The 171,436-nt window shown below is 67.1% G+C and carries 157 protein-coding genes and 3 pseudogenes; 98 read left to right on the plus strand and 62 right to left on the minus strand.

The genetic code is table 11. The annotated features are described in order from the left end of the window. On the minus strand, nt 1-1,026 hold a 1,026-nt coding region (locus ACFFJD_RS01535; protein WP_382359888.1), incomplete at its 3' end, for an ISL3 family transposase. A gap of 139 nt (nt 1,027-1,165) precedes the next feature. On the opposite strand from ACFFJD_RS01535, the pseudogene ACFFJD_RS01540 reads away from it, so the two are divergent. After that, nucleotides 1,166-1,507: pseudogene (locus ACFFJD_RS01540) on the plus strand (transposase); the annotation flags it as partial. A gap of 565 nt (nt 1,508-2,072) precedes the next feature. Here ACFFJD_RS01540 and ACFFJD_RS01545 read toward each other — a convergent pair. Beyond that, complete coding sequence (locus ACFFJD_RS01545) at nt 2,073-2,417, minus strand: hypothetical protein (protein ID WP_382359891.1); 345 nt, start codon at nt 2,415-2,417, stop codon at nt 2,073-2,075. Nucleotides 2,418-2,522: 105 nt separating this feature from the next. On the opposite strand from ACFFJD_RS01545, the gene ACFFJD_RS01550 reads away from it, so the two are divergent. The 3 genes from ACFFJD_RS01550 to ACFFJD_RS01560 all read left to right on the plus strand — a co-directional run bounded on the left by ACFFJD_RS01550 (nt 2,523) and on the right by ACFFJD_RS01560 (nt 5,082). Next, a complete protein-coding gene (locus ACFFJD_RS01550; protein WP_382359894.1) occupies nt 2,523-3,905 on the plus strand; it encodes a hypothetical protein in 1,383 nt (460 codons plus the stop codon). A gap of 152 nt (nt 3,906-4,057) precedes the next feature. Further along, nucleotides 4,058-4,474, plus strand: a complete 417-nt coding sequence (locus ACFFJD_RS01555) for a hypothetical protein (RefSeq protein WP_382359897.1) — start codon at nt 4,058-4,060, stop codon at nt 4,472-4,474. 236 nt (nt 4,475-4,710) lie between these two features. Continuing rightward, nucleotides 4,711-5,082, plus strand: coding sequence for a hypothetical protein (locus tag ACFFJD_RS01560; protein ID WP_382359900.1), 372 nt, complete (start codon nt 4,711-4,713; stop codon nt 5,080-5,082). A gap of 142 nt (nt 5,083-5,224) precedes the next feature. Here ACFFJD_RS01560 and ACFFJD_RS01565 read toward each other — a convergent pair whose 3' ends face one another. Next, nucleotides 5,225-5,839: a hypothetical protein gene (locus ACFFJD_RS01565; RefSeq protein WP_382359903.1), complete on the minus strand. Its 615-nt coding sequence runs from the start codon at nt 5,837-5,839 to the stop codon at nt 5,225-5,227. A 208-nt stretch (nt 5,840-6,047) separates the two neighbouring features. Here ACFFJD_RS01565 and ACFFJD_RS01570 point away from each other — a divergent pair, with 208 nt between their 5' ends. The 7 genes from ACFFJD_RS01570 to ACFFJD_RS01600 all read left to right on the plus strand — a co-directional run bounded on the left by ACFFJD_RS01570 (nt 6,048) and on the right by ACFFJD_RS01600 (nt 11,999). Beyond that, nucleotides 6,048-6,587, plus strand: coding sequence for a MerR family transcriptional regulator (locus tag ACFFJD_RS01570; RefSeq protein ID WP_382359906.1), 540 nt, complete (start codon nt 6,048-6,050; stop codon nt 6,585-6,587). A gap of 56 nt (nt 6,588-6,643) precedes the next feature. Continuing rightward, the gene (locus tag ACFFJD_RS01575; protein ID WP_382359909.1) at nt 6,644-7,027 is read left to right on the plus strand and encodes a hypothetical protein; all 384 of its coding nucleotides are present in this window, start codon (nt 6,644-6,646) and stop codon (nt 7,025-7,027) included. Nucleotides 7,028-7,048: 21 nt separating this feature from the next. Beyond that, complete coding sequence (locus ACFFJD_RS01580; protein WP_382359912.1) at nt 7,049-7,498, plus strand: hypothetical protein; 450 nt, start codon at nt 7,049-7,051, stop codon at nt 7,496-7,498. 46 nt (nt 7,499-7,544) lie between these two features. Beyond that, nucleotides 7,545-10,043 carry an ATP-dependent DNA helicase RecG gene (locus ACFFJD_RS01585; RefSeq protein ID WP_382359915.1) on the plus strand — a complete coding sequence of 833 codons (2,499 nt, stop codon included), beginning with the start codon at nt 7,545-7,547 and terminating at the stop codon, nt 10,041-10,043. 167 nt (nt 10,044-10,210) lie between these two features. Then, entirely contained in the window at nt 10,211-10,432 is a 222-nt protein-coding gene (locus ACFFJD_RS01590; RefSeq protein ID WP_382359918.1) for a hypothetical protein, read from the plus strand. A gap of 208 nt (nt 10,433-10,640) precedes the next feature. Further along, nucleotides 10,641-11,327 (plus strand): hypothetical protein, encoded by a 687-nt coding sequence (locus ACFFJD_RS01595; protein ID WP_382359921.1) that lies wholly within the window; start codon nt 10,641-10,643, stop codon nt 11,325-11,327. A gap of 222 nt (nt 11,328-11,549) precedes the next feature. After that, nucleotides 11,550-11,999, plus strand: coding sequence for a hypothetical protein (locus ACFFJD_RS01600; RefSeq protein WP_382359924.1), 450 nt, complete (start codon nt 11,550-11,552; stop codon nt 11,997-11,999). A 74-nt stretch (nt 12,000-12,073) separates the two neighbouring features. Here the strand turns inward: ACFFJD_RS01600 and ACFFJD_RS01605 are convergent, their stop codons facing one another. After that, nucleotides 12,074-13,624: an SGNH/GDSL hydrolase family protein gene (locus ACFFJD_RS01605; protein ID WP_382359927.1), complete on the minus strand. Its 1,551-nt coding sequence runs from the start codon at nt 13,622-13,624 to the stop codon at nt 12,074-12,076. Between the two features lie 165 nt (nt 13,625-13,789). Here ACFFJD_RS01605 and ACFFJD_RS01610 point away from each other — a divergent pair, with 165 nt between their 5' ends. After that, entirely contained in the window at nt 13,790-14,161 is a 372-nt protein-coding gene (locus ACFFJD_RS01610; protein WP_382359930.1) for a hypothetical protein, read from the plus strand. A gap of 73 nt (nt 14,162-14,234) precedes the next feature. On the opposite strand, the gene ACFFJD_RS01615 is transcribed toward ACFFJD_RS01610, so the two are convergent. Together ACFFJD_RS01615 and ACFFJD_RS01620 are read right to left on the minus strand one after the other, a co-directional pair. Beyond that, nucleotides 14,235-14,744 carry a TIGR04338 family metallohydrolase gene (locus tag ACFFJD_RS01615; protein WP_382359933.1) on the minus strand — a complete coding sequence of 170 codons (510 nt, stop codon included), beginning with the start codon at nt 14,742-14,744 and terminating at the stop codon, nt 14,235-14,237. Then, nucleotides 14,741-15,565 carry a DUF2786 domain-containing protein gene (locus ACFFJD_RS01620; RefSeq protein WP_382359936.1) on the minus strand — a complete coding sequence of 275 codons (825 nt, stop codon included), beginning with the start codon at nt 15,563-15,565 and terminating at the stop codon, nt 14,741-14,743. Before ACFFJD_RS01620 ends, ACFFJD_RS01615 begins: the two co-directional genes overlap by 4 nt. A 177-nt stretch (nt 15,566-15,742) precedes the next feature. On the opposite strand from ACFFJD_RS01620, the gene ACFFJD_RS01625 reads away from it, so the two are divergent. From ACFFJD_RS01625 to ACFFJD_RS01645, 5 genes are all read left to right on the plus strand, one after another. Next, on the plus strand, nt 15,743-16,312 hold the full coding sequence (locus ACFFJD_RS01625; protein WP_382359939.1) for a hypothetical protein: 570 nt from the start codon (nt 15,743-15,745) through the stop codon (nt 16,310-16,312). A gap of 57 nt (nt 16,313-16,369) precedes the next feature. Continuing rightward, on the plus strand, nt 16,370-17,056 hold the full coding sequence (locus ACFFJD_RS01630; RefSeq protein ID WP_382359942.1) for a hypothetical protein: 687 nt from the start codon (nt 16,370-16,372) through the stop codon (nt 17,054-17,056). Between the two features lie 10 nt (nt 17,057-17,066). After that, a complete protein-coding gene (locus ACFFJD_RS01635) occupies nt 17,067-18,110 on the plus strand; it encodes a nucleotidyl transferase AbiEii/AbiGii toxin family protein (protein ID WP_382359945.1) in 1,044 nt (347 codons plus the stop codon). A gap of 89 nt (nt 18,111-18,199) precedes the next feature. Continuing rightward, nucleotides 18,200-18,451, plus strand: coding sequence for a hypothetical protein (locus ACFFJD_RS01640; protein ID WP_382359948.1), 252 nt, complete (start codon nt 18,200-18,202; stop codon nt 18,449-18,451). Nucleotides 18,452-18,512: 61 nt separating this feature from the next. Continuing rightward, complete coding sequence (locus ACFFJD_RS01645) at nt 18,513-18,962, plus strand: hypothetical protein (protein ID WP_382359951.1); 450 nt, start codon at nt 18,513-18,515, stop codon at nt 18,960-18,962. Nucleotides 18,963-19,102: 140 nt separating this feature from the next. On the opposite strand, the gene ACFFJD_RS01650 is transcribed toward ACFFJD_RS01645, so the two are convergent. Then, on the minus strand, nt 19,103-20,437 hold the full coding sequence (locus ACFFJD_RS01650) for an AAA family ATPase (protein WP_382359954.1): 1,335 nt from the start codon (nt 20,435-20,437) through the stop codon (nt 19,103-19,105). Between the two features lie 434 nt (nt 20,438-20,871). On the opposite strand from ACFFJD_RS01650, the gene ACFFJD_RS01655 reads away from it, so the two are divergent. From ACFFJD_RS01655 to ACFFJD_RS01680, 6 genes are all read left to right on the plus strand, one after another. Continuing rightward, complete coding sequence (locus ACFFJD_RS01655; RefSeq protein WP_382359957.1) at nt 20,872-21,474, plus strand: hypothetical protein; 603 nt, start codon at nt 20,872-20,874, stop codon at nt 21,472-21,474. Between the two features lie 243 nt (nt 21,475-21,717). Next, a complete protein-coding gene (locus tag ACFFJD_RS01660) occupies nt 21,718-22,557 on the plus strand; it encodes a DUF8359 domain-containing protein (protein ID WP_382359960.1) in 840 nt (279 codons plus the stop codon). A 215-nt stretch (nt 22,558-22,772) separates the two neighbouring features. Next, a complete protein-coding gene (locus tag ACFFJD_RS01665; protein WP_382359963.1) occupies nt 22,773-24,671 on the plus strand; it encodes a hypothetical protein in 1,899 nt (632 codons plus the stop codon). A 132-nt stretch (nt 24,672-24,803) separates the two neighbouring features. After that, complete coding sequence (locus ACFFJD_RS01670; RefSeq protein WP_382359966.1) at nt 24,804-25,322, plus strand: WhiB family transcriptional regulator; 519 nt, start codon at nt 24,804-24,806, stop codon at nt 25,320-25,322. Between the two features lie 9 nt (nt 25,323-25,331). Beyond that, complete coding sequence (locus ACFFJD_RS01675) at nt 25,332-26,255, plus strand: hypothetical protein (protein WP_382359969.1); 924 nt, start codon at nt 25,332-25,334, stop codon at nt 26,253-26,255. A 44-nt stretch (nt 26,256-26,299) separates the two neighbouring features. Further along, nucleotides 26,300-26,647 carry a hypothetical protein gene (locus ACFFJD_RS01680; RefSeq protein WP_382359972.1) on the plus strand — a complete coding sequence of 116 codons (348 nt, stop codon included), beginning with the start codon at nt 26,300-26,302 and terminating at the stop codon, nt 26,645-26,647. Here the strand turns inward: ACFFJD_RS01680 and ACFFJD_RS01685 are convergent. Further along, nucleotides 26,594-27,001 carry an amidohydrolase family protein gene (locus ACFFJD_RS01685; protein ID WP_382359975.1) on the minus strand — a complete coding sequence of 136 codons (408 nt, stop codon included), beginning with the start codon at nt 26,999-27,001 and terminating at the stop codon, nt 26,594-26,596. The two genes, ACFFJD_RS01680 and ACFFJD_RS01685, sit on opposite strands and share 54 nt — an antisense overlap. Before the next feature lie 28 nt (nt 27,002-27,029). Here ACFFJD_RS01685 and ACFFJD_RS01690 point away from each other — a divergent pair, with 28 nt between their 5' ends. After that, the gene (locus ACFFJD_RS01690; RefSeq protein ID WP_382359978.1) at nt 27,030-27,308 is read left to right on the plus strand and encodes a hypothetical protein; all 279 of its coding nucleotides are present in this window, start codon (nt 27,030-27,032) and stop codon (nt 27,306-27,308) included. Here ACFFJD_RS01690 and ACFFJD_RS01695 read toward each other — a convergent pair. Then, nucleotides 27,305-28,618: an ATP-binding protein gene (locus tag ACFFJD_RS01695; RefSeq protein ID WP_382359981.1), complete on the minus strand. Its 1,314-nt coding sequence runs from the start codon at nt 28,616-28,618 to the stop codon at nt 27,305-27,307. The genes ACFFJD_RS01690 and ACFFJD_RS01695 overlap by 4 nt on opposite strands. A 125-nt stretch (nt 28,619-28,743) precedes the next feature. On the opposite strand from ACFFJD_RS01695, the gene ACFFJD_RS01700 reads away from it, so the two are divergent. Further along, nucleotides 28,744-30,357 carry a hypothetical protein gene (locus ACFFJD_RS01700; RefSeq protein ID WP_382359984.1) on the plus strand — a complete coding sequence of 538 codons (1,614 nt, stop codon included), beginning with the start codon at nt 28,744-28,746 and terminating at the stop codon, nt 30,355-30,357. Here the strand turns inward: ACFFJD_RS01700 and ACFFJD_RS01705 are convergent. Continuing rightward, entirely contained in the window at nt 30,354-30,836 is a 483-nt protein-coding gene (locus tag ACFFJD_RS01705) for a hypothetical protein (RefSeq protein WP_382359986.1), read from the minus strand. The genes ACFFJD_RS01700 and ACFFJD_RS01705 overlap by 4 nt on opposite strands. Nucleotides 30,837-30,903: 67 nt before the next feature. On the opposite strand from ACFFJD_RS01705, the gene ACFFJD_RS01710 reads away from it, so the two are divergent. The 4 genes from ACFFJD_RS01710 to ACFFJD_RS01725 all read left to right on the plus strand — a co-directional run bounded on the left by ACFFJD_RS01710 (nt 30,904) and on the right by ACFFJD_RS01725 (nt 33,616). After that, complete coding sequence (locus ACFFJD_RS01710; protein ID WP_382359989.1) at nt 30,904-31,296, plus strand: hypothetical protein; 393 nt, start codon at nt 30,904-30,906, stop codon at nt 31,294-31,296. Nucleotides 31,297-31,315: 19 nt separating this feature from the next. Next, nucleotides 31,316-31,882, plus strand: coding sequence for a hypothetical protein (locus tag ACFFJD_RS01715; RefSeq protein ID WP_382359992.1), 567 nt, complete (start codon nt 31,316-31,318; stop codon nt 31,880-31,882). Next, nucleotides 31,879-32,829 carry a hypothetical protein gene (locus ACFFJD_RS01720; protein ID WP_382359995.1) on the plus strand — a complete coding sequence of 317 codons (951 nt, stop codon included), beginning with the start codon at nt 31,879-31,881 and terminating at the stop codon, nt 32,827-32,829. Before ACFFJD_RS01715 ends, ACFFJD_RS01720 begins: the two co-directional genes overlap by 4 nt. Nucleotides 32,830-32,911: 82 nt before the next feature. Beyond that, entirely contained in the window at nt 32,912-33,616 is a 705-nt protein-coding gene (locus ACFFJD_RS01725) for an HNH endonuclease family protein (RefSeq protein ID WP_382359998.1), read from the plus strand. 39 nt (nt 33,617-33,655) lie between these two features. Here the strand turns inward: ACFFJD_RS01725 and ACFFJD_RS01730 are convergent, their stop codons facing one another. Both ACFFJD_RS01730 and ACFFJD_RS01735 read right to left on the minus strand, forming a co-directional pair. Further along, on the minus strand, nt 33,656-33,910 hold the full coding sequence (locus ACFFJD_RS01730) for an Rmf/CrpP family protein (protein ID WP_382360001.1): 255 nt from the start codon (nt 33,908-33,910) through the stop codon (nt 33,656-33,658). Next, nucleotides 33,894-34,760, minus strand: coding sequence for a hypothetical protein (locus tag ACFFJD_RS01735; protein WP_382360004.1), 867 nt, complete (start codon nt 34,758-34,760; stop codon nt 33,894-33,896). The genes ACFFJD_RS01730 and ACFFJD_RS01735 overlap by 17 nt, the downstream gene beginning before the upstream one ends. Before the next feature lie 330 nt (nt 34,761-35,090). Here ACFFJD_RS01735 and ACFFJD_RS01740 point away from each other — a divergent pair, with 330 nt between their 5' ends. From ACFFJD_RS01740 to dnaG, 3 genes are all read left to right on the plus strand, one after another. Beyond that, nucleotides 35,091-36,194: a hypothetical protein gene (locus ACFFJD_RS01740; protein ID WP_382360007.1), complete on the plus strand. Its 1,104-nt coding sequence runs from the start codon at nt 35,091-35,093 to the stop codon at nt 36,192-36,194. 630 nt (nt 36,195-36,824) lie between these two features. After that, nucleotides 36,825-37,589, plus strand: coding sequence for an HAD family hydrolase (locus tag ACFFJD_RS01745; protein WP_382360010.1), 765 nt, complete (start codon nt 36,825-36,827; stop codon nt 37,587-37,589). Between the two features lie 55 nt (nt 37,590-37,644). Further along, nucleotides 37,645-39,387: a DNA primase gene (gene dnaG, locus ACFFJD_RS01750; RefSeq protein WP_382360013.1), complete on the plus strand. Its 1,743-nt coding sequence runs from the start codon at nt 37,645-37,647 to the stop codon at nt 39,385-39,387. Between the two features lie 255 nt (nt 39,388-39,642). On the opposite strand, the gene ACFFJD_RS01755 is transcribed toward dnaG, so the two are convergent. Both ACFFJD_RS01755 and ACFFJD_RS17620 read right to left on the minus strand, forming a co-directional pair. Continuing rightward, the gene (locus tag ACFFJD_RS01755; protein ID WP_382360016.1) at nt 39,643-39,822 is read right to left on the minus strand and encodes a hypothetical protein; all 180 of its coding nucleotides are present in this window, start codon (nt 39,820-39,822) and stop codon (nt 39,643-39,645) included. Nucleotides 39,823-39,919: 97 nt separating this feature from the next. After that, nucleotides 39,920-40,516 (minus strand): annotated as a pseudogene (locus ACFFJD_RS17620) (DUF6615 family protein); the annotation flags it as partial. A gap of 231 nt (nt 40,517-40,747) precedes the next feature. Here ACFFJD_RS17620 and ACFFJD_RS01760 point away from each other — a divergent pair. Then, nucleotides 40,748-41,359, plus strand: coding sequence for a hypothetical protein (locus ACFFJD_RS01760; RefSeq protein ID WP_382360019.1), 612 nt, complete (start codon nt 40,748-40,750; stop codon nt 41,357-41,359). Nucleotides 41,360-41,561: 202 nt separating this feature from the next. Further along, the gene (locus ACFFJD_RS01765; RefSeq protein WP_382360022.1) at nt 41,562-42,170 is read left to right on the plus strand and encodes a hypothetical protein; all 609 of its coding nucleotides are present in this window, start codon (nt 41,562-41,564) and stop codon (nt 42,168-42,170) included. A 202-nt stretch (nt 42,171-42,372) separates the two neighbouring features. On the opposite strand, the gene ACFFJD_RS01770 is transcribed toward ACFFJD_RS01765, so the two are convergent. Beyond that, nucleotides 42,373-46,602: a cutinase family protein gene (locus tag ACFFJD_RS01770; RefSeq protein ID WP_382360024.1), complete on the minus strand. Its 4,230-nt coding sequence runs from the start codon at nt 46,600-46,602 to the stop codon at nt 42,373-42,375. 321 nt (nt 46,603-46,923) lie between these two features. Here ACFFJD_RS01770 and ACFFJD_RS01775 point away from each other — a divergent pair, with 321 nt between their 5' ends. Next, nucleotides 46,924-47,985, plus strand: coding sequence for a hypothetical protein (locus tag ACFFJD_RS01775; protein ID WP_382360027.1), 1,062 nt, complete (start codon nt 46,924-46,926; stop codon nt 47,983-47,985). Between the two features lie 57 nt (nt 47,986-48,042). Here the strand turns inward: ACFFJD_RS01775 and ACFFJD_RS01780 are convergent, their stop codons facing one another. The 3 genes from ACFFJD_RS01780 to ACFFJD_RS01790 all read right to left on the minus strand — a co-directional run bounded on the left by ACFFJD_RS01780 (nt 48,043) and on the right by ACFFJD_RS01790 (nt 51,203). Then, nucleotides 48,043-48,507, minus strand: coding sequence for a hypothetical protein (locus ACFFJD_RS01780; protein WP_382360030.1), 465 nt, complete (start codon nt 48,505-48,507; stop codon nt 48,043-48,045). 100 nt (nt 48,508-48,607) lie between these two features. Beyond that, nucleotides 48,608-49,891, minus strand: coding sequence for a hypothetical protein (locus tag ACFFJD_RS01785; protein WP_382360033.1), 1,284 nt, complete (start codon nt 49,889-49,891; stop codon nt 48,608-48,610). A gap of 58 nt (nt 49,892-49,949) precedes the next feature. Then, nucleotides 49,950-51,203, minus strand: coding sequence for a DUF8176 domain-containing protein (locus tag ACFFJD_RS01790; protein ID WP_382360036.1), 1,254 nt, complete (start codon nt 51,201-51,203; stop codon nt 49,950-49,952). A 301-nt stretch (nt 51,204-51,504) separates the two neighbouring features. Between ACFFJD_RS01790 and ACFFJD_RS01795 the strand changes: the two genes are divergently transcribed. The 3 genes from ACFFJD_RS01795 (at nt 51,505) to ACFFJD_RS01805 (ending at nt 56,315) form a co-directional block, all read left to right on the plus strand. Further along, nucleotides 51,505-53,619 (plus strand): helicase HerA domain-containing protein, encoded by a 2,115-nt coding sequence (locus tag ACFFJD_RS01795; protein WP_382360039.1) that lies wholly within the window; start codon nt 51,505-51,507, stop codon nt 53,617-53,619. A 108-nt stretch (nt 53,620-53,727) separates the two neighbouring features. After that, entirely contained in the window at nt 53,728-55,758 is a 2,031-nt protein-coding gene (locus tag ACFFJD_RS01800) for a pentapeptide repeat-containing protein (protein WP_382360042.1), read from the plus strand. A gap of 233 nt (nt 55,759-55,991) precedes the next feature. Then, on the plus strand, nt 55,992-56,315 hold the full coding sequence (locus ACFFJD_RS01805; protein WP_382360045.1) for a hypothetical protein: 324 nt from the start codon (nt 55,992-55,994) through the stop codon (nt 56,313-56,315). A gap of 597 nt (nt 56,316-56,912) precedes the next feature. Here the strand turns inward: ACFFJD_RS01805 and ACFFJD_RS01810 are convergent. Then, nucleotides 56,913-57,965, minus strand: a complete 1,053-nt coding sequence (locus ACFFJD_RS01810; RefSeq protein ID WP_382360048.1) for a hypothetical protein — start codon at nt 57,963-57,965, stop codon at nt 56,913-56,915. Nucleotides 57,966-58,166: 201 nt separating this feature from the next. Here ACFFJD_RS01810 and ACFFJD_RS01815 point away from each other — a divergent pair, with 201 nt between their 5' ends. Genes ACFFJD_RS01815 through ACFFJD_RS01825 form a run of 3 tightly spaced genes read left to right on the plus strand, consistent with a single transcriptional unit; the run spans nt 58,167 to nt 62,464 of the window. After that, nucleotides 58,167-59,504, plus strand: coding sequence for a metallophosphoesterase family protein (locus ACFFJD_RS01815; protein ID WP_382360051.1), 1,338 nt, complete (start codon nt 58,167-58,169; stop codon nt 59,502-59,504). Next, nucleotides 59,501-60,106, plus strand: a complete 606-nt coding sequence (locus tag ACFFJD_RS01820) for a hypothetical protein (RefSeq protein ID WP_382360054.1) — start codon at nt 59,501-59,503, stop codon at nt 60,104-60,106. The genes ACFFJD_RS01815 and ACFFJD_RS01820 overlap by 4 nt, the downstream gene beginning before the upstream one ends. A gap of 33 nt (nt 60,107-60,139) precedes the next feature. Further along, on the plus strand, nt 60,140-62,464 hold the full coding sequence (locus tag ACFFJD_RS01825) for an AAA family ATPase (protein WP_382360339.1): 2,325 nt from the start codon (nt 60,140-60,142) through the stop codon (nt 62,462-62,464). A 234-nt stretch (nt 62,465-62,698) separates the two neighbouring features. Here ACFFJD_RS01825 and ACFFJD_RS01830 read toward each other — a convergent pair whose 3' ends face one another. After that, the gene (locus ACFFJD_RS01830) at nt 62,699-63,889 is read right to left on the minus strand and encodes an AAA family ATPase (protein WP_382360057.1); all 1,191 of its coding nucleotides are present in this window, start codon (nt 63,887-63,889) and stop codon (nt 62,699-62,701) included. Nucleotides 63,890-63,954: 65 nt separating this feature from the next. Here ACFFJD_RS01830 and ACFFJD_RS01835 point away from each other — a divergent pair, with 65 nt between their 5' ends. The 5 genes from ACFFJD_RS01835 (at nt 63,955) to ACFFJD_RS01855 (ending at nt 71,019) form a co-directional block, all read left to right on the plus strand. Next, a complete protein-coding gene (locus ACFFJD_RS01835; protein WP_382360060.1) occupies nt 63,955-65,592 on the plus strand; it encodes a vWA domain-containing protein in 1,638 nt (545 codons plus the stop codon). Between the two features lie 184 nt (nt 65,593-65,776). Then, nucleotides 65,777-66,661, plus strand: a complete 885-nt coding sequence (locus ACFFJD_RS01840) for a hypothetical protein (protein ID WP_382360063.1) — start codon at nt 65,777-65,779, stop codon at nt 66,659-66,661. Nucleotides 66,662-66,731: 70 nt separating this feature from the next. Next, nucleotides 66,732-69,320: a hypothetical protein gene (locus tag ACFFJD_RS01845; RefSeq protein ID WP_382360066.1), complete on the plus strand. Its 2,589-nt coding sequence runs from the start codon at nt 66,732-66,734 to the stop codon at nt 69,318-69,320. Between the two features lie 17 nt (nt 69,321-69,337). Continuing rightward, nucleotides 69,338-70,459 (plus strand): hypothetical protein, encoded by a 1,122-nt coding sequence (locus ACFFJD_RS01850; protein ID WP_382360068.1) that lies wholly within the window; start codon nt 69,338-69,340, stop codon nt 70,457-70,459. Nucleotides 70,460-70,494: 35 nt separating this feature from the next. Then, complete coding sequence (locus ACFFJD_RS01855) at nt 70,495-71,019, plus strand: transglycosylase SLT domain-containing protein (RefSeq protein ID WP_382360071.1); 525 nt, start codon at nt 70,495-70,497, stop codon at nt 71,017-71,019. Nucleotides 71,020-71,063: 44 nt separating this feature from the next. On the opposite strand, the gene ACFFJD_RS01860 is transcribed toward ACFFJD_RS01855, so the two are convergent. Beyond that, nucleotides 71,064-71,213, minus strand: a complete 150-nt coding sequence (locus tag ACFFJD_RS01860) for a hypothetical protein (RefSeq protein WP_382360074.1) — start codon at nt 71,211-71,213, stop codon at nt 71,064-71,066. Nucleotides 71,214-71,357: 144 nt separating this feature from the next. Between ACFFJD_RS01860 and ACFFJD_RS01865 the strand changes: the two genes are divergently transcribed. Further along, nucleotides 71,358-72,464, plus strand: coding sequence for a hypothetical protein (locus ACFFJD_RS01865; protein WP_382360077.1), 1,107 nt, complete (start codon nt 71,358-71,360; stop codon nt 72,462-72,464). A gap of 28 nt (nt 72,465-72,492) precedes the next feature. On the opposite strand, the gene ACFFJD_RS01870 is transcribed toward ACFFJD_RS01865, so the two are convergent. The 5 genes from ACFFJD_RS01870 to ACFFJD_RS01890 form a co-directional block, all read right to left on the minus strand. Then, a complete protein-coding gene (locus ACFFJD_RS01870; RefSeq protein WP_382360080.1) occupies nt 72,493-73,305 on the minus strand; it encodes a metal-dependent hydrolase in 813 nt (270 codons plus the stop codon). 13 nt (nt 73,306-73,318) lie between these two features. Next, on the minus strand, nt 73,319-73,567 hold the full coding sequence (locus tag ACFFJD_RS01875; RefSeq protein WP_382360083.1) for a hypothetical protein: 249 nt from the start codon (nt 73,565-73,567) through the stop codon (nt 73,319-73,321). A gap of 12 nt (nt 73,568-73,579) precedes the next feature. Further along, nucleotides 73,580-76,321, minus strand: a complete 2,742-nt coding sequence (locus ACFFJD_RS01880) for an FtsK/SpoIIIE domain-containing protein (protein WP_382360086.1) — start codon at nt 76,319-76,321, stop codon at nt 73,580-73,582. 204 nt (nt 76,322-76,525) lie between these two features. Further along, nucleotides 76,526-77,071, minus strand: coding sequence for a single-stranded DNA-binding protein (locus tag ACFFJD_RS01885; RefSeq protein ID WP_382360088.1), 546 nt, complete (start codon nt 77,069-77,071; stop codon nt 76,526-76,528). Nucleotides 77,072-77,442: 371 nt separating this feature from the next. After that, on the minus strand, nt 77,443-79,113 hold the full coding sequence (locus ACFFJD_RS01890) for a hypothetical protein (RefSeq protein WP_382360090.1): 1,671 nt from the start codon (nt 79,111-79,113) through the stop codon (nt 77,443-77,445). A 148-nt stretch (nt 79,114-79,261) separates the two neighbouring features. On the opposite strand from ACFFJD_RS01890, the gene ACFFJD_RS01895 reads away from it, so the two are divergent. After that, complete coding sequence (locus tag ACFFJD_RS01895) at nt 79,262-80,068, plus strand: RusA family crossover junction endodeoxyribonuclease (protein ID WP_382360093.1); 807 nt, start codon at nt 79,262-79,264, stop codon at nt 80,066-80,068. Nucleotides 80,069-80,108: 40 nt separating this feature from the next. After that, nucleotides 80,109-81,563, plus strand: a complete 1,455-nt coding sequence (locus ACFFJD_RS01900; RefSeq protein ID WP_382360096.1) for a DnaB-like helicase C-terminal domain-containing protein — start codon at nt 80,109-80,111, stop codon at nt 81,561-81,563. A gap of 51 nt (nt 81,564-81,614) precedes the next feature. On the opposite strand, the gene ACFFJD_RS01905 is transcribed toward ACFFJD_RS01900, so the two are convergent. Further along, nucleotides 81,615-82,418 carry a hypothetical protein gene (locus ACFFJD_RS01905; protein ID WP_382360099.1) on the minus strand — a complete coding sequence of 268 codons (804 nt, stop codon included), beginning with the start codon at nt 82,416-82,418 and terminating at the stop codon, nt 81,615-81,617. A gap of 282 nt (nt 82,419-82,700) precedes the next feature. On the opposite strand from ACFFJD_RS01905, the gene ACFFJD_RS01910 reads away from it, so the two are divergent. From ACFFJD_RS01910 to ACFFJD_RS01965, 12 genes are all read left to right on the plus strand, one after another. Further along, entirely contained in the window at nt 82,701-83,087 is a 387-nt protein-coding gene (locus ACFFJD_RS01910) for an antitoxin Xre/MbcA/ParS toxin-binding domain-containing protein (protein ID WP_382360102.1), read from the plus strand. Between the two features lie 223 nt (nt 83,088-83,310). Beyond that, nucleotides 83,311-83,970 carry an RES domain-containing protein gene (locus ACFFJD_RS01915; RefSeq protein ID WP_382360105.1) on the plus strand — a complete coding sequence of 220 codons (660 nt, stop codon included), beginning with the start codon at nt 83,311-83,313 and terminating at the stop codon, nt 83,968-83,970. A 142-nt stretch (nt 83,971-84,112) separates the two neighbouring features. Beyond that, nucleotides 84,113-85,282, plus strand: a complete 1,170-nt coding sequence (locus tag ACFFJD_RS01920; RefSeq protein WP_382360108.1) for a hypothetical protein — start codon at nt 84,113-84,115, stop codon at nt 85,280-85,282. Further along, the gene (locus ACFFJD_RS01925) at nt 85,279-85,686 is read left to right on the plus strand and encodes a hypothetical protein (protein ID WP_382360111.1); all 408 of its coding nucleotides are present in this window, start codon (nt 85,279-85,281) and stop codon (nt 85,684-85,686) included. Before ACFFJD_RS01920 ends, ACFFJD_RS01925 begins: the two co-directional genes overlap by 4 nt. A gap of 100 nt (nt 85,687-85,786) precedes the next feature. Next, entirely contained in the window at nt 85,787-86,293 is a 507-nt protein-coding gene (locus ACFFJD_RS01930; protein WP_382360114.1) for a hypothetical protein, read from the plus strand. A gap of 90 nt (nt 86,294-86,383) precedes the next feature. After that, a complete protein-coding gene (locus ACFFJD_RS01935) occupies nt 86,384-86,647 on the plus strand; it encodes a hypothetical protein (RefSeq protein ID WP_382360117.1) in 264 nt (87 codons plus the stop codon). A gap of 118 nt (nt 86,648-86,765) precedes the next feature. Then, on the plus strand, nt 86,766-87,236 hold the full coding sequence (locus tag ACFFJD_RS01940) for a hypothetical protein (RefSeq protein ID WP_382360120.1): 471 nt from the start codon (nt 86,766-86,768) through the stop codon (nt 87,234-87,236). Between the two features lie 153 nt (nt 87,237-87,389). Beyond that, nucleotides 87,390-92,033: a helicase-like domain-containing protein gene (locus tag ACFFJD_RS01945; RefSeq protein ID WP_382360122.1), complete on the plus strand. Its 4,644-nt coding sequence runs from the start codon at nt 87,390-87,392 to the stop codon at nt 92,031-92,033. A 119-nt stretch (nt 92,034-92,152) separates the two neighbouring features. Next, on the plus strand, nt 92,153-92,824 hold the full coding sequence (locus ACFFJD_RS01950) for a hypothetical protein (protein ID WP_382360125.1): 672 nt from the start codon (nt 92,153-92,155) through the stop codon (nt 92,822-92,824). 10 nt (nt 92,825-92,834) lie between these two features. Further along, entirely contained in the window at nt 92,835-93,728 is an 894-nt protein-coding gene (locus ACFFJD_RS01955) for a hypothetical protein (RefSeq protein ID WP_382360128.1), read from the plus strand. Nucleotides 93,729-93,967: 239 nt separating this feature from the next. After that, nucleotides 93,968-94,942 (plus strand): TIGR03299 family phage/plasmid-derived protein, encoded by a 975-nt coding sequence (locus tag ACFFJD_RS01960; RefSeq protein ID WP_382360131.1) that lies wholly within the window; start codon nt 93,968-93,970, stop codon nt 94,940-94,942. Nucleotides 94,943-95,082: 140 nt separating this feature from the next. After that, on the plus strand, nt 95,083-97,410 hold the full coding sequence (locus ACFFJD_RS01965) for a YqaJ viral recombinase family protein (protein WP_382360134.1): 2,328 nt from the start codon (nt 95,083-95,085) through the stop codon (nt 97,408-97,410). A 168-nt stretch (nt 97,411-97,578) separates the two neighbouring features. Here the strand turns inward: ACFFJD_RS01965 and ACFFJD_RS01970 are convergent, their stop codons facing one another. Genes ACFFJD_RS01970 through ACFFJD_RS01980 form a run of 3 tightly spaced genes read right to left on the minus strand, consistent with a single transcriptional unit; the run spans nt 97,579 to nt 101,849 of the window. Continuing rightward, the gene (locus ACFFJD_RS01970; RefSeq protein ID WP_246997549.1) at nt 97,579-98,913 is read right to left on the minus strand and encodes an ISL3 family transposase; all 1,335 of its coding nucleotides are present in this window, start codon (nt 98,911-98,913) and stop codon (nt 97,579-97,581) included. A gap of 15 nt (nt 98,914-98,928) precedes the next feature. Further along, complete coding sequence (locus tag ACFFJD_RS01975) at nt 98,929-100,197, minus strand: MFS transporter (RefSeq protein ID WP_132064188.1); 1,269 nt, start codon at nt 100,195-100,197, stop codon at nt 98,929-98,931. Continuing rightward, nucleotides 100,194-101,849, minus strand: a complete 1,656-nt coding sequence (locus tag ACFFJD_RS01980; RefSeq protein WP_246997545.1) for an ABC-F family ATP-binding cassette domain-containing protein — start codon at nt 101,847-101,849, stop codon at nt 100,194-100,196. The genes ACFFJD_RS01975 and ACFFJD_RS01980 overlap by 4 nt, the downstream gene beginning before the upstream one ends. A 405-nt stretch (nt 101,850-102,254) precedes the next feature. On the opposite strand from ACFFJD_RS01980, the pseudogene ACFFJD_RS01985 reads away from it, so the two are divergent. The 4 genes and pseudogenes from ACFFJD_RS01985 to ACFFJD_RS02000 form a co-directional block, all read left to right on the plus strand. Continuing rightward, nucleotides 102,255-102,389: pseudogene (locus ACFFJD_RS01985) on the plus strand (ISL3 family transposase); the annotation flags it as partial. A 356-nt stretch (nt 102,390-102,745) separates the two neighbouring features. Then, the gene (locus ACFFJD_RS01990; protein ID WP_382360140.1) at nt 102,746-103,342 is read left to right on the plus strand and encodes a hypothetical protein; all 597 of its coding nucleotides are present in this window, start codon (nt 102,746-102,748) and stop codon (nt 103,340-103,342) included. A 71-nt stretch (nt 103,343-103,413) separates the two neighbouring features. Then, nucleotides 103,414-103,845 carry a hypothetical protein gene (locus tag ACFFJD_RS01995; RefSeq protein WP_382360143.1) on the plus strand — a complete coding sequence of 144 codons (432 nt, stop codon included), beginning with the start codon at nt 103,414-103,416 and terminating at the stop codon, nt 103,843-103,845. Between the two features lie 118 nt (nt 103,846-103,963). Further along, nucleotides 103,964-104,566: a hypothetical protein gene (locus ACFFJD_RS02000; RefSeq protein ID WP_382360146.1), complete on the plus strand. Its 603-nt coding sequence runs from the start codon at nt 103,964-103,966 to the stop codon at nt 104,564-104,566. Between the two features lie 14 nt (nt 104,567-104,580). Here ACFFJD_RS02000 and ACFFJD_RS02005 read toward each other — a convergent pair whose 3' ends face one another. Beyond that, the gene (locus ACFFJD_RS02005) at nt 104,581-105,579 is read right to left on the minus strand and encodes a tyrosine-type recombinase/integrase (RefSeq protein WP_382360149.1); all 999 of its coding nucleotides are present in this window, start codon (nt 105,577-105,579) and stop codon (nt 104,581-104,583) included. Nucleotides 105,580-105,803: 224 nt separating this feature from the next. Between ACFFJD_RS02005 and ACFFJD_RS02010 the strand changes: the two genes are divergently transcribed. Continuing rightward, complete coding sequence (locus ACFFJD_RS02010; RefSeq protein WP_382360152.1) at nt 105,804-106,145, plus strand: hypothetical protein; 342 nt, start codon at nt 105,804-105,806, stop codon at nt 106,143-106,145. On the opposite strand, the gene ACFFJD_RS02015 is transcribed toward ACFFJD_RS02010, so the two are convergent. Then, nucleotides 106,114-106,446, minus strand: coding sequence for a transposase (locus ACFFJD_RS02015; RefSeq protein ID WP_382360155.1), 333 nt, complete (start codon nt 106,444-106,446; stop codon nt 106,114-106,116). The genes ACFFJD_RS02010 and ACFFJD_RS02015 overlap by 32 nt on opposite strands. Nucleotides 106,447-106,522: 76 nt before the next feature. Here ACFFJD_RS02015 and ACFFJD_RS02020 point away from each other — a divergent pair, with 76 nt between their 5' ends. The 7 genes from ACFFJD_RS02020 to ACFFJD_RS02050 all read left to right on the plus strand — a co-directional run bounded on the left by ACFFJD_RS02020 (nt 106,523) and on the right by ACFFJD_RS02050 (nt 114,995). Further along, nucleotides 106,523-107,080, plus strand: coding sequence for a hypothetical protein (locus ACFFJD_RS02020; RefSeq protein ID WP_382360158.1), 558 nt, complete (start codon nt 106,523-106,525; stop codon nt 107,078-107,080). 392 nt (nt 107,081-107,472) lie between these two features. Further along, on the plus strand, nt 107,473-109,776 hold the full coding sequence (locus tag ACFFJD_RS02025; RefSeq protein ID WP_382360161.1) for an exonuclease domain-containing protein: 2,304 nt from the start codon (nt 107,473-107,475) through the stop codon (nt 109,774-109,776). A 78-nt stretch (nt 109,777-109,854) separates the two neighbouring features. Next, on the plus strand, nt 109,855-110,226 hold the full coding sequence (locus ACFFJD_RS02030) for a hypothetical protein (protein ID WP_382360164.1): 372 nt from the start codon (nt 109,855-109,857) through the stop codon (nt 110,224-110,226). Between the two features lies 1 nt (nt 110,227). Beyond that, nucleotides 110,228-111,955 carry a DEAD/DEAH box helicase family protein gene (locus tag ACFFJD_RS02035; protein WP_382360167.1) on the plus strand — a complete coding sequence of 576 codons (1,728 nt, stop codon included), beginning with the start codon at nt 110,228-110,230 and terminating at the stop codon, nt 111,953-111,955. A 771-nt stretch (nt 111,956-112,726) separates the two neighbouring features. Continuing rightward, complete coding sequence (locus ACFFJD_RS02040; protein ID WP_382360170.1) at nt 112,727-113,782, plus strand: hypothetical protein; 1,056 nt, start codon at nt 112,727-112,729, stop codon at nt 113,780-113,782. Nucleotides 113,783-113,784: 2 nt separating this feature from the next. Continuing rightward, the gene (locus ACFFJD_RS02045) at nt 113,785-114,582 is read left to right on the plus strand and encodes a hypothetical protein (protein ID WP_382360173.1); all 798 of its coding nucleotides are present in this window, start codon (nt 113,785-113,787) and stop codon (nt 114,580-114,582) included. A 116-nt stretch (nt 114,583-114,698) separates the two neighbouring features. Next, nucleotides 114,699-114,995, plus strand: coding sequence for a hypothetical protein (locus ACFFJD_RS02050; protein WP_382360176.1), 297 nt, complete (start codon nt 114,699-114,701; stop codon nt 114,993-114,995). A 53-nt stretch (nt 114,996-115,048) separates the two neighbouring features. On the opposite strand, the gene ACFFJD_RS02055 is transcribed toward ACFFJD_RS02050, so the two are convergent. The 13 genes from ACFFJD_RS02055 to ACFFJD_RS02115 form a co-directional block, all read right to left on the minus strand. Further along, nucleotides 115,049-116,236, minus strand: coding sequence for a hypothetical protein (locus ACFFJD_RS02055; protein ID WP_382360179.1), 1,188 nt, complete (start codon nt 116,234-116,236; stop codon nt 115,049-115,051). Nucleotides 116,237-116,297: 61 nt separating this feature from the next. Further along, on the minus strand, nt 116,298-116,858 hold the full coding sequence (locus ACFFJD_RS02060) for a hypothetical protein (RefSeq protein WP_382360182.1): 561 nt from the start codon (nt 116,856-116,858) through the stop codon (nt 116,298-116,300). 87 nt (nt 116,859-116,945) lie between these two features. Beyond that, nucleotides 116,946-120,104: a transglycosylase family protein gene (locus ACFFJD_RS02065; protein ID WP_382360185.1), complete on the minus strand. Its 3,159-nt coding sequence runs from the start codon at nt 120,102-120,104 to the stop codon at nt 116,946-116,948. 56 nt (nt 120,105-120,160) lie between these two features. Then, the gene (locus ACFFJD_RS02070; protein ID WP_382360188.1) at nt 120,161-120,790 is read right to left on the minus strand and encodes a hypothetical protein; all 630 of its coding nucleotides are present in this window, start codon (nt 120,788-120,790) and stop codon (nt 120,161-120,163) included. After that, a complete protein-coding gene (locus ACFFJD_RS02075; RefSeq protein WP_382360191.1) occupies nt 120,787-120,948 on the minus strand; it encodes a hypothetical protein in 162 nt (53 codons plus the stop codon). The genes ACFFJD_RS02070 and ACFFJD_RS02075 overlap by 4 nt, the downstream gene beginning before the upstream one ends. A 197-nt stretch (nt 120,949-121,145) precedes the next feature. Next, entirely contained in the window at nt 121,146-121,799 is a 654-nt protein-coding gene (locus ACFFJD_RS02080; RefSeq protein ID WP_382360194.1) for a hypothetical protein, read from the minus strand. Between the two features lie 59 nt (nt 121,800-121,858). After that, on the minus strand, nt 121,859-124,750 hold the full coding sequence (locus ACFFJD_RS02085; RefSeq protein WP_382360197.1) for a hypothetical protein: 2,892 nt from the start codon (nt 124,748-124,750) through the stop codon (nt 121,859-121,861). A gap of 215 nt (nt 124,751-124,965) precedes the next feature. Beyond that, a complete protein-coding gene (locus ACFFJD_RS02090) occupies nt 124,966-128,040 on the minus strand; it encodes an ATP-binding protein (protein ID WP_382360200.1) in 3,075 nt (1,024 codons plus the stop codon). A gap of 22 nt (nt 128,041-128,062) precedes the next feature. Next, nucleotides 128,063-128,710 (minus strand): hypothetical protein, encoded by a 648-nt coding sequence (locus tag ACFFJD_RS02095; protein WP_382360203.1) that lies wholly within the window; start codon nt 128,708-128,710, stop codon nt 128,063-128,065. A 16-nt stretch (nt 128,711-128,726) separates the two neighbouring features. Further along, nucleotides 128,727-129,047, minus strand: a complete 321-nt coding sequence (locus ACFFJD_RS02100) for a hypothetical protein (protein WP_382360205.1) — start codon at nt 129,045-129,047, stop codon at nt 128,727-128,729. A gap of 21 nt (nt 129,048-129,068) precedes the next feature. Further along, nucleotides 129,069-131,006: a conjugal transfer protein gene (locus tag ACFFJD_RS02105; protein ID WP_382360207.1), complete on the minus strand. Its 1,938-nt coding sequence runs from the start codon at nt 131,004-131,006 to the stop codon at nt 129,069-129,071. Between the two features lie 176 nt (nt 131,007-131,182). Beyond that, the gene (locus tag ACFFJD_RS02110; RefSeq protein WP_382360210.1) at nt 131,183-133,099 is read right to left on the minus strand and encodes a type IV secretory system conjugative DNA transfer family protein; all 1,917 of its coding nucleotides are present in this window, start codon (nt 133,097-133,099) and stop codon (nt 131,183-131,185) included. Continuing rightward, nucleotides 133,089-133,901 (minus strand): hypothetical protein, encoded by an 813-nt coding sequence (locus ACFFJD_RS02115; RefSeq protein ID WP_382360212.1) that lies wholly within the window; start codon nt 133,899-133,901, stop codon nt 133,089-133,091. Before ACFFJD_RS02115 ends, ACFFJD_RS02110 begins: the two co-directional genes overlap by 11 nt. A gap of 239 nt (nt 133,902-134,140) precedes the next feature. On the opposite strand from ACFFJD_RS02115, the gene ACFFJD_RS02120 reads away from it, so the two are divergent. Both ACFFJD_RS02120 and ACFFJD_RS02125 read left to right on the plus strand, forming a co-directional pair. Further along, a complete protein-coding gene (locus tag ACFFJD_RS02120; RefSeq protein ID WP_382360215.1) occupies nt 134,141-134,815 on the plus strand; it encodes a hypothetical protein in 675 nt (224 codons plus the stop codon). 531 nt (nt 134,816-135,346) lie between these two features. After that, entirely contained in the window at nt 135,347-137,602 is a 2,256-nt protein-coding gene (locus ACFFJD_RS02125; protein WP_382360218.1) for a hypothetical protein, read from the plus strand. A 17-nt stretch (nt 137,603-137,619) separates the two neighbouring features. On the opposite strand, the gene ACFFJD_RS02130 is transcribed toward ACFFJD_RS02125, so the two are convergent. Beyond that, entirely contained in the window at nt 137,620-139,032 is a 1,413-nt protein-coding gene (locus ACFFJD_RS02130) for a hypothetical protein (RefSeq protein WP_382360221.1), read from the minus strand. A 2,424-nt stretch (nt 139,033-141,456) separates the two neighbouring features. On the opposite strand from ACFFJD_RS02130, the gene ACFFJD_RS02135 reads away from it, so the two are divergent. The 4 genes from ACFFJD_RS02135 (at nt 141,457) to ACFFJD_RS02150 (ending at nt 143,936) form a co-directional block, all read left to right on the plus strand. Continuing rightward, nucleotides 141,457-142,389: a DNA-processing protein DprA gene (locus ACFFJD_RS02135; RefSeq protein ID WP_382360224.1), complete on the plus strand. Its 933-nt coding sequence runs from the start codon at nt 141,457-141,459 to the stop codon at nt 142,387-142,389. Between the two features lie 218 nt (nt 142,390-142,607). After that, on the plus strand, nt 142,608-142,961 hold the full coding sequence (locus ACFFJD_RS02140) for a type II toxin-antitoxin system RelE/ParE family toxin (protein ID WP_382360227.1): 354 nt from the start codon (nt 142,608-142,610) through the stop codon (nt 142,959-142,961). Further along, nucleotides 142,958-143,230, plus strand: a complete 273-nt coding sequence (locus ACFFJD_RS02145) for a helix-turn-helix domain-containing protein (RefSeq protein WP_382360230.1) — start codon at nt 142,958-142,960, stop codon at nt 143,228-143,230. The genes ACFFJD_RS02140 and ACFFJD_RS02145 overlap by 4 nt, the downstream gene beginning before the upstream one ends. Before the next feature lie 211 nt (nt 143,231-143,441). Next, nucleotides 143,442-143,936, plus strand: coding sequence for a hypothetical protein (locus tag ACFFJD_RS02150; RefSeq protein ID WP_382360233.1), 495 nt, complete (start codon nt 143,442-143,444; stop codon nt 143,934-143,936). A gap of 36 nt (nt 143,937-143,972) precedes the next feature. On the opposite strand, the gene ACFFJD_RS02155 is transcribed toward ACFFJD_RS02150, so the two are convergent. Then, nucleotides 143,973-144,311, minus strand: a complete 339-nt coding sequence (locus ACFFJD_RS02155; protein WP_382360236.1) for a hypothetical protein — start codon at nt 144,309-144,311, stop codon at nt 143,973-143,975. Between the two features lie 274 nt (nt 144,312-144,585). On the opposite strand from ACFFJD_RS02155, the gene ACFFJD_RS02160 reads away from it, so the two are divergent. After that, on the plus strand, nt 144,586-144,885 hold the full coding sequence (locus ACFFJD_RS02160) for a hypothetical protein (RefSeq protein ID WP_382360239.1): 300 nt from the start codon (nt 144,586-144,588) through the stop codon (nt 144,883-144,885). A 53-nt stretch (nt 144,886-144,938) separates the two neighbouring features. Here ACFFJD_RS02160 and ACFFJD_RS02165 read toward each other — a convergent pair whose 3' ends face one another. Next, nucleotides 144,939-145,643: a hypothetical protein gene (locus ACFFJD_RS02165; RefSeq protein ID WP_382360242.1), complete on the minus strand. Its 705-nt coding sequence runs from the start codon at nt 145,641-145,643 to the stop codon at nt 144,939-144,941. Nucleotides 145,644-145,945: 302 nt separating this feature from the next. Here ACFFJD_RS02165 and ACFFJD_RS02170 point away from each other — a divergent pair, with 302 nt between their 5' ends. Continuing rightward, on the plus strand, nt 145,946-146,410 hold the full coding sequence (locus ACFFJD_RS02170; RefSeq protein ID WP_382360245.1) for a hypothetical protein: 465 nt from the start codon (nt 145,946-145,948) through the stop codon (nt 146,408-146,410). A 21-nt stretch (nt 146,411-146,431) separates the two neighbouring features. Further along, nucleotides 146,432-146,878, plus strand: coding sequence for a DUF6283 family protein (locus tag ACFFJD_RS02175; protein WP_382360248.1), 447 nt, complete (start codon nt 146,432-146,434; stop codon nt 146,876-146,878). Here ACFFJD_RS02175 and ACFFJD_RS02180 read toward each other — a convergent pair. Both ACFFJD_RS02180 and ACFFJD_RS02185 read right to left on the minus strand, forming a co-directional pair. Beyond that, a complete protein-coding gene (locus ACFFJD_RS02180; RefSeq protein WP_382360250.1) occupies nt 146,875-147,429 on the minus strand; it encodes a hypothetical protein in 555 nt (184 codons plus the stop codon). The genes ACFFJD_RS02175 and ACFFJD_RS02180 overlap by 4 nt on opposite strands. A 34-nt stretch (nt 147,430-147,463) precedes the next feature. Next, entirely contained in the window at nt 147,464-147,709 is a 246-nt protein-coding gene (locus ACFFJD_RS02185) for a hypothetical protein (RefSeq protein ID WP_382360253.1), read from the minus strand. 218 nt (nt 147,710-147,927) lie between these two features. On the opposite strand from ACFFJD_RS02185, the gene ACFFJD_RS02190 reads away from it, so the two are divergent. The 9 genes from ACFFJD_RS02190 to ACFFJD_RS02230 all read left to right on the plus strand — a co-directional run bounded on the left by ACFFJD_RS02190 (nt 147,928) and on the right by ACFFJD_RS02230 (nt 152,945). Then, complete coding sequence (locus tag ACFFJD_RS02190; RefSeq protein WP_382360256.1) at nt 147,928-148,320, plus strand: hypothetical protein; 393 nt, start codon at nt 147,928-147,930, stop codon at nt 148,318-148,320. A 239-nt stretch (nt 148,321-148,559) separates the two neighbouring features. Continuing rightward, a complete protein-coding gene (locus ACFFJD_RS02195; RefSeq protein ID WP_382360259.1) occupies nt 148,560-148,859 on the plus strand; it encodes a hypothetical protein in 300 nt (99 codons plus the stop codon). Nucleotides 148,860-149,084: 225 nt separating this feature from the next. Further along, a complete protein-coding gene (locus ACFFJD_RS02200; protein ID WP_382360262.1) occupies nt 149,085-149,537 on the plus strand; it encodes a hypothetical protein in 453 nt (150 codons plus the stop codon). Between the two features lie 299 nt (nt 149,538-149,836). Next, nucleotides 149,837-150,133, plus strand: a complete 297-nt coding sequence (locus ACFFJD_RS02205) for a DUF7280 family protein (RefSeq protein ID WP_382360265.1) — start codon at nt 149,837-149,839, stop codon at nt 150,131-150,133. 174 nt (nt 150,134-150,307) lie between these two features. Next, nucleotides 150,308-150,589 (plus strand): hypothetical protein, encoded by a 282-nt coding sequence (locus ACFFJD_RS02210; RefSeq protein ID WP_382360268.1) that lies wholly within the window; start codon nt 150,308-150,310, stop codon nt 150,587-150,589. A gap of 311 nt (nt 150,590-150,900) precedes the next feature. Then, the gene (locus tag ACFFJD_RS02215) at nt 150,901-151,818 is read left to right on the plus strand and encodes a helicase associated domain-containing protein (protein WP_382360271.1); all 918 of its coding nucleotides are present in this window, start codon (nt 150,901-150,903) and stop codon (nt 151,816-151,818) included. Between the two features lie 16 nt (nt 151,819-151,834). Next, nucleotides 151,835-152,071, plus strand: coding sequence for a hypothetical protein (locus tag ACFFJD_RS02220; RefSeq protein WP_382360274.1), 237 nt, complete (start codon nt 151,835-151,837; stop codon nt 152,069-152,071). 177 nt (nt 152,072-152,248) lie between these two features. Beyond that, nucleotides 152,249-152,572 (plus strand): hypothetical protein, encoded by a 324-nt coding sequence (locus tag ACFFJD_RS02225; protein WP_382360276.1) that lies wholly within the window; start codon nt 152,249-152,251, stop codon nt 152,570-152,572. A 130-nt stretch (nt 152,573-152,702) separates the two neighbouring features. Continuing rightward, on the plus strand, nt 152,703-152,945 hold the full coding sequence (locus ACFFJD_RS02230) for a hypothetical protein (protein WP_382360279.1): 243 nt from the start codon (nt 152,703-152,705) through the stop codon (nt 152,943-152,945). A gap of 108 nt (nt 152,946-153,053) precedes the next feature. Here the strand turns inward: ACFFJD_RS02230 and ACFFJD_RS02235 are convergent, their stop codons facing one another. Together ACFFJD_RS02235 and ACFFJD_RS02240 are read right to left on the minus strand one after the other, a co-directional pair. Continuing rightward, nucleotides 153,054-154,076, minus strand: a complete 1,023-nt coding sequence (locus ACFFJD_RS02235) for a hypothetical protein (RefSeq protein WP_382360282.1) — start codon at nt 154,074-154,076, stop codon at nt 153,054-153,056. Nucleotides 154,077-154,091: 15 nt separating this feature from the next. Continuing rightward, a complete protein-coding gene (locus ACFFJD_RS02240; RefSeq protein ID WP_382360285.1) occupies nt 154,092-155,471 on the minus strand; it encodes a cytochrome P450 in 1,380 nt (459 codons plus the stop codon). Between the two features lie 104 nt (nt 155,472-155,575). Between ACFFJD_RS02240 and ACFFJD_RS02245 the strand changes: the two genes are divergently transcribed. Then, nucleotides 155,576-156,613: a GAF domain-containing protein gene (locus ACFFJD_RS02245; protein WP_382360288.1), complete on the plus strand. Its 1,038-nt coding sequence runs from the start codon at nt 155,576-155,578 to the stop codon at nt 156,611-156,613. 102 nt (nt 156,614-156,715) lie between these two features. On the opposite strand, the gene ACFFJD_RS02250 is transcribed toward ACFFJD_RS02245, so the two are convergent. The 10 genes from ACFFJD_RS02250 to ACFFJD_RS02295 all read right to left on the minus strand — a co-directional run bounded on the left by ACFFJD_RS02250 (nt 156,716) and on the right by ACFFJD_RS02295 (nt 164,464). Next, nucleotides 156,716-156,892 carry a hypothetical protein gene (locus ACFFJD_RS02250; RefSeq protein WP_382360291.1) on the minus strand — a complete coding sequence of 59 codons (177 nt, stop codon included), beginning with the start codon at nt 156,890-156,892 and terminating at the stop codon, nt 156,716-156,718. Beyond that, a complete protein-coding gene (locus ACFFJD_RS02255; protein ID WP_382360294.1) occupies nt 156,892-158,304 on the minus strand; it encodes a MinD/ParA family ATP-binding protein in 1,413 nt (470 codons plus the stop codon). Before ACFFJD_RS02255 ends, ACFFJD_RS02250 begins: the two co-directional genes overlap by 1 nt. A gap of 67 nt (nt 158,305-158,371) precedes the next feature. Next, a complete protein-coding gene (locus ACFFJD_RS02260; RefSeq protein WP_382360297.1) occupies nt 158,372-159,160 on the minus strand; it encodes an AAA family ATPase in 789 nt (262 codons plus the stop codon). A gap of 3 nt (nt 159,161-159,163) precedes the next feature. After that, complete coding sequence (locus ACFFJD_RS02265) at nt 159,164-160,315, minus strand: hypothetical protein (RefSeq protein ID WP_382360300.1); 1,152 nt, start codon at nt 160,313-160,315, stop codon at nt 159,164-159,166. 688 nt (nt 160,316-161,003) lie between these two features. Then, complete coding sequence (locus ACFFJD_RS02270) at nt 161,004-161,726, minus strand: hypothetical protein (RefSeq protein ID WP_382360303.1); 723 nt, start codon at nt 161,724-161,726, stop codon at nt 161,004-161,006. After that, nucleotides 161,723-161,968: a hypothetical protein gene (locus ACFFJD_RS02275; RefSeq protein ID WP_382360306.1), complete on the minus strand. Its 246-nt coding sequence runs from the start codon at nt 161,966-161,968 to the stop codon at nt 161,723-161,725. Before ACFFJD_RS02275 ends, ACFFJD_RS02270 begins: the two co-directional genes overlap by 4 nt. A gap of 6 nt (nt 161,969-161,974) precedes the next feature. Then, nucleotides 161,975-162,340: a ribbon-helix-helix domain-containing protein gene (locus ACFFJD_RS02280; RefSeq protein ID WP_382360309.1), complete on the minus strand. Its 366-nt coding sequence runs from the start codon at nt 162,338-162,340 to the stop codon at nt 161,975-161,977. Between the two features lie 82 nt (nt 162,341-162,422). After that, nucleotides 162,423-162,677, minus strand: coding sequence for a hypothetical protein (locus ACFFJD_RS02285; protein ID WP_382360312.1), 255 nt, complete (start codon nt 162,675-162,677; stop codon nt 162,423-162,425). Nucleotides 162,678-162,965: 288 nt separating this feature from the next. Next, entirely contained in the window at nt 162,966-163,550 is a 585-nt protein-coding gene (locus ACFFJD_RS02290; protein ID WP_382360315.1) for a ribbon-helix-helix domain-containing protein, read from the minus strand. Next, on the minus strand, nt 163,547-164,464 hold the full coding sequence (locus ACFFJD_RS02295) for a ParA family protein (RefSeq protein WP_382360318.1): 918 nt from the start codon (nt 164,462-164,464) through the stop codon (nt 163,547-163,549). Before ACFFJD_RS02295 ends, ACFFJD_RS02290 begins: the two co-directional genes overlap by 4 nt. 1,874 nt (nt 164,465-166,338) lie before the next feature. Here ACFFJD_RS02295 and ACFFJD_RS02300 point away from each other — a divergent pair. The 6 genes from ACFFJD_RS02300 (at nt 166,339) to ACFFJD_RS02325 (ending at nt 171,297) form a co-directional block, all read left to right on the plus strand. Continuing rightward, entirely contained in the window at nt 166,339-166,677 is a 339-nt protein-coding gene (locus ACFFJD_RS02300; RefSeq protein ID WP_382360321.1) for a hypothetical protein, read from the plus strand. 108 nt (nt 166,678-166,785) lie between these two features. Beyond that, entirely contained in the window at nt 166,786-167,484 is a 699-nt protein-coding gene (locus ACFFJD_RS02305) for a hypothetical protein (RefSeq protein WP_382360324.1), read from the plus strand. Nucleotides 167,485-167,486: 2 nt separating this feature from the next. Continuing rightward, on the plus strand, nt 167,487-168,650 hold the full coding sequence (locus ACFFJD_RS02310; protein ID WP_382360327.1) for a tyrosine-type recombinase/integrase: 1,164 nt from the start codon (nt 167,487-167,489) through the stop codon (nt 168,648-168,650). A 341-nt stretch (nt 168,651-168,991) separates the two neighbouring features. Next, nucleotides 168,992-169,303, plus strand: a complete 312-nt coding sequence (locus ACFFJD_RS02315) for a hypothetical protein (RefSeq protein WP_382360330.1) — start codon at nt 168,992-168,994, stop codon at nt 169,301-169,303. A gap of 212 nt (nt 169,304-169,515) precedes the next feature. Then, nucleotides 169,516-170,139 (plus strand): hypothetical protein, encoded by a 624-nt coding sequence (locus ACFFJD_RS02320; protein ID WP_382360333.1) that lies wholly within the window; start codon nt 169,516-169,518, stop codon nt 170,137-170,139. A gap of 486 nt (nt 170,140-170,625) precedes the next feature. Then, entirely contained in the window at nt 170,626-171,297 is a 672-nt protein-coding gene (locus tag ACFFJD_RS02325) for a hypothetical protein (protein WP_382360336.1), read from the plus strand. Nucleotides 171,298-171,436 lie beyond the last annotated feature (139 nt).

Genomic DNA, 171,436 nt, shown 5'->3' on the forward strand with positions numbered 1-171,436 from the left:
TCGGTGTTCGTAGGCGGCGATGAGTTGCTGATACACCTGATGGGTGATCTCCACGGCGGCGTGTGCGTCGTGGCTGGTCAGCGACTCGAATAGGCGGATCTTCTGCTTGTCGGTGAGGAGTTCGGTGCGGGTGTGCAGGATCCGGCGGATCTTGTAGAGCGGGTCGTCTTTGCGGCCGCGGTGTCCGCATACCTGCTGCTGGATCCGTTGCCGGCACTGGTCGAGTTTGCTCGCGGCCAGGTGTACGACGTGGAACGGATCCATCACCACCCGAGCGGTGGGGAGTTCTTCGGTGGTGGCGCTCTTGTAGCCGGTGAATCCGTCCATCGCCACGACCTTGATCCGATCCCGGAACCGTTGGTCTCGCGCCTGCATCCACTGCTTGAGGACCTGTTTGGATCGTCCGCCGATCATGTCGAGCAGCCGTGCCGGGCCGGTCCCGTCGATGACCGGAGTCAGGTCGATCAGGACCGTGACGAAACTCGGTTCCCCTTGTCCGCGAACATGTTTCCACTTGTGCTCGTCCACACCGAGGCAGCGGACCCCGTCGAGGTGGTCGCCGTCGTAGACCAGTGCTCGTGCGGCGTCTGTGGCGATCTGGTTGACCGTGTTCCACGAGATCGCGAGGTTCGCGGCCACGGCGGCCACGCTCATCTTGTCGACCACGATGCGCTGCAAAATCCAGCGTTCGGTCCTGGTCGTGACCACTGCTCGCGGTCGGGCGATGTGGTCGATCCTCGCGCGGAAGACCGACCTGGAGCAGTCGCTGGTGTGGCAGACGAACCGCGGAACCGCCACGTGCAGGAGGACTGGATGGCCGGCGGCGGGCGTGTCGGTCAGGACCCGTACGACCCGATCGCGTGGTTGACCTGCCATATTGCAGTCCGGGCAGCGTCGATCGGGGTCGAGGACCTCGCTGAAAATGTGGGTCCGGTCATCGGCGCCGACGGCCGCACCGGTGATCGTCACGCCCAACTCGACGGTTCGGCAGATCGTGTCGGCAACATCGGAAGTAAGCTCAGCCATGGGTCCTGTGGTGTGCGTCGGGGTTGTTGAGGAACTTCCATGATCACACCCAGGGCCCGCCTACATCTTGTGGTCGCCCGCGCTCGTCCCGAACCTCACCTACGCACTCTTAGATCTGAAGAGCCACCAAACCCGACACTTGACACACCGCCAACGGGCCCGTTGCGAAGACCGCATCCGGGCCGCGAAAGCCACCGGAATGACGAACCTACCGTTCCACGACTTCGCCAAGAACCAGATCTGGCTCACCCTGGTCGAACTCGCCACCGACCTCACCGCCTGGACACAACTCCTGGCCCTGACCGGCACCGACGCACGCACCTGGGAAATCAAACGCCTACGCCTACGACTCTGGGCCGCCGCCGCACGCCTGGCACACCACGCCCGCACCCGGCGCCTGCGCTACGACCAGCACCACCAATGGACACCGGTCCTCATCGCCGGTCTACACCGCCTCGACAGCTACCGCACCAGCGGCTGAACCACCCGCTCCGCCCTGACCCGACCAGCCCCGAAAGACACCCCGCCGGTGGCGTGAAACCCGGCCGCCACCAGCGACAACGGCCACCCTGTCATACCCACAAGCCACAATCGGACCTACCGCAACCAATCCGAACCGTTCAAGCTGGGATCGGCACCCGATGAAAGATCGAGGCTAGATAGCGATAGTTGCGAAGAACGGTTCGCCCGCCGCCGAACCAAGCCATTAGGCCAACGACGAGGATGAGGATGAGCCAAGTCATCGTCGGGCCTCCACGTCAGGGTGGCGGAGTTCGTACTGCAGCATTGCCTCGAACGCCGCGATTGCCTGGCCGAGTACAACATCGGTAGGCAGGTTTTCAAGGCGGTTTCGATGTTTCCAGTGATGGATCGCTTGGCCTAACTCCCTCATTAGATCCGTTGTCAGATCATCGGGTCCCGTCTGGACATTCGCGACGGAGACGCCGCTGCCTGCCGGCGACGTGTCTGCCGCCGGGGAGGTGTCTGCTGGCGAGAGGGTAGGTTCCGTGATCGCAGGTTGCGCCCTGTGCTGGCGCGCAAAGAACCTAACCATTGTTGAAATCCCGGAAGTTGCGGAGCAGCGTATCGTTGAGCACGCGCAGATTGCCCATTGCGCATTCCAGCGCATAGCCAGTGAGGCCGGCGGAGTCGATCATCCGTTGAAGACCCTGGATCTCCTCCACCGTGACGCGCATCAGGTTCCCGCTGGCCCGCATTCTGTGCTCCACTTTCGCCGCCGCCAGCCTGTCCCGAAGTACATCGAGTTCAGCCTGTCGGTACGCCCGCGTGTTGCGGTACGTAGTGATTATCGCAGTGATCGCTGATCCGATTGCGCGGACGCTTGTGTCCAATGCCACCAGTTCTTGACTCATTGTTCCGCTGCCCTTCATCTCGGTGATCTTCGTTCCCGCGTTTCGGGAATGTATTCAGGATCCGGCGCGATACCGTCATGGTCAAGAACAATTTAGCGAGCCAATATTGGCACAAGGAGCGACGTGGCGAACCGAGCGGATCCGGCCTGGGAGAAGTTCTTCCAATACTTCGAGAAGTACGACGGCACACCGGCCGAGATCGCCGCACGATTCAACGAGGGAGAGGCGGCGCCGGTCGTCACAGCGGCCGAAGTTCGGAACTGGCGGAGAAAACACAGCCGTCCTCCGCTCGGCACGCTAACTGAGCTTGGCTATTACTGGGCGGGGGACCCGTTCTACTTCGCCCGCCTACTCGGCGCAGTGCCGACCGAGGGGCTTGGCGCCGAACTGTATGCCCAGAAACGAATAATCGAGCTCAGGCACGAGGTTCACGCACTTGAGGCGCAGGTCCGCGCGGCGGACACAACCGCAGCTACCGGTCGGATCGTTGCTGCAGCTACCGCATCGGGGCGGTGGGCTGTTGCTGCTCACCCGGCGATCGAGGGTCCCACCGGGGTGCCGATACACGTGGCGGACCGACTGGAGTTCCGATATGTCGGCACCCGCTTGAAGTCTGGCGAGACGTTGCACGAAACCCTTGAGGAGGATCTCGCAGAGGCCTTTCGCCAGAATCACGTGGTACCCGCCCCGAACTCTCAGACCGTGTGGCGCGACGACCGTGCAACAGACTCCCTGAGCTACTCCGTGGCTCACACGCTCTCGCCGTTCGGTCCCTCCAGAATGTGGAATCACGTAGGTGTCGAGTCCATTGCAGTCATCTCGACAACGCTCGGCACATGGGTGTTCGATGTCGCAGCCGTCGTCGCCCGAATGATCGGCTACGGATTCATCAACACGCGCGGGCTCAGTCAGGGGCGTCGTCCCTTGCCACAGCCAACTACGCCGGCCGACCTGGCGAGCTACAGGACCGAGGCCCACCAGGAGCTCCTGTCCAGCCCGTGGCCGCGGTACGTGTGGGGGCACGTCGGCGAATGGGACCTGCCCGCGGCAAGCCAGTTGCTCGCACCGAACGGCGTCGCCCCGCAGGTCAAGATCGTCTGGCTGCGTGAATCCGACAGCCTAATCGACGGACTCGCTAGCGGCGCAGAGCACACCGGCCTGACCACTGCAGACGAGTATCGCGCGACCCTTCTTGCTCGACACAGGGAGATTCTGGAGGCAATGACCGATGGTCCGCCTGTCCACATTGTCGATTGCGAGTCCGCGCCCGCCGGCGCAGATGGACGACGGACTCTGCGCTGGGAGCGAAGCTTCACGCTGGCTGCTCGGATCGTCACGCATCTTGTAGATACCAACGACATCCTCATGCCAGCGCTCACCCGGTCGCTCCAGAAACTTTCCGACCCGCTCCACGCCGATCCCATCAACGCTGCCGTGCTCGAGTGGCTACAGACCACCGAATGGCTCACGACCTGGGGGGTAGACCCGCTGTATATGCGCGGCTAGTGCGTTTGCCAAGTCCAGACCTTTGGTAGCTGCGGCAGGCTGGTTGCTTGTTCGCAGGACTATCGGAGTTGGCTGGGTGCCGCACCCTGCGCCGGTGGCTGGCGATCGTAGACCGTGGCCCGCACCTGCGGCCCCGTTCTGAGGAGGACCCCGTGACCGCCACCGCCGACATCGAATCCCCGGCCACCGTTGCCACGGCCCCGGCCAGCCTTTCGCACACCGAGATCGGTGTCGGGTACGCCGGAGAGTACGTGCGTGCGCTCGGCTGGCAGGTACTCGACGCCGACCTCACCCATCGCCGCCGCCACTTCGGTGTTCTCGCCGTCGACGGCGACGAGCTGGTCGCCGTCTTGGTCGTGACACGCTCGCTCGCCACGTTCGCCACGGTCTCCGCCGCCGCGGACCCGGCCACCGTCGCCCAGATTCGTGACCTCGCCGCGCGGCGCCCCGCGCCTGACGGCGCTGGTGAGGTGACCGCGGTGCGGGTGGACTGCCTGATCCTGCAGGTGGACTGGAACGATCCGCACGACCGCAGCGCGGTGCAGGTCCGCCACTACCGCGACCTGTAGACCGCGACGGACCCAACCCTGGCCGCACCGGCGCGGCTCGGCCAGGGGCCGGCCGGTTCGGACTGTCCGGCCGGCCACGTCGGCCCCTGCCCCGGGCGACCGAGGTTTCTGCTGGTCGGAGCGTTTGCGAAGTGGTGCGGGTAGTCACTCGGTGGCCGTGGTGAGCCGCAGCGGTCAGAACCGCTGAGCAGGATGAGAGTCGACCGCAGTTCCCCACCACCTCTAAGGGAGACCCCATGACCACTCACGCGCCCGCCGCCACCGACTGCGTCGAGCAGGACGCCCGCGCGGCCCTGAACGCGGCGATGGCCGCCCGTATGGCCGCCGACAACGCGGTGTGCATTGCCGCCGCTGCCGCGCTCCGGGGCGTCATGGAGAGCAACGGCTGGGCCGAGATCGGCGTCGACTGCGCCGAGGCGACGTTCCTGCAGGCCGCCTACGACAGCGACGGCCACAAGATCGACCTCGACGAGGACACCCTGACCGCCTACTCCGACGAACTGTTCGACGTCATCGGCAACATCGGGCGGGGGCTGCTGCAGTACTCGACGGTGACCGGCGACAAGCAGGTGACGTTGGCCAACCTGGTGGCCGCGCTCCCGAACTGAGCACGCGACGACTTCGCCCCCGACCAGCAGTGGTCGGGGGCGAAGTCGTGTGGTGGTCCGCGGTCGGGGAGCTGTCCGCCGACCCGGCCGGCGCCGTCATCAGGCCGGCGCCGAGGTTGCGCGGTGCCGGCCTGAACGGGGATCAGCCGAGGAGGATCCCCGATTCACGGCCCGGTGGCACGTCAATCCAGATGCCGGTGCCGATCGCCGTGCGGGCAGCCTTCGGCGCCTTCTTGGTGGTCAGGTAGCGGCGGGGGCTGTCGATGACGTCGTGGTAGCCGACGATGCGGCGGATGTGGGACGGGTCGACGTACCCCTTGCAGGTGGCCATCAGCAGGAACTCCTCGTCGATGAGCTGGTTGAGGGTGTGCTGCCCGATGACCCATTCACCTTCGAAGCCGCCGCGGGCGTACGTGCTGGCCTGGTTGAGCGAATAGTCCACGCCGGGCTGGTCGCGCAGTGCCGCCCCGGTTTGGCGGCTGTAGATCGTGTGCGGGTCGTGAAGCGCCATCGCGATGCAGGAGACCCGGAAGATCTGGTCGGCGATCTCGGCGGGGTCGGCGACGTAGCGGGTGCGGGCGGCGAGGGCTTCGATCTCGGCCGATTCGATCCGTGCGTGCTCGTAGCCAGCGACGGTCGGGATCAGATTCGCGGCGATCAGGGCCCGGATTTTCGGTGCGGTGATCGTGGGCGCGCCGTCGGGCGTGGCCAGCAGTTCGGTCAGTCTTTCGGCGGACTGGCGGGTGCTCAGGAGCATGGTGATTCCTTCTGTCTGTCGCTGTGAGGGCGTCCAGCGGGTGCCGAATCGGGTAGAGCAGTGAACCTCATTCAACGACCAGGTAACCGTAACACGCCAGATCTAAACTTGCACCAGGTACATAGGCTGCACCACATCCAAGCCGATTGGGGTGGTGGCGAGAAACGAGATACCTCGACAGGAAAGATGCTGGAACTACGATGAGGACATGCAGGAATCGCTGGACGAAATGGCCCCCGACCTTTTCAAGGTCCGCGCCGTGGGCGACGACGGCGCAGGCTACCGCGCACCCGTGGTCACCGAGATCGTCGGCATCACCTACCGGCAACTCGACTACTGGGCGCGCACCGACCTGGTCAAACCGTCCGCGCGGGCGGCGACCGGCAGCGGCTCCCAGCGCCTCTACGACTTCAAGGACATCCTGGTCCTCAAGGTCGTCAAACGGCTCCTCGACGCTGGTATCAGCCTGCAGAACGTGCGAGTGGCCGTCGACCACCTGCGTGCGCACGGCACCGCCGAACTCGCTGCCACAACGCTGTTCTCCGACGGGCACACCATCTACGAGTGCACCCGCGACGACGAAGTGCTCGACCTCCTTCGCGGCGGCCAAGGCGTCTTCGGTATCGCGGTCGGCCCGACGATGACCGACCTCGCCGGCCAGATCTCCCAGTTCCCGCCCGAGGCGGCTGTCACCGCAGACCAGGGCGCCGACGAACTCGCTGCCCGCCGAGCACGCCGCGCCAGCTAACTCCCGCCCGCCGCTCGCCGCCGCAGCTGGAAAGACGCCGCTCCTACGGTGTTGCCATGACTGCGAATGCGAACGTGAACGTGTACGGATTGTTCCTGCCGCGTGCAGGCGAGCGCATCGTCGCACGGTGCGCGAACCTCAACATCGACGCCGCCGCCGACGGCCCCGCACTGCTGGTCATGGCCTGCCCCGACGGGTCTGATCAACTGACGGCCGCCGCCGCAGACTGGTCCGACCCCAGCGCCGCCAGCCTCGCCCGCCGCGGTGCTGGCCTAGTCGCCCTGCGTGCGACCGTCCTGACCGTGCCGGCCACCGACCATCCTGGCCGGCTTCTCGCGTACGTCGCCGACCTCTCGGTCCACACCCGGCCCCTCGTGTGGGCCGACCTCGACGATCCCGGCCGCGCAGACACCGGCCGCCACCACCGCCGCGCCAGCTGACGGCGGGGACCGGAGCAGCAGATGACCGCGATCGCCCCCACTGCGCTCGCCGACCTCGGACCCGCCCTGATCCGGTCGGTGATCGCCGCCGCCAGCGGCCACCCCGGCGACGACCAGACTGGCCGACACCTCACGCGGCTGATCGACGTACACGGCCCCGAACTGGTCCTGGACCTGATCGCCGCCACCCCCAGCCCGGGCCGCTACGAGCCGCCACCGACCACCGAGACGCTGTCCGCCATCTCGGTGGCCCTGTTCCTGGGCGCCATGTGGGATGCGGGGCCACCGGAGCTGCGGGACGCCCGCGAGCAGGCCGCCGACGCACTACTCGAGCTGCACGGCTGGACGCTCAGCGACGCCGCCCGAGCAGCGTTGACCGGCTGTGCGGGACTGTCGGCGACCACCGCTGCCGGGCATGCGCACCTGCACAGCGCCCTGTCCACATGCCGCATGTACCTGCCTGACCTATGACCAGACTGTGCCGCACCGCACGGCCCGCCCCCACCAGGATCGCTGTATGAGCGTTGGAACCCTCAGTCGCGTGCAGGCCGCCTACCTGCAGCACGCCGCCCGCCAACTCAAGGCTGCCGGTGTGGGCACTCGTGCAGTGCTGGCCGCCGTCGACCGGCCGCCCGCCTCGTGGCCGCCGGCCCTGATCGACGAGCTCGTCGACGACATTCGCCGCAACGCCGACACCGCGGTGCGCGCCGGCCTCGACCTGCGTCGCATTCCCCCGGCCCCAACCCCGGTCCGGCCGCCGGCCGCCCCCACCCCCGCACCCGCGGTGTCGGGGACGCGGATCGCTGCGGACGCGCCGCCGCTGCGGGTGCCCGACGGCACCCAGCTGCGCACCGCCGACCAGATCCTCGCCGCCGACCAGGTCAGCCCGTTCACGTTCGACGGCAGCATGGACTCCCTGCGGTCGATCCCGGTCTCCGACCTCGCCGACGACCTCACCCCGACGGTGCTGGCCCGCCTGGAAGCGGCGGGACTGACCTCGATCTGGGATCTGCTTATGCGCATTCCCCGCAGCTACGTCGACCGCTCCACCCTGACCCCGATCGCCGCCCTGACCCCGGGCACCGAAGCGACGTTCACTGGCGTCATCTCCGGGATCAACAGCAACCACGGCAAACGGTATGTCCGTATCCGCATCACGGACGGCCCGGCCACCATCACCTGCACCTTCTTCAACGCGATGTGGATGGCCCAACGGTTCCCCGACCGCAGCCTGGTCGTCGTGCAAGGGACGGTCAGCGAGTTTCAGGGGAACCTGCAGATGAGCAGCCCCGTCATCGAGCTGCTGGAGGACGCCTCGGCGATCCTCATTCCGATCTACCCGCAGACCACCATCAAGAACGAAGCGACCGGCAAGCGGGACAAGGAACTGAGCACGACCATGCTGCGCACGGCGACCGTCGCCGCCCTGCAACGGCTGCCCGCACTGACCGACCCGATCCCGGCGGATCTGCTCGCGCGCCGACAAGTGATGGGACGCCTGCAGGCGTTGCGGGCAGTGCACGTACCCGACTCGGCCGAGCACGCCGCAGCCGGCCGCGACCGCATGGCCTACGACGAACTGTTGCGCCTGCAGTTGGCGCTCGGGGTCATCCGCAACGCGCAGGCCGCCCAGCCCGGCATCACCCACCGCCCGACTGGTCGACTGCTCCAGCAGTGGACCGCGTCGCTGCCGTACGCGCTGACAGGCGCCCAGCAACGCGCCCTGGATGCCATCGGCGCGGACCTGGCCGCCGACGCCCCCATGAACAGGCTGCTCATGGGTGACGTCGGCTCCGGTAAGACGGCGGTCGCTGCCGGTAGCTGCCTTATGGCGATCGAAGGGGGTTTTCAGGCGGCGCTGCTGGCGCCCACCGAGATCCTGGCCCGCCAACACTACGAAGAACTCTCCGAAGCTCTCACCCCGCTCGGGTTGCGCGTGGATCTGTTGGTCTCCAAACAGCTGCCCCGGCCCCGCAAAGAAGTCCTCGCCGGACTGGCCGACGGCAGCACCCACCTGGTGGTCGGCACGCACTCGATCCTGTCGGACACCGTCGTGTTCGACCGGCTCGGTTTGGTCGTCATCGACGAGCAGCACCGGTTCGGTGTCGACCAACGGGCACTGCTGCTCGCCAAGGGCCCCGACGGCGCCGTCCCCGACATCCTGCAAGCCACCGCCACCCCCATCCCGCGCACCTCGGCGATCACCACCTACGGCGACATGGAAGTGGTCATCCTCGACGAGAAACCGGCCGGGCGCAGCCCGGTGGAGACCGAATGGATTCCGGCGGCGCCCTTCGACTCCCCGCACCCTGAACCGTGGAAGGCGATCGTCGAGCAGGTCCGGCAGGGCCGGCAGGCGTTCGTGGTGTGCTCGCGGGTGGACTCGGCCGGGCACCAGTCGGAGACGAAAGCGGCGGCCGCCGCCACCGACGCCGCCGACGAGCTGGTCGGCGGCGCACTGCACGGCTTGCGGGTGGCTGTCGCCCACGGCAAGCAGAAGCCGGATGAACGCAAAGCGGTCATGGACGCGTTCAAGGCCGGCGACATCGACGTCCTGGTCGCCACCACCGTCATCGAAGTCGGTGTCTCGGTGCCCAACGCCACCGTCATGGTCATCATGGACGCCACCGCGTTCGGGCTCGCGCAGCTGCACCAGATCCGGGGCCGGGTGGGCCGTGGCGTACACCCAGGCCAATGCTGGCTGGTCGCCGACACCAGCAACGACGACGCGGTGGCCCGCATGACCGCGATGGTCTCCACCAACGACGGTTTCAAGTTGGCGGACATGGACCTGCAGATCCGTGGCGTCGGCGCCCTGACCGGCACCGCCCAGTCCGGGCGCGACGCCGGCCTGCGGGTGGCGGACCTGCTGCGTGACAGCCACATCCATCTGGCGGCCCGCGAGGACGCCCGCCGGATTCTGGCGACCGACCCGACGTTGGGCCGGCACCTGACGCTGCAGCGGGAAGTGGATCTGGCTCTCGGGGAGGACGCCCAGTACCTCACCCGCGGATAGCGGGGCCGAGGCTGTCGGTTTCACCTGGCCCGGCGGCTGGGACTGTCCGGCCGGGGCGGGCCGGCGACTAGGGCGGCGGGCGTCGGCGGCGGACCCGGTGTGCCGCTAGCTCGCCGGGGGTGCGCCGAGCATGAGTGCCAGCACCACCGACCAGAGGAGAACTGACCATGAGCACTCACACCGACGACTACAACGGTTTCGCCAGCGCCGCCGAGCTGGCCGCGTGGCAGCAGGAGAAGGAGCGCCCCTACTTCGCCGTCAACGGGCACAAGATGGTGCAGTCGCCGAGCTACACGCGCACGGGCCGGATCTTCTACAGCAGCGCGCTGGCGGTGTGTGTCGACAACTGTGGGGCCTGCGCGGCCGGCGACCCGCTGCCGGACTACTAGGCCGGAGCTGCCACGGTCGCCGCGCACCCGACGGGTGCGCGGCGGGCGCCGTCTTCGGCGGCGCGGACTGTCCGCCGGTCGCGGTCCGGTATCTGCTGGTCGCGGTGGTGGTGGCGGTGTGCAGGCAAGCGGGGGAGTGCCGCACCCGCCAGGGGCCCTCCCTCATTGTTATTTGCAGACGCAAACGTACGAGCCGGGAGGAACCGCCATGAACACCACCAACACCACCACCACCGCCCAGACCACCACCGCAGCCCGCGTGCTGCTGGTGGCCTACGTTGCCAGCCACCTGCTCGCCCCGGTCGCCGTCGCCGCCGGATTCATGCTCGGCCTGGCCCTGGTCGGCGCGATCCCGCTCATCCCGGCCCTGCTGCTGGCCGTCGGCACCACCCTCGCGCACGCCCCGCACCTGCTCATCGGCGTCTACGGCACCGGCAAGGACCGGGCCGGGTCGCGCGTCTACGTCGGCGCATACTGGGCGGTCATCTGCGGGGCCGCCGGTGCGCTCATCGTCGCCGACGGCACCGGCGCGGGCACCGACCGGGGCGTCGCCGCTCTCCTGGTCAACCTGGCCCTGGTCGGCGTCCTGACCACCCTGGTGACCCACGCCAAGAACGCCGCCGAACTGGTCGCGGTCAACGACGACAGCACCGACGTGCTGCTGCGCGCCGCCGCCCACGCCCGCACCGAACGTTCCACCGGATACTGGTACACCCTGGCCCGCGACGTCCTCGGCCTGGCCCTGATCCCGCTGGGCGTGCTCGCCGCCTTCACCCTCACCTTCGGACCCGACGACGCCGCCGGGCTGGCTCTGGCAATCACCGTGCCGGTCGCGGTCGTCCGGTTGGCGCTGATCCTGGCCGGATGGGTGCGCGGCCACATCACCCGGCCCTGAACGGGAAGTTCCGCGCCCAACCCGGGCGGCTCCGGTAGCCGCCCGGGTTTTCCGGTACCGGCCCGACACTGTCCGGCCCGGCCACCCCAGCAGAGCAGAAACCGCAGGTGAACAGCAGTCACCCGCAACGACGGTTGCCGCTGCACACACCGGGCCCGACGCAAACTGGCCGCGAACTCGCCAGCAGGTGAGGAGCACACTCCCAGCACGAAAGGCCACACAATGATCACACCAGACTTCGTTCCCGGCACCATGGTGACGATCGACCCGGAATCGACGGGCGGCAAGTACCTCGGCACCGTCTACCGCGTCGAACGCAAACTCAAGGTCAACTACTCGATCGTGCCGGTCAACGGCCACGGCGCAAGCCTTCGGGCCCCAGGATTCATGCTGCGACTGGCCACCGAGCAGGAGATCGAGGCAGCCGAGTCCGCGGCGGTGGCACCGGAATCTCGGCTGACACCGGGAACGCTGGTGATGGTCACCAATCCGACCGGCAAACTGCAGGCCGCGGCGAACACGATCTACGCCGTCGTGCGCGTCTCACCGACCACGGTGACCATCGAACCGTGCCACGGTGGCGGCGGCGGGTGGCGGATCGCTCCGCAGCTGCTCACACCCATCACGCTCGACGACCCGACACTCACCCAGCTGGTGAAGCTGGCCAGCTGACCGCAGCCCACGCCGCCGGATACACCTCGCGCCGCCGACACACCCCACAGTGTCGGCGGCGCGAAAAACCGACGTCAGGTGGTGGGTTCGGTGCCCGGGCAGAACCCCGCTGGCAATGCAGCGACGTTTGCGGTCACCCAGTCGGCAGCCTTGGTCACCAAACTGACCGACTTGTCGTGGTCAGCACCGTCAGCAGTGGCCGCGATCGACACACTCAACAGCCCGCGCGCAGTCTGAATCAGGCCGAGCTGCCGGGCCGTCGACGACGACTCCACCGGCCCCCACCCGCCGTGGGCGGCCACAAACTGCACCCCGTTCTGCCCGACCGCGGTCTGCAACCCCCACAAGCCCTGCCCCGAGGTGGGCGGGGTCATCGGCTTGGTCACCGCACCGCGGTCAGCCGCGCACAGCAGGCCCGCCCCGAACATCGACTGGCTACCGGCGGGCCACACCGTCTTGGCGAGCACCGCGTAGTCGTCGCCGCTGCCGGCCCGGACACGCGTCGTCCGATCGCCGAGCTCGCCGAGTGCCTTCTCCACGGCCTGTCCGGGGGAGGACCCCAGCTGCTGCCACAAGCGGTTCACCGCAGCACTGTCGCTGCCGGCGAGCGCCGCGGTGACATCGGCGGAGTCGGCGCCGGCCCGGGCGGCCGCCAACGCCACCGGCACCCGGATCGTGCCCCACGCCGGCAACGCGGATCGCTCCCCAGCCAACACCGGCGCTTCCGGCGCCGGAGCCGGCCCCGGTGCGGGCGTGAGGGCTTCGGCCGGGAACAGGTCGGCGACTGCGTCGGCGAACATCTTGTTGCGGGTGGCCGCGGCCTGCGAGGTGTAGTGGATGCCGTCGGAGAACATGGCTGGGGTGGCGTGGGCCGCCCAGTCGAACACCTTCAAGTTCGGGTACTTCGACGCCGCCGCCTGCAGCACCTTGTTGAACTTGGTCATGTTCGCTGAGGCGTACGCCGAGTTGGACGGGTTCGACGTCGCTGACGTCGCCCACATGACGTCCTGTCCGCCCAGTCGGCTCATGATGGCGTCGATCCGGGCCTGCTCACCGACCTGGGAGCCGACAGCGATGTTCGCGGCGTCGTTGACGCCCATCACGATTACCCAGCACCCTTTGAAGCCCTGCTGGATCAAGGTGTCCACGCCGGTGGCCGCGTTCGGGTTACCGCTGACGGTTTCCATGATCGAGCGGCCGCCGGTGGCGTCGAGAACGAACTTGTCCACTCCCACCCGCTTGTACTGGGCGCCTGCCCGATCAGCAGGGTTGGGCAGGTAGTCGGCCTGGTCGATCATCGTCGATGTCGAATCCCCGATATGGGCCAGTGACGTGCAGCGAGTCTTGCCCGCCGGGGCCGACGGTTTCGCGGTCGGGGGCGGCGCGGATGGTGGCGCCGCGGCAGGGGAGGGCTTGTCGGGGGTGGTGAAGACAACGGTGTCTGCGCTGCCAGCTGCGGTGACAGCGACTTCGATCGTGCCCGGTAGCTGGTCGGCGAAGTCGGCGAACGATCCGGCCAGATCCGTGGTCGGCTCGGCGTGCACGGTGGCGGCCGAGCCCGCCAGGAGGGCGGCCGAGGCGAGCATGGCTGCGCCGACAGTGACGCCCCGAGGGGAAGGAGGCATGGGTGATTCCTCTGTGTGTCATTGGCTTCGAAGTGGCTCTGACACTACCGGTAGCTGGGCTGATCCCAGCAGATCAGGGGACTCGTCGCCGGCGTCGTCTCGCCGCCGCCAGCACCACGAATCCCACCATTTCCCCGTATCGAACGCATGTGCTAATTTAGGGGGGTGAAGGCGGGCGACGTCGGTGGGGGAAGACCACCAGACGGCGACCGCCTTCACACTCAGCACCTCATCGACACCGGTATCTGGCAGCCGGTCCCGGGCCGCCCGGTGATCCTGCAAGCCAACAACGCCCTGTCCTGGGCGGCGCGGGTCGCCGGCCGCGAACCACCGTCGCTTCGCGTGCGATCGTGCGGACTGACCTTCCCACCCGAACTACCCGCCACCCTCACCGCCTGGGCGCGTTTCACTACCGGAGTGTGGGCGGCCGTCGTCGACGTCACCCTCCCCACCCACGACGGGGCAGGCGCGGTCACCGCCACCCTGTGGGTGCCAGGGGAAACCATCCGCCCTGTCGGCCCCATCCTCCGGCCATGACACACGACTGTCCGCCCGCAGCAACGCGGCGGGCGGGCCACCACGCCTGTGGCAGCCCGCCCTGACCTTCGCTTCACACCTGCGCGGGAGAACCGACCTGCACGCCGCCGTCGCCGTAGAGAACCCGCAGCACGAACGCCGCTTCGGGCCCCATCACGTCACCAAGGAGCCACAACAGTGTCGCGGTGAACTCCGGGCCGTGCGCACTGCCGGTGACAGCGAAGTGGTGGGCCAGCTCGTGCAGCAACACCGACTCGGCGGACACCTCCGAGTGCGCCGGATCTGGCACCGCGATCACCTGGGTGTGGGGCTCGTAATGCGCCGTCTGCGGCCCGCCGTTGCGGACCCGAACCCGCACTGGGCGCACCGGCCCGAACTGGGCGATCACCGACGGGCGAGACAGCACCCGGTCGACGTAGTCCTGCATGGAGGGGATGGACGCGAACCTGGCCGCCTTCGGCAGCGTCAACGACGTTCCAGCGATCACCGTCGTCGCCCCGCGATCGGTGGCCTCAGACAACATGGACCCGAACACGGTTTCCGCGCTGTACACCGCCGACCGTTGAAAATCGCGACCGCTCATGCCCCCACCGCCCGCCGCGCACCGCTGAGCGAAGTGCTGCTGGTCTCGTCCAATGACGCGGCAGCGGCGGCTGCACTACCGGCCCCCCGCGCATGACTGCTGTGGGCGTTCGAACACGCACCGCGCCACGATCCGCGGGCACCACTGTGGGCCTGATAGAACTCGGTGACCCGCACTTCCTTGCCCTTGAGTACCAGCGCCACCGAACTGCTCTGCGCCTCCACCTCGGCGGCCTCCACCGACTCCGCCCGCGCCTGCTGCAACCGGTCACCGATCCGTTCGGCGAACGCCTCTTGGAACTGCAGACGCGCGGTCACCCGCGACAGCGCAGTTTCCTGGACGTCGGTGTAGAAGCCGGACCAGCGGTCACCGCGGCGCACCTCCCGCAGCACCGTCTGCCCCCGCCATTCCCCAGCCGCCAGATACGCCTCGCACGCGCGCACCATCTGCAGGAGAAGCGCCGCGTACAGCGTCTGCACCCACTCGATGTCGGTGTCGTCGCCGTAGGCGACCACGTACGTCGAGTTGCTCGCGATGTCACAGCGGACGTCGTTGGCTCGCGCAATCGCCAAGAACAGGGCCACGTACGTGCGCAAACCCTTCGTGCCCTTGGTGCCCATGTGGACCTGTTTGATCACCGGCTGCGGTCGGCGGTCACGCTGACCGGCGGCGGTACGTGCCAGTTCCAGGTCAACCGCGTGCGCGGTCGCCAACCGCTGCGCAGCCTCGGTGAAAGCCTCGGCTTCAGCCAGATTGTCGGTGCCCTCAGCCTGCCGGAGAAGGTTGCCGATCTTGGTGATCATCTTGTCGGTGTTGGTCATGGCATCAGTAGACGGGTGGCCGCCGACCCAATGCGGCAACGGCGACCCAAGGCCACCCAACGCGGGAATGCGTGTGCTGGCCAGAGCGGAAACTGCAGTTGTTGGATCGGTGTTGGGATCGAGGAGGCCAGAGACTGCAGTCCGATCGACGCGCCGGCCCGACGGTACGGTTCGACCATGCCCGAGGAACCGATCCGCGGCCCGTCACCGGAAGTCATGCGACTGCGCCGCGAACTGTCCGCAGCGCGCGAGCACGCCGCCCAACAGGAGGTTCGACTGGCAGAAGCCGAGATCGCCTACCGGGCCACCAACGATGGGGCCGCCGAAGGAATGCGCGAAATCGAACTCGCCGACCGCACTCAACGACGCCGCCTGCTGCGTTGGCAGGTCGCCGCAGAGCAGGTCTCGAGCGACGAATACCGGCAGCAAGAACATGCCGGCGGCGCAAGGCAGGGCCCTGTCCGTGGCCTACCTGCCGGCGACAACGAGGCACTCACCCCGCTGCTGATCGGCCACCACATTTGCGGATGGGAACGCACCCACCCGGTCACCGGGAAACAGCAGGTGGGGCTGCTCCAGCTGACGGCCGACGGGAAGCGGGAACGCCGGCACACCACCAACACCCTGGCCCACCGATGCGAGAGCGTCGCCGACGTCGTCGCACTGTTCGCCACCGCTCACCCTGACCGGCTCGTCGAGTTCGCCGGCGCCAAGCTGGCCGCCGAACTGGCCGCTGTGTGCCGCTGAGCCGGCCGCAGGAAAGATGCCGCCGCTACGGTCTGGTCCGAAAGGATGCGTGAACCGATGACAGCTGTACTGGACCGATACGATCAGGTCATGGTCGACGATCAGGCCTGGTCTGCGTTGCGGGCAGCCTCCCGAGAATCCTTCGGAGTGGTGAGCACCGAGCAGGCCGCAGACTTCGGTGTCACCGTCGACGCACTCGTTGACGCGGCCCTGGCCGACCAGGTGTGGAAGACCCCGGACGGACTGTGGGTCATCGAGGACGTCGGGATCTTCCACATCGAGGACTGGGCGGCAGCATGGCTGGCCATCGACCTGCACACGCCCATCAGTCAGCGACGCACCAACCCCGAGTCGATCATCAGCCACCAGTCGGCGGCCATGATCCGCAACCTCGGCACCATCACGACCGACTTCCTCATCGTCACCAGCCCGCACACGCTCACCGCGGCGCCGGCGATCATCCGACACACAGTGGGGGAGGTGGGCCTGCACGGTCAGGACTGGGATCTGGTTGACGGTCTTCCAGTGGCCAGCCCCGCACGAATTGTTGCCGACCTGGCCGCCGCCGACGGCGTCGACGGATCGCACTTGGGGACGGTCCTGGCCACCATCGTTGACGAACAACTCCTCACCGTCGACGAAGTCGGTGAACTTCTACGACCGCACCTGCACCGTTGGAGTCAGCACCCAGAGCTAGGCCCCGGATACGTCATCGACCTGCTCGTCAACAGCGCGTACGGGTAGCCGCATGTGCTTGGGCCCCAACGACAAGGGCGGACCGAAACGATGTGCCGGCCACGCCCGCACCGAACGGGACAAACAGCGGGCCGCCGCCGAAGAGGCCCGGGCTGCCGTCGCCGACCTGGAAAACCAGCTCGCAGACGCCGAACGCCACTACCCCGACGATGCCGCCTTCCGCGAAGCCCTCAAAGTCCGAATCCGCAGGATCGCTGCCGCCACCGGTGAACCACACGACAAGGTCGCGCGCCGCTTCGCCATCCAGCAGCTCGTCATGCGGCTGGCCGCAGACGACCCAGAATCGTGGGTTCTGACCGGCGGAACCGCGTTGCAGTACCGGACCGGTGAGGCGCGAACCACCCAGGACGCGGACCTGGCCACCCGCATCCAAGGTGACCAGATTGAGGAACGGATGACCGCGGCGCTGGCCCGCAAACCAGGTGAGCGCGGAGACTTCACCGTCAAGGTCAAACGTCGCAGCAGCGAAATCGGCGGCTACACCTGCTCGGTGGTCTACACGCTGGGAGGCACCCGATTCTCCACTGCGTTCGTCGACATCGTTCCCGACCGGGGTCTCCCCGAATCTCCCGAACTGATCACGCCGGCCGCGGTCGTGGACATCGACGACGCCAGCCCCTCCGTGCCGGTCCGGTTCTATCCGGCCGCCCACCACACCGCCGACAAGACGGCCGCCATGTTCCAGACCTACGGGTCGACCGGAACCGAACCATCCACGCGCCCCCACGACCTTGCCGACCTCGTAATCCTGGCGCGCACCGTGGAAGTCGACGCCGAAGAACTTCACGAACGACTCGCAGTGGAAGCCGCGCGTCGCGGCGTCACCTATCCGAAGCAGCTGACCATCCCCAACCCGGCATGGCGAGACGCCTGGGAAGGCAAAGTCATCGGCCCAGGACTGCCTGATCAGGTCCGAGACATCGACAGTGCGCTGCAGGCGGCGGGTGCCTTCCTCAACCCGATCTTGTCGGGCGCCGTCCGCAGTGGGCGCTGGGATCGCACCAGTCAGACCTGGCGCCCCCACCCCGGCGGCCCACCGTAGAGCGCACGCCGGTCCGCGGCCGCCCAGCACTGCACCCCACCGAAAGACGCCCCTGATGTACTTCCGGTCAACCGAGGAAGGGAATCAGCATGAGCGAAGCAACGATCGAAAAGCAGTGGTGGCACCTGTACGGGGCGCTCTCCGACGACGGGATCTGGAGCCAAGCGGTGATCGGGGAGAGCCGGCAGGCACCGGAGAGTTCGGTCGTGCAGGATCTGCGGGCACCCGGCATCGGCGAGGGCGACCCGAAGATGGTGTACCTGGCCTCCTTCGAGCGCGAGCCCGAAGACGCAGACATCGACGTCTACCGGCCCATCGGGCACCGCTCCTGGGAGCAATAACGACGGGAAGAGGCGGATGGGACAGTGAGGGCACGTCGAAGCCGATCACTGGAGGGCCGCAATGGGTCACCCGCACCGCACCTCGCACCCCGCCACGCAGGCAGCCCCACCCCGACTGCCGTTCGGTGGGGAACTGGCGAACCCGACGATGGCCGTCTACGCGTCGTTGATCCGCGCACGCACGAACCTGCAGGTCGTGGGTGTGCACCTGACTGCCTCGGAGTTCGTGCGGGCCGCCGCACCCACCGAACTGTCCCGATACCGGGATCTGCTGCTGCAACACCTGCAGCGCAGCGACGTGCACCGCCTGCTGGGTTTCGTCGACAGCCTGCGTCCCCGCTACCAGCTGACAGCGCTGGAGTTGGAGGACCCGCGCTCGCCCATCACAGTCACCATTCACCGTGACGGCCGGCTGCTGGTGTCCCCGGTCGCCGAATACGACGCCGTGCACGAAGTGCTCACCGAGTGCCTGGCGTCGTCCACGTCCTGCCTGCTCGCCAAAGCGCAGTAGTCGACTGTCCGCCGCCGTGCCAGCACCAGTGTGCTGCGGGCCGGCAGGTTCCGGCTGAGGCGATTGCCGCGCAAGGAGCCCGCGGTGCCCTCACTCTGCTGCGGTCGGCGGCGGGCTGATCCCGCCGCCGACCGCACGCGTTAGGCGGCGGGCCCGAGAGTGAGTTCGGTGGGGTAGACACCCATGGCGGTGGTGATCGCGTCGATGACTTCGTCGCCGCGATCGTGTTCCGGGCAGGCGGTCAGCAGCATGTCGGCGGCCAGCTGGTCACCCAGTCCGGCATCGAGCACCTTCTGCACGTCTAGGAGGGTGGCCACCGGAGGCTCCCACACCGGAATGTCGCCGTCAGCGATCTGCTGGGCGCGGATGGTGGCCAGGTTCTGGCCGACCCGCACCAGACGGGGATCGACGCCACGTCGTGCTGCCGCATCGAGGTCGTTCGTGACGACAATCCTGATCGGGAAGCGGCGCAGCAGGGCGTCATCGAGTTCGGTGACACCGCGCCCGTCAGGGTTCCAAGTCCCGACGACAGTGAACGATTCGGCGGCGGTGACAACTTCTCCACCGAGCGCGTCAACGGTGACCGACCGCTGAAAATCCATGGCCGAGAACAGGACGGCGAGAGTTTCGGCAGGGGTGCGGGTGACCTCATCGAACAGCAGCACTTTCCCTTCCTTCATGGCCGTCAGCAACGGCCCGTCAACCCAGGTGAACCCAGATGCGGAGGTTTGGCCGGGAGGGGTGGGGATGAACTGGCCGACCACGTCGGACACCTTCAAGTCGCCGTGCCCGCGGACAACGATCAGGTCGTCACCGAACGCGGCCAACGGCAGGGTGGTCTTACCGACACCGCTCGCACCGGACAACCCGACAGGGGACCGGAGGGTGGTTCGAGCGGTGCGCAGCAGATCGACGTCAGTGATGCCGCCGATCATGCGCGGGTAGTAGTCGGTGCCGTCAGGCAGGGCGATCGGCGCGGTGGCCGACGATCCCAGGGTGGGAGGCGTTGCGCGGATCGGTGTGCGGGAGGCCGTCGGCGGATCGGTGAGCGCAGTGTTAGCGCCCTGCAAGGCCTCGGCCACCACAGCCGCCGCTTCCCCTGGAGCGCCTTCCCCGTAGGCGGCGTTCAGTGCATGCTCACGCACGAACGTCACCGGGTCGATGTAGGTGGCGTCGACGGTGATCACCCGAGGCGCGGCCAGCACAACGTTGTAGCCGCGACGTTCCTTGAGGGCCAGACGGCCGGTGAACGCGGCAGCGATCTGGGAAGCGTTGCGGGGGACCGGTTCGCGGCTCGCGGCGGATTCGTCGTTGACGTTCAACGTCATACCGGTCAGGGACGCAGCCGGACCGTACCCGGAGAAAAACATTGCGTCACCGGAGACCGGATCGGACCAGGCGGCGGCGGCGTACACCTTCTGGCGCGCACTGCCGGGGTCCTGCAGCACCCAGATCGCGACCTTCACTTGAGCCATGCTGTTCTCCTTCGTTCGGCGGTTCGTAGATTGACCTGAACTCTTCCGCCCACCACCAACACACAGCGGCATCCAACAAACATGCAGGTAGGAGCATTGGGGGTGGGTGGTGCAGTGGGTTCCTGCGTAGGGGCCGGCTGCGGTGCTCTCGTCGTGGCCAGCCCAGAATCATCACGCAGCGTCCGCGTTCGCCCAGCTCACCGTCGAACCCGCCACGTCCACCCGCCTACGTGGTGCAGTCATCGACGCAGCAGTCGAAGACCGTGGCGGGAAGCTGTCCGCGGCGGCCGCTGGCGACCAGCAACACGCCGGTGTGCGCCGTCCGGTCAGCCGCAGCGATCGGAGCCTGCCCAGGACGGTAGGGGGGGTCCTCAGTAGTCGACCAGCGACAGGAACCCCGATGCCGACCACCACCGCACCCGCCGAGCACGCACATGCTTAGCCTGCACGCGGCCCGCGAACTCCACCATGTCAACGCCGCACAGCTGGCCGCCGCCCTCCCGCAATGGAGGCCGTTCGGGCGGGATGAACGCGACGACGTGATCCGCGCCGTGCAGCGATGGCTGGGCGGCAACCGAGCCCAGTACGACACCTGGCAGCAGGCGTGGAATGCGTGGGCGGGTGCCACCCCCGAACGCGCCGGCCTGGTCACCGTGCCCCGGACGCGCTGCCCGGACTGTGGTGGCCGCCGCTACCGTCTCCGTCACGGCCGCCCAGGCGTGTGTGTGACATGCCTGAACGGTGTGCGCCCGGTCCGCACCACCGCCCTGTGGCAGCCCGAACCCGCGTGCGGGCGTGCTACTGCCGCGCCGCCCCCGGAACAGTCGACCCCACAGCTGCCGGCAGTGGGGGACCGTGTGAAGGTCACCGGCGTCCTCCCCGACGATCCGTCGCCGCTGGAGGTAGGCGACGAAGGCACCGTCACCTGGCTGGGGCCAGGAATGGGCATCACACAGATCGGCGTCTGCTGGGACAGCGGGCGCACCCTCATGCTGCTGGCCACCGATCCATTCACGATCGTCAGCGACCACCAGTAGCCTCCCGAACCCCTGGTTCAGGCACCCACGACCAGTGCCTTCACCAGGGAAGACCGCGGAGCTGTCCGCCCGGGGCCTGCCGTCCCGCCGTCCCCAGGCCGGCGGGCGCTGACCTGCACGGTCCACGCCGGCGGTGGACCTCCTAGCTGTCTGCCGCTGCTGCCGCAGCGTGACCGAACACCCGGCAATCGTGAAGTCAGTGCCCACACCAACGGAGGCACCCGACCGCAGAAAGGCTCCCTCATGAGCGCACCCACCACGAACGTCTTCACCGTCACCGTCACCGGAGAATGGAAGGACGGCTACCTGCCGACGACCCGTCACCGCAAACTCCGCTACCGCGACGTCGAGGAATCGGTGAACGTCGACGTCCGATCGGTCACGTCAGCAGAAGCGCCCGTAGCCTTCACCGTCGACGGGAAACCCATCCGCCTCTACGACGGCCGCCTGTACACCCAGCGCAGCGTCCGCAAAGACGAACTGTTCGTCGCCGTGATCCCCGGCAGCAGCGACTTTCCGGCGGACCAGCGGGCACCGGGATACCGGGCGTACGCCGACCGCGCCGCGTTCCTGGCCGCCGCCGACCAGGTAGCTCTCTCGGTGATCATCAACGGCACCGTGTGGGATCGCACCGGAGAACCCTGCTACACCGTCAACACCTTCGGTCTGGGCGGCAACCACGGCGGAACCGGTCTGTCGCCCGACTGCAGTTCCCGGCTGGGCCTGCAGGTCCAGAACGTGTTCCGCGCCGACGACTACGACGCAGCTGTCGACTACGCCACCAAGGTGGCATTGGGCCGCGGGGATACCGACAGTGTCAACCACTTCATGCCGCGCATCGTGGTGCACCTGCCCGAGGCCGTCACCCTGCGCATTCCGCGCGAACACGCCGACGCCGCAAAGCTCCGAGACGACCATCAGTCGGCGGTGCGCCAGTATCGGGACCTCCTGAATCACGGGCCCGCAGCCGAGGAATCGGCGGCCTGGCAGAAGGTGCTCGACACCAGGAAGCAGCTGCTGGCAGTGGCCGCGTCGGCGTGTGTACCCGAGGCGGTAGCCGAAAGCGCCTACACCGCCGCCTGACCCGACCACCGGCGGCCCCACGACCGGGGCCGCCAGTGGCGGCCGTGGTGCGCGCGGCCAGCCCAAGCCGCACTCGAGCTGTCCGCCGCCATCCGCCGCCGGCGCTGCGCGTAGCTATGCGATCAGGCAATACCGGGTGGCCACGACCGCGGTGGTGCCGCACCCCGAATCCGGTTGCCGAGAAAGTGAGGGCACCGCCGAACAAGGGAGCTTCCATGACCGCACCGACCATCGCCACCGGCACCGCCGCCGCGTGGATGATCCGATCCAGTGAGCTGACCGGGCTCGTGGACCGACTGGCGATCCGCCGTGACCTACTGGTCAAGATCACCGACCGCAAGGTCGCCGCCCCCGGCATGTTTGAACCGGCCAAGGCGACAATCACCCTGGACGCAGCTGTCGCGGTGCCAGGCATCGACCCAGGTGCGGTGACCTTCCGCACCAGCACCGACCTCGCCCGGTATCCGGTGCTCGCAGGCATTCTGGCGCACGAGACCTCCCACGCCGATCACAGCTTCTGGGATACAGCGGCCGGTCGGGACTGGTCGTGGATCAAGGCGCTGGAAGAACCGCGCATCGAGACGGTCATGGCTCGACTGAACCCGCAGACCCGACTGTGGATGCAGGCGTCGGTGGCGCACATTCTGGGATCGCAGGCCCCGCAGAATGCTACGGAAGCGGCGCGGCTGCTGATCCTGGTGGGCGGGCGGCTGCTCGGCGGCGTCCTCGACCCAGACCCGGCACTGGACTTGGATGCGGTGTGCGCACCATTCCTGACCGCCGAACAGATCGCAGTGATCGCCACGGCCACGGCGACCGCGGTGGAACTGGCTGACGGGGACACTGCAGGCCTGCAGGCGTGCGCGGCGGCGATCGTCGCCACCCTGACCCCCGACACTGCAGAGCGCGGCGACGAGACCGGCGACGGTGCACCCTCCGACGGGGACGGTACAGGCGGGGACTCCGACAGCCCAGCCAGCGGCACCGCAGGCCAGGGCGGCACCGCCACCAACCCGCAGGCCACACCCGGCGACGGCGCCAGCGACACCGCCTCCGGCGACGCGGGGGACCCCGCGCCCGGTGGCAGCGGTCAGCCCACCGAACTCGGGCACGGCGACTGTGCCAACACCTCGCCAGCCGCCACCGCAGGATCAGGCGGCCAAGGGACCGGACGGCAGGCTGACAGTGCCGACGACGCCGCCACCGCCCTGCTCGACGCACTGCAGAACGCCGCCGACCGAGCCGCCGCCACCATGAAAGCTGCGGCCGGCCTCACCGCGCCCACCGCGACCGCGCAAGCCAAGCACCGTGCCGCCCGCGCCCGCGCCCGCACCATCTCCGCCGCCGCCGCCGACGCCCGCCGCCGCCGCCACAACGTCTCCTTCCGGGCACCCACCGCCGCCGAACGCGCCGCCCGCGAACGCCTACGCGCAGCCCTGCGCAAAGCAGCCGACCGCGGCGTCGACGTCAGCACCGTCGCGCACACCACCCCACCGGGCCAACTCAACATGCGTGGCCTCGTGCACCGGCAAGCCCAACGTGCCACCGGCCAAACTGTCACCGCCACCCCCTGGACCAGCACCCGCCGTCGACGCCGCCCCCAACCGTCGCTGACCGTCGCGATCGCCGCCGACATTTCCCCCTCCCAGGACCACGTCACCGATCCAGTCGGAGTCGCCGCCTGGCTGCTCAACGTCCTCACCCGCGACCGGGGCGGACAAGTCGAAACCGTCACCTGGCACCGCACCGCCGCCCAACTCCCCATCGGGCGGGGCAACGAAATCCCCGTCGCCACCACCGACGGAAACTCACGCGGCCTCCCCGACGCACTGCACGCCCTCGACGGCATGCTGCACCTGACCGCCACCGACGGAGCCCGCCTCGCCGTGGTCATCACCGACGCCGACCTGCCCAACGGCGACGTGATCTGCGGGGAACTGCAACGCTTGCTCGATGCAGGAGTGAAAGTGCTGTGGCTGCTCAGCCAACCCCCTAACAACTACTGCAGATACGTCACCCCACCCGCAGGGGTGACCGTGGCGACCATCACCGACCCGAACACCCTGGCCGACACCATCGCCGCCGCCGCCGTCACCGCACTCACCGACCGGTAGCCGTGCGCCCCGCCCGCAGCCCCGACAGGCTGACGGCGGGGCACCGGCACCGCAGCCGCGCGACCCGGCGAGACGGAAAGAGGCGGCAGGCATACTTCGGGCAACCCGAACAGCCCGCCCAGGAGTCACCCCATGACGATCGCGATGGAACGCCCCACCACCACCAGCATTCGTGGTGGCCGCTACCCGGACCTGCCGTCAGAGCCCCGCGACTGGCGCACCCACGGCCACTGCACAACCTCGACCCTGGAGTTCATTCCCACCATCGAACACGGAGTCAGGATCACCGCCTCCACCGCACGTCTGCGCCAACACTGCACCGGCTGCCCTGTCCAAAAGTGGTGCGCCCTGGAAGCCCTGAAACAGATCAACACCTTCGGCTCCCTCGACGGCGTGTGGGCCGGACAAGCCAGCAGCCTCACCATGAAACTGGCCGCGTTCAACCAGCTCCTACAAACCCTGGGCGCCGTCGCCGAACTCCCCGACACCCACTACCTGGTCCTCCCGGACCGCCTCGCGCGTCGCCGCGCCCACATCAGCACACTGGTCGCGGCCGGCTACACCGCCACCGAGATAGCCCGCCACCTGGGACTGTCCGCAGTGACCGTCGAACGCGACCTGGAAGCGGTCACCACGCCAGCCACCCGCTGACGGACCCTCATGCCAACCATCGCCCGCACCTACCTCGCGCGCAGCGGCCCCAGCCGCCGCGAATACCAGCGCGCCCACTACCGGGCCCGACAACTCGCCGCCCACCCCGTCCTGCCCGCCCCACCGCCACCAGAACCAGCCGACGAAAACACTGAGGTAGGGGAGCTGCACCACCAGTACCTGCACGGCCCGAACCCCGACACCGCAGCCAACTATCTGGCGGCGCTACTGGCCGCCGGCAACCGATTGGCCGCCGCCGCCGACCACGCCGCCGCCCAACGGATCACCGAACTCGACTGCGAACCCGTCGACTATCCGGCAGGCAAAGTCACCGCCGCCCGCACCCTGTTCACCGAACAACAGTCGCGGTGGCTGCAAATCGACCGGCAGGTGCGCCGCGAACTCGGACTGCCCGCCGACCACGAACTGACCGACGAGCAACTGTTCCCCGACCACCTCCCGCTCTCTCACCAGCGGTGGCGCCGCGCCGCCCGCACCGACTACGAATACGCGCGCACCGACTTCCTCGAACTGGCCGCCGCCACCGCCGACCACGACCGGCGCCGCCAGCAACGACACCGGGTGCGCCGCGACAGCTACCTGGACCAGACCGGACCCGTCGACTGGATCGACACCACCCCGTGCCTGCCGGTACCAGCCCGCTGGTCCTGCCCACCCAGCCACTGCGCCGCAGACACCCTCCGCCACGTCCGCGCCACACGACCCGCCATCGGAGCCGCCGTCGACCTGTTCGTCGCTGCCCGCGCCCGCAACCCAGTGGCAGGCCCTGTCCGCAACGACACCGCCACCCTGCTCACCGACGGCGCGCTCGCCGTGTTCACCGGAACCCGCGGCGGCCTCATCGGAGACTGCTACCGCACCTCAGACCTGACACTGCGGGCCCTGATCGTGGGAGTGTGGGCGCTGCTGTGACCCAGACTCGGCGACCGACACGCACCTGAACCTACGATGACCGCATGGCAGCAACCACGGTGACCATTGGAGTAGCCGGCCACGACGGCGCAACTGTGGCCTGGTCGAGAGAAGACCGCGATGACCTCCTCGGGCAAGGCCGATTCGCCGGAACTCCCGCCGTCGTCGACACCGTCGTGGCCGTCCTGACCGCACGCACCCCGATCGTGTTGCCCTCCGGGGTGCGCTGGACATTCCTGCCCGCCCCCGCGTTACGGCCTGACGATGTCGCCGCCGCCATGTACAGCGCCCTGCAGGTCGACGCCGACGTCAGCGACCTCCTCGCCGCCTACCCGACGCTAGGCGGGCAGCCGGTAGAAGGCGCGGGCATTGCCCGCGAACACACCCGGTAACGCCTGCTCCCCGGCCGCTGCGACGACAGCGTCCGCCACCACCGCCACCAAATCGTGGTAGGTCGCCACCGCGGCGTCGATCGGAGAATTGGAACCGAACATGACCCGGTCAGCACCGAACATCGTGATGATCTCCAACAGCGCCGGACCCCACACCTGCCACAACTGCTCCCGCGTCGCTGGCTCGTTGTAACCCAGAATCGGCATCGCGAACCCCGACAGCTTGACCGACACGTTCGGCCGGTCAGCCAACGCCGCCAACTGGTGCAGCCAGCGCCGCCGCAGATCGGCCCGCTCGGTGACTGTCCGCGCCGTCGACTGCCCGCGCGCACCCGCCACACCGACCGGGCACATCCATCAGTGGGATCCGCGGGAAACACCGATGGAGTCCTCGGCGCTGTCTCGGATCTACCAGTTGGCGCCCCGCGTGTTCGGGGCAGGGTTCGCGGTGGCCGTCCCCAAGCCGGATCGCGAGTTCATTCTCACGCCCCGGTTCCTCGCGCAACGGTTTGGTCCTGAACAGTTCGCGGCGCTCTCCGCTGGCGGGGACACCCCGGCGGTGACCTTCGAGGTGACCGACGTGGTGCACGTGCAGGCCACTGTCGACGATCGCCCCGACAGTCACCGGCCGGCAGGCCCGGTCTTCACGCCCAACCACTAGACGCCCAACTCGGCGACCGGCCGAACCTGCTCACCGAAGACCGACGCGAACACCTGCGCCGCCTCCCGCAAACGCCCTCGATCATCGGTCGAGGCGGTCAGCGCCGTGAACGACGCCTGCGCACCGAACTCGAGCATGGTGGCAGCACCCTCCAGGTCCGCCATCTGCGGATACCACGACGGATCGCAGTTGTGCTGGCGGCCGAAGTCGACACCGGAAGTCCGCAGATTCTGGGCGACCCGCAGCAGGCGGCCGTCAATGCCGCGTTCAGCGGCAATGCCGTAGTCGGTGTCGACACGCACATGAATGTTCAGGCGGCGCCGCAGGGCCGCCGACAACGGCCGGATCCCGGTGTCGAGGTCGTTGAGGGTGGCTACCACCATGAATCCTGGTGCCGCAGTGATCGGCGGCAGATCCGGGCGATCGGACAACACCAGCTGCCGGCGCTGATCAACGGTGGGCAGCAGGACGTCGTCAACGTCCTTCGGGGCCCGGTTGATTTCGTCGAACAACAGCACCTTGCCTTCACGCATGGCACGGGTCAGGGGGCCATCAACCCACTGCCATTGGGTGCCGTGTTCGGACGGCACCGGCAGGTACTGCCCGCACAGGGCGGCCACAGTCAGATCAGGATGGCCCTGCACGGACAGGACGTCGTCGCCGAACGCCGCCAGCACCGCGCTGGTCTTGCCGGCACCCGGGGGACCGGACAGGCGAGCGTGCCCCGACATGCGGCGCAGTCGCTGCAGGAACTGCACATCGGGCATGCCGAACAGGGTGCGGGGACGGTAGGTGCGGCCACCACCCATCGGCACCTCGTCGAAGCCGGTAGCTACCTGCACATGGGCGGTGTCGGCGGCGACACCAGCAACCGGGGTTGGGATGTTGGCGTCGAAGTCGGTGGGGGCGGCGTCGAGTTCGCGGACGGCGCGCTCGGCCCGCATCGGCTGCCCCGATGTGGCCGACACCAACTGCAGCAGCTCCTTGACATCGAGCAGGTGCCCGTCGTCGGCGATCTCCACGGGCAGCTGGTAGACGTCCACGGTGCGCGCCCTCAACAGGTCATCGCCGGCTTCCACATCCAGCGAATCCCGCGGATCGAAGTAGGGGGTGTCGAACAGCAGCGCCCGCATGAGGTCGAGACCGACGTCGTAGTCGGTGCGCATCAGTTGGCCACCATCGCCGTAGTGCACCGACACCGGGTCCACAGTCACCATCGTCCACGTGTCGGCCGGCTGATTGCGGTACGCCAGGCGAGGCTGCCCCGAATGCACGGTGGCCGCCACGGACATGAGTTGTCGGATGGTCATGGTTGAGTCTCCTGGGGGAGCGATCGCGATAGTCATGGACACCACCGTCGCAACAGCGGGGATTCGCTGCGGCACACATTTCGTGCTGCCGCGGCTGACGGTGCGCATCGGAGACGATAGCGGGCATGACTACCGACGTGTTCGGGCTCGCTGCGCAGTTGACGGAGCTGGCCGCACACCACAGTGACCGCGGCGACCTCATCGTGCGTGTGGACAACGACTTGGACGGGTACGCCCAGTTCGATCGTCGGACCGCCCAGATCAGTGTCAACGTCAATCAGCTCGTCGGTGACGGGCCGGCCGCCAACCTGTACGAGGGGTCAGTCGCGCCCGCCCAATATCCGGCGCTGCTGGGTGCGCTCGCACACGAAGCCGGTCACGCCGACTACACCCGGCCCCGCCGCATGCCCGCCGCCGTTGAACCGTGGGCGGCGTTGCTGGAGGAACCGCGCATGGAACGCCGCGTCCTCGAACGCAACCCGGAACTGCGGACCGTGCTGGCCGCGTCGGCGGCCACCGTGCTGGGGGAGTCTCTGACCGCGAACCCGATCGCCGCCATGGAACTGCTGATCCTGCTCGGCGGCCGCGCCCTCACCGGAGTGTTCCCGACCTCCCTCGTGCGCGCACCGCTCCAACGGGCACTGACCGCGCTCAGAGACGCCGACCGATCGCGGGTGCAGCAGATCGTGGGACGCGCCGTCGCGCTGGCCGACGACGACCTTGACGCCCTGCAGGACTGTGCGCAGGAACTGGCCCAGATTGCCGCCACCTACGATCAGGACGCCGCGCCCCGCACCGCACCCGGGCATGCGGCACCTACCTCCGAGGACAACGACGACCGCAGCAACCAGGATGAGGCCGCCGCCGCGGACCCCGAACCTGTCACCGGTGACCACCCAGACGAGGTCGTGCAGAAGTTCCCGCCGGCCTACATCGGTGCCGACCCGAAGTTTCTGAGCGCTGCGCTCCCGAACATCGCCGCCACCGACTGGTACACCGTGACCGCCCTCGACCAGAACCAGTCGACCGTGCGTGAGGCCACCGCCGCCGACTACCAGGCGGTCCGCAAGATCGGGTCTTGGGTGGCCGGACATCACCATGACGCCACGGTCACCACGACGGTCGCTGCAGCCAGCCCGCCCGGCGCTCTCCGCATGGCAGAACTGGTCCGCGCCAGCGCTCAACAGGAACTGGGGTTGGCTGTCACCGCACTGCCGTGGCGGCGCCGCCGCACCCTGATCACTCCGACCGTGCCGGTGGACGTGGGGATGATCGTGGACCGATCCCACTCCATGACCTCGTTCATGCCAGCCATCGCCGACGCCACCTGGGTTCTGCACCACGCACTGACCGCGGGCACGGGCAGGTCGCAGTCGTGGGTGTTCGCCGAACGGGCGCACATCTTGCCTGCAACGTCGCCGAGCCACATCCTCACCCCGACCGCCGAGGGCACCACCATCGCCATGCTGCCGGCGTTGCTGGACTACCGGCGGTGGGCGAGACCGCACGGCTCGGCACGACTGCTCGTGGTGATCTCCGACGGCGGACTGTACGGCGACCCGGTTCGTGAGGAACTGGCCCGACTGCACGACGAAGGGGTGATGGTCGTCGGATTGGCGCCGGGCCCACAGTTCACTGCCGCCTTGGCCAACCATCTACCCGACCGCGCCCCGATAGGTGTGGTCGGTGCCGACCTGCTCGGGCAGCTGGCAGAGCTGATCGTGACCGCCCGCAGCTAAGAGGCGTCCTCGTCGACGACGTTGCTGTCGATGTAGTCGGCCATCCGCACGATGCTCTGCGCGAAGTAGTCGAGGTGGTTGAGCCACCGGTCACGGGTCTGGAACCCGGCCGGGAACGGCAACCCGCGCACCTCCACCTGGTAGATCGTGTTCTCGAACACTTCGGCGGCCTCACGCAGCCACTGCGAGTGCGCCACCACGTACCAGGGTTCGACGCCCTCGAGTGCGACCTCGGCGCGTTGCTCCTGAGTCATCAGCACCATGTGCACGAACGGATACTGCTGCAGGAACATCAACTCCCACAGGCTCGCCTCGGTGGCATCCGCTGACCGTGGGGGCAGCGACTGCATGCGCGCCGCCATCAACGAAGCGATCACGTTGGACAACGTGGATCCGACAGCGCCGATGGTTTCGATGTCGATGACCGCGGTCGCACGGCCAGCAGCCCATTCCGGGGTGGGATAGTCGAAAGTCGTCATACGGGCAGTATGGTCACCGACCCTTTCCGTCTCGGGCTCGGAAGATGCCGTTCCTACAGTGAAGGCCGTGCACCTTCGTCGCCCCGCTGCTGTCGCTGTCGCTGCCGTCGTGGTGGCCGCCGTGTGCGCATGCACCCCCGCCGGCGGCGCCACCCCTACGGCCGCACCGTCGGCGAAGGCCACCGACCCGCCGCCGCCGCGCCTGATCACCGTTCGCCTCGACGTCAGCGGTGTCGGGCGCGGCAACATCCGGTTCAGCAGCGACCGCGGAACCCTCATTGCCCGTGACATCGTGCTGACCGGCTGGCGGTACGAGTACCTCAGCCGACCCAGTACCCCGATCGTGCTGGAAGTGCAGCAGTCGGCCACCTCCACCGCTGACTGCGCCGTTCACATCAACGGTCGCCTGCACGTCTCGGTCGGCGGCAGTAGTCCGTCCTGCTCCGTGCAGACCACCTAGCAGCGAAAGGCCTGTACCTGTGCGTGACCTGCAACTGTGCTCCTCCGATCCGGCCGACCTGGACGCCGCGCGCGCAGCCCTGGGCACAGTCGACAACCTTCGCGGCATGCACCACCGCGTCACCGTGAGCTCCTACAGTCGCTCACGGCGCCCCCAGATCCGCACCCTGCCGGTGGTCACCGACCATGCCGGCCACATCGACGTGCGAGCCACCGCCGGCACCTACCGGTACCTGATCGTCGGGGACGGCACCGTCGAACTGCACGTCACCTCCGCCGCCGGCACCCTCATCGACATCGTCGAACCGTGCCAGGTCACCGTCAACGCCGCCGACCACACCGCAGTCGACATCAACGTCTACGCCGGCACCCTCACCCTCACCGCCGCCGACACCGCCACCGGGCTGGTCGCTGTCGCCCGCACCGCGGACTGCATTGCACGCAGCACCGGCGGCATGACCATCCGCCGACAAAGCAGATTCGGGGCCCTCGTGATCGTGCCGCCCGAGCTGACCAGTGAACTCTGCGCCCGCGCACGAGCCCTGCACCAGGGCGTGCACCACCGATCAGGACAGGACCCGTCATGACCACGACCACCCCCCACGCCTCCACCTCCGGCGCCATCGCCGAAGCGGCAACCCTCGTCGCGGACACCGCCACCTGGCTGCGGTCCGATCAAGCCGCCGTCATGCGGCAACTCCCCGAACAGCAGTCGGCCTACTCGTGGTGGATGTCCACCGGCCGGGAACAGGTCGACTCGGTGGTGGCAGTGCCGGAATGGATCGCCCACTTCTACGGTGAAACCGTCACCACCGACCCGGTCCGGCACGGGCTGTCGCCCGCCGCGACCGCGGTCGCGCAGCTGCTCGCCGTACGCGCCGACGAGCTGGCGGCCGCCCCGATCTACCTCATCGAGGACCCCACCGTCGTGGCGGTGCTGGTCACGTTGACCGCGTCCAGCTACTACACCGAACCGGACGGCCTGTGGCCGGCGGCCACCCCCAACGGGACAGTGCTGTTCTCGGCGATCCCGCTACGGCAGCACACCGCGCCCGGCAGCGAGGTGGTGTGCCGCGACAACGGCCCCGAACTTCGCGGCCTGACCTGGTTCAGTCGGGACCGGCAGGTACGGGTCAACGACTGGATTCAGGTGGGCCTGGACCGTAGCGGTGTCTCCGACGTCGACCGGATCGTCGCCGAGCACGCCGACAGCTGGCCCGGCATGGTCAACAACGGGGAATGGTCGCAGCCGATCACCGACCACGGCCCGGCGACTGTCAGCCGTGGCCGCCTCCACGCGGCCACCGTCGAACTCGCCGAGAAGGGGACACCACTGTGGGATCTCGGTGAACTGCAGGACCCGGACACCTTGCTGGTTCCACGGTTGGCGGCAGTGGCCGCCGACGCCTTCGCTGCCGGCCTATTCGATCTGGTCGAGCACCAGGTCCCGGCAGGGACCGGACACAGGTTCGGGCGGCGTGCGCGTTCCCGACGCTCACGGACGGTGACGACAGTGCACCGCGCCACCAGCTGACCGGCGTGCCGCAGACACCGCGAACCTGCACTTACCGTCAGGGACCGCCCACCGCATTCTTTATCGGAAGGAACCCACACTGATGCGTTCGCCTCGACGTACTGCTCTGGCCCTCGTGCTCGCTACGGCCACCGTGCTCACCGGCACCAGCTGCGCGGCCCTGGACATCGACTTGTCACCGGTCACCCCGAAACCTGCGGCCCAGCACGATCCGCTCACCCCGGTCGACGCCCGCGACGCGTTGGCCGACCTGGAGACGTTGGCGGTGAAAGGCCGAGCCCCTAAGACCGGCTACTCGAGGTCGCAGTTCGGGCGGGCCTGGACCGACGACGTGGACGTCGAAGGCGGCGGCAACTCGTGCTCGACGCGCGACGACCTCTTGGCCATCCAACTGTCGAATGTGCAGCTGCGGCCGGGAACGTGCGTCGTGGTTGCGGGCACACTCGATGACCCGTACTCCGGCGACACCATCGAGTACCGGCGTGGCCGCGGTTCCCTGGTCGACCTGGACCACGTCGTCGCCCTTGGTGACGCATGGCAGAAGGGCGCGCAACAGTTGACCCTCCGTGAACGCACCAATCTCGCCAATGATCCGATCAACTTGCTCGCGGTGTCGGCCTCAGAAAACCGACGTAAGAAGGACTCCGATACGGCGTCATGGATTCCCCCGAACAAGACCTTCAGGTGCCAGTACGTTTCGATGCAGATCGCAGTGAAGAAGCGGTACCGACTGTGGGTGACCAAAGCCGAGAAAGCGGCCATGACGAACATCCTCAACCGCTGCTGACCGCCCGCCACAGGCGCCGGGAAGGGCAGCGGGGCACACCTACAGCGGGGTGTGGCCGTGCAGTGTTCGGAGCCGCTCCTGCTCGGCCGAGTAACCGCGCATCCACATCAACGCCAAGAACTTTCCCCGCTCAGAACGGTCACCGACGTAAGGGCAGCGCCCCAACGTCACCCCCGCATGGACCGCGGCCGCGCCCTCGGACTGGGCGCGAATGATGTCCGCGAGTGGAGCCGGATGTCCACCGCGGCTCACTGCCACCTTCGCGGCGGCGACACGATCAGACAAGAACGGCATGGGTGGCATTGTTGAAGCTCTCGATCTTGGAATCGTCGTAGTCGACGCCGCGCAGACGCAGCGCCTTGAACCGTGCAAAGGGCATGTGGCCGCCGTGGGCGCCCAGGAACCCGAGGAACTCTTCACTGCCGTAGGCCTGCGCCCGCTTCGCGTTCCCTGACAGCAACGTGAACGGGTCCACCCCCAACGCTTGCCCCCGCGCATTGAGCATGTGCCCGCGAGTGTGGTCCTCAATCGCCAAATACCGTTCGAAAGTGAACTCGTGGTAGTCCTGCTTGAGTTCCCGCTCAGTGGGCCGACCAGGGATTCGCTTCGGCATTCCAGCACGCAGCTGCGGATCAGTCACCACGGTGGCGTGATACCGCCGGTACTGGGTGGGCGACATGTTCTCGTACGACCAGTCGATCCGCTCCTCGATGCGTGCCTGCAGCTGCGGGTCGTCGATCGGGGACTCGGTGCGTTCAAGCATGCGCCGATCCATTTCGGTCTCAACGAGCGCTCGCAGTTGCGGGTCCACGTGCGCATCAAGCCAGGTGTCCTTCAGTAGCTCGTCGGACAGTTCCTCGGGCTCGTGGAGGCGATCGACCAAAGTCTTGTAGGAGGTGAACGGGAAGTCGTCGGAGTCCACGTCGGTGCGGGCATGCATGTCCCGCCGCGACCATTCCCGTTCGATCAATTCCTGCCCGAACGGGTCATTGGTGCGCGCCTGCCACAACGCTTCCAGCTCGTCGTCGCCCATGGACGTCAGCGCGAACGAATCCAACGGTTCAGGACGGACCGGATCAGCCGGCGGCGGCGCGGTCGCTGACCGTGTGTTGATGTCCTCAATCGCCGCCACCAGGTTGTCCATGGCCCGCTCAGTGCCAGCAGCATCCCCGTCCGCCTCAGCGGTCGCCAGTCGGCGCTCCCACCGGGCCATACGTTGCACGGCGGAGGCCAACAGCCGGCGCACCGGGTCTCGGTGGGAAGGGCAACGCAAATCGTGCTTGTCGCCGCACTTTCTCGATCGACACATGGGGTTGAGATACCTCGTGGAGTAGAGCTGGCTTCGAATGATCGAATGTTAACCACTGGTCGTCGCCTGCCAGCCGATCTCGGATCTGGCCCGTCGCTGCCGCAGTCCAATCCCCGGGACTGCCAGGCTGATACCGACCGTCGAACACGAGAGAAGGAAACCTCGATGTCCACAGCAGGTGCACGCCTCCAGGAGTTGCCGAGCCGGTTCTGGGCGTCCGTCTCCGACGCCATCGACACCTGGTCGGAATCGGCCACGGTGGTCATCACCGCCCGCGCCGACACCATCACGGTGACCGCCACCGGACCGGACGCGAAACTGACCGTCACCCGCCCCGCCAAGTGGGACAGCCCAGCCCCGGACGCGGCAGCCGCCCTCAGCACCCGACACCTACGCGGGAAGCTGCGGCTGCACCCCGCCGACGGCTGGTCCACCGGCGGCGAACTCATGCTGACACCGGCCCGGCAGGCGGCGGCAGCGAAAACACCGACCCGCACCACGCCGGTACCGGCCGACGGTTTCGCGCACCAACTGGCCGCGTTCTCCTCAGCGCCGGACGCGTCCGCAGTGCAACTGGGCGTCACCACCACCGACTGTGTGGTTGCCGCGTACTCGCCGGTGTTCACTGCACTGGCCTCCACCGCCGACGACCCCGCAGTGGCCGCCGCCAAGGTCGCCGAGACGGTGACCTTGCCACCTCAGATCGCCGCCGCGCTGGCCAAGATCGTGACCGCCGAAGAACGTGCCAACATCGACCTCGCGGTGTGGCGTCACCGCAATCAGCTGCACCTGAGCGTGGTCAGCCCCAGCCAGGTCGCCACCTGGACCATCCCGGACACACCCCAGCGGCCGTGGCCACAGAAACCGGTCCTACCTACCCGGCCGCATGACCTGATCGTCAACTCGCTGGCACAGTGGCGTGAACAGCCCGCCAACCGTGCCGCCATGACCGGCCCAACCTACCCAGCGGTGCATCTACGTCTCGACGGCGAACCGGCCAGCCAGGTGCTGCGGGTGTACTCCAAACTGCTCGGCGTCACCGTCGAGTTGGCGCTGCCGGCGGCCACTTCAGACCGCTTCGAGTTGGACCTGAGCTGGCCGGGGTGGACCACACTGCTGGCACCAGCCGGTGACACCGTCACCCTCCGCTACTTCGACCCCAACCCGACCCTGACCTACCTGACGGCCACCTACAGTCACGCCGGGTTCCGAGGATTCAGCACAGTCGCCGCCACCCGCCCCGATCGGCGTCTGCAGAAGCTGGACTAGCGCGTCACCGGCCCGCTGCTGCGCGGTCGACGGCGCATACGAACGAACTCACCGAACCGTCGTCCCGTACGCGAGTGATTCTGATTCCCTGGTGGACTGTCTGCGCCATCGGGTAGATCAAACACTATGAGTCTGCGATCACCTGGAACGATCGCTGGTGTAGAAGCACTGCTCGCCCATCGAGCCGACTACCCAACGACGGCAGCCTGCCTGCACCCGGACTGCATCAATGAATGCTCGTACCCCAGAAAAACACGAGGACGCAGACCGCTGTTCTGCTCCAAGCGGTGCTCCACCGACTACTCACAACGACGCACCGGGCTGATCACAGAACTGGCTGCAATCGACGCGGCTCTCAGCGACACCGGCCCACGCTCATATCTTGCGACACAACTGCGTCAGCAACGCGCGCACGCCTGCTGGCACCTTGCCCGCTACGGCGGCGACCCCCAGGCCGGCTCACGCATGGGCGGGTGACTGACCACACCACGCGCGCTGAGCTCAGGGGACCGGACCTTTCGGCGAGCCGATGCCTACCCGCCCAACCCGACCGCCTATCGTGGTGACCGCATTAGGCTTATCCCCTGCGGGGGTCGGCCATCTGAGAATGCGGCGACGAGGGAGACATTGGTGAGCGCACGGCGCCAGCCGCGGCTAATGCCGTGGCGAGATCCTCTCCCCAACCCCGGCCCCGTCATGGTCTTCGACATCGACGGTGTTGTGGCGACGATGAAGAAATGGGAGCACCTCCTCGGAGACAAGTTCAGCCTCGCGGGATGGGCCGAGTTTCAGAAGCACTACGGTCATGCCGCACCGATAGCGCGCGGCGCCCGGCTCGTCGACGACGCCATCGACGCAGGCCTGCAGATCGTGTGGTCGACAACCCGCCCGGACACGGCCGCTGCCGCCACCTGGCAGTGGCTGCAGCAGAATCGACTGCCACTCGGCCCGATCATGACCCGCCACCGAATCAAGGACGGAACCCGGCCGGCGGTGGAAGTGAAGCTGCGCCAGTGGTACTGGTGGCTCGACAAGTACGGCGACGTCAACCCCATCGCAGCCTGGGTCGACGACGAGAACTCAGCCCTCAGTGCCCTGCGCTGGAATGGTTGCCCCGCCTGGCACCCCATGCACCTGCAACGCACCCTGATGCGCAACAAGGACGAACCGATGATGGTCACGCTAATGAACCGCGTGACACCGTCGGCCGACAAGCTGGCCGAAAACCTGTCCGCCCACCGCCCGACATGGGATCTACGGGACAACGCGTTCCAGCAGAAGCGAGCCAAGTGGTGGGTCGAGGAGCAGGCGCGCATGAAGGTGGCACGGGAGGCGCAGCGTCGCCGTCAGGCCGCCGGCCGCGCCGAAGCCGACCGCCGTCGCCGCGGCCGCTGAACGGCGGCTGACTTCTCGGCCGCAGCCTGAAAGGCCCCGCTCGTAGGGTGCTGGTGTGAAGATCCCCGATCAGTTCGTCGCCGAACTCCGCGACCGGCTGCCCATCGTGGACGTCATCGGCGACTACGTGGACCTCAAACCGGAGGGCGCCGACCGGCACGTCGGCCTTTGCCCGTTCCACTCCGAACGCACCGGGTCGTTCAAGGTGCGCGGCGACTATCAGCGATACCGCTGCTACGGGTGCGGGGAATCCGGCGACGTCATCGACTTCCTCCGCCAAGTCGAGGGCCTGGAGTTTCGGGAAGCGATCGAACAGCTCGCCGCCAAAGCAGGCCTGCCCATCCCAGCTCAAACCGCCGCCGACGAACCCGACCGGGACCGCATGCGGGCCGTGCGTGAGGTCCTCACCGAAGCGCACTCCCTGTTCCAGCAGTGGCTCATCCATCCGTCCGCCGAACCGGCCCGCACCTACCTCACCGACCGGTGCTTCGACCTGGAGCACCGCGACGCCTGGGAACTGGGCTACAACCCGCCCGGCAACCAGCTGCTGGCAGCCCTCACCGAACGCGGCTACGACCGGGCCCTGCTCAGCGACGCCGGACTGGTCAAGCAGTCACAGCGGGGCACCCCGTACGACGTGTTCGGCGGACGACTGATCTGGCCGCTCCACGACAAGGGCGGCCGCCTGGTCGGGTTCGCCGGCCGCGCCTTGGACGAGAACGCGCGAGGCAAGTTCATCAACTCCGAAGACTCGCCGATCTACCACAAACGCAACACCCTGTTCGGGCTGTGGCGGGCCCGCAAAGACGTCCTCGCCCGCCGCGCCGTCATCGTGGTCGAGGGCTACACCGACGTGATGGCGTTGGCGGCAGCCGGACATCCCAACACCGTCGCCACCTGCGGAACCGCCGTCACCGCCGAACATGCGGCACTGCTGGCCGGGAGAGTCGGCGACCAAGGCCAGATCGTGGCCGGCTTCGACAACGACGCCGCCGGCCGGGCCGGGGCGTGGGCACTGTTCCTGGCCTGCCAAGAGTTCACCACCCAGATCACCGCCCTGGACTATCGGGCGTACGGGCAGAAAGCTGACGCCTGCGATGTGCGCCGCTACGGCGGCGACACAGCCTTGACCAAGATCGCCGCCAGCCCGGTGTCGGTGCTGCAGATCCTCGTCGACGCCGACACCGACCTGGGCCCGACACCCACCCCCGAACAGGTCGCGTTGGCCGCCCACCATGTACGTGACCGTCTCCGGCAGGTGCAGTCCCCGATCCTGCGGGGCCGCTACCTCGAATACGCCGCCCACCGGCTGAACGTGACCGTCGCCGAACTGGGCGGGCAGGACCGCGCCGCGACCACACCGCCGGTGGTGACCGTCGCCGCCGCCGCACTCGACGATGACCCGAACATCGTGGCCGCCACCCTCATCGAGGACCCCACCACCTACGAGCCCGCACTGGCCGCTGTCGGCGGCACCACGTTGACCGACCTACTCGACGCCGACGCCGCCAGCATGGTGGAGATCTCATGGTCGGGCTACCCGGACGGTCGGCCCCGCACCGGGGAGGACGCGGGCATCTGGGCCGACTTCATGGCTGACGTCGTCCCCGCCGACCAGCACCCCCGGCTGTGGGCGATCGCGTTCGCCACCCCCAACCCGGCCGCCGTCGCCGAGCTGGTGGTGCGGGCGCGACGCCTGCAGTTGGCGGCCATCATCGACGACGCCCGCACCGACCCGGCCCGCAACGCCGAGTACATGACCGCCTACCGGCAACTGCGGGCACTGCGGGAGAACTAACGGCCTACTGCGATGCACTTGGGGCACGCCGCCCCTGTCGCGGACCCACAGCAGTCGGTTACGTTTCGAGCAACGTATAGACGGTGATATTGGGCCGCTCGTCACGTGGGCCGTCGGATTCACGGCGGAGCCAGGGTACGGTCGGTGTCGCGTACGCGCGCACTTGCTCGATCTCTCGCAGATACGGGGCCTGCTCTGGACGCATCAAGTCAGTAGCCATCTCAGCGAGATCTCCCACCTCGGTCATCGGGCCCACTAGGGCGTTCGGTGCGTCACCGTCGCCGGGTGCGTCACCGTCGCCGGGTGCGCCACCACCGCCGGGTGCGCCACCACCGCCGCCGCCGGGTGCGCCACCACCGCCGCCGCCGGGTGCACCACCACCACCGCCGCCGGGTGCACCACCACCGGGTGCACCACCAACGCCGGGTCCGACACCGCCGCCGGGGAACAGGTCGGAGAGTCGGCGGCCTATGCCGAAGCGAAGATCCGCGGCGCTGTAACCGGGACTGGCCGACAAGGACAGGTACTGGGTGGCCTCGTTTTTGGGCCGGGCGCTGTTGAAGATCTGCTGGACGCGCCTCGCGGGAACGACAGTGGCCCCGAATTGCGTGCGCGATGTCGGGGAGCCCCACGATGCCGGCCATGGAGGCAACGCGATAGGAACTGTTGTGGGCCAGGGGTCACCGATATAGAAACAGTAGAACGGATGGGCGCCAACATTCGTGGCCTCCCTGATCAATCGAGGCATCTGCCTCCCGTGATCTTGATTTAGGTGACTGAACCGCAGTGCCGGCGTATTGGATGGTTTAGCGATTCGATCGAGGATCTTAGCTTGAATGCGGTAGAAAAGGTATCTGGGTTGGCCGGGAATGTTAGGAAGTTGCACAACCCACTCCCAATCTGCACCGGTGACGGTCTCTTTGGTCGCGTCGTAGGTGACACCGGAAAAAACTCCGCCGTGCCCGCCCCGCGTCGAAGCGAGCGCCCCCTGGATGGTTCTCAAGTGAAGGCGATCGGTTACCCCGACCTCACCGAACGGGACCAGCCTCGTTGCGCGGGCAGACGTGACATCGCGCCAGATCTCCTCTGAGTACGTGTCCAGGAATTTGCGCATCTGTGAATACGGCATGCACCGAGTATGCAGTACCGACGGTCGATACTGGCGTCACTGTCCGCAGAGTCGCATGTCCGCCGACAAGCCGAGAATGGAAGCTGCCCGGCGGTATCCGCCTATCCCGTCCAATCAAAATCGACCCGAGGAAAGGTGGGTAGGCGGTCGACGACTGATCGTGCCGCACAGTAATCGTGTGGCTCTTTAGCGTCGGCGGTACGTCGCAGCAACTACCGCCAGGAGGAAACCATGACGTACCCGGCAACGAACCGATTCGGTGGCCGCGCATCCGTTGTTCCCGTCGCTCCCGCCCAACCGGCCCCGGACGACACGGACCCCGATCAGATCGAACTGGCCGTCGCCGACGACCAGGCACCCGACCCGCAGCAGGATCGGCCGGCCCCGCCCACCGACAGCGTGCCCGCCGACAAGCCGGTCGCGCAGCAGCTGCCGGACGTGTCGGCAGACGAGCCGACGGCCGAGTCAACGCGGCGCGCCCCGGAGGCCGAGCCCGTCACGCCGGAGCCCGAGCAGCAGGCCGCGGGGCCGGAAGCGGCCGCCGAAGCCAACGCGGCGCCGCCGGCCAAGCCGAAACGAGCCACGACCGGCACCACCCGCCGCACCCGCAAGCCTGCCGCCACCAAGGACGACTGCACCCTCGTCGTCATCCGCGACGGGCAGGTCATGGTCAGCGACCAGGACGCCGTCATCGTCGACCTCGACGCCGCCAGCGCCGACAGCACCGACGCCGCCGCCATCGTCACCCTGATCGCCTCGCTCAAGCCCACCGCCGACACCGCGGTCCGCGACACCGCGCTCGCCGCCCTCAAGGACCTCGTCGCCGACAAGGCCCTGGCCTGACCCGCCCGCCGACCGCAGGCACCTCTTGCACGAGAACCGCCCCCTGCCTCCCACAACGACGGGAGACAGGGGGCGGTTCGGCATCCCGCACGGGTTCTCGGAGTCCCTGTACACCTGCAGCGCCGACGTGTCGGCGGGAACGGAAGAACCGGCTGGCACAATAGCCCGCACACTGCCGCCAGGGAGATAAGGACACCACCTCATGCTCGACAAGATCCGTGACCTCACCGACCGGATCCCGCGACCCGGCGAACTCGACGCGCGCGGCCGGATATTCGCCGGCGTCGCCGGCATAGCTGTCCTGGCGGTCGTTGTCGTGCTGGCCCTGTGGGGGGCGGGCGTGTTCGGCGGCAGCTCCAGCACCGAAGCGGAGGAAGGCGACGGCCTGCCGTACGGGATGGGTGTCGTCGAGTGCGGATACCTCAACGAGGATCCGACCGACGTGGAGTACGAACTCGGCGCTGCGTTGAGCGGCGGAGAGAAGGGGTTGCCCTACAAGGGGTCTCCCGGCGGTGTCGTCGACTTCGTGGACGATGAAACAAGGATCGTGACGATCTGGCTGTGCATGGAGCCCGATGCGACGCAGGAACAGATCACCGATGTCTCCACGGTCATGGCCCGCAACATCAAGGCGAACTTCGCCGACCAGGCCGACATCGATGCCCTCGTGGTGCGCTACCTCGGGACCGGTGGTCTCCCGCTCAAGGATCTGACCACCTACTGGCAGGAGCAGACGTTCAGCTCCGATGTGCCGGTCGCTGACCAGCGGTCGGCGTGGGAATGGGACGACGACCCCAGCAATCCCTCCTAGACGAAACTGCGAAGGCGCGCCATCCACAGGGTGGCGCGCCTTCTGCGTTGCCGGGCCTGATGCGGTACGAGCCGAGGGTCAGGTGGTGCCGACCCGGGTAGGGGAGTAGTTGGGAGCCTGTCCGATGACGGTGCCTGCAGCGTGATGCGAAAGTGGCGGCCACCCGGTCGGGTGGCCGCCACTATCCGTGTGAGAAGAGCTGCTAGCGCAGGCCTGCCGCGCGGGCGAGGACGCTGAACCATTCAGCGACCCAGTTCAACGAGCCGGTGTTCCCCGAGATCTTGAGTGACGGGTACAGGACGTGCGCGTTGGCCTTCCAATACTGCGGGTTCGTCACCATCTCGATCAGACCGGTGTTGTCCTCGATCAGACCCTGCATCATGGCGTTCGCCGCGTCCGGGTACTTCTGGACATCGAGCGGGCTGGTCATCCCGGCACCCTCGAAAGCGGCGGTCACCCGGCCGAGGAGCTTCCCCAGTCCGGTGTTGTCCATCGTCGTCTGCGGTGCCGTCGACAGCGACCGCAGCAGCTCAGGAACATCAGCGATCTGGGAGAAGATCTCCGGCATAGCGTCGGGGAGCTTCGCGACACCGTCTGCGACCAGAGCAGCGCCACCAGGCTGCTGCGCGGCGAGCATGCCCGCACCGGCAGCGAGGTTGATCAAGGCCTGCAGCGTGTCGGCGCTGAGCTTGGACTTCGGCATCCCGGTGATGTCGGAGATGCTGTTCAACCCCTGCAGAGCCAGGAGACCGCCCATGCGGGTGGCGCCTTCCTCCGATGCCATGTCCGGGAAGTTCAGCGACAGGTTCTTGGCGAACTTCACCAAGTCCTGGGCCAGCTCCGAGTTCTCCGGCAGGGAGCAGACAATGTCGCCGGGAACGCACAGCGACACCACGCGACCCTTGAGCGCACCGAAATCGGCGTCCCGCTTACCTTCCAGCCCGCCGCCAGCGACAGCCTTCTGAGTGATCGGCGAGACATTCGCCTTCTCACCGGAACTGCCCGTGTCGCCCACGGTCTGCGTTGTGCCCCCGTTGCTGGTGAGCAGGTTCGTCAGATCGTTCGCGAGGCCGCCGTCCGCGTCGGAATCGGTGGTGGGCGAATCGTCCTCGTCGCCGCCCGCCAAGGCCGGGGCAGACGTGGTTGCACCCGCCGCGCCAGGCGAGGTGCCCGAGTCGTCGGTGCCGGCCGAATCATCGTCGGACCCACTGTCAGCCGGTGCGCCATCGTCGGCGGGCGTCCCCGAGTCATCGTCAGCGGGCGTGTCGTCGTCGGCCGGGGTACCCGAGTCATCGTCGGCCGGGGCCGAGGAATCGTCGTCTGATCCGCTGTCCGCGGGTGCGTCATCGTCGGCAGGTGCGTCGGAGTCGTCGTCTGCGGGAGCGTCGTCGTCCTCGCCGGCTGCGGCGGGCGCGTCGTCGTCGGCAGGCTCATCGTCTGCCTTCGGCTTCTGGCCTCCGGCGCACTCCACAGCGGTCTTGTCCCCGCACTTGGCGTCGACATCCTTCTGCGCGTTCGGCAGATCCTCGATCTTGTAGTCGAGCGTGATCCGACCCTGCTCGACGTTGTCCTTGACCGGGGACAGCAGTGCCGTCAGCGCCTCATTGGACAGTGCGTACTTCGGCCTCCCGGCCCGCGTGTACTGGTCCCGGCATTCGACGTATGTGCCCTTGCAGGACTCCTCGCCGTAGTTGTACAGGCCGGTGACAATCTCCATGCGCTTGCGGTTCTCATCGCCAGTGCGGCCCCACACCCAGCCTTGGCCCAGCATGGCCGTCGCGGTCTTCTCGTCCTTCGGCTTGGTCTCTGCGCCCGTGGTGGTGTTGATCATGGTGGCGACACCATCGGGCTTGGTCGGACTGACCTTCCGTCCGATCGACGCGATGCGGACATCGTCGAGCTTCTTCACCGCGGCGACGACCTCTGCGGTAGCCCACAGATGGCCGTCCTTGCGGAGATCAGCGGCCTTGCCCTTCGGATCGACAGGCTCGGCAGGACTCGGGGCGCCCCAGTCGAGAGCCGTCGGCGGCTGGCCAGGCAGTGTCGCACTGGCCGTCGGATAGATCGGTTTGATCATCTTGGTGACCCCGGCCGGCGGTTGATCGCTGTCCGGGCCGCTGATCCTGGTCATGATGATCGAACACGTCCGCGCCGACAGGTCCTTGCAACCGTAGGTGCGCAGTGCCGGATCCAGGGCGAGCTTCTGCTTGCTGTCTGCGGCAGTGACCAGAATGTTCGCGTCCCAGTCCGGTTTCGCTGCGGCGTAAGCGCCCTTGGAGTCCTTCACGAGCTGCTGCAGCTGCATGTGAGTGAGCTGTTCACTCTTCCTTCCTGCACCAGATCCATCGGGAGTATGGAAGGCCAGGCACCCTTCCGGTGACCACTCGCCGTTCGGGGCGACAGTCTCGGTAGCGCCGTTAACGGGGGTGCCGCAGCCGCCGTACCAGTAGAGTTCGCCGACCAACTTCTGCCGCTTGGCTTTATCGTCGTTGTTCAGCGGATCGTTGGGTGCGGTATAGCCTTCGCGGTACTCGAGGCGACCGGTGTCGTAGTAGCTCTGGAATGCCTTGTAGGTTGCTACAGCCCAGGCGGCACATTTTTGGGCGTCGGCGTCGGGGTAGAAACCCTTGATCTGCTTAGCCAGCCCGGCGTCGTCCTGCTTGAGGTCTACGTGATTGTTTCCCTTGCCGGCGCCAGTGCCGCGGTCCCAGGCCTTGGCGAGCGTTTCCCCGCCTGGTTCGAGTTTCCCGTCAGGAGCCGATTCCTTCATCTTCTCGATCAGGCCGTCGTCTGGGGCGCAGAAGCTGGGGTCTGAACCGTCGATGATTCGATCCTTCATCTGATCGAACAGCGTCGTAATCGGTTGACTCGTACCGGAGTCGTCCTTGTACCCGGTGACCGCCGCGAGGATAGGCGCGATCTTGGATTCGGCCTTGTTGGTGTTGTTGTCGATCCGGCGGCCGGGCAGCGTGTCCACATCCCGCCCCTCGTACTCCTGAGTCCGGTTCGCCATAGTCTTGACCTTCGAGGCGCACGCTGACTGCTGATTCTCCAAGCAGCTGTCGATCAAATTGTCGGCCGGTCGCACGTACGACTTGTTCTTGACCAAGGCGTCACGGGTGCTCGTCAGCTCAGCGGACGCGGTGAACAGACCGGTCGCCTTCTCGTTGTTCGGGAGGCCGTACACGTAGTTGCCGCGGCACCATGCCAACGTCTTGTCCTTGCACTTATCCCATCCGTTGAGGAACAGGTCGTCGACGACCTTGCGGCGGTCCTCCTTCTGCGCGGGGGTGCGACCGTACACCCAGCCGCCCTTGGTCTTGTCGGTGAAGTCGCCGATCGTTTTCAGTTCCGACAGCTGCACCCATTCCTGGGTGTCCTTGTTGCCGATACTGGTCGCACCCTCGGGGGGTGCAGGCTTGTCGTTGTCGGTGGGCTTCACGTTCTGCAGATCATCGAACGCCGACACCAGTCCGGACTGTGGGCCGTCAACCGGCACGATCACGGCGCCGCGGGAACCGTCGTAGCTGCCGGCCAGTCCGGGGCTCGTCGGGCCTGGGGCGATCGAGGTTGTCGGCGCATCCGGTTCGACGCTGGGATCATCGGTGGTGAACGGGGCCGGTTCCGACGTCGTCGTCGCTGGTGCCTGCGTGGGCTGCGGTTGGCCGGCCAGCCCGGTCGTGCGGTCACCGCCGGCGAGCTTCTTCGTCAGCTCGTTGAGACCGGGGACGCCGCCACTGAGCAGGTTCCCGACGCCGTTGGTGACATCCATCTGCAGCTGCGCGAACGACGGATCGTTGGCGAGCTGGCCGACGACGTTAGCCAGAAACGCTGGCATGTCGGGGCGGTTCTGGGTGGTGTCGGCGATGACGTTGGAGTTCGGGGTGCGCTGCGGGTCTGAAACCAAGACGACACCGCCGATGCGGGCAGGGTTGACGGGGGTGCGTTTCTGGCCGATCGCTGTCGCTGCGCTACCGGCGATGGCGGCGCCCTGCGAGTAGCCGCCGATGATGATGCTGGCCTTCTGGCAGCGTGTGGCGACGTCGGTGACGGTCGCCAACGTCTTCTTGAGGCCGCGGTCGACGGAGGTCTTGTAGCTGGTGCCGTTGACGCCGGCGTCGGCGTCGTAGTTGACCATGGTGGCCACGAACTTGTTGCCCAACTGCTTGGACAGGGGATCGGTGATCTTGGAGAGCATGCCGATCGGTTTGTTCGTCGGATCGTCGCGGTTGATCTCGAAGGTGCCGGGCACCCCGATGAACACGAACGGGGCGCACGCGGGACGGGTGGACTGCTCCACGGCCGGGGCGTTCGCGAACTGTTTGCGCACACCGCCGGTCGGGACGGCAGGCAGGTTGAGGTTGGTGCGGCCGTCAGCGCCGAGCTTGAAGTCTTTGCCGCCGGTGAGCTGTCCAGCGCCGGGCAGTTCCATCAGGGAGGGCAGCCCGGGCAGTGTCGCGGCAGGTTCTGCGTGGGCGGGCGCGGCGAGAAGGCTCAGTCCCAGGGCCGCGGACGCTGCGACAGCTGTTCCGCGGCGGAGCCTGGATACAACGGGGTCGGGGCGAGAACGCATGGCGTGTCCCTACTTTGTGTAGAAATGGCTTCGAATGGTGCATCGAGCCTAACAGCGGTATCCGACCTGGAACTGAACCTCGCACGGCGTGAACGTCAGCCAGCGGGGCAGTGTGCCGCGGGGCGGGAGAGCCCGGTTCTACGCTGGCGCCGACCTGCCAGGCAATGAACGGAGATCTCGATGCAGTTTCAGGCGACCCTGGCCGCGGCCGAACGTCTGCTGGGTGGCAGCGCCCGCCGCGGCACCGTTCTGGCCGCTGTCAACGATCTGCTGGGCGCCCAGTCCTCGATCCGGGAAGTGCGGGCAACAGCAGGGTCCGTCGACCCGCTGCTATGCGTCGACGGTGCGGTGATCAGCGCGCAAAGCGATGTGGTGACCTGGATTTCGGTGGCCGCCACCAACTCCGACCGCAGCTTCACTCGCCTGTACACGGCGGTGACACCGGTGGGCTCACATGTTGACGCAGTTAAGGCTGCGCTGATGGCTGCAGCCGAACTGCAGGCGGCTGTGCGCACCGCAGGGGAGGTCGGGGAGGTGTGGATGGATGGTTCGTTGGCGACACCGCTGATCGCGTTGGCGACGAGCCTGCCGGCGGTGCCCGTGGAGGCGGCCGCCGAGTTCGCCGTCTCCTTGGATGACCTCGAGGTCGTCGACTCGGTCGCCGCCTACGTTCGCCTCGCCGAGCAGGGCCGACTGCGGGCGCTACCGAAACAGGACACGGCCCGCGCCTTCGTCGACCAGTGGGCCGAGCAACTGGACGAGTCGGCGGGGCGATGGCTGACCATGCAACGCGATCGTGCCGTGCTCGGTGCTGTGCTGCAGGCCGGAACCTGCGTCATGGCGCGGACAGCGCCGGAGGTCGCGGCGGTGGAAGTGTCGCCGGCGAAGTCGGCGCGACTGCAGTCGGTGCAGGAGCAGTTGGCGGCCGCGATGGGGCCGTGGCGGCACACCAGCCCGCACGTGGCGTACGTGATGCCGAAGCACTTGGATCGTCCGATCAAGTACGAGTGGACGATGCCCGCCGACTCTGAGGAGGGTGCCGTCGCCGAGGTGGGCGTCGAATTAGCTGGTCGACTTGATCCGCTGTGTCGTGGCCCGCGCATGCTCGAACCGTTGCCGCAGTACGTCGTGGATCGGCATGCGAAAGAGTCGGTGCGGTACGTCCACCAACTGCTGATGGATGCGGTCGGTCAGCAGCTGGGTGCCCGGCATCCGGAGTTGGCCCGCAGTTATCGCAGCTAGATGCGTTCAGCGCACCACCCGCAGCTGGGATGGTGCGCTGAATGGCGGTGACCGGAGTTACGGGATCGCGATGTAGTACGAGACGCCCTTGCTGGCCGGGTTGAGGGTGCTGACGCTGACCAGGTCGACGCCGGAGCCGATAAAGAATCGCTTCTGGGCGATCACGGCACCCCGACGCTTGGTGCCCTCGATGCGGAAGAACCGTTCGTGATTGAACGGTGCGAACGTGTTGTGGTAGACGAACTTGACCGTTGCCTTGCACTTGTTGCTGGTGAACCCGTGACTGCGCAGGGTCAGCTGCACCCAGCCGGGCTTGCGGGGATCGTTCTGCAGGCCCACATGCATCGATCCGCGGCACCGACCGTTGTCGCCGACGGTCCACACTTCCTCACCCATGACACCGATCCGCGGCGTTTCCTGCCAGCGGGCTTCGGCGCGACCGGTGCCCGCCACGGTGGCCACACTGGTGGCGAGTAGGCCGACTACCGACAGCAGCAGCAGTATCGTCTTGAACTTCTTCATGGTCGTGCTCCTTGCTTGGCGGTACTCGTGGGTTGTGCATGACGGTAGCGGCCCGGGCCGGGCGCACTGTCAGTCGCCTCCATGCCCGGGCCGGTCCGGGTTAGCGGGCGGTGGCCTTCTTGCCCTTCGGCTCCAGCTGCGGCCACGCAACCTGCAGACCGTCGATGGCCTTGCTCGCCTGATCGGTGACCGCGCGAGTGGTGTCGTTGATGACCTTCTCCACGGCCGGGGCCGCGGCGCCGAGCGCCTTGATCGGGGCCTGCGCCTGCTGTCCGGTCCAGCCGATGGTGGTGTGGCCCACGGTCAGGTTGACGTCACCGGCCTTGTTGACGACGTAGTCGACGGCCGGCAGGCCGACCTGCTGAGCGGCCTCCTTGGGCAGGTGCAGTTCGAACTGGTTGCCCTCGGGGTTGGGCAGTTCGGGCATGCGGTGCTTGCCGGGGCCGGGAAGTCCGTCCTTGGGCCGCTTGATCGTGTCGCCCGGGTCGCCGGCACCGAGCGCGTAGGCGAGCATTCCGCCGCCGAGCGCACTGAGGATGGTGACCGGCACGGCCACAAGCGTTCCGGCACCGACGGCGACGGCACCGCCGCCGAGCGCCCCCAGGCCTGCGCCGGCAGCAATACCCATCGGGTTGCCGCCGGTCACTGCTGCGGCGGTCCCGGCGCCGATTCCTGCGCCGATCGGGACGGTGAAGAGGCCGACGCCGATGGTGGTGGCGGTGAAGGACACGGTGCCGCCGACCGCGCCGCTGGCGACGGCGGCGGTGACGGTGGCGGCCGCCCGACGGACGGCCCGGTCTTCGGGAACTCCCAGCGCCACCAGATGGTTGGCGATCTCCTGCTGGGCGTAGGCCGCCCACCCGTTCGCCCAGTCAATGGTGGAGGCCTTGTTCGGGAAGTTCGGGACGTCCTTGGCCGGCATTTCGAAGCTGCCGATGAGGAGCTTGTCGGGGCCTGCGGTGACGCGCTTGACCTTCGGGGGAGCCCCGTTCGGCTTGATCTGCGGCGTGTAGTTGGGGGCCGAGTAGTAGTCAGGGCTGACATGGTCGGACTGCGGGGCGGACGGGGCTGCGGGCAGACCGAGCGGCCCCGGATCGTAGGACGGGGCCTGCGGCGCAGCCTGCGGGGCAGGGGCCGGCGGGGGTGTCGGAGCTGGCGAGATTCCGCCCTGCTGCGGGGGCGCAGGCTGGTCCGATGGGCCACCCACACCGCCCTGCTGCGGCGGTTCGGACTGCTGGATACCGCCCTGCTGGGGCGGATCGGCGTGGGCCTGTCCGGCGCTGACCGCGCCGGACAGTGCCAGCGCCAAGGTCAGGGTCGCGGCCCCGTACTGGGTGGATCGGCGGCTGATGGGGGTGCGGTAGGAGCAGATGTCCTTCGGCATGGTGTGTAGTCCTCGTTGTCGTCTGATGTGGGTGTGGCCGCGGCGCGGTCGGTGCAGATCAGTAGGTGGCGGTGATCGACGTGATCACGGACGTGTTGTTGTCGCGAACGGTCTGAATCAGCTGGCGATAGACCTCCGGTGCACCTCCCCCCGGCGGGATCTGTGTCAGCTCGGTCGCGTACAGGTCGTTGCCGCGATCGGTGATCGTCAGGCAATGCGTGGTGCCGGCGGGAACCTTGTCGATGGCGCGCTGCAGGTCCGCTTGGGATCCGATGACGGTCTTGGCGGACGAAGGAAGTACGCGTGCGCTCGCGGCGGCCGCGTCGCGGTCGGTGTAGTAGGCGTAGTTGAAGGCCTTGATGGCGCCGACACCGGACGTTGGATCCCCAGCATCGCGTCCGGTGAACACCTTCCCCGCGGTTTGGGTCGGGCAGTCGGCGTCAGCGGTGGCCGGGGCGGCGGTGTCAGCGGCCGGGGAGGAAGTGGCCCCGGCGATCACCGCCTGGGGTTCAGTGCCCGCTGGTTGCGGATCGTCACCTCCGGTGAAGGCGAGGACGGTGGCGCCTGCAGCGGCGACTACGGCGAGAGCGGCGCCTGCCAGGAGGAGTTTGCGGCGCGGATCGTGAGCGGTGTCCGACGACTCGGCGGCGAGCTTCTTGACTGCCCGGTCAGCGGACTTCGCTTTGCGTTGTTCGGCGCGCTCAGCGGCACGTTCTTCCCGCTTCTGTTTGGCTTCTTCGGCGCGGTGGGCCCGCTTAGCGCGGCTGGCGGCGATCCGTTCCTCGCGTGCTGCCTTGCGGTCATCGGTGGCCGCTGGCGGGTCGCTGTCCAGGATCGACGGGACGATGTCCCCAGCGACTTCGGGTTCGCGGTCGAGGGTGGCAGTGCGGCCGCGTCCTCGGCGAGGCTGCGTGTCGGCGCGCTGCGAGGTGCGCAGGATGTCGGCGGCACCGGGGATGTCGAAGACGGCGCCGTACGTCTGGGAGCCGACGAAGTCGAAGTCGGGGTCATTGCCGAACTGGACTCCGTCGTCGACGGACGTGGAAGTGGCGATCGGAGTCGCGGTCGCCGAGGTGGCCTTGCGTCCTGCCGGCGTGGGCCCGGCGGGTGCGGGTGCCCGCGGAGACGGTGGTGCGCTCGGGGTGGGTACGTCGTCGAAGTCGTCGTAGTCACCGAAGAACGGCTGCCCGGTCGCGGCTGGCGAGGCGGGTGCGGCAGCGACAGCCTGCGCCGGCTCGTCATCGAAGTCGTCTTCGGTGTCCCACACGGTGGCCTGCCCACCGGTGTGCATCCCTTGCTGATGCGGTGTCACGCTGACTCCTCTCCCTCTGCTCTCGCGGGTCGCTAAGACCGACGATGCGTTCGGTGGAACGCGGTGCAGAAGAGCGTGCAGTTTGGCTTCGAATGTGCTTGGTACGAATGATAGACACGGGCCTTTCCCTCCTCGTGGACGCACAACGGTGCTGGTCTGAGGCATTCGGGTGAGGTTGTGTTGCCGCAATGGCGAAAGGGCGGGTCTCTAGGTTGTGGGGGTGGCGTCCCGGCCGGGCCGTCACCGAACCTCCAACCTCGAACGGGGCATACCTGTGAATGCTGGGCTGACTGTGGCCACCGTGGCTTCGCCGTCGACGTGTGAACGGCTGGAGCTGATCCTCGATCACGCCAGCGCCCGGCAACCGTTACTGGGCGCACTGCTGGCGGTGTCGATCCCATTCGACGAGGGGGTCTGCGAGATGGCGTTGGGCACCATCACCGCGATTGAGACGGTGAACTCGTTGGTGGAGGCGCGCGGCCCGATGGCGTCACATATTGCTGCCGACACCGACCAGATCAGTCATGCCGCGCAAGACAATCGGCGGGTCATCGTGAAAGTGGAGGCTGTGTTCCGGGGTCAGCCTGGGGCGTGGCGGCGATGGTCGTCGACGTTGTCGAACTCGCCCGCCACCGGAACCCGCGTGCAGGTTCTCGACCAGAGTATTTCCGACGACTTGATGTCGGACTGCGTCGACGCGGGGTACATTGGAACCCTACGCGGCACCGGAGGGGTGCATGTTCCCCTGACGCTGCCAGATTTTTCTGGTCAGCGAGGCGCGCGACACTTTAGCGTGCTCGGGGCTACCGGCAGCGGAAAAACTGCGGTGTCAGATTATCTTCTTGCCACCATGATGCGGCACCCGAAACTGGCGATCCTCGTCCTCGACCCACAGTCCCAGTTCCAGAACGAATACGGCCTCCCGATCTCCCTGCAGGGCGTGGCGAGCGCCTTGGGTCGCACAGTGCACGTCGCCCGCATCTCCCAGTCACTGCGCTTGCAGAAAGACGCGCCGATGTTCATGCGTCTGCTGCACGATGCTGGGTTCTTCCGACTACTCGCCTTCGGCGGTAGCGCCGAAGACAACATCGCCGCCGCCCGCACCACCTTCGTGGACGCGGTGACCCGAACCCGCGACCTCGAAACGGCCTGCGGGACGGGGGACTGGACAGAGGCGCCGTCAGATCAGCTCCTGCGCTACCTGCTGCAAACGCTGTGGGACATCCTTCCCACCGGCACCATCTACGCTGGCCGCGACCAACAGGAACGTGTCGCCGCCACCATCTACCGGCCCACCGAAGACTCCCGCGGCGAACCGATCGCCCAAACCCTCCTCGACCGACTGCCCGCCGGCGCCCTCGACCCGGCCGGCACCACCAAGTTCGATCAGCTCCTGGAAGTGTTCTCGGCGCTGCACCAGCTGTGGCTTCCGTTCAATGCTGCCGGTCTCGCTGAGATCGCCGCCGGCACCGACCCTGAACAACTCGGCCCCCAATACCGTCGGCGAGCAGTGTGGGGCCTGCTCAGCGAAGCCTTGCGACCAGCCGAGGACCGGCCCGCCCCACTGGTCATCATGGACCTGTCGGCGGACCTCTCAGCTGACAGCAAGGCCGCCGAAATCCTGGACTCGCAGGACGTGAAGGCCCGCATCATGCGTCAGCTGGTGGCAGCGACCAAGCGGGTCGGACAAGCCGAGTTCGCTGCCGGCCGAAGCCTCAATGCGCTCTGGGTAGTCGATGAAGCGTGGGCTTGGGCCGGCCCAGTGGATGCGCGCACCCAGTCCGAATCCATCGTGCAACTGTCGAACGAGTTCGCTGCTGCCGCCCGCGACGTCCGCAAATTCGGTATCGGCATGCTGTTCATTACCCAGTCCGCGACCAGCCTCCGCGACGACATTTGGCGGCAGCTGACCGTGGTCCTGGTCGGCTACGGCCTCCACGACCAAGCCGACCTCAAGAAACTGTCGAATCGGGTCTCCGAATCGCATGTCGCCCTCTACCGGACAGCACCACCACCGGAAGCGACCGGACGGTACACGTGGATGTGCATCGGAGGGGGCGTGACGGGCCTGAGTTTCGGGTCGAACCCGATCTTCCTGGAGGTATACACCGACGCCGCCGACTGGTTGGCCCGCAACCAGTCCTGGATCACCGGTCTGCGCCGCACCTACCTGCACTGCCTGCCCGACGGGGACACCGGTGGCCCGCTGACCGAGATCCCGCCGCGGCCTGTGCCCGCCGACGAAGTCGTCGCCGCCCACAGCCGGCGCATGGACGTCATCAACGGGCCCGTCGCCGGGAACGTGATGAGCGCGTTCACCGCCGCCACCACCAGTACGGCCGCCACCCCTGCGCCGGTGGCGACGCCGCGAGGACGGTGGGCCACCACCGACACCGACGACATGCCGCCGTACTGACCACCCCCGCAACCGCCGACCCCAACACCCACCCCACTCGCAGCCGCTGAACTTCCCAGCCTGGCGCTAACGTGAACGTCCACACGACCTGCCAGGGATGAGGATGCGATGAAGCCAGCGACACTTGCCGAACAGCGACTCCTCGCCGCCGCCAAGCAACACCGACTACTCGACTTTCGGGCCGACAACGAACAGCACGACACCTGGCGACCCACCGCGGAGCAGGCGCAGCAGTGGGGAGATGACCGAGTTGTGCGTGCCGTGTTCCTTAAGCACCTACTCGTTGACCGCGGACTGCCAGTCCAGATGAAAGGGGCGCGCATTGACGGTGACCTCGACCTGTCGAAGTCCGCATCCGTTACTTTGAGCGCGTCCTACAGCGTGTTCGCCGGGAACGCCTGGTTCGAAGACGCCACCTTCGACGGGGACGCCTGGTTCGACGAGGCCACCTTCGGCGGGGACGCCGGGTTCGGCAAGGCCACCTTCGACGGGTCCGCCTGGTTCGGCGGGGCCACCTTCGGCGGGGACGCCGGGTTCGACGGGGCCACCTTCGGCGGGTACGCCGGGTTCAGCGGCGCCACCTTCGGCGGGTACGCCGGGTTCGGCAAGGCCACCTTCGGCGGGTCCGCCTGGTTCGACGGCGCCACCTTCGGCGGGTCCGCCTGGTTCGGCAAGGCCACCTTCGGCGGGGCCGCCTGGTTCGGCAAGGCCACCTTCGGCGGGGCCGCCTGGTTCGGCAAGGCCACCTTCGGCGAGTCCGCCTGGTTCGTCGGGGCCACCTTCGGCGGGGACGCCGGGTTCGACGGGGCCACCTTCGGCGGGGCCGCCTGGTTCGGCAAGGCCACCTTCGGCGAGTCCGCCTGGTTCGTCGGGGCCACCTTCGGCGGGGCCGCCGGGTTCGGCAAGGCCACCTTCGGCGGGCCAGTACGGTTCACGGAGGTTCGCGGCGTCTATTCGCATCTGGACTTCAACTCCAGTCGTTGGAAGACGGCCCTCGTCGAAGCGTCTGACATGGAGGCGGGGAGTGTGTCGTTCGTTGACGCGGTCATCGAGGAGTCCGTCCGGTTTGATCTGACCTGCCGCTCAGTGGATCTCACCGGGTTGCAGTCGCGCAAGAGGCTTCATCTGGTGGTCGGTGGGGAGGCCGACGTGACCTGTGCGAGTGCTGATTTCGGGGCCGGATCCCGGATTGAAGGGGTCCCGTCTCTGGCCGGCAAGGCTCCCAGGGTTGTGTCGTTGAGCCGGGCGCAGCTCGCCGGCGTCACCCTGAGTGGGCTGGACTTGACCGGCTGCCGGTTCGGTGGCGCTGACGGCCTGGACAGTCTCGTCATTGACTCCACCAACACCCTGCCGCTCTGGCGGAGAAGTGATCCGTCGCGGGGGTGGAAGTGGTGGCGGACGAACCGCAGGATGATCGCCGATGAGCTCACCGCACCGGAGTCTGCCAGCCCGAATACGACTGTCGCCGCAGAGGTGCGCGGTGACGCTGTCGGCAAGACCACTACCAATACGTCCCCTCCGGGCGACTCCGCCGGCTCAGACACGACGACCACCGAACAACCTGCACACCACGAACGAGCCGCGGCCATTGCTGCCCCGAGCCAGGTGCAGGGCGCGGCGGCTGGCAGTGTCGCTGAAACCTATCGGGTGCTGCGAAAAGCCTTGGAAGACAACAAGGACCACGCTGGGGCTGCCGACTTCTACTACGGGGAAATGGAAATGCGGCGCCGGGCAGCACCGCTGGACAGTGTGGAGTGGTGGCTGCTGACCGCCTACCGGACGGTGTCGGGATACGGACTGCGGGCATGGCGGGCTGTGACAGCTCTCGCCGCGGTGATCGGGGTGGCCGGGCTGCTATTCAGTTTCGAATGCCTGGCCCGACTGACCACCACATCAGCGATCGACAAGATCAACGTGAAGAGCGGGGAGGCCACGTACCTCACCCCTGACGAAGGCGGGTTGCCGTGGTGGCGGGCAACATTGTTCGCGGCGCAGGAAACAGTGGCCCTGTTCCGCACCAACCAAACCGGGGTCACCCTCGTCGGCTTCGGGTACATCGTCGACCTCGCTGTGCGGATTCTCGGACCCGTCCTTCTCGCGTTGGCGATCATGGCCATCAGAAACCGCACGAAACGATGACCGACTAGCTGATTGGCCGCCGCAGGACGCGACACGCTCCCAACAGGTCGAGGCCCGTACCGGCATGCCGGGCAGGTGACCGCACCTCCCGCTGTCCGGCCCCAACAACGCAGGTCAATCGTGTGTTCTTCGGGTCGGTCCGCTGCCGTCGTCGCTCCGATTTCGTGGCGGCAGGCCGGGAAGATCGGGTTCGTAGACTGTGCGCAGTTCACGTCTTTGGAAGGACACACACGATGGCTGACCTGATCTCCGTTATCTCGTTCGACGACACTGAGCGGGAAGTGCTTGCCGGCGGTTCCAAGGACCGTGGGGACGCGGCCCGCAAGTTCACTACGGCGTTGAACACTCAGATCAAGGACGTGTTCACCAAGGCCCGCAAGCTCGCCGACGGCTATCCCAACCGGGAGAGCCTGCGCGAAGTCAAGGACGAGCTGCACCGCCTGCAACAGCTGCTGGAGGTGCTGCCGGACGGGGAGGGGCGCGAAGAGTTGGCGGCCGCGGTCAGCCAGGTCGACGCCGTCGTCGATTCCGGTCTGCGTACGCTCACCGGTAACTAGCCCGACCCCTCCACTTCCTTTCGTCACTGTGGCAGTTCTCCCGCCCCCTTGGGTGTGGGGCGGGAGAACTGCTGCTAACTCCAGACAGGTTCGCGCTGCAGTGAATGACCCCCACCGGCATGACGCCATGCTTCGGATTCTCACCGATCTGGAAGCTCTGCCCGCCGAACGTCAGGCCGACCTGCTGCAGTTGGCCACCGAGACCAGACGCGAACGTGCCGCCGCCGATCACCGGTTGACGCGGTGGCTTACTGAGGCCGGGTGGAGCATGCAGAGGCTGCTCGCGCACTCACCGAAGGCCGGGCAGCTGTTGGAGGAGATGTTGGCCTCGCATCGCCCTCTCCGGTTCCCGTACGAATCACGGACGGCGGCCGCTGACGCAATGCGGTGCGTCCTGACCTTCGGGGTCGGGTTGCCGCCGGCGCCGGCTGGAGTCCAAGAAATCTTGCAGGGGCCAGTCGCTGATGTGCTGTACGGCGGGCGGCTGCCGACGGCGTGGCTTGCCGCTAACTCGGCGCACTGCCGGTAGCACCACCGCACCCGCTCTGGCCGTCGAAGACGGGGCGGGCCGGTGAGGTCGCGGAGGCGACGGGCAGGTTAGGCGACGCGGGAGAGTGCTGTGAACTCGTGGACCGCGGACGAGTGCTCCAACACTGCAGCGGTCCGAACGAGCCTCGACGACAGCGGCGCAGGCCTGCTCACCAGATACAGGTTGCGGCGGTCGGCGATGTCGAGAACGCGTTCGAAGTCGTGGTCGCGGCGCACCGCGATCCGGTCGCGTGCGGTCTGCTCGCGGACTGCGGCCTCACGGACCGCGGAGGTTCGGGCGCTGTCCAGATCCGACATTGACCTGCGCATCGCCGCCCAGTCCGAGGGCACGAACTGGCCGCCGGGAGTGCGGCCGAGGATGTGGGCGACTTCGGCGACGCGCTGCCACTTGACGCCGATGATCTGGGCGAGCCGGTTCGTGGCCTGCCCGGTCGCCAAGCCGCGGCGCAGCACCTCTAGTTCGTCGCTGTAGCTGAGGACCACGCGTCCGCTGGTGTCGGTGTCAGGTTTGCGGTCCAGGTGGGTTTGGGTGATGGTCGCGTTGACGCGGACTTCGTCGAGCGCCATGTCCACAGCCAGTGCGTCGTACGTGGCGATGGGTTCGAGTCCGGCCGGCAACCAGTCGATGTCTTCGTCGGCTACGTCCCCCGACAGGCCCAACTCCATGTCCAGGGTCAGTTGTTCGATGTCCTGGCGGGCTGGTCGGTCGTGTACTGCGGGTGCTGGCAGTCCTTCGCTGTCGAAGGCGACTGCGGCCCGCACTTCACTCTGCGGGCGCTGACCGGACAGGATGCGTTCGGTGGCCTCGCGTTGGCAGGTCTGCAGGAACGGGCAGCGTCCGCACGCGGCGACCGCAGCTTTCGCCCGCCGCGCGAACTTGGTGGTGACCGCGTTCTCTTCGGCTACCGATTCCAAGGTCGCCATCGGCATGGAACCGGCGAGCGGGTTGGCGTGCGATTCGATTTCGGCCGCGTCAGGCAGGTCGAACAGGCCCGGGTCACGGTCGCATTCACGCACGAGCACTGGACGTGCGGGCGCGGTGACGGGTTGGGGCGAACGGTGGCTGCGACCGACAGGTCGTGCCGACATGACTGTGCTCATGTTGCGATTCCTCACCAACAGCCCATGAAGGCGCTGCAAGCAGTATTTAGAATTGGCTTCGAATTGCCGTGAGTGTATCGCAGGTTCGTAGGCTAGGACAGCTTTACCGGCGGGGGACTGTACAACGTGTCTCCGACAGCACGGTTTCTGCAGTTCCGCGCCGTGCCGCAATGGAAAAGCGGGCACAGCACACTGACTGCCATGACACCTGCACACACGGTCTACAAGCTCGGCTTCTACGGCTGCGCGCACCTTGGCTACCGCATGAACGGCATGGCCCGGCAGCACTCGTCGGGCCTGAACATTCGCGAAGTCGACGGCTACGTCTCCTACGAGCAGGTCATGGACGACATGATCGGTCGGGGAGTGCAGGCGATCGTCGACGGCGGCGACACCTTCCACACCCATCGGCCCTCACCGCGCGCCATCGACGAGGCACTGCGCGTGGACGACAAGCGCGTCGCCGCCCAGATCCCGCGCGACACGAACTCCGGCAACCACGATGCCGCCTCCAGCTCGGAAGTGTCAGCGGTGGCTTCGGTGCACCGGCCGTCGCTGGGCTCGTTCGCGGTGTACCCGCGCACCGACCGCACCGCCGAGGACACCTTCGGCCCGCATCCCGGCCTGTACGAGGTGCACCAGCCGGACCCGAATGTGCCGTTGTACCTGCACATCGTCAGCCATTACGGTCTCAACCCGAGGCTGGCGGACAAGGGCATCGTCATCGACCCGCGCCCGATCCCCGACGGCGTCAACATTCTGGTCTCCCACGGCCTGTTCGCCGCCGACGATCGGCTCTTCGGCGCTACCGACGGGCATGGGGCCACCCGGATGATCCCGGCGGAATGGGTCGACCGCGGCTTCGACGCCTCCATCCTGTCGGACTATCACACGCCGGGCCCGATCCCCGGGTATGGGCCGCAGGACCGCAAGACCGGCCAGGTGTGGATGACCGGATCGTTGCTGGGCCGCGGCTTCTCCGATGAGATCTGCAGCCGCGGATGGCTGCTGGTCGAACTCGGCTCGGACGGCTACCTGACGGTCACCCTGCAGCCGATTTGGTGGCGCCCGCAAGTGGACTTCGACCCGATCGACTGCGACGGCAAAACGGTGGAGGACATCAACGCGATCGTGCGTAAGCGGCTGGCCTCGCAACGCTGGTGGGATGAGGAGTCCGCGGCATTGACCGGCGACGGCGGCTACCTGCTGCGTCAACGCATTGTGGGTGCCTCACCTGCGCAGCGGCAGGGTGTGCGTGCCCGTGCCGGGGAGTGGGCCAACGCGGCCGGGGAAGCCGCGTTCTGGGGGGTTTCGTTCACCGGGTCCAGTACTCAACGGCTTGGTGAGGCACACAAGTCGCGAGGGCTGAGTCGGTCGACTCGGCAGGTGAACTTCGCTGAGGACTTCACCGAACGCGCCACCAAGGGGCGAGTTGGCGCGGTTCTGGCGGGGGCGGCCCCGGAAATTCGGGAAGCGGCGACGGCGGCGACGGTGAAGACCCTGACCGTGCTGCAGGCCGACCCGTGGGCCGCGTCGTGACCTCCAGCGAGGCAGCCAACGCGCTGGTCGACCGGATAAACAATCCGCGCAAGGTCCTCGAGGTACCGCAGCGCGGGTCGACGGTGTGGATCAACACCAGCCGCCGCACGATCGCCGAACTGGTGGTGCTGCGGCGCGAGCAGCAGCTGTACCGGAATGCGTTGCGGGAACTGTGCGCGAGCGTGCACCTGCGCCCGCAGTCGGCGGTCTACTCCGGCCGCCGACTCCTCGGGTTCACCGTTCCTGATGCGATGGCCGGCTCCCGGACCCCGCCGGGCTGGACGATCCGGGGACGTCAACCACTGCTGGTGCCGGCGGAGTCGATCAGCCCGGCCGGCCGCGCATTCACCTCCGTCGAGATCAGCCCGTCCCCGGAGACCTCCATCTCCGGGTTCAGGTCCCGCCCCGATCCGGCCACACCCAACCCGCCACTGCACTCCGTCGACGCAGGTGCCGCACTGATTGTGTGGGCTGACGAGACTGTGGGCATGCACCTGGATGGACTCCCTGACCCGTTCCGCGGATTCGAAGTCGTCGACCCCGACCTGTGGGTGCTCGTTCACGACTACGCCGCCGAGGACGTCCGCGACCTCAACCTCTAACCTGCGCCCGACCGAAAGGACCCCGTCATGCGAATGCTGACCGCCACCTTGCAGAACTTTCGTTCCACCGAGCACCTGACCTTGGACTTTGGGTCTGAGGGCCTCCATGCCTTGATCGGCCGCCCCGGTTCCGGGAAGAGTTCAGTGTTTGCTGGGCTCGTGTTTTCCCTGTACGGCGATCCCGGGCCGGACCAGGAACTGCTGGATCTGCGTTACGACAAAGCCGGCGAAGGCGCCGAAGTCGTCGCCGACTTCACCTGGACCCATGACGGCGTCACCTACCGAACCATGCGCACCCTGCGGCGCGGGAAGCGGAAGGGGCAGCCGGTGGAGAAGGCGTCGGCCCGCATGTGGCGCGAGAACGTCGAGATCGACAACATGACGCCGACGTTGATGACGACGGAGGTCACCAAGATCCTGGGCATGGGGGTGCGGGGGCTGACCGGGTCGTCCCTGATCCGGCAGGGCGAGGTCGACTTGCTGACCACCGCCCCACCGACGGAGGTGCAGCGCCTGGTCGAAGAACACACCGGAATCTCGGAGCTGACCAAGGCCCGCGACAACGCCCGCAAGGCCGCCAACGAAACACGAAAGGTCGCTGACGCCCTCCCCGGATCACTGCCGGAGGTCGTCGAAGCCGCCGAGACCGCCGACGCCGCAGAAACCGATGCCGCCGACCTCAACACCACGGCGGTGGCGGCGCGCGCCAACGCCGACCGCGCGCACACCAACTGGCAGCAGGCCCACGACCGAGCAACCAGCCTCCAGCAGGCCACGCTGGCCGCCCAGGCCTCCCGGGAGAAGGTGGTCGCTGCCCGCGCCGTGCTGGAATCGGCGCAGCTGGCCGAACAGGGTGCGCAGGCGGTTGCACTCGAGGCCGGGGCTGGACAGTCCGGCAGTGTCGACGACGTGGAAGCGCGGTGGCGGGAACTCTCCGACAACCGCACTGCCGTCGCCGACCTGGGCAACAGTCTCCTCGCGGCCCGGCGCACACACTCCGCCGCCGAACAGGCCGAACACGATGCTGCCGCTGCCGCCGAACAAGCCGCACAGGACGGTGCCGCCGCGACCGCCCGGCACGCCGAACTGGTCGAGGAGATCGCCGCCATCACCGCGCGCGGGCACCAAGCCCGCGCCGACCTGGCGGCCGCCGGCGGAGAATCGGCCCGCCTAGCCAAGGCTATTGACGCCCTCCAAGCGGTGACCGGCACCGACCCGACCTGCCCGACCTGCCAGCACACGTTGGCTGACGCGTCCGCGCTGGTCGCCGACCTGACAACGCAACGAGAGCAGGTGGCCGCCGCAGCGGTCGACCACGAACGCCTCATCGAGGAACTGGCAGGCACCGTCAACACGCTCACCGGGGAACTGAAGCAGACGCAGCAGCGGATCGGCCGCGTCGATGCGGCAGCCGCCGACGCCGACCGGGCTCGCAGCCGCACCGCCCAGTCGGTGGCCGACCTGACTCAGGTGATCACCGCCTGCCAGCCGCACCTGGCGACGTCGGCGACTGAACCGGCCGACGTGGTCGACGGACTGCGCGCGGTGAAGGCGCAGATCGACGAGCAGCTCAACAGGGTGGGTGAGCAGCGGGGCGCGGTCCGGCAACTCCTGTCGGCCCGCCAACACCTGCAGTCCTGCCAGCAGGCGTTGGAAGCAGCCCAGGACGGGCAGGTGGTGGCCCCTGACCCCAACACCGTCGCCCAAGCGCTCAGTGAGGCAGGGCAGCTGCAGTCGGTGGCGGCGGAACTGGCCGCCGAAGCCAACGCCGCGTCGGCGGCCGCGAGCACCGCGATGATGGGGGCCGGGCAGCTGCGGGCGGCCGCCGACGTCGCCGACAACCAGTGGAAGCGTAAGCAGGCCGCGGTCACCGCCGCCGAGATCGCCGACACCCACGCCCAGGTGCTCGCGGCCTACCGGCAGGACCTGATCGGCGACTTCTGCGACGGCATCAGTGCAGCAGCCACCGAACTGATGGCCCGATTCGGTGGCGAACACGTCGCGTTCCGGCTGGACTCGGACTTCGTTCCGCGCGTGGAACTGGCCGATGGGCGACTGCGCAAGACGTCGGCGTTGTCCGGTGGCGAGAAAGCGCGGGCCGGGCTGGCGTTCCGGCTTGGTATCTCCATGCAGATCACCGAAGGGCATCTGCCGTACCAGCTGATCGGGGACGAGATCACCAGCTACCTCGACGAAGATGGGCGCCGGCAGGTGCTGGAAGTGATCACCGACTTGTTCGCCGCCCCAATCCTGGTCTCGCACACCAGTGAAATCCTCGACCATGCGACCGAGGTGCACCAGCTGTGGCGTTCCCCGTTGGGTACGACGGAAACGGTGGACCAGGACCTCGCCTCCTAGCCCCACCCTGGTCAGGCCCCGTCACCGCCCGGCGGGGCCCGGCCAGGTGAAGGGCCTCCCGTGGGGTTGCGGCCACCTAGACTGGTGTCAGCAGCTCCATGGCCCCCGGACCCGTCGGACAGATCCCCCTTTGGTTGGCGGTGCGGTTCGGGCTCGACGTGAGCTGCGCCTGGCTGTGTGGGCCAGCAAGTGTTCGTCGGAGGGTCGGAGCAGACTGATCCGGCCCTCCGACGGTCACGGCGCCACCGCGGTCAATGCGGTCGGGGCGCGCATGAATCGGGACGCCTGCTCAGAGAACTGTTCTCGCTGTTCCGGCGGGCATTTCGCGGTCAACGCTGACGCCGCGAACTCGATCCCGAACACCGATTCGGTGGCCGCCGCACTCAACAGTTCCCGCAGCGACGGCACCCACAGGGTGTGGTCACCGGTGTTCTCCACCCAGTGGTGACGTTCCTTCGCCAAGTTCACCAGGACCGGCGGAACCCCCAGGTCGGTCGCCAGATCCAAGTCCGCCGGCACCGACACGATCAGCCCGATCCGGTCAAGCACCGGATCAGACAACCCGAACCCCTGGCCAGGATTGTGGCTGGTGAGCACCGAGAACCCGGTCGCCGCGCGCACCACGGTCTCTCCGGGACGGTCCACGACGGTCACGGTTCGGGCCTCATCCATCGCCGAATGCAGCAGCGCCTGCACCCCCGGCGGCATCCAGGCCGCTTCGTCGATGAGCAGGGGCCGCCCCTGCAGCATGGCCTGCACCAACGGTCCGTCGATCCACTCGAAGTCGCCGACCTGTCCGGGCACCGGCAGCAGCGCCCCCACCACGTCCTCGCGCACCATCCCCTCGTAGCAGTCCAGCACCACCAGTTCCTCGCCGAATGCGGCCAGTGGCGCCGTGGACTTCCCACTGCCGGGCGGCCCGACCAGGGCGACAGCGATGTGGGCGCGGTTGGCGGCCTTCAACACTTCGACGTCGGCCATGCCGTTGATCAGTCGCGGAAGGTACTGGCGGCCATCCGGTAAGGCGACGGACAGTTCAGTGACGTCTGCGATCGCCGGCACACTCCGCGGGGTGGGCACGCAGCGCCGACTGAACTCCTCCGGCGTGCCCCTCATGCCGGCCTCGCTGGTCGCCTTCTCGATGAACACGTCCGCGCACCGGTCCCAGTCGGCGGCCAACTCGGGGGAAATGTCGATCATTCGGGTTGATCCGGTGGTGTTCGCCCGCGCCTGATGGCAGGTGTCGATGAATGCCGCCAAGTCGCGTTGCCCGTCCCGACTGAGCTTCCATCGGGGGCTGCGTTCGACGCGGGTGTCGCGGCCTTCTTCCCGGGTCAGAGTGTGCCCGGTCTCGGTGACAGCCATCATGGACAGTTCGTCGAAGGCGCCATCACTGACCTCGTACACGAACCCGTACAGCAGCATCTTTGGTGACCCTTCAAGGAGAGCGGTGGCCTACAGTGCGCACAGTCTAAGGAGGCCGATTCCCTGTGCATGTCTACGAGCGGGCCGACGCTGCACTGACTGAACTGTGCGAGCAGCTCGATGTGGCCGGCCCGGCCCCACGTCTGGGTGCCGCCCAGCCTGGGTTGGCTGTCCGTGTCGATCCGGGCCGGTACCGTCTGACCGACCGTGATTTGCGGGTCGACATTGCGGCGTTCACCGGACGATTGCGGGCACCCCGATTTGCGGCGGTGGCCTGCGCGGCGGCCGCCGTCGTCGACGCCTCCGCCGACGCTGCCACGGTCGGGGACCTCAGCGACGTGGAGCGTGCTGCCGTCACTCATCTGCTGCACCTGCACCACGCGGCCCGCATTCGTGGACTGGGGGTGGAGAACGTCGGTGCTGTCACCGCGGCCGCCGACGTCCTGTGGCAGCCCGACCAGTACGACCGCGACACCTTGCTGGCTGTCGGGGTGTGGGATGTGCTGCCTCGCGTCGACAGCGCGGTCCTGCCTGCTGCGGCGGTCACGGCCCTCTACGACGCGGTGCGCCAGCAGTTGGGGGACCGCCAGTTCGGGGCGTGGCAGCTGCTGTGGCGGCGGGCCCTGGCCGGGCGTCCAACTCCGCGACGATCCCCGCAACTCGAGGATTGGGTGGTGCTTGCCCGCCAGTGGCTGGAACTGCACGCCGAAACGTTCGGTGGGGTGCAGGTGACGGCGGCCGCGGCCCCGGTATTGACCGGCGCTGAACTGTTCACCCCGAACCCTGTGGCCGATCCACTGGGCCGCCAGTTGACGGCCGACCTCGCCGACGCCGCGCAGCAGGCGCTCGCCGATAGTGCAGCCACCGCCGCACTGGTCGGGGATCGGCCTCGCCGGCCGGGTGTGGGAGGGGCTGTCGCCGACCGGGACGCCGGTGGTGCGGGCGGGGCGATGATGTCAGGGCAGCGGGTGCTGACTTGGCGAGAACCGGCTGCCGGGGATCGGCGGAACCTGCGGATCTTCCGGGACGGGCTCACCGTCGCCGGGCATAGGAGCCCGTCGATGGCGCCCACCCCGGTCCCGTACCCGTCGGGTCGATTGAATCCGCGGCAGCTAGTGGCCCGGGCCGGGCAGATCGCCACCGGCCGGCAGGTCACGGCGACCCCGTGGACTGCGATCCGACCGGTTCCGCGTACCGCTGAGGTACTGCGGTTGGGTGTGATTGTCGACGCCTCAGCCACCATGCGTCCCTGGGTGGAAATGGCGACGTCGTTGGCGTGGGCGGCCGCCCACGCCGTCGACCAGCGCGGCGGGCAGCACACCATGTGGGCGTTCGGTGGGGAAGCATTCGTGGTCGTCGGAGATGGTGTGGCGCCGCCGAAGGTGCCGGTGATCAGCGATCCCGGGTCAGGATCAGCAGGATGCGGTGCGGCGGTGACGGCCGCCCGGTCGGCGTTGACTGGTCGCGGTGCGGGCCTGCTGGTGGTCATCACCGACGGTCTGCTGCCGGATTCGCAGGACGTGCAGGACGCGATCGACGACGCCCACGCGGACGGGTTTCAACTCGTGTGGGCGTTGGCTGGCATCGGTGGTGACCGGTTCATTCCTGCCGGGGTTTCCGTCGTCGATCAGCCCGCGCCCGCCGCGATGGCTGAAGCAATCACTTCCGCCGCCCTATCCGTTCTGACCAGCAGTTATCGGTGACCTCTGGGGCTGTCCGCTGACCTGAGTTGGTGGTAAGAGGGTGTGTCTATTCTCGGTTCAAGATTCGAAGCCGAGAGGGTTACGCATGCCGCCTGTCACGCTGATTACTGCAGAGGAAGCCATGCAGGTGCCGCCACACCTGTGTGCGCCACCCATGTGCACCTCAGATGGGAAGGTGCCCGGAGTGGGTGCCAAACACGGGCGGGTGCTGCCGTTAGTGGGCAACACCCGCCCCTACATGTACGACGTGGCCATCGTGGGGACCGACAGTCGGATCTACGCAGACCGCCTCACCGACATTCTGTGCGTGCTGATCGGGGAGGAGTATCAGCAGAACGTGGAAGCGTTGAACGCACTCGGCGTCTTCGAGACCACCGACATCGGCAGCGAACCCGGCCTGGGGGACATCCTTCCCATGGAGTTGGCTACCTCCGCCGACGAACCGGCCGACACCGGCCCCTCCCTGGCGCAGTCGCAGGCTTACCAGCAGGCGCAGTCCCTGCTGTACGACCTTGGGTTGCTGCGCACGGCGTTCGCCGAGAATCTGCGCGTGGATTTGCAGGCGGCTATCAACGCCGACGCTGTCGCCGACGGGTCATGGCTCGAGCTCACCGACGCCGAACGAGAAGAGCTGGTGTTGTCGGCGACCCGCGGCGGCGGATTCCCCATCGGCATTCCCGGCGAGATCGCGGTATGGGATGAGACCGCCGACCCGCCGGCGATGGTTCCGGTGGTGCGCCCGGAGTGGCGGTCGGCGATCCGTCTGGTCATCAACACCGGCAACTATCTGCCGTGGACGCCGGCGCCGTTCATCGAATCGTTGCGCACTGCGGTCGACACCGAAGGGATCACCTTCGAGTATCCGACCTCCGAGAATGTGGTGTTGCTGGACGTCAACACCGAGGAAGAGTTCATCGAATCGCTCATCGCGATCAACTACTTGACGATGGCCACGCGTCCGTCGTCGCAACCGGACCCAGCCTTCCAGAAGTTCGTCGACGACCCGATCGTGTACCCGTACCTGCGGCGCAACCAGCGCGCCGAGGACGCCGCTGACGCGAATCCCTGAGTTCGCCTGTCCCGCTCTGGAACGATCAACACCACATTCGAAGCCATTCTGCACACAGAGGAGACCAGCCATGGTTTGCCGCGAAAACCCGTTGAGGTCGGCCGCGATGGGCGCCTTCAAGAAGATGAGCCGGTTCAACGGCGACGGCGTTCTGCATGACGCCCAAACGCAATCTCTGCTCCACGAAGCGAACCACGAACTCGAAGCGTCCACCCCGATCACCACCGAGCAGCAGATCGCGTTGATGGACTCGTACATCGCCGAGATCGAAGCCGACCCGAACCTCACCGACGGCGAAAAGTATCGGCCCTACACCGGTAAGGCCGGCCAGACCGGCATCGTCACCCGCATCCAGGAAGCGAAGCAGTGGCTACTGACGGGCAAGGACCGGCACGGTAACCCTGTCTCCGGCGCCCAGCTGAACTCGGCCGCCCAACTGTCTGCGGTGCTGCGGATGGGTGGCCGCCAAGGCTCGCACCAGGCCGCCCAACTCAACTTCCTGGAAATGAACGCCCGCCACCGCGGGCTGTCGATGAAGGAGGTGTCCGCAGAGTGGCGTGCACTGATGAATCAGTCGGGCGACTTCTCCAACATTTCGCTCAAGGATTCCTTCCGCGACAAGCTCGGGTCCGGCGAAGGCACCGAGAAGTCCGACACCCGTCCAGCGTCGCTAGCTGAGACCCTGTCGCTGGCCGGGATGACCGCCCGCGACCAGGACGAGCTGGGGCAGTCCGGGCGTGAACGCAACGCGATGGCAGTGATGGAACGTCGACGCCTTGAGGCGATCGCCGCGCAACCGTCGCGGCCGTCCATGCACGACGACTTCTGCGCCAAGCGCACCTTCGCCGACCCCAACAACAAGGGCAACCTGGTGCGCTGCGGGCACTGCGGCCAGTTCGGTCACGAGGACGCCGCATGCCCCAACGACGCACTGGTCAGCCAGCGCGACCAGATCGCCGCCGACCGCCAGACACTCGACAACGCCGTCGAAGCAACGAAGTGGCGCAAGGTCCTCAACGCCGACGACGAGCAGTTGGCGGAAGTGTGCTCGCGCCTGTACCCCGATCAGACTCCGGACAGTCTGCGTGCCACCGGCACCGCCCGCATCCAGGAGCTGGTGGGCGACAACGAACTGTCCGACCGTCAGATCGCGCGCCGCAAGAAGGAACTCGACGAAGCCGAGGCCGACCTGCGGGCCGCGTTCGACAAGGAGGGCGGCAGTGTCTCGTGGGTGCAGGAGGCCCGATACAACCCCGGCAACGGGGTTCTGCAGATCACTCCGCACCCGTACGTCCGCAAGGACGGCACGGTGACCCCGCCGACCCCGTTCCGTCGACGAATCTCCCCGGAAGCGTGGGCGCAGCTCACCGACGGCACCGACACGTTCGGTAAGCGTCTGCACGCGCTGGGCTTGTCCGCCCGCGACAGCGGGGAGGCCTACGGGTTCGAGAACGCCGCCGACGCTGCAGCCGCCGCCACCGTCACCAAATGCAACAGTTGCGGCCAGTTCGCCTCCATGAACTCCCAGCACCGCTGCCCGGTCAGTGGGGGCCCGTCCGAGGAAGTACCGGCCCGCAACGCCGCCAACAATCAGGCATTTCGGGAGGCTGTGCGTGACGGTGGCCGGAAGCTGCCGCCGCGCCCCCGCAATCTTGTGACCGGTCTGTCGCGGGCGCCGGGACGCCCAGTGACCATCAGCGATGTCGGCGGCGAGAAGGTCGAAGGCCGCATGCACGTGTCGACGAAGGCGGCAGTGGACGAGGCGACGGCCACCAACAGCACCATCGCCGAGGTCGGAATCCAGGCAGACTTGCCGGGCGCGAACGTGCACGGCCAGGTGCGAGTGTGGAGCGAGGACGGTCAGCGTTACCTTTCCCCGTTCGATGACCGGGGCCGCTCCACGTTGCGCTGCAACTGCCCCGCGTTCGCCTCCAACGGGCGTTGCCGCCACGTCGACGGGATCGCCGTGGCCGCCGGCAACCACTACCGGGCAGCCAACGGCAGTCGCCGACGTCCCGACAGCAACCCCGAAGCCATCGGTGGCCTGTCACTGGATGCGCCCATGTCGGCCAGTAGCCGCGTCGACTATGCGACGTTGACCGCCCGCCGCGGCGAACGCAACGACGAGTTCCTGTCGGCTCTGGCCAAGCGCAGTCACGCTGGCACCCTGGCAAACGCGCCCGTGACGATGCCGCCGACCACCATGGACGGTGCGCCGATCGCGGAACCGACGACGTGGTCACGCGACGAAGAAGCCGCGGTGGGCAGTCGCGCCGTCGCCGACATCGACCTCAATGACACCGTCGCTGTGCAGAAGCGTCTGCGTAAGGTGCTGTCCGGTCGGGGTCCGCGCCGGACGTTCCCGGTCAGTCGCGACAGCGACGGCGGTATCAACATCGGCATTCAGCGGTCGGCGCGGGGCAGCAAGACCATTGCTGCCCAGCGCCGGGAACTGCGCGAACTGCTGGGCCTGCCAGCGAACGCGTCGTTGAAGAACGGCTACTACATTCCGCCGACCGGGTCGGCGCGCGCCGAAGCTCTCGACCGCGTCTACGGCGACCCCCAACGGGTGCAGCGGTCTCGGTGGGTTCTCAATCCGACGTCAGCCACTCTCGACCAGGAGCACCGCGGTCGGGTCGCCGCCGAGCACAAGTTCTGACCGAAAGGGACAGGAAAATGACTTCCATTTCCGAGGCCGACGCGGCGATCGACGCTGAACTCGACGGCCTGGAGCTGGTCTCAGCGGGTGCGGCACCGGTGGGCGACATCGTCGACGCCGCCGACACCCCGTGCACCGCTGACGAGGCTCGCGCCCTGATTCGCCGCGCCGTCAATGCCGCCAACGACTTCTACAGCGCCATCGCCGAGCTACTGTCCAGGCAAGGTCATGCGGCGCTGGGATATGACTCGCCGCGGCAGATGATCTCGCAGGAGTTGTCGGGCATGCTGGTCAATCCGCGCACCGGGAAACCGGTGTCGGACACCCATCTGCGGCGTATGACGCGGGTGGCGTGGCTGGCGTGGTCGATCGCCCAGAACACGGGCGTGGACATGTCGGAACTGAAGATCAGTGAACGGGCGGTCCGGTCCATCTCGGCGGCGGCCGCCGGCCTCGACGACGTCGATCTGATCGACGACATCACTGCCCGGATGGCCGAGATCGGCCCGGACGGCCCCGACGAGGTCAACGACATCATCAACGGGGCGCTGACGTCCTACAACGAACGCCGCGAGCAGGACGTCGACAACGATCCTGATCTCGACGACGGGAGCGGCGAAGGTGGGGAGCAGGCTGCGGCGGGTCGGCGGCCTGCCGGTGGCGGTGGCGGTGACGGTGCAGGGTTTCATGCCGACGCTGGCGGTGCTGGCGGGGTCGAGACCGAACCCGACAGCGACGGCCACGGTGACGGTGAGGCCGCGGCGCCGGCGGATGCTCAGCCGGCGGCGCCGCGTCCTGCGGCGTCGTTGACGGAGATCTTCGATACCGGTCTTCCCGACGGGGTGGAAGCGTCGGTCTCCGATTCGGAGGTGTACTCGGTGCTCTCGCACATGCGGACCGCCGCCGACGTGCGACGGGTGCTGGCCGACATCACCCGCATCCATGCGCTGCTGCCGGAGATCACGAAGATCAGAAAGCAGGTGCCCCACATCATCGACGCCATCGACGACGACGAGCTGGCCGCGATCGAAACGGAGTTGCGGAGCACAGACTCGGCGGTCGAGTGGGCCGCCGAGGCGCGGCAGGTGATCTCGGATGGACTCGAGGAGGTGCAGATCCGTCTTGACGAAGCCATCTAGGACGATCATGTCGGTCAGTCGCGGGCTCGTTCCCCGTGCTCGCCGCGCTCGTGCTCGCCGCCGCGACCGCCTGCACCGCCGACACCCCCGCCCGGCCGGAGATTGAGCGGCCGTCGAGCGCGTGGACGGCAGCCCCGCCGATCTACCAGGCAGCCATCACCTCGGCGTTGGGGGCGCAGGGCTGCCCGAGTGTGGATCGCAACCTGGTGGCCGCGCAGCTGCAGTTCGAATCGAACTTCACCCACGACGCTGTCGCCGTCAGCGGGGCGAGCGGCGCGGCGCAGATCTCACCCTCCGCGTGGCAGGAGTGGGCGCCGAAGGTAGGTGCCACCGATCGGCTGAACGTGCTGGACTCGGTCACCGTGCAGGTCGCGGTGAACTGCGACAACGCCGCCCTGCTGCAGAAGGCAGGAGCCGAACCGTCCTTGAACAATCTGGTGAGCGCCTACTCGGTCGGGGTGAACTCCACCGTGAACCCGGGCTCCCACCATCTGTCAGTCCCGTTCAAGGACCTGGGGATCGAGCAGATCGTCGCGGCCGCCACCCCGCAAGAGCGGTGACTGCTGGGGTGCGGGCGGTTCAGCGGTCGCGCGCCGGACGGCATCTATCCGGGGCCGAAGACGTCGTGGGGGAGGTCTGCCACCACGAGCGGGATCAGCAGGTAGACCCACGGCCTGAAGGCGAGGAGCAGCAGCAGGGTGCGCAGCGTCGTCGCCCAGCCGTGCTCGGCGGCGGTCTGGATCAGAGCGGTCATATCGCGGTTCATGCACTGATAGTCGCGCGTCGATCCGGCCCACACATCTGGCATTAGGTACACGATGGGCGGTACGAGCACAGTAACAGGTAGCTTTAACTATAAGCCGCCCATCGTGTACCCGCCATTCGGTACCCTATTTCTATGGACACTTTCGGGCCGCTCCCCGTCCTCACCCCAGAAGAACAGGCCAAACGCGACGGGCACGTCCGATGGCGTCAGCAGGCAGACCAGCGCAACCGCGAGAAGATGCTGCGGCGGCAGCGTGAACTGCGGAGGAGGGCAGCGCAGATCGCGTACGCCATCGACGCCTACAAGGACATCGACAGCACCTCCGGCGACCCGATCCTGATTCGCACCGATTTTGTCCGCCTACCGACCGCTCGCCCGCACGTGCCGTTCACCGCCATCACCGACGAGCTCGAAACTCGCCCGCCGATGACCCGGCTCATCGCGGCCGCCGGAGGAAACGCTCTCCCGACGTACCTGACCATGCTGTACGTCGCCCAACAGGAAGGCACCCCTGGCAGCAGCTACACCTACGACCGGAACAACACCACGGGGGAAATAGGCCAGCCGGCGTGGGCGCGCTTAGCCGGATTGCAGCAGCCACGTAGCCGCCCGAACTCCGGCCGCAACCCCGCCCCTGCCGCTGCCACAATCGACCCGGCACTCCGGTTCAGACAGTCCCGCCGCGCCTTCAACACCGCCCTGAAGCAGCTGCACACGCACGGCCTGATCACCCCCCGCGAAGGAGCCACCGGTACTGCCGGGACGTACACCGGCTTCCGTGTGCTCGCCGACGACGGCACTGGCCTCGAATACATTGTTCCCGGTCAAGGCGCATCTAACGTGAAAGCGTTGCGCATTCCCGAGGCCTTCTTCCGCCAGGGTTGGCATCTGGTTCTCACCCCCTCGGAGATCGCCGTCCTGCTGGCGATCATCGACCGCACCGGACATCTACGTCTCGCCCGCCGCGACGGCACTGTCGCAGACACCGGCGTCGACCTCAAAGAGAGCGTCCGCCGCGACTTCTACGGGCTCAGCGGCGAGGCGTACGAGGCGGTGCACGTCCTCGACGCCCTGGGGCTCATCACGTGCCTCGATCCCATGCCCGACAGGTCGAAAGTCTCGCCGGATCAGCGCCTGCCGTTCAGGCTGTTCTATCCCGCCAGCACCCAACAAGCGCTCGGCGCACCGTTTGAACGCGACGCGTTCGCGGCGGTATCGGCTCTGCTCGGCGCCCGCTAAGGCCGCGCACTTCCTCGCCTCCGACCGCTCACGCAGCCTGTCCGCCGCTGCCGGCCGGAGGCCAACTGGCGCCGAGCGCTGCCGGCTCGAAAACGGTCAGGTAGGCCAACCACAGGGCGGCGACAGTGAATGCCACGAGGAGGACCTTGTCGGCGACACCGTTCGCTTTGATGCGCATGAAGCCAGGTGGGCACACATCCCACCACTTCTTGCCGCCGATTCCGACGAGCCCACCGAGCATCGGCACACCGGATTTGGTGAGGGCGTCGCCGAGCAGATGCGCGAGGATCCCGACGGTGACGGCCAGGCCGAGCGCCCACGCCGACGCCATCTGTGGCTGCCATGCGCCGACGGCGACGGCGGCCGCCGCCGACACCCCGGTGATGGCCAGCCAATCCGACGATGAGCTCCATTCCGGGAACAGGCCGCGGATCGCCAGGCCGAGCATGAGGAACAGCACGATCAGGGCCGGCAGCTTCCCGAAAAGGCCGATGAGCACCCCGACAAGCAGGCCCGCCGCAGCGGCGAACCACACCGTGTGTGTGGCGGTGCGGTGTCCGTTGTTGCGGTCGGAATCACGGTCGGTCTTGGACAGGTGGTAGATGGCGAGTGCTGCGTTTTCGGTGACATGGGCGACCCCCACGGAAATGAAACCGAACGTCTTGGACACGGTCGCCTGCGGGGAGTCGATGTCGGGCAGCAGTGCCGCGCCGGCGGTGACCGCCGCGAACGTCAACGCGCCGACCGCGGTGGTGGGGCCCCCGATCGACGCCGGAATGAGTGCGGCGATCGCCAGACCGGCCGCGGCCCCGGACATTGCGTGCGTTGGCCCCATCACCATTGTCGGCCGCCGATCAGGCCGCGCACACCGGCACGGTGCACGGGATGGAGAATGCGGGCGCACCCAGGTCCGCGCGGGGCGCGGTGGTCTCGACCTGCTGTTTCAGGTCGTCCCACTTCTCTTTCGCCGGTTCGACGTTGCGTTCGTAGTTGCGGTCCCACAGGTTGCGGATCGGTTCAGGGACCGGCAGGTAGCCGTTGGCGCCGACGAACAGGATCGCGAGGATGAGCACTCCGGTGCCGATCAGGGTTCCAATACGCATGATGTGTCTCCTCTAGGTTGCTGCTGGGGTGATGTCGGCCGGGTCAGACGTGTCCCACGGAGGGTCCACATCGAAGGAACTGAACGGGTCCACTGCGGGGCCGTCGCCGAGCGGCGCCCGGTCGTCGAGGTCTGCGACGTCCTCGCTAGGAGTGAAGTCGTCGACAGGCAGGTAGGCGTCGGCGGCGTTGTCGGGCAGCCCGATCGGTAGGCGGTCAGCGTCACGGTCCGGTTGTGCCGCGTCGATCGCAGGCTGCGGGTCGTCGTCTTCCACCCGCACCCACCGTGGGTCCTGTCCGCCGTCAGAATTGGCTACTTGGATCTGCATCCAGCCCTCCGCTTCGAGTCCAGCGCGTAGACGTTCGCGGGAGCCTTCGATAGTCAGGGACGGATCCCACGGCGCAGGTTCGGTTGCCGACGGCAGGAACGGAACCTGGATGAGGTGGAAGCCGCTCGCCGACGTCCACGCCCAGGCGCGGCCCTTGGGGACGGCCGGGGGGAACCGGGTGCCGTGGTTGGATTCGAGGATCTGCTTGGAGGTGTACTCGTCGACGGGGCCAACGCACACCCGGAACTGCATTTGCAGTTTCAGCTGGGTCGAAACAACCTGCGCTTCGGGTTTCTGGGCGGCCGCGACAATGTTGATTTCGAAGGCACGCGCCAACCGGCCGATCGACTCGAGGTCTGAGCGCGCTACGTCGAGGAGTTCTTCCAGATCCTTGTCCTTGGACTTGGCCAGGAACTCGCCGATCTCGTCGAAGAACAGGAACCGTCGCCGCGGGCATGGCCCGTCCTCGGCTTCGAGTTCGGGTTGGCGGGCGTAGAGGGCACGCAGCTGTCCTAGATTTCGGACGCCCCGCTTGTTGCACAAGCTCTTGCGGCGTTCCATCTCATCCTTCGTCGCTGCCACCGCCAGGCACGCCTCCTGCGGGGTGCCGGCGAACACAATGGTGTTGGGGAACTCTGGGGTCCATGCGAAGTCGGTCATCTTCAAGTCGCACACCACGACCTCGATGAGGTCCCTGTTGGTCAGGATTCCCTGCAGGATCGTGTCGAGTAGGACTGATTTGCCGGCGCCGGTGGAGCCTCCGATGAGGCCGTGCGCGATCTTGTTGAGATCCCACACGAACCAGCCGCCACCCTTCTGTAGGCCGATGAAGACCTTGCCGGCGCGGAACAGGGCCTGAATTTCCTTGCGGTCGGGGGCGTCCTCGTCAGGGAAGGCGACGGCGTCGGGGAGTTTCGAAACTGCCCGCATTTCGACGTACCCGGCCGCGGTGTCCCACGCGTAATGCCAGTCCATGTTGTTGTCGATCGAGTCCCAGTGGTCTTGGAAGGCGTCCTTGGTGTCGGACTTGGTGACGTCGACGGTCCCGAAGTTCACTCGCGCGACTTGCGGCAGCGCGACTCCGCTCGCGGAGATCTCTGGCTGCCATTCGAGGACTTCGGTGGTCACTGGGTTGCGGGCAGACCCAAACTTCGCGTTGGTGACGTTGCGGAATCGGGTGAGCGCGGACCGCTGCTGAGCCTTCGGGTCGTTGTGGGAGACCAGGGTGATGTCGAGTTCGGTGGTGGCGCCGTGCTGCCAGTCGAATAGGGCGCGGGCGGTCGACCACCGGTTGACGATGGCTGCGTCGAAGCGATCTTCGATCTGGTCGCGGAGCCGGGAGTCGTCTACGGCGAGAGTGCCGAAGGAGACGTGCAGGGTGCGCGGTAAATCCATTTCGGGGTTGACCCAGTCGATGACGTCGAGGACGACGGGGTCTTTGCCTCGCGCGGGCACCAGTGCGCTGATGTCGTCGCGCAGGCGGCGTTGAGTGCGTTTGCGTTTGGCGTCCAGGCTTTCGGCGTCCGCGTGATCGACGGACAGGCTGGAGGTGGCCGGGTCCCAGGTGAACAGCCATTCTCCGGGGATGGGGATGGCGCGCTCGATCTGGCGTTCCACTTGATCGCGCAGCACCGGATCGGACAGGTCACGGTCTGCGCAGCGCACAGCAAGACCGGTCGGGTACTCGGAGGCTCCTCCGTCTGCGGTGGGTGCGCTGTCCCAGTCCTTGATGGTCACGTTCCAGCCGCTGGCCGCGGCCGGGGTGGCCGGTACCCGGAAGATTTGCACGATCAGGGCGGTGATTTTGCGGGTGTACGCCTTGCGGGTCAGTCGCGGATCGTTGGCGGGGACAGCCTGGGCGGTGACGGTGGCGCGATCCCAGGTGCACAGCCATTCGCCTCCGCTTTTGCTGAGAGCGTGGGGCAGGTTCTCGATCGCTGATTCGACGCCCACCCGCAGCAAGGGGGCCGTGGCGGCGGGGGCGGCCGAGTTGAGGGTGGCGGTGAATGTTTCCGGGAGGGCGCGCGCCCCCCACTTGATCTTGCGGATGTGTCGACTGGGATCGGTGGGGTGGCTGGCGGTGCCGGCAGGCAGCTTCGCCACCGGTGCCAGGGTGGAGAAGATCGTGGCGAGCTGATCGCGGCGGCGGCGTTGGACGTATGCGGCGCGAATGAGAGTGACGATCAGCCATGCCAGAAGTAGGTACAGGGCCGTCATGCTGAATCCGGCCAGGTAGATCCATGCCGACATCGCGACCAGGAACAGCCAGTTGAGGACGGTCGGGGTGACCGGGCCGGCCAAGGACTGCCGGTCTTGGCCGAAGGTGAGGGTCAGCCAGTCCAGCAGGGTGCGGCGGCTGTGGTCCTTGGTCGACGCTTTCAGCCGTTGCGCCGTCGGCGACGGGCGACGTTGGCGGGTGCTCGGCATGAGCGGCTCCTCGTGGTGCATTGGCTTCGAATTACTGCGAGTGTACGAACCGCGTTTTCTGTCCATTGGGCCGAAAAAGTCGCTGGCTGCCTCGTCAGAGCGATCGAACCCGGCCAACTGGTGTTGGCCGGGTTCGTCAGTTGTGCGGGTTGGTGTCGGGGCCCGCAGGTGGGGGTGGGCACCACGTGCGGGCCCCGCGTCCGATCAGAACGGCGGTTCGTCGTTCTGGTTGCCGACCGGGGCGCTGCCCCACGGGTCGTCAGCGGGCTGGCTGGGCGGGGCTTGATTGCCGGCGGGCTCGTTGGCCCAGTTGCCGCCGCCCTGCTGGTTCGACTGGTTCTGGCCGCCGCCCTGGTAGCCGCCGCCCTGGCCGCCGCCGCCCTTGCGGGGGGTGCGGGTGATCTTGGCGGTGGCGTAGCGCAGCGACGGCCCGATCTCCTCGACGTCGAGTTCGACGACGGTGCGCTTCTCGCCTTCCCGGGTTTGGTAGGACCGCTGCTTGAGGTTGCCCTGCACGATGACGCGGCTGCCCTTGGTGAGGCTTTCGGTGACGTTCTCGGCGGTATCGCGCCAGATGGAGCAGCGAAGGAACAGTGCCTCGCCGTCCTTCCATTCGTTGGTCTGACGGTCGAACGTGCGCGGGGTCGAAGCCACCGTGAAGTTGGCGACGGGGGCACCGGAGGCGGTGAACCGCAGCTCGGGGTCGGCGGTGAGGTTGCCGATGATGGTGATGGGGGTTTCTCCGGCCATTTCTTCGTTCCTTCTGTTGGTGAGTCGCCGCCTCGTTGTGCGGCTTCGGTTTCGTGCATGAACAGCCTCGCAATCGGATCTTTCTGGCTGCGGCACTTTTTGCCGGCGCAGGGAGCGCGACGACGAATGACGACGGTTCGGGGGTCGGGGATGCGCGGTCACCCTGTCGACGGCAGCCGACGTCAGTGCTTGTCGTGGAGTTGCCGGTGGGCCGCGCATCGCACCAGAGCAGTCCTCGGCTCCCCTGTGCGGGTCTCCCGGTGCCGGCCCGTTCGGCGTGGTGCGGCGCCGCTGTCCGGTAGGGCATGGCCGGTCCCGCGCCGCCGACTGTTCCTGAACCGTGATGGTGCAGGGACAGCCGGCGACGGCGGTCAGGACGCCCGCTGCTGAGCCTTCGTGTAGACGTGCTGGGCCATGTCGCGGAATCGGGCTGGCTCCTGGCCCCACGTCTGAACCCGACCGGCGAGCAGTTCGGGGTCGACCTGGTCCAGGTCGGCGGTCCCGAACTGCTCGGCCAGCAGCGGGGCAGCGTGCTCGGGCTGCATACCGGCCGCTTCCAGCAGTGGCTGCAATGCCTGGTGGTTGCGGTCGCGGATGGATGAGACCGCGTTGTCGCCCACCGAAAAGTTCGGCGTCGGCGGGCGCTGCACATTGCTGTTCGCTGGCGAGGCAGCACCGCGCGGATCGACAGGGTCGTTCTGGCGGTCCACTTGACGGTGAGCCCGACCGGAGGCGTCGTTGATCGGTGTCGGTTCGGAGACCTCGTCCAGGTAGCTTTCGGTGGCTGCCAGCACTGCTGCGGCCAGCACCCGGCCGACCTCGCCCACCTCGGTCAGCCAGTGCGCCCGCAGCTGCGGGTCGTTGACGACGGCGACGGTCAGCGGAACGTCCTGCAGGACCACCTGGCGGATGATCTTGGCGGCGGTGGCGGAAGAACCGTTGATCCGGTTGGCGGGCTTACCCGTCATCGCGGTCTGCACTTGGTCGACGATTTCGCTGAGCGGTCCCATCATGGCCGTGGCCGTGGTGCTGATCTGGTCGCGGGTCAGCAGGTTCGGGGTGCGCCCGGCCGAGTCGGCGTCAGCTTGCTCGGTGAAGCATGCTTCGCCGAGCGCGGTCAGTGCGGTATCGCGGATCGCCAGCAGACCGGACACGGCGTAGCTGCCAGGGTTGACGCGGCCGTCAGAGTTGTACAGATCCCACCGCTTGCCTTCGGCCGAGCGGGAGGTGCGCTGCGGGGGACGGCTGATGGTCGGGTTGTCGTTGGCTGCACCCATGCGCACCGCGACGGCGTCGGCGATGCGGGACACGGCGGCGTCGTCGAGCTGCGCCGTGCCGCCGGTCGCCGCGCCACTGAGTTCGCGCCACATCTCGCGGGGGATGGCCGCGCCGCCGGGGGTTCCGTCGGGACGGGTGATGCGCACCCAGCCCTGGGCGGGGGTCTTTCCGACCCGATTGCTGCGGTGCAGAGGCCAGTCCAGCGGGTTCGAGCGGGCTTCGCTGCTGATGAGGTTGATGTCGGCGCGGTCGGCGGGACCGACCAGTGCCAGCACCTTGCTGATGTTGGCTTTCGAGACACCCTGGGCGGCGTCGGTGGACTCTCCGTCCTCGGTGAAGCCGCGCAGAGCCATGATCGGTTCGTCGTAGCTGATCACCTTCCCGTCGGCGCTTTTGTACTTGCGGCGGCGTTCCACTGCCAGATAGACGGGGCGGCCGGTCTCCTGGGCCCTTCGCAGCGCGGCCTCGATTTCGCCGCCGGCGACGGTGGAAGCGGCGATCGCCCGGGTCAGCGGCTGCTTGCCTTCACCGACCGGCACGGAGGCGGGATCGAACTGCACGTACAGGCCGTTGCCGCGTTCGCTGGCCGCCACCGACAGCACCTTGATCGACGGGTACTCCTGAATGAAAACCTCCGGGTGCACGAACACCTGCTCGGTGCCGTCGCCGACCTTGATCTCGACGGTGGCGCGCGACGGGCGGGCCTCGTAGGCGACGAAGCTGCCGCCGGTCGTCTTGCGTTCGAATGCTGCGGGTGCGGTCACTGTTCTGGTCCTTCTCATCGCTTGGGCAGTGACCATCACGTTTCAGCAGCCCACTTCTGCACTGCGGCACATCACCGCGTCCACGCAGGTAGCAGCCTCTTTTCGCGGGTTGTGGGGGAGGGAAGGGGCGGTTCGTAGGGTGAACGGCATGAACGGACAGGAACTCGTCGATGCGGGCACTCACCGACTGTGCGGGTGCGGGCGCATGCTGATCCGTGTCGATCGGTCCAGCTGCCGTGACTGCGCTCTTCGCCAGCCGCCGCCGGCGCCGCCGGTACCGGCGCGGCGGCGCCGCACCTCCGCCACTGGCCCGCGGGTCGGGGACGCGAAAGTTGATCCGTCCAAGTTGGGCGTCTTCGCGGACGCGCCCGGCTCGGTGGTGCGGTTCGCGGTCGCCGGCAAACCGGTCCCGCAGGGTTCGCTGCGGGCCGTCGCCGCCGGTGTCATCAAACGCGAGTCCGGCCCGGAGCTGGTGGCCTGGCGCACCGCCATCCACCGCGCCATGTTGTCGGCGGTCGGGTTGGGCGGGATCGGGGCGGACTGTCCGCTGCGTGTGCACGCGGTGTTCACCGTGCCCATGACGGTGCCGAAGAACGGTGGTGTGGTGGGCAGTCACACCGTCAGCACGGCCCCGGACTCGTCGAGCTCGCCGCGGGTAGCGCCGTCGACGGCACCGGACTTGGACAAGCTGATTCGGGCGGCCGGCGATGCGATCACCCCCCGGAAACGGTGGCGCTTGTTCGCCGACGATTCGCGGATCGTGGAGTGGTCGTCCGCGAAGACATACCCTCGCCCCGAGCATGTGCATCCGTGGGCGTTGTCGGCGCCCGGCGTCGTGCTGCAGGTGTCACCGTTGGATGTGGCGGCGGTGTTCCCGTCGACGACATTGTCCGATCCGGGGCCGTGTCCGGCCGAGATCGCCGACATCCTCCCGGCCGCGCTGCGAGCGGCATGAGTGCCGCGGGCGGCGTTGTTCGGCCCTTACGGTGCCTGCCATGACTTCAGTGACTGCGATCGCCGAGCAGGTGGTGTTGGGTGCCCTCCTCGATGGCGCCGACGACGACTACCTGCAGTTGGCCGCGTCGGCGTTGGCGCCGGCCGCGTTCGACGCGCCCGCCCACCAGCGGGTGTTCCAAACCGTGTGCGACCTGTTCTTGGAGGGAACACCCGTCGGCTTGGGGTCGGTTCACGAGCACCTCGAGAAGTCGGGGCGGCTCGGTGACGTCGGCGGATACCCGGCGTTGACGGGGCTGCTGAATGCGGTGCTGACCGAACCGGCGAGCGCCCCACACACATACCTGGCCCAGTTGGGGGACCAGTTTCTGGCGCGAACGCGCGCCAACGATCTGCGTTTGGTGGCCGACCAGCTGGGTTCATCGTTGACCGTCGACCAGGCCCGTGAGCGGGTCGAGGAACTGTTCGCCGCCCCCTCGTTGACGTCGGCGGCGTTGCCGGACATCAACGAGCAGATGGTGGCCGTTCACGAAGCCTTCCATGAGCGTCGAAACGGGGAGCGCCGCCTGATCGGGGTGCCCACCGGATGGGATGACCTGGACGGGGCAGAACACATGAATCGCCAGCTTGTGGGCGGTTTACGGCCAGGCTATTTCGTGCTGCTCGCAGCCAGGCCGGGTGCCGGTAAGACCGTGGCCCTGTGTGATTGGGCGCGGGCTGCGGCCCGCGCCGGCAAGGGCGTGTACTTCGCTTCCACGGAGATGACGGCCACCGAACTCCTCGGCCGATTCGTGGTGTCCCTGTGCTCGACGGTGACCGTCGACACGTACTTGAACAAGCCGTGGGAGCTGTCGACCACCCAAATTGAGCAGGTGGAGAACGCGATGGCCGAGATCGCCGGATGGGACATGGTCATCGACGACCAAGCCAACGATGTTCCCCACATCGCCCGTCACGCCGCGGCCGCGCGCGCCAAGTTCCGGTCCACCGGCAGCGACCTGCACGTGATCTATCAGGACTATCAGCAGATCCTGCAGGACCCGCCGGGAGAGCAGTCACAGTCGAACTATGTGCGGGCCTCCCGCAACTCGACCCGGTCGAAACTGCTGGCCAAGAAGATGGAGGTGCCGTTCGTGTCGGCGGTCCAGCTCGGCCGTGACGCGATCGACCGGGCACCGCGGCTCGACGACCTCAAAGAGTCCGGCCAGTATGAGCAGGACGCCGACCTGGTGGTGGCGTTGGAGCGCCCGTACGCGACCGACCCGCACTCCGCCCAGGAGCGCGGCATCCTCTCCTCCGACCTCACCATTCACGGCCTCAAGTTTCGGCACGGAATGGCCGGCTGGGAGTTCCGCCGCGACTTCATCGGCGAGTTCATGCGCACCATCCCCCCGTCGGCGGGTTCGCGCAGCCAGATCCTCGCCGAGACGGCCTCGCCCCCACCGCAACCCGAACCTCCCATGCAGCAGCCGTTGGGCTCGGACTGGGGCGCCTAACCCGCAGCCCACAGAGGGGACCGGAGCGGTTCAGCACTGTTGACGCCTTGTTCAGAGCTCCCCGGTCTGCTGGTAGGCGATGAGCTTGGCGGCCTGCGCCCGCCACAGGGTGTCCAGCGTGACGATCGCGTCATCATTCACCGGGCCAGGGAAGGTGAGGGTGACGTACGAGACGTACCCGCCGGAACGGCCGACTGCGGTCAACGTCGACGACTCCGCCTCCGCATTGGGGGTCGTCGGCGTTACCGTCTGCGCCACCACCCGCGCCGCCTTCAGCCGGTACGCGGACGCGTTGACCGGCAACTGCTTGACCTGCACATCCACAGTGCTCTCGCCCAGGTTCACGCGGGCCTGACCGCACGCAGCCGACCAGGTGTCCACTGCCCGGTTGATGTCACCATCGTTGGCCGCGATCATCGTCTCCGCGCGCGCCCCCAAGGCGACGTTGACGAACGCGGTACCGGCCCATAGCGGTCCGTCAACCCCTAAATGCTGCACCTGCTGCTGCAACTGTCCACCGGGCACGCAAGCCTCCGGGACGGCGCTCGCACCCGCAGGGGTCACCGCCACTGCCGGCGGTCCCGCGATCGGCGTCTCGGTCCATCCCGTCCACAGGTTCGCCGGAAGATCCCCGTTGGTCACCACCGCCATGCGCGCCGGATTCGGTGCCGGTTCACTGCGGTCAGGCCCGGCCAGGACTGCGACCGCGACCACTGCGCCGACCAGAACCGCCACGGCGCCAGCGCCCGCGGCCTTCCTGCGCCCCGGCAGGTCCCGTAGGCGCTGCCACCAGTTGCTGACACAGTCGATGAGTGACCACCAAAGTGACTGCAGGCGGGTGCGGATGGTGCCCATGCGGCGCTCCTCGGAAGAATCGGCTTCGAATGCGGCGATTCTCGCATCCACTTCTTCCCCGCCACGATGCGTTCGGCTGACAGTCTCGGCGCTTCGGCAGCCAGCCGCACTTGCTGCTGGGGATGGACTGTGTGCACTTCTCGGGTCTGCAGGCCTGCTGAACTTCCCTCGACTGGGGCGTTATTGGAACTTTGACGCGATACTTATCGAATATTTTTGGGTCGTTCTGGCAATTTTTGTGACACAGTAGTACGTTCGAAGGCGGTAAGGAGGTGCTAAGTAATGGATGTTTTGACCAGGTCTTCGCACGACACGGCTCGCATGGAGACGCACGAAGTAGTCGCGTACCTGCTTGAACGACTGGGCCGAACACTGACGGCGTACATCGCCAACACTCGGAGCCGAGCGATGCCAGCCAGGTGGGCGGCTCCTCCTGGCGAGCCGTCGCACGCGACTCCCGCCGACGACAAGGCCACTCGCCTCAAGGCCGCCCACACTGTCTTTCAGGCGATCGAAGACGCCGACAACGATCAGATCGCTCGGAGCTGGTTGATCTCTGCCAACCCCCGGCTGGGTGGTCACACTCCGGCGGACTGCATCCGCGACGGCAAGTACAAGGACGTTTTCAACGCAGCAGAAGCGTTCATTTCCGATCACCACTACGGATAGATCGCGAAGAGGCGCAGGCTAGGGCAAGTTCTGGCCGACCTCCCGTTAAACTGATGAATTGGTCTAACGGGAGGTCCCACAGTCTTTGCTGCCACATGAGAACGCCGAAATTTGCAGCGCAACCGGCTTGAACATCGTCCGCAGCGCGAGCGCAACGATCTACCGTGTCGCCAGACCGACGTATGGGCCGCTCAACCCCCCTGTCCGCCCCCACCTCGCCAGCATGACTCCTCATAAGTGGTCGCGCTGGGACACTCCAGGCCGCACCATCTACGGCGGCACCAGCGCCGAAGGCGCGTTCATCGAAGTCATCGAGTACATTCGGCCCGACCCTCCGGACACCCCGCTGTCCGAGCTGTTCGATGATGTCGCCGTCGGGGACGCACCGACGTTCGCTGACCAGGTTGCACGCGAACTCCAGGGCTGCGGGGGGATGAAGTACCGGTCAATTCCGCGGGGCTGGCGCGACGCGCAAAAGCTCTACGAGCTGCAGCTACCGGCGGACGGATGGTTCGTTGATGTGACCGGCGCCAACTCGATTGCCGCTCTCGACCTGGCCTGCCCACAGATCCTCCGCAGGTTTGACATCAAGCAGTTGGCGCTGGCGCATCTGACCGACCCAGAGCCCGAATCCAGGCGCCTGACCACTGCGCTTGCCGCGTTTCTGAGGGAGCACGTCGTGCTCGATGACGGGTCAGTACCGCACGGCGTCATCTATCCGTCGAAATGGGGAAGCACTGTGCAGAACGTCGCTATGTGGATGCGGCGCACCGACGACGGAACCGGCGAAGATCCGATCGGCGTTGCCCAAGAGCACACGATCGGCATAGACCATCCGGCGTTGGTCGCGGCAGCTCGGCTGCGGGGGATGACCATCTACTGATCGCTCCGGGACACCAATCCCTCCCCGTACCGGCCTCCCGGCTCCATCTCCAGGAAGAGCCAGGGGTCGTAGCGCACAGAGGCGGGAAGACGCACTTCCGATACTGGACGGCATAGCCGCTCACAGAGGAAGGGAGAGCCCCGTGTCCAGGACTGTCTTAGCTATCGACATCGGCTCGGCAACCATCACCGCAGCTGTCGCCGGCGGCGACAACGACCAACCCCAGGTGCTGCGCCCGGCACAAGGGGAATGCTGGCCTGCTGCGGTGCACGTCGACGCCGACGGCACCCTCATTCTCGATGAGGCCCGCCACCGGCAGGCCGCGTCGACCATTCCGCGGGTCACCCGCCTCCTCGGACGCGAAGCCACCATCATCGGCGGCACTGTCCGCCATGCAGACGCGTTGCTCGCCGCGGCGCTGACCCCGGTGCTTACGGCCGCCACCACCACCATGCGCGAGAACATCGACCTGGTGGTCGCCACCTATCCGTCGACGTGGCCCGAACCTGTCGTCGGCGCCTTCCGGCATGCAATCACCGAGTTCGCGCCCGCCGAAGGCCTCCTGATTCCGTGGTCGGATGCCGTCGCTGCCGCCACATTCGCGCCCGTCCCGTTCGTCGACTGCCCGATCACCTCGATCGACTTCGGGGCCCGGTCGGCGAGCGTGACAATGGCCCGCGTCGACCAGCAGGGGCGCGCGAAGACCGAGTACACGATCACCAACCCCGAAGGCGGTCTCCGGCAGATCGCAGCACCGATCATCGCCGAGGTGGCCCAGTCGTTGGGGCGGACGCTGCCGGGTGAACTGGAGGACGCACCGTGGTGGGATGAGGCCTGCGCTGCGTTCGGTGCGGCCCGCCGCGATCCGGGCGCAGCCTGGTCTACCGGTGGGGCCCTGCCTGCGGGGTCGATGGTGGTGGCCTTCCCGGAACCGTTGGGCACCTTGAACTTGGCGTTCCAGGAGGCGACGGACATGCTCGTCGAGCAGCTATTGCTCCCGCAGGGGCAGGTTCGTGAACGGGTGGGGTTCGCGCCGCCGCCACCGCAGCGCGCGCACCTGAGTTTGCTCGATCAGCTGCTGCGCCGTACACCGGTGCAGGGGCGTTGGACGGTGCCCGGCAACCCGCACGCTGCCCGACCGCTCGTGGAGCTGACCGGCGGGTTCGGTCAGGATCCGGCCGTGGTTCAGGCGGTACGCGAGTACACCCAGTCCGAGGCAGTCGTCGCCGAACTTCCAGCGCAGGTGGCCGCCTACGGGGCCGCGGTGCTGGGGGAGCGCCGGCAGTCCCGGCTGATCGGTGCCCGCCGGTGACCGCACCGACGAACGGGCATCTGATTCGTGCGGCGCGTCGTCTACGGATTCAGGTGCCGACGATGAGTACCGCTCGGCTCGTGCGCCGCGCGTGCGAGCACTACAACCTGCTGCACCCGAACAAGCCGCCGGCCGACCCGCTCACGAACACCTCACCTGCTTTCGTGGAGCGGTTGTGCGTGAACTTCCTTCGCCATGAACTGTCCAGCTACGACACCAACCGAGACGCGATCCGCCGACTGACCTCTGATCCGGCGACCGCACACGAGGCGGGGGCGATCATCAAGGCCCGCACTCTGCAGGCCATCGCCGAAACGTATCCACAGCTGTACCCGGAGTGTCGGCGGCAGGCTGTCCGCACCGACCGGCTCGACCGTGAGCCGGCGGCTCGTCGCCGCCGGTGACAGTGCCGCTACCCGACCACCATGCCGGACAGGGTGATCGGCGGTCCGGCGATGTCGGACCCGCCTGCTTACCTATCCACGCCCCCATAACGGAGACCCCATGAGCACCCCTGTTCCTGTGACCACCGACCCCGACTTCTGGCGCACACGCTACGAGTTGAAAGCGGTGGAGGCCGCCGAAGCCGACGCTGCCATTGAAGCGTTGACCGGCCGCTGCTTTCAGCTCACCGAGCTGCTGGAGTCGTTGGGGCATCCTCGCCGAGACCTCGAGCTGCTGCTGACCGAAGGCGCCCAGCAGGCCGCCATCGCCGAAGCGGACGCGGGCACCGGCCGATCCTTGATCGCGGCGATCGTCGGTGCTGTAGGTCATGCTCGCGACCAGCAGAAGGCCGGGCAGCAGCCCGACCGGGTGCTGACGTCGCTGCTGACACGGTTGACGTCGCTGACCGGTGCCGTCGATCAGAACTACGCCCGCAACCGGGCCCGCAGTCACCAGTTGGTGAGCCGGCGGCGTGCCGCGTTGGCCACCACCCTCGCCACCATGGCCGCCTCCACCGATGACCCGCTACCAACGTCGCCGCCGGTAGATGAGCCCTCACACCCCTAGAGCCTTTAGCCCGCGGATTTGCCGCAACCAGAAAGTCCAGACCGCCAGCGTGTAATGCACCCCCACAACCACCGACGACGGGACTTGGACATGTTCGACTGGACGATCGCGATTCTGGCTTTTCTCTGCCTCCCGTGGTGCCTGGACTACCTGATCCGCCACGACCCCGACCCCGCCACCTGGGACGACCAGTACGTCGAGATCGGGGAGCAGCCCACCCCGACGGCAGCCCCTGCAGATCCCGTCGTGCAGCCGTGGCCGCCTATGCAGGTCATCGCCGACAGCGAACCCGCATCGGACGTTCCGGCCCAGTCCTACCGCCCGCACAGCGGGGAGCTCGACTCCGCCGCGTAACCGGCCCGTACGACGTTCGCGCCCCGCCAGCAGCCCGCAGGCGGGGCGCCGTCGTCTCCGCCGGCCGGTAAGACACCACGCCTATCGTTTCGGCCATCACCAGGACTGAGGAGCTGCCGTGCCTGCATCCCATGCTCAGCCGCCGGGCACCCGCGTCTACGACGTCGCCCCGCACATCGAGGCGACAGTGACGCCGGCCGACCCCGGTAGCTGTCCGGTCGAGGTTGAGGCCGTCGGGAACGCGGCGGTGACGTACGCCCAGATGCAGGCCGTCGGGTCGGACCGGGCGCGGCGCCGGTGGCAGCTGATCACTGTCCTGGCCGTGGTCGCGGGCGGACTGTCAGTGTTGGCGTTGGCGCTCATGGTGACGCAAGACCCGCAGGTCGCCCCAGCACCGCCGGCACAGACCGTCACCGAGTTCGTGCCCACCACCACCACGGACACGGTCACCGAGACCGCAACAGCCACCACCACCAGTGTGCGGACGTCGGAGAGGACGTCGCGGGTCACCGAGACGCGCACCGAGGTCACGCGGGAACTGCGCACGTCGACGGTCACGGTCACGGTCACTGCGCCCGGATACAACTAGCCGCCCCGGGCCCCAACGCGCCGTTTCGGGTTCTACCTGCACAGATCGGCTGCCTTGCCGCAAGGTTGAGGGCCGGTGCTGGATTGTCGATCACACATTCGAAGCCAGCTACCGGAGGTCCCCTTGTCTCATCCCACCAAAGCCGTTGACGCCTTGACCGCACTCACCGAGATTCGCGGCGGCACCACCCCCACCGCCGCCCATCTGGCGGCGATGCGCGCATTCCCCGGCTGGGGTCCGCTGGCACCGTTGTTCGACAACTCGACCGACACCAAGGGCATGCAGCAGATGGCTGCGTTGAGTGCCGCCGCCGACGGCCTGGACTTGCACGCTGTGTCAACGACCCTGGACACCAGTTTCTACACTCCCGCGCATCTGATCGAGTCGATGTGGGCGCTGCTGGGCGCCGCCGGTTTCACCGGCGGCCGCGTCCTGGATTTGGGGTGCGGCACCGCCCGCTTCCTCGACCACAAGCCGGCCGGCCTGCCGGTGCTGTACACCGGCGTGGAGATCGAACCGGTCACCGCTGAGATCGCCCGCACCTTGCACCCAGAAGCCGACATCCTGACCCAGGACGTCAGCGAACCGGTGCCCTCGGCCGGATTCGACGCAACGATCGGCAACGTGCCCTTTGCCGCCACCACCGTTCGCGACGGCGCCCTGCAGGTGCCGTTGCACGCCTACTGTGCACTCAAGGCGGCCCGACTGACCCGGCCCGGCGGGTACGTGGTCATCGTGTGCAGTCGCTACCTCCTCGACAGCAACGACGGGCAGGCCCGCGCCGCGCTCGCCAAGTACACCAACCTGGTCGGCGCAGTCCGGCTCCCGTCCCGCTACTTCGCCTCCGAAGGCACTGATGTTGTCGCTGACCTGCTGATCATGCAGGTTCGACCGTCCCTGGACGGGGCCGAACAGGGCAGTGGATGGCCGGTCGGGGTGGACCGACTTGGCGCCAGCCAGGTGCCGGTGAGCACCTACTGGTCGTCCCACCCTCAGCATGTGGCCGGGACGATGACCGAGACCGGGTTCTCCCGTTCCCCGCTGGCTGTGCACGCCGACGATCCGCGGGCAGCAGCAGAGGCCGCGATCACCGCGGCCGCCGCCCACCTGACCCCGATGACCGCGGCCAGCGCCGCCGAGCAGTTCGCCGACGTTCCGTTGACGGACGGGCAGGGACGGGCCGAAGGTTCCTTCCATGCTGTCGACGACATGGTCGTACGGATCAGCAACGGGCGAGCCGCCCCGGTCTCGCGCCCCGGCAACGAGCTGCGGGCACTGATCGGACTGCGGGACGCCGTCGACGAACTGCTGGCCGCCGACGCCGACTACAGCCGGGATGACACCGACGTGGCACCACTGCGGGAGCGGACGCGCGCGCTCTACACCGACTATCTGGCCGCGTTCGGGCCACTCAATCGCGGCAAGCTCGTCGATGGGCCTATCGACCCCGACACGGGCGCCCCGGCGGTGCGCTGGCAGACCCCGACGATGGGCGGGTTCCGGCACGATCCGGGGTACACCCGGGTACTGGCCGTGGAAGTGTTCGACCGCAACAACGACACCGCGCGGCCCGCCGACATTCTGCAGCGCCGGGTCAACCGGCGCCCGGAGCCGGTCACCCGCGCCGACAGTCCCGCCGAAGCTCTCGCTGTGAGCCTGGGGGAGGGCTCGCTGGACTTGGCGCGCATCGCCGGGCTGCTGGACCTGCCGGACGAGTCGGAGGCCGCCGCCGCACTGGGGGACCGGATCTACCACGACCCGTCCCTGAACAGCTGGGTGCGGGCCTGCGACTACCTTTCCGGGCAGGTGCGCCGCAAACTGGCCACCGCCCGCTTGGCGGCGATCACCGACGCCCGATACCTGACGAACGTGGCCGCCTTGGAGAAGGTGCAGCCGCCATGGCTCACGGCCACCGACATTCGCATCGAGTTGGGGTCACCGCTGATCACCGCCGCCGACGTCGAACAGTTCGCGGTCGAGGTGCTCGGAGCTCACCACGCCTGCGTGGTGTACACGGCCCTGGCGGGGCATTGGGAGGTGGATCTGTCGGGGGTGCGCACTCAGGGTCTCATCGAGTTCGGCACCAGCCGCGCCCACCCGGAGAAGCTGCTGCAGTACGGGCTGAACGCTCGAGTCCCGGTGATCAAAGACACCGTCGACGACCCGGCCACCGGGAAGAAGCGGCAGGTCCGCAATATCAACGAAACTGAGGCTGCGGTCGCCAAGCTAGGGGAGGTCGCCGACCGATTCGCCGAGTGGGTCTGGCAGTGCCCGGATCGGGCCCGCCGGATCGAGCACGACTACAACCACCGCTTCAATGCGCTGGTGCCACGCACCCCTGATGGCTCGCATCTGCAGTTCCCTCGGCTGGCCGACGGAGTGAACCTATGGAAGCACCAGAAAGACTGGGTGGACTACGCACTGACCGCGAAAAGCGCTGTGTGCGGCTTCGAAGTGGGTTTAGGCAAGACGCTGGCCTCGGTGACATTGGCGGTCACGCTGCGTGATCTGGGTTTGGCGAACCGCCCGATGATTGCCATTCCTGATCATCTCATCGAGCAGATCAGCGCCGAAGCGCACCGCTCGCATCCGACGTGCAAGTTTCTGGTCGTCACCCGCGACGATCTCACCCGCGAACGCCGCCGCTTGTTCGCTGCCCGCTGCGCCACCGGCGACTGGGATGCGGTGATCATCACCCACACCGGGTTTTCGTCGATCCCGATGCCGGCCGACTACGAACGCGCCCAGCTGCGCGCCGAGATCGACATGATCGGTGAGCACATGCGCGAATCCGGGGTGCGGTCCAAGCGGCTGGCCGGAATGCTGCGCACCGCCGAACAGCGACTGCGGCGACTGCGAACCAACAGCGACCCACTGACCGTCACGTTCGACCAGCTCGGCGTCGACCACGTCAGCGTCGACGAGGCCGACCGGTTCCGTCGGCTGCCTATCACCACTACCTCCGACGGATTCAGCATGGGCTCGTCCATGCGGGCGTACGACCTGTACCTGAAAATCCAGTGGCTGCGAGAGCGGGCAGAAGGCCGACCCTACGCCGCCGCACTGACAGGCACACCCTTCGTGAACAGCCTCGCCGAGTCGTACGTGTTGCAGAAAATGTATGCGCCGCAACACCTTTCGGCGGCCGGCGTGGAATCCTTCGACACGTGGGCAGCCCAGTTCGTTCGGTTCCAAACGGTGATCGAAGTCGCCCCGGACGGGTCGGGGTTTCGGTCCCAGCGGCGACCGGCGGTCATCCAGAATCTCCCCGAACTGCGGTCCATGCTGCGCGAGTTCATGATGTTGGTGCGCGCCGACGACGTCGGCATCGTTCGACCCGAAGCGCGCTTCCACACCGTCACCGCTGAACCGTCACCGGCGGCCGCCGAGTACAAGCGGGAGCTGGTCGCACGATCGGAGGCGTTGCGTAGTCGGCGCATCACCGATCTGCGCGTGGACAACATGCTGAAAATCTGTGGCGACGGCCGTTCGGTGGCCCTGGACACCCACCTGGTGGGGGTGCCCGAAGTGCCCGGGCATGTCACGAAACTGGTGTTGGCCGCCGACAAGATCGCCGAGCACTACAAGGCGGGTCTGACCCGCACATTCCCCGGATCGGAGGTGCCCGGGGTGTTCCAGTTCGTCATGTGCGATTTCGGTACCCCGCACCGCGACGACACCCGCACCTACGGCCGTTTGCGGCGACTGCTCATCGACCGCGGTGTTCCCGCCCACATGATCCGGTTCATCCACGAAGCGAAGGGCCCGAAAGCGCGCGAAGCCTTGTTCGCCGCATGCCGCGCTGGGCAGGTTGCAGCCCTGGTCGGGAGCTCTACCCTTAGCGGCTTAGGGGTCAATGCCCAGCTCAGGGCGGTGGCGTTGCATCATCTGGACCTGAGTTGGACGGCGGCCGCATTCGAACAGCGCAATGGCCGCATCATTCGTCACGGCAACGCCCACGACAGCGTCGACATCTACTCCTACTGCACCGCTGGCACGTTCGATGCGTTCATGGCCGGCGTCGTCGAGCGCAAGGCTCGGGGGTTCGCGCACCTGTACCGCATGGACTCCCTGGCCCGCGAAATCGACGACATCTCCGACACCGTGATGACGGTGGCCGAACTCAAAGCGGCGGCCACCGGCAATGACCTGCTACTGCGGCAACACGAGCTGCGTATGCAGGTGCGGGCGCTGCGGAACCTTCGGTCCACGAGCATGCAGGGTGTCGTCGCCGCCCGGCAACGGGCACAGCAGGACCGGCGTAGGGCCGAAGAGTTGATCGCCACCGCTACCACGCTCCGCGGGGTGCAGGGCCTCACCAGCAAAGTCGATGTGGACGCGGCAACCAGAATCCTCACCCAGCAGCAGGACTGGTCGGCCGTCACCATCGCCAATCTGCAGGTCAGCACCTACACCTACACCAGGATGCAGGTGCAGATCGTCAACCGGCTGGGAGCGTTGCGCCTGGACCTGACCTACCGTCAGCAGTCTGTCAGCTCCCGGGAGGTTCCCTACGCTGTGCGCCGGCACGGTGCTCGTCGGATCGCCGAATGGGCGCAACGCTCGGTGGCCGCCTGGAGTCGGGGACTGGAAGAGCAAGTGGCGCAGCTACTCGCCGACGCCCAGCAGTTGCGGGCCGCCGCCGACGACGCCGAATCCGCCGCCGCCACGGTGACCTTCGACCGCCAGCACGAGTTGGACCAGCTCATGGCCGACCTCGACCAGATCAACACCGAGATCGCCGCGGTGGCCGACGCCGACGAAGTCGCCAACGACAACGTCGACACCGCCGCCTGAGCAGCCGTTACGGGCCGGGACCAGGGGCAACCCGTAGGTCCCGGCCCGCCGCGTCGCTCCGGGAGGAAAGAACCCGTCCTTACGCTGAGCAACAGCGCAGGACAGGAGTGTGACCACCCGTGAAACCAGACCGCGACCAAACCCTGGCGATCCTCGCCCGGCACCGCGAACAGCTGATCAGCCACCGCGAACAGCTCGGCAGCAAACTCTCCCAGGAGCGAGACAAACTCGCCGAGCTGCAGGCTGAAGCGCACCGCCGCGCCCAGGAGTATCGCGCCACCCCCCAAGGGATCGCCGAATCGCTGCGTGAACTGGAAACCGCAGAACTCGCCGGCGCCGACCGCGCCACTCTGCGAACCTTGCAACGCAACCACATCGCCGCCGAGCAACTGTCCGCCGACGAGTACGGGCGCCGCCGCGACCGGTGGGGGCACAAGCTCGGCGACGGCCCGGTCCGCGGCTGTCCGGCCGGCCCCCTGGGAGGTATGCGCACACAGGTGATGCGTGACCGCGTGTTCGGCAGCTACCGGCACGACCCGACTGTGACCGCCGTGCGTGTCAGCCTGTTCCGTCTCACCGCCGACCGCCGGCTGCGCACCGCGGTCACCTATCCGCTCCACGGTGAATCGTTGGAGTCGGGGGCGTCGCTGGACTTGAGCACAGTCCTCGCGTGGTCGTTCAGCAGTGGCGCGGTCAGTGACCGCATCCTCGAACGCCTGCAGCTGGATCCGTCGGTGTGGTTGCCGTTGGCGACCAGCCAGATCGCCGCGGCCCACGCAAGGGCGGACTAGCCTTCGGCTCATGTACGACCAGAACCTGCACATCATTCAGAATGGCAGCTCCTGGCGGGTCTCCAACCCGTACCGGGGCGGCCACGACCCGGACGTGCGCCCACCGAACCGCGCGCATGAACTGGCCATCGTGCTGCCGGCGGCGGTCGTAGTCGCGGTCGGGTGTGCGGTATTGATCGACAGCGCCGTCCTGCGGCTGCTGACCGCGGTGCTGGCGATGGTGGTGGCCATCGCGGTCATCGAGTTCGCGTTCACTGCCCGCACCAGCCGACACCGCGCCCAACAGGTGGCGGACGCTGACGCGCTCACCGCCACCCTGGGGCCGGCGTACCTGTCGCGGGCCGCGTTCGTCGACACTGAACTGCGGGAGCTAGCCGACCGTGCTGTCGGCGCGGCCACCACCATCGCCGCCACCGACGCTTTCGACCGCGGTCTGCTCGGCCCGCAGCAGGCGGTGGCCGGGGACCTGCAGATCGCGGTCTGGGATTGTCTGCACGCTCTAGCTGACCTCGATCAGCGGGCCGGGCAATGGCGGCAGGCCCGCACCCAGATCGACAGCCACCATCTGCAGGACTATCGAGCCCTGTCAGATCGGGTGCATCAGGAATTGCTCGGCGAAGCGGACGCCGCGGCCGCCCAGGTTGTGGCCTTGGAGGACATTCGGGACGGCGCAGCGACGGTGGACGCCCGACTGGCCGAAGCGGTGGTCGTCGACCACCTCGAACGCACCCTTGCCGGACAGGCCATGGCGCTCAGTGACAGTCCCGCGGTGCGGTTGGCTGCACAGGTCGCCGCCGCCCACAACGTCATCGACGCCGACGGCACCGCCAACCCGCGCCCCCTCTACCAGTCCGACCCGCCCCCATCAGCGTTGGATTCTGGGGCTGACCCGCACAAACAGTGAAGGCCCTGCCGGGATACATCGGCAGGGACTTCACGGTCAATACTACGGGACCTGTCCGGTGCTGGCCGCGGCTGGGAGCGATCGGCAACCCCCGCATGGGACCCGCCACCTGCTGGAGTAGACGACATCTGCGCCCAGGCCCGCTACGAGGGGCTCGGGCTGCTGCTCCCGATGTGCCGCACTGAATCCGAGCCCCCCGGTTTCCTCGAAGGGTATTCACCACCCAGGAAGGAACCGCCATGAACGTCCTCGCTCCCACCCGAATCGACCCCGACACCCGCCGCCGGCCCGAGTTCATCCTCGGCACCGACACCCGCGGTCAGACCGACCTCGACGGCGTCCTGGCCGCGGCCGGCCTGAACTGGGGTCTGCGCACCGTCAGCGGCAGCGACGGACTCTCGGTCATCGTCGACGACCGCGAGATCTCCACGTTCGCCCCCGAACGGCAGCTCGTGCTGCGCGACGACAACAACGTCGTGCTCGGCATGGTCGGTGACGGCTACCAGGCCGTCCCCAACGACGAAGCGTTCGCCTCGACCGCCATCGCCGCGAAGATGGGCGCCCAGTACCAGTCGGCGGGCAGCAGCGACTACGGCCGCAAGGCGTTCGTCACCATGACGCTGCCGGAAGCGGAAGTGCGGGTCGGCGGCAAGGACGTGGTCTCGTTCTCGCTGCTGTTCTCGACCGACCACAGCGGCGGCGGTGCCGTCGCCGGGAGAATCCAGGGCGTGCGCCAGTGGTGCACCAACGGCGCGACCGTCCCGTTGCGCGAGCAGATGTCGTGGTCGGTGCGGCACACCGCCACCGCCAGCGAACGCCTCGCGATGGTCGAGGACACCGTGCGCGGCTGCCTGCGCTACGCGAAAGAGTTCGCGGCCCTGGGGGAGCAGCTGATCTGTGCGCCGATGAGCAAGTCCGACTACGAGACCTACATCAATGCCCTGTTCCCGCGCCCGGACGCTAACGCCGCCCCGGCCGCCCACACCCGCTACGAGCGTCGCCACGCCGACCTGATGGGCCTGTTCCACACCGCGGCCATCCAGCAGGACTCGCCCGAGTCGGCGTGGTCGGCGGTCGCGGCCGTCACCGAGTACGAGCAGTGGTTCCGGCCCGCCCGCTCCGAGCTCTCGCGCGCCCGCCGCCAGCTCGACGGCGACTCCCCGCGGTTCACCGCCCGCGCCGTAACCCTGGCCCGCGAAATGGTCGGCGTTTAGCAGCCGCCGCGCCCAGGCCCCACCGCACCAACGGTGGGGCCTGGGCGCCGCTTTTCGTCCAGTCGAGATCGGCTCAGCTGTCCGACCACCCCGGTAGTGTCACCTGCATATTCGAAGCCAATTACTACAGAGGAATCGCTATGTGCATTGGAGACAATGAACCCGGCGGACCGGCCCGCTGTTCCGGCGAAGCGTTGACCGCCTGCCAACGCTCCCAGCAGCAAGCGGACGCCGCCGCGCCCACCGTCGCCGTCCTAGAACGCGAACACGACTCCCTGGTCTTCGACCTCAGCCAGATCGACGACCTCGAGGCCGCCCTGAACGGGACACTGAGCCCAGAACGGGAAGCTGTGCTCCTGCAACGCGCCGAACGGTTCCGTGAAGAGGAAGCACACAGGCGGCACGCGCAGGAACTAGAGCAGGCTCTGGCCGCCGACAATCCGTCCTGGGATGAACGCGTGGCCGTCGCCGACGCCGAAGTGGCCAACAGTTTCACCCGCTGGGAGGAAGCTGCCGCCGCTCGGCAACAGCAGGGTCAGCACCCGGCCGAGCCCTACGACGACATGCTGGCCCGCCTGCGCGCCGAGTACGAAGAGATCTGCCGGCAGCAGGGCGCCGAACCCACCCCGGACGGGCTGAACGCATTCGTCGACAGTGAACTAGCTGCCGACGGCAGTTGGATCGACTACCAGTCCGACACCTGCGACGGCTGGTATCTGGCCCGCGACCGCGCCGACGCCATCGCCAATCATCGGGCGCGCGCCAACTCACTCACGGTCGACGAACTGAACGCCGAACTATCCGAACGCTGCAGCAGCGTCGAACGGCAGAACCTAGTCGACCAGCGTGACCGGGCGCGCACAGAACTCGACGAAGCCACCCAGCAGTGGAACGCCGCCAACGACGCCTACAAGCAACGCGACCCGAACTCCCTCACCCAGCTCGAACAGGCCCGGCAACGACTGCATCCCGCCTTCGCCGAATACAAGGTCGCCGCCGACCAGCTCGACCACTACAAAGACGTCACCGCCCAATACGCCGGAGTGCTGGGGGAGAAGACCCCACTGCCCGAATACACCGGTGACCGTGCCGGCCGGGCGACCCTGGTCGGCGAGTACGAAGAGGGCAGTGTCGAATGGCTGCAGGCCCGTCAGGGCGGGTGGGGCGGATCGGACGCCCCGAAAGTCCTGGGGCTGTCCAAGTACGGCAACCGTTCGGAGGCGATCGCCAGCAAACTCGAGCCCATCGTCGACAGTCAGATCGCGCAGAATCACAGCTACGTCGGGGCCGCTCCTCGCGGTCACGCCTGGGAGCCGGTGTTGGCTCGCCGCTTCGCCGACGAGAACCCCGACCTGGCGGTGCGGCGCACGAAAGCGACCTGGCAGGGCCAGGAGCAATGGCAGCGAGCCAACCTCGACGGCATCATCGTCGACCCCAACGATGAGACGCGGGCGGTCGCGGTGTGGGAGGCGAAAACCTCCAACAACGAAGCGGACTGGAAAGACGGTATCCCCGCCTACTACCGCCCCCAGCTCGCACAGAGCATGGATGTCGTCGGCGTGGACAGGGCCGCGTTGACGGTCAACTTCGACGACGGGAAGATCCGCACCTACTGGATGAGCAAAGACGACCCCCTGGACCCGACCGGCACCGACCGGCGCAGCTACAGCGACCGCAAAAGCGAGTTGGCCGCCGCCTGGCAGTCAGTGGAGAAGGCGCGCACGACTCCGCCGGCACCCGCCAAACCGAACAACGGCACCTTCAGGTTTGTCAAGGAGCCCGGTACCGCGTCATCGCGGCAAACCAACGCCGACACCGCCCGACAACTCGCCGTGTACCGCGGGTGCAGCGCCGCCGACGCCGAACGTCTCATCCGCAACAACCTCGACCAGGGCATGAAAGCCGATGAAGCTGTCCGGCACGCCTACCGCAGTTACAAGCCCGCCAGCGATCCGCACCGCAAGTACGTGGTGCTGGACTTCGAAACCAACGGCACTCACGCCGGGAAGCACGAGATCATCCAAACCGGTTTCCAGGTCACCGACGTCAACGGCACCGTCGTCGAATCGGCCAACACCCTCCACGACATCAACCCGAGGACCGCGCCGACAGTGGGCACCGGAATGGTCGATGTGCACCAGATCCGCTACGACCAGCTTTCCGGCACCACCCCCTTCCACCGTTCCGCAGAACGCGACCGACTGGCACAGTTGGCGGCCGACCCGAACGTGACGTTCGTGGCGCACAACGCGAACTTCGAGATGGGATTCCTCCGCTCACACGGCATCTACACCGCCCGCACCGTCGACACCATGAACCTGTCCCGCAAGTTCGACCACACCTCGCGCGGCGCGAAACTGTCGGACTTCACCGCCGCGCACGGTGTGCGCTACGAGAACGCCCACGACGCCTACCAAGACGTCGACATGACCCGACGGGCCCTGTTCAACTTCTTCGCCGGCCGCTAACCGCCACCCCGGACCGGCGACGGCCCCGCACCCGTGGAGGTGCGGGACCGTCGTCCGCTACCGGGTCGGGCTAGTTCCGCCACGCCGGACCTGCCGGTACCGGCACCACCTTTTCCCCAGCCAGGTGCCGTTCCCACGCCACCTGCCGGGTGTAGCAGTCAATCTGGCTCATCCCAATCGAGGGTGTAGTCGTGGTCTGAATCCGCCGGCCTCGAGCAGGGACCTGGCGATGTAATTGGTGAGGTTGCGGAACCCGAGTGCGGAGCCTCGGAGGTGCTCGAGTCGTCCGTTGATGGCCTCGGTCGGTCCGTTGCTAGTGCCGGGCCGGTCGAAGTAGGCGAGCACGTCGTCGGCCCGCTTCTTCAACGTCCGTCCGAGTTTGGCGACCTCGACCAGGGCCGGCGGGACGCCGGTGCTGACGGAGTCGATCAGCGCGGTCATCAGCTGGCGGCCGCAGCGGCGGTCTTCATGGCGGTAGGCGGCGATCATGCGCTGGTAGATGCCCCAGGTCGCCTCGACCTCGACATGGGCATCGCCGTGGATGGCGGGGTCGAACAGTCGCTGTAGTCGGTCGATCTGCTTGTCGGTGAGCAGGCCAGCGCCGGTGGCCAGGGTCCGCCGTGCGGAGTAGAGAGGGTCGTCCTTGCGGCCGCGGTGGCCGTGGATGGACTGCTGCACCCGGCGGCGACACTCATCGAGCGCCTCGCCAGCCAGGCGCGTGACGTGGAACGGATCCATCACGGTCACTACGTCCGGGAGTTCCTCAACCGCAGCGGTCTTGAAGCCGGTGAACCCGTCCATCGCGATCACCTCGATCCCCTCACGCCAGGCCTCGTCACGCTCAGTCAGCCAGGTCTTGAACGCCTGCTTGGAACGGCCTTCGACCATGTCGAGCAGCCGCGCAGGCCCAGTGCCGTCACGGACCGGAGTGAGGTCGACAATCACGGTGACGTACTTGTCACCGCGCCGGGTGTGCCTCCAGGCGTGCTCGTCGACCCCGACGACCTTCACACCGTTGAGACGGTGCTCGTCATCGATAAGAACACGCTTGCCCTCGGCGAGAACGGCGTCGTTGGCGGTGTCCCACGCGACGTCGAGCGCCTCGGCGATCCGGGCGATCGTCAGGTGCTGCACGACCAGCGCTTCGAGTGCCCACCGCAGCCCGCGGCGCGAGAGCCTCGCCCGCGGCTCGGCCGCCCGGGTAGTGTCTTGGCGCCAGACGTGCCCGCAGCCAATGCAGCGGTAGCGACGCACCGCGACCTCGAGGACGGTGGGTCGCCAGCCCAGCGGCTCATGTGCAAGACGCCGGACGACGGTGTCACGAGGAGTCCCTTCGGCGCCGCAGCGCCGACACCACTCGTCCGATGTGAGAACCCGGCAGGCCAGCACCGCTCGGCCGGGCTCGAGGCGTTGGCCGGTGACGACGAGGTCAAGCTCGTCGAGTCGGCAGAATGTGGTCAAGTCCGGGCAGGTGAAGCCCGCCCGGACGGAAGCGTTGGGCATGTCGACAGTCGCCTCTCACCGTTCGTCCAGAAGGCGTTCTATCTCGCTTTCGCGCATACGTCCTGCCAGCAACGCGATCAGCGCAAGTACGGGTGGAGCGATGCCGGCGATGGTGAAAATCACCGGGATGGGTACGAGCAGCGAGAGCGGTCCTGCGACCGCGATCGAGACCGGCATGAAGGTTATCGAGACGAAGAAGTCGAGGCTCGCGACTCGGCCGATCATGTCGAGCGGCACCAAGCGTTGCAGCAGGGTTCCCCAGATGACGACACCGGCTCCGGTCGCTGCGCCGACGATGAACAGGGCTGCGAGCATCAGGATCAGATTGTCGGCGACGCCGATGACCGCGAGGGGGAGGGTTCCGCCGCCCCAACAGGCGATCATGAACGTGAGGTAGCGACGCGGGAGTTTCAGCGACGACACAACGAGTGAGCCGATAGCCCCACCGATGCCGAATGCGGCGAGAAGGAAGCCGAACGTGGATTCGGCGTCCTCGAACCTGTCGCGAGTGATGAAGGGCAGCAGCACTTCGATCGGTCCCTGGATGATGAGAGCGAGCGAGGATCCGAAAATCAGGGTCCAGAGCAACCAGCGGGTGTGAACCACATAGTTCACGCCTGCTCGAAGGTCGCCCCACACGCTCGTGTGCTGCTCCGGAGACGTGGCCGTGGTCGGCTCGTCGCGTCGGCTGAGGAACAGGGTGAGGATGAACGCGATTGCGTACGAGGCTGCGACGATGACGGCCCCGATGGCGGGGAAGAATATGCCGACGATGACTCCGCCGAGGGCGGGACCGAGGCCCTGCCCCAATGAGGGGCGGAGAGCGCCTTCGAGCCCGTTCGCTGCGAGGAGCTGCTCAGGCGGAAGCACCTGAGGTAAATACGCGCTGTAGGCGGGGTAGAAGAACGCGCTTCCTGCGCCCATCGCGAATGAGGCAACGCCGACGTGACACAGTTCGATCGTCTCGGTGAGGGACAGGACTGCCACCACGATCATCACAGCCGCGGTGCATCCCTGCACGGTGATGATGATGCGGCGTTTGGAGAACCGATCGGCGACAACGCCACCAAGGATCGAGAAGGTGAACAGGCCCAAGCTCATCCCTGTTGCGACCGCTGAGAGCGCGAGCGGGCTGTCATCGAGCGCGAGCACTTGGAAGACCATCACGATGGTCCACATCCCGGTGCCGAAGACCTCGATGCCGACCGCGGCGAACAGGAGGCGATAGTCCCGCGAAGCCAGTGGCCGCAGGGCACGTATCCGGTTGAGGTTCATTTCGCTCATACCAGGGCCTCGCCTTCGACCATCGAAGTCAGTTCGAGGCTCGGCCATTCGTCAACGTCACGGAGCAGCTGCCGATCGTGCGTTGACAGGACGACCGCCGCCGTGGTTGCTCCGAGCGCGTCGGTGAGTTCGTCAACGAGCGCGATGGAAAGGTGGTTGGTGGGTTCGTCCAGGAGCAGCACATGCGGGCGCATCGCGAGCACGAGCGCCAGATCGAGCCGGCGCTGCTGCCCCATCGAGAGCTCACCCACTCGTTTGCCCGCCTCGCGCGGGCGCAGCAGACCAAGCTGAGAGAGCCCGATCGCATCCGACTCCAGCAAAGTGCCTTCGGACACCAGCGCGCCGACGTGCGTGGCGTACACCTCGCTCGCTCTCCGCTCAGGCGGCAGGGTCGTCTCCTGATGGAGAAAGCCCAAGCGCGTGCTCCGAGGCGTTCGAACCGCTCCCGTGTCCGGCGCCAGCTCACCGCCGACCACGCTCAGCAGTGTGGACTTGCCGGCACCGTTCGGGCCGGTCACGACGAGACGGCCGCGGTGGGAGAGTGAGAACGACACTGGCCGGGTCAACCGCCCAGCGACGCTGACCTGATCGACGCTGAGGAGAACCGCCCCAGTGCGTGTGGGGAGGTCGGGGAACCGGAAGAGCTGAGGCGGTTCCGGCACGGTGACGGCGTGGGCTTCCAGTGCTTCCTGGCGTCGGTGCACGTTCTGCACGAGCCCGCTGGCCCGGGTGGCGCGCCCATGCTTGTTGGTGCCCTTCTCTGGTCTCCATCCCGAGACCAATCGGTTCTGCGCGGCGCTGAGACTGTCCTGCAGTCGAGCATGCTCGGCCTGCTGGCGGTCGTAGTCCTGTTCCCAGCGTTCCCGCTCGGCCAGGCGCCCCTCCCGGTAGCCGGCATAGCCATTCCCGTACACGCGCGGCCGATCGTCCGGCGTCGGGTCGAGGTCGACGATGGTCTCCGCGATGTCGGACAGCAGCGCACGATCGTGGCTGACGACGACAACACCCCCGCTCCGCGCTCGGAGCTGCGTGGCCAAGAACCCGAGCCCGCTTCGGTCGAGGTGGTTGGTGGGCTCATCAAGCAGGAGAAAGTCGTGATCGGCGCCCAGAAGGCACGCCAGCCGTACCCGATAACGCTGTCCCACCGAGAGGTCTGCGAGAAGCCTGGTCGTGTCCGTCTCCGCGTCGAGCGCTTCGAGCGCGATCTGCACGCGCCGTTCGGCATCCCACGCATCGAGCGCTTCGGCATGTTCCAACGCGGCCGCGTACTGCTCCTCCGCCCGGTCCGTGTTGTCCGCGAGAGCGAGAGCGGCGGCGTCGAGTGCCTCCAACGCGGCCAGAGGTTCGGCGATCGCCTCCGTGACCGCCTGTCCAACAGTTCGACTGTCAGTGGCGGTCATCTCTTGCTCGGCAACACCGATCGTGCCGATGCACTGGACTGTTCCGGAGTCCGGGGCCAGGACGCCAGCGAGCACCTGCAGGAGCGTCGATTTCCCCCGCCCGTTCTCGCCCACGATCGCGACACGCGATGAGAAAGTGAGGGTGAGGTCGACATGATGGAGAACGGGCGTGGCTCCGCGCATTAAAGACACGTCGGAAGCGATGAGCTGCGCGCGCTGGCGCGCCGGATGACGGTTTGTCGGGGTGAGCATTGAAGTCCTTCGAGACGACGCACCACCGGCCACGAACAGGCAGATAGGTACGCAACTGACGGCGACCCAGAAGGGTCAGAACGAGCGGCCGCCGCAGACTCGGAATACTCAACGAGCGCGGTGGGCCTACTCAGCCGTCACAGGAAGTACAGATGCACGGAAAAAGTGTACCGCATGCCGCCGGTATGTCTTCCTGCAGCCGATCTGCTGCCACGTTAGGCGACGGACGGGGCCCAGCTGTTCGACTGGCTGGCACCTCGAACTCGACCACGCAGTCCTCGTCTAACATTGCCGAACCCCGCGCCCGCAACCACTGGTCCCGCCGGTATGGCTGAGGGTGCCCTGCGCAACACCGCGACCCGATGGGCTTGGCCCACGAGTCGTCTGAGCGGCCGCGTCACCGCGCGCCGCGGCACGTCGAACGGGTCGTCAAAGGCGATCAGTGGTCGGCTCGAGCACCTCCGCGCGAGCGCGCTCGGGTCTCGCATTCTCACCAAGCACATCGCCAGGAGACTGCCCACGTCCGAAGGCCAAGGCCCGACTACACCCTTGATTGGGATGAGCCGTCAATCTGGTGGCGGTTCTGCGCCATCGACTCCACCACCGCCGACCGAGCCCAAGCGTCCATGCCCGACCACTGCCGGAGCATTCCGCGAGCAAGCCGGGCCTGCAGCTCCAGCAGCTCGTCGCGGGTGGCCTGCAAACGCGCAATGTACGAAGCGGACATGAGGAACCTCCAGTGAGGTCAGTGACCTGGCGGGCTGCCGGGTCGGATAGTCAGTCCCCATCTCGGTGAGCCCAGTCTGCGCCGCCCTCACCGGCGACAGCGGCACCCGCAGGCGGGGCGGCGGGAAGACGCGGCTGCGATCATGGGCGCTGACCGCGAAGGAGGATCGATGCGCCAGAACCGCGAACGTGAACTGCAATGGTGGACCCGCAACACCGGACTGATCACCGGCCGACCAGTCGGGTCCACTCAGGCTCGCCGCTGCCACACCACGCTGTCGCTGCGCCGCCCATTCCGGGCCCCGCAGCCGGTAGTCGACCTCGTCGTCTCCGACGCGGACCTGTCCGCGTTGGCCTTCTCCGACGCCGGCCGCTGGCTGCTGACCCAGCAGTCGGTCCTACTCGACGCCAGCACCGACCCGAAGACCCGCAGGGTCCGACTGCTGAACAACGCTCTGACACTGGGGGCGGTGGCCGCGATGTGCGTGATGTTCGTTGGCGGCATCTGGCTGTTCACTGGGGCCGTGTTCGCCGCCGTGCTCGCCGCCGGCGCGGCCTGGGTGGGCTGGGAACGGTATCAAGTCCACGTGCAGCTGGTGTGCGCGGCCGACCGGCAGGCCACCGACACGTACGGGCCGGACGCCGCGCGTACCGCACTGCAGACCCGACCGCACCTGTACCGGTCCGCCCTGCACGGATTCGTCGAGCACCGCAGCCCGCTCAGCATCGAGAACCGGACACGGCGACTGCCCGCGGCAGCGCAGTGAGACACCACAGGCCGGCACCTCCGTGGCTGCTGCCAGCGTCGCTGGCCATCGGACTCGTTCTGGTGATCGGGGTGGTTGTTGCTGTGTTCATGGGCGCCGGATCGCTGCCCAACAGCAACCTCGACGAGGTCGACCCGCCCGGGTCGGCGTGGGATGAGCCGGCGGGGGAGTCGGCGCCGCCGTTCAGCATTCCGAAGGTTCCCGGCTGCGCGCGCGCCGACACCGAACTCCTCGACCAGATCCGCGCCACCCTGCAAGACCGCACTGACCTGTCCATGTCCGCCCAGTCCACCGACGGTGACCTGACCTTCGTGGCCGCGATCGTCACCTACAACGGTGAACCGAGCAGTCGTGAGCCGGGACTGTGGGTGCTTAGGGACGGCCGTTTGTATGCGGTCGGCGGCACCACCGCCTACTCGACGGCCCCACCGGGTACCGATGTCGGGGTGCGCGGTGACAGCAACGAAGCGGCCCGTGCGGTGGCCTGCGCTGCCGGTTACTAGCAGCAGCAGGCGTAGGCGTCGTAGCCTGGCGACCCGAACGCTCTCCCGTGCCGCAAGGTTCTCAGTAGTGCCAGCAAAGTAGGGCAGCGCCGACAATCCGATGAGGGAATCGGCCGGGATGGACCGGTTCGTCGTCGTCGCGATCTGCGTGGGGGCCAGTGGGCTCGCCGCTGTGGTGCCGTACCTCGTGGCCTCGACCTACGGCTCACCCAAGGAGAAGGCAGGCAGCCGCGTCTACATGCTGTCGTGGTGGTTCACCGTGCTCATCGGCGCCGTCGTGCTACTGGTGACCGCGAACTTGGGTCGCGACTACGAGGCGACGCACCTCGTGCAGCAGTTCAGTTCGCAGCTTGTAGGTCTCGTTCTCTTGGGCATCGTGGTGACACTGATCAGCAATATCCGTATCGCCGCCGAGGCCTACGCGGCTCCCGAAGGGCAGACCGAAGACACACCCCGCCTGACCGTGGACCGTCTGCATTCACTCGCAGCCAGCCACGCGAAGGTCGACACGCGAGGACCGTGGCTAGCGCTGTGTTTCGTGATTACCGGAAGCTGGCTGCTCGAGGCGTACATCTCGGGCTGGTACTTCCATGACGCGGGCCTGGTATTCCTCCTACCTGCGTCTATCGCTACCGCGACATTGGCTGCCGCGGCGTACTGGAGCCGCCAGATGGCGACGGCCGACAACGAAGGAACGCCACACGACGACCAGCCCGAATAGCTGGCCGCTAGCCACTACTCGGGCTCATTGACGAGTCGATACAGGGAGTTCGCGGCGGCCGCCGACCGATGGTCCTGGCCGGCGGCCGCGATGTACCGCTGGGTGCTGTTCAAGGATTCATGCCCCAGCAGGGCCCGCAGCTTGTACGTGTCGATCCCGGCGTCGGCGAGCGCCGTCGCGTAGGAATGGCGCAGCGTGTGCATCAGCGCCCCCTCGGGGCGGGTGATACCGGCGCGAGAGAAGGCGCGAACCATGCGGTACTGCATCGACCCGCGGGTTAGGCGCTGCCCGTCAGAGCCAACGAACAGCGGATCAGTCGGAGCGAAGCGGGTTAACGGTTCCTCCGGGTCGCCGCGGCGGCGGGTTGCGCCGAACAGTCGTTCCCGGGTCTGCAGATAGCTGCCGAGGATCGCGAGCGCCGCAACCTCGACGGGCACTTGCCGCCGCTTGTTGCCTTTGCCATGAATGTGCAGGACCGGCCCCTGCTCAGACATGCGGATGTCCCCGATGTTCAGGGCCCGCAGTTCCGCCTCGCGCGGCCCGGCGAGCACTCCGAGCAAGATGATCGCCTTCTCCAGTTCCGGCCATGACTGTGGCGGCGCATTGACCTGGTCCACTGCGCCTAGAAGATCCTGGAACTGGTCGAAGGTCAACGACTTCGGGGGACCGGATTCGGGTTTGACTGCCTCCACGTTCCGCATCGGGGAGGGCCCGACGATCAGCTGCTGGTTCGCCAACCATTGGCACAGCTGCATCCACGTCGACCGGGCCCGCAAGTACGAGTTCGCGGCGTAGTCGTCGGCGTAGCGCGCGAACGCCGCCTCCAGTCGCCTGCCCGTCAACCGTTCCACCCCAAGCTGGCCTAGAGGGGCGCCGGCGGCAAGGTGGCGGCCGATCACGGTGAAGTCGCTACGGATGGCGGCGAGGGTGTGTGGAGACTTCTTGAGGCGCCGACGCGACTGCAGGTATCGGTCGAACCAGTCCGGGAAGTCGCCGCTGACCGTGGAGCTCACCGTTCCCGCTTTCAGTCGTGTCGCCTCGGGTTCTACGTGGAGAGCGCCTGGCGGACTGACTGCCAGCACCTTTCCACATCCAACATATTAGATATTATGACTGCCGTGCTCGGTTGTCGGCGCACACCTCGCAGACGGCATGGCCTCCGATGACGCGGCGCGGGTTCGACTGCGCTCCCGCCGGCCCGGTGGCAGACTGGCTGGCAACAGATGGAGTGCGCACTATGAGCGACCAGTCCCACGAAGCCTTCGACCGCGTCTTCCAGGGCAAGACCGACGATGAGCTCATCGACGCCCGCGCCGATCTCCTACAACGCGCACACGCCGTCCAGCAGCACGGCTGGGGCCCCTTCCAGTACGTGTGGTCGACCGGCGAATCGCTCGCCGTCGCTGTCCTGCTCGACGACGACGCTGTCCTCGCCGAGTTCGATGAGACCGCCGAGTCGGCGATGGAGCGCTGGGCGTTCGACCTGTGGGGCATCACCGGCGGCGAAGCCGACCAACAGGCCGGACTAACCCGTACCCGCCGCTGGTTCAACGCCACGCGTACCGCGCTGATTTCCTAGCCGGACCCTCGTAGTTAGAGTGCGCTGACTCGTTCGGCGAGCTGACCGTAGATACCACAAGATGAAAGTGGTCGAAATTGCCGAAGCCCTGAGCAGTCCAGCGGAAGAGTTCAAAGCGTCCGTCGACGGCTTCCGTCGAACCGTAATAGACGCTGATGTCGAAGTAGACCAGGATATCGGCCCATCGGGTCCACAGTCTTCGTCCGAGTTGAGCCAGTTCAGGCAGGTCGGCGGGCAATTCAGTGCGGATACACCGCAGTATCTTGTACATGAGATTCTTGCCCCACGGTGTTGCCCGCATTTGTCCTGAAATAACCTGCGAACTATCAGGTACGAAGATCCTGCGAAGCAGGGCTTAACTAGGTTAGATTCACCAGATGCACTCCACCGAGACAACGCTGATCGTAGATCTGCTCGACCGCACACTTGAGTATCGAGCCGGTTCGGAGGTCAAGCGGGCCACCTTGCCGGACCGAGATTTCGGTAGCGTTGACCTGGCTTCCGCCATGCTCTCAGTCCTAGAACGGGCATCTGCCAAGTCTGACGCCGAGCACAATTGGTGGATAGTTCGACAACCGGAATATGCGTATGACAGTGGCAACTACCCAACGCAATTCGAGCTCACGCTCGTAACGAATAACCCTCGTGAAGAGTGGGACACCTACCTAAGAGTCACTACCGATGGGCATCTCACCGTTGGCGTCGGCGTACATCAAGGAGAGTCGGAAACAATCACCGCTGGCGGCAATGATGACCGGCTTGATGTACTGACCTCCAATCTTGAGCAGTGCGTTGAGTGGGGTGCGCGCGAAGGCTACGTAGCGACTGAACCGTGGCTTATTCGCGCCCTGAAGACTCAAGAAGGGCTCGAACTTGAAGCCCGCGCACGTGCGACATACATGCCGCCGCCGCAATGGTCACCCACGTGGGACTGACAGTGGCTGCCCTCAGTCGCGCTTCCGCTGCTGTCCAGAACGGGCTCCCAATTCAGCTCATCTGCACACGAAATAAGAAACCGGTGGCGGAACGGCGAGCGCTGCGACGGCGACTTGACCGACCACCCCTTGCCAGCATCGCCTACGCGACGCCAGCGCGGGAATGGTAGAGCGGGCACCGATTGAAACGTCGGAGGAGGACCCGTTGTCCCCGGAATCGCTCATACAGCCCGCTTTGGCCGGTGTGAGCAGGGACCAACAACGACCAGCTGGCCATCAGCCGTACGCCGCCACCCATCACGGCAGCTCCGGGAGAGTTTGCGTGCCGCTGCCGTCAGAGGCCGCTCGGATACTGGAAGGCAATTCGAAGCCAATCCAGTTCAGGAGTCGCCGTGTCCGACACGTCGCTGATCATCACGCCCCGCAAAGCGTTCCGCCCCGACAGCGGGCGCGGTGTGCTCGCCTCCAACTACTTCGTGGCCATCGACTTGGAGACCACCGGGTTCACCTCGGACGTGGATCGGATCGTCGAGATCGGCGCGGTGAAAATGGCGCCGGACGGGACGGTGCACGACCGGTTCTCCCAGATCGTCAACCCGGGGGCCAACGTGCCGCTGCCGGCGCGGGCCCGCCGCGTGCACGGGATCTCCGATCAGCAGATCCGGTCCGCGCCTCCCCTGGACGCCGCCCTCGATGACCTGGTCGAGTTCGTAGGCAAGGCCGGTGTGGTCGCCCAGAACATCAGCTTCGAGAATCGGATGCTGTCGGCGGCCTTCCGGCGGCGCAACACCACCATTCCGGCGTGGCAGGGACTGTGCACGTTGGCGACGGCCCGCGCCCACCTCGACGCGCCGTCGTACAAGCTCGCGGACCTGTTGTCCATGCTCGGGCTGCCCGGAGTGAACTCGCACCGCGCCCTCGATGACGCCTACGCGTGCGGTGCGCTCGCCGCCTACCTGATCTCCACGCTCAACATTTCGGCGTTGGAACCGCTGACCACCGGCAGCGTCGATGACGGTGCAGCAGCTGCTGATCTTCTTCGCCGCGAGCTGGGCGCCACCGTGATCGACAGCCCGCGGTCGTCTCCCCGGACGGCGCGTCGCACCCCGACGGCCCCGCCTCTCGTGCAGGACCCGCCGGTCTCCTACGACAGTGTGCTGCGCGACGCGTTCGGCGGCTTCGCGCCGACCAGTGAGCAGCGCAACGCCGTGGACCTGTACACCGCTGGCGGTGACCTCAAGCTGACCGCCGGTGCCGGCAGCGGCAAGTCGACGTTGCTGCGGGCGCTCGCCCGCCTGGATGCCCGACGTCTGCCGAACCGCAAGCTGCTGGTGCTCGCGTTCAGTGCCGAAGTGGCTCGCGAAGCGTGCGGCTCCTACCCCGACAACACCGAGGCGATGACCGTGCACGCCCTGGCCAAGCGGCGGCTGGCGAACACCTCCTACGGTCCGCTGCTGGGCAAGCTGAACGCGGAGTTGCCGACGTGGTCGACGACGGCGGCGGCGATCCTGCCACGCAAGGTGGTGGTGGATCTGCCGGACGGGCCGCGGCTGATGTCGTCGTACGCGGTCGGCCGGATCGCGTTGCAGACCGTGGAGAAGTTCTGCAACACCATCGACGAGACGATCACCGCCGCGCACCTGCCCGACATCGCCGGGATCGGTGCGGGCACCCTCGCGCACGGCCAGTTGGCCGACGTGGTGGTTCCGGTCGCCAAGCGGGCCTGGAAGGACATCCTGAACCCGGACAGTTTCGCCGTCCGATTCACGCATTCGTCGTACATGAAGCTGTTCGCCGACATGCGCCCCACCTTTGGTCACAGTGGGGACGCTCTGTTGTTCGATGAGGCGCAAGATGCGGCGCCGCTCGCCATGCAGATCGTCGGCGACCAGCACCATCTGCAGCGCGTGTTCGTCGGCGACTCCGGGCAGGCCATCTTCCGGTTCACCGGCGCCGTGGACTCCCTGCGCCGCCTGCCCGCCGACCACACCGCCGCCCTGACGCAGTCGTTCCGGTTCGGCGAGTCGATCGCCGAGGCAGCCAACGTGTACCTCGCCAAACTCGGCGAGAAGCTGCGGGTACGCGGCAACCCTGCCATCGACGACGTCGTCGACTGGGGGATGCGGGACGTCACCGCGGTACTGGCCCGCACCAACGCAGGCGCATTGGAAGAAGTGATCGCCGCCCAACAGGCCGGGAAGTCCGCGGCCCTGATCGGCGACACCGATCGGGCGCTCAAGTTCTGCGGGGTGGCCCGCCAGCTCAAGGCCGGGCAGGAACCGTCCGATCCGGCGTTCGCCGCGTTCTCCACCTGGCCGCAGCTGCTGGAGTTTGTGGAGCAGCAGCCCGGCAGCAGTGAACTGGCCACCCAGACCAAACTCATCGAAGAACGCGGCATCGACGCCATCGAGTCGGCTCTCAAGAGCCTGACTTCCCCGCAGCGCGCCTCGTTCGTGGCCAGCACCGCCCACAGCGCCAAGGGACTGGAGTTCGATCGGGTCAAGATCGCTGACGACTTCGTCATCGACGAGGACCACGCCGGCCCCCACGCTCCGTCGCCGGAGGACATCGTCGACGAGCAACGCCTGGCGTACGTCGCGGTGACGCGGGCCCGCCACGCACTCAACCCCGGGCACCTCCTCGAACCTAAGCAACTCTCCGCCCAGCGCACCGCGCCGCCGGGAATGCTGCTGTGAGCGGCCGGCCCGCGCGCGCCCCGGCCGGGAAAGATGTGGCCGCTACAGTGTGAGCACTTTGAAGCCACAAGGAGTGCCATGACCCTTTCCGACCAGGACGTCGCATCCATTCACGCTGTCGCTGACGCCGTCGAAACCATCGTGGTCGCCAACTGCACGCAGGGACGATGGCGGGCCGGTTCCGGCGTCTCCCCGGCCACCAAGAGCACGCTGCGCGCAATTCTCGACGAGGACCCCACCACCGAATACCTGGTGGGCACAGCGATCGACAAGGTGAATCAGCGGGCCATGATGGCGGCGCAACCGGAGGTGTTGCGCGCCAACATCGCATTGCTGCGCGCCATCGACACCTCCACCCCGCAGCATGTGGCCGCCGCGGCTCTCGCTGTCGCGCAGCTGTACAACCACACCATGCGGTTGAAGGTTCTCGACCCCGTTCCGGCCGGATAGCGTGGCCCGCTCAACGTCGTCGCGTCGGCGGCGACGTTCCCCGGCACGCACCACCCGGGCGGCCTCCGCGGCCCGCAGCTGTCCGCCGGAGGCCGCGGCCGGCGAACGCGTCTGGGTGCTCGATGTGCCCTACGGGTACCGGCCGCCCGGCGTGCGTTGGTACCCGAATCCGGGCGTCAACGCCTACATCGGGGCCGATCTACCGGCGGTGCTCGCCGAGTACGCCAGTCGTCCCTACACACGGCTGCGACGGCTGGAGGACTCCCTCAATGACAGTCCCGGTCCGCCGTTGCAGGTACGCCGACGCGTACCGCGGCCCATGCAGAAGCAGATGGCCGCCGAACTTGAGTCCGCGCTCACCGCCTGGGGTACCGCGGTGCTCACCGCCGCCACAGGCACAGGCAAGACATTCGCGGCCGTGTGGGCCGCCCGCCGATTCCTGCAGGATCGGCCGAACGCGAAGATCCTCGTCGTTGTCGACCGTCCATCACTGGTGACGACTTCGTCGTGGGCAGGAGTCATCGCCGGCCTCGGTGATGGCGGAATGCAGTGGCTGATCATGCCACCCGAAGCGAAGTCGTTGCGCAAGCTCCTGGGGCCCAGAGGCGCCCGCCAGGAACGGTTCGACCTGGTAATCGCCGATGAGGTGCAGAACTACCGCCACGAATCGGATCGGACGAAGGCGTTGCGGGCGCTGATTGGGTTCGGCAAGTCCGACCAGTCACCGCTGCTGGCCATCACCGCGACCTTGGGGCACAACCCTGCCGAATACCTGCTGCTGGCTCCCCTGCTCGCGCGGCTCCACCACGAACAGTACGGGCAGTGGCGCGATCTCGGTGCCCGACTGATCGCGGCCGGGCACCCGTTGGAGCCGTCCCGATTCCGGGCCGGCGCCTACTGCTGGTCCGAGCGGGCCCTGGCCGACCCGCTGTTACAGCAGCGGTCGGTCGAGCAGGTCCAGGCGACGCTGTCCGGGGCCAGTCCGCCGGCGTTAGTGTTTCGGGACGCACCGTGGGGCCCCGCGCCGGTACGTGCGGTCGGGGTGGCATTGACGGCCGATCAGCGGCGCCAGTACGAGGCGCAGTGGCGGCAGTTCCGCCGCGAGAATCAGATTGCGCGCACCGGTGGGGACAGCGAGGCCGGTCGGGCGGCGCTGCTGCGGTTCAGGCAGAAGGCTTCGTTCTTGCGGGTGCAGCACACCGTCGAGCTGGCGGTGTCGCAGGCAAGGAAGGGTCGGCAGGTGGTGGTGGCTGTCGAGCTGGTGACTGCGGCGGCCGATCCGTTGGCGGCAATGATCGAGGAAGCTGGGATCGGGTGTGCCCGCATCTACGGCGACCACGATGCGAAGGCTGAACGGCTCGCGTTCCAACTGGGCCACAAGCCGGTGTGCGTGGTGTCGAAGACGACGGCGATCAGCCTTCACGCCGGGGAGGAACTCGACGATGGTCGAGTGGCGACGTCGGCGCCACGTGTCGGGTTGATGCACCAGCCGCGATACTCGGGGATCGCCGCACAGCAGACGATTGGGCGCACGCACCGCGATGGGCAGACCTCGCCGTGGTTCCTGCTGTACGCGCAGGACACCGTCGAGGAGGAGGCTAGCCGGGTGATGGTGGAGAGATCGTTGACGGCGACAGCGTCCGGGGGTGCCAGTACCGCGATGTGGGAGTCGGTGGCCGGCATGTTCGGGGTCAGTTGGCTGTCAGCGGCCGACGGCGACATCGAGTAGCGACCGGAACCGCTCCGTGTTGGGGGCACTTGCGCTGGTGACAGCCAGCTCGGTCAAACCGGACACGATGTGACTTTGTGATGTGTCTAACGTGAGACACCTTGACTGCCCGGATCGAATTGGTAGTATCGGTGACGAAAAGCTCCAACACAGCAGAAGTTGAAAGTGCTGGAGTCCTGGCTTTAAGCCAGTTGGGTAACCTTATCTTCTCTGAAGAGTCTCTGGTGGCGGCAACGCCTACGTTTCCTCAAAGTCTAGATTTGGCTTCGAATTCCTTGTGGCCTGGCTTTATGCCAGGCCATACGGCTTTCTAGGGTCCATTCGCGCCACGTGCACTCTGCGTTGGCGGGGCCCCCGGCCCCGCCAACGCACAGCACGTTGAATTGGCTTCGAATTATTTTTTCCCCGGCAGCGCCGTGGCCTTGTGCGAGAGAACGGATCCGCGCACGCGAAAGCACACAGCCAGGCTGTGGGGTGCGTGTGGGGCTCAACATAGCTCTCATCTCCTCCAGTGATCGCAAGCATGGGCGCACCGGAAGAACCGATGCGCCGCGTAGACGCTTAGCGACTGGTGCCGAATCATCAAGCTCCAGGAGATTCCCGCCCCGGAAGGGCGGCGCTGAGAGCACAGTAACAAGGGACCGGATGCATGCGCAACGACCCCCCCAATCGGTGATTCTTATTACCCGCCGGCGACGGAAGGCCGGTACGACACAATGGGCACACAGGACCGCTAAGCCTTGCGCTCCAACATGATCCGAGGAACATTCCGTGTGCCGACCTAAGCCGGGCCCCCGCTGCCCCAGCTGCCAGAACCGTGCGCTGGCGTCGATCTCCGGGCGCCTCGAACGCCTCGCCGCCACCCTCAACGACACCCCGCCAGGGCCAGCGCGAGTGCGCATGGAAGCGCGGGCTCGCGACCTCGCCCGTCAAGTCGCCTGCCGCCGCGCCGACCTGTACGCCACAGCAGCCTTCCAGCGAGAACAGTCCGCTGAACTCGGCGACCTCCTGGCCGTTAACCCGAAAGACCCCAAAGCCGCCGCACTGGCCGCGCAACTCCTCGAAGGCCGCATCCTCGAGCTCCGCCGCCGCGAACAGGCCCGCGCCATGCCCCCCACACCGGACGATCCAGCCGCCCATCCCTACTACCGCGAGCTTGGTGACGCCCGCTTCGACCTCGCGCACGCCCAACTGCGCATGGACATGACCCGCACGACCGCGGAATGGCAGGTGTGGCAGAAGCGCCACCACGACTCCGCTCAACGCGCTGCGCTCGCGGCGGCCCGCATGGAAGCAGTCGCCGCCGGCGGCACCGACGGGTGGACCTCCCTCTCGCGTGAAGAACAGCAGCGTCGCCGGGACCTGGCCGCGGCCGACCCGACGCTAGCCACTCCCGTGGCGCCCCGACGATGGAAGGACGTCGTCGACGAAGCCCAGGACGTGCTCGACGGGCACACCCCTGTCCGGGAACCCCTCGATGCCAGCGGGTACCCGCCGTTCGGTGACGCCCACACCGCCGGAACCCAACCGGCCGCCGACACCAGCTCGCCCCCCGATTCGACTCCCGCCACCGAACCCGCCCCGGCCAGCCCTACGGGCCGGAACACCCCCGAACCTCGAACGGTGAAAGCCCAGGCAGCGCGGCGCACACGCCGTCGCCGGTCAACTGCCACCAGTTTCCGCAGTCTGCGCACGGGCAGCCGCCGCCTCGAGGCCGGTGCCCGCCGCGCCGACAGCGAGATCGACTCATCGCTGCCCTCCTCCTCGGCCCACCCCGGCGTGTTCGACCTGACTCTGCTCGACTACCTCATAGAGAAGGTGAAGTAACCGTGCCTCTGAACCGGCGAACCCTCGCGGCTGCCGCGCTCCTCCCGGTGCTGGCGTTGGCCGCAGGATGCGGCGATGACCAGTCCCCTGAGCGCCCCGACCAGAACTCCAGCACCGGCACAGGCTCGGCCGTCTCCCTGCCCGCCCCGGTCGGCGATGTGAGCGAGTTCCTGTCCGGTCTTGTTGCCGCCGGCGGCTGCAGCGACGCGCTGGTGACCGGGGTCGATGTCAGCCTCGCCGCGATCAACGCCTACGGCGTGAACGGGCAAGACCAGCCCGTTCACGGCACCGCGAAGGTTGTCGCCCAGCAAGGCTCCACCAGCGACGGCGTACCGACCTGCGAGTTCACGATCGACCCCGGGAACACCGACATTCCCCGCACGCTGATCATCGGCGGTCTGCCGGCGGCACAGAACGTACTGCTGTCGGCGACTCCGACCCCGACCATGGCCGACATGTACGGGGAAACCTCCGAGGCGGCGCCCAGCTCGTGCACCTCGGTGGGCTTGGACAAAGTCGCGGCCCGCGCCGAGGCTGTCCTGCTGACCACCGACGTCACCCCGGACTGTGTGACTGAGAATGGTTCGCATTCGGAGATCTACGACATCGACACTCGTGAAGTGTCCATCACTGGCGCAGGCGGCTACGCCAAGTCCGCGAACGGCTACTTCGCGGCCGCCGTAGACATCGACGCGGTGCGCACAGGCCTCACTTCGGATCTGTCGGGCGTGTTCGCAGGCTGGATTCAACGCGGCACCGACAAGGGCACCGTGCAGGATTACACACTGATCATCGGCTGACGATCTGCCGCTACCGTCACCGCTGCCGGGTGTCCCCGACGTACGGTAAGGCGGAAAGAAGCGTGCCATACCCTATGGCTCATGTCGCCGAACTAGAAGGAAGGAGACGACATCTCATGCACACCATCGCTCTCATCCTCGCCGCATTCCTCACTCTGCTGCTGGCCGGCCCCGCCCTGCTGCGTGGCGGGCTCATCCGGTCCTGGGTGCTGACGATCGCCTCGATCGTCCCCGTCGGCATCCTGTACCTCGCATTCCGTGGGGACGGTGACGTCTGGTTCCTGTGGCCGGCATTCATCCTGCTGTCGATCACCGCGGTCAAGTCCGCCACTGTTCTGTTGAACCTGCACGCGCACACCCCGGTCAGCCACAGCAATGTTGCTGCCGACGGCCGCCCCCACTGGGCAGTCTGACCTCCTACGTGTGAAGGCCCGCCCCCGGGGACCGGGGCGGGCCTTCACTCGTCTTAGCGGACCGGTGGCAGCTGGTAGTCCAGCACCGTCGCCAGGTCGGCGACGAACTCCGGCGACCGTCGAAGCGACGGCGATGCCTTCAGGTAAGTCACCAGGTTCGCCGGGGCCACCCAGTCGACTTGATCGTCGCCGTCCTCGACGACGGTCTGCTGGTGCAGAACGCACTCGTCGATGACTGCGTCGGTCGCCACCATGACTGCGCGGGCTACTCGACGTTGCCCTGGGGTCAGCAGGTGCAAGTCCACGGCGGCCGCCGTCTCACACAGCACGGTGGACACGATCATCGGCAGTCGGTCCCCGTCACGGGCCACCGGGACTCCGTCGTCCCCGTCGAACGCCGGTTCCAGACGCAGCACCCCCGGCGCGAACTCTGAGCGCAGCACGAACACTCCGGGCGGGCCGACGACCACATGGTCGATGAGATCTCCGGTGAACGCCGCCCGCGAATGAAACACGTACCAGCCAGCCGGCAGCTTCGCCAAGGCCTGCGCGGTCTGCTGGTTGGCGTCGACACGCTCTTTCAGCGTCGCCTGGTCCACACCCGAGGGCGGTGCCACTCCGAACATGCCGGACGCGAACGGTGACGTCGACAGCATGGGGATGCCAGACCGCAGCGACGCATGCTTGGCAGTGCGCCGATACGGCAGGTCGATCTGCCAGGTGAGGAACGCGACCACGGCGACACCGGCCACCAACACCACCCAGCCGCCCAGCAGCGGGGCCAGCAAGAACACTGCCGGGCAGAGGACCGCGGCGATCACCGCCGCCGACAGTCGAGGAATCTGCTCTGCGCGCGCCGACATCACCGCCATCACTGCCAACGGCGGCAACACCACCCCGACAAGCAGGAATCCCCAGTTCAAGCCGCCCGACCAGGCCAGCCACCCGGTGGTCGCGCCCGCACCAAGCCCGGCGATAGCCGCGGTCGCAGCGCCGCGCAGCGCGTACACGAACGCCGCACCGGAACCGATGGCGGCGGCAGCGAACACGGCGATCACACCATTCCAGGCGGTGCCCCAGAAGAACTGGGCTGCACCAACCACCCACAAGGCGGCCAGTGCCACCACGAGAACCCGAATGGTGGTTCGGTCGCGGTTGTGGCGGCGGTCGTTTGCGGCGATCCCGCGGAATGACGCGCCCGCGTCGGCGACCGCATCGTTGCCCAGTGCACGTCGATTCATCGGCTTGGTCCTTTCTCTCGACAGCGGTCAAAGTAGCTGCGACTGCACGCCGGTAGCGGCATCACGTCGCGTCCAAGTCGAACTGGGTGACCTGCCAGTTCCCGTCGCCGGTTTTCTCTGCGGTGGTGAACACCGTCCATTCCTGTTCGGTGCGTTCCTCTGCGTTGCCTGCCGGCTGGATGGTCTCGGTGACCGTGAGCACCTGAATGGTTTTCCGGTCCGTGTTCGGGTTGCTGCCGTCGGCGCTGGTGATCTCGTTGGGTTCGCACTCCCCATCCACCCAGGCCTTCTCACTCACCCATGACGCCCACTTCGGGTACGCGCGCGATACCTGGCCAGCCTTCGTCAGGTCGGCAGCCAACGGGTCAGCCATCAAGTCTCGGGCCCGCAGGTAGGACGCCGAGTAGGAGTTTTCGGTGGCGGCGTCGCGCGTGAACACGATCGTGCACATTGCCACCATCACCGCGACCGGGTCGCCGCGGTCGACGCCGAGGATGTCAGCAGTGGGCAACGATCGTGGCTGCTCGATGGAGGGCTCGGGCACCTCGTACGGTGCCGGCGATCGTTCAGGCCCAGACGAGCACCCTGCGGTGGCGGCCACGACCATCGTCATGGCTGCCACCGCCGAGACTGTGGCGCGGGAACATTTCATGGCCCAACGGTAGGTGGACGCCTTTACCGTGCGCGGCAGCGCCACCGGCGGGCGCAGCTAGCTAAACGAGAAACTCTGCCGGGTATGCACGTGGTCGGCATGCCCAGCCCAGTCGGCGGCGTAGTAGCCGGCCTGGCTGGTGCCCGGCCCGACGAGCTGTCCGTCGGCGATTCCGATCTTCTCCCCTGTCGTCGGGTTCATCCAGATGACCTGCTCCAGGTCGCCGCGGATCGTCTTGAGATATTCGGCGAATTTCTGCATCGCGGGCACCGTGCCGACCCAGTCAATGCCCTTGTTCTTGCCGTCGGACTCTTGGTGCCCCGGATAGGTGGAGGCCTTGACGTTGAATCGTCGTTCGAGGTCGTGAACCCACGACGGGAAGATGTTGCCGCCGTTGCCGTATCCGCCGGTGTTAGTCCCCACTGGCAGCCCGTACGGTTCGCGCGGTCCGCTGCGGCGGCTCCCGGTGTTGAGCTCCCCGCCGCCGCCGTCGAACTTCTTGGCCGCCTCCATGATCTTCTTGACGTACGGCTGAGTCTGCGTGGTGTAGTCACCACCGGACGGCATGCCGCCGGCCGCGATGACTGCACCCAGACCAGCGTTGTAGGCCGCCAACGTCAACGCGACAGGATCACCCTTGACCTTGCCTTCCTTGATCAGTTTCACGATGGCCTCGTAGTCGTTGCACATCATGTGGCCTTGCGCCATCGTCGCGTCCGACGCCTTGCGTGGGTCACCAGCACCGGCCGGGCCAGTAGGTTTACCGTTCTCGTCGACCGGTTTACCCCACGACGGCCACGTGTACGGCATGAACTGCGCCGACCCCATCGCCCCCACACCAGAGGTTGCCTGCTCGTTGAACCCGGACTCTTGTTCGGTTTGCGCCGCCAGCAGCGGCGCGGTCATGCCCTCGCAGATCGACCCGGCCAACTCCAGCCACTTCACGAACCGTTCCGGGACTGTTCCGGGCTTGAGTCGGCGCCCGCCACTGCCCTGCATGCACTCCACGTCGTCGGCAGCGGCCTGCATGTCCGAACCGGCCTGGGCGTGCGGGTCCTCCCACAGCGAGGTGACCGCGGCGATCGACAGCTGCTCCCACGACCCGTACGTCGGCGCCATCGTCCGCTGCTCGGGATACATCTGCACCAGCACGTCGGGCAGCTGGTCGGTGGCCCACCGCGGGTTCTTCGCCGCCACTTCCTTCAACCGGGCATAGAACCGGTTCGCCGCGTACGGCACGTTCACCAGGTTTGAGGATTCGCCGGTGTCGGCGCCATCGAGGGGCACTTCACCGAAGATCCCGGTCCGAGGATCGTCGGAGGTCGGCGTTTTGGAGACGAAGTTCGTTTGAGCTCCGGCATAGGCGATCGCCAGAACCGCGGCCCGCCCTTCCGGTTCGATCTTCGCGCGCCGCGCCGCCGAGATCAGCGCCTTGATATTGACCTGCTGCTCGGGAGAGAGCTGCTGGGACTTCTGGTCACCTTCGGGCTCGTACGGCTGCACCCCGGCCGGGGCGTCCTTCCCTTCACCTCCGCCGCCGTCGCCGCCACCACCGAGGCCTTTCACCGTGGCCGTCGGCGGGCCGGACTGGTTGAACGAAACATGCACATGGTTGTTGTGCTTGTCGTTGTCGCCACCGTTGGAGCCGTACCCGGACCAGTTGCCGCCCTGCCAGATCCGGTTACGCCAGATCACATACTTGACGTCGAGTTCCCCGGCGTTGTCGATGAACAGCTGCGCGATCTTGTCGCCGGTGGCGATCCCGCCGGCGGACGCATAGTTCTCGACCATGATGTCGATAGCCGAACCGGTGCCATGATCCATGGCACCAGCACCTGTCCGCAGACCACCAATGTTCTTGACCTGCGGGAACCGGGCAGCAGCCAGGCGCATTCCGCGTTGCGCGGCGGCCTGAAGGTTCTTCTCCTCCCCCTTCGTGGTGGGTGGCAGATCCCCGCCACTTCCCCCAGCGCCCTTGTCGTCACTCGCGGCAGAACCCTTGGTGTCGCCGCCCCCAGCGAAGGTGCCTGCCGGTGCAGGCTTCTTGTGCCGGATCCCCGCAGGCGCCGACGGCGGCCACGCCCCCCACCCCTGCGTCTTCAGGACCTGGTTAGCGACTTCCATCTGCTCAGCCTTGGTCGCCTCGTGCGGCAGCTTCGCGTACCGGCCGCCACCGTTGGCCGTCCATGTCGACGCCGTGAACTGGACGCCCCCGTAGTAGCCGTTGCCGGTGTTGATCTTCCAGTTGTTGCCCGACTCCAGCTTCGCGAGTTTGTCCCAGTCCTCCTCGGTGACCTGATCCGATGAGGTCGGTGCCTTCGTGGCCGCCGCCCGATCTGCGGTCGGCGCGTCGCCGGCGGCAGAGTCGGAGTCGGCGGACGCCGCCTTGAACTTGCTCAGCCACGGCATCGGGTCGACGCCGCCCTGCGACTTCCATCCGCCCGGGTACACCCCGAAATGCAGGTGCGGGCCGGTCGACACTCCTGCATTGCCGACATCGGCGATGTGCTGGCCGGCCTTCACCTTCTGTCCGGGCTTGACCTTGAGGTGGCCGTCCTCGATGTGCCCGTACAGGGTGGTCACGCGCTGACCGCCGACGGTGTGGTTGAGCAGCACCCAGTTCCCGTACCCGGACGCTGGCCCGGCCTGCTCGACGACACCGTCGGCGACGGCGTAGATCGGCTTCCCGTGAATGTTGGCCCCGGAGAAGTCGATGCCGTCGTGCCAGGACGTGGCACCGGCGGCGGGTGCGTCTCGGCTGCCGAACCCGCTCGCCGACTTCATGTACTCCGCGTCCAACGGCGCACCGAGGCTCCCGGCGGCCGCCGTGCGCCCACTGCCGCCACCGCCGTTGGTGATTCGGGGGGCGGTGACATCCAAGCATTGGCCTGCGGCCGGGGCCTGGGTGCCTGCAGCTCCAGCTCCGGCCCCCATCAGCGGGATGCCCAGGATCAGCATCATCAGCACGACAAGGGAAGTCACCATCAGCAGGAACGAGCCGCCAGCTCCCATGAACAGCAGTCGCCGCCGCCGTTTCGCTTTCTCGTCGGTGCCGATGAAGCTGGTGACCATGCCGGCCACTGGTGCGGCTACACCACCGGTGGCCGCGGTCAACGCTGAGCTGGCGCCCTTGCGGACCGCGGTGTTGGCAGCCTTCTTCGCCGTGCCGTCAGGCTTCTTCGGCGCTCGCGGGCCAGCGCCCCGCGCGGGCCCCATCGGGGCGCCTGCACCACTGATCCGGCGTCGCCCTGCACCGCCCGGCTGATTCATCGTCACTGCTCGGGAGGGCCAGGGGAGGTCTGGGTCACGTTGACTACTTGGGCGCGTTCACTGGCGCCGCGCACGAGCATGTCGCAGGTGAAGGTGACCTGCTGGGTCGTCGCTTTGTCGCCGGTCTGGTTCATGCCGAGGATGAGTCGGTCGGTGGCCACGACCGCGGTGCGCCGCGCCCCTTCGCCGGTGACCTTGGCGGGTTTGAGGATGCGCACATCGAACGCTTTGACCTTGCGCTGCCACGTCCACGACCACGTATTGACCACGTTCAGCTGTTCTTGGCCGATGAAGGCGGTGGAGGCGTACATGTCCCAGCGCGCCATCCAGTCCGCGGCCGGTTCAAAGTCGAAGGGAGAGAACTCTCCGTAGCCGACCGCGAATGCTTCGCACACTGATCCGACCGCTTGGTCGGAGGTGCCAGCCACCGCTGTCGGGGTCGCCCGAACGTGATCGGTTCCCGCACTCGAGTCTTCGCCTTGTGTCGGCCCAGTCGACTCCGGTCCTGGCAACTCCAACGTCGACTCGACGCCGTCGTAGGTTGTGGGGCTGTTCCCGATGGTGTTCGAGCAGGCTGGTACCAGGGCAACCGCCGCCGCCGCGAGGCCGGCCAGCAGGCGGCGCACGATCATGGTGCGCCCCGGCGGGTTCTGGCCTGGCCGATCAGACGTTTCACCGTCATCCAGGCGCAGCTGACCACGACGTCGACCGCGACGATCGCGAACAGCCAGATCGCTGCCGGTTCAGTCCATGAGAACCCGCCCACGATCGCGGCCAGCATTCCAACCATCAGCCACCGCTTCCATGGCGACCTCACCGCACGCAGCAGCCACACCTCGTCTCCGCCAGCAGTAGTCGGCGTATGCGCCGGTTCCACTGGGGTGGAGGGTCGCGAAGTTGGAATGCTGGTGACGGCACGCCGCGGTGCCGGTCTGCTGGCCGCAGAGGTCGCGGATACGCGACGGCGAGTGGGGGTGTCGACCATCGTTACAGCCAGCCGCTGAGGGTCGATATGACGGACAGGACCATCGACACGGCCAGGACACCGATGACGAACCACCACACCGGGATGCCGCGCACGTCCTTGTCCATTGCTTCTCCGGCAACATCCCTGACGCCCGCGACGTCCATGCGCCGGTTCACGCGTTCCCGCACGGTGAGGGTTTCGTCCGACGCCGCGAGCTCGTCGTCGGCCCCGTACTCTGCGTTGGGGTCGTCGTACGGGTCGCGCTCGAACTCGGGTGCGCTGGGCGGTGCGGGCTGCACCTGTACCGGTTCGAAGGTGTCGGGGGTGCCGCCGGCAAGCTCGTGCCGCATGAGGGCTGCTGCCTGCTGCTGCGCGTCCAGTGCCCGACGGAGTCGGGTCGCCTTCATCTCGGTCAACGCCACCGCCACTACCTGTCCGTCAGACAGTTCCAGCACCAGTTCCATGTCGCTGGGATCGTCCTCGTAGTAGAGGACGTCGATGCCGCCGACAGGACGCTCAATCGTCTGCGCGGCCCCAGTGACTTCGGAGGTGCCGGGCCCGTTGGGGGCGGTGAGGCCAGCAACACCGCCGCTGACTGCTGTGCTGGTGCCCCGGTGGGCGCCGCCCGCGCGGACGGACACCTGCTGAGGCGGGGTCTGAGGGTTGTCCACCATGGCGTCTCCGAAGTTGTTGTCGTTTGGAGTGGCCTCACGATAGGGGCCGCTTCTTTCCGTCATTTGCGGCGCCGGTTGTAGGCCCGGGCCCGGGCTGCAGCCTTCGCCGCATGCTTCTCCTCGGCCGCCGAGAACGACCCCCGCTTCCATTTACCGACCGTGGTGCCCTCCCGGGCGTCGTCCATCCGTTGCTTGAAGTCGTCGGAGTAGTGCTGCTCATACATGCGGGGCGTGGTGTAGGAGACCGCGGCCGCTCCTTCTCTGCGGATTCGATCGGCGGCAGCCTTGGACTTGTCTGCCGTCCACGACCCGGCGTCCTTGATCAGTGAGGAGGCGGTGTTGGTGGCCTGACCGCCCACGGAGCGGGCCGGAGCCAGACGTGCACCCAGCGCACGGTCTGCGCGGCGTGCTCCGCGAAGCACCTGCTGCCCGACAGCGTCGGCCTTGTCCTTGGCCCAGGGGGTCATGGGGCTGGCCACCACGCGGGCACCCCGACCGACTCCGCGGGCAGCGGACGCCGCTGCGGCGGCACCGGCGACCGATCCGGTCGCCACCGAACGGCCAGCACGTCCCAGCGGCGACAGGCTGGAGCCTCCCCCACCACCACCACCACCGCCGCCACCACCGCCGGGCCTCGGCGGGCCACCGGCCGGGGGTCGGGTGACAGCCCACTTGGCGCCGCGCCCACCAGCGGCAGCTGCACCGGCAGTGCGGCGAGCAGCACCGGCCGCCGCCGACGGCCCGTAACGCACCGCGGCGTAACCAGCCAATGCGGTCGCGCCGGTGGCCGCCCGGGTCAAGCCCTGCGCCGGCCCGGTCATCGTGGAGCCCTGCACCTTGAAACGCTCTTCGAGCTTGCGGACACTGCGGAACAGGCCGAACAGCAGCAGGCCGGTGAACAGGAGTTTCAGTCCCATCGCCATCGACGCCCCGAAGATCAGGACGATCCCGGCGATCATGAACAGCGACAGCATTCCGTAGAGAATCCGCATCACGAACGCCTGACCGAAATCCTTGGCGTACTCGACCGCACCGGAGGCTTTGCCGGGGAAGGCGGCGAACAGTAGCCGCACCACACCAGTCCAGAACAGGACCAGCAGCATGAACTGCCACCACAGGCAGATCACCGAGACGATTGAGATGCCGATGCCGGTGATGACGGTGGCGATCAGTGCGACCAACGCTTGCGTCAAGTGCGGGAAGCGGCCTGACCCGTTGTAGGAGCGGGTGATTCCGGCTGCCTCATTCAGCTCCCCGTCCTTGGTCGACTTCTCGCGCAGGGTCAGCTGATTAGCGACAGCATGGTAGGGATCGCATTGGACTAGGTGCGCGAAGTCGTCCTTGGAGTTCATGCACTTGCGGCGGGACGCCTCGAACGAGGGTCCGCCTTCCTGCGAGATCAGGTAGGTCCGCATGTCGGTGCAGCCGCCATAGTTGTTGTAGCAGGGCAACCCCTGTCCGGCGGCGTCGTCTTTCGCCTTCACCTTGTTCTGGTCACCGCCCACGCGGGGATCCCCGAAGCGGGTCACCTTCTCGCTGCCGGCGATCGGCTTGTTCCCGGCAGCACCGAACTGGCCCAGCGCCCAAGGCCGGTAGGCCAGGCCCTCAGCGAGAATGCACGAACTGAATCGTTGACCGGGGGCAGCCGCAGTGAAAGCTGCATCCTGGCCGGGTGCGGCCGGCACCGGCTGCGGCGCCTTGCACATCGACCCTTCGCCGGTGAGTTCCAGTGCGGTGAACGATGTCTCGGCGATGGCCGAGTTGATGGCCGACGCGCCCTGGTCGATCGTTGATCCCAGGATGAAGAACCCGGACGTTCCGGGGTTGCTCCAACTCGCCGCAGACAGGCCACCGAAGAACAGGCCGCCGAGGATCAGCACTGCGGCGACACCACCGGCTTCTCCTATCGCCTCCCGAAAACCGCGCCCGGAACCGACTCCTCTGAAAATCATGCCGATCCCGGCGATAGTGAACATGAGCGCGGCGGCGGGGAGAAACAGATAGTTGAACAGTGCGTCGATGAGCGGGATGGTTCGGTTGTACAGAAACTCGAAGGGTCGCCCGGACTGGGAGATCTCTTTGAGCATGATGACGCCCTGCAGCAGGTACGTGTTCAACGACATGACCATGTTTCCGCTGGTCACCGACACCCACGGCATGATCGAGCACACTTCTTCGCCAGTGGCGTTCTTCTGCCAGTTGACGAACTTCAAGCCACGCAAACCCGAAATCTCGAACAGGGTGTAGTTGTCGAGAGAATTGTTGGGGCCCAGCCGGTCAAAGTTCCCGGCCTGGTCGGAGTTAGCGGGCACCGAGTTGGCGGAAGCATTCGGCGGCAGGCCCTTGACCTGACCGAAGTTGCGTGCGGGAAACATCGACTCGGGGCCGGTGCCCACAGACTCACCGGTCAGGTCCGGGCGGGTGAAGGAGCAGATGGTGGAGTTCACCTTGGATTCGAAGAAGTCACCGATCCCGAAGATGCCGTGTGCTTGCCCGGCCGACCCGAGCGACATCGTCAGTGCTGCGGTGACTGCCACCAACACCCCGGCGATCCACCGCGCCAGCCGCCGCCACCGTCCGGTCACCGGCGCCGCATGTCGGGACCGGAAGTACACCCCGGCCAACGCCGCCACGAACCCACTGAACCCGACGACCCCCACCCAGCTGCTGTCCGACCAGATGAGGGTGGGTGCGATGGTCGCCAGAATGGTGCCCTGAGATAGCGCCACACTCCATCCGACGTGGACACCGCGGTGGGGTGCCACGAACACTGCGGCGGTCACGATCACCAGCATGGGGGCGAGGAGAACCAGGTGGAACGGGACGGCGACGACACCGTCGACGCTCATCGCGATCAGCGCGCTCGCAGTCAGCACCAACACCGAAGTGGCCGACGCTGCCACCACACCGGCGGTCTGCGGAAAGTGGCGTCGCCCGACGGTGACTGCCATCAGGAGCACACCAATCGCCGCCCAGGACAGCGCAGCGCCGGCACCAGCTGTTGACCACACGCTTTTGACCAGAATCAGTCCGGCGAGCACTGCGGCGACCTCGCGCCACGGTGTACGTGAGATGAGGTGACCGGCTCGGGCGCCGATACCTTCCAGCGCAGACCAAACCGGTGTAGGCGTGGTGGTGAACACCATCGTGGTGGTCCCTTCCTCGGTTAGGCGACGGGTTCGACTTCGGGGTAGTCGAAGGACATCAAGCTGTCGGCGGCGTCGTCGATCCGGTCACGCACCAGGTCGCGGCGGGTCGTGTCGCGGATCTCGGTTTGCAGAGTCCACTGCATCGGGTCCGAGGAGATCGGCTGCGACTGGTAGCGGGTGCGTTGGCTGGCGTTCGTTTGCGCCGCACCGAACAGCTCCTTGAACAGCGGATCGACGGCCACCGTGCTGACCCGGCCGTCCATGTCCTTCATCGCGCACATGCCGGTCGGCAGCTGCAGCTGCTGCGCCAGGTTCGCCTCGTCAGAATCAGACAGCCTCATATCCGACCGCAAGATCCGCAGCGCGGACTTCGCCTCCGCCAACGAGCGTTGCTTGAACACGAACATCGTCGGGAACTGGTTTTGGTCGGCGTCGTCTTTCGCGGTGGCTTCCTCGATCTTGCCGATGTCGTCGGCCTGCTGACTGATGACGACGACACCGAAGTTCAGGGAGCGGCCCTGACGAAGGGCGACATTCAACATTTCGGCGCCAGCTGGCATGGCCGTGATCATGTAGGCCTCGTCGACGAACAAGATGCGGGGACGCAAGCCCTTCTTCCGCTGGTTCGGGCTCATGGTCTCCCCGATCGCGGAGAACAATCGTTCCACCTGCCACAGGACGGTGAACATCGCGGCGGACGCGTTGCGGGCACCGGTGTTGGTGGTGATCTGGGATGAGTCTTTCGGCATTTTGAAGCCGATCATCGTGATGATGGTGCGCCGGTGCGCAAACCCGCGCAGCGCGGACGCGTCGGCGCCGATGTCGTGGGTGCCGAACAGGAGCCGGGAGTAGTCGGATTTGGCTGCCGAGTCGAGTCGGTTCTGCAGCACCTTGACCCTGTCGAGGGCTTCGGTGATGGCCACCAAGTCGCCGCCACGGCTGGTGTCTGTGGCCAACATCTGCTGGTACTCCTCCACCTTGCGGGCGACGTGGGTCGCCAAGTCGGCGAGCCGCGGAAGTGGTGGATTGACGCCACTGACCAGCTGCGAGTCGTGGTGGCGGCGGAGCTCGGCGAACGCCAGGTCCAACTGGTTGCGTTCAGGGGAACTGGGGTGCAGGTCGGCGAACAGGTGCTCGATCTGGCGGCGGGCCAGCTGTTCACCGGCGTCGAAGTCGCCGGTGAGCAGCCACGGATCCATCGACCCGCTGGCCCCGAACGTCAGCGACACGATCCGCGTTTCGTCCCAGAACGCCTGGTTGATGGGCTGGAACTGGGATTGGTCGGTGCCAAGAACACCGCGGTTGGCTTCGTCCCGGAAGTGATCGTGCAGGACCTGGGGACCGAACGCGATGTAGTGGCAGAACTTCTCGAAGTCGTTCTTCGGGTCCAGAACAACCACCTGGGCACCGGATTCGGACACCCAGAAGAACAGGCTCAGGGCGAGCGTGGACTTGCCGGACCCAGACGCGCCGACGATGGCGATCCCGGCGCCAGCATTGCGGGCCATCTGCACGAATGGGTCGAAGTGGACGATGGAGCCGTTCTCTGCGGCATACCCGATCACATGCCCATGCCAGCCCAGCCGGTCCCCCAGCTTGGAGACTTCAATGTCGTCGCCGACTGTCGGTGAGGCGTCCATCCGTGCCATCGCCAAGACGTCCAAGTCCGTCCACCGGGTACCGACATCCATGCCGCCGGCGTCGGTGGAGGCGACCAGTTTGCCGATGGTGGAGGCGTCGAAGTCGCCGGGCAGCTGCTCTTCGAGCAGGGTCGCCTGAATGTTCTTGCGACGCTCGAGAACGCAGAAGCCCTTCATGACGTCACGCACGGACTGCTCGGACACGGCCAGCTGCTCCAGGCTGGGGGCGCTGATGCTGATTCGCAGCTGTCCGACCATTCCGGCTCGCGGCCGCAGTTTCATCGAGTCACGGACTTCTTCGGCCTCGGCCGCTTTGTGCCCGAAACTGGTGTCAGTGAGGGCTTCCTCGCTGCCATCCTTGGTGCGGTCACGGACTTCGTCGGCGATTGACGCGGTCGCCTTCAAAATCTGTTTGGTGAACACCGCCTCGGAAATCAGGGCGTACCGCCAACTGATCTCGGGCGGGTTCGGAAGATTGGCAAGCATGCGTCCCCACGCCTGCCAGTACTCGAACGGCACCTGCGATTCCGCGGTGGAAATAGTCAGGGTGCTGGTGAAGCAGGAGTCAGGTGTATCGGTCAGGGACGGCGCCGGATCGAAGATCTCGACGGCCGCCTGCTGCTTGAGGTTGCGGCCGGTGAAGTCGGTGAGCATGTCGAACCAGCTATTGCGCACGAAACGGGTGCGCGAATAGTCGCGTTCAGTGTCGACGGGGAACGAGCCAGAGAGGGGTTTGCGGATCAGCCATGACAGATCCGACCGCGTCATCGGCGACCGACTATAGGGGGCCAGCCGATCCAACACCTCCATGGCGAGCTTGCGAAACTTGACCAGTTCGTGGCGGGTAAACAGTTCATCGCAGAGCGCGTCGTCGGCGTTGATGGCGGCGGAGACCGCGTCCACGTTGACCGGCCCCTTCTGGTCCCCGATGCGCACCAGCAAGTAGTGGGCTCGTTCGGGAGCGGCCTCAGCGATATGCGGTTCCACCTTGCCGTCGATGAGCATGTTCAGCAGTCCCGACGGGTCCCAGTGCGAGTGGTGGTAGCTCTCCAACCATTCGGAGGTGTCCACGGGCCGATTGCGGACCAGTTCGTGGCAGGGGACCCGCGCTTCCCGCTTGGGGTGCTTGTTGGTGAAGTAGTCCAGCAGTTCCTGCCGCATGGCGGTGCCGGCGACGACAGTGCCTTCTTGTTCGGACGGGGTGTCGAACTCGTCGGTGGACGAGTTCAGTCGCACGCCGGTCCACACCCCGTTGTCCTTGATGAAGAAGAACGGGGCCTCTTCGGCGTACCGGTATCCCAGCCGGCGCGCGTCGACCCGCTCCTTCTCGGTTAGAGCTTTCCCCGTCGCCTCTTGCTGTTTGAACGGGTTGCGTTTGGTGACCCGCATCCAGATGGCGACGCCGCCGCCCACCACCAGCGAGACAACACCGATCATGATGATCAAACCCATGGGTATCTTCCGTTCTCTGCTGCTACTGCTGCGGGCCGGTGGCAGTCCCGTACGGGTTCTGCGTTTCGAGGTAGGCGTACCAGTCGTCGAACTGGTCGCGGTCGTCATGAATGAGCGGTGCGGACGCCCTGGGGCGCGGCCGGTACTGGTCTCGCCCAGTCAGCGGGGCGCCGACTTTCAGGCGGTCGCTGTCAGTGGGCCGTTTGACGATGACCACCCAATGCAACCGGTCCGGGGTGCGGTCCTCACCCGGATGTCTTGACCCGACCAAACTGCTGACTGCAGCGCGTTTGCCTGTCCGCCGCTGACGTCCGCTGGTGGCTCCGTTGAGGATGGTCGGCTGGGTGCGCTTAGACGTCACCGTCAGCATGATGCGGTCGATCGGTGCGAGCGTGTCGAGGGTTTCGCGGGAGAACCATACGTACAGAACTAGCCACGTCAGGAACGCCGGAATGGCAGCCAGCATTGCGGTGAACGGTGTGAACATCAGCAGCAACACCACTGCCGCTGCGACGCCGATCGCCGGGATCAGCGCCACCCAGGCAGCACTGAGGTCGACACCACCGAACTTCGCCAACGACAGGTCCCCGACGGTGAACTGCTTACCGCGGTGCTTGACGATGGGCGTGTAGTCGTAGGCGACGATGTGACCGACGTCGTGTTCACTCATGCTCGGCTGCGCACTTCTAGTTCACGTCGTTGGTGGTCTGGTTCTGGGTCGCCTTGGGCAGCTCCTGGCCGACGTTGACGAGCATGGGGCCAAACAGTGCGCCGCCGCCCAGGAGCAGTCCGCCGACGGCGACGATGGCGACCTTTCCCAACTGCTGACGCAGCTTGCCGCCTTCACCGAACGCGCCAAACATCATCGAAATAGCCAGGCCGGCGATGATCAGCACGATCAGCGAACCGCCGAGGGTCTGCGCGATGGAGACGGCTTTCTGGATAGTGCCGTTGATCGAGTCGACGCCGCCAGCGGCCAAGACGGTCATCGTTGAGGTAGTGGTCATGTTCATCTCCTTGGTAGGGATCTACGGGGTGTCCTCTGCCGACGATTCCGCCGGCGCAGGTGTGGGGGTGGTGGCCGTGTTCTCCGCAGACGGTGCAGTGGAGGTCGGACTGTCGGTGACGGGGCCGCCCGGTGAGCCCGGGGTGATCCCAGCGATGCCAGGCGCCTCGTCGGAGTCGGTGGCCGCCGCCGTGTTGCTGTTGCGTTGGGCCGCCCGATCCCCGGCAGCACCACCAGCGATGTCGGAGACCAGCCACTTCCCGCCGGTGCGCACTACCCGAATCCGGTAGGCCGTGGTCTGGGTGGAGTCCGGCGAATCCGATCGGCTGCCGGAGATCTTCCACGTCACCGTCACCTGCAGGGACGCCACGTCGCCGTTGCTGTACTGGACGGACTGTCCGCCGCTGCTTGAGCGGTTGGTGTAGGCGACGACCTGGTCGATCTGCGGGGATTTGAACTCGCCGTTGAGGCCCCGCTTAGCGTCCGCGGAGGCGTCAGCGGTGACCGCCAGGTCGATCTGGGTGCGGTCGGAAGCCGCCCACGCCGACAGGAACGGCTTGAGCAGGTTCGCCTGCAGGTCTGCGGCCAGCGTTGGGTCCGGCTCGCCGGCCGGGGTGTACCCGGAGGGTCCGGTCACACGCATGCCGGGGGTGATCCCGATGTCGCCGACGACGATCATGTCGTTGGACTCGTTGTCGGCTTGCACCCACACCGGCACCGAGTACGTCTTGTACTTGCCTGGCTTGGTCGACACCAGGTATTCGAGGTAGGCGCCGCGGCCAGTGTCGAAGCTGCCGGAGATTGCTTTGGCGCGACCGGTGTAGGCGATGGTGAACGGCTGTTGGACTTCCCCGCCGTCGGTCCAGCCGCAGCCGTCGGCGGCGCCGCCGGTGCTCATGGACGCCAGTAGCGCCGCGCGAGCCTTCATCTGCTCGCGGTCGCCGTGCGTCAGGCAGGTCTGCAGATACTGCTCGCCGAACGCGGCCATCGCACTGATCGGCATGGTGCTCAGCCGGTAGGCGGCAGCTTCCCCGGGGCTGACCGCTCCCTCGGCGGGGACGGCGCCACGCCCCCACGTGATCCCGATGAGCAGAGCCCCAGCACTGACCGTGGCGGCGACGGCCCCGGTGAACGCGAGCCGTTTGGTGCCCCACACTTTGTTGGTGCCGATCCCGATCTTCTGGCCGGGTTTTCCCACCGGGAAGTGTTCGATCGGCACGCCGTGCTCGTCGTACAGGTCGGGTAGGTCGTCGACCAGCTCGTCGGTGCTGGCTCCGCCGGAGTGCCACAGATTCTTGACCTTGCCGATTGCGCCGGACAGGCCGGTGCGATCGTCGATGGCGAGACCGGCGTTGGTGACGGCAATGAACTTGCCGTCGGCGTCGGTGAAGATCGAGTTGTCGGCGTCGACGGCGATGTAGCCGGCACCTTCGGAGGCCACGTAGTGGAAGACGCGGCGGCCCTTCTTGTCGACGCTGTAGTCCTCGTCGGTGGGCTCGTACACGTATGCCTCGTCGGCGACGGTTTCCTCGTCGGCGGTGGCGAGGTCGTCGGCGGCGGCGATCCTCTCCAGGTCGGCATCCGCTTCGGGATCGACCAGTTCGGCGTGGTCCGGCTGCAGGTCCTCGTCCGTCTCCCCGTCGTCGGCGGGGGAAGCCGCCGCCGCAGGCACGGCCGGCATGGGCGGCTCGGCGATGTCGGTGGGCCGTGCGTGTCGCCCGATCGAGGTGACTGTCGGCAGTGCTTCGGTGGGCGCGGAGTACCGCTGGTCCAGGACGCTGGCAGCCTTGGCGATCGGCATACTGCGCAGCAGGTCGATCCATTCGGCCAGGTCGGGGTCACAGCCGGGTGGTGCCTTGACGTTGGGGTCCACGGGCGGGACTGACGTCATGTACATCAGGCTGCGGGAATCGTCGCCATTGCCTAGCGGCGCGGGCTGCAGGGTGAACGCAGCAGGCACATTGACTCCTCGTCATGCGAGCACTGCGTGAAGGTTCGCCCCGGGGGTCATTCCTCATGCAGGTGCAGTGCAGTTTGGCTTCGAATAGTGAAACCGAGTGTAGAGCACCCCTTTTCCCTTCCGATTCGCTTATTTGTGCAGGTAGGAGACGTGACCTTTGGCGGTGGCGAGGGGCGCTAGAACTGTGGGAGGTCCCCGCCGCCGTCGGGAAGGGTCGCGGCGAACGGATCGTCGGCGAACGGATCGTCCGGCGGCACATCGTCGTACGGGGGTTCTTCCGGCGGCGGCGTCGCGCCACCAAACGGATCGACCGGCCCGGCCCCCTGCTCGCGGCGGTCGGGGCTGGGCGGGGTGTCGGCGGGTGGGGTGCTGGCAGTGATCACGTCGGGGATCGTGGTGTCGGCCAGTCGCGCAGTGTTCAGTGCGTGCAGCTCCCGGTAGAGCGGATCGGTGTGCTGGGACGCCATCCGACGATGGGAGGCCAGCTTCGCGGCCAACCTCGAGCGTTCGACGTCGCTGTCATCGGCGTACGGGTTGTAGTCGTAGGGCGGCTGTCCGACCGGCACCATCTGCAGAACTTCATGCCACCGGTTCGGTCCCTGCGCGCCACCGGTGTGCACGGCAGTCAGTTCCGGTTTCTTGGTGATCCACACCATCTCGCGCACATCGGTGTCATCGTCTGAGCGCAGTCCCTGCACCGACCCGTAGGGCACCCGCGGCATTTCGGTGTCGGTGGCACCGACCTCCTTGGCCTTCTTCGCGCCAGTGAACAGGCGCATCCGGTTGTCGTTGACCGACACCATGTCGCGCGGCATCTTCTTGACCACGACACCGGAGAAGTCGCAAAACTCGCGGTCGTCGACTGCTTCGCCGAGTTGAAGGGCGATCAGATCATTGGCCAGGTTGAGGAGTCGTTTCAGGTATTCGCCGGTCGAGTCGACAATTCGCACGTCAGCGAGAGACTGACTCGACCAGATCATGCGGACACCGACGTCGGCGGACTTGTTGATCAGCCCGATCAGCGATTCGGCCGAGGCCGCGTTGGCCACAGAGCCGAGTTCTTCGATCTGGACGATCACTGGTGGCCACGGGGTGCCGTCGGCGACCGCGCGGCTGGCTCGGGAGGTGTAGTCGCGCAGCGTGGACACCGTGTTCTGCAGGTCCAGCAGAATCATGGAGGCCAGCATCGTTGCTTCCTGCTGGTAGTCGGCCGCAGACAGGTCGAACAGGACGATTTCGCCGCGCACGATGGCCCGCAGCAGGTCGATGCGCAGTGACGGTGAGGCGCCGGGCGACAGTGACTGCGGGTAGAACGCGGACGAGTTGACGAACGCGGCAACGATGGAGCGGGTGTCGGCGATGGCCGAGGACGCGATCGACGAGCGGTTCTTGGCGTCTTCGGCGATCGAGGCGGCGCGCGAGCTGTAGGAGTCGACCATGGCTTGGGCGTCCATTTCGTGGAGGTGCGGGTGATGGTTGCGCACCAGGTCCACGGACAGTCGTTTGCTGGCACGGACGAGGGTGTCCATGTCGAGCATTTCCAGCAGCACCTGCATGGAGCGCTTCTTGCGGCGCTCGGTGCCGCCGTTGGCGAGGGTGCGAACCTCCCATTCCTGTCCTGAGAGGCGGGCGATGTCCCAGGCGAGGGCGGAGATCTCGATGGCGGTTCGCCGGTAGACGTCGCTGGCGTCGCTGTGGACGACCGCGTCGATGAGCATACGGGCGCGGACAGCGCCGGAGCCGCGGTCGAGGGGGTCGTAGTAGCAGGGCGCCGGCGGCTGGTAGGGGTGCTGTGGTTCGAACGGCCCGCCGCCTTTGGGTGCCATGGTGAAGTGCAGGAAGTCTTTGCCGAGGCGTTCGGCGTCGCGGGCCTTCTCGCGCACGAACCCGGGATCGGGTTTGGCGTTGATGATGATCTGGCCGCTGCCGAGCAGGGCTGATTGTTGGCGTGCCAGTGAGTTGGCGAGCCGTGTTTTGCCGGACCGGGTGGTTCCGACGATGACGACCGACTTGGCGAGGTCTTCGACGCGTTGTTGGGCGACGTGACCGTATTCGCCGACACCGAACGCGACCATCTTGTGCTTACTGCTCATGGCTGGTCCTTCGGATCGTGTGCTGGGCAGGGAGTGCGAACGGATCGGCGGGATCGACGGCCGGTGCGGTCGGGGCGGGCGTGGGTGGCGGTGAATCAGGTTGCGGCGCAGCCGATTCGCGGCCTGTGGTGGACGCGGTCGCGGTCGCGGTCGGCGCGGCGGCGGTGGTCTCGGCTTGGAGGGCGTGCAGGTCGGCGAGGAGCTGGTCGACGGTGGCCGGAGTGGGGGGCGCCGGCAGGTAGTGGCCGGCGGCAACTTTGGCGCGTTCGCGGGTGATGCGCATGCGGTCGAGGGTGCCCACGGGGCGCACGTTGGAGAAGCGTTCGCCTTCGATGGTTCCGCGTTCGGCGCGGGCGTGGGAGCGGTAACGGACCACGAGGGCGCAGGTGAGCATGGCCAGTGGCGCGGCGGCGATGAGTTCGGCGGCGAACGCCGAGGCCAGTGAGCGGTCGGCGAAGGCTGCGGCGACAGTCAGTGCGGAGTCGGTGTTGGTCGGGTCGTGTGGGAGGAGCCGTGGCATGAAGTGGCCGAGCTGGGCGAGAACCCAGCCGGCCCAGGCTGTGGCGGACTGGGCGGCCAGCAGTGCCACGAAGCCGGTGACCGCTGCCCACACCAGGTACCAGCGCGCGCGGACGCGGCGGTATTCGTGGGCGAGGATTCCGGCGACGGTGACGGCGACGTACCCGGTGAACAGGAGCGTTGCGATCAGGAGTGCCAGGATCGCGAACGGCAGGAGTTGGCGTTGTATGGACTTTGGTGCCGGTTCTGCGGGGGCAGGGTCGGCTTTGGTGAACAGCCCCAAGACGGTCTCTCCTGTGCGAGGTCGGATGGTGTCCTGATTATGCAAAGGGGACTTTCTGCGCGCGCGCGTGAAAATTACTGGGTCCCCGCCCGCGTGTCGCGCCGCACCGGCGCGGCAGGTGCAACTACCGTCGGAGACGCAGCTATTCGGCGCGCCGCCCGCGCCAAATCTTTGCGAACCGAAGACCGACCACGTACGCTCCGAAGCAATTCGAAGCCAGATCTACGCAGGGACTCGCCATGACAGCATCCTTGGGAGGACGCCCATCTAAGGGGCGGCGCCCACACTCACGTGCGTCTGCATCGATCGACAGCGCACGCATCATCGACAAGCTGCAGGTACACCACCGCCGCGCCAATGTCGCTGACGTCGTCTCGGCCGCCATCATCGTCGGCCTGCGCCATCCCGAACTGCTCGAAAGCGCGTCCCTGCGGTGGGCCAGCTGCCAGGCCCCCGACCCCGGATACCTCGAGGACCTGCGCGACAACGACACCGACGAACAGCCCGGCAAGTACTACCTCCGGATGCCGCAACTTCACCACGACGCAGTCGAAGACCTCGTCACCACCTACTACTCCGGGCCCGATACCGGCATGCGAATCCGGTCGGCACTGCTGTGGGCGGGCCTGCACCACCCGCGCGAGATCCCGGCCGCACTGGCCGAGCTCGACCAGTTCCAGCACCGCACCGCCAGCGGCGTCACCCTGGGCGACCTGTACCTGAACATCATCGAAAACCGCACCAGCCGCGCCCCGCTCAACGCCCGCGCCACCCTGGAAGCGGTCCGCCAGCTCCGCGACGGCATCGACGTCGCCGACGTCGCCGCCGACACCGGGCTGCCCCGCAGACTCCTCACCGCGCTGTCGGTCGAGGCCATCTCCGCCGTCGAAGGGAGCCTCCAGCTGACCGGATAGCCCATCTCCCTCAGTCGATAGCGCGGCACACCGACGCGCCACGCGAGCTGCTAGAACCAGCTGCACATCGGCCGACCAGGATCAGGGCGCAGGAAGTGGATATGCGATTCCAGTCGCGGGGAGCCCGCCAAGCTCCACCACCGTGACCCGGAAATGCGAAATGCCTCCGCTTACGCGAAGGCATTTCATCAAGATTTAGCAGGGCCACCCAGCCACGCAAATCCAACTCCAAGCACCGCCCTGAGCCGAAGCTCGTCGATGTACTCGGTTCAGATATAGCACCCCGCCACAGGATGCGTTTGTCTGTCGGACTTCCTCGGGTACCTGCCAGGGTTCTCGCGTCGGTCCTTTGCGTGCTCCTTGAAAGGCCACGCACATGCGAGGGTACCCCCTTGCCGTGCGGAGGGTCCAGTTTCGCCACCCCTCCGCGTGTTCCCATTCGTCCCATCTGTCACACCCGTCTCGCCAGTCTCGGTGGTATGGGCTCGTATCGGTGGTCTCGGCCACGTCCGAGACCTCCAGGCGCCAGCCATGAGCGCCCCAGCGGCCGCCCCGCACACCGACCTTCACGCTGCCCTTTTCACGATCGGGCTCGCCTGGTCCGGTCACCCAAACACCGTCCGCACCGACCCACAGCGCCGGCAGGTGTACACCACCACCGAACGCGCCCCACTGACCGCGCGACTGCAGCAGCCGCCGAACTACCCGTGGGCCATCCACACCACTACCGCCGGCCGCAACCGCACCATCCTGGTCGCCGACTTCGACCGCGCCCGCACCGACTCCGACACCACCCCGGCACCGACAGCGGCAGCCGAAGCCGACCTCTTCAGCGCCATGCTCAGCGCCCTCGGCTGCCCGCACCTGCTGGTCCGCTCCTCCGTGCACGACGGTGTCGACTCCGGTCGCCGACACGTCCTTGTCCTCCTGGACCAAGCGTGGGAGCCACCCATCGCCGCCGCCGTCAGCGACTGGCTGACCCGACAGTTCCTCACCGTCGACCGCAGCCCGATGGCGGCCTCACGCACCGCGGCGATCCGCTTCCCCGGCGCCCCGCACCGCGGCGGCGGGCACGCCGAACTCGCCGCCATCGCCGCCCCCGACAACGCCGACCCCCACCACGTCCTCACCGGGCAGCTGCGCGCGCCCACCGACCTGGCCACCCGACTTCTTGCGTGCGACCCGGCTGGCGGGGCACCGGTTCCCGCTGACCTCATCGCCGGAACCGCCGGCCGCCGCATCGCCGATCCCACCGAGATCGACCACCTATGCCAGGCCGCAGCACACCAGATCGCCGACCGAGTCGGAGTCCTCGCCCCCGCCAACCCGGGCCACCACCGGCACCTGCCGCCGCCACCACCGCTACCGCCACTGGCCGCCATCGACCCCCAACTACTCGCCCCCGACACCGCCGTGCGGATCGTCGGCGGCGGCGCATGGGCCTCCCTGATCGACCCGCACAACCTGCTGCCGCACCTAGACGAGCTGCATCGGCAGGCCGTCGAAAGCCACGCCACCGTGACGCCGATGTGGCGCACTCAGGGGCACCGCATCTGCCCGTCCCCCACCGTTTCTCGCCCCAACAGTGGCGCCGGCCGCGACCCTCGACTGCGCGCTCTCAACCCGGAACTGGCACGATTCCTCAACGCCCCCGGCGAGCTACCCGCCCACCTCGACGCCTCCGCAATTCAGCACCGCGGACTCATGTCGCTGGTGGTGCGCCGCCTGTCGTTCGACGACGTCTGGGATCTAGCCCGCCCCGGCCGCCAGCTGTTCACTCACTCCTACTCCGAACGCGACGGCCGGCACAGCAGCACCCGAATCCCGCGCACCCGAACCCAGTTCCGCGAGCACCTGCGCCGCCAGTACCTTCGTGCCTGCACCGCAGTCGAAGAATCCGGCTTCGCACAGCCCGCCGACACCGAAGCAAGCACCGCCGCCCTCAACCACGTCAGGCGACTGCTCGCCGCCGCCGAACGCGACACGCGCATGGGCTACACCAAAGACGGCCACACACTCATGCGCGTTTACACCGCGCACCTCAAGCGCGCCGCCGCCACCGCCTCCCGCAGCTACTACGCCGGGTGCCGCGACCTCGCCGCCGACGCCGGAATCCGATCCCCACAAACAGTGGCAACAGCCAACGCCCAGCTCGTAGCCGCCGGTTATTTGATCGTCGAGCAGCCCTCCGAAGGGCGCCGGGCAACCGGGTGGGCCTTGGGTTCAGGACCTGATTGGACACAAGGGGAACCCGCACCCCAGACCCTTCCTCGGGAAGACCTCTGGCTACTACTGGCGACGAGAAGTCTGCATTTCCAACACGATGTGTGGCTGGCCTCGAACGCCCCGACCGCAGCCAGCCTGGTTCTGCTGCACCTGGCTCACTACGGGCGGCGAACAGTCCCCGAACTGCAGGCGGCTACCGGCCATAGTGCCCGCGCGATCGTAGCCGCCACAGCCTGGCTGAACCGGGTCGGACTCGTCGACGACCAGGGTGAACCCGCCGCAGATCAGGCCGCCTACATTGCTGCTGCCGAACGCACCCACACCGCCGGAGCCTGGTCGCGCCTGCACCACCGGTGGCTGTGCGAACGCGCCCGCTGGGACTGGTGGTGCGCCGAAAAAGACTTCCTCAGCGCCCGCAACGACACCCGCGAACAGGCGTGGACAAGTTCGGTGCTCGCCGACCGCGGTCGCTATCCGCGACACCCGGACAACACCCCCGACCACGGCGCCGCCATGACAGCGTGCGCGCACACCATCACGCTCACCGAGGTGACCCGATGAACCAGAACACCCTTCAGTCACGGCACCGGTACACGCCGCGCCGGAGCAGCATTCGCCGCCCGAACCTCGGCCGCCAAGCACCTGTCCAGATTCGATTCCTGCCCACCCCCGGACGGCACCATCAGCCAACGAACGAACGTCAAAATGCCGCGACGCTCGGGCCGAATGTCCTCTTCCCACAGCTGCCGCCACACCTTCCACCGCTTGTAACTGCAGCGGTAACGGGCATGCAGCACACGCTGATCAAGGCTGTACTGCACACCCGGATCGTCGGCGGTCACCTCATGAACCAACATGGGCAGCGCCGGGCTCTGCTGAGCCCAGTTCACCCACTGGTACTCGTCAGGCATGGCGCGCTCGATGTAGCCGTCCCGGAACTTCCCATCAGCACCCGGCCGGCCCCGCAACTGCTTAGCGGTCTCGGGCACACACAGCCACTGCACCTGCCGGAATTGGCCGCGCCGGAACACCGGCTGCTGCTTCTGTTCCTGCTCACCAGTCTGCGGATTCGTGCGGACCACCGTCGTGGTGCGGAACCCTCCGAACCCGTCCGGCACCAGCCGCGCCACCGCCTTCGAGTAGCCGGCAACGATGGACGCCAACCGGTCATTGGCCTTGGACGCCAACTCGATCTCCACCGCAATCAACTCGCCGGTCGTCGGATGAATCTGCACAAAATCGGGGTAGCGCACCGAACCGGGCTGCGGATCATCCAGACGTTGACCAACCGCCGGATACGCGGCCGCCAACACCGAGTCATCAGCCACCAGCTCGCGATCGCCGCCGACTGGACCTGGCTTGGAACGCCACACCTTCCCGGGCACAATCCCCAACTCGAACTCGCTGTCGGCGAACTTCGCGCCCACAGCCTCCGAAGTCATGAACTCACGCACCACCGCCAGATCCTCACCATCAAGCAAACGGATCTGCCGTTCGGTGAGCACCCGAAAACCCTGCGACTGCGCCAACAACATGCGGTCAGCAACCAAGGCAGCGTGCAACAGATTGTCCGGCACCGACAGGTAGCGGTTCGCCAACCGATCGAACACCGGCGGCAACCCCTGCAACCCGACAATCTGACCGGCCCGCGTCGGCGTCAACACCATGCCCGCCCACTCCGGCACACCATCGTCACGGTTCAACAGGCCTGCAGCAACCATCTTCGACACCCGCTGCGAAGCCGTCGACTGCTTCCCGCCATAGAACCACTTCGCCGCCTGACGCAACAGCACCATGCCGTGCAACGAAGCGAACTCCAACAGCGCCTCATCACGGGCAGTACGCCGCCAGCCATGACCCTTCCGGGCCTCACCCGAACGATGCGAAACAACCTGGGAGGCCACACGACTGGACTGCTCACGATGCCAACGCGTAAACCGACGGTCCACCTGCGCGGCGTCAACGAGCTCCTGCGGGATCGCCTTGACCACCCTCACACCCTCCCAAATATCACGTCATTACCACTGTCATTTACCACAATGACCACGAACCTAAAACCCGCGACACGCCCACCAGCACAAACAAAGTCACAAAGTCATTTCAAAACCACCAACATTTTCCCGACTCTCGCACCAGCACCCACAACACACACAGCACCTATTTGAAAGCGTTTACGGACTGTGTGTGTTGCGGGTGCTGGTGCTCGCCGTCCCTGCCGTCAGGTGCGGCCCCTCATGCGAAGCAACGGTGTCAGGGCGGAATCGACCTATTCGGCCGATCCCGCCCTGCCCCCGGCTTCGCGGGCCACACCTGCCGGCAGTGCCGGGCCGGGGGCGCGCTCCCCCGACAGCCACGCTCACACCCCTACCGGGGCGTGATCCTGGGTCGGGTGGGACGCCCCCGGCGCGCAGCTACCGCAGGGGCCGGGACTGTGCAGCCGCCGTCACCACCGCCCGGCGGGCAACGCCGCCGACCACCGGCCGGCAACAACGAAGACCGCAGTCCCGCGGTGGGCCGCGTCCGCCCTTCGGGCCTGGACGCTTCAACCCAGCCCGGGTCACTGCCCGGTGGCGAGCCCCCTTTCCCGGGTCGGGTACCGCTGCCGGGGCGGGGTGGTGTCGACGACGGTGCTGGCTTCGCCGGTGACATCGACGCCCACCCCGGGGGGCGGGCTGCCGAGACAGGTCACCCAACTCGTGCCGCCGGGGTGGGCGACCACGGCCATCCCGAGCCGAGCAGCTGCAAGCCCCAGGCCCGGAGGGCGGGGCGAACCGCACCACACACACCAAGGGTCCAGGCCCGAAGGGCGGACCCGAACCCAGCCACCCGCCGACGACCCGGCGGCCACCGACGCCACCACCGCAGCACCCGTCGGTGTGCACCCCCGGCCGCAACCAGGCACCACACCGTCACCAACACGCAAGCCCCAGGCCCGGAGGGCGGGGCGAACCCCACCACAGCAACACCCCGGGCGCACCGGCTGCTCGTGGCGGCGGCGAACACCGGGCCATCGCACACCACGACGCCGGCAACGCAGCCACCAACCCCACAACACGCAAGCCCCAGGCCCGAAGGGCGGGGCGAACCGCCACGACCACACCAAGGGTCCAGGCCCGAAGGGCGGACCCGAACCCAACCACCGGTGGTGGCTGGGTCGGCAGGCCGCTTCGCGGCCTCCCGGCGGCGCGGCCTGCGGCCGCGCTTTTCTTCTTCTCCCCCTTCCGTAGCTGGGGCGGCGCGGGCTTGTCGGCCGCGGTGCACGGTCGGTGGATACGCGGGTCTTTGTGTGACTGGTAATGAGCGGCGGGGTGGCGTGGCGGCGTGGGCTGGCGGAGCGCGGCGGGCGCAGCTCGGCGCTGATGATTGGGGACAAGAATCGGGCGGGTTCGCACCCGTGGGTTCGGGCTGTCGGCGGAGGGCTGGTCGGTCGCTGGTCGGTCGCTGGTCGGTCGCTGGTCGGCGCGGTCGGGCGCGGGCGGGTGCGGGCGGGGCGGTCTGCTTGGGGACAAGGATAGAAGCGGCGGGCGAGGTGCCTGTGGGTGCGGGCCGCGGGCCGCGGGCCGGTGGCGGCGTCGGGGCGGGCCGGCCGCGGCGCCGGCGGGCTGGCTGTCGCGGCCCGATTGGGTGGGGACTGGCAGCTGGTGCCGGCGGGGGTGGCGCGCTCGGCCAGGCCGGTGGCCGTCGCCGTCGTCGACCGCGCGGCGAACAGTGCTCACCACGCGGGCGGGTCGGCCGATCGGGGTGGGGACTGGATGGGCTCGCGAGGGTCGGTGACCGCCGGGTGGCGGTGCCCGAGTCTGGCGGCGCAGACATGGGCGGAGGTCGCACAGGTTGGGGACAAGAACGACCTGGGTTGGTGTCGGTTCTCGGCGGCGGAGCGATCCCCGGATCCGCGGGCAGCCGCCGGGGGCGGCCCGGCCGGTCCAGTAGACGTTCGGCGGTGGCGAAAGGCGCCGGTCAGCGAGGGGACTGGATGCCCACCGAGCCGCAGTCGCGGCGGGCGCGTCCGCTGCGGCGGGATCGAGTGTGACCGGTCGCGGATCGGGCCTGCCGGCCGCCGAGATTGGGGACAAGCCTGTGGTCGGTGGCGAACCCGTGGGTGCGGGCTGTCGGGTGGGTGCGCCCGCGGGAGGCGGCGATCCTGCCGCCACCGCCGAACAACAGACCCAGCCCCTCCGGGCGGCGCCGTCGCGCGGTCGCCCGCCGATCCGTGTCGGCGGGCGGCAGTGTTCGCTCAGGCCCGGCTTGCACGAGCGGTCAGGCTGTCCGCTCCGACGTCCGCCGGCGGTGCTGGCACCGCGGACTGCCAGCGGACGCGGGCAGTCCGCTGGGTGCCGCAGGCCGGAGGAACGTGCTGGTGCGATTGCGTTGATCCCGGCCGCTGGTGCCGGGCCGACTCCCGGGGAAGGAACCTCATGAGCACTCCCAGCATCACCACCGATCCCGCCGCCGTCGATCCGACCGCCGTCGATCCGACCGACGTCGATCCGACTGCGGCCGCCTGGGCGGAACTCTCCTTGGCCGCCGCGCTCGTGCCGGAACTCGCCGTGCCGTTGCGGGCGCTCGCCGACCAGATGGGTGCCGTCGCCGCCGCTGACCAGATCGCGCGCTGGCAGATGCCCGGCGACGGCGGTGATCTGCCGTTCGCGTTCCAGGCCCTCAACGCCTACATGGGTACGCGCCAGCCCGGCGCCGAACTGCTCGCCGACGCCCACGCCGCCAACATCCGCTTCATCCCCGGCGACCAGCTGCCCGATACGTGGGAGTTGCCCGGCGTGTGGGTGTACGGGGACGGCCCGGATTCGTTGCTCACCACGCGGGCGGTCGCGGTCCTCGGCTCCTCCTCCTCATCCCGCTATGCCGACGGAGTGGCTGGCGACTTCGGGATCAGCCTGGCCGAGCAGGGACAGGTTCTGTGCAGTGACGGCGGATTCGGTGCCAGCAGCGCCGCCCTGCGCGGAGCGCTCGTCGCACGCGGCACCACGGTCACCGTGCTTGGCCGCGGCCTGGATGTGGCGCTGCGGGAAGCGGGGTCGATGAGCCGCCTGTACGCGGCGGCCGCCGAGGACGGTCTGCTCGTGTCGGCGCAGCCGCCCGGGTTCGCCGCCTCCACCGCCCGACGCGGCCTGGCCGGGGACATGATCGCCCGGTACGCCCGCGACGTCGTCGTCGTCGAAGCCGCCGTCGGCGACCCCGCCCTGGCCATCGCCGCGACCTCCCTCTCCCTCGAAGGTCACGTGTGGGGCGTGCCCGGGCCGATCAACAGCCGCCTCTCGGCCGGAGTGAACGCGGCGATCGCCCGCCAGCAGATGGTGATGCTCACCGCCGTCACCGACCTGAGCCTGTAGCCCCGCGACGACTGCCGGGCCCCGCCGACCGTGCGGGGCCCGGCCGACGCATCTCCGCGACCGGCAGCGGCCCCGCCGCCAGGCGGCTGTCCGCCGCAGCCTCCGCCCGGCCGGCACGGGCACTCAACGCCGGGAGCTGGCCTGCGGCGCGGTCGGCGGAACTTGACGGGGGCGTGAACGTGCCGCACCATTGTTTCTGGTACCGATAACTTTTCGGTATGAGCGACCAGCTACGCAGCACGTACTTCGTCGGCCCGAGCCAGCAGGAGATCCGCGACATGCCGGACTACGCGCGCGCCGAGATCGGCTACGGACTGTTCCTGCTCCAGCAGGGACGCGACCCGCTCAGTTGGGCTCCGGTGAAAACCGTCGGCACCAGCGTCCGCGAAATCCGCATCAAGCGGGGCACCGACATTCACCGCTGCCTGTACCTGCTCGCGGGCACCCCGACCGCCGTGTACGTGCTGCTCGCGTTCACCAAGAAGGACCAGCAGATACCCCACCGAATCCTCACCCTGGCCCGCACCCGCTACCGGGACGTGCAGGCCGTCTTGAAAGGACAGCGCCCATGAGCACGTTCATCCACGAAGAAGACCCCCTCACCGCCGTCACCGACTCCCCCGCCGAAGCCGAGAACCTGCGGGTGCGGGCGGTCCTGATGACCGCGGTCATCGACCAGATCGCCGCCCGCAAACTCACCCAGCGCGTCGCCGCCGACCTCGCCGGCATCACCGCGCCCCGCATGAGCGAGTTGTGCCACGGCCGGATCGACAAGTTCTCCCTCGACGCCCTGGTCAACATCGGCGCCGCCCTCGGCGTCCGCGTCACCGTCGACGCCTGACCGCACCAGCCCGCCGCGACGCTGCCGGACGCGCTACTGTCCGGTGGCCGGGCCCGACCGGCGAGCGGGTGGGCGTTGTGCCCTGGAGCTCGAGACATGACTAAGAAGTGAGGACACGATGACCGGACCTGGACAGCCTGGCTGGTACCGCGACCCGTGGGGGCCAGGGTGGCGGCGCTGGGATGGACATTCCTGGACCGCTGACGCCGCGATGGAACCACCGGCAACCGCACCGTGGTGGCGCCAGCGGTCGGTCGCAGTACTTGCCGGCATTGTCGTGGCCGCGTCGTTGGCGACAGTGATCGCGGTGGCCGCGACAGGAGGCGGGGACAGCTCGGAATCGACGAGCCAGGCGACCGAGCAGCCGTCATTTCCCGCGGTCAATAGCTCACTTTTCCCCGGTGTCAGCCAGGCTGAGTGGGAGGAAGCCGCCACCACCACGTGCACTCGTTTCAAGTCTCAGTACCGGGACCGGGACATCAGCTTGAACAACATCGCGACCTATATCCGGGTGAGTTCGCGGGAAGTGATCATCAGGAACCGTTGGCATGTGCAAGGCGGCGCGATGAGCGTCCCGCCCGATGAACTCATCGGGTTGGAGGAAGCGTTGGAGGAAGTGACCTTCGAAGGCCCCCTCGCGCCGTGCGGGCAGTATTCGAGCCAGTACCGACAAGCCCAAAGTGAACTCGACGCACTGACCTACTGAGGTAGCCGGCCACCGAATCTAGGCAGGGGGTGGCCGTCAGTGGAACTGCCGCACCCGACGAACCTGCGGAATCCGTGTCAGCTCGTCGGAGCACGCAGTAGGTGCGGCCGCCGCCAGCTCGGCTACCGCCTGCGGGCAGTCCGTCACCAGGGTTGTGGCCGCGTTAGCGAACGTGCCATGCAGCACCATCTCCCCGGACCGGTCGATGTCAAAGGTGAACGCCCGATCGTCGGAGTTGGTGAACATCACCGTCCGCACCGGCGCAGCGCCCGCGGTGCGGATCCGCTCGGCGGACACGCTCGCCAGCAGCCACCGGTGCTGACGCAGCTCAGTGAACGGGAACAGGCACGGCCACGGAATCTCGATGAAACTCATACCTAGAGTCTCGACCGCAGGTCCGACAGTGCGCGGCTAGCCACGATGGGGCGCCCCTGCGTCCGCCACGCACCCATGGGTGCGGGCTGTCGGCGGCGGGTTCACCCCGAACGGAAACGCCCAGGCACACCCGGCAGCAGTCGCGAACTGAGTGCGCGCGCCCGGCGTAGGTGGACCGCGGGCCACCCCACCTGCGGCGGTGTTCCTCGTTCGTCAGAGCCCGCCGCTACGCTTCAAACATGCAGGTCACAGCACGCTTGGGCGGAGTGAAGTCATGACACGCCGCTACTACATCACCGACGGACCGCGGGCCACCGGGATCATCGAATGCTCCGCCGACTACTTCGGTGAGGCCGCGCTGTCCGGCAGAGGCGTGGTCGACGTGCACCTAGCCGACGGCAGCGTCGACAGCATCGCCGGCACCCGATACCTCGAGGCCGATCTCCATCTCGTGCTGTGGGCTTACGAACACGCCGACCGAACCCTGGACGTGGTCTACATGGGCGCAACGCTGGCCTCCTACCCGCCCGAGCAGTGGGTGCGGTGGGAAGAACGCCAATCCCGGCCGTGCTGATCACTGCGCCGCGTGCTGTGGCATACGCCCAGACCTGGTGCGACTGAGGAAGCTCAGTTCCGAGGAGTCGGAGGGAACAGTCGGTCAGCGATCGCCTGCAGCTCCGCGGCCATCGCCACCGAGTTGGTCGTAGCGAAGGTCTCGGCGCCGCCCGTCGCCGTCGCATTGGCCGAGGCAGTGAACACCCGGACTGCGCCGGCCAACTCCCGGCCATTGGCGATCGCCTCTGCCTCCGCTCTGACCAACTCGGTGACAGCCGCGGTTTCTGCGGCAAGCTGACCTGCCTGCGCCTGCACGGTCTCCGCCTGAGCCTGCGTGGTCGCCGCCTGCGCCTCCACAGCGGCTTTTCGTGCCTCTGCTGCCTCATTTCGGGCGGCTTGGGCCTCGTCCTTGGCGCCCGCTGTCGCGTTGTCCGCTGCAGCGACCGCTCCCCGACTCACTTCACGGCCGAACACCCAGCCGACGGCGGTGAACACTATGGCCTGGAGGCCACCGAAGACGTACACATACCGCGACCACTTCTCCTCGGTGATGCCCTCGTTATCGGCCCAATTGAGGAGGAGCGCGCCGAACACGACGTATACGAGCAGCAAGGCGCACGCGAACCAGAACAGGAACAAGAATGGCTGCTGTTCACCCAACTCGGCCGGCTTATTGGAACCATCTGCGTCAGGTCGTTGGCCTGCTTCCTTTCCCTGCTCAACCCCCTGCCCAGCGTCCGGTTCAGCAATGGTCGGGGGCTCAGGATTGGTACTCATGAAGAAATGCTAGGGCCAAGAAACCAGCAGCAAGCAGCGATCGGCGATTACCGCCTGTACCGGCACTCCAACGCTGTCCGGCCGCCGTCACCGCTCGCCGCGTGCTGGTCGCGAGCAGCCTAATCCCCTCCCGCTGCAGGCTGTGCGGGCCCACCCGGCCAGCACCGATGAAGACCTCCACTGCCCGAAAGAACGCCGTCACCGCCGGCGGCGGCTGCCTGGTTCGGGTTGCCGCAATCTGGCGGCGGCCACTGGCAGCGTGATCGGCAGTCAACCACCCCCGACCACCGCAGGAGAACATCGTGTTCCTCATCGTTACCAGCACCGAGATCGCCGAAACCAGGTCGTGCGTGGAGGTGCCCGACCACTTCGACGTCGCCAACTCCGAGCACCGGTCGGCCCTCAACGAGGTGCTGCTGCAAGGCGAATCGGGCGGCGACATCAACTCGCGCACCCTGCAGATCACGGTCGACGAAGCCCCCGACTGGCACTGCGACCTCACCGTCGACGACGACGAACTGACCGGCCCCACCATCCCGTCCACCCCGCCGACCCCGAACTCGTGGAACACGTGGACGTTCTTCGGGCACTGGGAAGATTCGATCCTGGTCATCGACGTCGTCCTGGCCGGAGAGCACGCCACCGGGCAGGTCAGCGTCGAAGGAGTCTCCGACGTCGACCGGTGGTGCGCGATCGGCAGCGGACCCACCGCCGAGGCCGTGCTCGCCGAGCTGCGCGCCGAGTACGAGAACACCGACAGCGAATAGAAGGGGACGCGAATCGTGGATATGACTCCGGCGCGCACCGGCAGGGACCGGCCGATCAAGGGGCCCGCGCCCCGCCCGTGCGCGTCCTGCCCGTACCGGCAGGACGCGCCGTCGGGGGTGTGGGAGGCCAGCGAATACGAGACGCTGACCGGCTACGACGCCCCCACCTACGCCCAACCCGAGCGACTGTTCCTGTGCCACCAGAACGACGCCGACAGTGACGCCGCCCGCCTGTGCGGCGGCTGGGTCGGCTGCCACGGCACCGAGCTGCTGGCACTGCGCCTGGCCACCGCCGACGGGACACTCGCCGCCGAGGACGTCGACAGCACCCTCACCTACAGCTCACCCATCGCCCTGTTCGGGTCCGGGCGTGAAGCCGCCGACCACGGTGTCGCCGACATCGACCAGCCCGGAGCGTCCGCGCAGGCGGCGATCAGCAAGATCGTGCGCCGCCGACGCCTAACCTAACCGGCCGGGTCGACCGGCACCTGATCCAGTCGTACCGACATCGGCCACGTCACCGTCTGATCAGGTGCCAGGAACACGTCCGGGTTGAACTCCAGGCCGGAGATCACCGTGTCCGCCTGGAACCGGCCCTCATCGACCATGAACACCACCAGACCGTCAACGTCACCGCCGCTGGTCGCCGGGTCAGTGAGCAGCCCAAACGACCCCGGCAACCCCGACAGGGCTGTTGCTTCCACGTTCTGTCCTGCTCCGCCGGCGAGATGCCAGTGCGGGGATGCCGCCGGCAGCGTCCCCGACGACACCCGAATCGACACCGGGAACACCAGCAGTGGCGTGTTGGCCGAGGAGCGGGTGCGGTACGGGTCGCCGACCTGCACCGTCGCGTCGTAGTCGTCGCCGCGCACCACCTGCACCCGCCCGGCCCGCTCCGCGGTGCTCGAGGCCGGCGTCGGCCTGTCCGCCGTCGACGAGCTCGCCGCCGACGCAGAGGCTGTTGGCGTCGCGGTCGCCGAGTCCGACGTGCTCTCCGTGCACGCGGTCGCCGACGCCACCACGACGACGGCTAGGCCGGCGGCCGCCCGGCGGTCATCGGCGGCCGCCGGCAGCTGCGACGGCCTGCTCCGGGGTTCGGCCGGCCTCCCACATGTCGTTGAACCCGTCGAGAGAGAAGCCGTCGGTTTCGTCGTCGCCGTCGACACTCACACCCAACAGCAGCTCCACCTTGTCGATCCACTTGTCGAAGTCGGTCGGATCGCACGCGGCCGACTCGGCCGCCCACCCCGCCAAGTGGTCACTGCCCGACTGCGCCAACACGCCTCGTTCGTAGCTCATGGAACTCACGGTAGAAGCCGCCCCTGACAGTCCCCGCCGGTCCCGGATACTCACTGCTGGCTCCCGCGACCTGTCCGGCGCCTGACTATCGGGCAACAGACTCGGACCCGCGGGTGGGTGGGTGCCGGCACCCGCGGGCCGCCAGCCCCGGATGCCGCAGCCGCAGAGGGCCGCCCCGGAGCGTGGAGTCCATCACCACCAACCGAAGGGGAGCCGCCATGACCGTCACCGCAGAACGCACCGCCCACACCACCGCGGAGGCCGGGACGATCCACGAGCAGCGCAAGCAGCAGATCGCGGCGGAGAAGACCGCACTGTTCCTGCGCCACCCGCACCTGCTTTTCATGCTGTGCGCCGCCCACGAGAACTGCACCCACCGCGGGCACCTGCGGTCAGCCAAGACCAAGTTGGCGGCCGCCCGCACCCTCGACCTGGACGGGTTCGCCGCCGCCGTGCACGACGCTCACTGCGACGCCTGGGCCGAAAGCTCCCACGGCGCGTACTACCGCAAGCGCGCCGAAGCGAACTGCGGGGTCGACGCCTGCACCCACATCGCCTACATCGCCGCCCTGCCGTGGATCGTGGCCGTGCACCAGAAGCTGACCGCCTAACCCTGCGGACGGGGAGCGCACCGGAGGCACCAGCCGCCGGTGCGCTCCCGCCGCAGCAGGGCAGAACCGCGCCGCGAACCGTCCGCAGCTGTCCGCCGGCAAGCCCGGTCCTAGCCGGTCAACGCCCCGTTCAGTGAGGGGGCGCACCCGCCGGTCGGTGCCGCACCGAGACAGACCGGCAGGGCACCGTTCGGAGGTAGGTGAACGCAGGGTTCGCCCACGAAGGAGAGGTTCGCAGCATGTTCGACAACACCATTCAGCGGGTCAGCAGCAGTGAGGCTGCCGCCGAGTTCGGTCGGTTCGCGCAGGAGTACCCGATCATGGCGTCGGGGATGAAGACGGTCGCCATGGTGGCGGCGATCGTACTGGGCATGGTGCTCTACATCGCCCTGATCAAGGCGATTCTTCGGCTGCCATTCATGGCCGCAGCCGTGGAGCGACTGCGGGAAACGGTGGCACGCACCCGGTACGGGGCGGCGCTCGGCGAGCACTTTGCTACGCCCGACCGTCAGCGTGACGGCTGGAACGTCCGCCACTAGCGGGCAGCACGACAAGGGGGTGGGCCGGTGCCAGTCGCCGACCCACCCCTTGTCGTTCGGTCAGCGGCCCTCGCCGCCGCCGGCGACTGTCCGCCCCTGCCCGCCCCTGCCCGCTCCGGGCGGCATTCGTGCTGCTGGGCGACCAGGTTTCAGGTGCCGCAGCCTCGTGCAGAGGGCCTGCAGGATCGGTCCCAGAAACATCCCCGATCGAAACGAGAACCCCCGATGCCCGCGATCCTCGTCACCCGCTACCGCCTCGTCGAAACCACCACCGTCGTGGACGTCCCCGACGGATTCGATCCGTCCAACTCCGAGCACCGCGACGTGCTCATCGACACCGTGGAAGCCATCGAAGGCGACGGCGACGCCGTCTCGTCGCACCTGACCATCGAACCGGCCCCGCAGAACCATCACAGCGACGGGCGCGTCGACGACGACGAGATCGTCGTCGACGACACCGACGCCGCCCCGCCCACCACCTGGGGCACCTGGACGTACCTGGGGCACTGGGACAACAGCTCGCTGGTCATCGACAGCGTCCACGACGGCGACATCGTCGACACTCGCCCCGACGACGGGACCTGGGAGGAAGGGCTGTTCGCCGACGCCGTCAGCGCCCCCACCATTGAGGACGGCCGCCAGCTGCTCATCGAGGAGTACGTCAACACCGACGACTAGCGCACCGGCCGGTGGCCCGCACCGTGCGCGGTGCGGGCCACCCACGCCCCGCCCTGCCGCCACCGGGCAGTGTGCGATCGGCCGGCAGTCGACTATCCGACACCTGGCGCAGGCCCTAGCCCCACCTCTCCCCGACGCGGCAACTGTCCGCCCCGCCGCCGGCAATAGCGACCAAAGGGCGGGGTGGCTGTCCGGTGACTGCCCTGCGTGACCGGGGTGAGCCGGCCGTGCGTGCCGCACCCGAAAAACGTTGTCTCGCATTCTGATTGCAGTTCATCCACCAGCAGTCAGGAACCACCATGAGCGTCGTCATCGCCACCACGTCCAGCCCGCAGACCACCATCAACGACAACTGCCACATGCTCGACGCGGTCCACGAGGCCAACAAGGTCGCCGCCCAGGTCTACTGGGTGAAGATCGAAACCTCGGCGGCGCGCGGCACCTACGTCGACGCCGACGGCAACGATCAGCGTGTGCTGGTGATGGACCTGGCGACTGTTGCTGACGCCGACAAGCTCGCCGGGGCGGCCTGGCTGCACGAGCAGGAGTGGCTGCAGCCGTCGGCGTCCCTGAACCCGCACCGCCGCCGCCGCTGACCCCGCGCCGATGACCCGCCCGCCCATCCCCCGTGGGGCGGGCGCCCGAGGCCCGACACTCTCCTCCCCCCCCTAGAGAGCGTCGGGCCTCAACCTCTACTCGGCCGGCACCGCGCGCAACCGCCGCGACGAAGCCGCCACCGCCACCTCGTATCGCCCAGGAGAGACACCACCATGAAGAAGCACACCGAGCCCACGCAGTCCCGCCCGCCCGCCCGCGAGCAGGTGATCGACACCCACCACTACGAAGCCGGGTGCCGTAACCCGCACCGGTGGCGGTACGCGTCCACCATCGCTCCCCGCCAGATCTTCCCGATCTACTTCCAGCGGCTCGCCGACGCGAAGCGGTACGACGCGCAGACGGCGGCCGCGCTCGGATGCCTGCCCGGCATGACCACAATGCGCATCGAAGAATGGGACGGTCAGGCGTGGCGTCCACTGGCCGACACTCCGTGACCTTTACCGCCGTGGTCAGCGATGGTCTTGTCGGCCTACTGACGATCGGGCGCTCTAGTACGGGCTCGCCGACCGGAAATCAGTGCCGCTTGTCCGTCTCATCGGACCTGTGGTGCCACAGATCCCTTAGCGGCTGTCCGACCCGGCCTTCCCGGGCCGCCGACGCCGCCGGTGCGCAGAGAAGGGCGGACGACGCTCCGCCTTCACCGTCAACGGTCGCCGCCTCACTGTTGGCGCCGCAGCTGGGAAAACCGGATTGGGAGCATAACCGGACGAAGAACCTGGCACTCCCGGAAGGAGACTCGACCCGCATGGCCACCACACTCCAGCAGCGCCGCAGCGAGCAACGCTTCAATGCCGGCGTTGATCACTTTCACCGGTACTGGCTCGACCACCGCAGCACCTGGGTGCCCGAGGGGGCCGTCGTCGACGGCTACCCGCTGGGCAACTGGGTCGCTGCCCGCCGCGCCGACGCCCGCGCCGGACGTCTGACGCAGGACCGTCTCGACGTCCTCGACACCCGCTTCCCCGGCTGGCGCCAACGTGCCCGCCTGCGGTTCGCCGACGGTGTGGCAGCCACTCGCCGCTACCGCGACCGGCACGGCACGGCCATGGCGCCGGCTGACGCCGTCGTCGACGGTTTCCCGTTGGGCCGCTGGCAGCAGGGCCGCCACATCGAGTACCGGGCCGGACGGATCCCGCAGCAGCAGATCGCGCAGCTGGCTGCAGAGTTCCCCGACTGGACGTGGACGCCCGGCCGCCCCCGCCAGTCCTTCGACGAGCTGCTGGACGTGCTCCGCCGGTACGGGAACGAGCACGGCACCACCTGTGTGCCGGCGGCGGTGACCTACTGCGGGGTGCCCTTGGGGACTCGCGTCATCTCCCTGCGCAGCAAACGCCGCGCCGGTCGCCTCCACGACTGGCAGGTCGCGGCCCTCGAAGCGCTGCCCGGCTGGGAATGGGACGGCTACGAAGCACGCCTGGAACAGGCGATCGCCGCCCTCTACCGGTATGCCACCGACCACGGTCCCGGCAAGGTTCCACGATCAGCGGTTGTCGGCGACGTCCGTATCGGGGCCTGGTGTCGGGCCCGGCGGGATGAGCTGCGGGCCGGTCGCCTCAACCCCGCCACCGCCGCCCGCCTCGAACAGGACATGCCCGAACTGTGGAACTGGATGAGCTCCAACCACCACCCCACCGTGTCGCGCGTTCGCGCCGACGCCGCCTAGATGGAAGGAACCTGACATGCATAAATCCGTCGACTACTCGACCTGCACGTGCGGGAAGCGCAGCTACCACTGCCGGCGCGACGCGAGCAAAGCCAAACGCTCCCACCCCCAGCAGAAGCACCTGACCGTGTACCGGTGCGCCTACACCGGGCAACTGCACCTGGGGCACACGCCAGAAGCGTTGCGACGCGGCGACATCAGCCGCGACGAATTGGCGGCCTCCCAACGCAACCACCACCCCGTCGCTGCCTGATCATCATCGGACCACCGGCCTCCTCCTCATGGAGGCGAGCCGGTGGCCGATACGGGCGCACCTGTCCGAGCGCGGCTGCGTCTGCGCAGTTCACAGCGCTCAGGCAGGGGCAGGATGCCGCACCTGAATCAGGGCTAGCTGGAGGCTGATCTCACACCTACTGCCAGGAGAGATCACATGACCACCGTGGAACACCCCGCCGGCGACGTCGTCGTCCGCCAGTACCAGACGATGACCAACGAGACCGCCTACTCGGTGGCCTACGGTCACCCGGACGGGCTCACCGTCCTGGTCACCCCACACAAGGGCAATACGTGGATCGTGTGGCATTCCAACAGCCTCAACACCCTCTACCGTGGCCCCCTCGATCAGGCGATGGCCGTGGCCACGGCGCGGGCAGCCCAGCGGGCCGCCAGCTTGCCCGCCACCACCGACTCCGGTGGCTTCTCCTGCCGACCCGCCACCGCCGACGACGTCGACGGCAGCATTCGCCGTCTCTGAACCACCACGTCGCCCCGCAGCCCGCAGCGTCGGGTTGCGGGGCGCCACCATGCGCGACGGCCGCTGCAACGGAAACAGCCGGTAAGAGTGGCCTGTCACCCTGGGACTGCCACAGACAAGGAGGCCCAAGATGCCCGCATCCCATCCCGCCACCACGCCACAACCCGACGTCTCGGCGCTGCTGCACCGCGGCTACCAAGTCATCGACCACCTGCCCGAACCCAACTCCGAGCAGTGGCACCAATACCTGGCTGAGATCGACTGGGACCACCCCGACCATGAAACAGCTGGCCGCGACCTCCTGGCGGTCACCCGCGAACTGCTGGGCGCACTCGAAGCGGCCGCCGGCAGACAGTTCCCGGCCGCCAGCTGACCGCCCGAACCCACACCCACGGGTACGGGCTGTCCGATCGGGTGCGCAGGGCAGCACCCAACCGGACAGTGACTGCTGAGAGCTGCTCGGTCGAGTCCCCCTCGGACCTCAGTCGCCGGTGATCTCGATGATGAAGACGTTCGGGTTCACCGACGGGAACCGTGACAGCGTCGCCTCAACCGTCTGCCACCCTTGGTCGCGGCGCCGGACCCGCACCGTCGTGGCCACCGAAACGATCCCCGAGTCGATGCGGTCGCGGGCCTCCAGTAGTGCGGCTCGGTCCTCGCGGTGCAGCAGGGTTCCCAGCCCGTCCGGTTGCGGGGAACCCTCAGACCAGTAGGCGGTCCATTGCGGCGGCTCCGACACCCAGAAAAGCACCGACGGAACAGATTCGGGGTCGTCACGGAACGTCAGGATTCCGCGGGCAGCCGGCGAAGGAAGCCCAGACAGACGCAACGCCAACTCCGGTGATGTCGGCGGTGGCGACCAACGGGTGATGTCCATACCGATCCACCACACCTGGTTCCCGCGCCGGCGCACCGCGGCGGCCACGTTCACCAGACGAAGGTCCTCGTGGACCAGGCTGACTTCAGTCTGCAAATCCGTGATCACTGGTGCGCGGCTCGCGCACAGATCGACCAGTTCACCGACGTGAGGCACGTACACAACCCGATTGACCAGCGAGTCTGCTGGTCGAGCGTTCCCCATTCTGTCCAGATTCGAGGCGTGCAGCATCCATCCGTCCGCCCCGGTCTCCATCCGCCGCGATTCGGGGTGGAACCGGACACCAGCTGCCCGTGGACGCGCCGTCACCGGTTCATCGATGCGGCCGATCCACAGCAGTAGACCGACCACCATCTCGTCGGGACCGACAACGTGGTGGACCTGCAAGTTGCGAGGCCCCTGCCGGCCGTTGATGCGACTCGACAGCAGCGGAGTGAGTTCGCGGTCCTGGAATCGGTCGGCCGGTAGACGTAGCGCGGCATCCACGAGGCGTTCCAGATCTGCCTTGCAGATACCGTCGCGCCGCTCGATCAGCCCCAGCTGCGCCCACTGGCGGGCCGCGCCGTCCTTCCACACCACGGTCGGTGGCGCCGCCCGATCCAGCCACTCGATCAGATGCCAGCCCACGGAGAGCCAGTCCCGCTACTTGCCGGGGCGGGCGGTGATCTTCACCGTGAACGGTTCCGGGCGCAGCGTGCCGCGTTCACGCATGACCGGTGCCTGCCCGCCCGGCTCGGTCAGCGTCATGTCGAAGGCGTCGCAGATCCGGGAGATCAGCAGCGCCGACTCCTGCATGGCGAATGCCCGCCCGATGCAGCTACGCGGTCCGGTCCCGAACGGCGTGAAGTAGCGATTCGGGTACTGCCGCAACGCTTTCGCGTCCCATCGGGTCGGATCGAACTCGCCAGCCGTGGGCCCCCACACCTCGGTGTCGCGTTGGGCGGCCAAGGTCAGGACGAACACCGGATGCCCGGCAGGAATGTTGTAGCCGCCAAGCTGCTGGTCCTTCCGGGACATGCGGAACATGCCGGGCACCGGCGGCCACAGACGCAGCGACTCATTGAGGATGTTGCGGGTGGTTCGCATGCCGGCCACACCGGAGTAGTCGAAGCCGCGGTCGGAGGCTTCGTCGACGACTGCAGTCGCCAACTCCTTGCGGGCAGCCAAGTACCAGAGTGTGACCTCCAGCAGCGCTGCCGTCGTCTCGTGCCCGGCCACCAGGAAGGTGAGCACCTGGTCGCGCACATTCTCGTGCGGCAGCTTCTGTCCGGTCTCAGGGTCGACTGTGTCGAGCATGAGACCCAGCAGATCGTTCTGCGCCGGCTCCTTCCCGGCCGCACGGTCAGCGACCATCTGATCGAAGTAGTCGCGAGTCTCGGCCAGGTTGTCCTTGAACTGACGCTCCTGGAAGAAGCCTCGGACCTGTCCGATGAGAGGTAGGTCGTTAGAGGATTCCGACGCCCACGACAGCACCTGATCGAGGGCAGTCAGCAGGGTCTCCACTTGCTGATCGGCGCCGTCGTCACTGAACAGGCCGAGGTTGCGGGAGAACCCGGCGCGCGCAATGACTTCCAAGGTCGCGTTCGTCATCGCCTCGTGCACGTCCACGACCTCGCGGGTGGACCAGTGCTCGATGAGATCGTCGGCGACCGACTGCATCGCCGAGTGGTAGGTCTTGAGCGCCGACTGCGCGAACCCTGGATCCAGGATGCGGCGAGCCTGCCCCCACAGTGGGTCGGAGGTTTTTGCCGTGAACAGTCCACTGCGGGTGATCCCGCGGAACTTGAGGGTCGGGCCGGCCAGGGCCCGCGCCCAGTTCCCTTCGTCGTTGCATTCGCCGGCCAGTTCGCCGCCAGCGACCAAGATCAGATGCGAGTCGAGGAGCTTCCGTTCGAAGATCGGGCCCAGCGAATCGGCCAACGTCATCTCGTGCAGCGTCGGGTGATGGCGATCGACACCGAAAATGTCTCCGAGAATCGGGACTCGGGGACCGGGATGCGGAAACCTCGTATCGAGCTTCATGGCCCCGAGTGTTCCATCTCGCACATCGGGCCGTAGGCCGTGGGGGGACAGATCTTGTTCGTCCAAACAATCGGTATCGGTACTATTTCCGGCGGAGGTAGACCATGACGTGGTATGTGATCGAGACTTTGAGCCCTGATGCGGCGACCGTGTGTTTCGCTGGCGACAAGGCCGTGGAATGGCAGTCGGTCAGCCGTCTCGGCGGCAAACTCGGTGTTGACCTGGACTCCGTGGTCGCCACAGTGCGTGCCAGCGGTGAGCGGGAAGACTCCGAGTCGGAGGTGCGCGGTACGGCCACCCGGATCATCGCCGAACCTGCACTGGGGCCAGACGGTGTGGTGCAGGCGGTGTCGGTATGGGTTGGCGCAGCCGGCGACGAGCCGACCACCGCACCGAAGCTTGGCCCGCTCTACGTCGACCTCGCCGAATACAAGCTCGTCCAGACCCTGGAATGCTTCATGCTCAGCGCCAACAGCCCGGCCGATTTCAGTGCTGACCGTGATCCCACCCTGTTTCTGCGCAAGGTGATCCGCTTCGACAAGATTCCCGAGTTCCTGCAGATGGCGGCCAACCCGACCGAAGGCAGCAAGTTCAGCTGCTTCATGAACATTCACCACGAAGCCGGGCACCTCATGTACTGGCTCGGTCTGGCCCGCTACGACCACGACGGCAAGAAGATTCGAGCTCTGGGTCAGGACATCACCGAGTTCTCCGCACCCGAAGTACATCCGGCGGCCCTGGCCTCCGTCGACGACGGTTCCCTGTCCCGCAAGAGTGGGGCGCTACTCATCGGCTTCCCCGGAGACCAGACTCAAGAACCGGTCCTCAACTACTGGATGACCCCACCACCGGTCCGGCTCCGCCTGAACTCGGCGGAGAAGGCCGGCCACCACCTGCACCCCGACGACGTCGCCGCCGTCTGGGACGTCCAACGTCGACTCGTCGACGCCGAGAAAACCACCCAGCTGTCAGTGTTCGTGCGCATCGCTGCTGGCGACGACGACGACTGGGTGCCCACCCAGACAACATTCAGCTCGTACCCGTCCGAGACGGTCGGCCCCGCGGTCTTGGTGGCCCGCGTGCGGGTTCTCGAGGACAGCGAAGTGGCAGCCATGAACGCCGAAGCGGTGCTGTCTCCCTAGCGGTCCGGGCAACCGCATACCGGGGATAACACCTCGCAGACGTCACGGAACCGGGTGGTCACAGCAGTGGCCACCCGGTTTCGCCGTTGTGCGGTGCCGCGATCAGCCCGAGTTCGCCATGTACGTCAGACCCGCGACAGCCAACGGGATCGAGGCGACTGTCAACGGCCACAACGAGGTGAGGATCGCCGCGACAACGGCGCAGACAACGATGAGCGTCGCGCACGCCCCCAACGTCCGGTTGGGATGCTCGGTGAGGATCGCGAAGGGATCACGCATCAGGCCGCGCCCCGTCGCAGTGACGTGATGATCTCTGCCGACAGTTGCAGGAAGGCGTGACTGGTGGCCTTGGACATCGTCGTGATGTCGAACGCGGCACCGTCGGTCAGTGCCCGATCATGTGGCACCGACACCACCTCGCGCACTCCGATCCGATCACGGAAGGTCGCGGCAACCTCCTGGTCCTTCATGATCGACCGCGCTGACACGTGGTTGATCACGACCACTGCCGTGGAGATCAGATTGAGGAAGTGAGTTCGTCGGCTGGGGTACTTGTCAGCCAGGTACATCAGCCGGTTCATGGTGGCCACCCCGCCGGTCACGCCGTCCATTCCCGACATCGGAACCACAATCACATCCGCGGAGTCGAGGACCGCGTCGGCCAGTGGCCCGCACACGCCGGCCGCAGAGTCGACCAGAATCAGGTTGTAGCTGTCGTTCGCCGTCAGCGCGGAAATGACCTTCCGGTAGCCGTCAGCGGTCAGCAAGGACTCGTCCGCGATCGACGTCCCGGACGCCAGCAGCTCAAGGCCTGTGCGCCCTTGCGAGGTGTGCTGGCGCGCATCTGACCACTTTCGGACCGAGTCGATGTTGTCCAACATGGTCTGAATGGTCGAGGAATTGTTTACCGGCAATCGGTGAGACAGTCCGCCGACCGCAGCGACGGCATCGACGGCGATCACACGGTCCCGGCGGTGGGTCGCCATCTGCTGGCCCATGGCCGCGGTCATCGTTGTCTTCCCGCTGCCGTCACCGTGATTGACCACCGCCACGATCGAGGGTCGCTGCAACGGCTTCTTGAGGTGCATCAGCAGTTGCTCGGGCGGCAGGCTCTTCTCCATGCGCCGGCCGACGCGCCGCAGTGCGCCCTGCAATCCCTTCTCCGGGTCCTTCGTCATCGTGTCCGAAGTCGGTGGCGGCGTCGAGGTGCGGGCGGTCGAAACCGTGCCGGCCGGGCGAGGCGCAGGAGCTGGTGCCGGGGACCGGCGGCTGACCGACGGTGCCACCACCGGCGGCGAAGAGACCGGGGCGACCGACGGCGTAGACACAGGCGCGGTGTGCACAGCAACGTCAGGAACAACAGGTGGGGCGGCCATCGGCGGCTCCCTTGTCCAGGCCTCCTCCGAAGGCGTCCCCTGGCCCGCAGCATTGGGTACCGACCCCACAGGAAACCCCGAGACCGGCACAGGAGTCGACTGCTCTGGACCCAGATCCTGAGCAGCGAACGTCGGCAACTCACGCCCCGCACCAGGGCCAACGAACCCGAAGCCCGCGTCGGCGTCGTTGAACTCGTCCGAGCCGGCGACGCTGTCCTGCAGCTGCTCCGGCGCCGGAGTAGTCGGTTCGGTGGCCGAGACGTACATCCGACTGACGTCCTCATCGGTCATCAACCACGGGTCGAGATCCGTCATTTCTGCTCCTCTTGGCTTCGAATCAGGTCCAGTGTCGCAAGCGTGTCTTCCCGTGGATTCCACGCGATCATGCGCCATCGCCTCCCCGTCGACCACCGGCGAGCAAGGCGTTCTTCCAGTCCAGGTGGTCGCGATTGATCCGATGATCAGTCCAGCCAGTCGTGGCCATCTCGCAGCACTCCCGAAGGCGGGAAACCGACTGGGCGCCCATCCACTCCCCTAACCCACCACTCTCCGACCACGACTGTCGGTTGGTGGTGGCAATGAACAGCACCGGCAGCGGTGAGGCGTGCACGTGCTCGACGACGGTGCGCCAGCCGGCCATGATTTGATCGGCTGGCCTGGAGACACTGCCGACCTCGTCGATCATGATGGTGTGCCGGTTGCTGAGCAGCTGCGCGACGTGTGTGGGCAGCTCCCAAGGCGCAACTGACGGGCTCAGCAGATCCGACTCGGTCATGGCCGCCACCCCTGCAGGCTCGACGGCTGCGACCGCGCGTGTCATCGCGATCGCCGCCCGCGTCTTACCGATGCCGGTGGGCCCGATGAACACCAGACCAGTCCGGCCCGGCTGAGCGTCCGCGAGCCGCCGCAGGTGCTCGTCGATGGCCGTGGCCGCCAACTTCTCCCACCGCTTCTCCGGGTGGGCGGGAAGTTCGGCACCGTCGAACCCGCCAGCGCCATCGAACCGGCCCAGCCGTTGCTCCAACCGGGCAGAGCTGGCCCGGTGGACGGACTCGCGCATGGCCGCGCCGCCGTCATCGACGCACATCGCGCACAGAGCCGTCGGCGACGGTGACCCCAGTCGTCGCATGGTGGCACCGCAGTCGGAACAGGAAACCATCGTCCACGCCATCAGCTACACCTCCGAGACGTCGATGGTCGCGCGGACTTGCCCGGAAGCCACATCATTTGTGGTGGTCACCGCCGATTTCTTGTCGAGTGTGCGCATGGCAGTCAGGCCGCGGCGCACGTTGGCGATGGACGGGAAGTCCACGCCACTGACCAGGTACTGGGTGTGTCTGTTCGTGGAGTCGCACAGCCAGAGGACGAACTGCTTGAGCTGGTCGACGGTCAGAGCGTCCGCACCGTCACTGCCGGACAAGCACTCGGCGATCCGGCGGCGACTGGTTTCGGTGATAGGTACGTGCTCGTACTTGTGTAGCCGGCCGTAGTGGTAGGCCCACCCGTCGGCGATGACCTTCACGTCGGGGGTCTCGACGGCGGCAAGGGACGACAACGACGGCCTGCCCGCGGAGATCCAGTCACCGCGAATCTTGGTGAATGTCGCGGCGGTCGGCACGGCCTTCACGTTCGACCGCCAATGCGGCTTGTTCGCCAACCCCCAGGCGACGATTTCGACCACCTGCGCCGAGTTCCATTCGTGGGTGCGCAGCAGGTCTGCGGCAGCCCGTCGGGAGCGGCCGGCGTCCTGCGTGAACTGATGGACACCGAAGCGGGTGATCTGCCCCCGAATCCCCTCGATGACCTGCTCAATGAGGGCACACACATCGGGATGCTCGGCGGACGCACGGTACTCAACGATCAGCTGAGCGCAGTCGCCGTGCCGTTTGGAGCGGCCCGCTCGCGGGGGAAGCAGTGGCTTGCTGCGGGTGATCCAGTACGTCGAGGCGCAATCGGTGGACATCGCCCAGCGCAACATCGGCAGCGCAGTGCGATCCCCTGCCGCGGCGATGAGGTCTGCCGCCCATAGCTCGGGGTCGCCGCTGACCAGGTGGGAATGGTGCGTCATCACCCAGTCGAGTAGTTCACGCACCGTGGTGTGTGAGGCCTCGGTGATCATGGCGGGCTGGTTCTCGACAGGCGCGGTCGCGGCGCTCGTTGGTTGCGCGAGCGGGCCGGCGAGGCGGTCGGCGAGGCGGTCGGCGATCGCGTCCAGGAGCTCGGGGCGGTCAGCGAGACGGGTCAGGATCTGATCGGCGACCTCTGCTGCCAGTGTCGTGGCTCCAGGGGTTTGCTCGTAGTCGTCGTGACGTTCCGCAAGTGTCATGTCACTTCCCTTCTCCGTATGTGGCTTCGCTGGCCCGTTGCTGGCCCTGTGTGGCCTTCTGAGGGCTGATTAGGTGCTCCGGGCAGTTCGGGGCCGAACTGATAGCCAGACGCTTTCTGCGCGGCGTTGGTTCAGTTGTGGGCTCGGGCTTGGGGCTTGGCCCCAAGCCGGGCTGCGATGCGAAGCGTCGCAGTCGTGCATTTTCGAGTGCGGCATCTGGGCTGGAACTGCGTCGCCGTCTCCCCCCAGACCCCCCTCCCCAACGCAAGTTATGTACGCAACGCGAGCACCACTTGGTGTCATGTCTCAGCGTGCCTGCGCTCGCGCGCGTATACGCGCGCGCGTACGCGAGATGTGCATACCCTATGGCAAACCTGTTCTGACCTGCGCAAACAGTAGTGTCATAGGGTATGGCGTAGGGTATGCCACCACCTCGGAAAGTGAGACGATTCACCGCGAACGTCTCACAAAATTGGTGGCATACCCTATGCCACATCGGACATCCAGAGGGCTCCCAGGGCGCCGGGTGGCATAGGGTATGCCACCCGCGATGCGGGTGGTTCGCGGGTCGCCGGCGCGGGGCTGGCGACTGCTGTCCGGCGGCGCGGTTTCGGCAGGATCCTCGCCGCGCGGTGGCATAGGGTATGCCAGTTCCTGCGGTCGAGGCGACGGTCGGCACGGCCGCGGGCTACTGGCTGCCGGTGCGGCGCTGGCGGAACGTGGTGACCGAAGAATCTGCGGAGAAGTCGGCCAGAGCGCGCTGCAAAGGTTCGCGCAGCTGGGGGTGAACACCAAGCCATTTGCGGCGATCGAGTTCGACGTGAATCAGATCGGCGTCGGGCATCTGGGCGAGACTGTCGATCATCGTGCGGTTCGGCTCATCGAGATTGCCGTGCATGTGCCGAACCGGCGGGAGTTCGCCGCCGGTGATCTCTTCCCACAGGGACTGCGCTGCCTGCCACGCCGAATCGGCCTTGGTTCCGACCATGGCGGCCGTGTTCAGCGCCAGCAACTGGGTGCCGATGATGAACCTCAGAAGCGGTTTGGTGCGAAGTGACCGCTGCAGATCCCACAGGCCGCTCTTGAGGTATTTCGGCTGGTTAAACGACTGGTCAGCCATGTATCCGGTGATCAGGATCGCGGGACCGGAGACGACGATGAGTTCCTTCTGCTCCAGCCCGCTCAGGTACAGGTCGATCGAATCGGCGTTACACCCGACGACCTCGGCCCACTCGTGGCGGCGGTATACGTAGCCGGTCGCTGACGTGTCGGGCGCGGTGTACATCTGGAAGTACAGGCCCGATTCCTGCAGTGTGCAGCCAGCTGCGTTCAGCTGCTCGCTGAGCGTCTTGGGTACCTGCGTGAAAAGACCAGCTCTGCGTGGGCGGCGGGCAGGGCTCGTGCCGGTCATGGCAGCCACCAACTCTCGATGGTGCCGACTGCGAACTTCGTTGCCAGCAGCTCGTCGAGCGCGGCGGCCGGGGAGACGGTGCGGGCGTCGTGGCCGCGGTGGGAGAACCGAAGGTGCGCGTGAAGCAGGCGTTCGGCGTCAGCAGCCTCGTACCTGGGGCGGGCTTCGGTGCGAGCTGCGAGCAGCAGTTGGGCTGCGGCCATGGTGAGCTGCTGGCGGGAGGTCAGGGAGGCGAGAGTCATCTTGGCTCACCCGACCTGGTCTGGTCGTACGGCTCCACTGAAAGCCACGATCTGCTCGACCGAGTTCACCGAGGTCCAGTGCAGCCACGCTGCGCGCGCAAGGTTGGCCGGACGTCGGTTGGTGCCGGCCGCCAACGAGGCCAACACTGTGTGCGCGGCGTCGGTGACATGGAACGACGTGCGCCGGGGGTCCGGGCCGACAGCTGCGGAAAGGTGCTCGTCGAGGATCGTGGGATCGTGCGCGTAGGCCTGGCCAGCGTCGTAGATGGCCTCAGTCAACAGCCAGGCGACCGACCGTTGGGTGCGGTGGATGACTAGATCGAGAGTGCGGCGCGCATCTGCAGGCAGCCGCACCGTAATCGGGCGGGGCATGGTGGTCCTCTATGTGTCATTGGCTTCGAATTGAAGATGAGCATAGACCTGTGCTCTCCCCTTCCGCGTCAGCCGCCACAGTTCACGGACGATAGCCGCGTGCGCTGGGCGGCACGTGATTCCACATCTCGGCCCGAAGCTTGGGGTCCTTGGCGATCACTTCCATGCCGATCCGGGCGACCATCTGCAAGAACACGCCCTCGGCGACGGTGCCGTTGAGTCGACTCCACACCTGGTCGGCCTCGGCCTCCACGAATGCTCGCCGGCTGGCGGAGAGCTCTTCCACGAAGTCGCGGTCGACTGACCAGTTCCTCGCCGTCGTCCTGCCAGGCGCCATCGTCGAGCCCTCCATCGCAATCTCAATCTGCTGTCCGCTCACCGTAGAAGGCTGGTCTTTCCTTCGTGAGCGGTACAGGCACAACGCCGGTACAGCTGGGTTCACGTCAAACACGGCAAAGCCGTGTACTTGCGGATACATGCATACCGCCGGTGCACCGTAAAACACGGGTTACGTGTGTATCCCCAACAACCCACGTATCCAACAGTAAGCGTCTAGGAAATGACCGGTGGGAAGGCTGCCCGGGCTCGCATAGCGGCCCGGGCAGCTCGCTGCGGGGAACTTAATTCAGGACATCATCTGGCCGTGCAGAGCTGCGCGTACGAGTTCGGACCGCGAACTGGCCTTCATCTTCGCGACGAGATCATCGAGGGTGTCGATGTTGGCGCGGAGGGTGGAGATCTGCAGCTGGGTCGTCTGGACGGTCACTCGACGCTCACTAGAGAGGACAAACAGGCCGTCGTCGGTCATTGTTTGGTTCTTGAGCTTCGCCACCAGTGCCGGCAGCCGGTCCTTTTGCGCGGCGATCGCACTCAGGATGATGTTGGCGTGCGTCGTGCCGGAATGGTGCTGTTCTCGCACCCAGTTGGCCTGCTCGACCGGAAGCAGCAGCGAAATCGGGATGCTCGAGTCGGGAGACCCGGCGGGCGCACGACGGCTGACTCCCCGCTTGGTTCGCCGGGGCATCTCCTGCGCGGCGCTGTGGGAAGGCGCCGGCGGCGCCGCTGCCGGCGCTACTGGCTCCGCATCCGGGGTTGGCACGGGAGCGGGCGGGCTGCTCACCGTCGGCCGCGGCGGCGGCGGGATCACGGGCTTCTTCCGCGCGGGTGGGCCACCCAGACCGGCCGGGCTCAGCTGATTGCGGGCGCTCACGCTTCCACCGCCTCAGCCTCATCGGTGAAGACTTCGGTGAGCGCAGACAGGATCTCCTGCGTCAGCAGCATGTAGTCGCCCGCGAGCCGCGGCGCACTGGACGGCAAGCTCACCGGCTTATTGCCAGCCTTGATCGCCTCGTAGTACGGCTCGGCGTCCTCGACCTCTTTCGCCAGCTCATGGACGAGTTTGTTGGCGTAGCGGGCCTCTACCGCGGTGGCCTCGACGTGACGGATCACCGTGTCGAAAACGACGCCGTCCTCGTTGAGGACCGCAGACAGGTCTTCGATCGCATTCTTGCGGACGTTCGAGGCGCCCGAGGTCACGCCGAACAGCACTGCCCCGAGGACCTGCACGTCGGGGTTGTAGCGGCGCACCGAAGTCAACTGTTGCGCGAGCTTCTGCAGCCCTCGGATGGAGGCGCGGTCGGACTTGGTGGGGATGAGCAGCCATCGGGCCGCGCCGAGGGCCTGCTGCATCAGCAGTGGCCGGGTGGGCGGAGTGTCGATGACAATCAGGTCGTACTCCCCCGCCACCCCCGCAAGTGCTGCGGCGAACATTAAATGCGGTTCTTCCACCTGGCCCTTCATGATCGCCCCGGTCACGAAGGATTCGAGGTCGTCCAGGCGCGATCCTCCCGGGATCACATCGAGGTTGGGACGGACATCGGTGATCACTGGTGCCATCGGTGCCCGGCCCTGAATGGCGTCGGCAAGGTGCATTCCGTCGTCAGAGACCCCGTACCCGAGGTCGTCGGCGGCATTGCCCTGCGGGTCCAGGTCGATCAACAGGGTTCGCCAGCCACTTTCGGCGGCCAGACCTGCGACATTCACCGCGACCGACGTCTTACCGACGCCGCCCTTGGAGTTGGCGCTGACCACTGTTCGTGTGAGGTACGGGGCGTAGCTATTCATGCGGGCTCCAGATAGGTCAGGTGGCGTAGTGACTGGATGCGTCGAGGTGATCCCTGCGCGGCGGGGTGTGTGGCACCGACGGCAATAGGACGTCCGACGTGCTCACCACTACTGCACGCCATACAGCAGCTGTGAGTGGAGCCAGTATTGCATACGTTGTTGCCTGCAGTACGGGAGGCAACACCGAACCCATCAGTAGTTGCCGTATGAGGCTGCGTACCGAGCGCAGCGTGTTGGCCACCGTGCGTGACAACGGTGGACAACGTCACCGATCGCACGGTGGGCGCAACAGTGTGACGCACGATGGAACGACCGGTGGAACAAGTAGTGCGTCCACCGGCGGAATGAGCGGTGTCTTACATACGGAGAACAGTGTGCGAACAAGCGGTGGTACGAACGGTGTATTCACTACTGAAACACGTGTGGGCAACAACGGTGAATCCAACGGTGAATCCAACGGTGGCTCTTTCGGTGGTCCTAGCGGTGGGTGTAGCGGTGGTGCGGGCACTGGGTTAACAGGTGTGGGAACTACCGGGACGTGTATGGGGCCTTGCGAAGTGTCTCATAGTGGGTCGATAACCGGGTGATATACCGCAAGGTGCGGTGGCACGTCTACCGGGGAGCGTACGGGGTGTAATACTGTGCTTAGACCTGCGAAAACCAGTAGCGGACGGGTGCTTGTAGAGGTAGGGTACGTAAGAAGTGAGCGCCGCAATAGGGCAGGCATGAGCACCTCGATGGTCCGTCTCGCCGAGAGGGGCCTCCAAGGCGCGCTCCGGTCGCGTGTTGCAGGTGCAGACGAGGTCCGATTGTCGGCGACCAGAAGCGTGCGCAGCAGCGATGAAAGCCGCGCTGGTGCAGACTCCTGAGCGTGCCGTTGCGGTGCTCGATCGGCGCCGTTCTTGTAGCGACAATCCGGCAGCGAACGCGCGGTACGGGGCGAGGTTGGGTGACTGGAAATCGGGCGGACGGAGTGCGCGGTCGTGTGTGATCCGGCGCGACCCCGCGGCCGCGCCAGCGGACATTAGCTGATGGGTGAATCCCGCGAATGCGTGCTGGAGTCAGCGGATCGCGCTGGGGGAGGGGCAGGACTCCGGGGTTGATCGCCGCGACCAGGGGCGGCCAGGGCCGCCCGGGTGGCCGTCGGCGAGGATCTTGGCCGCCGCGTGTTCGGCAGGACACCGAGTGTTCGTCAAGCCGTACGGCGGGTTGGGGTGGGAATCGGCCAGGGTTGGGCTCAGCGAGTCATGTCAGCCCGATCATCCACATGACCGCCCTCCTGGCGCGGCGGATGGCAGCTCTGACCTGGGAAAACGCCCTCATTGCCACGGAGAGCGCCGAAAACGCGGCCCGGGACCCAATCCCTACAGCCAGATCTCCGAGATAGGCCGTCGGCCGGGGGAGTCCAGGTCTGCGGCGGAACTCCACTTGGCTCCGGGCCGGCCGCCAAGGCATGTCCGGCGGAAGAGGCTTCAGTGGCGCCAAGTCCGGAAGCTGCTGGGTACTGCCAGATCCACTGACATCGGATCCCGGAGTCTGACGGCAAATCAGTCAAGATTCCGACCCCGCGGTAGGCCCGGTCGCACAGATCGGACCAGGTCAGCGCTTAGAGGCCGGCATCCAACGCTTGTTTAACAAGGCAGCAGGTTCTGTCAATCTTCGCTGCATCTCGACACCGAAACTGACACCCCAGGGAGGGGGTGAGCCTTAAGGGCACGATCACTACAGGTTCCTGCGAGACTTTCTTTGAGAATTACACTTCTCGGAGATAGTCCACTCTCTACCTGGGGAAATGCGCGAAATGAGCCCTGTGAGCGGCCGATATGCGTGGTAGTGTCATTGAAACGCCAGGTCAAACGAAGGTTGGTGACCACATGACCGCGGTAGTCCCTGAATCGCTGCAGGTCAGCACGGTATGCCCGCTGTCCAGGCCGTTCTCGGACTTTGACGCGAACATGGGCCCACTACCGCCGACCGCGCCGATCACCACGCTGCTGGCCACCGACGACGGATGGGATTGGCTGGTCGAGCATGGCGGTGACCTGGCCGCCGGTGGGCAGCGACTACTGGCGGCCGCCGCCGGGGCGGCGCCGGATCAGTGGATGACCGCGGTGTTCTGCTGGGCCCGTGGACGCTGGTCCCTGAGCACCCGGGGGCCGGCCGACTTCACAGTCGGCGCGGCGGTGCTCGAAGTCGACTTCGGTCGGGCATGAAAAGTACTTGTGACCAGTACCTATTCAGGGGCGAATGGTCACAGTGACAGATGTGGTGGAACGGGTAGGTGGCCGCGCGAAGTCGCGGACCGGAGCGGAAGGTAGCTGATGGGCAGCACGGGACAGGGAATCACGGCCGACGGCGAAGGCCGCGCCTTCCTCATCGAATGGAAGGGGGAGCGCCTGGACGCTCTCGCCGTAATCCAACGCGGCAAGGTTCGGTTCCGAACTGCCGACGGCCGCATGCTCGGCCGCGCCACCCTCATCGGTCAGCTGGTGCGGCCCGGCGAGGCGCCGCACCAGCTGGCCGAGCAGAATCCGGTCTGGCCCGTCGAGTCGCCCGTCGCAGCGCCAGCAGTGCCCGCTGAGGGGACTGGAGGTCACTGGGCTGAGTCCGCCCCCGCGGTCGTCGGCCCGGCACCCCACCTGCAGGTCTCGACCGCGCCGCCAGCACCGACCGCGCCGCCAGCACCGGAGACGGTGCCGGTGGTCCCGCCGGTCAGCGATCTACCGGAAGTGCGGCTCGTCGACGGGCATTGGGTTGCGACCAACGCCGACGGCAGCACCGACACCGTCTGGTCCGGACCCATCCGTGTGGCAGCAGTGGACCGCGAACTGTCCGCCGTCCAACTGCGGCTCGCACGCCTACAGGCGGTGCGGGCGGCAGTGAGCTCCGAACGTGAACAGGCCATCGCCGAAGCGGTCACCCGGCTCGCCGCGGCCGACGGCGTCGACGACCCGCGTTCGGCAGAGCCGGCCCAGCAGGCGGTGTGGCGGCGGTACGCGGAAGTCATGGTCGGGGAGTAGCCATGCCAGATGTGCTTCCGGCGCCAGCTGCCACTACAGCACCGGCATCCATCTCGGTGGCTGGCCGCCAACGAATCGACGACGCCCTCGGCGATGTGCTCGCTCCGTCCACCCGCCGCGCCTACGAGCGGCATTGGCAGGCATTCGAGTCCTACTGCCAGGTCAGCGGCTACCAGTCGCTGCCGGCCGACGTCGATGTGGTCTGCGAGTACCTGCACATCATGGAACGCTCCCGTCCCGCCGGCAGCGACCGCCCCTACAAGGTCAGCTACATCGACCAGGTGGCCGCAGCCATCAAGTACAAGCATCGCGCTGCAGTCGCCATGCCGATCGCGGTCGTCGACCAACCCCTCACCCCTGCCCTGTGGGAACACCCGAAGATCAGCGACTTCATGCGGGCCATGCGCAACCGTGCCTCCCGCGCGGGAACGGCTGCGCCCGTGCAGGAGCAGCCACTGCTGCTCGACGAGCTGACGGCCTGCATTTCCACGGCCCGCGCCGATGCCGACACCTGGCGCAAACACCTCCACGAACGTCGCGACACCGCAGTGCTCCTCCTGGGCTGGGTGGGCGCCCAGCGGCGCTCCGAGATCACCGGACTGCGGGTCCGCGACGTGACACGCACCTATTCCAAGTGGACGATGACTGTCCGCCGATCCAAGACCGACCAGGCCGGAAAAGAGCACGTTAAAGCGCTGCCGACAGGGGAGAGCCTGATCACGTGCGGGCCCTGCGCCTACCTGCGGTGGATGGAAGCGGTCACCACCTACGACGAACACGGGCGCATGGGCTTGATTCGGCTGCTCGCGCGCAGCGAACCGCCGTCACACCACATCTGCAGGAACAACGCACCACTGCCCAAGCCCGGATCTCCGGTGTTCCGCCGGATCACCCGGGCAGGGGACATCGACGAACGAGTCATGTCCGACGAGATGGTGTCCACGATCGTGCGCCGCCGACTGGCCGCCACCGACCTGGGCGTCGACGCCACAGACTTCGGGGCACACTCACTGCGAGCCGGGTTCGTCACCGAGGCGTACTTGAACGGCAAGGAAGACCGCCAGATCATGCGCCAGTCCGGGCACCGATCCACCAGCGGCCTGCGGCGATACGCACGTGAACGCTCGGCCTACGACAACAACGCCGCAACCGGTCTCGGCCTCTGAATCGGAGCCGGCCAAGACTGTCCGGTGTCGCGACTGCTGCGCGTACGAAGATCCCGCGCCGCGCCATGATCGGGATCTACACCAGCTTGGAGAGCGATGTGCGGCGGACGGTGGCCCTCAAACTGGCTGACAAGATTCGGAGCTGCTCGAAATGAGTGTGTCTCTGAACGACCCGACAGCGGCGATCGTGGAGTTCCTGCGCCGCGAGTTCGTGGGCAAGTCCGAGATCAAGGCGGTCTACGACTCCGACCCCGGCCTGATTCCCACCGACGAGTTGCCCTGCATCACGGTGGATAAAGAACGGCGACCGCAGCGAGTACGGGGCCACGGGGCGCATCGACGTGACCGAGGAGATCGTGATCAAGGTGATCCTGGACAAGCAGGTGGACTGGTCTGAGGACGTCGACCACGAGCAGCACGTGAAGAAGCACCTGCGCCGCCTGGTGGAGGCTCGGACGGCAGACGGCCGCTCGTGCGCGCCGGGGACGATCCGCTATGCGCTGGCGAACCGACTGGAGATCGAGCGGGTGGCGGTGAGCGCGCCGATGTCATCTGAATATGGGATTTCTGCGAGAAACGCTGACAGTCTGGTAACGGCGGAGGCCCATATGTCGATGACCTGCACGTATAGTGTGGCTGCGCCCACGCGATGAGGCACTGAAGACGGCTGAAAGGCACTCGAGCAATGGCTAACGACCCACGCCAGCATCCTGGCAACTGGCAGCAGGGTGTTCCGCCGAGGCCGTATGGTCCTCCCGCGGCAGGCCCGAGTCAGCCTCATCAAAATCAGGCTTGGCCACAGCCTCCGTACGGCCAGCACGCGCCGCCGACGCAGCCGCCGCGACAGGCTCCGCCGCCGAACTACATGAGTGCGCCGCCGGCACCACCAAACCAGCCTCCCGGCGGTGGCTACGGCGGTAATTATGGCGAGCAGCCTAATGGCCCAGAGAAGCCAACCAACAATCTGAAGTACGCCATAGGTGCGGGCGCACTGGCCGTCATAGTCGGTGTCGGCGTTATTGTGGGGATCAGTCAGAGCGGCGAAGGAAACAGAAGCGGCTCTACTTCTGCGGGCGAGGTGGGTCAAAGTAGGTATGAAGTGCTAAGTAACGAACAATGTTTGGATATGGAGAGTCAGGGCAAGGGTGTCTATGGGGGCGTAATAGATATAGATCAGAACATAACAAACCCAACAGACAATGAGATACTTTCTAATTTTAGAGTGAAGGATTACGATAATGGTGATGCATATTCAACATACATCAGCGTTGAGAGTCTTTCGGATACACAAAAGGGCCAATTAATTGATAGTGCTCGGAGTATTATAAAACTCGGACAGTCAATATCCCCGAACAAAACAGCAGGTACCATCCTCAATAGATCAGGAGTTACTGTATATGGTGACATATCAAAGGGTCAGCAGATTGAGGATGGCAAGATAGATAGTGAAGATTTGGGTATATGTATGTCCAATCCTAACTATCGCTAGAACAGGTAGTCAATCTTTAGGCCCTGGGTATGTATACCCAGGCCTTTTATCTTGTCCATCATCTCGGTTTGTACTTTCTCGACCGTTTCTTTGTCGTAGGTCACGGCACCCGATCCGTCGGGCGGCGATATGCTTGACCAATCGTGCAGTTTCGGGGCGAGACCGTGACGACGAGCGGGGAGATCAACCACCCCGCCTTCCAGCAGGTGGAGCCAGAGCCAGAAGCGGTGACACGTAAACGGAAGGAGGCAAAGACAAATGAATAACGGAATCAGTGGCAACAGCGGCTACCTCGCGCTCGGGCGTGAGCCCTAACGGACGGCCTGCGGCACACAACATCGGCGCGCGGCTGTCCTTCCTCTCGGTTCCCAGTCCAGAGTTTGAAACCTGGGTGGCGGGAGGGGCGCTACCGTCCAGTAATCCAGACTTTTGCGCGGCCAGTCCAGACTTTCGGCGCCTGCGGCAGCACCGTCAGATGGCTGGCCCTTGCCACTGTCGGCTTGCCGCACGCCATCTCTGCCTGGTGCAACGCTCAACCTGTTCCACCCGAAGATGTCGGGTGCGCCCCACAGGAAAGAGGTTCGCGTCATGGCGACACAATCCCCGACCCGCTCTGCAACCCGCACACGGAATGCGCGAGCAATGCAGCGCCACGGCTGGACCCTGGTCACCCAGGACGAGCAATCGGAGGTGTGGTCGCGTGACGGCTACGAACTGACCGTGCACTACAACCTGCGACCGAACACCGTGAGCGCCATCGAACTGGGCTACAGCAGCGACAGTGAGATCAAGTACGTGCATGTCGCACGCAACTCGAAACTGCAGTTGCGAGGCGAACCGATCGGCGGGTACCCCAGTGATTGGACCACCCGCCAGCTCCTGCTGGTGATCGCTGCGAACACCGACTTGACTGTCTGGCTGCACGAAGAAGATTGGTGGCGGACCGGCGAATATCTCGCCGAGGACTCGCGGCTGGCGAACCAGAACGTGTCACCGACCCTGAGCAACGACGATCTCGGTGCACTGGGCAGAAAGCTCACCGAGGCCGGCTGGGCGATCGCCAGTGTCAACGGCAAGAAGAAGGATCTGGTCGTCGAGGCTGCTGCCGCCGCCCGCGCACTGATCGACCAGATCACCGCGGCGCTCCCGGCCGCGTAAGCAACAGGTCAACCCTGCCTGCCAACCCGCTTATCGGGGCTCTTCGAAGTTGAGCGGGCACCTCAGCAGTGAATCTGGATGCCTGCCCGCTGTTTGCGGGTGCAGTGGAATCGTATCCGGCGTCGTGAGTTCTCGAGGT

The organism is Gordonia phosphorivorans, from assembly GCF_042432625.1.
Taxonomy (GTDB): domain Bacteria; phylum Actinomycetota; class Actinomycetes; order Mycobacteriales; family Mycobacteriaceae; genus Gordonia; species Gordonia phosphorivorans.

Bases quoted from the DNA above. Each gene is read 5' to 3' on its own strand.
- ACFFJD_RS02020 (WP_382360158.1), top strand. From the start codon at position 106,523: ATGCACTCCACCGAGACAACGCTGATCGTAGATCTGCTCGACCGCACA.
- ACFFJD_RS01690 (WP_382359978.1), top strand. From the start codon at position 27,030: ATGGAGTCCTCGGCGCTGTCTCGGATCTACCAGTTGGCGCCCCGCGTG.
- ACFFJD_RS02165 (WP_382360242.1), bottom strand. From the start codon at position 145,643: ATGAGTACCAATCCTGAGCCCCCGACCATTGCTGAACCGGACGCTGGG.
- ACFFJD_RS02270 (WP_382360303.1), bottom strand. From the start codon at position 161,726: ATGACCGGCACGAGCCCTGCCCGCCGCCCACGCAGAGCTGGTCTTTTC.
- ACFFJD_RS02055 (WP_382360179.1), bottom strand. From the start codon at position 116,236: ATGAATCGACGTGCACTGGGCAACGATGCGGTCGCCGACGCGGGCGCG.
- ACFFJD_RS01885 (WP_382360088.1), bottom strand. From the start codon at position 77,071: ATGGCCGGAGAAACCCCCATCACCATCATCGGCAACCTCACCGCCGAC.
- ACFFJD_RS01665 (WP_382359963.1), top strand. From the start codon at position 22,773: ATGACCGCACCGACCATCGCCACCGGCACCGCCGCCGCGTGGATGATC.
- ACFFJD_RS01570 (WP_382359906.1), top strand. From the start codon at position 6,048: ATGCAGGAATCGCTGGACGAAATGGCCCCCGACCTTTTCAAGGTCCGC.
- ACFFJD_RS01730 (WP_382360001.1), bottom strand. From the start codon at position 33,910: ATGCCGTTCTTGTCTGATCGTGTCGCCGCCGCGAAGGTGGCAGTGAGC.
- ACFFJD_RS01675 (WP_382359969.1), top strand. From the start codon at position 25,332: ATGCCAACCATCGCCCGCACCTACCTCGCGCGCAGCGGCCCCAGCCGC.
- ACFFJD_RS02110 (WP_382360210.1), bottom strand. From the start codon at position 133,099: ATGAGCAGTAAGCACAAGATGGTCGCGTTCGGTGTCGGCGAATACGGT.
- ACFFJD_RS01670 (WP_382359966.1), top strand. From the start codon at position 24,804: ATGACGATCGCGATGGAACGCCCCACCACCACCAGCATTCGTGGTGGC.
- ACFFJD_RS02255 (WP_382360294.1), bottom strand. From the start codon at position 158,304: ATGACGGATCTCGACCCGTGGTTGATGACCGATGAGGACGTCAGTCGG.
- ACFFJD_RS02150 (WP_382360233.1), top strand. From the start codon at position 143,442: ATGGAACCACCGGCAACCGCACCGTGGTGGCGCCAGCGGTCGGTCGCA.
- ACFFJD_RS01590 (WP_382359918.1), top strand. From the start codon at position 10,211: ATGAGCACTCACACCGACGACTACAACGGTTTCGCCAGCGCCGCCGAG.
- ACFFJD_RS01660 (WP_382359960.1), top strand. From the start codon at position 21,718: ATGAGCGCACCCACCACGAACGTCTTCACCGTCACCGTCACCGGAGAA.
- ACFFJD_RS02275 (WP_382360306.1), bottom strand. From the start codon at position 161,968: ATGACTCTCGCCTCCCTGACCTCCCGCCAGCAGCTCACCATGGCCGCA.
- ACFFJD_RS02245 (WP_382360288.1), top strand. From the start codon at position 155,576: ATGACGTGGTATGTGATCGAGACTTTGAGCCCTGATGCGGCGACCGTG.
- ACFFJD_RS02135 (WP_382360224.1), top strand. From the start codon at position 141,457: ATGAGCACTCCCAGCATCACCACCGATCCCGCCGCCGTCGATCCGACC.
- ACFFJD_RS01705 (WP_382359986.1), bottom strand. From the start codon at position 30,836: ATGACGACTTTCGACTATCCCACCCCGGAATGGGCTGCTGGCCGTGCG.
- ACFFJD_RS01815 (WP_382360051.1), top strand. From the start codon at position 58,167: ATGACACCTGCACACACGGTCTACAAGCTCGGCTTCTACGGCTGCGCG.
- ACFFJD_RS02195 (WP_382360259.1), top strand. From the start codon at position 148,560: ATGTTCGACAACACCATTCAGCGGGTCAGCAGCAGTGAGGCTGCCGCC.
- ACFFJD_RS01685 (WP_382359975.1), bottom strand. From the start codon at position 27,001: ATGTGCCCGGTCGGTGTGGCGGGTGCGCGCGGGCAGTCGACGGCGCGG.
- ACFFJD_RS02120 (WP_382360215.1), top strand. From the start codon at position 134,141: ATGACAGCATCCTTGGGAGGACGCCCATCTAAGGGGCGGCGCCCACAC.
- ACFFJD_RS02205 (WP_382360265.1), top strand. From the start codon at position 149,837: ATGAGCGTCGTCATCGCCACCACGTCCAGCCCGCAGACCACCATCAAC.
- ACFFJD_RS02155 (WP_382360236.1), bottom strand. From the start codon at position 144,311: ATGAGTTTCATCGAGATTCCGTGGCCGTGCCTGTTCCCGTTCACTGAG.
- ACFFJD_RS02160 (WP_382360239.1), top strand. From the start codon at position 144,586: ATGACACGCCGCTACTACATCACCGACGGACCGCGGGCCACCGGGATC.
- ACFFJD_RS02210 (WP_382360268.1), top strand. From the start codon at position 150,308: ATGAAGAAGCACACCGAGCCCACGCAGTCCCGCCCGCCCGCCCGCGAG.
- ACFFJD_RS02000 (WP_382360146.1), top strand. From the start codon at position 103,964: ATGGACCGGTTCGTCGTCGTCGCGATCTGCGTGGGGGCCAGTGGGCTC.
- ACFFJD_RS01900 (WP_382360096.1), top strand. From the start codon at position 80,109: ATGACTTCAGTGACTGCGATCGCCGAGCAGGTGGTGTTGGGTGCCCTC.
- ACFFJD_RS01630 (WP_382359942.1), top strand. From the start codon at position 16,370: ATGACAGCTGTACTGGACCGATACGATCAGGTCATGGTCGACGATCAG.
- ACFFJD_RS02050 (WP_382360176.1), top strand. From the start codon at position 114,699: ATGCACACCATCGCTCTCATCCTCGCCGCATTCCTCACTCTGCTGCTG.
- ACFFJD_RS02265 (WP_382360300.1), bottom strand. From the start codon at position 160,315: ATGACACTTGCGGAACGTCACGACGACTACGAGCAAACCCCTGGAGCC.
- ACFFJD_RS02030 (WP_382360164.1), top strand. From the start codon at position 109,855: ATGACCCTTTCCGACCAGGACGTCGCATCCATTCACGCTGTCGCTGAC.
- ACFFJD_RS01600 (WP_382359924.1), top strand. From the start codon at position 11,550: ATGATCACACCAGACTTCGTTCCCGGCACCATGGTGACGATCGACCCG.
- ACFFJD_RS01810 (WP_382360048.1), bottom strand. From the start codon at position 57,965: ATGAGCACAGTCATGTCGGCACGACCTGTCGGTCGCAGCCACCGTTCG.
- ACFFJD_RS02320 (WP_382360333.1), top strand. From the start codon at position 169,516: ATGAGTGCGCCGCCGGCACCACCAAACCAGCCTCCCGGCGGTGGCTAC.
- ACFFJD_RS01605 (WP_382359927.1), bottom strand. From the start codon at position 13,624: ATGCCTCCTTCCCCTCGGGGCGTCACTGTCGGCGCAGCCATGCTCGCC.
- ACFFJD_RS01625 (WP_382359939.1), top strand. From the start codon at position 15,743: ATGCCCGAGGAACCGATCCGCGGCCCGTCACCGGAAGTCATGCGACTG.
- ACFFJD_RS01655 (WP_382359957.1), top strand. From the start codon at position 20,872: ATGCTTAGCCTGCACGCGGCCCGCGAACTCCACCATGTCAACGCCGCA.
- ACFFJD_RS01765 (WP_382360022.1), top strand. From the start codon at position 41,562: ATGCTCGACAAGATCCGTGACCTCACCGACCGGATCCCGCGACCCGGC.
- ACFFJD_RS01695 (WP_382359981.1), bottom strand. From the start codon at position 28,618: ATGACCATCCGACAACTCATGTCCGTGGCGGCCACCGTGCATTCGGGG.
- ACFFJD_RS01825 (WP_382360339.1), top strand. From the start codon at position 60,140: ATGCTGACCGCCACCTTGCAGAACTTTCGTTCCACCGAGCACCTGACC.
- ACFFJD_RS01970 (WP_246997549.1), bottom strand. From the start codon at position 98,913: ATGCCCAACGCTTCCGTCCGGGCGGGCTTCACCTGCCCGGACTTGACC.
- ACFFJD_RS01585 (WP_382359915.1), top strand. From the start codon at position 7,545: ATGAGCGTTGGAACCCTCAGTCGCGTGCAGGCCGCCTACCTGCAGCAC.
- ACFFJD_RS01915 (WP_382360105.1), top strand. From the start codon at position 83,311: ATGACTCCTCATAAGTGGTCGCGCTGGGACACTCCAGGCCGCACCATC.
- ACFFJD_RS01785 (WP_382360033.1), bottom strand. From the start codon at position 49,891: ATGCCGAAGGACATCTGCTCCTACCGCACCCCCATCAGCCGCCGATCC.
- ACFFJD_RS02310 (WP_382360327.1), top strand. From the start codon at position 167,487: ATGCCAGATGTGCTTCCGGCGCCAGCTGCCACTACAGCACCGGCATCC.
- ACFFJD_RS02280 (WP_382360309.1), bottom strand. From the start codon at position 162,340: ATGCCCCGCCCGATTACGGTGCGGCTGCCTGCAGATGCGCGCCGCACT.
- ACFFJD_RS02175 (WP_382360248.1), top strand. From the start codon at position 146,432: ATGACTCCGGCGCGCACCGGCAGGGACCGGCCGATCAAGGGGCCCGCG.
- ACFFJD_RS01805 (WP_382360045.1), top strand. From the start codon at position 55,992: ATGGCTGACCTGATCTCCGTTATCTCGTTCGACGACACTGAGCGGGAA.
- ACFFJD_RS01845 (WP_382360066.1), top strand. From the start codon at position 66,732: ATGGTTTGCCGCGAAAACCCGTTGAGGTCGGCCGCGATGGGCGCCTTC.
- ACFFJD_RS01880 (WP_382360086.1), bottom strand. From the start codon at position 76,321: ATGCCGAGCACCCGCCAACGTCGCCCGTCGCCGACGGCGCAACGGCTG.
- ACFFJD_RS01740 (WP_382360007.1), top strand. From the start codon at position 35,091: ATGTCCACAGCAGGTGCACGCCTCCAGGAGTTGCCGAGCCGGTTCTGG.
- ACFFJD_RS02010 (WP_382360152.1), top strand. From the start codon at position 105,804: ATGAGCGACCAGTCCCACGAAGCCTTCGACCGCGTCTTCCAGGGCAAG.
- ACFFJD_RS01780 (WP_382360030.1), bottom strand. From the start codon at position 48,507: ATGAAGAAGTTCAAGACGATACTGCTGCTGCTGTCGGTAGTCGGCCTA.
- ACFFJD_RS02125 (WP_382360218.1), top strand. From the start codon at position 135,347: ATGAGCGCCCCAGCGGCCGCCCCGCACACCGACCTTCACGCTGCCCTT.
- ACFFJD_RS02190 (WP_382360256.1), top strand. From the start codon at position 147,928: ATGACCGTCACCGCAGAACGCACCGCCCACACCACCGCGGAGGCCGGG.
- ACFFJD_RS01735 (WP_382360004.1), bottom strand. From the start codon at position 34,760: ATGGACAACCTGGTGGCGGCGATTGAGGACATCAACACACGGTCAGCG.
- ACFFJD_RS01850 (WP_382360068.1), top strand. From the start codon at position 69,338: ATGACTTCCATTTCCGAGGCCGACGCGGCGATCGACGCTGAACTCGAC.
- ACFFJD_RS01930 (WP_382360114.1), top strand. From the start codon at position 85,787: ATGAGCACCCCTGTTCCTGTGACCACCGACCCCGACTTCTGGCGCACA.
- ACFFJD_RS01980 (WP_246997545.1), bottom strand. From the start codon at position 101,849: ATGCTCACCCCGACAAACCGTCATCCGGCGCGCCAGCGCGCGCAGCTC.
- ACFFJD_RS02100 (WP_382360205.1), bottom strand. From the start codon at position 129,047: ATGACCACTACCTCAACGATGACCGTCTTGGCCGCTGGCGGCGTCGAC.
- ACFFJD_RS01725 (WP_382359998.1), top strand. From the start codon at position 32,912: ATGCGTTCGCCTCGACGTACTGCTCTGGCCCTCGTGCTCGCTACGGCC.
- ACFFJD_RS02070 (WP_382360188.1), bottom strand. From the start codon at position 120,790: ATGATCGTGCGCCGCCTGCTGGCCGGCCTCGCGGCGGCGGCGGTTGCC.
- ACFFJD_RS02140 (WP_382360227.1), top strand. From the start codon at position 142,608: ATGAGCGACCAGCTACGCAGCACGTACTTCGTCGGCCCGAGCCAGCAG.
- ACFFJD_RS01770 (WP_382360024.1), bottom strand. From the start codon at position 46,602: ATGGAACTGCCCGGCGCTGGACAGCTCACCGGCGGCAAAGACTTCAAG.
- ACFFJD_RS01615 (WP_382359933.1), bottom strand. From the start codon at position 14,744: ATGAGCGGTCGCGATTTTCAACGGTCGGCGGTGTACAGCGCGGAAACC.
- ACFFJD_RS02260 (WP_382360297.1), bottom strand. From the start codon at position 159,160: ATGGCGTGGACGATGGTTTCCTGTTCCGACTGCGGTGCCACCATGCGA.
- ACFFJD_RS01580 (WP_382359912.1), top strand. From the start codon at position 7,049: ATGACCGCGATCGCCCCCACTGCGCTCGCCGACCTCGGACCCGCCCTG.
- ACFFJD_RS01775 (WP_382360027.1), top strand. From the start codon at position 46,924: ATGCAGTTTCAGGCGACCCTGGCCGCGGCCGAACGTCTGCTGGGTGGC.
- ACFFJD_RS01860 (WP_382360074.1), bottom strand. From the start codon at position 71,213: ATGACCGCTCTGATCCAGACCGCCGCCGAGCACGGCTGGGCGACGACG.
- ACFFJD_RS02080 (WP_382360194.1), bottom strand. From the start codon at position 121,799: ATGGTGGACAACCCTCAGACCCCGCCTCAGCAGGTGTCCGTCCGCGCG.
- ACFFJD_RS01895 (WP_382360093.1), top strand. From the start codon at position 79,262: ATGAACGGACAGGAACTCGTCGATGCGGGCACTCACCGACTGTGCGGG.
- ACFFJD_RS02240 (WP_382360285.1), bottom strand. From the start codon at position 155,471: ATGAAGCTCGATACGAGGTTTCCGCATCCCGGTCCCCGAGTCCCGATT.
- ACFFJD_RS02225 (WP_382360276.1), top strand. From the start codon at position 152,249: ATGACCACCGTGGAACACCCCGCCGGCGACGTCGTCGTCCGCCAGTAC.
- ACFFJD_RS01910 (WP_382360102.1), top strand. From the start codon at position 82,701: ATGGATGTTTTGACCAGGTCTTCGCACGACACGGCTCGCATGGAGACG.
- ACFFJD_RS01870 (WP_382360080.1), bottom strand. From the start codon at position 73,305: ATGGTGATGGGGCCAACGCACGCAATGTCCGGGGCCGCGGCCGGTCTG.
- ACFFJD_RS01875 (WP_382360083.1), bottom strand. From the start codon at position 73,567: ATGCGTATTGGAACCCTGATCGGCACCGGAGTGCTCATCCTCGCGATC.
- ACFFJD_RS01935 (WP_382360117.1), top strand. From the start codon at position 86,384: ATGTTCGACTGGACGATCGCGATTCTGGCTTTTCTCTGCCTCCCGTGG.
- ACFFJD_RS01650 (WP_382359954.1), bottom strand. From the start codon at position 20,437: ATGGCTCAAGTGAAGGTCGCGATCTGGGTGCTGCAGGACCCCGGCAGT.
- ACFFJD_RS01865 (WP_382360077.1), top strand. From the start codon at position 71,358: ATGGACACTTTCGGGCCGCTCCCCGTCCTCACCCCAGAAGAACAGGCC.
- ACFFJD_RS01800 (WP_382360042.1), top strand. From the start codon at position 53,728: ATGAAGCCAGCGACACTTGCCGAACAGCGACTCCTCGCCGCCGCCAAG.
- ACFFJD_RS01575 (WP_382359909.1), top strand. From the start codon at position 6,644: ATGACTGCGAATGCGAACGTGAACGTGTACGGATTGTTCCTGCCGCGT.
- ACFFJD_RS01960 (WP_382360131.1), top strand. From the start codon at position 93,968: ATGAACGTCCTCGCTCCCACCCGAATCGACCCCGACACCCGCCGCCGG.
- ACFFJD_RS01680 (WP_382359972.1), top strand. From the start codon at position 26,300: ATGGCAGCAACCACGGTGACCATTGGAGTAGCCGGCCACGACGGCGCA.
- ACFFJD_RS02090 (WP_382360200.1), bottom strand. From the start codon at position 128,040: ATGGGTTTGATCATCATGATCGGTGTTGTCTCGCTGGTGGTGGGCGGC.
- ACFFJD_RS01620 (WP_382359936.1), bottom strand. From the start codon at position 15,565: ATGACCAACACCGACAAGATGATCACCAAGATCGGCAACCTTCTCCGG.
- ACFFJD_RS01595 (WP_382359921.1), top strand. From the start codon at position 10,641: ATGAACACCACCAACACCACCACCACCGCCCAGACCACCACCGCAGCC.
- ACFFJD_RS01975 (WP_132064188.1), bottom strand. From the start codon at position 100,197: ATGAGCGAAATGAACCTCAACCGGATACGTGCCCTGCGGCCACTGGCT.
- ACFFJD_RS02295 (WP_382360318.1), bottom strand. From the start codon at position 164,464: ATGAATAGCTACGCCCCGTACCTCACACGAACAGTGGTCAGCGCCAAC.
- ACFFJD_RS02220 (WP_382360274.1), top strand. From the start codon at position 151,835: ATGCATAAATCCGTCGACTACTCGACCTGCACGTGCGGGAAGCGCAGC.
- ACFFJD_RS01560 (WP_382359900.1), top strand. From the start codon at position 4,711: ATGACCACTCACGCGCCCGCCGCCACCGACTGCGTCGAGCAGGACGCC.
- ACFFJD_RS01760 (WP_382360019.1), top strand. From the start codon at position 40,748: ATGACGTACCCGGCAACGAACCGATTCGGTGGCCGCGCATCCGTTGTT.
- ACFFJD_RS02065 (WP_382360185.1), bottom strand. From the start codon at position 120,104: ATGGGGCCCGCGCGGGGCGCTGGCCCGCGAGCGCCGAAGAAGCCTGAC.
- ACFFJD_RS02200 (WP_382360262.1), top strand. From the start codon at position 149,085: ATGCCCGCGATCCTCGTCACCCGCTACCGCCTCGTCGAAACCACCACC.
- ACFFJD_RS01990 (WP_382360140.1), top strand. From the start codon at position 102,746: ATGCGCCAGAACCGCGAACGTGAACTGCAATGGTGGACCCGCAACACC.
- ACFFJD_RS02285 (WP_382360312.1), bottom strand. From the start codon at position 162,677: ATGGCGCCTGGCAGGACGACGGCGAGGAACTGGTCAGTCGACCGCGAC.
- ACFFJD_RS01545 (WP_382359891.1), bottom strand. From the start codon at position 2,417: ATGAAGGGCAGCGGAACAATGAGTCAAGAACTGGTGGCATTGGACACA.
- ACFFJD_RS02230 (WP_382360279.1), top strand. From the start codon at position 152,703: ATGCCCGCATCCCATCCCGCCACCACGCCACAACCCGACGTCTCGGCG.
- ACFFJD_RS02095 (WP_382360203.1), bottom strand. From the start codon at position 128,710: ATGAGTGAACACGACGTCGGTCACATCGTCGCCTACGACTACACGCCC.
- ACFFJD_RS02075 (WP_382360191.1), bottom strand. From the start codon at position 120,948: ATGGTTGGAATGCTGGCCGCGATCGTGGGCGGGTTCTCATGGACTGAA.
- ACFFJD_RS01965 (WP_382360134.1), top strand. From the start codon at position 95,083: ATGTGCATTGGAGACAATGAACCCGGCGGACCGGCCCGCTGTTCCGGC.
- ACFFJD_RS02250 (WP_382360291.1), bottom strand. From the start codon at position 156,892: ATGCGTGATCCCTTCGCGATCCTCACCGAGCATCCCAACCGGACGTTG.
- ACFFJD_RS01955 (WP_382360128.1), top strand. From the start codon at position 92,835: ATGTACGACCAGAACCTGCACATCATTCAGAATGGCAGCTCCTGGCGG.
- ACFFJD_RS02145 (WP_382360230.1), top strand. From the start codon at position 142,958: ATGAGCACGTTCATCCACGAAGAAGACCCCCTCACCGCCGTCACCGAC.
- ACFFJD_RS02185 (WP_382360253.1), bottom strand. From the start codon at position 147,709: ATGAGCTACGAACGAGGCGTGTTGGCGCAGTCGGGCAGTGACCACTTG.
- ACFFJD_RS01700 (WP_382359984.1), top strand. From the start codon at position 28,744: ATGACTACCGACGTGTTCGGGCTCGCTGCGCAGTTGACGGAGCTGGCC.
- ACFFJD_RS02305 (WP_382360324.1), top strand. From the start codon at position 166,786: ATGGGCAGCACGGGACAGGGAATCACGGCCGACGGCGAAGGCCGCGCC.
- ACFFJD_RS02215 (WP_382360271.1), top strand. From the start codon at position 150,901: ATGGCCACCACACTCCAGCAGCGCCGCAGCGAGCAACGCTTCAATGCC.
- ACFFJD_RS01720 (WP_382359995.1), top strand. From the start codon at position 31,879: ATGACCACGACCACCCCCCACGCCTCCACCTCCGGCGCCATCGCCGAA.
- ACFFJD_RS01640 (WP_382359948.1), top strand. From the start codon at position 18,200: ATGAGCGAAGCAACGATCGAAAAGCAGTGGTGGCACCTGTACGGGGCG.
- ACFFJD_RS02015 (WP_382360155.1), bottom strand. From the start codon at position 106,446: ATGCGGGCAACACCGTGGGGCAAGAATCTCATGTACAAGATACTGCGG.
- ACFFJD_RS01645 (WP_382359951.1), top strand. From the start codon at position 18,513: ATGGGTCACCCGCACCGCACCTCGCACCCCGCCACGCAGGCAGCCCCA.
- ACFFJD_RS02300 (WP_382360321.1), top strand. From the start codon at position 166,339: ATGACCGCGGTAGTCCCTGAATCGCTGCAGGTCAGCACGGTATGCCCG.
- ACFFJD_RS01905 (WP_382360099.1), bottom strand. From the start codon at position 82,418: ATGGGCACCATCCGCACCCGCCTGCAGTCACTTTGGTGGTCACTCATC.
- ACFFJD_RS01565 (WP_382359903.1), bottom strand. From the start codon at position 5,839: ATGCTCCTGAGCACCCGCCAGTCCGCCGAAAGACTGACCGAACTGCTG.
- ACFFJD_RS01830 (WP_382360057.1), bottom strand. From the start codon at position 63,889: ATGCTGCTGTACGGGTTCGTGTACGAGGTCAGTGATGGCGCCTTCGAC.
- ACFFJD_RS02085 (WP_382360197.1), bottom strand. From the start codon at position 124,750: ATGGCAGTCACCGTCGGGCGACGCCACTTTCCGCAGACCGCCGGTGTG.